Below are 230686 nucleotides of genomic sequence, written 5' to 3'. Positions count from 1 at the left end.
GTCCAGTCCGCGCCCACGACGTTTCCGTCGGCGCCGACGATGCGGTACTGGACCGTGGCGGACTCGCACGCCCCGGCGGTCGTGGCACTCGCCGCCCCAGCCCCGAGCACGGGTACGGCGACGGTGGCGAATGTGGTTGCGGCGAGCACAGCCAGAGTTCTGGAGTGTTGCGAACGCGACAAGATGAGCCTCTGTGAAATCGAAAGTGTGGGAGGTGACTTCGCGCGAGTGACCGACACGGACGGCGACACGGACGACAGAAGCGGATGAACCAACGGAGAGACCAACGCACGGATCAACGCGAGAAGCAATGGATGAACCGGCGGAAGAGATGCCGCCCAAACCACTTGTGTCGCTCCGCTCACTTCAGACGCGGCGAAGCGAGCTGGATTCTTCCAACATTTAACAACTCCCGTCAATCCTTCACCGGTTCACCACTTCCTCCACGGAACGCACTCCACGGCGCCCGACGGTTCGCAGACCGAGCGGCATGCCGTTCCAGCCGCGACGCGCGCGTCTCAGCCGCACGTCAGACGCCTCGACAAGCACGCCGCCCTCCTCGATGCCCGGTCGGGCCATCACCAGCGGCTCAGGAGGCCAGATCCCGGTGACGACGCAGCAGCTCGGCTATCGCGCAGCGCAGGCAGTCGGCATCCGCATCGGCGTCCAACTTCGAGTCAGCCGAATCCGGATCCAACTCCGGCCCCTTGGCTTCGTCGGCGACACCGGAAAACGCGAGAGGGCCCCCGGAAGGTTCCGCGGGCCCTCACTCGTGTGTCGGGTCATGTCAGTTGGGGACGGCGACCGACCGGCTCGCGGTGGCCGTCACCGGCTTGGGATTCAGCAACCGCTCGGCCAACTCGCCGAAGACCAGGCCGAATCCGCCCCACAGGACGGTCTGGATGGCCAGCGCGGAGAGACGGAACCGCCACAGCAGGGTGGCGGGGAAGTCCTTCGGCACCTCATTGATGACCGGCAGGAAGGCATACGCCAGACCGATCACGACGGCGAAGGCGGCCACCGCGGAGACGGTGGCGTACCAGGTGCCGAGCCTGGGTGCCAGCCGTTTGCCCAGGATGGTGGCGGCGATCGCGAGGAGCACGCTGAGCAGCATCATCAGGAAGTACAGCGTGGTCCGCTTGCCGATGGTGTCGGCGTTGCCGACCGACGGCGGGTTGGCCGGGTACTTCAGGAAGGGCACGACGTACACGGCCAGCAGCGCGCAGCCGGACAGCAGCAGTGCGGTCGCCCGCGGGCCGAACCGGCCGACGCGACCGAGCGCGAAACAGAACGCGAGCGCCGCGATGCCGCCGAAGGCGACGCCGTAGACCAGGACGCCGGTGGCGAGACCGGCGGTGGACTGCAGGGAGCGGGAGACGACTTCCATCTCGTGCTCGTGGGAGTGCGCTTCCTCGAAGCTGATCGCGCTGTCGACGTTCGGCTCACCGAGGAAGTAGGCGGCGAGCAGGGCGAGCAGGCCGGCACCGAGGCCGGCGAGCATGCCCCGCACGAGAAGGTTTCTTACCGTTGCGGAGTTCATGACGGTGCTGGGGCTCCCCTCGGTCAGTGGCAGGGGAAACCGAGCAGGTGGCGGGCGTCGTGCACCCACTCGTGGACGTCCTCACCGGAGACGACGGCGGTGGCGCCCTGTTCGGCGCCGACGAAGTACAGCAGGACGAGCATCAGAATGCCGAAGAAGACCGCCCACGGAGCTATCGCCTTGAGCGGCAGCTTGGCGGGAACGACGGGGGTGGTGGCTGTCGGCTGGGCGACGGTCTGCGCCATGGCAGGACCTCCTCGGGAGTTCGCGTCCCATCTCGGTGGTGCACTGGACGGCGGCTACGGGTCTGACTCACAAGAGGTCCCAGCGGGCTGGAGCTTCTCGTTCACAGTGGCGCGACCGTGCCGGTTTCCCACCGGCTTCCGTCTTGCCGTCGTCGATATCGCACCGACCGTACCGCGTGTCGGGTACGGGGCCAAGACCGCCCCACCTGGCGTGATCTTCCTCTCGCAGCAGGTGGCCGATCCCGTGTGCACAGCGGGTCGGCGGTGACGGACCTCGGCCGGCCGCCACGACCGGTCCGGCGGATCATGCCGGACGGCCCCTGGAAGGCGGGGGCGAACACCGCCTGAAAGAGGCGCCGTTCGAAGCGGACGCTCCCGGCGAGGGTCGTCCGGCGGGGGCTTCTCCTACGCGGGATGCGGTCCGCCCGCGGGGGCCGAGGACGTCACCGACCCAGCGAAGACTCGGAGCGGGTTTCAGCGGGTTTCAGTCGACGACCGGCACGGACGGAGCACCTGGTGGCATGTTGAACGGCGTGACCACCTGGATCGCCGAGGGCAGCGACGGGCCGTCGTCGGGCAGTGCCTTGTGGGCGCGCATGATGATCTGGCAGGCGCGGCGCATGTCCTGGCGCAGGTCATGGTGGAGGACCGCGGACAGACGGCCCTCGCGCAGCAGGCGGGTGTTGTCGTGGTCGAGGTCGTGGGCGATGAACACCGCGCACTCCCGCCCGAGTACGTCGAAGGCGTCGAGGGTGGCGAGGTTGCCCCCGCCCGCGGAGTAGACGGCGATGATGTCCTCGTCCCGCTTGAGCGCCTCCAGGACGAGATCGTGCTGGGTGACGTCCAGGCCGTCGCTGTCGGTGACCTCCACCAGGGATCGTCTGGGGTCGGCGAGGCGCATCGCGCTGCGGAAGCCCATCTCACGTTCCTCCTCGCCTCGAAACGAGCCCCGGCTGATGGTGGTGAGCACGTTGCCGGGCCGTTTGCCCAGCCACTGCCCGAGGAGGTAGGCGGCTGTGGCGCCGGCCGCGCGGTTGTCGATGCCGACGTAGGCCAGGCGTGCGCTGTGGGGCAGGTCGGTCACCAGGGTGACGACGGGGATGCCGGCCGCGACGAGCCGGCCGACCGCGGCTGCGATCTCCGGTTCGTCGGGGGCCTTGAGGATCACACCCTGCGTGCCACGCTTCGCGATCTTGTCGAGGGTTCCGATCAGTTCGGCGGGGGGGCAGGTCTCGCGAAAGTGGAAGCGTGAGCGCACGAGTGCGGGATGCAGGGAGGGCAGTTCGGCTTCGAGTGCGTCCCGTACGGCGGTGGAGAACCGCTCCGGGGTCTGCATCACGATGTCGATCATGAAGGTGCGGCCCCCGAGCCGGACCTGGCTCTGCTGGCGGTCCAGGCCCTTGATGGCTTCGTGCACCTCCCTGATGGTGCTCTCCGTCACGTTGCCCCGCTGGTTGAGGACGCGGTCGACCGTGGCCGAGCTCAGTCCGGCCTGCCGGGCGATTTCCCTGATCGGGTAGCGGTGTCGCATGACTGATCCCAAAAGCCGATGATGGATTTTTGATGCACCGATAAGCATTGAATGATGGGTTCGGGTTCTCAAGACTGGCAGAAATGCACGGACTGCGAAAGGACTCGGATGTCTCCCGTAACCGCAGGATCGCGCGCTTGGTTGACCGATACGGACTGCGATCTCGACGTGTTCCGCTCGCTCGTGGATCAGCGCACCGACCCCGCCGACCACCCCTCGGCCGAGCGGATCGAACAGAACGTCCCGCTCTACGACAGCGATCGGCTCCGCTCTCTGGCGAGCTCTCCGGAGGGTCGTCGAAGCGTGCAGGACGAGTTGATCCGGGCCCTGTCGGACGGGCCCGGCATCGTGGTCCTCAAGGGCGCCTTCCCGGACGCGGCCGTCGTGGACCGGGCATCGGACGCCTTCCGCGCGCTGATCGAGGAGGAGCGCGCGAGCGGCACGTCCCGCGGCGACCACTTCGCCAAGCCCGGCGCCAACGACCGCGTCTGGAACGCCTTGGACAAGGTGGCCGTACGGGCGCCCGAGGTGTTCGCCGACTACTACGCCAACGACGTTCTGGAGCTGATCGCCGAGGCGTGGCTGGGTCCCGCCTACCAGGTCACCTCACAGGTCAACGTGGTCAACCCGGGCGGCGCGGCGCAGAACGTCCACCGCGACTACCACCTCGGCTTCCTCTCCCAGGAGCGGGCGGCGGCCTATCCCGCGCACGTCCACCGGCTCTCTCCGGTGCTGACCCTGCAGGGCGCGGTGGCCCACTGCGACATGCCCGTCGAGTCCGGCCCCACCCTCTACCTTCCGCACTCGCAGAAGTTCGAGCCCGGCTATCTCGCCTGGCGGCTCCCGCGGTTCGTCGAGTACTTCGACGCCCACCACGTCCAACTCCCCCTGGAAAAGGGCGACGCGGTCTTCTTCAACCCGGCGCTCTTCCACGCCGCCGGGCACAACCGTTCGACCGACATCAGGCGCATGGCCAATCTGTTGCAGATCTCCTCCGCCTTCGGCCGCGCCATGGAGACGGTGGACCGCGAGGCGATGGCGAACGCGCTGTTCCCGGTGCTGCTGAGCCGCAAGTCCGAGGGCATCGCGGAGGACTGGCTGCGCCGCGTGATCGCGGCCACCGCCGAGGGCTACCCCTTCCCCACCAACCTCGACCTCGACCCGCCGGTGGACGGTCTCGCCCCGCCCTCCCAGGCGGACACCGTCTGGCAGGCCGTCACCGAGGACTGGGACCCCGAGCGGCTGCGCCAGGAACTGCGGGCGGCCGCCAAGCGCCGCCGGAGCTGAAAAGGACACAGCGCTCATGGGACTGCTCGAGGACAGGGTCGTCCTCGTCAACGACGGCAGCCAGGGCGTCGGGGCGGGCTTGTGCGGGCGGCCCTCTCCGATCCGGCGCGGGCGCGCGACAGCGTCGTACAGGCCGTCGACACTCACGGGCGCATCGACGGTCTCGTGGACGCGGCAGGGTTGCCCTCGCACGGCTCGCTGTTGGACACCACGCCGGAACCGTTCGACCAGCACATCGCGATCAATCCGCGCGCCGTTCTTCGCGAGGCGGGCGGGGTGTGGGCGCGCTCGGTGTGCCAGACGTCGATGATGAGGCCGCCCGCCGGGTGACCGGCGGTCTCCACCAGCCGGATACCGTCATGCACGGTCTTGAGGTTGGACCAGGGCAGGGGCTCGACCCCGAGCCGGGCACCCACACCGTCGGCCTGTGCCGCGAGCGTGGCGAACTCCTTGGCCCAGACGTCGAGGTCCCAGGGCTCGTCCGCCACATCGGGACCGATCTTGAAGGTGCGTGCGCCGAGCGCCTCGATGGCCCTCAGTATTCCGACACGGACGGCGTCCGACGCGGCCCGCCGGCCCACCAGTCGGTCAGCAGTTCCAACTCGATATGACTGATTCCGTTGTCCTCGAAGAGGGACCGAATCCCGGGAAACCCGTACTCGCGCTCGGCCTCCGCCAGGTCCGCGTACAGCACCCCGAAGCCCGTGAATCCGGCGTCGCGCGCCGCTTCCACCCGTTCCCGCAGGTTAAGTGGACTGCGTTGGTCTTCCTGGTCGGGAGCGGCGTCGCCCGCGGTGGTCCAACAAGTGGCCAGAAATTTGTCAGCGGCCATTTCTGTTTCCTGGATTCCTCATGTTCGGAAAAGATGCCGGCACGCAACGAATGGCAACGCCAAGAACAGGCGACAAGAAGAGAAAGCAAGTCGCCTCGGCATTCAGGGACGCCCCGCGCATGCCGGTCAATCCCTCAGAAGACATCAAAAACGCATCAGGCCCGCATACGGCTACGCGACCCCGCGCAGCACCGCGCGCAGATGTTCGGCGCTGGCCCACACATCCTCGACCGGCCCCTTCGCCCTGGGCTCCTCGGTCAGGATGGTGTCCTGTTCCAGGACGTACCAGCCGTCGTAGCCGCGTGCGCTGAGGTGGGTGACGATGGCCTGGACGTCCACGTCTCCCGCGCCCAGCGGGCGGTACATGCCCTTGCGCACGGCCTCGGTGTAACTGAGCTGTCCGGACTGGACCTTGGCGGCGAGGGAGGCGTCCACGTCCTTCATATGGGTGTGGGCGATGCGCTCGGGCGCCTGGCGGGTGAGCTCGGCCGGGTCGGTGCCGCCGATGAGCAGGTGCCCGGTGTCGAGGCAGAGCGAGATCGCCGAGTGCTCCAGGACGCGTCGGACCTCGTCGCCGTTCTCGATCATCGTGCCGACATGCGGGTGCAGGACGGCGCGTACGCCGCGTTCGGCGGCCAGCGAGGCCAGCCGGTCGAGGTTGGACAGCAGCAGCTTCCAGCCGTCGGCGTCGAGCTCGGGGCGGGAGTCGTAGCCGTCCTGGCCGGTGACGGCCGACAGGACGAGAACCTCGGCCTTCGAAGCGGCGTAGCTCTCCAGGAGTTGTTCGGCCTCGGGCAACGGGTCGTGTCCGGGCACGTGCAGCAGCAGCGGGGTGAAGCCGCCGACCGCGTGGAGGTCGTGGTCGGCGAGGACCTGGGCCATGGCATCCGGGTCGCCGGGCAGGAAGCCTTCGGGGCCGATCTCGGTGGCGGCCAGGCCGACTTCGCGCATCTCGTTCAGCACCCGTTCGGGCGTCAACTGGTAGCCCCAGCCGGGCACTTCGCACACGCCCCAGGAGATGGGGGCGCCGGCGATCCTGTTCAGGGGTGAGGTGGTCATGCTGTGGCCTTTCGGTGGTTCCACTCGGGGTTGGCGACCGCGGTTGGCGGGCGGCCCGCGACGACGCCCGCGAGATCGCGGCGGGCGTCGACGAAGGTCAGGGTCATGGCCCGGCGCGTCATGCCCATCAGATGAGGGGTCATGAAGACATCGGGGTGGTCGAACGGCGGATGGTGACGGGCCGGCTCGGGGTCGGACACGTCCGGTCCGACACCCGACGACCGGCCCGACTCCAGGGCGGCCAGAGTGGCCTCCGGGCCGGTCAGCGGTCGCGGCCCCTTGGTCACGCGCGGGGCCATGGCGAAGACGCCCTCGGCCACGGCCCGGCTGCCGCTGCCCGGGGTGTTGACCGCGGGGATCCCGCGGGCGGAGGCCGCCGTCAAGTCGACCACGTCGACGCCGACGCGGGCGATGGCGCCCTCGGCGACCGCCAGGTCATCGGGCGAGGGATCGGTGGCGAACGTGACCCGCTCCCCGAGGACGGGGCCCACCGTGTCGGTGTCGACGGGTCCGAGGGCCACTACGGCGCGCTCGGCCATTCGATCAACTCCACACAGCATGACCGGAGTTCACCCCCGCACCAGGGGCACCAGCTGTCAGGATCCGCTCGCCACCGACGGTCGAGCCGTCGAAGGGCGACGTGACGTGCCGGGTCCATCCCGACCCCGCCGACGCTTGCCATCGGCTTCCGATGAGCAGTTCCGCAGGCGCCATCGCCCTCTCCCTCCAGAACCGTCAAGGCTGGTCCGTGGCTCTCCAAGGACCCGCGAGGAGCTCCAAGGACTTCCGAAAGACCTCTCCCAAGGTCGAAGAAGAACTGATCAGCCAACGGCCGGGCCGTTCGCCTGGGCGCAAGGCTAGGCGGCCCGCAGGGCATTTCTGAAGGGGCAGAACCCATCATTATCCCGTCATTGGACACATCTTTTTCCATCACCTGCGCTGCCAGTGCGCTCGCCCGGGGGCCCTTGCACCGATTTACGGTGTCGGTCACATGTCGGGGGCTGCCGGTCCGATGTCGGCAGCTTGTCGGGGGCTTATCGGCGGGACCTGGCACCTTTCCAGAGATCCTGCCGGGTACCCACCCGGCAGGCGTGCGACACGCAAGGGATTCACCATGACCACTGACGTCACGATCATCGGCGCCGGACTCGGCGGCCTCACCCTCGCCCGGGTCCTCCACGTCCACGGCATCCAGGCCACGGTCTACGAGGCGGAGCCCTCCCCGACGGCACGCGCGCAGGGCGGGATGCTCGACATCCACGACTACAACGGCCAACTGGCTGTGCAGGCGGCAGGCCTGACGGACGAGTTCCGTAGCCTCATACTGGAGGGCCGCCAGGCGATGCGGATCCTCGACCGGGACGGGACCGTCCTGTTCGACCAACCCGACGACGGCACGGGAGGACGCCCCGAGGTGCAGCGCGGCGAGCTGCGACGGATCCTGCTCGACTCGCTCCCGGCCGGCACCGTCCGGTGGGGTCACAAGGTCAGCGGTACCCGTACCCTCGGCGAGGGCCGCCACGAGGTGACCTTCGCCGACGGCACCACCGTCGTCACGAGCCTGCTGGTCGGCGCGGACGGCGCGTGGTCACGGGTTCGGCCGCTGCTCTCCACCGCCACCCCCGAGTACGTCGGCCGGTCGTTCGTCGAGACCTACCTGTTCGACGGCGACACCCGGCACCCTGCCGCCGCGAAGGCGGTCGGCGGCGGGTCGCTGCTCGCGCTCGCGCCGGGCAAGGGGATCCACGCTCACCGGGAGAGGGGCGGCACCCTGCACGCCTACGTGGGGCTCACCGAGCCGCAGGACTGGTTCGCCGCCATCGATTTCACCGATGTCGCCGCGGCCACCGGGCGGATCGCGCAGGAGTTCGACGGCTGGGCACCGGAGCTCACCGCGCTGATCACCGACAGTGACACCGCACCTGTCCTGCGCCCCTTCAACGCTCTACCGATCGGACACCGGTGGGACCGGGTGCCGGGAGTGACCCTGCTCGGCGACGCCGCCCACCTCTCGGTCCCGAACGGCGAAGGCGCCAACCTCGCCATGCACGACGGCGCCGAACTCGGCAAGGCCATCGCCGCGCACCCCGACGACGTCGAAGTCGCCCTCACCGAGTACGAGCAGGCCATGTTCCCCCGCGGCACCGAAGCCGCCACCGAAGGCACCCAGCTCCACGAGTTCCTCTTCGGCGACAACGCGCCCCACAGCCTGGTCACCGCGTTCGTCGCGGACCAGCAGACCCCGTGATCCGCCGGACAGGCCCCACGTCGTATGGGCGGTGCGGTCCCGTCAGCGGAGCCTCTCGGCGCCCGGCTTCATCACGCGGTGCCACATTCACGGAGGACACCGTCCAATCAAAGGTGTGCTCGTTGTCACACGCATTTCGCTGTCACAAGGTGCCGACGAGTCCGGTCACTGCTTGTGGCTCGATCCTTGGAGGTGGTGACCAGGCATTCACCGGTCAATGATCAATGATCACCGGACACTCGCGGTGAGATCCCTGAGCGCGCGCCTCACTCCCGCGGCAACACGGCCGCTTATCGGCCGGCGTGTCTTGTGGCCCGAACCGCGGAGCTGGACTGAAAGCAAAGCACGTCGACATGACCGCGAAACCCCGACAGGTATGGCTGCCCACGCAGTTCACCAGTCTCGCCGACCTGCCCGCCGGACTGCGATACGCCCGCTGGGACGGCCTTTCGGCCTTTCCGTCGGACCCAGCCGAAGTGGAGTTCTATGTCCCGCCACTGGTTCAGGACATCGGCACCATCAGCAGGCCCCTCCCCCGTATGACTCGTCTCAAGGCGGTCCAGGCTCTCAGCTCCGGCACCGACGAGCTGCGAGCCGAACTGCGTCGGCTACCAGGCCACGTGACCCTGTGCAACGCCCAAGGGGTCCACGCCCGGAGCACGGCGGAGCTGGCTCTGACGCTGATCCTCGCTTCGCTGCGGGGACTGCCGGAATTCATCCATGCCCAGGACCTCGGGGTGTGGAAGCCCAACGTTTTCCCGTCCCTGTACGAGCGATCCGTGCTCGTCGTCGGATACGGCGCCATCGGCTCCGCCCTGGAGGATCTTCTGGTCCCCTTCGGCTGCGCAGTGACCCGCGTCGGACGCGACGACCGGGATTCTCCCCGTGGTCCAGTGCATTCCGTCTCACGCCTTCCCCGGCTCGTCGCGGAGGCGGACGTCGTGGTGTTGGCGACCCCGCTGACTCCCGCTACCCGCCAACTGTTCGACGCGGACCTGCTGGCGCGCATGAAGGACGGCGCGCTCCTCGTCAACGTCTCCAGAGGGGCGGTGGTCGACACCACCGCCCTGCTGGAGGAGGCGCACAGCGGCCGTCTGCTGGCCGCGCTCGACGTAACCGATCCGTCGCCGCTCCCGGCGGGACACCCGCTTTGGGCGACACCCGGAGTGCTGATCACTCCGCACGTCGGCGCGTTCACTCCCTCGTTGTGGCGCCGTCTCGAAGAACTGATCCGACGCCAACTGAAGCGGTTCGCCGCAGGTGAGGAGCTTGACAACATTGTTTCACCCTGATGCGGGGAGCCCGTTGGAAGCGGTTCGGCCGCTGATTCCGCTCCTCGCCGACGAAGCCGCACGCACGGACGCCGAACGCAGGCTCACCACCGCGAGTGTGACCGCACTTCGCCAGTCCGGCCTGTTCCGGCTGGGCACGCCCGCCGCTTACGGCGGTCATGGCGCGGACGTCCGTACCGCGGTGGAGGTGTGTGAGGAACTGGCGCACGGATGCGCCGCCAGTTCCTGGATCGTGGCCATCGCATACGGCGGCAACCTCTTTGCTTCCCAGCTCCCGGATGCCGAACGTGCGACCCTCTGGAAAGACGACCCGGACACGTTCGTCTGCGGTACGGCCAACCCGTCCGGAACAGCGCGCCGTACGGACGACGGCTGGACACTGAGCGGACGCTGGCCCTGGATATCCGGCATCCACCACGCACCCTGGACTCTACTCGGCTTCACCTGGACCGACGACGAACGCGGTGGCCCGGAGCGCGGTATGGCGCTGGTCCCCACGTCCGCCCTGACGGTCGACGACGTATGGCACATGGCGGGGATGCGAGGCACGGGCAGCAATATGGCGGTGACGGAAGGGGTGTATGTGCCGGACTCACGCGTCATCTCCCTCACAGACATGGCGAACGGCTCCTATCGGCGACGTCATCCCGACGAACCGCGCATCACCTTCCACCTCTCCATCAACCTGCCACTCGTGGCGACCGCCGTAGGCATCGCCGCAGCCACCCTCGATCGGGTGGTGAAGGCCGCGACCCAAGGCAAGCGGGCGGTCTCTCCGCTGTACCACCTGGTCGCCGAAGCCCCTTCCCACCAGCTGAACGTGGCGGACGCTGCCGTCCTCATCGACACCGCGCGCCTGCACCTGCTCCGCGCCGCCGACGAGGTGGACGCCGAGGCCCGCGCCGGCCACCGCCCGGCGCTCGCCGACCGGGCCCGGCTGCGTATGGACGCCGCTCACGCCATGCGGTGTGCCCGCCACGCCGTGAGCCTCCTGCTCGACACCGCCGGCGCGGGCAGCTTCGCAGACGGCTCGGACCTCCAAAGAGCGTGGCGCGACATCGAGACGGCATCGCGGCACGCCGCGCTCAGTGTCCAGACAAGTAAGGAGATCTACGGTCGCGCGCTCCTGGGGGCGGAACTGCCGCCGAGTCCGGTCATTTGATGAGGAGCCGAGACATGCGCACCACGACAGCGGATGACACGGGCACCGCGAGTGAGGAGCCGTCGTTGCCACGGGTGGCCCTGATCACTGGAGCCGGGCGAGGAATCGGGGCCGCGATCGCTACCGAGTTGCACCGACTGGGACTGCGGGTAGCCCTGCTCGACCGCGACGCGGACGCCGTGGCCGGACTGGCACGCGAGCTGGACCCCGACAACGGCACGACTTTGCCCCTCGGCGTAGACGTGGACAACATCGAGGCGGTGGAGGCGGCGGTACGCGAAGTCGCCGACACCTGGCACTCGCCCGACGTACTGGTCAACAACGCCGCGCGCACCGTGGCGGGCTCCGTATGGGACATCCGGCTGGACGAGTGGGACGCCGTCATGGCCACCAACCTGCGCAGCGTCTTCGCCCTGACCCGGCTGTGCGCACAGCAGATGCGGCGGCGGGGGTGGGGGCGCGTGGTCAACCTCGCCTCTCTGGCGGGCCAGCAGGGCGGAACCCTCGCCGGCGCCCACTACTCAGCCGCCAAGGCCGGCGTTCTGGCGCTCACCAAGGTGTTCGCCAGGGAGCTGGCAGCTCAAGGCGTAACGGTCAACGCCGTCGCACCGGCCGCCGTCCTTACGCCGGCTGTGGACGAACTGGGCGCGGCGGCGGTGTCCGAGGCGGCCCGAAACATCCCCGTGGGACGCCTGGGCAGACCGGCGGAGGTCGCCGCCCTCGTGGCCTACCTGGTGAGCGAGGAGGGCGGCTACGTCACCGGCGCCACCTTCGACATCAACGGCGGTACCCACATGCGCTGATGAACGGGGTGGATCCAACGCCCTACAGCCGCCCACCGGATGGTGACGCCCACTCGGTTACCGGTGTTGACGGTGACGCACGCGCGCCTGGAAGGCAGAGGGCACGGGACTCGGAGATGGCATCCGCCTCGTCCGCTGAGTAGTCTCCGGGACATGCGGATCTCCGTTTCCTCGGACATGGACGAACCCGTGGCCCGCTCCCTCGTCGCGGAGTTGCGCAGCCGCGGCCACGAGGTGCTGACGCACGGGGCGCTGCACCCCGGGGACGACACACAGTGGGCGGCCTGCTCGGAGGCGGCGGCCCGCGAGGTCGCCACCGGGACATCGGACCAGGCGGTCGTATGCTGCTGGACCGGTACGGGCGCGTCGATCGCCGCGAACAAGGTGCCGGGCGTACGAGCGGCCCTGTGTACGGACGCGTACACAGCGGACGGCGCACGCCGCTGGAACGACGCCAACGTACTGGCACTCAGCCTGCGGCTGACGTCCGAGCCGCTCCTCAGGGAGATCCTCGACGCGTGGTTCGCCGCCGAGGCCAGCGAGGACGCCGACGATCGGGAGAACGTGGCCCGCATCGGACAACTCGACCTGGACAGAACCGCTCCGTAACCGGGTCCAGAGCCCGTCGCCGCCCGGATCGACGGAGCGGCGTCGGATCACAGAAACGACGGTGGCCGGCGATGTCCGTGGGGCCAGTGTCAGAGGCAGGTCCTAGCCTCGTGCTCAAAGGATCAACGCCTGTACCCGGAGGGCAGCACCATGGCCTCGATGCCACAGAAGATCACCACTTTCCTCATGTTCGAGGGCAGGGCGGAGGAGGCGCTGACCTTCTACATGTCGTTGTTCGAGGACGCCGAGGTCGTCGACATCTCCCGCTACGGCGCCGATGGCCCCGGCGAGGCGGGCACGGTCAAGCGCGCCACGTTCTCGCTCGCCGGACAGCGGTTCATGTGCATCGACAGTTACGTCAAGCACGCCTTCGGGTTCACTCCGGCGGTGTCGCTGTTCGTCGAGTGCGACACCGAGGCCGAGCTCGACCGCCTCTATGGCGCCCTCGCTGAACAGGGCACGGAGCTCATGCCGCTCGGCTCGTACGGCTTCAGCGCCAAGTTCGGCTGGGTGAACGACCGCTTCGGCGTCTCCTGGCAGCTGAACCTGCGGGAGTGACGGTGGTACGGCGCAGTGCTCGGACAGTGCTCGTGATCACGCGGAATCGCTCACCGAACTGCGGATGCTGGAACGCTGTGGGCCCGGATCAGCATTGCCCTCAAGCCTGGAAACACATCTCCCGATGGCTCGACACGGAGACCAGGCAGGCCCGCGCCCCCTTGACGCGACGCGTGGCGGCCATCGGAGTGGGCACCATTCGTTCGGTGTCGAATTCCTGGATGACGACCTTCCGTGGCGCCGAGTCTCCCGGCGGCACCGAAATGCGCAGCTGATCGCCGACCTTGGAGTGCCAGACAACGGCCCATACGGCGCCGCACGTCCGGCTGTACCGGATCTTCACCCAGGCGCCCCAAGGGGCGCTGTGGGAGGCGACGTCACGGCCCGACGGGTCGCACAACTCGGGGTCGCGGCCCTCACAGCCGCTGCCCCGGCAGCCGGGGACGGGCGATGAGGCCGGGCCGCTCCGGTCGGCCCGCGGCCGCCCTCCCGCTCCGCCCAGCGCCACGCTCACCAGCACGCCTGCGGCCACCAACACCACCGCGGTGAGAAGCGCCACCGTACGGCCGCGCCCGGACCGCCACCGAGACGGGGCACCGGCCGGGGCAGCAGTCATGGACGCGGCCTTGGGGGCAGCAGTCATGGACGCGGCCTTGGGGGCAGCAGTCTTGGGCGCCACCTTGGGGGCAGCCGGACCCCGCGTGGCCGGGCCCGGCGCCGAAGCGGCGCCGGAGGCGCGCCCGCTCCAGGCCAGTTCGGCGAGTTCCCACAGGGCCAGCAACCGTCCCGCCGGCTGCCGAGCCAGGCCGCTCAACGCCTCGACGGCCTGCCGCGGGGGCAGCGCCTTGCCGTTGAGATAACGCTCCCAGGAGGAGCGGCTGTAGTGGGTACGCTGCGCGAGCTTCGTCATGCTCAGGCCGGTCCGAGCCCGGAGCTCCCGCAGCCCCTCCGCGAGACGCACACACTCCGGTGCGTCCGCGGCTGGCGTCCGCCGTTCTCCTGCGCTGTTCCCGCCGCCGTTCCCCGAGGTCATTTCCGCAGCACCCCCCAGGTGTGCGGGCCGATGATGCCGTCGACGGCCAGGGGCGGCTGATCGGGGCGGTCCTGCCGGTGCTTCGACTGGAAGCGCTTGACGGCGCTCTCCGTGGCCGGTCCGAACACGCCGTCGACGCCACCGGGGCTGAACCCGCGCGCAGTCAACAGGCATTGCGCCTCGACGACCGGCCAGCCGTGCGCCGACTCCTGGTACTCGCCGTTGTCGCTCTGGCTGTACCCGGCCGTGAGCCGCCCGTGCACCCGGCGGACTTTGCATGAATACGTCTTCCCGGGCGCCCAGGAACCCGCGACGGCGCCGTGCGTCCGGGATGTCGCGGTAGGGGTGGAATCGTCCCACCAGGGGTTGAGGGCCACCAGCCCGGCCCCGAGAGCTACCAGGGCGATCAGCAGTGCACCGGCCAGCACGACCGGACGTCGCGGCCACCCGTGCCGCGTCGGCGCCGGACGGGGCGCGGGGACGGAGCCGGCCGGGGGCGGTGGGGCCGACTCCGGGGCGATGCCCCGCACTTCGGGCGCCTGCTGCTCTTCGGGCCCCCGCTGTTCTTCGGACTCCTGCCCTCGCGGGCCTTCCCGCCCCGGCGGAACGTTCTGCTGCCAGGCCGACTCGGCGACCTCGTGCAGCACGAGCAGCGGGGTCGGTTCGGCACCGCACACCCGGGCCAGTTCCTGGACCGCGGCCCGGGGCGGCAGCTTCCTCCCATTGAGATAGCGATCCCAGGAGGATCTGCTGTAGCCGGTCTTGTCCTGCAACGAGGCCAGACTGAGCCCGCTGCGGTCCTTGAGCCGACGTAACTGCACGATCAACTGCCGCACCCGCGGGTCGAGCGAGTCGGGCAGCTCTTTCCAACGCGGCATGCTCCACCCCATACGCGTCGAATACTCCGGGGCCGCAGACCCCCTGCGCCGATAATGGCAGCCTCGAACCCCCGTGCCGACGACCTCGCACATTCCGCACCCGTACGAGTGCCCCGCCCCGAGCGCGGCCCCGTCCCACGGTGGCGTCTGCGACGACTACGAAAACGCAGGTCAGCGCGTGAGTCGTCCCACGTACGCGCCACCTCACAGGGCTTCCTGGCCCGTGCGGGGGCCGACGGCTCAGATTGGATGACGCACCACCGACCGGGCAGCACGGTCCACCCCGCGCCGCCCCCCACCACACGGGGAAGGAACCCGGACATGAACGCACGCAAGCGCATCGCTCTCGCCGCCACCACTGCGGCCCTGGGCGCGGGCATCGCCGTCGGCCCTGCCGTCAGCAGCTTCGCGGCCTCGACGCAGGGCGCAACCGCTCACGCGGTCGGTGTCACGCAGGCGCCGAACCGTCAGGACACATGGACCTGCGGCTACTACAGCGGCCACAAGACGCTCAAGTACGGTTCCAGGGGCAACGCGGTGAAGGAAGCCCAGTGCCTGCTGAAGTACCACTGGAAGACGCCCAAGGGAAAGCGGCTCTCCGTGGACGGGAAATACGGCCCCGGCACCACGGCGGCCGTGCGCGAGTTCCAGAGCCGCGTGAATCACAACCAGCACGCGCACATCAGCGTTGACGGCATTGTCGGGCCGGCGACCTGGAAGTGGCTGCGGTACTGAGCCACGCGGGGAAGAGCGAGCCCGGAGCCCGAGCCCGGGCTCGCTCCCTCCACATCCCGTTCTCGCCCCAGGTCACGCTCGGCCAGGACCACCTCCCCCACCCGCGTCGCACCCGAGGGGGTGGGCGACGCACCGGCGCACAGCCGAACCGGCGGCGCGCCCGTGACGGCCGCGGCGGCCGCCGTGCGCGTCCGTTGACCAGCGCATGGGCGATCGCCGCGACCGCGTCACCGCGTAGGTCCCAGGGCGGGCGGCGCGGCGTCGGCGGACGTCCCCCAGCCGGACGGTTCGGCACCGACGGTGAAGGAGAGCGACCGCAGGCCTCGGAGCGACTCGGTCGTCAGATACGTACGGCCATAGGAGGAACCGTCGACCCTCGCCGACTGGATGTACCGGTCACGGTCCGAGGTGCCCGTCGCCGTCACAGTCAGGGCGCCCCGAGGGTAGTAGCGCCGGTCGAGCGTCAGATCGACCCGCTCGAAGACAGGCGTCGACAGGCCCCAGGTGTCGTAGCCGGGCTGCACCGGGAAGATCCCGATGGACGAGAGCACGTTCCAGGCGGACATCGTGCCAAGGTCGTCGTTGCCGGTCATGCCGGTCGGCGCGTCCGTGAACAAGGTCAGCGCGGCGTGCACCACATCGGTCGTCTTCCACGGCTGACCGGTCGACAGATACGTGTACGGGGCGATCAGGTCGGGCTCGTTCTGCGGGTTGTACTTGTCCGCGTTGTAGTAGTCGTACGGGCCGTTGACCCACACCTCTCGTGCGGTCTTCGCGGGGTCCTTCAGAAGCTGCTCGTACGCGAAGAACGAGTCGAGCCGGTCGTTGGCCGTCTGCTTGCCGCCGATCAGGTCGACCATGCCCCGCAGGTCCTGCGGCACGAGCCACTGGTACTGCCAGGACGTGCCCTCGTGGAAACCCTCGCTCAGGGCCGGGTCCGCCGGTCCGGTGAAGGTGCCGGAGGCATCCCGCGCGCGGAAGAAGCCGGTCGAACCGTCGTAGATCTTCCGGTAGTTCTGGGACCGTGCGGCATAGCGTGCGGCGTCCGCGTCATGGCCCAGATCCCGTGCCATCGCGCCGAGCATGGCGTCCGACAGGGCGTACTCCAGGGTCGCGGACGCTCCGTGGTCGTAGTCCGAGTCGCCGGGCTTCGCATGCGGGCGGTCCTTGACGTAAGGCGCGAAGCCGTTCGCGATGTACTCCTTGTTGGCTTCGCGGCCCACCGCGGGCGAATCGGCGGGCGGCACGCCGTCGGCGTTCTTCTTCAGGGCGCGGTAGGCCCGTTCCTCGTATCCCTTGAGCAGGCCCTGCTGGTAGGCGTTGGTCAGGAACGGGGTGACCGGGTCGCCGGTCATGATGTTCGTCTCGACCGTGCCGTAGCCCCACTTGGGCAGCCAGCCGCTGTCCTCGTCGATCTTGATGACGGAGATCGCCATGTCCCTGGCCTCACGCGGCGCGAGCAGGGAGAGGAGCTGCGACTGGGTGCGGTAGGTGTCCCACAGCGACCAGTTCTGGTAGTAGGTGAAGCCCTGTGCGCGGTGGACCCGCTGGTCCCAGCCGGTGTAGCGACCGTCGGCGTCGCTGCCGATGTTGGGCGCGAGGAAGGACCTGTAGAGCGACGAGTAGAACGTACGGCGCAGGGTGTCTCCGCCGCCCTGGGCGCGTACGTCGTCGAGCCGGTCCTCCCACGTGCGGTGCGCCTGGCTCCGGACGGCGTCGAACGAACGGCCCCCCTCCGAGCGGAGGTTGAGGGCGGCGCCGCGGGCGTCCACGTACGAGAGCGCGGTGGTCGCTTCGACTGTCCGGTCCTTGGTCGTGTCGAAACGGACGAAGGCTCCGTTGCGTCCCGCGCTCACGGATTCCTTGGAACCCTCGGTGACGGTATCGCCGTTCCAGGTGCCCGAAGTGGTGAACGGACGGTCGAAGCGGGTGACCGTGTAGACGGTGTACGGCTTGGTGTCCTGGCAGAAGCCACTGCCGGTGATGGCGGTGCGCACCGTGCGGTTGTCGAGGATCTCGACCTTGGTGGAGATCGTCCTGTGCAGCGACTGCCCCGCGTTGAGCAGGACGTTGGCCTTGTCCGTGGCCGGGAAGGTGTAGCGCTGCACCCCGGTCCGGGCGGTCGCGGTCAGCTCGGCCTCGATGCCGGTCTTCAGGTCGACCCGGTACGAGCCGGGGCTCGCCCGCTCGCTTTCGTGGCTGAACTCCGCCTCGTACTTGGCGTAGTCCGTCTCGGTGACCTCACCCGTGGTCGGCAGCACGGGCAGGTCGCCGCCCAGGCCGCAGCCGACGCCCGAGAGGTGGACGAGGGAGAAGCCGCGGATGTGATTCTGGGAGTAGTCGTAGCCGGTGTTGTGGCCGGTGTCCGGCGAGAACTGCACCATGCCGAAGGGCACGGCTGCGCCAGGGTAGGTGTTGCCTTCGTTCTCCGTTCCGATGAACGGGTTGACCAGATCGGTGAGCGGGGCGCTCGGCGGGACGGCCGCCCGAGCCGCCGGAACCGCGAGGGAGCCGCCGAGGAGGACGGCGGTCGCCACCACCATCCCCGCATCGCTTAGCCGTTGAGTCCATCTCATGGGCGGGAATGCCTCCTCGAAGCCTAGACAACGTTGTCAAGCACGGAGCGCGATCATTCTTCGTCGTGTACACGCAATCGTCAAGTACTGCGAGCGGGCCGACACCTGCTGGTGGCGTACCGAGGTGCGCGACGGCGAGCTGCGCGTGGCCAAGGACGAGGCCAACCCCGTGGTCGGCGACCTCTGGTGGCGCACCGACCGCCCGGAGGCGTCACTGATCGGGCTCAGCTTCCGCCACGGCGGCGCGAGTTGGCTGGCGGGCCGGCCACCCACGTCGTACGAGTTCCGGACGGACGGCGACGCTCTGCTCGACGGAGTCGACCTGCCGGCGTTCGCCGAACTGACCGATCTGGCGGGGTACGAGGTCGACGGCCACGCCTACGAGCCCGGTCGGCCGTGGCAGCCTACCGGCGTCGAAGACGTACCCGACGGCCTGGTGGTCCTCGCGTACGCTCCGCTGGCCGACGCGCCGCCCGCGCACTGGTACTCGGACCCGCGGGAGCCGCACCTTCAGTCGCCGCGGTGCGCCACGATCGCCTACCACCGCCACGGGGACGCGCTGATCTTCAACGGGGGCACCACCGACTGGCCCCGGCACCTGGACCACCCGGCGGTGGACCGGCTCACGCGTAACGTGCTCGACGCCGCCGGAGTACACGGCGTTGGAGCGTACGGTCGGCAGACGTGCCCACTCCCCGCTCCCCTGATGTCGCGAAACAGGTGCCACCATGCGCAGCTTCCCCGACCGCGATCCTGGATCGCCCGACATCCGCAGTGCCCGCGGGTATCTGCTGTGGCTCGCCAAGGACCACCTCCGGTCGATCGTCCTGGGCTCGGTTTTCGCCGTCGTCTGGACGGTCGCGCAAGGGCTGTCCCCCGCGATCGTCGGCAAGGCCATCGACGAGGGCGTCTCCGCGCGTGACACGACCGCGTTGGTGTGGTGGGGAACGGCTGTGCTGGCGCTGGGTGTCGTCCAGGCGCTGGGGAGCGCGCTCCAGGACCGCTTCGCGCTGGAGGTGAAGATCGGCGCCGGGTACCAGACGATGCAGTTCGTCACCCGGCATGCCTGCCGTCTGGGCGCCGGCTTGTCCAAGAGAGTGTCCACGGGCGACATGGTGAACGTCAGCGTCTCGGACATGACGCAGATCGGCACCGCCATGGAGGTCGCCACGCGGGGTGTGGGCGCCGCCGCCGCGATCGTCGCCGTCGCCTCGGTGATGCTGCTCGCGTCGTGGCAGATCGGTCTCGTCGTCCTGGTCGGCGTACCGGTCATGCTCTGGATCACCACACAGATGATCCGGCCCCTGCACCGCCGCCAGGAGACGTACCACGAGCGACAGCGGGCGCTGACCGACCAGGCCATCGACATCGTCCACGGCCTGCGGGTGCTGCGCGGCATCGGGGGCGAGCGGGTGATCGAGCGCCGGTACCTGGAGAGGTCCCAGTCCACACGACACGCCGCGGTACGGGTGGCGCAGCTCGATTCGGTGCTGGACGGAGCCAAGTCGCTGCTGCCCGGCATGCTCGTCGTCCTGGTGGTGGGACTCGGTGCCCACCAGGTCCTGGCGGACCGGCTGACCGCGGGCCAGCTGGTCGCCTTCTACGGGTACGCGACTTTCCTGGCGGTGCCGCTGCGCCGCCTGACGCTGGCCGTCAGTCATCTGATGAAGGCCCATGTGTCGGCCGAGTACGTCACGCGGCTGCTGCGCCTGGAACCCGAGCTGCCGCTCGGCCCCACCGAAACCGACACCGATGTGCCGGCCCGCCCTGGCCTCCTGGTCGATCCGGTGTCGGGCGTCAAGGCGCCTCCCGGCAGTCTCACCGCCGTCGCCTGCGCCTCCCCGGCCGACGCGGGCATGCTGGCCGAGCGGCTGGGCCGCTACACGGACTCGGAGGCCGTCTACCACGGGCGGCGGCTGGACTCCCTGCCGCTCGGGACGGTCCGCCGCCGCATACTCGTCACCAGGAACGACGCCCGGTTCTTCGCTGGACCGCTGCGCGCCGAACTCGACCCGTACGACCTGGGAGAGGGTTCGCAGGACAGCCTGCTCGCGGCGATCGACCACGCTTGCGCCTCCGATGTCGTCGAAGCGCTGCCCGGCGGTCTCGATGCCGCCGTCGAGAGCGGCGGACGGCAGTTCTCCGGCGGCCAGTTGCAGAGGCTGCGCCTGGCAAGGGCGTTGATGGCAGATCCGGAGGTGCTGATCCTGGTCGACCCCACCAGCGCCGTGGACGCCCACACCGAGGCCCGGATGGCGGCCCATCTGCGCCAGACCCGTACGGGCCGGTCCACGATCGTCTTCACCACGAGCACGATGCTGCTCCGGCAGGCGGACCGGGTGAGCTATGTCGAGGACGGCAAGGTGGTCACCGAGGGCCCACACCATCAGATGCTGGAGGACGCGCGGTACCGCTCGCTCGTCACACGGGAAATGGGGACTGCGTGAACGCGCTGCCGGTCGCGTCGGCGAAGGAAGTCCGCGCTCACGCCAGGCGGATCGCCTCGCGCCATCCATGGGGCCTGGCCGGTGTCGTCGCCGTGAACGTGCTTGCGGCGGCGACCGGACTCGCCGTGCCGTGGCTGCTGGGCGATCTGGTCGCCTCGGTGGCCCGCGGCCGGAACGACATCACCCACTATGTGCTGCTGATCTGCCTGGCCTGCGTCACGCAGGCGACGCTCATCAGGTTCGCGATGTATGCGGCGGCCGTACTGGGTGAACGCGTCCTCGGGGAACTGCGCCAGCAGTTCGTCCGCGACATGCTCGCCCTGGACCTGAACACCGTCGAGAACGCCGACCGCGGCGATCTGGTGACCCGTACCACGCGGGACGTGGGCACGTTGTCCACCACCGTCCGGCACGCGATCCCGGAAACGCTGATCGCCCTGCTGACGATCGTCATCTCCCTCGGTGCCCTGATCCTGATCAGCCCGCTGCTCGTGCTGCCCTGCCTTGTCTCCGTGCCCATCCTGGTCGCGGCCTCCAAGTGGTACCTGGCCCGGGCCCGCGCCGGTTACGTACGGCAGAGCGCGTCGTACTCGCAGCTCACCGAGGGCCTGACCGAGACGGTCGAGGGCGCTCACACGGTGGAGGCTCTCCGGCTCACACATCGCCGGCTCGAACGGGTGGAGCGGGACATCGCCGAGTCCTACGCCGCCGAGCGCTACACCCTGCGCCTGCGCAACGTGTTCCTCCCGATCTGCGACACGACCTACGTCCTGCCCGTGGCGATCACTCTGGTCGTCGGTGGCCTCTTCTACATCCACGGGATGGTCACGCTGGCCGCGGTGACCGCGGCCACCCTGTACATCCAGCAGCTTCTCGGCCCGGTCGACACCCTGCTGTTCTGGCTCAACGAGCTCCAGATGTCAGGCGTCGCACTCGCCCGGCTGCTCGGCATCGCCGAGTCGGCCCCGCCGACCGCCCTGGACACCTGCGAGCCCGTGCCGCACAGTGCTGGGAACGGGAACTGGCTGGCGATACGGGACGTGCGGTACGCGTACCGGCCGGACGTCGACGTGCTGCACGGCATCGATCTCGACGTCGTGAAAGGAGAGCGGCTGGCCCTCGTCGGGCCCTCGGGCTCGGGCAAGTCCACTCTCGGCCAACTGCTCGCGGGGATCCACCGGCCCCGCACCGGTACGATCACCTTCGGGGGCCTGCCCCTCGCGGAGATGCCACTGGAAGAACTGCGCGGCAAGGTCGCCATCGTGGCCCAGGACCACCACGTCTTCGACGGTTCGTTGCGGGACAACTTGGTGATCGCCAAATCCGCCGCGACCGACGAGGAGATCGAGGCGGCGCTGACCTCGGTCGACGCCTGGCAGTGGGCCGAGCCGTTCGGACTTGACACCCGGATCAGCCTCCATGGCAACGCCCTGACACCTGCCCAGACGCAGCAGGTCGCCCTCGCCCGGCTGGTCCTGGCGAATCCGCACACCCTGATCCTGGACGAGGCCACCGCCCTGCTCAACCCGCACGCCGCCCGGCAGGCGGAACGGTCCCTCGCCGCGGCGCTGGAGGGCCGCACGGTGATCGCCATCGCCCACCGGCTGCACACGGCCCATGATGCCGACCGCATCGCCGTGCTGGAGGAGGGGCGGATCAGCGAGTTGGGGACGCACCAGGAACTGCTCGAACACGGCGGCACCTACGCCGGCCTCTGGAACTCCTGGCAGGGCCACGCCGAATCCCTTTCCTGACCCGGCCCAGGCGCCCAGCCGTCGCGATGGAGGGTGGCGCGGGCCAGAACGATCGTGACGGCCGGGGTGTGGCTCCGCTTGCGGGCTTCGCCCGCGACCTCCGCCGCGATGCGTCGGCCGGTGGTCACGCGGCGGACAGGACCATGTGGACCTTGAGGGCGAGATGCACCTGTAGCACCTGGTCACCGTGGCGCCACTGCGGGCCGAGCAGCGAGGTGATGCGCTCGATGCGCTGGTAGAGCGTGTTGACGTGGATGTAGAGCTCGGCGGCGGTGCGGCCCAGGCCTGTGTCGCAGGCGAAGAAGGCGAGCAGGGTGCGGGTGAGCTCGCCACCGCGCTGGGTGTCGTAGTCAAGGACGGGGCCGATGGTGCGGCGCACGAAGCGGTGCAGCTCCTCGCGGCCCGCCTGATGGAACAGCAGCCCGTAGACGCCCAGTTCGCCGGGGGACGCCCCTTCTCCGACGCGGTCGAGCGCGAGCAGGACGTCCAGGCAGCGGACCGCGTCGTGGTGTGCCTCGACGATGGCGTCGAGGCCGGGCGCGGCCGTCGCGGCGCCGACGGTGACCGGGTTGTCCACGACCCGCGACAAGTGGTCGGCCAGGGTGCGGGCGGCCTCGTCCGGGTCCGGATCCTGCGGCAGGAGGACGACGGTGTCGCCCCGGTATTCGCCCGCGAGACCCCGGGCATGGGCGGCGTAGGAAGCTGCTGCATCGGCGATGCGTCGCCGATGGGCGCTGTCACGGCAGCGGGCGGCGAACACCGTGTGCGGGCGGTGGAGGTCGAGGCCCACCAGGGTGGCCCGGCGCCGCAGGCCCTCCGGATCCCGGTGCGGGGAGCCGAGCAGGTCCTCGAGGATCTCGCCGCGCAGCCGGTGCTCGGCCTCGGCGACGGTGCGTTCGCTGAGCAGCATCAGCGCGGTGACGAGCGCGGCACGCTCGAGGGAACGTACTCCTGAGGCGTCCAGGTGGTCGCGGACGAGCAGCAGAACGCCCAGGACTTCGCTGCCGGCCACGATGGGAGTGGCACAGGCGGCGGATCCGTCGGCGCCGGCCGGGATACGGCGGGTGCGGCGGGCGTCCGTGCTCAGCACCCGGGCGTCGCGGACCGCATGGGCGGCGGGGCACGGATCCGGGAGCACTCCTTCGGTGCGGGCCTGTTCGACGAGAGGGTCGTCACCGGCGGCGGCCATGGTGCGGCCGCGGGGGTCCAGGACGAGGATGCTCCCACCGAGGACTTCGGCGAGGGTCTGCGCCACGTCGGCCATCCCGCCGCCGTCGAGAACGATGGTGGTGAGCCGCTCGTGCAGGGCGGCGGCGCGTTCGATGGATTCGCTGTGGGCGCGGATGACGCCGTTGGCTTCGGTGAGTTCGTCGACCGCTCTGCGTACGTCCTGGAAGAGGGTCGCGTTCTCGATGGCGATGGCGGCGTGGTTGGCGAGCGAGACGAGCAGGGCCACTTCGTGCTCGGAGAAGGGACGGACCCGGCGGTTGGCGGCGAACAGGACGCCGATGACGTTCTCGCCGAGTTTGAGAGGCACTCCCTCGATGGAGATCAGCCCCTCGCCGCCCACGACGTCGTCGATGCAGTGCTCGAAGCGCGGGTCGGCGAAGTAGTCGGAGGTGTTGTACGGAACCGCCGTCTTGGCCACAAGTCCGCCGAGACCCGCGCCCATGGCCAGCCGTGCCTGCTTGAACGCGTCGGTGCGTATCCCGTCGGTCACCCGCATGTAGGTGTCGCCGCGTTGAGCGTCGTTGAGCATCAGGTAGGCCACGTCGGTGCCGAGCAGGCTGCGAGCCCGGCGGACGATGGCCTGGAGCACGGCCTCCAGATCACGTAGTGAGGACAGGTCCCCCGCTGTCTCGTAGAGCGCGGCGAGCTCGTCCTCCCGGCGGCGACGCTCCTCCAGGCGCGCCCGTACCTGAAGGGCGTCGTCGACGAGCCGGGCGAGCCGAGGCCGGTCCTCGGAAGGGCATCGGTCGAGGAGGGCGTCGTACTCACTCTGCGCGGCGTCTTCGCGCAGCAGGCGCAGCAGCCGCGCCGCGGGCTCCACATCGGCCCGACTGTGTGTGGTCGTCGAGTCCACGGATGCCTCCTGAGTGTTCCGGTACGCGTTCCCGCCCGCGATGCTCGCCGCCCCCGCTCCGTCTGCACAGATCTACGACGACACCGGTTGCGACGAGTCGTCGTGGTCGTGCTCCAGGTGTGGTTCCGGGTCGAGGGCCGGGGAGTGCGTACGGGAGCGCAGCAGGTGCGTGAGTGTGCCCCACACTCCTCGGCGGAAGAGCAGGACGACGACGATGAAGACGCCGCCGGTGACCAGGCCGGTCTCCTCGAAACCGGACGTGGACAGCCAGTCCTCCAGGCGGACGATGGCGCCGGCGCCCAGCAGGCCGCCCCACAGGGTGCCGATGCCGCCGAGGACCGTCATGACGACCACCTTGCCCGACGTCGTCCAGTACACCTCCTGCAGTGAGGCGAAACCGTGGTTGACCGCGTACAGTCCGCCCGCGAGGCCGGACAGGAACGCGGAGACGGTGAAGACGACGAGCTTGTAGCGGTCGGCGGCATAGCCCAGGGCACGGGCGCGGGCGGAGTTGTCGCGCACGGCGGCGATCACCCGGCCGAACGGGGAGTGCACGATCCGCCAGGCCGCGGCGAGGCCGAGCAGCACCACCGGCAGGGCCGCGTAGTAGAAGACGAACGGGTCCGACAGGTCGACGCCCGGCAGGTCGCGGGGAATTCCCTGGAGACCGTTCTCGCCGCCCGTGACATCGCCCCACTGGTTGGCGATGAAGTACACCATCTGCGCGAAGGCCAGGGTGACCATGGCGAAGTAGATGCCGCTGCGCCGGACCGCGAAGAACGCGATGGGCAGGGCGAGCAGCGCGGCGGCCGCCGCCCCGCCCAGCACGGCGACGTAGAACGGCAGTCCGCTGTGGATGGCGATCAGCCCGGTGACGTACGCCGAGCTGCCCCAGAACGCCGCGTGTCCGAAGGACAGCAGCCCGGCGTGACCGAGCAGCAGATCGAAGGCGACGGCGAACAGGCCCCAGCAGAGGATGTCCGTGGCGACCGGCGGATACAGGCCCCAGGGCAGGCCGAAGGCCACGAGCAGCCCGGCGGTGAGCAGGCCCCACCGGATCAGGGCGGGGCGGCCATGCAGCTTCTCGATGAGGCCGAGGATCATGCGTGTTCCTCCTTGCCGAACAGTCCGGCGGGCCGGACCAGCAGCACGACGGCCATCAGCAGGTAGACCGAGGTCTGGGACAGGACGGGGACGTAGAGGTTGCCGAGGGCCTGGAGCATGCCGATGGTGAACCCGGCGAGCACGGAGCCGAAGACGGAGCCGAGGCCGCCGATGACGACGACCGCGAACACCGTGATGATCAGGTCGCCGCCCATACCGGAGTTGACCGCCCGCATGGGTGCGGCGAGCACACCGGCCAGGGCCGCGAGCCCGACGCCGAAGCCGAAGACCGGCGTGACCCAGCGCCCCGTGTCGATGCCGAACGCCCCGGTGAGTTCCGGGCGTTCGGTGGCCGCGCGCACGATGGTCCCGATCCGGGTGCGGGTGAGCAGCAGCCACACGGCCAGGCAGAGAGCGACCGAGACGGCGAGTACGAACACCTGGTAGCGCGGGAAGTCGAACAGGCCCAGATCCATGGAGCCGGGGAAGGGACCTCGCTCGTAGGGCTGCGACTGCGCGCCGTACTTCATGCGCAGCAGGTCCTGGCAGACCAGCGCGATGCCGAAGGTGAGCAGGAAGTTGTAGAGCGGGTCGAGGGCCGTCAGGCGGCGGATCAGCACCCGTTCGAGGAGGGTGCCGGCGACGGCGAGTGCGAGGGGCACGAGCAGCAGGGCCCACCAGAAGCCGAGCCCCGCGCTGTCGGCGAGGGCGACCGCGCCGAACGCGCCGAGCATGTAGAGCGCGCCGTGGGCGAAGTTCACCACGCGCAGCATGCCGAAGATGACGGCGAGGCCGAGGGCGAGAAGGGCGTAGAAGCTGCCGCTGACCAGTCCGTTGAAGGCCTGTTGGAGAAACGAGGTCATGAGTGGGTCCCGTCTTCGGCCGGCGGCCTGCCCGTCGTGCGGGCCGCCGGACCCCGGTGGTCAGCTGAGATGGCAGTCAGGCGAAGGCTGGTCGAACGCCTCGGCGGCGGGAATGGTCTTGACCGGCTCGGTGTAGTCACCGGCCTCGCTCGCCTTGGCCGGGTCCTTGACCCTGGCCAGGTACGCGTCGTGGACGACCCGGTGGTCCTCGGCGCGGATGGTGGCGTTGTGGGCGAAGAAGTCGCTGAACTTGGTGCCGTCCAGCTCCTTCGAGACGTCGGCCGCCTTGTCGCTGCCCGCCTTCTGCGCGGCCTCCAGATAGTGCGTCGCCGCCGAGTAGTCGGCCGCCTGGTCGAAGGTGGGCCGCTGTCCTGTGCGCTCCTTGAACCGGTCGGCCCAGGCCTGGGCCTTGGCGTCGACATTCCAGAACCAGGCCGTGGTGAACATGGTTCCGGCAAGTTTGTCCGCGCCGATGGCCTTGATATCGGTGTCGAAGAGCAGGCCGATGGCCAGCTCGATGCCCTTGTCCTTCAGCTTGAACTGCTGGTACTGCTTGACGACGTTGGCCAGGTCACCGCCCGCCTGCAGGGCCCCGAGCACCTGCGGCTTCGGCTTCAGGCCCGGTGCCTTGAGCAGGAAGGTGGAGTAGTTGTCGCTGGGGAACGGCGTGGGGTCCTTGGCGACGACCTTGCCGCCCGCGCCCTTGATGGCCGTCTCGAACTTCTTCTGCATGTCCTGCCCGAAGGCGTAGTCCGGGTAGATCGTGTACCAGTTCCTGCCTCCCGCTTCGGTGACCGCGCCGCCGGTGCCGTGCGCCAGCATGTAGGTGTCGTAGGCCCATTCATAGGTGTACGGATTGCAGGTCTTGCCCGCGAGTTCCGTGGTGGCGGCGCCGGTGTTGAAGTACAGCTTCTTGGCCTGGCCGGCGACGGTCTGCACCGCGAGGGCCGCCGACGAGGTCGGCACGTCGAAGAGCGCGTCGGCCTTCTTGCGGTCGTACATCTCCCGAGCCTGGGTGTTGGCGATCTCCGGCTTGTTCTGGTGGTCGGCCTTGATGACCTCGATGTTCTGGGTGATCGCCTTGTCGCCGTACTTCTTCTTGAAGTCGTCGACGGCCATCTGCACGGCCTGCACCGAGTTCGGTCCCGCGATGTCCGCGTAGACGCCGGACAGGTCGGTGAGCACACCGAGCACGATCTTGTCGTCGCTGACCTTCCCACCGCCCGAGCTCGGTCCGCCGCCCCCGCAGCCCGCGAGCAGTGCCCCCACCGCGGCCGTGGCCACGACCGTCGACAGCCTGTGCTTCATTACTTCCTCCTGATGCGTACGTCCCGAATGAGCGGAGGTGACGAGATGTCACAGTCCGAGATAGGCGAGGAGTTCGCCCTCGCGCCGCCGTACGTCGGCGTTGTCGAGCGCCTCGACGATCCGGCCCTGTGCGAGGAGGTAGTGGCGGTCGGCGACGGACGCGGCGAAGCGCAGATTCTGCTCCACGAGCAGCACCGACACTCCGTGCTCCTTGGCCCCGCGCAGGATCTCGCCGATCTGCTGCACGATGACCGGGGCAAGGCCCTCGGTCGGCTCGTCGCACAGCAGTACGCGCGCGCCGGCACGTAGGACCCGGGCGAGGGCGAGCATCTGCTGTTCACCGCCGGAGAGCTTGCCGCCGGGGAAGCGGCGGCGCGCGGCGAGCACCGGGAAGGCGTCGTAGATCCGGGGCAGTGGCCACGCGGAGCCCGGCGAGGCCGGCGGCAGGGTCAGGTTCTCCTCGACGGACAGGCCCGCGTAGATGCCGCGGTCGTCGGGCACGTACCCGAGGCCGAGCCGGGCCCTGCGATGCGGCGGTGCCGCGGTAATGTCCTTGCCCGCCAGCGCGACCCGGCCGGTCATCTCACGGTGCAGCCCCATGGCGCAGCGCAGCAGGGTGGTCTTTCCCGCGCCGTTACGGCCGACGAGGGTGACGACCTCGCCCTCGCCGACCCGCAGGGACACCTCGTCCAGGGCGGTGGCCTCGCCGTACCGCGCGCTGACGCCCTTGATCTCAAGCAACGTCGGCCCCCAGGTACGCCTCGACGACCCGTGGATCGGTCCTGACCCGGTCGTAGGGGCCCTCCACGAGCACTTCGCCGCGCTGCAGGACCGTGACGGTGTCGGCGAGCGAGCCGACGACGCTCATGTTGTGCTCGACCATCACCACGGTACGTCCCTCGCGGATCCTCTCGATGAGGGCCACGGTGCGGTCGACGTCCTCCAGGCCCATGCCGGCCGTCGGCTCGTCGAGCAGCAACAGCGCCGGGTCCAGGGCGAGGGCGAGTGCCAGTTCCAGCGCGCGCTTCTGCCCGTACGGAAGATTTCCGGCGGGCCGGTCGGCGAGGTGCTCGAGTCCGACGTCGCCGAGGAGTTCGAGAGCCCGGCCGGAGAAGCGGCGCATCAGTTTGTCCGTGCGCCAGAACCTGCGGCCCAGTCCGGTGCCCGACTGGAGGGCGAGCTCGACGTGTTCCCGGGCTGTCATCTGCGGAAAGAGGCTGGTGACTTGGAAGGAGCGGGCGATACCGAGGCCGGCGATGCGCTCCGGCGGCCGCCCGGTGATGTCGTGTCCGGCGAAGGTGACGCTCCCGCCGGACGGCGTGAGAAATCCGGTCAGCAGGTTGAACAGGGTTGTCTTTCCCGCCCCGTTGGGGCCTACGAGCGCGTGGACCGTGCCCTCGGCGACCCTCAGGTCCACCGCGCTGACGGCGCGGAATCCCTGGAACTCCTTGGACAGGCCTTGCGTGACCAGGATGGCGCGCGGTGGTGTCATGACGCCTCGGATGCGCAGGGGATGCAGCGGCGGTTGCCGATGTGGGGCAGACGTTAAGTTCGGCCATGAGCGGCGGCTACGGAGAGAATCTCCACAAGGCACCCCCACACGGGTGTGGGTCTTCTCCCTCCCCGCGCCGCTCCACCCGTCGCCGGTGTGGGTACTTGCTCCACCGAGGTGGGGGACGTTCTGGAGTCTTCCTCCGTCGCCCGGGTCCCGCACCGCGGTGACGATGAGCGCCATGGCGATGATGGAGACCCCGCTCAACACGTGGCTGCTGTTCGGACACGCCCCGCGCTACTTTCCCGACACCGAGGTGGTCACGCGACTTCCCGACGGCCGTGTGCACCGTTACACCTACGCCGAATTCGCCCGCCGCGCCCAGCAGTTGATGCATGCCCTGGACGCCCTCGGCCTGGCGCCGGACGACCGGGTGGCCACCCTCGCCTGGAACGGATACCGGCACCTGGAGGCCTACTGGGCCGTGCCCTGCACCGGGCGCGTCCTGCACACCCTGAACCTGCGGCTCTCCCCCGAGGACCTGGCGTACGTCATCGGCCACGCGGACGACCGCGCCATCCTGGCCGATCCCGATCTGCTGCCACTTCTGGAGAAGGTGCACGCGCGGGGCGGCCTCGCCGGCGTGCGGCATGTCATCGTGCTCGGCGACGAGGTGCCCGACACCGCGCTGCCCGGGGTGGTGGCGTACGAACAGCTGATCGCCGGCCTGCCGGACGGGTACGCCCCCCGCGACATCGACGAACGGTCGCCGCTCGGCCTGTGTTACACCTCCGGCACCACCGGCCGCCCCAAGGGCGTGCTCTACACACACCGTTCGACCGTGCTGCACGCCATCGCCGCGTCCTCGCGGTCCGCCATGGCCATCGGCCCCGGTGACTGCGTACTGCCGGTCGTGCCCATGTTCCACGCCAATGCCTGGGGCGTCCCCTACACCGCCACTCCGTACGGTGCCAAGCAGGTGTTCCTCAGTGGCTCGCTGGATCCCGTGGCCCTGGTCGAGCTGATGGCCGCCGAGCGGGTCACGGTCGCCGCGGGCGTGCCCACCATCTGGATGGCGGTCGCCGACGAGATCACCGCCCGCGGTGGGCTGCCGTCGCTACGGCATCTGCTGTGCGGCGGGGCCCGTCCGCCGCGCGCCCTGATCGAACGCTACCGGCGCGACTTCGGCATCCCTCTCGTGCAGGTGTGGGGCATGACCGAGACCTCGCCGCTGGCCAGTGTGGCGTGGCCGAAGGAGCGGATGCGCGACTGGGACGAGGACCGGATCTCCGACGCGGTGCGCACCCGGGCCGGTCTTCCGCTGCCCGGTGTACAGATGGACATTCGAGACGAGGCGGGCAACTCCGTTGCGTGGGACGGAACGTCGATGGGCGATCTGCTCGTCCGCGGGCCATGGATCGCCGATTCCTACCTCGGCGGTGAGGGCGCCGCCCAGTTCACGCAGGACGGCTGGTTCCGTACCGGGGACATCGCCATCGGCTCACCGGACGGCTATGTCGTCATCGCCGACCGTGCGAAGGATCTCATCAAGTCCGGCGGCGAGTGGATCTCCTCGGTGGACATGGAGTCGGCCGTCATGGCGCTGCCGGAGGTCGCCGAAGCCGCGGTCATCGCCGTTCCCGACGACAAGTGGCAGGAGCGTCCGCTGATCTGCGTCGCCCCGCGCCCGGGCTCCACCGTGACCCTCGCACGCGTACGGGCGCACCTCGAGGCCGGAGGCTTCGCGCGCTGGCAGCTCCCGGACCGTATCGAGGTCGTGGAGGCCATCCCGCGCACCGGAGTCGGCAAGTTCGACAAGAAGGCGTTGCGTGCTCGCTTCGACTCCTGACTCACCGCTCCCTTTGACCGCTCCCTTTGACCGCTCCCGTTCACCGCCCGGAGGGCGAACCATGCATCTGAGACGCACCGTCACCTTGTTGTCCGCCGTGCTCCTGTCGACGGCGGGAGTGTCGGCGAGCGCCACCGCTCGATCGGCCCCCCGCTGCGTCGGCCAGAGCCGGATCGCCGTACCCGGCGCGGCGTTCCAGACCACGTCCTGTCTGCCCGACATGACCACGGCCGCGATCGCCGGTACCCCCTACACCGACTCCGCGGACTGGGCCTCACTCACCGCCAGGGGGACAGAGAACCCCACCGGCGTCCCCGGCATCCAGATCGACGGCTACTTCCCCGACTCCTCGCACCTCAACAAGACCCACGGCTGGAACCACGACTCCCAGTTCGTCATCCGGCTGCCCGAGCACTGGAACGGCGGCCTCGTGGTGACCGGTGCGCCCGGAACGCGCAAGCAGTACTCGCTGGACCCCCTGATCTCCGACTGGGTCATCGCCCAGGGCTACGCCTTCGCCTCCATCGACAAGGGCAACAGCGGCGCGGACTTCTACACCGACGGCAAGCGGCCCGGCGACGCGATCGCGGAATGGAACCGGCGCACCACCGAGCTGACCCTCGCCACGAAGACCGTCGTCCGGCAGGCGTACGCGCACGCCCCACTCCGCACCTACATGACCGGCATCTCCAACGGCGGCTACCTGACCCGCTGGCAGCTCGAGAACCACCCCGAGCTGTACGACGGCGGAGTGGACTGGGAGGGCGCGCTGTGGACCGAGGACGGGCCGAACCTGTTCACCTATCTGCCCACCGCGGTCGCGTACCAGGCGGGCCGGGCCACCCACGACGACATGCTCGCCGCCGGATTCGCTCCCGGCACCGAGTTCCTGTGGCCGTACCACGAGGCTGCCTATTGGGGCCTGACGCAGAAGGTGTACCGCGCCGATGTCGACCCCTTCTACGACCCCAAGTGCCCGGGCGCGTCCGCTGGTTCGGTGCTTGCGGAGATTCTCGCGCCCTGCGCCTCGGATGCTTCGTACGACTATGCGACGCGCCCGGCCTCCGTGCACCGGGCGGTCGAGCGGATCTCGCTCACCGGCAGGATCGGCAAACCCATGATCACACTGCACGGCTCGCTCGACGCACTGCTGCCGATCGCCACCGACTCGGACGCCTACGCGCGGATGATCTCCGACAGCCACCGCGGCCGTCTGCACCGCTACTACACGATCGCGGGCGGCACCCACGTCGACGGCCTGTACGACACCTATCCGGACCGGCTCCGGCCGATCCTGCCCTGCTATCGCTCGGCCTTCCATGCTCTGACCGACTGGGTCGAGCACCGGGCCGCGCCGCCGGCGAGCGGCACCGTGCCCAGACCCACCTCCGGAGACATGGTCAACTCCTGTGTACTGAACTGATGTTGATGCCATACGCAGTGGAGCCCGCCGACACCCGAGGTGATCGAGAAGTGTGGACCGCTTCCGCTGTCGGGCGCCCGCCACGGTTCTACGGTGCAGCGGACCGTCCGCTCCGGAGGGACACCGCCGCGGCAGTCCGTACATGTATCAGCAATAGTGACATCGTCCTCGCTCACCACCGTGGATTCGACTCCTTCTTCGGAACCGACCTCGGAGATCAGCTGACCCGACGCGGCATCGAAAAGGTCGTGCTGGCCGGGTTCACCTCCGAGACCTGCGTGGAAGGAACCGGCCGGCATGCCCTTGAAGCCGGCTACTACGGCACGTTCATCAACGACGCCGTCGGTGATTTCACTGAGCAGGCGCATCGCGCTGCCGTCGACGTGGCTTTCCCCACCTTCGGGCACGAGAGCCTGACAGTCGACGAGTTCCTGTCGTCCGTCGACGCCTGAACACCTGTCGGCTTCCGACCAGGTTCAGCCCGCGCGGCCACAGAGGCTGGTCGACCCCCGAGGCACGGGTTCCTCCTCGCCGCCACGACCGTGCGAGGCCTTCCCCTATACACCGCACATGAACAGATCAGCAACACATCGGAGATAGTGATGAACAACCTGCTCGAACACGTCATTTCAGCTCATGGCGGCCGTGGACGCTGGTCGCAGATTGGCGGCCTGCAGGTCGATGCGACGCTCCACGGCTCCTTTTGGGCCGTGCGAGGATTCTCGGACAAGCCATTCAGTGAGACCGTGACGATCGACACTCAACGCGAGCTGATCCGATTCAGCCCCTGGGCCCAGCCCGAGCATGACTTCATGTTCCGCGCGGAGGACGACGTGGTCGAACTGCGAGCCACAGCCGACGACAGCGTGCTGGAGACGCACTCCGGCATCAGGTCGACCTACAAGGGATACGACCTCACTTCGCCCTGGAAGTCGCTTCAGGTCGGCTACTTCATCGGCTACGCCATGTGGAACTACCTGACCACCCCCTTCCTCTTCGACCATCCCGGAGTCGCTACACGCGAGGGAGAGTCCTGGACGGAGAACGGAGAGGTGTGGCACACGCTTCATGTGGAGTTCCCTTCGTCCATCGCCACACACACCGCCAAGCAGACGTTCTACTTCGGCGAAGACGGCCTACTGCGCCGACTCGACTACAACGTCGACGTGAACGTCGGCGTCGCTGTCGCGCATTACGTCAGTGGCTACAGGACGTTCGAGGGAATTCAGATCCCGACACGGCGGCGAGTCCACCGCCGCAACGCCGACAACTCCGCCAGCGAGAACTGGTCCATCGGCATCGACATCAACAACGTAGTGGCCGTCTGATCCACGAAGATGAAGTAGCGTAGAAGGCTGGCACACTGCAGTACAGACGAGCGCGGTTCGGAAGCTCGTGGGGAGCTTTTTAACCGGGCCCAAGGCTACCCAGAGGTTTCGAGGGTGTGCTCTGTGAACAATAGACGCTCTGAGCTCGCACGGTTACCTCCTCAGGTGTCTGAGTTGACGGCCGCCACCATCCGCTGGACTGAACCCGTTCCTCACTCAGGGCGGTTCACCACGTCCGGGGCACGGCTGTGTCAGTCGGGGGACCTCACCGGCAGCCATGGTTCGTGCCATCGCGGGTATCCGGCGACGAGCTTGCTCGCTCCTGCCGGTCCCCAGGTCCCCTGCCGGTAGGGCTCGGGGTCGCCGGGCGCCTCCAGCAGTGGCTGGACGATTCGCCACGTCTCCTCCACAGAGTCCTCCCGGGTGAACAGGCTGGCATTGCCTTGCATTGCGTCACTGAGCAGGCGCTCGTACGGTTCGGGTGCCTCACCCAGCTCGGCCTCGAAGAGGAGGTCAAGGTCGACCAGCTGCGTTTCCTGCTTGCCCGGCTGCTTGGCCTGGATGCGGAAGTTCACGCCAGGGCTCGGATCGATCCGCAGGATCCACTGGTCGGGCTCGGGCGCGAACCGCTCCGCGAACGCAAGCCGCGGCGGACGCTTGAACACGATCCGGATCTCGGTCACTCGCTCGGGAAGCGACTTTCCGGCGCGGATGAAGAATGGCACCCCGGACCAGCGCCAGTTCTCGACCTCCAGCCGCAACCCGACGAAGGTCTCGGTGTGCGAACGCGGCCGCACACCGGGGACCTGCAGGTACCCCTCGTACTGCCCGCGGACGTAGTGTGCCGGGTCCGCGTCGGGGATCGCCCGGAACACGTCAACCCGGCGGTCCCTGAGCGCGTCCGCATCGGCGGCTGATGGCGGCTCGGACGCCATCAGGGCAAGCAGCTGCAGCAGATGATTCTGCACGACGTCACGGAGCGCGCCGACCGGGTCGTAGAAGTAGCCGCGGTCCTCGACCCCGAAGTCCTCGGCCATGGTGATCTGCACGCAGGAGACGTGGTCGCGGTTCCACACCGGCTCGAACACGGAGTTGGCGAACCGCAGAAACTGGATGTCCATCGCCGGCTCTTTGCCGAGGAAGTGATCGATCCTCAGCAGCTGGTCCTCATCGAGGAGCTGACGCAGCGTGGTGTTGAGGGCGCGCGCCGACGCGAGGTCATGCCCGAATGGTTTCTCCACGACAACCCGGGCGCCCTTGGTCAGCCCGACACCTGCCAGGCCCTCGACCACCCGGGCGAACAGCGACGGCGGGATCTCCAGATAGAAGACCGGGTGCCGCTTGCCGTTGACCGCCCGGGCGAGGCGATGGAACGTCTCCGGGTCGGCGTAATCGCCCTGCACATAACTGAGTCGGGCGGCGAACCGGGCAAAGACGCTGTCGTCCAGCGGCTCGCCCGCTGCCTTGATCGCCACGCGGGCGTGCTCACGCAGCGCGTCGTCGGACCAGCCGTCGCGCGCCACTCCGACGATGGGGCAGGTCAGCAGCTTGCGCCGCTCAAGCCGATAGAGCGAGCGGAACGTCATCTTACGCGCGAGGTCTCCACTGATCCCGAAAATGACCAGCACGTCAGCGGGAACGTTCGACGAGTTCGAAGCCACCTCATCCTCCTTACGGAGCCGGCACGGCAAGGGGGTCGGGCATCATGGTCCTGCTGGCGACTGGGCGCCGACGCGAGCAAACCCCGGCCGGCCGCCGCCGCGTCCGCGAGGACGAGCGACGCGGCCGCCTCGACCCGGCCGGCGGGAATCGACCGGTCTCCCGCAACGAGCCTCGAGAGCGGTTCACGCTTGTCCGCTCCGGTGATGAGCCAGAGCACCTGCTGAGCGCGAGCGAGCGCAGGATAGGTGAGCGTCATGCGCCGGTGGCCCATGTAGGGCGCCGTCAGGGCCACCGGCCGGTCCGAGACTTCGAGCACCGGGTCCCGTGGCACCAGCGAGGCGGTGTGCCCGTCCGGGCCGAGGCCCAGGTGAACGAGGTCGAAACGCTCGGGCAGCGACCGCCCGTAGGCGGCGGCCGCTGCGTCAAGGTCGGCGTCGTTCACGGGCATCGCGATGACCTCGGCCGGGGCCGCACCGAGGCTCTCCCGCAGGTGGGTGAGGTTACGGTCCGGGTCACCGTCGGGCGCGACCCGCTCGTCGACCTGGAGCACCGCCACGCGCTCCCAAGGGACGTCCTCATGTGCAAGACGCGCGAACATCGCCCATGGCGTGTGCCCCCCGCTGACGGCGAACGTGAATCGGCCGTGTGCTTGTACGCAGGCCCTGGCCAGCCGCGCCACGAACGCCGCCGCCGTGCCGGCGACCGCATCCGGATCGGCGACGACCTCAAGTTCGTGATGCACAGTCCTCAGCCCTTCTTTTCGGCGTGCCCGCCGAACTCCGAGCGCATCGCCGAGAGGATCTTGTCGGTGAACTCCCCGGCCTCCCTGGACTCGAAGCGCTCGAAGAGCGAGGTGGTGATGACCGGTATCGGGACGCCTTCGTCCACCGCGGCGAGGACGGTCCAACGCCCTTCCCCGGAGTCGGAGACCCGCCCGGCGAAGCCGTCGAGGGAGGGCGAGCCGGCGAAGGCGTCGGCGATCAGGTCGACCAGCCACGAGCCGACGACCGAGCCGCGCCGCCAGACCTCGGCCACCTCGCCGACGTCGATGTCGTACTGATAGGCCCAGGGATCGCGTAGCGGCGTCGTCTCCGCGTCGACCTCATGCCGGCTTTTGCCGGCGTCCGCGTGCTTGATGATGCTGAGGCCCTCGGCGATCGCGGCCATCATCCCGTACTCGACCCCGTTGTGGACCATCTTCACGAAGTGCCCGGCGCCGTTCGGCCCGCAGTGCAGATACCCGAGCGGGGCGGTGCCGTCGGTCCGGGTCCGGCTCGGCGTCGGCTCGGCGCTGCCCTCGCCGGGAGCGATCGTCTTGAAGATCGGGTCGAGATGAGCCACGACCTCATCCTCGCCGCCGATCATCAGGCAGTAGCCACGCTCCAGCCCCCAGACCCCACCACTGGTCCCGCAGTCGACATAGTGCAGCGACTTGCCGGCAAGACGCTTGGCGCGCGTGATGTCGTCGCGGTAGTAGGAATTACCGCCGTCGATCAGGATGTCGCCGGGCTCCAGCAACGGCTCGAGCTGGTCGAGGATGGAGTCGACGATCGCAGCCGGAAGCATGAGCCATACGGCCCGTGGCTTGTCCAGTTTCGCGACGAAGTCCCGGAGTGAGTCTGCGCCCGTCGCGCCGTCGCCGGCCAGTTCGGCGACGGCGGCCGCGTTGACGTCGGACACGACGCAACGGTGACCGTCTCGCATCAGCCGACGCACCAGGTTCGCCCCCATCCGGCCGAGCCCGATCATCCCGAGCTGCATGGGCTTGTCCGTCGCCATGTGGCGCCTCCTAGTTCCGGCATCCCGAGGAATCGCTTGGCCGACGTGACGCCCTCCACTCCGCACGGCGCGCCGTGCGCCTTCGGAGTGTCCTCGACCGGCGACCCGTAGCCGATGTGGCCGTGCACCACGAAGAGCGTCGGGCGCTCGTTCTCGGACTTGAAGGTGTGCAGCGCGCGGGCCACGGCGTCGAGGTCGTTGGCGTCGGCCACGGCGGTGACGTTCCAGCCGTAGCCGATGAACCAGGCCACCACATCCTCGGCGAAAGCGATGTCGGTGTGGCCCTCGATCGTCACCCGGTTGGAGTCGTAGATCCAGCAAAGGTTCGACAGCCGCTGGTGGGCCGCGAGCGAGGCGGCCTCCGAGGAGATCCCCTCCATCATGCAGCCGTCGCCGGCCATCGCGTACACGTCGAAGTCGAAGACGGTGAAGTCGTCGCGGTTGTACCGGGCGGCGAGCCACAGCCCGGCGATCGCCATCCCGACCGAGGTCGCAACGCCCTGCCCGAGCCGACCGGTCGTGGTCTCCACGCCGCTGGTCCACCGGTACTCCGGGTGCCCGGGGCAGCGCGAGCCGAGCTGGCGGAACGTCCTGAGGTCGTCGAGGGTCACGGCGGGTCGGCCGAGAACCTCGTAGTCGGGGTCGAAAGCCTGCACGCCGGTGAGGTGGAGCAGCGACCAGAGCAACGCGGAGGCGTGACCTTCCGACAGCACGAAGCGGTCGCGGTTGGGCCAGATCGGGTCGGCCGGGTCGAAGCGCGGGAAGCGTTGCCAGAGCGTGTACGCGACCGGCACGATTTCCATCGGCGTCCCCGGATGGCCGGAGTTGGCCGCCTGGATGGCGTCCATGCACAGAGTGCGGATCGTGTTGACGGAAGGTGTTTCCAGGTCGTTGCTGCTCAATGCGAGCCTCCCTGAAAGTGCTGCCCCTGCCCTTATATCGAGCGCGGCAGACTAGGGTTGAGCTTTCCCGGCCGGGGCGAAGAGCGCCGCGCCGACAATGCCCGCATCGTTCAACAGCTGCGCCGGCACGATCTCGGTCCTGAGCTCGATGTACGGCAGGAACTTGTCGGCCTTCTTGCTGACGCCGCCGCCGATGATAATCAGGTCGGGCCACAACAGCCGCTGGACGAGCTCGAGATACCTCTCCAGACGGTGCGCCCATTTCTTCCAGGACAGGTCGTCGTGCTCGCGCACCGACTCCGCGGCCCAGTCCTCGGCATCCTCGTGGTGCAGCGGCAGGTGCCCCAACTCGCTGTTGGGCACCAGGAACCCGTCGGTGAAGACGGCACTGCCGATGCCGGTGCCGAGCGTCACCATCACGACGACGCCCTTGCGTGCCTTGCCGGCGCCGAAGCGCATCTCGGCGATCCCGGCCGCGTCCGCGTCATTCACTACCCTCACGTCGCGGCCGGTAGCTCCTGCGAAGAGCTGGGCCGCGTCCGTCTCCATCCAGGCCGGGTCGATATTGGACGTCGTCTGGACTTTGCCGCCCCGGATGACAGCCGGGAGAGTCAGCCCGACCGGTCCTGGGACGCCGATCTGGGAGAGCACCGTCACGACCACGTCCGCGACTGCCCCTGGGGTCGCCGGATGCGGGGTCGGGATCCGGACCCGCTCACCGATGAGGCTGCCGAGCTCGAGGTCGACCGGCGCTCCCTTGATACCGGTCCCACCGATGTCGACCCCCAGCACGTGGGCCGTCTTGTCCAGGATTGCCTGCGTCACTGCCCGCTCCCCTCAGGGGCTGGCCCATGTGAATTTTGGACGTCAGGCCCCGCAAGAGCTTTGTCACGTAATCCTTGACACTCGCATATATCCCTGATGTTCGCCACATGACCCTTATGGGGTTATATCGAAGCTTGGGGGGTATACCCAAGCATTGCGTGCCCGCAAGGGCATAGGCCTTCCCCTCCGTTCGAGCGGAACGCGACTGCGACTCACGCCGGCCGCGACAGCACCCTCCAGCAACTTTCGGAAATCAAGCCGACCGGGAACCCGACCCACAGGTCCCCCGCATCCATGAGCCGCTGCCTCTAACCGGACCGGCCGCGACCAGAGCTTACGGAGGCGTGATGCCAACCCGACCGATCCGCCTGCTTCTAGCCGACGTCGACGGCACTTTGGTCACGAGCGACAAGGTCCTCACCGACCGCGCCGTCCAGGCGGTCCACAAGCTCTACGACGCCGGCGTCCTCTTCGCGGTGACCAGCGGGAGGCCACCCCGCGGCATGTCCATGATCATCGAGCCGCTGGCGTTGGCCACCGAACTCGCCGCCTTCAACGGCGGTCTCATCGTCAACCCGGATATGACCGTTGTCGAACAGCAGGTCATTCCCGCGGAGGTGGTGGCCCCGGTCGTCGCGCTGATGGAGTCGTTCGGCCTCAGTGTCTGGATCTACCGGGGCGCCGACTGGTACGTCCGCGACATGAAGGGGCCGCACGTGGATCGCGAGAGCTGGACGGTGCAGTTCGCGCCCGCGCTCGTTCCCGGCTTCGACGGGCTCGAGCAGGGCGCCGCCAAGGTCGTCGGGGTCTGCGATGACCACCAGGTCGTAGAGGCGGCCGCGGTCGCAGCTCGCGCGCAGTTCGGCGAGCATGTCTCGGCCGCTCGCTCGCAGCCCTACTACCTCGACGTGACCCATCCGCAGGCCAACAAGGGCGGTGTCGTCAAGTACTGGTCCACCAAGCTCCAGATTTCCCCCGAACAGATCGCCACGATCGGCGACATGCCCAACGACGTGCTGATGTTCGCCCACTCGGGACTGTCCATCGCGATGGGCAACGCCAGCCACGAGGTCCAGCGTGCGGCGAGGCGGGTCACGACGAGCAACGAGGAGGAGGGTTTCGCGCACGCGGTCGAGCAGTTCATCCTATGACCCCCGTCACCGCATGCCCGGATCTGGCTGCCCTGAGCCTGAGACCCGGCCTGGTCAAGGAGCAGGACATCCGTGAGCGTCAAGCATGAGAAGCAACTTGCCGCCGAGAGAAGATTGTCACGGCGGCCGCCGATCGCTTCGTCGTGATCGCCGACTCGAGCAAACGAGTGACAGCGCTGCACCCGCCGGACCCGCTCGAGCTGCTCGAGTTCGGGCTGGCCGCGACAATGCGCCTGCTCCACCCGGTCTCCCTGCGCAACGCGCCACGCAGCCCCGACGGCGGCGCCATCGCGGACTACCACGGTGCCATCGACGACCTCGCGGGCGTGGCGGCACTGCTCGGCGCCACCCCTGGCGTCGTCGAGCACGGCCTGTTCCCTCCGGCGCTGGTCGCCGACGTGTTCGTCACCCGCGGCGACTCAGTCGAGCACCTCAATCATGCCAAGCCCCGACCCTGAGGGGGCGGTCCGTGTAGGTAGATTGCCCTTTATCTCCTACTAGGCACCTCACCAGATCGGCGTGGCCCCGTCCGTTGTGCGCTTGGCGAGGTTGCCGATCGCGGCGATGTGGATCACGGCTTCGGAGCTGGTGGGTAGGGTCTCGTAGTCGCGGGCCAGGCGTCGGCGCAACATGACGGGGCTTGATCCGCGTTGGCGGACATCCGAGATCAGGGGTTGAGTCCCCCGAAGGATGTCCGTCATGGAGAGCATGGCGAAGAAGAAGCCTCGCCCTCGCCGCTCGTTCACGCCGGAGTCCAAGGCCGAGATCGTCGAGCTGCGCCGACGCGGGCACGAACGCACGCCCGTTCCAGGTGGTCAGCGCGTCGACCGACGAGGAGCCTGCGCAGTGGGTGGCGCTCGGTGCCGGAGCCGAGCTGCATCTCGCGGGCCGCGACGAGGTGCTTCCGGGCGAGGGTCTGCTGCGTCTGCTCGCCGGCATCGGACAGATCACTCGGATACGGACGTCGCTCGGTCATGACCTGGGCATACCGTCCCGAGCCGAGTGCGCCCAGGCGTGCGACTTCAGTCGTGGAAGCACGGCCTGGACCAGGACGTCTAGGAATGAGACAGGCACAAGCCGCATCCCACCCCAGGGGTCACACCGTCCAACTCGCGGGCCTCCACCCCACCGACAGCCTCACCGGCATCGAATCCCCACGACTCGCAAGATAGCCGATACCAGAGCAACTAAGGAGATCAGACCTGGTCACAGACGCCAACACTTGCAAGTCGCGCTCCGGCCCGAGTCGCTCACCACTGGACGTGACCCTCCCCCTGGGCCGATCCTGCCCAGGGGGACGCCAACCACGCCACACGAATACCCGACTCAGGGACATAGCTGCAGGTCAACGTACCCGACCTCGCGGTTTCAACGGGAGCGGCGGGAGTTCGGGAGCGGGCAGCGGGGCGCCATCGTAGCCGTGCACTTCGCCGAAGCGAGTGCCCTCCATCCAGTCCTTCCGGCCCTCTTCGATTTCCTGCTGCGAACGGCCGATGAAGTTCCACCACATGACCAGCTCCTCCTCGAACGGCTCGCCGCCCAGGAGCATGAGGGACGCGTCCGACTCGGCGCGCAGGGGGAGTTCGGTGCGGCCGCAGCCGAGGTAGAGCATGGAGCCCGGGAGCACCGGTACGCCGTCGACGTGTACCTCGCCGGACATGGACAGGACGGCGTACTCGAAGTCGGGCTCCAGCGGGAGTCGTACGTCGGCGCCGTGTGCCAGGGACAGGTCGGCGCCGACGATCGGGGTGTACGTCGTACCGGGCGAGGTCGTGCCGTCGACGGTGCCCAGGATGAGCCTGGCCTCGAGGCCGGGGGCCGTGACGAGGGGCAGCTCGGCGTGGTGCTCGAAGTGCGGGTCGGTGTGGCGGTGGCTGTCGGGGAGGGCGACCCACAGCTGCGCACCGTGCAGGAAGCGTGCGTGCGGCTTGGGGCTCTCCTCGGAGTGGCTGATGGCCCTCCCCGAGGTCATGAGACCCAGTTCGCGCGGACGGATCGTCTGCAGGCTGCCCGTGGAGTCGCGGTGCAGCACCTCACCCTCGTGCAGCCAGCTGACGGTCTGGAGTCCCATGTGCGGGTGCGGCGGGACCTGCATACCGGGCTCGTCGGCGATGTCGTCGGGCCCGTAGTGATCGACGAAGCACCACGCGCCGATCATGCGGCGTCCCAAGTTGGGCAGCAGGCGGCGGACTTCGGTGGACTCGCCGAGCTTGACCCGACGGGGACTGAGGAGTTCACGCACCGGCTCGGCCACCACAAAACCGCGGCCACCGCACAGCGCGGGAACTGCCTCGCGATCAAGATTGCTCATGGCGCCCAACCTAGCCCCGTCGGGGACCGTCCGTCAGGCCGTCCCCCCTCGCACGGACTCCCCCGGAGGGGGTACATGGGTCACGACCGGTGCGGGCCTAGGACCAACGACGGACGCCGGTAGGGCGTTGGTCGGGGACGCGAAGAAATAGTAGCCATGGACATAGTAGCCATGTATGGTTTTTCTCATGAGTTCGACACCCGAGCACGCGACCCCCGGTTTCCTCGTCTGGCGCCTGTCCATGAAGTGGCGCGTGGCCGTCGATCGGGCGGTCGCCCCGCTCGGTCTGACCCACGCCCAGTACTCGCTGGTCGCGTCGCTGTACGGGATGGACAGGGCCGGGCGGCGGCCCAGCCAGCGTGAGCTCGCCGATCACACCGGACTCGAACCGCTCTACGTCTCGAAGCTGGCCCGCGCCCTGGAGGCGGCGGGTGTCATCGACCGGACGCGGGACCCCGCCGACCCCCGCGCGATCCGGTTGTCACTCACACAGGACGGGCGCGAGGTCGCGCGCCGCGCGATCCGGGTCATCCAGGGGTTGCTGGATCAGCTCCTCGAACCGCTCGGCGGGCTCGGCAGCGAGCGCACCCAAGCGTTCAACCGCGAGCTGGCCACCCTGCTCGACGTATCTCTCGAAGCACCTCTCGACACATCTCTCCCTTCACATACTGACTAGGAGTAGCCATGAGCATTCCCACTCCCCCGGTCAACGGCCAGGTCATAGGGCTGGCCCACTACGCGAGCCGTGCGGCCCTGGAGACCGTGCTGGCGCGTGTCGGAAGCACCTTCAACCAGTCGGTGGCACTGCGGGCCGTCTCGGACCAGGGCGGCACCCTCGAGCGCGGCCGGCTCGTGGGCCGGCTGACCGGGGCACTGAAGATCGAGGAGTCGGTGGCCGAGGAGACCGTCGAGGAGATGACGGCCCTCAAACTGCTGGCGGAGACGGACGCCGAGCTGGTGTCGCTCACCGAGCACGGCCGTAAGGTGTTCGAGGAGATCCGCACGGGCGGGAACGAGATCGCGGCCCGGCTGTACGCGGACATCCCCGCCGAGGACCTGGCGACGGCAGGGCGCGTGCTGACTCTGCTGACGGAGCGGGCCAACGCGGTACTGGCCGGCGCATGACGCCCCCGGCAAGGGTGGTGGAATATTCAACCACCTGGTGAAGTTCTGCCAGTCGAAGGAGGCCAGCAGTGGACACGAAGTACTACGACCAGGGGACGGCCGCGGAGCGCTGGGAGCGGGCGCAGCTGTTCTTCGACGCCAAGGACTACGCCGGTGCGGCGCGGGTTCTGGGCGGCCTTGTGGATGAGGTGCCGGAGCAGACCGGACCGCGCCTGCTGCTGGCCCGCGCGTACTACCACTCGGCACAACTGCGCCGCGCGGAGACCGAGTTGCGCGCACTCGTCGAGCGTGACCCGGTGGAGCACTACGCCCGGCTGATGCTCGGTCGCACGCTCCAGCGCCAGGGTCGTCACGACGAGGCCGAGTCACACCTGCGCATCGCCTCCGCGCTCGCGGGTGACTTCGAGCAGGTGTGAACGCCCGCTCAGGACGTGAACCTCCCCCGAGAGCGTGAATCTCTCTGAGAGCAGGACGAAGAGGCCGGGTGCCTCAGCGCCGTGGCCGGTCATCGAGGTGACCGGCCACAGCGACGGCACCCGGCCTCTTCGTCGTGTCACGCCGCGCGCGGCTCCAACAGCCGTGCCAGTAGGTCGTCCAGGCTGACCAGGCGGGTCAGCCGACCCGCGTCGTCGCGTACGACGGCGAGGGAGGCGCGGTGCAGGCGGAGTTGTTCGACGGCGTGCGCGACCGTATCGTGCGGTGACAGCTCCGGGACGGGGCGGGCCAGGTCGCGGGCGAGCGCGGCCCGGCCCTGGGCGCGGGCGACCAGGGCGTCACGGGCGTGCACCGAGCCGAGGACCGTGGCTCCGTCGCGGACCAGCAGGCGGGTGCGGTCGCTGTCCCCGGCGACGCCGAGTACGACGTCGATCGCGGCGTCGGCGGGGACCGAGGTGATCCGGTCGGCGGGGATCTGAAGGTCCCCCACCGGGTGCTGCGGTTCGGTGAGCAAGCTTGCACAGGGCCATGACGGTGGCGACCGCCGTCAGCAGCCGGGTGGCCGTCCGCGGATGCAGCCGCAGTTCGGCCAGGCGCGCCACCGGGCCAGGCACTGAGTGGCAGGACGAGCGGCAGAAAGACGAAAACCCCCATGCGACGTCAGTCTTCCGTATCGCCGGGCGCCCCGTCGGTCCCATCCGCCACATCGGTCCCATCCGTCGCCTGGGCCGCCTCCAGGAGCGCGCGCAGAACCTGTTCGTCGTCCGGCGGCAGCGCGGTGACGAAGCTGGCGAGGACGGCCTCTCGATCGCTCTCGCCGTCGAGGAGCCGGCGCATCTTGAGCGCGGCCAGGCCCGCGACGTCGGCGGTGGGCCGCCATACGAAGGAGCGTCCGCGCCGTTCGCGGGCCACCGCGTTCTTGGCGAGCAGCCGGGTCAGGATGGTGACGACGGTGGTGTAGGCAAGGTCGCCGCCGAGACGTTCCTGCACCCAGGCGGCGGTCACCGGGGCCTCGGCCTCGCGCAGCGCGCCGAGCACCTGGCTCTCCAACTCGCCCTGCCCGCGGCGCCTGGAAGGCCGGTGCGGGTCCTCGCGGTCGCGCTGCGCCATGTCCGTCTCCCTCCGGCGTTCCTCTACCCGATCACGCTACCTGGCCTCCATGGGTGCGCTTGCCACGGCGGTACGCGATCTCGCCGAGGACGACGTCCACGGCGACGAACAGAGCGAGCGGGATGCCGAGCAGCGGGACGAAGTAGCCGAGCACGGCGACGGCCGCCATGAGTGGGACGAGGATCGGCGGCGGGACCTGCTGCCAGGCGCCGCGCGGGATGGGGCGGCCGAACGCGGAGGCGCGGCCGCGCTGCCACCACATGCGGTAGCCCCACACGATCAGCAGGACCAGGCAGAGCGCGAGGGCCATCAGGGCGATCTGGTTGACGAGGCCGAAGAGGACGCCGCTGTGGGCGTCGATGCCCCAGCGGGTCAGCTTGGCGAGCAGCGGGTAGTCGGCGAAGCGGAGTTCGTCGGTGACCTTGCCGGTCGTCGGGTCCACGGCCACGGAGTCCTGCTTCTCGGGCCAGCTGCGCTGGACCTGCTTGACCACGTACGCGGTGGAGGCGTCGGCGGGTACGACGATCTCGACGGGGTCGCCGAGGCCCTCGGCACGGGCGGCCGCGAGGATCTTGTCGAGGTCCTGGGGCGTGGTGGTGGCCGTGGTGCCGCCGGAGCCCGTGCCGGTGTGGCCCGCGTGCTCTCCGCCGGCCGCCACCGACGCGGACACCGAGGGGGTCGCCTGGCCGAGCGAGGTCCTGAGCTCGTCGATGTTGGCGCCGGCGTAGGTCGACCAGGTCAGACCGGTCGCCGAGAGGAAGAAGAACCCGGCCGCCGCCCACACGCCGACGGTGCCGTGCAGCCCGAGGGTGCGGCGACGCCCGGACACGCCCCGCACCTTGCGCTGGGCGCGCCGCCGGGTGAACCACAGCACCAGCCCGCCGCCCGCGATCACCCACAGCCAGCTCGCGGCGAGTTCGCTGTAGAGGCGGCCGTTCTCGCCGAGGTGCAGATCACGGTGGAGCTCGTCGATCCAGGTGCGCAGCGGGAGCGCGCCGGTGGAGCCGTATTGCTCCAGCGCTCCCCGCACCTTCGCGGTGTACGGGTCGACGAACACCGCGAAGGTGTGCCCCTCGTCGACACCCGGGACGCCGGAGAGCAGCACCCTGGTCGTCGCGTCCGCCTCCGGCGACGGTCGTACGGCGGAGACCGTGCCCTGCGGGTGGGCCTTGCGGGCGGCGGCCACCTGCTCGGACAGCGGCAGCTTGTGGTCGCCCACCGGGACGTTCAGTTCATGCGCGTACACGATCTTCTCGGCCTGGTACGAGGCGGCGTAGAGGAAGCCGGTCAAAGCCGCGACCAGCAGGAACGGGGCGACGAGTATTCCGGCGTAGAAGTGCAGGCGCAGGATCAGGGGACGCAGCGCGGCCTTTCTGGAAGGGGCCGGGGCGACGGCTTCGGGGGACTCGTCCGTCGTGGTCGTGGGAGCGGTGGACATGGGCGGGCTTCTCCGGTGGGACGGGGTGGGGATGCGGACGGGGACGCGAGGGAACGGGGACGGGACGGACTCGGGCCGTGGGCCGGGGAGTTGGGCTCTCGGCCTGTTGTTGGTCCGTGGTGGTCCAGAAGTCGGGGCGCGGGCACGTCGAGTTCCCGGGGTGCCATGTGGCCTGAGTCACACGCATGGACGCACGGGGACCTGGGAGACGCGCCTGGCGCCGCCTCGCTTGGCGCGATCCGTCTTGGCATCCTGGCGCGATGGCATCCGAACGTGACCCCAGCGCCTCCCGCTCCCTGAGCGACCTGGTAGAGGAACTCCTCGCCCATGAAGGCCCGTTGCCCATCGTCTCCGCCGGGGACCCGGTGCTGCGCCGCCCCGCCGAGCCCTTCGACGGCCAGCTCGACCCGGGACTCCTGACCCGCTTCGTCGCCGCCCTCCGCGCCACCATGCACGCGGCGCCGGGCGTCGGTCTCGCGGCACCGCAGGTCGGCGTGCCACTGCGGATCGCGGTCATCGAGGATCCGGCGCCGGTCTCCGAGGAGGTGCGGGTGGTGCGCGGGCGGGTGCCGCAGCCGTTCCGGGTGCTGGTGAATCCGTCGTACGAGGGGGTCGGTGCGGGGCGGGCCGTGTTCTTCGAGGGGTGCCTGAGCGTGCCGGGGTGGCAGGCCGTGGTGGCCCGGCACGCCGAGGTCCGGCTGACGGCGCGGGACGAGCGGGGCCGCGCGGTCGACGAGGTCTTCACGGGGTGGCCCGCGCGGATCGTCCAGCACGAGACGGATCACCTGGACGGCGTGCTCTACCTCGACCGTGCGGAGTTGCGCTCGCTGTCTTCCAACCAGGCGATGGCGGAGCGCTGGTCGCAGCCGACGCCGGCGGAGGCCGCTGCGACCCTGGGCTTCGCCCTGCCCGACTGAGGCGCGTGCCGTGGGGCCTCCGGCGAAGGGGGTCCGGCTGCGGGAGCGACGGGGGCCGCCGTGCGGGCGGCCCGCCCAGCGCCCAGCGCCCACCGCTCACCGCCAGGCGGTCCGGGCGATGCCGGCCTGACGGAGAGGCGGGACGCCCCCCGGGCCCAGCGCCGAGCGTCGACCCTGCCGACCCAGACGGTCGGGCCGGTGACGACCGGTCGGCGTCCGGTCGGCGTCCGGTCGGCGGCGACGTACGCGTACGGCCCCTGAACACCACAGCCCACCCCACCCCGGCACGGAGCCCGAACCACCGGACCCGGACGCCCGGTCCCGGACGCCCGGTCCCGGACGGCCGGACCCGAGACCGTCGGGATCCAGCCCCCGGCACCCGACCGACGGGACCCGACCCGGCAATCCCGGACGGCCCGACACCGAACCGCCGTGACCCGAGCGGCTGGCGCCGAACGGGTGAACCCTCGCAGCGTCGGCTACGCGTCCCGGTACATCTCCAGTAGCCGCAGCCATACCTCGCTCACCGTCGGGTACGACGGGACCGCGTGCCACAGGCGGCTGATCGGGACCTCGCCGGCGATGGCGATCGTCGCCGAGTGGATGAGTTCGCCGACGCCGGGGCCGACCAGGGTGAGGCCCACCAGGATCTCGCGGTCGGTGTCGACGACCATGCGGGCCTTGCCGCGGTAGCCGTCCGCGTACAGGCCCGCGCCCGCCACGGAGGACATGTCGACGTCGACGGCGCGGACGCGCAGGCCCGCGCGCTCGGCCTCGGCGAGGGAGAGACCGACGGCCGCGGCCTCGGGGTCGGTGAAGACGACCTGGGGGACGGCCCCGTGGTCGGCGGTCGCCGAGTGTGCGCCCCAGGGGTCCGTCTCCAGGAGGGGCACCCCGGCGGCACGGGCGGCGATGGCGGCGCCCGCGATCCGGGCCTGGTACTTGCCCTGGTGGGTGAGGAGTGCGCGGTGGTTCACGTCGCCGACCGCGTACAGCCAGTCGCTGCCGGTCACCCGCAGGCTGTCGTCGACGTCGAACCAGGAGCCCGGCTCAAGCCCGATCGTGTCGAGGCCGAGGTCGTCGGTGCGAGGCGCGCGCCCGGTGGCGAAGAGGATCTCGTCGGCCTCGATGCGGTCACCGGTGTTCGTGAGGGCCACCACCGTGGAGCCCTCGCGCGTCACCGCGGTAACCGAAGTGCCGGTGCGGACGTCCGCGCCGGCCTCCTTCAGCGACTCGGCGACCAGCTCACCGGCGAAGGGCTCCATACGGGGCAGCAGCCCCTTGCCTCGGACGAGGACGGTGACCTGGGAGCCGAACGCCTGCCAGGCCGTGGCCATCTCGACGGCGACGACACCGCCCCCCACCACGATGAGCCGGCCCGGCACCTCGTGCGCGCTGGTGGCCTCACGGCTGGTCCAGGGCCGGACCTGGTCGAGCCCCGGCAGGTCGGGGAGCAGGGCGCGGCTGCCGGTGCAGACGGCGACCGCGTGCCGGGCGGTGAGCACCTGCCGCTCGCCGTCGGGCCCGTCGACGCTCACCTTGCGCGGTCCGGCCAGGCGGCCGTGGCCGCGGTGGAGGACGGCGCCGATGCTGTTCAGCCAGTCGACCTGTCCGTCGTCCTTCCAGTGGGAGGTGTAGTAGTCGCGGTGGGCGAGGACCGCGGGGACGTCGAGGGGGCCCTGTACCGCGTGGCTGAGGCCGGGTACGTGGCGGGCGTCGGCGCGGGCGATGACCGGGCGCAGGAGGGCCTTGCTGGGCATGCAGGCCCAGTACGAGCACTCGCCGCCGACCAGCTCGCTCTCCACGACCGCGGTGGAGAGGCCGGCCGCGCGTGCGCGGTCGGCGACGTTCTCCCCCACGGGCCCGGCCCCGAGCACCACGACGTCGTAAGTGATGGATTCCGTTTCCGTCATGGCCCCAGTCTGGTTGTTGGTGTGCGTGGTGGCCACACGGGTACGCGCGCGGAATACGCCGCCCAGGGGCTGCGTTGTGCACACCGGCTTCGCCCGAGGCCCGACATCAGGAAGAGGTAGCCACGCCATGAGCAGCACGATGGAGCTGACCAAGGAGAACTTCGACCAGACGGTCACGGACAACGAGTTCGTCCTGATCGACTTCTGGGCCTCCTGGTGCGGGCCGTGCCGTCAGTTCGCCCCGGTCTACGAGAAGGCCGCGGAGGCCAACCCTGACCTGGTGTTCGCGAAGGTCGACACGGAGGCGCAGCCGGAGCTGGCCGCCGCCTTCGACATCCAGTCGATCCCGACGCTGATGATCGTCCGCGACCAGGTCGCGATCTTCGCCCAGCCCGGGGCACTGCCCGAGGCCGCCCTGACGGACGTCATCGGACAGGCCCGGAAGCTGGACATGGACGAGGTCCGCAAGTCCATCGCGGAGCAGCAGGCCCAGCAGGCCCCGCAGGGCGAGTGAGTCCCGCGGGGCGAGTGAGTCGCGCAGGGCGAGTGAGTCGCGCAGGGCGAGTGAGTCGCGCAGGGCGACAAGGACCGCACGCCCCTTCCGTCAGAACGGGTACGGCGCCACGTCGCCGCGCACCGTCGTCCAGCGCACGTCGGTGAAGGCCTCCAGGTTGGCCTCACCGCCGAAGCGGGCGCCGGTGCCGGAGGCGGCGATCCCGCCGAACGGGGCCACGGCCTCGTCGTTGACGGTCTGGTCGTTGATGTGGGCGATCCCGGTCGGGATGCGCTCGGCCAGGTCCAGGCCGCGCGCGGTGTCCCGGGTGACGATGCCCAGCGACAGGCCGTACGGTCCCGCGGCGGCGAGGGCCGCGGCCTCGTCGGCGTCCGCGAAGGAACGTACGGGCGCCACCGGGCCGAAGACCTCCTCCGCGTACGCGGGCGTCGCGTCGTCGACGCCCGCGAGGACGGTCGGCCGGTAGAACAGCTTCTCGTGCGTGCCGCCGGCCGCCAGCTTCGCTCCGCGCGCCGTGCTGGACTCCACCAGCCCCTGGATCTTGGCGAGTTGGGCGCTGTCGATGATGGGCCCGAGATGCACCTGCGCGCGGTGCGGGTCGCCGACGGCGAGCGAGTCGGCCTTGGCGGCGAGTCGCTCGACGTACTCCTCGTAGAGGGAGGCGTGGACGAGGTGGCGGCCCGTCGTCATGCAGATCTGGCCCTGGTGGAAGAACGAGCCCCACGCGGCCGTGGAGATCACCGCATCGATGTCGGCGTCCTCCAGGACGATCAGTGCCGAGTTCCCGCCCAACTCCAGGTGGACACGCTTGAGGAGGCGGCCCGCCGTCTCGCCCACCGCACGTCCGGCGGCGGTCGATCCGGTGAAGGAGATCACCGGTACGTTCGGGTCCGCGACCAGCGCCCGGCCCGCCTCCGGGCCGCCGGGCAGGACGTGCAGCAGACCCTCCGGGAGACCCGCCTCGGCGAAGACGGCGGCGAGCGCGAGACCGCCGCACACCGCGGTGCGCGGGTCCGGCTTCAGGACCACGGCGTTGCCGAGTGCGAGCGCCGGGGCCACCGAGCGGATCGAGAGGATCAGCGGGGCGTTGAAGGGGGAGATCACGCCCACCACGCCGACCGGGACGCGCCGCGTGTACGACAGACGTGGCGCCTCGGAGGGGAGGATCTGGCCGCTCGGGCGGGAGGCGAGGGCGGCGGCCTCGTAGCACTCCTGGGCCGCGACGTGCAGTTCGAAGTCGGCCTTGCCCGGGATGGAGCCGGACTCGCGCACGATCCATTCGCGCAGTTCGTCGGCGTGCGCGGCGAACAGGTCGCCGGCCTTGCGCAGGACGGCGGCGCGGACGAAGTGCGGCGCCTTCGCCCACTCGGCCTGGGCGGCGCGGGCGTCCCGCGCGGCCGTGGCGACGTCCTCGGCGGCGGCGAGCGTGACCGTGGCCAGCGTGTCACCGGTGGCGGGCTCGGTGACGGCGTACTCACCGCCCGCCAGGGTGCGGGACTGCCAGGTCTTGGGGTCGAGCAGCGGCATGTCGGCTCTCCGATCGTTCACTGTTCGCCACCGGGACTCACGGTCCCAGCGGCAGTCCCGTGTAGTTCGCGGCCAGTTCGGCGGCCGCGTGGCGGGATGCCGTGACCCGGCGCAGCCGGGCGAGCTGGATCCGGTGGTCGAAGGCATCCCCAGTTGGTTGAGCGTGCAACATCCTAGTCATGTCGTACGAGAAGCGCGTGGCCTGCCACACCCGCTCGAGGCACAAGTCCGAGTAGCGATTGAGGAGTTGTGTCGATCCCGTGCGATGCGACTCGATGAGTCCGCGGGCCAGCACCCGTACGTCCGAGACGGCGAGGTTGAGGCCCTTGGCCCCGGTCGGCGGCACGATGTGCGCGGCGTCCCCGGCGAGGAAGAGCCGCCCGTGGCTCATCGGCTCGTGGACGTAACTCCGCATCGGCGTCACCGACTTGGAGGTGATGGGGCCGCGTCGCAGGCGCCAGTCGCCGTCGACCGCGAAGCGCGCGCCGAGTTCGTCCCAGATGCGCTCGTCGGGCCAGTCGGCGACGTCGGTGCCGTTCGGGACCTGTAAGTACAGCCGGGACACGAGCGGTGAGCGCATGCTGTGCAGGGCGAAGCCGCCGGCACCCCGCGCGTAGATCAACTCCTCGCCGGAGGGCGGCACATCGGCGAGGATCCCGAGCCAGGAGTAGGGGTAGTCGTGCGCGTACGTGCGGCTCCCGTCGGCGGGGAAGGCGCTGCGCGAGATGCCGTGGTGGCCGTCGCAGCCCACCACATAGGCGCAGCTCAGGGTCTGTTCGCGACCCTCGTGCACAAAGCGTACGACCGGCCCGTCGCTTTTCGGCCGCTCGATCGCGCGGGCCTCGGCATCGAACAACAGCGGTGGCCCGGCGGCGAGTTGGAGGGCGATCAGGTCCCTCACGATCTCCGTCTGGGCGTAGATCGTGACGGTGCGGCCGCCGGTGAGGGCGGAGAAGTCGATGTGGTGGCGCTCGCGGTCGAAGCGCAGTTCGATGCCGCGGTGGATCAGGCCTTCGGCGTCCAGACGGTCGGCGGCTCCGCACGAGCGCAGGGCGTCGACCGTGCCCGGCTCCAGCATCCCGGCGCGCTGGCGGTGCTCGACGTGGGCGCGCGACCTGCTCTCCAGTACGGCGCAGTCGATGCCCTCGCGGTGCAGCAGCCTGGCCAGCAGCAGCCCGGCGGGGCCGCCGCCGATGATGCCGACCGTGGTCCGCATGGCGCACCTCCCGTACCTGATCCGGCCGATACGTCCGCGATCCGACCGGAACACATCCGATCCGGCCCGGGCAGGCCGGATGCGGCCCGAACGGGTGAGCTGTGGCCGGGGACCAGCTACAGCCTCTCTCAGGTCGAGTCGCGGTGCACCACCCGCGCGCCCAGTACCTCGTGGCTCTCGGGCGTCGCGCCGGGTTCACGCACCACCCGGTCGACCAGTTCCGCGAGGTCGCGCCCGGACGGCAGTTCGATGTGGACGGTGCTGAGGCGGGGCCGCAGCAGTCGCCCGAGCATGAGGTCGTCGGCGCCGATCACGGCCGTCTCGTCGGGGATGCCGACGCCCTCCTCCTGGAGGGCGCGCATCAGCAGCATGGCGTACTCGTCGTTGTAGGCGAACACGGCGTCGAGGCCGAGCGCTCGCCAACGCGCCGCCAGCCGGGCGGCGGCCCCCTCCTCGTACGCGAGCGACAGCTCCGTCGCCGTGGCGTCGGTGCCGGTCAGGGACCGGCGTACGCCGTCGAGCCGGGACCTGGAGAAGATCTCCAGGCCGGGTTCCTCGGGCACCACGACACCGATCCGGTGGCGGCCGCGGGCCAGCAGGTGGACGCCCGCGCTGTGGCCGACCTTGTCGTGGTCCATGAGCAGCGCGTGCGCGCCCTCGACGCGCTCGGGTCCGAGCGTGACGACGGCCCGGGCGCCGGAGCGCTTGAGGACGGCCACGCCCTGCGGGCCGAGGTCGCTGCCGGGCACCAGCACGGCGACCGGCCGCAGCTCCGCCCAAGCGCGGGCGGCGTCGTCGCCGTGCAGGCCGACACTGCCGTACTGGACGACGGTGTAATCCAGACGGCCCAGCGCCCACTGAAGTTCGTTGAGGAACTGACTGTAGAGCGGTCCCACGGGCACGCTCGGCGTGGGCATCAGGACCATACGGCTGTGCCCGGCGCGCAGGGAGCGGGCGGCGGCGTGCGGAACGTACCCGAGTTCCTCGGCCGCTTCGTGGACGCGGCGGCGGGTGGGCTCGCTGATCCGGACGGCGCTGGTGTTGTTCAGTACGTACGAGACGGTGGCCCGGGACACGCCCGCCAGGCGTGCCACATCGGCACTCGTCGGCACGGGTCGTTGTGCGGGCGACGGCGGGACGGGCTGCTTCGGTATCTGCACCATGACGTCCCGCATCCTCGCAGAAAGCCCGCGCGTCCCTTCGCGCCGGGGGAACCTCGTGGGCCCGTCATGCCGGAACACCCGCTTCCATGAGGGAACTTCCGCATCCCGTGCGGGATGGCCCGTGGTGCGGTTACCGTGCGGTTGACGACGTGCTCCGGAGGTGGTCCCGTATGGCTCACGACCGTGCCGCAGGTCTGGCGGAGTGTGCGCGCGCCCTCGCCCACGGGGAGGTGAGCGCACGTGAGCTGGTCGAGCGGGCGCTGTCCCGGATCGAGGCGACCCAGCACTCCCTGAACGCCTTCCGGGTGGTGCGCGCCGAAGCGGCGCTCGCCGAGGCCGACGCGGCGGACAGGGAACTCGCCGCCGGAGCGCGCAGGCCCCTGCTCGGGGTGCCGGTGGCGGTGAAGGACGACATGGACGTGGCGGGCGAGCCGACCGCGTTCGGCTGCCGGGGGGTGTTCCCGCCCGAGGCCGAGGACGGGGAGGCGGTACGCCGGCTGCGCGCGGCCGGGGCGATCGTCATCGGCAAGACCAACACTTGCGAGCTCGGCCAGTGGCCGTTCACCGAGGGGCCCGCCTTCGGCGCCACCCGCAACCCCTGGCACGCCGAGCACACCCCGGGCGGCTCGTCCGGCGGCTCGGCGGCGGCGGTCGCGGCCGGCCTTGTCCCGGCGGCGCTGGGCTCGGACGGGGCGGGCTCGGTCCGTATCCCGGCCTCCTGGACCCATCTCATCGGCATCAAGCCGCAGCGGGGCCGGATCTCGACCTGGCCGCGCGCGGAGTCCTTCCAGGGCATCACGGTCAACGGCACCCTCGCCCGTACGGTCGCGGACGCCGCCCTGCTCCTGGACGCGGCGAGCGGCAACCACGACGGCGATCTGCACCGCCCGCCCGCGCTGCGGGTCGCCGACGCGGTGGGCCGCGAGCCGGGCCGGCTGCGGATCGCGCTGTCGCTGAAACCGCCGTTCACAGCGCTGCCCGCACGCCTGGACCCCGTCGTACGGGCGCGCGTGGTCGCGCTCGCGGAGCGGCTCGCGGAGCTCGGCCACACGGTGGAGGAGGCCGAGCCGCGGTACGGGCAGATCGGGCTCACGTTCATCCCGCGCGCGACGGCCGGGATCGCCGAGCGGGTGCGCGACCTGCCGCACCCGCACCTCCTCGACCGGCGGACCCTGGGCGCGGCCCGGCTCGGCCGACTGCTCGGCGGCGCGCCCCTGCGCGTGGCCCGGCGCGCCGAGGCGACCCTGCACCGGCGGATCGGCGCGCTCTTCGACACGTACGACGTCCTGCTCGCGCCGACGACGGCCGCTCCCCCGCCGCGCATCGGCTCGATGGCGGACCTGAGCGGCCTCGGCACCGACCGGGCCATGATCGCCGCCTGCCCCTACGCCTGGCCGTGGAACATCCTGGGCTGGCCCGGTGTGAACGTCCCCGCGGGTTTCGTCGACGGCGGCCTGCCGGTCGGCGCCCAGCTCCTCGGTCCGGCGAACAGCGAACCCCTGCTCGTCTCGCTCGCCGCCCAGTTGGAGGCCGACCAGCGCTGGCACGAGCACTGGCCGCCGCACGGGGCGCCCGCGGACTCTCCCGCGGTGTAGGCGAGTTCACCGCACGTCCCGGTGAGCGGGTTCGGGCGCGTGCCGGTGAGCGAGTTCGCCGCGAAGGCACTGACCAGGGGATTCCGGCCGTACTCTGGGCCCATGGACGATGCTTCGATGGTCGGGTTGATGGGGCGGGTGACCGGCACGGTCGGACCCGGGCTCGTCGGTGAGGTGATCGTCCGGGTCCGCGGCGGCGCCGAGCACTTCCTCGCGTACCCGGCCGCCTCGAAGGAGCGGATCGAGTGCGGCACGGTGGTGATGGTGGTCGAGTACCTGCCGCCGCGCACGGTGTACGTATCGGCCGCGTACGACAGTTGACGGCTCGTCTGTGCACGCTCCACCCCAGGTGAGAGCGGTGTGCGTCAAGATTGCAACAAGGATCCGTCAGCGTCTGTACCCCGGTCTTGCACAGGAGCACACTCCCTTCGTTCGGTGCCGATAGGGCACCATCCAAAGGGGGCGTATGCCGATGGTTGTCGGCGTCGTGGCGGGGGCTGTTGTCCTCGCACTGATCTTCATCGTTGTGGTCTTCAAGCTCATGTGGCGTGTCGCGGAGCCCAACGAAGCACTGATCATCTCCGGTTCGAAGCATCGGACCGAAGGCCTTGAAGAGGGTATGGGTTTCCGCATCGTGACGGGGCGCGGCACGCTGGTGCTGCCGGGTGTTCAGGCGGTACGGAAGATCTCGCTCGACCTCAACGAGACCGAGCTGCACGTGGACTGTGTGACCACCCAGGGCATTCCGCTGAAGGTGCGGGGCGTGGTCATCTTCAAGGTGGGCGACGACTTCGTGTCGATCGCCAACGCGGGGCGTCGCTTTCTCGACCAGCAGAAGATGATGTCGGAGCGGGTGCACAACGTGTTCGCCGGTCATCTGCGGTCCATCGTCGGCGGGTTGACCGTCGAGGACATGATCCGCGACCGGGAGAAACTGACCGGCCAGACCCGGGCCGCGTGCGGTACGGAGATGGAGAAGCTCGGTCTGATCGTCGACTCGCTGCAGATCCACGAGATCGAGGACCCGACCGGGTACATCAAGAACCTCGCGATGCCGCACGCCGCCGCCGTACAGCGGGACGCGCGCATCGCGCAGGCGGAGGCGAACCGTCTCGCCACCGAGGCCGAGCAGAAGGCCGCGGCCCGGATGTCGGAGGCGACCCGGGACAGCGAGATCCTCCAGGCCGGCTACCAGGCCGAGCGCGACAAGGCGGCAGCGAAGGCCCGGCAGGCCGGACCGCTCGCGGACGCCGCGGCCCGGCAGGACGTCGTCGTGCAGGAGACCCGGATCGCCGAGCTCGACGCCCTCCGTCGGGAGCAGCAGCTCCAGGCGGACGTCCGCAAGCCGGCGGACGCCCAGGCGTACGAGACGCGGGCCCGTGCCGAGGCCGAACGTGACGCGCGTATCTCGGCGGCCGAGGCCAAGGCCAAGGAGACCGAGCTCGCGGCCGCGGCCGAGGCGAACCGGGTCAAGGCGGCCGCCAACGCGGAGGCCGAGGCGACGAAGGCCCGGGGTGCGGCCGCCGCGACGGCGACCAGGGCCACGGGTGAGGCCGAGGCAGCGGCGGCTCAGGCCAAGGGTCTCGCGGCGGCCGAGGCGACCCGGGCGCAGGGTCTCGCGGAGGCGGAGGCCATCAAGGCGCGGGCCGCGGCCCTCGCCGAGAACCAGGAGGCGGTGGTCGCCCAGCAGCTCGCCGAGAACTGGCCGGAGATCGTCCAGGCGGGCGCCAGCGCGTTCGGGAACGTCGACCACATGGTGCTGCTCAACGGCGCCGACGGCATGTCGGACCTGTTCGCCAAGGCGCTCACCATGGGCGGCACGGGCCTCGGCCTCGCCCGTCAGCTGCTCTCGTCGATGAACCCTGACGGGACGGCCGGCAACGGTACGGGGAGCAACGGCGCCGCCGGGCTCAACGGGGTCGTACCGCCGCGCACGGAGAAGGTGCCGGTGGAGGGGGACGGCAAGCAGTGACGCAGGGTGAGAACGCCGGGGACTGATCCCGGCGGGGCGACGAGGGTGTTCCAGTCCCTCGTCGCCCGCTCTTTGCGGGCGGTTCGACTCTCCGCCCCGACTACTTGGCCGCGGCGCCGACCAGGCCGTCGAGCCAGGCCTGGTGGCCGTTCAGTATCGGGTTCGGCCGCTCTTCGGCGAGTGCGGCCGCGGGTCGGCCGATCTGGGTCTCCTGGGTGAGGATGCGGACCCGGCCGCCGGGCAGGTCCTCCACCAGCCAGGCGTGCAGGACGTCGAGCCGCTCCTCGGGGGGTGCCGTCCTGCTTCGCGGTCCAGGACAGCCGCCCCGGGGTGCCCTCGGCGGGCGCCTGGAACTCCACGACGTGCGCGTCCAGCGGCGGGAAGCCGAAGGTGCCGAAGCTGAAGTGGATGCCGTCCGTCAGCTCGGGGCCGCCGCCCTGGGGGAAGCCGATGTCGGCGACGTTGTCCCCTCAACACCATCTTCCTCGTCCAACGCCCCGGAGCCGACGCCAACCCGGACGTCGTACGGGTCCGCGACCGCCTCCAACACGCGGCCCGGCTCTGGTAGTTCGCCATCTCGGCCACCCGCTCCTCGGGTTGGGCGGGGCAGGCTCTAACGTGGGCCGCGTGACTGCCTTTACCGATGACACCGCCGAAGACATTCCCGGCCGCTACGGTCCGTCCGCCACCACTGAGGCCGAACCTCGCGAGGTGGGCCGGGTGCGGACGGAGTACTCGCCCGCGCACGACGGCGACCCCGATCCCGGCGAGATCGTCTGGACGTGGGTGCCGTTCGAGGAGAACGACGGGCGGGGCAAGGACCGTCCGGTGCTCGTCGTCGCCCGCGAGGACGCCGGCACCCTGCTCGCCGTCCAGTTGTCGAGCAAGCGGCACGACGGGGACCGCGAGTGGGTGCCGATCGGGCGCGGGCCGTGGGACCAGTCGGGGCGGGACTCTTGGGTGGATGTGGACCGGGTCCTGCGGCTGCACGAGGACGGGATGCGGCGGGAGGCCTGTGCGCTGGATCGGATGCGGTTCAATTCGGTGGTGCGCCGGCTGCAGGAGCGGTACGGCTGGCGTTGAGGGCCCCTGGGTCCTCAAACGGGGCGGGTCACCGGCCTCCGGAGCTCGGATGCGAACGCCTGCTCGAAGGAGCCTCGCGTCGCCTGGTCCCTCGTACGGTCCAGGACTCCGAACGCCACATGATCGAACGCACCTTCGAAGCGGCCCTTGACCAGCAGGCCGTGGAACGCCCCCGCCACCTGCGCCGGATCGTTCTGGAAGACGCCGCAGCCCCACGCGCCCAGCACCAGCCGGCGGTAGCCGTGGGCCGCGGCGGTCTCCAGGACACGCTCGGCACGGACGGCCAGGGCGCGTCGCAGTTCCGGCGCGCGCCCCGGGGCCGTACGCCGGACGACTCCGGCGTTGGGGGCCGCGGCGGTCAGGAATCCGACCGTGTACGGCTCCTCGAGCAGACCTCCGCGGTCGTCGCGGAAGACGGGCACGGCGGGTGAGTGGATGACACGGTCCGTGTAGAACGGATCCCGGTGGGCGCGGTGGTGGTCGTAGAACTCCCGGACCCGCAGCAGACACGTGTACAGCGCGGAGGCCCGGCACAGGGCCTCCTCCTGGGCCTGGGCGCCGTTCAGGAAGCCGCCACCCGGGTTGCGCGCCGAGGAGAAGTTCAGGACGGCGACCGGATCCGCCGGGCGCCCCGCGCCCTCGCGCACGAGCCGTCGAGCGGCTTCCAGACTGCTCTCGCCCGTCACCTCGAACAGCGTGCTCTCTCGCGGTGCGCTCGCGGGACCGCCGGCCGGTGCCTCGACCGGTCCAGGACCGTACATCCGTGTTCCCGCCCGTGCGGCCTCGACCGCCGCGGCGATCGACACCGCGCGTCCGTCGGACGCGCGGTACCCGCCCGCCGCGACGATCTCCTCCGTGTGCTGCGCGAGCGCACGCAGGCGCGCGCTCATGGCGCGACCCCCGTGCGCGCCACGAGGACGCCCCTCGCGATCTCCTCCGTAGCTTCCCCCGTCATTTCCCCCGCCGTTTCCCCCGTCGTGCTCATGAACGCATCGTGAGCGATGCTGGTCCTACGGCGCAACGGAATTTCCCAGCCTCGTAAACACCGGCTCGCGGCCCGGCAAACAGCGCCTCCGGGACCCGCGGGCGACGATTTGCACCCTTGCGCGAACCGCCTAGAGGGTCTTGGGTGGGACGAGCGATGCCGGTCCGGCACCACAGACGTCGGGCCGGCGGCATGGTGGAATCTCAGGAGGATCCCGACATGTCCGATTCGGTGAGTGACTGTACGGAGCGCCGCTCCGCCGTCACCGAGGCCGAGGTGGAGGCGCTGGTCCGAGGCATCTGCTTCAAGACCGGACCGCCTCGTACCCTCGGTGTCGAAGTGGAATTGCTCGTCCACGAGCTGCGACAGCCGCAGCTCCCGGCATCACCCGAACGACTCCAAGCGGCCTACGCCGCACTGCGGACCCTGCCCCTGCGTTCGGCGCTCACCGTCGAACCCGGCGGACAGCTGGAGCTGAGCTCCCTTCCCGCCGCCTCCCTGATGGAGTGCATCGGGTCCGTCTCGGCCGACCTCGACGCGGTACGCGCGGTACTGCGCGAGGCGGATCTCGGCCTCAGCGGGTACGGCCACGACCCCTGGAACCCCCCGAGCCGCTATCTTCATGAGCCGCGCTACGACGCCATGGAGCGGTACCTCGACCGGGCGGGCCCGGAGGGGCGGGCCATGATGTGCTCCTCCGCCTCGGTCCAGGTGTGTCTGGACGCCGGCTACGAGGAGCCGGGCCCGCTCGGGCACGGGCGCCGCTGGTGGCTGGCGCACCAGTTGGGCGCGGTCCTGGTGGCCGCGTTCGCGCACTCGCCGGTGGCCCGCGGCCGCTACACGGGCTGGCGCTCCACACGGCAGTCCCTGTGGGCGGCCATGGACCCGGGACGGTCCGCCGCGCCCCCGCTCGGCGGCGATCCGCGCGCCGCCTGGGCCCGGCACGTCCTGGACGCGCCGGTGATGTGCGTCCGCGCGCCGGACGGCCCCTGGGACGTACCCGAGGGCCTGACCTTCCGGGCGTGGACCCGGTCCGAGAATCCGCCCGACCGGGCGGATCTCGACTACCACCTGACGACGCTGTTCCCGCCGGTCCGCCCACGCGGCCATCTGGAACTGCGCATGATCGACGCACAGCCCGGCGACGACGGGTGGATCGTGCCGCTGGCGGTGACGGCGGCGCTGTTCGACGACCCGGAGGCGGCGGAGATCGCCTACCGAACCGTCAAGCCCCTCGCCGAGCGCGCCGATTCGCGGCCCGCTCCGTGCAACCCGCTGTGGAACGACGCCGCGCGACACGGCCTGACCGACCCCGAGTTGCGCGAGGCCGCCGTCATCTGTTTCGCGGCTGCCGCCGAGGCGTTGCCGCGGCTGGGCGCCACCGCCGAGGTGCGGGAGGCCGTCGCGGAGTTCACGGACCGCTATGTGACCCGGGGCCGCTGCCCCGCGGACGATCTGCTGAGCCGCTTCCACAGCCAGTCCCACAGCCAGTCCCATGGCCAGGCCCATGACCAGGCCGATGGTCATCACGGCCGATCCCACGGTCAGCTCGACGGGAAGGACATCCGCACATGACCGCCCCCGCATCACCCACGGACCCGGAGTCGCTCCGGGAGCGCGCGCTCGACGCGCTGACCGCGGCCCGCGACCGCACGGCGCTCCTGACCTCCTGCGTGGAGGAGCCCGAACTGACCGCACAGCACTCGCCGTTGATGTCCCCACTGGTCTGGGACCTCGCCCACATCGGCAACCAGGAGGAGCTGTGGCTGCTGCGCGCGGTCGCCGGGCGGGACGCGATGCGCCCCGAGATAGACGGGCTGTACGACGCGTTCGAGCATCCGCGCGCCGAACGGCCCTCGCTGCCGCTGCTGCCGCCCGCCGAGGCCCGTCAGTACGCCGCAGAGGTGCGCGGACGGGCGCTGGACGTCCTGGGGAGCACTGCGTTCCGGGGCACGCCGCTGACCGAGGCGGGCTTCGCGTTCGGCATGATCGCGCAGCATGAACAGCAGCACGACGAGACGATGCTGATCACCCATCAGCTCCGCAAGGGGCCCGCCGCCCTCACGGCACCGGACCCCGCTCCCGCGCCGCCGTTCACGGGACCCGCCGAAGTCCTGGTCCCCGGCGGCCCGTTCACGATGGGCACGTCCACCGAACCGTGGGCCCTGGACAACGAGCGCCCCGCCCACCGACGCGAGGTCCCGCCCTTCTTCATCGACACCACTCCGGTGACGAACGCCGCGTACCAGGCCTTCATCGAGGACGGCGGCTACGACACCGAACGCTGGTGGACCCCGGAGGGCTGGTCCCACACCCGCTCGCACGGCATCGAGGCGCCGCTGTTCTGGCGACACGAGGGCGGACAGTGGCTGCGGCGCCGCTTCGGCGTCACCGAGGTCGTACCGCCCGACGAACCCGTGCTGCACGTCAGCTGGTACGAGGCCGACGCGTACGCCCGCTGGGCGGGGCGCCGGCTGCCCACCGAGGCCGAGTGGGAGAAGGCGGCCCGTCACGACCCGACGGCCGACCGCTCCACGCGCTACCCGTGGGGCGACGCCGACCCCACCCCCGAGCACGCCAACCTCGGCCAGCGCCATCTGCGCCCGGCTCCGGCGGGCAGCTATCCGGCGGGGGCGTCACCGCTCGGTGTAAGGCAGTTGATCGGTGACGTGTGGGAGTGGACGTCGAGCGACCTGTCCCCGTATCCCGGGTTCGCGGCGTTCCCGTACAAGGAGTACTCGGAGGTGTTCTTCGGACCGGAGTACAAGGTGCTGCGCGGTGGCTCGTTCGCCGTGGACCCGGTGGCCTGCCGGGGGACGTTCCGCAACTGGGACTACCCGATCCGGCGGCAGATCTTCTCCGGGTTCCGCACGGCCCGCGACGGGAGCCTCTGATGTGCCGTCATCTGGCCTACCTGGGACCACCGGAGCCGCTCGGCCGACTCCTCGTGGAACCGCCGCACAGTCTGTTCCGGCAGTCGTGGGCGCCACGCCGGCAGCGGCATGGGACGGTCAACGCCGATGGTTTCGGGGTGGGTTGGTACGCCGAAGGGGATCCGGTGCCCGCGCGCTACCGGCGCCCCGGACCGATCTGGGGCGACCAGTCGTTCGCGGACCTGGCCCGGGTCGTACGGAGCACGGCGCTTCTCGGCGCCGTACGGGACGCCACCGTGGCGGGAGCGGACGGGGAGGCCGCGGCGGCGCCGTTCGCCGCGGACCGCTGGCTGTTCAGCCACAACGGCGCCGTACGGGGCTGGCCTGGCTCCCTCGCCCCGCTGGTGCCGGGCCTGCCCCCGGCCGCACTGCTGTCCCTGGAGGCCCGCTGCGACTCGGCGCTCGTCTGGGCGCTGCTCCTGCACCGGCTGCGCGCCGGTGACAACGAGGGCCAGGCGCTGGCCGACACCGTCCTGGAGGTCGCCGAGGCGGCCCCCGGGTCCCGGCTGAACCTGCTGCTCACCAACGGCGACACGATCACCGCGACGGCCTGGGGCGACACCCTCTGGTACCTCGCCGAGCCCGGCCGTCGCACCGTCGTGGCGTCCGAGCCGTACGACGACGACCCGCACTGGCACGAGGTGCCGGACCGCACGCTGCTCGCGGCCAGCCGCACCGACGTCCTGCTCACCCCGCTCAAGGACCCGCACGCGCAGGAAGGCGCGCACGACCCCTTGGCATCCGCACGCACCAAGGAGCCCAGCACGTGAGCCCGTTCCTTCTCACCCGCACCCTGCCCGAGGACGCCACGGACGCCGCGCTGCGCGCCGACGTCCTGCACGGCCTCACCCACACGCCCAAGACGCTGCCGCCGAAGTGGTTCTACGACGCCCACGGCAGCGAGCTCTTCGACCGGATCACCGAACTGCCCGAGTACTACCCCACCCGCGCCGAGCGCGAGATCCTGATCGCTCGGGCCCCCGAGATCGCCGCGACGACCGGAGCGCGCACCCTCGTCGAGCTGGGGTCCGGTTCGTCCGAGAAGACCCGCCATCTGCTCGACGCGCTGCCGGGGCTGCACACGTATGTGCCGGTCGACGTCAGCGAGAGCGCCCTCACCCAGGCCGGGCAGGCGCTGATCGCCGAGCATCCGGGGCTCGGCGTGCACGCGCTGATCGCCGACTTCACGGGCGGCCTCGCGCTCCCGGGCACGCCGGGGCCCCGGCTGGTCGCGTTCCTCGGCGGCACCATCGGCAATCTGCTGCCCGCCGAGCGTGCGACGTTCCTGGCGTCCGTACGGGCGCTGCTCTCCCCCGGCGACACGCTGCTGCTCGGTACGGACCTCGTCAAGGACGAGTCGGTGCTGGTCGCCGCGTACGACGACGCGGCGGGGGTGACGGCCGAGTTCAACAAGAACGTGCTGCACGTCGTCAACCGTGAACTCGGCGCGGATTTCGACCCCGACGCGTTCGCCCATGTCGCCCTCTGGGACGCCGGGCACGAGTGGATCGAGATGCGGCTGCGGTCACTGACCGAACAGACGGTGAAGATCCCCGCGCTCGACCTCGCGGTCGACTTCGCCGACGGCGAGGAACTGCGCACCGAGATCTCCGCGAAGTTCCACGAGGAGGGGGTACGTCGCGAACTCGCCGCCGCCGGGCTCGACCTGGCCCATTGGTGGACGGACCGGGAGGGCCGTTTCGCCCTGTCCCTGAGCGTGGTCCGCTGACACCCGCCCGGGTGAACCGCCGTCGAGGCCGACCACCCGGGTGAGGTCACCCGCGGTGCCCCGACATCTCGCGCACCGCCGCGCCGTGAGGCACCGTGGAATGACGCGTGGCACACCCGCCACGGCGGAGAGGAGCACCCGCATGTCCGACCACACGTACCGGGTCACCGAGATCGTCGGCACCTCCCACGAGGGCGTCGACAAGGCCATTCGCAACGGGATCGCCCGGGCCTCGCAGACCCTGCGCAACCTGGACTGGTTCGAGATCACCCAGGTCAGGGGGCAGATCGTGGACGGGGAGGTCGAGTACTACCAGGTCGGCCTGAAGGTCGGCTTCCGCTTGGAGGACGGCGCCTGAGCCCCGTCCGGCATCGGCATCGGCATTCGCCGCACGGTCCCTCCACGCCCGGGATGCCGATGCCTCCACAGCCCACCCTGTCCAGGGCCCCTCAGCGGGGCCCTGGACAGGGCCTTTCGGCCTCCAGGAAGGAGAACCCGACACGCCCCACCCCCCTGGGGCAACTCCCGAAGTCGACTCCCCCACCGGCCCAGGCATGATCCACACGACAGGCCCTACGTCCGCCCCTCCCTCTCCTGCGCGTCCTTCAGTGCCTCGGACGCCGTCGACCAACGCGCTCGGACGACCCTGAGGCCGACCCGTTCGGCCTCGTCGCAGACGAGTTCGTCGTCGTCGACGAGGACGTGGATCTCGCGGTCGCGGGCGAGCCGGCGGAGGACCTCCAGCTTGGTGCGGCGGGCGGGCCTGCGGTCGTCGTTGCGTCGCATCCAGATGCGCCCCTCGGGCAGACCCTGCGCGGCCAGCCACTCGACGGTGTCGCGGCGACAGCGCTCGGGACGGCCGGTCAGATAGACCACCTCGCACCCCTCCGCGCTCCGCAGCGCCAGAGCGACCCCTTCCGCGAGCGGCGGATCCTGCGGCGCGGCCGCGAAGAACCCGTCCCAGTCCCGTGGCTTGCGCTCCAGGAACCGCTGCCGGTGCGCGGTGTCCGCGAGCGTGCCGTCGAGGTCGAACACGGCGAGCGGTCTGCTGTTCTTCTCCGTCACGCGGACCACCCTAAGCAGGGCCGCTGGCGCCCGGCACACCACGGCACCCGACAGACCCTGTGAACCCGCGGGCCCCTCGCACCAACTTCCTTCACCACAAGCACTATTCACATCACCCGGCAAGCCCTTACCGTGATGCCTCGCACCGCAACTTGCACAGCATGTCGCACAACATTCGGTATTTCGAACGAGGGCAGGGCGGTGAAGGGACACCACCGCCAGGTTCTTCGGCATGCGGAGGTCTTCGTGAACCCCCCACTCGACAGACGTCACTTCCTCGCCGTCACCGGCACGTCCACGGCCGCCGTCACCCTGGCCGCGGCCGGCGGCACGGCCCACGCCTCGGCCGGAACCACCACCGCGGGAGCCCCGGTCACCTCGACCGCCCCCGACGCCGCCGCGCGCGTCAAGCCGTTCTCTCTCGGCTCGGTGACCCTCCTGGACAGCGCCTTCCGGGCCAACCAGCGGCGCAACTCCGCCTATCTGCGCTTCGTGGACATCGACCGGCTGCTCCACACCTTCCGTACGAACGTCGGTCTGCCCAGCACCGCCGAGCCGTGCGGTGGTTGGGAGGGCCCGAGTGTTGAGTTACGTGGCCATTCGACCGGCCATCTGCTCTCGGGCCTCGCCCTCGCCTACGCCGACACCGGGGAGAGGGCCCTGCGCGACAAGGGTCACCGGCTCGTCGCGGCACTCGCCGAATGCCAGGCCGTCTCGCCCGCCGCGGGCTTCGGCGCAGGCTATCTGTCCGCGTTCCCGGAGAGCTTCTTCGACCGCCTCGAAGCCGGGACCGGCGTATGGGCGCCGTACTACACGATCCACAAGATCATGGCCGGGCTGGTCGAGCAGCACCGGCTGACCGGCAGCGCACAGGCCCTAGACGTCGTGCTGCGCCAGGCCGAGTGGGTCGACCGGCGCACCGAGCCGCTGTCGTACCAGCGGATGCAGCGGGTGCTGGAGACGGAGTTCGGCGGCATGAACGACGTGCTCGCCGACCTCCACGCTCTCACCGGCGACGCCAAGTGGCTCGATGTCGCCGAACGCTTCACGCACGCCCGTGTCTTCGACCCGCTGGCCAGGAACGAGGACAAGCTCGCGGGGCTGCACGCCAACACCCAGATCCCCAAGATGGTCGGCGCCCTGCGGCTGTGGGAGGAGGGCCTGCCCGACCGCTACCGCGCGATCGCCGAGAACTTCTGGCAGATCGTCACCGACCACCACACCTACGTGATCGGCGGGAACAGCAACGGCGAAGGTTTTCACGAACCGGACGTCATCGCGGGCCAGTTGTCCAACAACACCTGCGAGAACTGCAACAGCTACAACATGCTGAAGCTGACCCGGGTGCTGCACTTCCACGCACCCCGGCGCACCGATCTGCTCGACTACTACGAGCGCACCCTGTTCAACCAGATGCTCGGTGAGCAGGACCCTGACTCCGCGCACGGCTTCAACATCTACTACACGGGCCTGGGCCCCGGCGCCTTCAAGCAGCAGCCGTCCTTCATGGGCACCGACCCGGACGCGTACTCGACCGACTACGACAACTTCTCCTGCGACCACGGCACCGGCATGGAGACGCAGGCGAAGTTCGCCGACACCGTCTACTCGCACGACCGGAACCGGCTGCTGGTGAATCTCTTCATCCCCTCGCAGGTCAACTGGCGGGAACGGAACGTCACTTGGCGTCAGACCACCTTTTTCCCCGACCGGTCGTCGACCGTGCTCTCCGTCACCGCCGGACGGGCCGCGCACCAGCTCCTCGTCCGCATCCCGTCCTGGGCCACGGACGCCCGCGCGAAACTCAACGGCCGTACCCTGCCCGACCGTCCGGAGCCCGGCAGCTGGCTCACGCTCGACCGGGAGTGGCGCGCCGGGGACCGGGTCGAGGTGTCACTGCCCATGCGCACGGTCATCGAGCCCACGCCCGACGACCCCGACGTCCAGGCGGTTCTGCACGGGCCGGTGGTGCTGGCGGGGGCGTACGGGGAGCGGGCGACGCCGTGGCTGCCACGCCTGGACACGGGATCCGTACGCCAGGAATCGCGGGATCCGCTGCGGTTCACCGCCCGTGCCGATGGCGAGGACATCTCGCTGCTGCCGATCTCCCGGGTGCACCACCAGCACTACTCCGTGTACTGGCAGACCGGCGAACCACCGCCCCCACCAACGGAGTTCGCCGCCTGGCACCACTTCGACGAGGCCTCCGGGACCACGGCCGCCGACGCCACCGGGAACGGCAGGACGGCCCAGCTCGTCGGCGGTGCCACCTGGACGGCCGCCGGCGTCAGCGGTGCAGCGGTGGCGCTCGACGGCACGGACGGACACGTCCACCTGGCCGACGACCTCCTCGCGGGCGCCGCCGCCTACACGCTGGCCACCTGGGTACGGCTGGACGGCCGGCCCGGTGTGTGGAGCCGGGTGTTCGACCTCGGTACCGGTGTCACGGCCAACATGTTCCTGACCCCGCTCAGCGGTGACGGCACCCTCCGCTACGCCATCACCGCCGGGGGCGCGGGCGCCGAGCAGCGCATCGACGCCGCGCCGTTGCCCACCGACCGCTGGGTGCACGTGGCGGTGTCCTACGGCGGCGGGACCGCCGTTCTGTACGTGGACGGCCAGGAAGCCGGCCGGAACACCCAAGTCACCGTGGAACCGCGCTACTTCGGCAACCACATCCGAGCCGGGTACCTCGGCAGGTCGCAGTACGCCGACCCCTACCTGAGGGGCGCCGTCGACGACTTCCGTGTGTACGGCAAGACCCTCACGGCCGAGGAGGTCGCCGCTCTGGCCCAGGCCTGATCCCAACAACAGGCCCCAGGCGTCGGCACCTCGACGTGTGCGCAGGACGGGTGGGGACGCGGAGCCGCCGCGTCGCCCACCCGGATCAACAGAAACAAGGAGAGCCGCAGACAATGCTCACCCCCGACCGGAACGCGTCCTCGACGCCGCTCGACCCGTCCCGCCGCAGTCTGCTGCGCGCGATGGTCGCGATTCCCGCAACCGCACTCGTGCTGGGCGAACTGCCCGGCCTGCTCGGTTCGGCCGCCGCGGCGGCCCCCGCGCACGGCTCGGCCACCCGCTACACCATCGTGCCGTTCCTCAACAGCGACGACGGCACCGTCAACATCTACCAGTCCGACGACGCCACCGACTTCCGGCTGGTCAAGTCCTCTGCCTACACCCCGCCCAGCAACCGCATCCGCGACGCCAGCGTGTTCAAGCACACCGACGACTACTACTACCTCACCTACACCACGCACACCTGGCAGGACGTCAGCACCACCATCGGCTTCGCCCGCAGCTCTGACCGGGCCAACTGGACCTTCCTTTACGACTACACGGTCCCCATCACGAATCTGTCCCGCGCGTGGGCGCCCGAGTGGTTCGTCGACAGCGACGGCAGCGTGAACGTCATCGTGTCCTGCTCGACCACCGACGACGAGTGGATCTTCACACCGTATGCGATGAAGGCCTCTAACACCGCGCTCACCGCCTGGAGTTCACCCGTCGCCCTGTCCGGCATAGGCACCAACCACATCGACACGTTCATCGTGAAGATCGGCTCCACCTACCACGCGTTCCCGAAGAACGAGACGACGAAGTACATCGAGTACGCCACCGCCTCCAGCCTGACCGGTCCATACACCATCACCCGGACCGGCGACTGGGCCGGCTGGGGCGGCACCCGTGAGGGTCCCTCGGTGATCCAGCTCGACAACGGCGCCTGGCGGATCTTCTTCGACGGCTACGGTGACGGCAGTTACTACTACAGCGACAGCTACGACACCTTCGCGACCTGGACCGCCCCGAAGAAGCTGCCGGGCATCTCCGGCACGGCACGGCACTTCACCGTGATCAAGGAGACGGTGTCCGGCGGTGTCGACCTGGCCACGGGCGTGACCCGTTCCTTCCGGTCCGGCAACTACTCCACCCGCTACTGGCAGGAGCAGTCCGCGCTGCTCAACCTCCCCGTGGTCAGCAGCTCCAGCACCACCGCGGAGAAGCAGGCGTCCGCCTTCACCGTGGTGCCGGGTCTCGCCGACGCGAACGCCTACTCCTTCCGGGACGCGGCCGGGAACTACCTGCGCCACTGGGACTTCCGGGCCCGCTTCGACGCCAACGACGGGACGTCGACGTTCGCCAAGGACGCCACGTTCGTCATCCGCACCGGCACCCCCGACGGCGCCGTCCGCTTCGAGTCGTACAACTACCCGGGCTACTACCTGCGCCACTACAACTACCAGCTCCGCGTGGACGTGTCGGACGGCACCGACCTCTTCCGCCAGGACAGCTCCTTCGTACCCGTGACGGCCTGGGCCTGAGCGTCACAACCCCAGCCTCAGCCCCCAGCCTCAACCTCAGCCGAAGAAAAGAGGGAGAAGAACCCGATGACCGACAGCCCCGACCCCCTTCAACCGTCCCGCCGCACCGTACTGGGGGCGATGGCCGCCCTCACCGCCTCTTTCACGATCGGGGTCCCCTCCGCGCGCGCCGCGACCGGATCCGCGTACGTGATGGGCTACTTCACCGAGTCCCCGAACGGCCTCGGCGACGACTACGGCCTCCACCTGGCCGTCAGCACCGACTCGCTCCACTGGATGCCGCTGAACCAGAACAGCCCGGTCGTGACCCCGACCGGGGGCACCGGCGGTCTGCGCGACCCGTTCATCCTGCGCAAGCAGGACGGCACCTTCGTGGTGCTCGCCACCGACCTCAAAGGCACCGACTGGAGCCTGCAGAGCCAGTATGTCCACGTCTGGGACTCCGCCGACCTGCGCTCCTTCACCGGCTACCGGCGACTGAAGCTGCACGACATGGCCACGCACAGCTGGGCGCCGGAAGCGTACTGGGACGCGGGGCGCGGCCAGTACGGAATCATCTACTCGGCCGTCAACTCCAGCGGCCACAACGTCATCATGGTGAACTACACCAGCGACTTCGTGACCGCGTCGACGGCACAGGTCTTCTTCGACCCCGGCTACGACATCATCGACGGCGACCTGGCCGTGGGCGTCGGCGGGGTCAACTATCTCTACTTCAAGAAGGACGAGACGCTGGTCGGCGCCAAGTCGGCCTCCCTGGACCCGGGCAGCTTCACCGTGTTCAGCACGCCCGCCTCGCACGGCGGCACCGAGGCCCCGATCCTCGTCAAGTCCCAGACGTCGGGCGCCTGGTACCTCTGGGGAGACACCTACACCCCGAACGGCGTGTTCTACGCCTGGCAGTCCACCGACCTCGCCGCCGGCACCTGGACCGCGGTCGACCAGCGGCTCTACACCCAGCCGGTCAACTCCAAGCACGGCACCATCCAGCCGATCACCGGCACCGAGTACGACAACCTCGTGGCGGCGTACGGAAAGCCGAGCTGGAACCGCCTCAAGTCCTACAACTATCCGGACCGTTACGTCCGCCACGCGAACTACGTCGGCCGGATCGACGCCTACCCGTTCGACCCGTACACCGACGCGGAGTGGAAGCTCGTGCCGGGGATCGCCGACAGCTCCGGGGTGTCCTTCCAGTCCGTCAGCTATCCCACGCGGTATCTGCGGCACTACAACTACCAACTGCAGCTGGACGTCAACGACAGCACGACGTCGTTCGCGCAGGACGCCACGTTCTACCGGACCGCGGGCCTGGCCGACACCTCCTGGTCATCTTTCCGCTCCTTCAACTATCCGGACCGTCACATCCGCCACGCAAACTACGTCCTGCGCATCGATCCCATCTCCACCAGCACCGAGAAGGCCGACGCCACGTTCTCGGTCGGCTACTGACCCCCCTGCCTCTCCCCTCCCCAGTCCCCAGGAGACACCCCCATGTCACCTCTCCGAAGAATCCTCGCCACGCTGGCCGCGGCCACCGCGGCCCTCGGCGGACTCACGGCGACCGCTCCCACCGCGGCGGCCGCCGACTCGGGCACCTTCAGCGTGCTCAGCTACAACGTCGCGGGACTCCCCGAGAGCCTCTCCAGCGCCTCGACCCCGCGCGACACCAGCACCACGGCGATAGGCCAGCGGCTCGGTCCCTACGACATCGTCCACGTGGAGGAGGACTTCAACTACCACGCCTACCTCTACGCCGGCGATACCACGCACGCCTACCGCACGCCCACGAGCGGCGGTGCCGGAATCGGCAGCGGGCTCAACACCCTGTCGAAGATCTCCTACGACGCCGACGACTTCGAGCGCGTGCACTGGAACTCCTGCCAGATCGACTCGGGCGACTGCCTGACCCCCAAGGGCTTCACGTTCATGCGGGAGCGGCTGGCCGAGGGCGTCTACGTCGACTTCTACAACCTGCACACCAACGCGGGCACGAACGACGGCGACCTGGCCTCGCGGGCGGACAACCTCAACCAGCTCACGTCCTTCATCCAGAGCCACTCCAAGGGCAACGCCGTGGTGGTCATGGGTGACACCAACACCCGCTACACGCGCACCGGCGACACGATCGCCGAGTTCGGCGCGGCCAACGGGCTCACCGACGCCTGGGTCAAGCTCATCCGCGGCGGCACCCCGCCCGCCAAGGGCAGCGACGCGCTGGTCTGCGACCAGACCGGTGCCACCGTGCCCAACACCTGCGAGGTCGTGGACAAGATCCTCTACCGCGGCAGCAAGCTGGTCACGCTCGACGCCACGAGCTACAACAACGAGCACGCGAGCTTCCTGACCTCGGACGGGCTGATGCTCTCCGACCACGACCCGATCACCGCCAAGTTCACCTGGTCGCGCAACTCCGCCTTCCAGCTGAGCGACCAGTTCGGCGGCCCGCACGGGGACTACTTCACCGACATCGACAGCGTGCCGGCCGGGGCCAGGGCGACCACCCTCACCCTGCGCAGCGGCTCGCGTGTCGACCAGATGGGCCTGACGCTGAACAACGGCACGACGCTGGCCCACGGCGGCACGGGCGGCACCGCCTCGTCGCTCACGCTCGGCAGCAACGAGTACCTCACCTCGGCGCAGCTGTGCCAGGGCGTGAAGGACGGCAACACCCGGATCTTCTACGCCAAGTTCACCACCAACCTCGGCAACACCCTGGCGGGCGGTACGACGACCTCGGACTGCGTGACCCGCACGGTGCCGTCGGGTTGGCAGATCGCCGGGTTCCACGGCCGCACGGGCGACGAGGTCGACAAGATCGGCTTCCTCTACACCCAGCGCTGACCTGACATGACCGAGCCCGTGGTCCGCGGTGTGCGCACACCGCGGATCACGGGCTCACTCGCTCGACTCGCTCGACTCGCTCGACTCGCTTACGAAGACAGCCACTCGGTGGCGTTCAGCGCGAGCGCGGCGTTCGTCGCACCTGTGTCGTTCCAGCCGTCGTACAGCGTGTTGCCGGACTGGCCGGTGCCGTCGTCGATGGGCGAACTGTCGCCCCAGAAGGCGACCTTGCCGCTGCCGAAGGTGCTGGTGGCGAAGAAGGCGCCGGTGTTGCCCGAGTAACCGGAGCGGTAGACCAGGCCCTTGACCGCCGAGTTGTCGGCGGGCTTCAGCGTGGCCGTCGTACCGTTGGCGAAGAGGCTCTTGGTGACGGTGCCGAACGAGCCGTGCAGGACGGCGTTGGTGCTGTCGCTGATCGCCGCGGGGTAGCCTGAGCTGATGTTCAGCGAGTCGACGGAGAAGCCGAACGGGTCGGTGGAGTCGACGCTGTTGTTGGTCATCAAGTCGTTGAGGATCTTCACCGCGTCGTAGCCGTCGTTGTTGCGGTCGGAGCCGGTGTGGTCGGAGATCATGAACAGCCCGCCGCCGTTCTTCACGAACGTCATGATCGCGGTCTTCTCGGCCGTCGTGAAGAGCGTGTTGGGCTCGGGCAGCACCAGCGTGTCGAAGTTCGACAGGTCGGTGGCCGAGGTGCCGCCGTAGGTCAGCTTGGAGCCCGAAGGCAGCGTGTCCAGGCTGTAGTCACCGGTCTTCTGCAGGGCCACGCCCCACGAGGAGAGCGCGCCGGTCCAGTCGGTCTCGGAGGACGGCGAGGAGTCCTCGCTCAGCGGGTTCGGCTGACTGGTGGAGATGATCCAGTCGGCGTTGCCCGCCGTCTCCGCGTGGCCGTTGTCGAACAGGACACGGTGGGTGGTGGCCGCGTGCGCGGGGGCGGCGGTGGTCGTCTGCAGCGCGGCTCCCGTGAGCAGCACGCCGAGCGCGGTGAGGGCGACGGCGAGTCTCTGACGGGGCCTTGTGGGGGTGAGCATCCGGCATTCCTCCATGGGTGGGGGCGGGGGAAGATGCGGTGCGGGGCGCCGATCTGCGCGCGTAGAACGGCCGTTGAACGACTGCCGTTCGACACAACGGTGGACAGTACAGACAAGATCACGGCCGCCGCGAGACCCTGCCGCCACTTATCATCAACCTCTTACCATGCGCTACAACCGGCGCCGGATTCAGTCCAGTCGACGCTTCGCGGCCGTTGACGGCAGCGGACGGCGGACACTCCGTCAGGACGCGTCCACCAGCCAGGGCCTGACCTGCCTGCGCGCCTCGTGCAGCCGGGACTTGAGCGTGCCGAGCGGAATGCCGACACGCTCGGCGACATCGGCGTACTCCAGCTGGCAGATGTCCCGGTAGACCAAGGGCGCGACCAGGTGCGGATGTTCGCGCTCCAGGCGCTCCAGCGCCTCCAGGAGGTCGATGCGTGAACCGGCGATCACGCTGGTGGTGCGCGGGTCGACATGCTGCGAGGCGTCGATGACGTCCGGCTGCTCGGCGGCCCGCCGCTTCAGCTCGCGGTACTTCTGACGGGCGCAGTTGGCGACGACCGTGTAGAGCCAGGTGCTGAACCGGCTGCGCCCCTGAAAGGAGGTGATCTTCCGCGCCACCTGGAGGAGGACGTCCTGTGCCGCCTCCTCGGCGTCCTCGCGGCAGGGCAGGAAGCGTCCGCAGCGCCGCACGACCTCCGGCCGGATCCGCTGGAGCAGCAGGTCAAGCGCTTCCGGATCGCCCGCGGCCGCGCGCAGCGCGAGCTCCTCGGTCGCTGCCGCGTCCTGCACTGGGTGCTCCCCTCGGTGTCGATCAGAGGCCAGGCATCATAGTGTCATGCACTCCCTCGAGCGGATCGGCCGCTACCGTCTGGACCGGCGCCTCGGCGCGGGTGGCTTCGGCGTCGTCTGGCTCGCCCATGACGAGGTACTCGAGGCCGTCGTCGCCCTGAAGGTGCTGTCCGACAACTGGGTCGACCACCTCGACGTCCGGGAACGATTCCTCTCCGAGGCCCGGCTGCTGCGCAAGGCCGACTCGAACCGGGTCGTCCAGGTCTACGACATCGGTGAGCTCCCCGACGGCAGGCCCTACTTCGTCATGGAGTACGCCGACGGAGGCACCCTCGCCGACCGGATCGAGGCCGGGCCGCTGCCCATCGCCGAGGCGCTGCGCCTGACGGCTCTCGCGGCGCGGGGCGCGGCCGCCCTGCACGAGGCCGGGATCGTGCACCGGGACATCAAGCCGTCCAATGTGCTGCTGCGCACCTCGTCCGGCGGCGCCGACCGGGTCCTGATAGCCGACCTCGGGCTCGCCAAGAGCCTGGCGCAGGCCTCCGGGCTGACGATGGCGGCCGGTTCCGCGGGCTACACCCCGCCCGAGCAGGCCCAGCCCGGCTCGGGGATCGACGCGCGGGCCGATGTGTACAGCCTCGGCGCCCTCGGATACCACCTCGTCACGGGATCGGTGCCCGGGCCGCCCGGCCAGGTCGTACGACCCGAGCGGCTCCGTACGGATCTGGCCCCGGACGTCCAGCGGGCGCTGCTGCGCGCCATGGAGCCCGACCGAGAGCGGCGCTGGCCCACGGCGCTGAGCCTGGCCGTGGAGCTGGAGCGGCTGGCCGAGCAGGTGTCGATGGGGACGGTCCGTGTGCCCCGGCGCCGTCGGCGGACCGTGCTGGTGGCCGTGGCCGCAGCGGTCGTGGTCGGCGCTGCCGGTGTGACCACCGCCCTCGTGACCCGGCGGTCCGACGCCCCGACCGTGACGGTCGCGGACGCCTCCGGACAGCTCTCGGTCGAGGTTCTGGGCGGGTGGGGTCGCCAACTGAGGGACTCCGGGTGGAATCCACGGACCGTGGGCCTGTCGGACACGCACGAACCCGGTCTCGTCGTCGCGGACGACCTGGCGAAGTGGCAGGACCTGGGCTCGGGCGTGGACGGGGTGTTCGTCGGCCTGAGCGAACAGGGCGACGTCCGCGGCAAGGTCGGGACGATCGCCCACACCGACTGCCACTACGAGGGCAGCCGCACCTACACGGGCGCGCGCTGGCACGGGCTGATCCGGACCTGGAGCGCCTGTCCGGGCAGCCACGGCTCGCTCACTGAGGCGGGGCTCGTCCAGGCGGGCGGGAACCGGCAGCCACAGTTGTACGTCCAGATCCGCCAGGCCGCCGGCAGCGCCGCGACGACCGACCGGGTGCTCGGCTCCGTACGGGCGAGAGGGTGACCTGGAGGAGATACTGACAAAAGGGAGGCTTCCGAGAGAGAAGCCTCCGAGAGGCGCGCAGGCCCGGATCGCGGTCCCCGTTCCGGGTTCCGGGTTCCGCGGAGATGCGGCGTGCCGTCCGCGAACCATTTCGCGTCCCCGTGCATCGGACACGGGTGACGGAGCACAGAGCGCCGTTCGCACGCCGAGTCAGGGCGCGTGCGGTGAATTCCAAGGAGTGTTGACATGGCGACCTTCCGGCCCGGCGACGCGGTTCCCGTCCGCCGTACGTCCTCCCCCGCCCGCAGGGCAGCGCTGGTCGCGGGTGTCGCGTTGCTCGGCCTGCTCACGGCCTGCGGCACCGAAAAGGGCACGACGAGCACCCCGCAGAAGCTGCCTGGCGCGGCCCAGCCGGCCTCCGGCGACGCGACCGCGGACTCCTCCGGCACGAGCGCCGCCCCGAGCGGTTCCGCCACGACGTCGTCGTCGGCCTCGAAGTCGTCGTCCGCCACCTCGTCAGGCACCGGAAACAGCGCGTCGAGCACCCGGTGCCACACCTCCGAACTGCGCGTGTCGGTGGGCGTCAACGACCCGGGCGCGGGCCAGGAGAACTTCCCCGTCGTCCTCACCAACGGCTCCCTCCGCACCTGCACCCTGCGCGGCTACCCCGGAGCGGCGTTCCTCGACACGTCCGGCAAGCAGCTCGGGCCCGACCCGAAGCGCTCCGCCGACACGCCGACCACGGTCACGCTGGCCCCCGGGCAGAGCGCGTGGGCGGGCCTGACGTTCTCGAACCCGGAGATCAGCGGGGCGAAGACGGCGACGCCCGCCACGCTGGTCGTCACCCCGCCCGACGAGCGGGACCCGCTGAAGGTGGCGTGGAAGGGGGGCGCGGTACCCGTGTCGGGAAACTCCTCTTCCGTGTCCCTGACCGTCGTCCGCACGGGCAACGGCGTCTGACTCCACCGGACCCCGCTCTCCCCTGTGCCCGCCGTATATCACGAAGTTGGCAGGGTGGGGGACTGTCGCAGGCGTACCGAATTGTGGTGAGCGCTGGTGAGGGTTGATGAGTGCGGGCTGGGTCGGGCAGTCCGCCTGCAGGAACTGTCATGCCGTGCTGTGGGGCACAAGCCCCTCACACAAAGGGAACGGAAGTTCTTCGGTCGAATGGGTGACCTCTCCAAGTGGCGATCGTTAAATCCCGTAACGGGATGGCCAGGCCGCAAGGAGGTGGCGGGTGGGCGAGGTACGAATGTTGGCGGCGTCTTTCATGGTGCCCGGCCCAGCCGGGGTGGCCATCCGGGACCGGCTGCGGGTGTCGGAGCAGGACGAGGCCGTGCTGCGTGAGGTCGGTGGCTTTCTGGGGTCGCTGGCCTCGGCCGATCCTGCGGTTCGTTCCCGGCAGGGCCTGGCGCATGATGCCGCGTCGTGGGCGGTGCGCAAGCGGGAACTGACCGGACGCTCGTCGTCGCGCTGGGCGGGCAGTGTCACCAAGGCCACGCATGACCAGTGGGCGGTGGCCCGGCGTGGCCAGGCCGCCCACACCGGCTGGCTGCGCACGCAGATCTCACAGATCGAGGCCCGGCTGGACCGCCCTCTGGGCGCCAAAACCGACAAACGTGCAGGAGTGCGTCGCGGGTATGCCTCGCGGGGTGAGTGGCATGCTAAGTTCCGCCGCCTCCATGCCTTGAAGCACCGGTTGACGGCGGTGGAGGCGGACTCGGCTGCGGGCCGGGTGCATGTGGTGCGTGGTGGCGGGCGCCTGGTGAACACCCGTCACCACCTGGGCGAGACCGGGCTGAATGAGCGAGCGTGGCGGGAGCGTTGGGAGGCTGCCCGGATGTTCCTGGCCGCCGACGGGGAGTCCGGCAAGCGTTTCGGTAACGAGACCATCCGCATCACCGACACCGGGCACATCTCGATCAAGCTCCCGGCCCCGCTGGCGCACTTGGCCAACGCACCCCACCGCCGGTACGCGCTGGACGCGACGGTGGCATTCCCGCACCGGGGCCAGGAGTGGCTCGACCGGATCTCAGCTGACCGGGCGGTAGCCTACCGCCTCCACTACGACGTGACGCGTGGCCGCTGATACGTGACGGCGTCCTGGCAGCGCGCCGCCGCCCGCTTGCTGCCCCTGGAGGGGGTTCTCGCCCAGGGTGTCGTCGGGGTGGACATGAATGACGACCACCTGGCGGCCTGGCGCCTCGACATGCACGGCAACCCGGTGGGTGAGCCGCAGCGCTTCTTCTACGACCTGACCGGCGGCGTAGACCACCGGGACGCGCAGCTCCGGCACGCACTGACCCGACTGCTGCACTTCGCCCGTCGCAGCGGCGCGATGGCCATCGCCGTCGAGGACCTCGACTTCACCGACGGCAAGAGCCGGGAGAAGCACGGCCGCAACAAACGCTTCCGCCGCCCACTCTCCCGCTTCCCCACCGCGAAGCTCAAGGCACAGCTCATCTCGATGGCCGCCGAGCAGGACGTGGCGATCGTCGCGGTCGACCCGGCCTACACCAGCCGGTGGGGCGCCCAGTACTGGCAGAAACCTCTGACCACCCCACGACGCAAGACCACCCGGCACGATGCCGCGAGCATCGCGACCGGGCGACGCGCCCTCGGACACCCGATCCGGCTGGGGGTACCTCCCAGGCCCTTAAGGCACTGGGGGAGGACGGCACCGCCCCCTGCACACCAGAGCGACGTACAGGGGCATCGGACCGACCAGGCCCGACCGGACACCCGAAGGCGTGAGGAAACCCGCCCCCACCTACCCGGACCACGCACACGATGCGCGTCACCGGCCGTGGAGCGAAAGCGGGAGACCAGCCTGCCCCACACCGTTCGGGGCAAGGCCACCGAGAAGGAGCGCTCCTGGCAACAGGACTCACTCCCGCTCAGTGTCTAGGAACGGTTTGTCACGGAACAGCAACACGTGCCGGTTCCGGCGACCCTTCCCGAACATCCGCGCATCACACCGTGTGACGCACCCCGCAGAGCGGCGCGTCACAGGAACGGAAACTCCCGCCCTCGAGCGGGAGCCGGATCGAGGACATCGGGGGTTCATCATGACTGGTATCTCACGCAGGCGTCTGCTGGCCGCGACGGCATCGGCGGGCGCGCTGGGCAGCCTGGGCGCGCTCTCCGCGTGCTCGGCGAACGACTGGTCCGTGGGCAGCGACGCCAAGGGGGACACGAGCCACAAGTCCCCCCGGCCCAAGCTGATCGGCGACGGCTCCACCGCCGACACCGGGGCCCAGCCCAAGCAGCCGAAAGCCGAGCGGCTGAAGCCGGGTGAGCGCCCGCCGCAGTTCGTGGTCTTCTCCTGGGACGGCGCGGGCGAGCTCAGCAACCAGCTGTTCTCCCGCTTTCGCAAGGTGGCGGCCGACCACGGTGCGTCGATGACGTTCTTCCTCAGCGGCATCTACACCCTGCCCGAGTCGAAGAAGCACCTCTACAGCCCGCCGCAGCACCCCGTGGGCGCCTCGGCGATCGGTTATCTCTCCGACCGGCACATCCACTCCACGATCCAGCAGATCCGTGCCGCGTGGCTGGAGGGCCACGAGATCGGCACCCACTTCAACGGTCACTTCTGCGGCGCGGACGGGGTGCGCCGCTGGTCCCCCGCCGAGTGGCGCAGCGAGATCGCGCAGGCGAAGAAGTTCGTCACCGAGTGGAAGACGAACACCGGCTTCACGGACCTCGATCCGCTGCCCTTCGACTACGAGAAGGAGCTGATCGGCGGCCGCACCCCGTGTCTGGAGGGCCAGTCCAACCTGTTGCCGACCGCCGCCGCCCTCGGCTGGAAGTACGACGCCAGCAGCTCCGGCGGCCTGCAGATGTGGCCGGGCAAGGTCCAGGGCGGCAAGATATGGGACTTCCCCCTGCAGTCCATACCCTTCCCCGGCCACTCCTTCCAGGTCCTGTCGATGGACTACAACCTGATGGCCAACCAGTCGAACGCCAACCCGCTCGGCGACAAGTCGATGTACGACGCCTGGCGCACCCAGGCCCGTGACAGCTACCTCGCCGGCTTCCGCCGCGCCTACGAGAGCAACCGCGCCCCCTTCTTCATCGGCAACCACTTCGAGCGCTGGAACGGGGGCATATACATGGACGCGGTCGAACAGGCCATCGAGCAGATCGCCGGGCACGACGATGTGCGCCTGGTCTCCTTCCGCCAGCTCGTCCAGTGGCTGGAGGCCCAGGACCCGGCCGTTCTGCGCAAGCTGCGCACCCTCGACCCCGGGCAGTCGCCCCTCGGCGGCTGGGCGGAGTTCCTGGGCACGCCGGCCTCGCCGTCGGCCGCGGCGAGTTCCTGACGACTCGGGCCGCGAACACGACTCCGGCCAGGAACACGGCTGCGGCCAGGAACGGGTGGCCTGGCCGCAGTCGGTGTGACCGTCCCGGACGGGTCAGTGGTGGCCGCCCTGGCCGCCGTCTCCGTAACCGCCGTAGCCGCCGTAGCCGCCGTATCCCCCGTAACCGCCGTCCCCATAGCCGCCGTAGCCGTATCCGTAGTCATCACCGGATCCGCCGTACTGTCCGCTCGGTGGCGCACAGTAGTAGTACGGGGAGCAGCCGTGGGCGGGTGACGAGGCCGAGGGGGCCGGAGCGGGCGTCGACGGTTCGGCCGAGGGCCGGGGCGAGGACTTGGGGACGCTGGGCGACGGTGTCTTCGACGCCTCGGAAGAGGCGTGGCCCGACGACGTCTTCGTCTGTCCGGCGGAGTCCCAGTTGACCGCCTCCATCTGGAGCGAGGGCGACGAGGCGTCCATCGTCCAGTGCTGGTCGGACTCCTCCTTGCGGACCTTGAGGACCAGGGACGCCTCGCCCTTGGTGGAGGCCGGGGTAAGAGCCAGGTCCTGGTTCCAGCGGGGCACCACCGTGCCCTGGAGAGTGAAGTCGTAGCGCACGTACTTGGTGCCCGGCTGCGACTCGCCGATACAGGGCGCCAGTTGGACCGAATAACCGAGGTGGGAGTCGAGGCAGAGGTCGGGGGCGGCCAGATCGCGCAACAGCCCGTCGTCCTCGTACGACCATTCCTGGCTCGCCGCCGAGGAGCACGACGTGAGCGTGGTCTCCATTCCCTTCGCGGGCTTCTTGCCTACGATGCCGATGCACAACCCGGTCTCGGTGTTGCGCAGCCGGCCGCGCACGCCACCCTTGGACGTGTCGCCGGTGCCTATCCAGGACGGGTTCGATCCGGGCGCCTTGGCCGGGCCCGAACTGGGCGAGCCCGAGGATCCGGTGGCGTCGGCCACGCCCGGCGCGCCGTCCGAGTTCTGGGTGACCCACAAGACCAGTGGGACCAGGATCATTCCGCTCACGGTCAGCGCGGCCAGCGCGATGTTGTTGCGGCGCGGGGAGCGCCGGGGTGCCCTGTGTGTCGGGGGTCGGGAGTCGCCGGAAGCGCGGCTGCGCCGTGCGGGGCGCGGGGGCTCGCTCGGCGGAAGGGGGGCGTGGTCGGGGAGGAGGGGAGGGTGGCTGGGGAGGGGAGGGATTCTGTGCGCGGCCGGGACGGTGTCCGGGACCTCCGTCACTTCCACGATCGCGTCGACGCGGCCGGGACGGGAGTCGAGGTAGGCCGCGGCACCCCAACCGAGCAGGGCCTCGGCCAGCGGCAGCGCAAGGTCGCCGTCGAACCGGCTCAACTGGTCGGCGGTGTCACGGCAGTGCCGGCATCGGCCCATGTGTCTGCTGAGGTCGGCGTCGAGGCCGACGCCGCCGCGGCGCAGGGACACGTCGAGCATCCGGTGGAAGCGGCGGCACTCCTCCTCGGGGGCCAGCTCGTGGTGGATCTCCAGGCAGCCCTCGCGCAGGCGTTCCAGGGCCCGCCGCAGTTCCACGAGGGCGCCGTCCTCGCTGATGCCCAACAGCCCGGCGGGTACGGCCAGTTGCTCGGCCTCGACCTCGGTGTGCCACAGCAGACAGCGGGCGGGCTCGGGAAGCCGCTGGAATGCGCGGGACAACTGCCGTCTGTTCTCGGGCGGCAGAAGCCGTGCCATGACGCGGTCGCGGCTGTCGGAATCGGCCAGCAGTTCGGGGTGGAGCATCTCCCGCCGTTGGTCTCCGAGCCATTCGGCGGTCATACGCCGTACGGTGACCAGCAACTGCGGCCGCCAGGCGGCCGTAGGCCCGGTCTGCCGCAGCGATTCCCCGAACAGCCGGGTGAAAGCGGCCGTGGTGAGCATTCCGGCGGGACGCACACCGTTGGTGCACAGGCGCGCGTAGGCGAAGACCGCTTCCCAGTGGCGGTCCAGGAGTTCCCCGACGGGATGGTGCGCGGGCGTGTTCCCCGAGCTCTTCTTCAGGTCTGCCGCGAGCCTCTCATCCGAAACCTCGAACAAACGACCGGGCATAGGGGAATGAGACAGTACCGCGTCATTCACGTCCGCTTTCCTCCCAAAGGTAACGCAGGAATTAGTCCATACCAATGGGTATGTAGCCCACCCGTCGAAGCGGAGGGACTACCCATGGGGGGTTGTTACCGCGAACACCCTCTGCGACAGCTCTTTTGAAGCGAGGGGCGCGCGGGCACACCGTGCGCGTACAGAAGGAAGCGAATTGTCTGCACGCCAACAACGCACACCTTTGCACAGTGCGCTGAGCCGAAACAAGAGATCTCGTCACCTTCCCTTTTCCGTCGAGCGCCAGCTTATTGACCAAACGTCAACCAAGGGCCCCACAAAGGGAATTCGCAATCCCCTACGACCATCGGTCGAGCGGTCGCACACAAGCCCCCCACCAGGCCGCCGAAGGGCGGAAAAGCGCTCACCCACCCGTTGACGGTCTGGCATGCCCATGCAATGCTCGATATTGGGAGCGCTCCCATTCTCCGTCGTCCACCCTCTCGTGGCCACGGCACAGGATTCACTTCACCCGCTGGGAGCCGCTCATGTCCGCATTCCCGTTGCCCCGCAGCCGCCAAAAACGCCTGGCGGCCGCCTTGCTCGCGGGGACATTACTCGTCGGCGGTCTCGCGACCGCCCCCTCCGCGACGGGGCTTTCCGCCGCCGCCACGGCGACAACAGCCGTACAGGTCAACCAAGTCGGCTATCTGCCGGACGGCCCCAAGCGCGCGACCGTGGTCACCTCCGCCGCGCAGCCGCTCACCTGGCAGCTGCGCGCCGCCTCGGGCAAGGTGGTCGCCACGGGGTCGACCGTCGACCGGGGCACGGACGCGGCCTCTGGGCAACCCACGCAGGTCGCCGACTTCTCCTCGTACGGACGGACCGGTTCGGGTTACGTCCTGATCGCCGACGGAACGGTCAGCGATCCCTTCGACATTCGCGCGGACCTCTACGACGGGCTGCGCTCCGACACGCTGGCCTTCTTCTATCACCAGCGCAGCGGCATACCGATCGAAGCCTCCTTGGTGGGTTCCGCCCATGCGCGGCCCGCCGGGCATCTCGGAGTCGCCCCCAACCAGGGGGACACGAACGTGCCTTGTCAGTCCGGGGTGTGCGACTACAAGCAGGACGTCAGGGGCGGTTGGTACGACGCGGGAGACCAGGGCAAATACGTCGTGAACGGCGGCATCTCCACCTGGCTGCTCGTCAATTCCTTCGAGCGGGCGAAGAGAGCGGGCACCGCGTCCGCGCTCGGCGACTCGACGCTGCGCGTTCCCGAGCGCGGCAACGGAGTGCCCGACGTCCTGGACGAGGCGCGCTGGGAGCTCGACTTCCTGATGCGGATGCAGGTGCCGGACGGCAGACCGTACGCGGGAATGGCGTTCCACAAAGTCCATGACGCCGCCTGGACCGGCCTGCCGACCCGGCCCGAACAGGACGCTCAGCCGCGCGAGCTCCACCCGCCGTCCACCGCGGCCACCCTCAACCTGGCGGCCACGGCTGCCCAGTGCGCCCGTGTCTTCCGGCCCTACGACACCGCGTTCGCGAACCGGTGTCTGACCGCCGCCCGCAAGGCCTGGACTGCTGCGCGGGCCAACCCCGCGATGTACGCGCCGGATTCGGACAGCACCGGTGGTGGGGCCTATGGCGACACCCAGGTCGGCGACGAGTTCTACTGGGCCTCCGCCGAGTTGTACGCCACGACCGGTGAGCGCGCCTACCGGGACGCGGTGACCTCCTCGCCCTGGCACACCGCCGCGAACGCCTTCACGCCCGGCGGCTTCAGCTGGGCCGACACCGCCGCCCTGGGCAGGCTCACGCTGGCGACCGTACGGGGCGGGCTGCCCGCGTCCGACCTCAGGCGGGTGCGCGCCTCGGTGACCGCGGCCGCGGACGGCTATCTGTCCACCATGGCCGGCCAGGGATACGCCGTCCCGATCCCCGCCACCGGCTACGTCTGGGGCTCCAACAGCGCGGTCACCGACAACGCGATCGTCATGGCCACCGCCCAGGAACTGACCGGGGACCCGCGCTACCGCGCCGGAGTGCTGGAGTCGATGGACTACCTGTTGGGTCGCAACGCCCTGGGCCAGTCGTACGTGACCGGATACGGGGAGCGGTACTCCGACAACCAGCATCACCGCTTCTGGGCGCACCAGTACGACGCCTCCTTGCCGCACCCGCCGGCGGGTTCCCTCGCGGGCGGCCCCAACAGCGGGCTGCAGGACCCGGTCGCGCAGGAGCACCTGCCCGGCTGCGCGCCCCAGGCCTGCTACATCGACGACATCGGTTCGTACTCGACGAACGAGGTGGCCATCAACTGGAACGCGCCCCTGGCGTGGCTGGCCGCCTACGCGGCCGAGGACGACTGCGCGGGCGGCCTCTCGGGACGCCTCAGCTGAGCGCGCTCCCCGCCCGCCACCGGGTCCAACTCATGTTCCAGCCGCTCAGGCCGTTGTCGGGCTGAACGGTGTCGTCGTGGGAGTTGACCACTTCCACGACGTCACCGACGAGCGAGTTCTCGTAGAACCAGTAGGCGGGCGTGCCGGTGTCCTTGGCGCCCTGGGTGTCGTGCAGGCCGACACAGCCGTGGCTGACGTTCTGCGTGCCGAAGGTCGCGGCGGACGACCAGTAGTTGCCGTGGACGAAGGTGCCGGAGGTGGTCAGACGCATGGCGTGCGGGACGTCGGGGATGTCGTACTCGCCGCCGAAGCCGACGGTGGAGCCGTCCATGCGGGTCTGCGGATACTTCTCCGAGATCACCATCCTGCCGTTCCAGGTGGTGTGTCCGGGCGATCCGGAGGTGATCGGGATCGTGCGTACCGCGCGGCCGTCACGCCGTACGACCATGGTCTTCTTCTCGACGTCGACCAGGCTGGTCTGGTCGCGGCCTACGGTGAAGGTGACGTCCTTGTGCTGGACGCCGTAGCGGCCGCTCGCGCCCTCGACGCCGCGCAGCCGCAGGGAGAGGGTGACCTTGGTGCCCGCGGGCCAGTAGTTCTCGGGGCGGAAGTCGAGGCGGGTGTCGCCGAACCAGTGGGCGGCGATCTCCACTCCGGCCGTGGAGGTCACGGTCACCGCCCGCTCGACGGCCTTCTTGTCGGTGACGGCGTGGTCGAAGGTGAGCGAGACCGGCATGCCGACGCCGACGGTCGAGCCGTCCTCGGGGGTGAAGTGGGCGACGAGGGTGGCCTCGGGCGCGACGGTGGTGAAGATGGTGTTGGCCAGCGCCTCGCGACCGGTCCTGTCGATGGCGACGGCGCGGACCGAGTACCTGGTGGACGGGGAGAGCCTGCCGGACGGTGTCCAGCGGGTGCGGTCGGCGGAGAACGCGCCGGACAACCGGGTGCCGTCCTCGGCGGTGACCGTCACCGAGGTGAGGCTGCCACTGCGGACGGAGACGGAGAGCGTGCCCACCACCGCTGTGTTCGCCGTGCCGGTCTTGGGCGTGACCGTGACGCGGGCGGTGGATACGGCCGACACGGAAGCCTGGTCGGGCGTCTTCTTCGGCTCAGGCCTGCCGGACGTACAGGCACTGACCACACCGGCGCCGATGACGGCGAGGACGGAGCGTCTGCCCAGCCGCCGGGCGGTCGCCGTCCCGGAGGTGCGGCGGCTGCGATCGTCGTTCACGCGAAAATCCTTACGAGTCTTCCAGGGACGGGGCTGGAGGTACGGGTCCGGCGGGTACGCGGCTCGGTCGCAGGCACGAGGCCCGGGCGTAGCCGCCGGGGGCGGTGGTACGGCCGTTCGTGTCTCCGTGGACGAGGGCGATCTCGTCGTGGAGGGCGGGGCGGTGGCGGCACCGGAGGCCGTGGTGATCGGCTTCTTCGACATCCCCGCCGCCACCGCGGTCGAGCGCCCGCCCGGGGGCGGGACCAGGGCGACCGCGGTGCGGGCGGCGGGGCGACACGGGGGCCGGGCGGGGGGCCTTCGACGTCAGGCGGCTGTGGATTCAAAGACCCCCGCGCCACGCATCAGTGCCCACTGATCGCATGCGGCGTGTACGGCTCCTCCAGCTGTTCGATCTCCTTCTCCGAGAGCTCCACGTCGAGGGCGGCCACCGCGTCGTCGATGTGTTCCACCTTGGTGGCACCGACGATGGGCGCGGTCACCGTGTCGCGGAGCAGCAGCCAGGCGAGGGCGATCCGGGCGCGCGGGATGTCGCGCTCGGCGGCGATGCGGGCGACGGCGTCGACGATCTCCCGGTCGCCCGGCTGGTAGAGCCGCTTGCCGTACTCGTCGGTGCGGCTGCGCTCGGTACTGACGTCCCAGTCTCGAGTGAGCCGGCCGCGGGCGAGCGGGCTCCAGGGCAGTACGCCGACGCCCTGGTCCGCGCAGAGCGGCAGCATCTCGCGCTCCTCCTCGCGGTAGAGGAGGTTGTAGTGGTTCTGCATGGACACGAACCGCGTCCAGCCGTTCAGCCGGGCCGTGTACTGGGCCTTGGAGAACTGCCACGCGTACATCGAACTCGCGCCGATGTAACGGGCCTTGCCTGCCTTCACCACGTCGTGCAGGGCCTCCATCGTCTCCTCGACGGGAGTGGCGGGGTCGAAGCGGTGGATCTGGTAGAGGTCCACGTAGTCGGTACCCAGGCGGCGCAGGCTGTTGTCGATCTCCGTCATGACGGCCTTGCGGGACAGGCCGCGCGCGTTGGGACCGTCGTGCATCGCGCCGTTCACCTTGGTGGCGATGACGATCTCGTCGCGGCGCGCGAACTCCGCCAGCGCGCGTCCGACGATCTCCTCGCTCGTGCCGTCGGAGTAGACGTTCGCCGTGTCGAAGAAGGTGATCCCGGCGTCCAGCGCGCGGCGGATCAGGGGGCGGGCGCCCTCGTCGTCGAGCGTCCACTCGTGGGGCCCCCGGTCGGGCAGCCCGAAACTCATGCAGCCCAGGCAGATCCGGGACACGTCCAGGCCCGTCGAACCGAGCTTCACGTACTGCATGCTCACTCCTGCTTTCCGTGGGGTGGAAGGGCTCCCGCCGACACGCCCGCGGCGAGCCGCCGACAAGAGCTCCGGGAAAGCCATTCCCGATCGCCGTTCGCTTAGTCGCGGAGCGCGGCGCGGTACTTGCCGCCGAGGGGTTCGTACGACGGTCGGCGGGCCCGGGTGGAATCCGTGGCGGCATGGCTGTTAGGTGGCGTCTGAGCTGTGGTGATGCCTCGGACGTATCGCCGGATGCGGAACAGGTCTTGGACCCGGAGCGCTCCGCGCGCGCAGGGTGGAATCACCGCCCTGGTCCTGCACCGGGCCGGCCCCTGTTCGTCTTGTCGTTCGTCTTGTCGAAGGAATGCACTATGCGCGTATTCGTCACCGGCGCCACCGGATTCATCGGTTCCGCCGTCGTTCGTGAACTCCTCGATGCCGACCACGAGGTCGTCGGCCTCGCCCGCTCGGACACCGCCGCCGCGGCGCTGACGGCCGTCGGCGCCCAGGTGCACCGCGGCGCCCTCGACGATCCGGACAGTCTGCACGACGGTGCCGCCGCGGCGGACGGCGTCATCCATCTGGCCTTCAACCACGACTTCTCGGACTACGTCGCCAACGGCAAGCTGGATCTGCGTGCCGTCGAGGCTCTCGGCGCGGCGCTCGAAGGGACCGGCAGGCCGCTCGTGGTCACCTCAGGAACCTTGATGCTCACCATGATGGCGCCGGGCCGCCTCGGGACCGAGGAGGTCGCGCCCGATCCCGGGTCGCAGGCGCCCCGGATCGCATCGGAGAACGCGACGATGGCCCTGGCCGCGCGCGGGGTGCGCGCGTCGGTCGTGCGGCTTTCGCCGACTGTGCACGGCGAGGGCGACAAGGGCTTCGTCCCGACCCTGATCGACATCGCCCGCGAGACCGGTGTGTCGGCCTTCGTCGGCGACGGATCGAACCGCTGGCCCGCCGTGCACCGGCTCGATGCGGCGCACCTGTTCCGGCTGGCGCTGGAAGCCGCCCCGGCCGGCTCGATCCTGCACGGGGCCGCCGACGAGGGTGTGCCCTTCCGTGACATCGCCGAGCTCATCGGCCGCCGGCTGAAGCTACCGGTCGCGGGTGTCACCGCCGAGGACGCGAGCCGCCACTTCGGCTTTCTGGCCGCCGTCGTGCCCCTGGACAACCCGACCTCCAGCGCCCTGACCCAGAAGCTGCTGGGATGGCGCCCCGAGCACCCCGCACTCGTCCCGGACCTCGAGGCGGGCCACTACTTCAAGGACTGAGCGAGCCCCCGGTCCTGCGACCATCTCCCGCGACGCCCTGTGACGGCCGATGCGGCGCGAGGTCCGTATCATCCGAAGGACCATGCCGAGTCCACTCGATCACGCAGCTCCGCGGGGACGGGACTCCCGTCTCGGCGCGACGCGTTTCTCCGTCCTGGACCGCTCGCGCACCCGCGAGGGGCACGACGCCGCCGAGGCCCTGCGGGACACCGTGCGGCTGGCCCAGGAGCTGGAAGGGCTCGGATACCACCGGATCTGGGTCTCGGAGCATCATGGCGTGCCCGGGGTCGCGGGGTCGGCGCCCACCGTGCTGGCCGCCGCTGTCGCCGCCGCCACCCGGAAGATCAGGGTCGGTACCGGTGGGGTGATGCTGCCCAACCACCAGCCCCTGGTCGTGGCCGAGCAGTTCGGTGTGCTCGAGTCCCTGTTCCCCGGGCGGATCGACATGGGGCTCGGGCGTTCGGTCGGTTTCACGGACGGGGTGCGCAGGGCGCTGGGGCGGGACAAGGACGTCGCCGACGACTTCGCGGGGCAGCTCGACGAGCTGCTCGGCTGGTTCCGCGGCCCGTCGTCGGCGGGGGTGCACGCGCGCCCCGCGGAGGGGCTGACCGTGCCGCCCTTCGTGCTCGCCCTGAACGAGGGCGCCACGATCGCGGCGCGGGCGGGCCTGCCCTTGGTCATCGGGGACATCAGGAACCGGGAGAAGATGCGGCGCGGGATCGACCACTACCGCGCGACGTTCCGCCCCTCCGTCTGGGCCGCGGAGCCGTACGTCGTCGTCTCCGGTGCCGTCGCGGTCGCCGCGACCCCACAGGAGGCGAGGCGGCTGCTCCTCCCGGAGGCCTGGTCGATGGCGTACTCCCGCACGCACGGCACGTTCCCGCCGCTGCCGCCCGCCGAGCGGGTCGAGGACCTCGCGATGAACGGCAAGGAGCGGCATTTCTACGAGTCGGCGCTCGCGGGACAGATCTCGGGCACCGAGAAGCAGGTCGAGCACGAGCTGGAGACGTTGATCGAGGAGACCGGCGCGCAGGAGGTGCTGGTCACGACCAGTACGTACGACCGCCAGGCCCTGCTGGACTCCTTCCGCGGGCTCGCCCGGGTCGCGGGACTGACCGAGGACTAGAATCGTGGGGTTTGCCCCGAGCCCCCCAGGAGTCCCGTCGATGTCCGACCCGCACGGCCGCCATGATGCGTACGTCCGTGTGCGGGGTGCCCGCGAGCACAATCTCCAGGGTGTGGACGTCGACATTCCGCGCGATGTCCTCGCGGTCTTCACGGGGGTCTCGGGCTCGGGCAAGTCCTCGCTGGCGTTCGGCACGATCTACGCGGAGGCCCAGCGACGCTACTTCGAGTCGGTCGCGCCGTACGCGCGGCGGCTGATCCACCAGGTCGGGGCGCCGAAGGTGGGGGACATCACCGGGCTGCCGCCCGCTGTCTCGCTCCAGCAGCGCCGCTCGGCGCCCACCTCGCGCTCGTCCGTCGGCACGGTCACCAACCTCTCCAACTCCCTGCGGATGCTGTTCTCACGCGCGGGCGACTATCCGCGGGGCGTCGAACGCCTCGACTCGGACGCCTTCTCGCCGAACACCGCCGCCGGGGCCTGCCCGGCCTGTCACTGTCTCGGCCGGGTCCACCGTACGACCGAGGAGTCGCTGGTCCCGGACCCGTCGCTGTCGATCCGTGGGGGGCGCCATCGCCGCGTGGCCCGGTGCCTGGCAGGGCAAGAACCTGCGCGACGTCCTCGACGCGCTGGGCTACGACGTGGACCGGCCGTGGCGCGAGCTGCCCGCCGAGCAGCGGGAGTGGATCCTGTTCACGGACGAACAGCCGGTCGTCACCGTGCATCCGGTGCGGGACGCGGACCGGATCCAACGCCCCTACCAGGGCACGTACATGAGCGCCCGGCGCTACGTCATGAAGACGTTCTCCGATTCGAAGAGTCCGACGCTGCGGGCGAGGGCCGAGCGGTTCCTGACCAGCGCCCCGTGCCCGGTGTGCGGCGGCAGCAGGCTGCGTCCCGAGGCGCTGGCCGTGACCTTCGACGGCCGTACGATCGCCGAACTGGCCGCGCTGCCGCTGTCCGAGCTGACCGGGACCCTGGAGCCCCGGGGGGAGACGGCCCGTGTCCTCACCGACGACCTCAGGGCGCGGATCGCCCCCGTCGTCGAACTCGGCCTCGGTTACCTCAGCCTCGACCGGGCCACCCCGACGCTCTCCGCCGGCGAGTTGCAACGACTGCGGCTGGCCACGCAGTTGCGCTCCGGTCTGTTCGGTGTCGTCTACGTGCTCGACGAGCCGTCCGCGGGTCTGCACCCGGCGGACACGGAGGCCCTGCTCACGGTCCTGGACCGGCTGAAGGCGGCGGGCAACTCGGTGTTCGTGGTCGAGCACCATCTGGATGTCGTCCGCGGTGCCGACTGGCTCGTCGACGTCGGTCCGCGGGCGGGTGAGCACGGCGGGCGGGTGCTGCACAGCGGTCCGGTGGCGGAGCTCGCCGGGGTGCAGGAGTCGGCCACGGCCCACTTCCTCTTCGACCGCTCCGCGGCGCCGGAACGTGAAGTCCGTTGCCCACAAGGCCAGTTGAAGGTGGGTCCGGTGAGCCGCCACAACCTGCGCGAGGTGAGTGCCGCGTTCCCGCTCGGTGTGTTCACCGCCGTCACGGGCCTCTCCGGCTCGGGCAAGTCCACCCTCATCGGCGAGGTGACCGAGGAACTGGAGGGAGTGGGACGGCTCGTCTCCGTCGACCAGAAGCCCATCGGCCGTACCCCGCGCTCGAATCTCGCCACGTACACGGGCCTCTTCGATGTGGTGCGCAAGGTCTTCGCCAGGGCGGAGGAGGCGCGAAGGCGCGGCTACGGGGTGGGGCGCTTCTCCTTCAACGTCGCGGGCAGACGCTGCGAGACCTGCCAGGGCGAGGGGTTAGCGACTGTTCGCCGAGGAGTGCACACAGGGCCGCTTTAACTCGATCGTGTGATGGTCGGCTCGCGGGCTTGCGGTGCCCTGGGCCGTCCGGGTTAGCGTCGCCGTGCGATCTGGGACGCCGGGTGTGGTGCCAGCGTGCGGGGCCCCCGCTCCACCGGAGTGATGGTTCGGGGCCTCCCCGTCGCCTCTGGCCGTGCCCACATGGCCAGGTCGCACAGGGAACCGGCCTCCCGGGATCGGACCACGCACAGGATGCGTGTCGCCGCCCCGGGGCTGAGTACGCCGGGGACCTGGGGGTACCTCCCACGCCCTTAAGGCAGTGGGGGAGCGCCCAAGACCGTTCGGGGCGTGCGGCTGATCGGGCTCAATCCCGCTCAGTCCACAGGAACGGTTCGTGAGCGTGGAGCTGCTGTCCCTGCCGAGCACCTACGCTCCCTGTTCGGTGGTCGGGGGCGCGGACTGGGTCCGGGCGGCGGGGACGCGGGCGGGCGGATCGTGGCCGCGGGACCCCCGGCCGAGGTGGCGCGGACGCAGGGGAGCACGACGGCGCCGTATCTCGCCCGGGTGCTCGCCGGGGGCCGGTAGCCCCGTACCGCCGGCCACCGGCCCCTGTCCCTCCAGGTCGCCCTGTCCTGATACGTCAGCGATGTACGGGGACCGACGCCCGTGCGCCCTGGGGATGCAACCCGCCCTGCGCCGCGCGGGCCAGGCCCCGTCGATCCGGGTGGCTGCCCGGCGCGAGCGTGGGCCGTACCTCGACCTCCGCCACCAGTCCGCGGGCCGAGGCCACCCGCCACAGGGAGGCGAGCAGCGAGTCGTTCCCGACGAAGGCGGGCGCGGTGCTCGCCACTCCCCCGGCCAGCCGGTAGTGGATGTGCACCGGCTGGACCGGCACCCCCGCGTCGAGCGCGGCCTGGAAGACGGCCCGCCGGAAGTGTCCCTGCGCCCTGCCGCACCAGGTGCTGCCCTCCGGGAAGGCCACGACGGCCGCCCCGTCGCGCAGCAGCCCGGCGATCCGCGCCACCGTGCCCGGCAGTGTGCGCAGCCGGTCGCGCTCGATGAACAGCACTCCGCCACGCGCGGCCAGCGGTCCCGCCACCGGCCACTGCCGGATCTCGGACTTGGCGAGCATCCGGGCCGGCCGGACGGCGGCGAGGAGAGGGATGTCCAGCCAGGAGATGTGGTTGGCGACGATCAGCAGCCCGCCGGTGGGTGCGGCGGGGCCGGTGATCCGGACGCGGACGCCCGCGGCCCGTACGATCGCCCGGCACCAGCGCCGTACCACTTCGGCGGGGATCTGCCCGCCGAACGGCAACAGCACGACCCCGGTGGCGACCACGACCAGGACCGCCGCGAGCCGCAGCACGGCCCGTGGTACGGCCGTGGCGGACCCCGTCGGCTCGACGCACGCCCTGGGGGTGCAGGGCGCGCTGGGCAGCCAGACGCTCATCAGGCCGGGACGAGCGAGAGGAAGTGCCGCAGATAGCGCGGGTTGACCCGGCGCATCGACAGCAGCACGAACAGGTCCGCGACCCCGAAGTCCGGGTCGTGCGCGGGCGCGGCGCAGACCCAGGCGCCGAGCCGGAGATAGCCGCGCAGGAGCGGGGGCAGTTCGGTGCGGGGCTCGCGGGTGGCACCCTCGGCGGTCCAGGGCAGCAGCGGTCGTACCCGGTACTCCTCGGGTGCCAGGTACTTGGCCTGCACCCGGTCCCAGGTTCCGGCCACGAGCGCGCCGCCGTCGGCGAGCGGGATCGAGCAGCAGCCCGCGAGCCACTCGTGGCCGCCCTCGACCATGTAGCGGGCTATCCCGGCCCAGATGAGGCCGATGACCGCGCCGTCGCGGTGGTCGGGGTGCACGCAGGAGCGCCCGACCTCCACGAGTCCCGGACGGATCGCGTCGAGCGGAGTCAGGTCGAACTCGCCCTCCGAGTAGAGCCGGCCGGCGATCGCGGCGCGCTCCGGGGGCAGCAGGCGGTAGGTGCCGACGACCTGGTCGGTGAGCGTGTCACGGACCAGCAGGTGATCGCAGTAGGCGTCGAAGGCGTCGATGTCGAGCCCCGGCTGCGGCGTGGTCAGCAGGGCGCCCATCTCCCCGGCGAAGACGTCGTGCCGCAGCCGCTGCGCGGCCTGGACGTCGGCCTCGGAACGGGCGAGGGAGACGGTGTAGCGGGTGGGGGCCAGGGGCTGCGGGGGGCTGTCGAGGGTGGAAACGCCGGTCATGGCACTCTCCTGGTCACGGGCCGGTTCGGCACAGCGGCGGCAGACCGGTTCGGTACGGCCCGCGCGCTCCTGTTCTTCCGATGCCGGTTGGCGTGCGCGTGACCTGTGCCAGGAGCCAGGATGTGGGGATGTTGAATGCCAGGAGATTCCCCCGGATGTGAGACGGGACCGGGAACGAGCACCACTCCCGGCCCCGCTCGTCCGCACAGATCCGGCGAACGCTGTGTGAACAGGTGACCTCAGCGGCGTCCCGACTTACGAGTCGCCCGCAGCCACTCCTTGTTCATCCCGGTGATGGAGACCAACGGAATCCCCTTCGGGCAGGCGGTGGCGCATTCGCCGGTGAGGGTGCAGCCGCCGAAGCCCTCCTCGTCCATCTGCGCCACCATGTCCAGCACCCGCGTCTCCCGCTCGGGCGCCCCCTGCGGCAGCACGTTCAGGTGGTTGATCTTCGCCGAGGTGAAGAGCATCGCGGCCCCGTTGGGGCAGGCGGCGACGCAGGCACCGCAGCCGATGCATTCGGCGTGCTCGAACGCGAAGTCGGCGTCGGGCTTGGGCACGGGCGTCGCGTGGGCCTCGGGCGCGGCGCCGGTCGGGGCGGTGATGTAGCCGCCGGCCTGGATGATCCGGTCGAAGGCCGACCGGTCCACGACGAGGTCCTTGACCACGGGGAAGGCGGAGGCGCGCCATGGCTCGATGTCGATCGTGTCGCCGTCCTGGAAGGACCGCATGTGCAGCTGGCAGGTGGTGGTGCGTTCGGGCCCGTGTGCGTCGCCGTTGATGACGAGGCTGCACGCGCCGCAGATGCCCTCGCGGCAGTCGTGGTCGAAGGCGACGGGGTCCTCGCCCTTGAGGATGAGCTCCTCGTTGAGGGTGTCGAGCATCTCCAGGAAGGACATGTCGGCCGAGATGTCGTCCACCTCGTACGTGGACATCGCTCCGTCGGCGTCGGCGTTCTTCTGGCGCCAGACGCGCAGGGTGAGCTTCATGCGTAGCTCCGCTGGGTGGGGTGGACGTACTCGAAGACCAGGTCTTCCTTGTGCAGGACGGGTGCGGCGCCGGTGTCGGTGAACTCCCAGGCCGCGGCGTAGGTGAACTCCTCGTCCTTGCGGGCCGCCTCGCCGTCCGGGGTCTGGGACTCCTCACGGAAGTGACCGCCGCAGGACTCGGACCGGTGCAGCGCGTCGAGGCACATGAGCTCGGCGAGCTCGAGGTAGTCGACGACGCGGTTGGCCTTCTCCAGGGACTGGTTGAACTCCTCGCCGGTGCCCGGGACCTTGATGCGCCGCCAGAACTCCTCGCGAATCTGCGGGATGCGCTCGAGCGCCTTGCGCAGGCCCGTCTCGGTGCGGGCCATGCCGCAGAACTCCCACATGAGCTCACCGAGTTCGCGGTGGAAGGAGTCGGGGGTGCGGTCGCCGTCGACGGCCAGCAGCAGCCGCAGCCGGTCCTCGGTCTCGGCCAGCACCTCCTGGACGGCGGGGTGTTCGTCCGTCACGTCGACGTGGTGCGGGTTGCGGGCGAGGTAGTCGTTGATGGTGGACGGCAGGACGAAGTAGCCGTCGGCCAGGCCCTGCATCAGGGCCGAGGCACCGAGACGGTTGGCTCCGTGGTCGGAGAAGTTGGCCTCGCCGATCGCGAACAGGCCGGGCACGGTGGTCTGCAGGTCGTAGTCGACCCACAGCCCGCCCATCGTGTAGTGCACGGCCGGGTAGATCCGCATCGGCACGGTATAGGGGTCCTCGGCGGTGATCCGGGCGTACATGTCGAAGAGGTTGCCGTACTTCTCCTCGACCTTCGCCCTGCCCATCCGCCCGATGGCGTCGGCGAAGTCCAGGTAGACACCCTGTCCGCCCGGACCCACCCCCCTGCCCTCGTCACAGACGTTCTTCGCGGCACGGGAGGCGATGTCACGCGGAACCAGGTTGCCGAAGGACGGATAGATGCGCTCCAGGTAGTAGTCGCGCTCGTCCTCGGGGATCTCGTTCGCCGGACGCGTGTCACCCTTCGCCTTCGGGACCCAGATACGGCCGTCGTTGCGCAGCGACTCGCTCATCAGGGTGAGCTTGGACTGGTGCTCGCCGGTCCGCGGAATACAGGTCGGGTGGATCTGGGTGAAACAGGGGTTGGCGAAATAGGCACCGCGCCGGTGCGCCCGCCACACGGCGGTGGCGTTGGAGTTCATGGCGTTCGTCGAGAGATAGAAGACGTTGCCATAGCCACCGCTGGCCAGGACGACCGCGTCCGCAAAGTAGGTGTCGATCCGGCCGGTGATGAGATCCCGTGCCACGATGCCGCGCGCCCGTCCGTCGACCACGATCAGGTCGAGCATCTCGGTGCGCGGATGCATCTCGATGTTGCCGGCCGCGATCTGCCGCGACAACGCCTGATACGCACCGAGTAGAAGCTGCTGGCCCGTCTGGCCGCGGGCGTAGAAGGTGCGGGACACCTGGACACCACCGAAGGAACGGGTGTCGAGCAGACCCCCGTACTCCCGCGCGAACGGCACGCCCTGGGCCACGCACTGGTCGATGATCTCGACCGAGATCTGCGCGAGGCGGTGGACGTTGGACTCACGGGCCCGGAAGTCTCCGCCCTTGACGGTGTCGTAGAACAGCCGGTGGACGGAGTCGCCGTCGTTGCGGTAGTTCTTCGCCGCGTTGATGCCGCCCTGGGCGGCGATCGAGTGGGCGCGGCGGGGCGAGTCCTGGTAGCAGAACTGGACGACGTGGTAGCCCTGTTCGGCGAGCGTGGCGCCCGCCGAGCCGCCCGCGAGACCGGTGCCCACGACGATCACCGTGTGCTTGCGGCGGTTGGCGGGGTTGACGAGCTTGGCCTCGAAGCGGCGGGTGTCCCAGCGTTCGTTGACCGGGCCGGAAGGGGCCTTGGCGTCGACGACCGGCTCACCGGTCGTGTAGTCCGTGTATTCGGCGGAAGCAGTCATGTCAGCTCACGACTCCGGTCATGACGCCCACGGGCAGGCAGATGAACCCGACCGTGATCAGCAGCGCAACGGAATTGGCGGTGGTCTTCAGGGCGCGGTCGCGGGTGCGGCTGCCGACCCCGAGGGTCTGGAACGCGCTCCACATGCCGTGCTGGATGTGCAGGCCGAGGGCGAGCATCGCGACGATGTAGATGACGTTGCCGTACCAGGTGGAGAAGGTGTCCACGACGTTCTGGTACGGGTGGCCCTCCTGGAAGCCGCCGGAGTGCACGGTGCCGGTGGTCAGGTCGAGGATGTGCCAGACGATGAACAGGGCGAGGATGATCCCGCCCCAGCGCATGGTGCGCGTGGCGTAGCTTGCCCGCGGCTTCTTGTGCACGTACTTGTTGGGGCGCGCCTTGATGTCGCGGCGGCTCAGCTGGTACGCGGCGATGGCGTGCGCCACGACCGCGACGACCAGGACCACGCGAATGATCCACAGGGCCCACTCATAGTGCAGGGCGGGTTCACCGATGGTGCGCAACCAGTGGGCGTAGTGGTTGAAATCGCTCGCCCCGAAGAAGATCTTCAGATTGCCGTACACATGGGCGATCAGGTACAGCAGCATGATCAGGCCACTGACCGCCATCACTGTCTTCTTGCCGACGGTGCTGTCCCACGCGGTGCGTGCCATGGACGGCCGTCGGTCCGTCCGCGTTGCCAGAGCCATGTGTCAGAAGCTAGGGCCGCGGGTGCCGATCGGTCCAAGACATGGTCCGGCTCGTTTCGATAGCCGACGCCTATGATGGGTGCATGCAGTTCCAGCAGCTCCAGTACTTCGTGGCGGTCGCCGAGACCCGGCACTTCACCCGGGCCGCCGATCTGGTCCATGTCGCCCAGCCGTCCCTGTCCCAGCAGATCAAGTCGCTGGAACGGGAGTTGGGGGCGGACCTCTTTCTCCGCGCGCGGGGCAACATCACGCTGACGGACGCGGGCGAGGCGCTGCTGCCGCTGGCCCGGCGCATCCTGGCCGACGCCGACACGGCCCGGCACGAGGTGCAGGAACTGGCCCAGCTGCGCAGCGGCCGGGTCCGCCTGGGCGCGACGCCGAGCCTGCTCACCGGCCTGCTCCCGGACGTACTGCGCGCCTTCCACGACCGCTATCCCGGTATCCGGCTGCTGATCGAGGAGGGCGGCTCCCACGATCTCGTACGGGAACTGGCGCGCGGCGCGTTGGACCTCGCCCTGGTCGTCCTCCCGCTCCCCGCCCCCTCCCCCGCGCTGACGACGGTGGAGCTGCTGCGCGAGGATCTGGTCGTGGTGTCGTCACCGGAGGCGCCCGCGCCGGGCACCGGCCGCACCGTGCGCATCCCCGACCTGGAGGGTGAACGCCTGGTGATGTTCCGGCACGGCTACGACCTGCGGGAACTGACCGTCGCCGCCTGCCGGGCCGAGGGCTTCGAACCGGACTTCGCCGTCGAGGGCGGCGAGATGGACGCGGTGCTGGGTTTCGTCAGGGCGGGGCTCGGTGTGGCCGTCGTCCCGCGCATGGTCGCGACGCGCTCGGGGCGCGGCCTGCGGGTGACACCGCTCGCGCGTCCCGGACTCCACCGCACCATCGCCCTGGCCCACCGCAGTGACGTGGCTCCGCCCCGGGCGGCCCGCGAACTCCAGCGGATGCTGCTGGAACGCTGACCGAGCCGGGGCTTCGGAGGCGGGTGGGTGCGTCACCAGGTCGGGATGAAGCCGCCGTCGATGACGAAGTCGCTGCCGGTGATGTTGCGGGAGCGGTCGCCGGCGAGGAGGAGAACCAGGTCGGCGACCTCGGACGGCTGGGAGAAGCGGCCGGTGACCGTGGCGCCGGACACCTGGGCGACCACGTCGTCCGGGGTGATCCCGGCGGCTGCGGAGACCGTGGCCGCCACCCCGTCGCCGCCGAGCCACAGCTCGGTCTCCACGGGGCCCGGGCTGACGGTGTTGACCCGGATGCCCTTGGGCCCGACCTCCTTGGACAGTGCCTTGGAGAAGGCGACCAGGGCGGCCTTGCTCGCGCTGTAGTCGATCACCATCGGGTCGGGCAGGGTGGCGTTGACCGAGGCGACCGTCACGACCGAGCCCTGCCCGGCGCTCAGCATCAAGGGCAGGGCGGCGCGGGTGGCCCGTACGGCCGTGAGGAGGTTCAGATCGACCGTGCGCTGCCAGTCCTCGTCGGTCACCGACAGGAAACCGTCCATACGGGCGGGGGCCGCGCCGACGTTGTTGACCAGGATGTCCAGCCGGCCGTCCGTCGCCGCCACGAGGCGCTCGGCGGCACCGGGTTCGGCCAGGTCCACCGGTACCCAGGTGACATGGCCCTGCTTGACCAGCGCGTCGAGACCCGGCGTCGTGGTGCGCGACCCGGCGATCACCGTCGCGCCCGCCCCGGCCAGCGCCTCGACGACGGCCAGTCCGATGCCCTTGCTCGCGCCGGTGACGACGGCGGTCCTGCCCTGGAGTTCCGTGCTCATCCTTCTCAGCTCCCTCGATTGCTTCGATTGCTTCGACTGCTTTGATTACTTTGATCACTTCGACCGGTGAAATGAGGCGCGCCACGGATCCAGGCGCGCCCGGGGTCAGACGTGTGAGGCGTCCCGACCCTGGATGCCCTGCTCGGACAGCCACCGCAGGACGTACTCGGCCACCGTCCGCCAGCCGTGGTCGACGACCAGGGAGTGGCCCCGGTCGGGGAACTGCTTGAGCTCGGTGACCGCCGACGAGTCTCCGTAGAGCTTGTATGCCGAGCGGGTCACGACATCGGGAACGGTGTGGTCGGCCTGGCCGGAGATCAGCAGGAGCCGCCCGCGGTCCGCATTGCCGGTGGCCACGGCCGCCGGGGAGCGCCGCGCGAAGTTGGCGAACGCGGCTTCGAACAGCGGCCGCCCCGGCGAGGGAATGGTGAGGCGTTCGTACAGGTCGTCGGACTCGGTCTCCTCCAGCGCGTTGCCGAAGCCGTAGCGGAACTGCGCGGCGGTCAGGGAAACGGCGCGGCGCCGGTTGGCGGGGTTGCCCAGGACGGGGAAGCCCGCTCGCAACTGGGCCGGCGGCAGCGCCTTGACGCCCTTGATCTGGGCCGGGTCGATGGCCACCGCGGCCCGGCCCAGGCCCGCACCGAGCAGTTTCTGCGCGATCAGTCCGCCGAAGGAGTGTCCGATGAGCACCGGCGGACGGTCGAGGGAGCGGATGATCCCGGCGTAGTGCTCGGTGACGTCGTCGATGCCGAGCCCGGCGACGGCCTCGGGGCGGCGCCGCGCCTCGGCGACGGTGTCGGCCTCGCCGGGCCAGCCGGGTGCCAGCGGCGCGTAGCCGTGCTCCTCGGCCAGGTCGATCCACGGCTGCCACGAGCCGGCGTGCAGCCACAGGCCGTGGATGAGAACGAGCGGGGTGCGCGGGTCGGACATGGCCTTCTCCTGGACTTCTCGGGGCCGCCCCGGGGGCGGCGCGATGAGTCCAGACTCCTTCGGCAGTCATGCCCGCCGAATCGGTCGAATGACTGTGGTGACCGACGTAGGGCGGTGTCCGTGCGGGTCGGGACTCATCCACCTTCGGTGGAGTGCCCCGCCTCCGCCAGCGCGTCCCGCAGCGACGCCCGCGAGGAGATGCCCAGCTTGGGGAAGACCCGGTAGAGATGCGCGCCGACCGTGCGCGGGGAGAGGAAACCGGTCGCCGTAGAGCTGTTCCAGCCGCCGGGAGAGCGGCAGTTCACCCGGCTCCGCGCCGCGGGCGGTGCCTTCGTCGAGGGCGCGCGGCAGTTCCAGCAGGGCGAGCGGGTTGCCTTGTGCCTGGTCGAGGACCTGACGGCGGACGGCCTCCCGGAGGTGCGGGGCGTGCGCGTCGAGGAGGGCCGCGGCCGCCCCGGCCGCCAGCGCGGGGACGGCCAGCTCTGGCAGTCCGGCCGCGTCCCACGCGGAAGGGATGTCCTCCCGTACGCCGATGGCCATTCGCACGGCGTGCGCGGACAGGCGGCGGGCGATGAACCGGCCCACCTCGGCGCTCTGCGGGTCGAACCAGTGCGCGTCGTCGACGACCACCAGCAGCGGTACGTCTCCGGAGACCAGCGCCAGCAGATCGAGCACGGCGATGCCCAGGGCCATCACGGAGGGCGCCTCGCCCGTCGTACGCCCGAACACGGTGTCGAAGGCGCCCCGGGTGACCTGGTCCAGGTCGGCGGCCTCCGGGAGCAGCGGGTACAGCAGCTGGTGCAGGCCCGCGAACGGCAGCTGCGTCTCGGCCTCCACCCCGGCCGCGCGGACGACGCGGTGCCCGAGCGCGGTGGCGTGCGCGGCGGCGGCGTCCAGCAGGACGCTCTTGCCGACGCCCGCCTCGCCGCGCAGCAGCAGAGCCCGGCCGTCGGGCGACGCGGCCAGCCGGGAGAGCTCGACGAACTCCGCCTCCCGGCCCACGATCGGCTGCTCGCCCGCCATGCGCCACTCCTCCCCCGATTCCTCCGCGACGCCGCCCCCGCTACGGGGCCACGGACGGCGGCGCGCTCTCCGTTCCAGGAGACCACGCCGGCCCTGGGGGGTGTCGTTCGGATCACCCCCCAGGCCCGTCCGGTCGATCAGCCGGTGGCGTCCACCAGCGCCAACTCGTGCAACCGCTCCGGTGGGCCCGGGCGGGCGTAGTACCAGCCCTGGGCCGTGTCGCAGCCCAGTATCCGCAACTGCTCGGCCTGCGCGCCCGTTTCGACGCCTTCCACCGTGACCGCGAGGTCGAGGCTGTGGGCGAGCGAAACGATCCCCTCGACGATCTTGAGGTCGACGGGGTCCGCCGGGAACTGCTGCATGCCCTGGGTGAAGGAGCGGTCCAGCTTGAGGATGCTCACGGGCAGGCGGCGGAGGTTCGCGAGGTTGGAGTAGCCGGTGCCGAAGTCGTCGAGGGCGATGTCGACGCCCATCTCGGCGAGACGTCGCAGCGGCTTCAGGAGGTCGTCGTCGGCGCCGATCAGCGCGGACTCGGTGACCTCCAGGCAGAGCACGTCGGCGTCGAGTCCTTCACGCTCCAGGATGTCGACCGTGTCCTGGACCAGGCCCGGGTGGGTCAGCTGGCAGGGCGAGAGGTTGACGTTGATCCGCAGCGGGCCCGCGTCAGCGTGTCGTTCCTGCCATTGGCGGGCCTGGCGGACCGACTGCTCCAGGACCCAGCGGCCGAGCGGCACGATCAGCCCGGTGTGCTCGGCGAGCGGGATGAACCGGTCGGGCCCGAGGACGCCGTGCTGCGGATGCAGCCAGCGCACCAGCGCCTCCGCGCCGTGCACACTGCCGTCGCCGAGGTGCACGAGCGGCTGGTACTCGATGAAGAACTCGCCCCGGTCGAGTGCCGCCGGGAGGGCGGTGGTGAGCCCGTGCCGGGTGATGGCGCGGGCGTCGGCCTCCGGGTCGGCGAGCTCGAAGCGGTTGCCGCCCGCGGACTTGGCGCGGTACATCGTGATGTCGGCGCTGCGCAGCACCTCCGCCGGGCCGCGCTCGCCCGCCGGGCCCTCGACGATGCCGATGCTGCCGCGGACCGTCAGTTCCCGGCCGTCGATGCGCACCGGAGTGACGAGGGCGTTCATGATGCGGTCGGCGAGCGCGTCCACCTCGCGCTCGGTGTCGGGCCCGGTGGTGAGGGCCACGAACTCGTCGCCGCCGAGCCGGGCGACCATCTCGCCGGGGGCGGTCGCGCAGGACTGCAGCCGGTCGGCGACCTCGACGAGCAGCCGGTCGCCGGCCGCGTGCCCGAGGCTGTCGTTGATGGTCTTGAAGCCGTCGAGGTCGAGGTAGCACAGACCGAAACGCTGGTCCTTGCCCGCGGACAGTGCCTTCTCCAGGCGTTCGAAGAAGAGGGTCCGGTTGGGCAGGCCGGTGAGCGCGTCGTGGGTGGCCTCGTAACGCAGCCGCAGATTGAGCAGCCGCCGCTCGGTGGTGTCCTCCATGAGGGCGAGCTGGTACTGCGGCTGGCCGTCCGCGTCGCGCAGCAGCGACACCGTCAGGTTGGTCCACAGGGCGGTGCCGTCGGGCCGGTAGAAGGCTTTTTCGACGTGGTAGTGCTCGCGCTCGCCGTGTACCAACTCCTTGTACAGGCGCCGGATTTGGGGAGCGTCCTCGGGATGTGTCCACTCGGGTACCTTGCGGCCGCGCACGACCTGCTCGCAACCGCCGAACATACGCAGCAGGGCTCCATTGACCTGCAGTATGTTGCCTTCGAGGTCGGCGATGCCGATTCCTATGGCCGCGCCCTCGAAGACCGCGCGGAACCGGGCCTCGCTCGCGTGCAGTGCCTCGGCCACCGCGCTGCGCGCGTTCAACGTCGCCTGGGAGATGGCCTCCTGCTCGGCGAGCGTCCGCTCCCGCAGTGCCCCGGCGAAGCCCGCCGCCATGGCGTGCTGCAGACGCGCCGAGCGGGTCCGCAGGGCCTCCTGGGGCCCGTCCTCGCCGCAGTAGAGCACCAGATAGGCGTCGACGCAGTCGAGGGTGCGGCTGAGCGCCTCGGGGTCGGTGCAGTGCGCGGCGACGAGTGCGGCACCGACCGCCTGGCCCTCGGTCGCGTCGAAGCTCCTCGCCTTCAACGTGTCGCTCAACCGCCGTGCGAGTGGCAGGAGTTGCTGCTCCAGCTCCGGCCGGGTCAGCGACGTGGAGGTCACCGGGAAGACCGCCCGGCTCCAGATCGTCGCGAACCTGCGCAGTCTGTCCTCCGGTCCGTCCGGCTCGCCGGTCACGCCGTGCGCCCCACGCCGGCGAACCCCGAGAAGGAATAAGGATCCTCGTCCTCGGGTGCCGTGTCGGGCCGCCAGCTCGGCATCGGCACCAGACCGGGTTCCACCATGTCGTACCCCTCGAAGAACCGCGCGATCTCCTCGCGCGAGCGCATGATCAGCGGGTTGCGGATGTCCTTGTACACGTCGACCGCGCCCTCGGCCCGCTCCGCCGGAAGCGGGATTCCCTCGTACGAGGCATGCGTGAGCACGAGCAGGCTGCCCGGCGCCAGCGCGTCGCGCAGCTCGGCCACCGCACCGTACGGGTCGTCCGCGTCCTCCACGAAGTGCAGTATGGCAACGAGGAGGAGGGCCACCGGACGGTTCAGGTCGATCAACCGCTGCACCTGGGCGGTCGCCAGGATCTCCTGGGGCTTGAGCAGATCGGCCGCGACCACGTCCGCGTCCTCGTTGTCCCGCAGGACGGCCTCGCTGTGCGCGACGGCCACCGGGTCGTGGTCCACGTACACGACGTGCGCGCCGGGCCTGGCCGTCTGGGCGATCTCGTGGACGTTGCCGAAGGTCGGGATGCCGGATCCGATGTCGAGGAACTGGTCGATCCCCTCGTCGGCCGCGAAACGCACGGCACGGCGCATGAACGCCCTGTTCGCCTGCATGATCTTGGGCAGTCCCGGCATGAACTCCATCGCCTTGCGCGCGGCTTCCCGGTCGACCTCGAAGTTGTGCGAACCACCCAGGTAGTAGTCATAGATACGGGACACGCTCGGCACCGAGATGTCAATGCTGCGGGGGGCCCAGGCGGGACGCTCCATCTATCTCTCCAAGGCGTAGTCGACGACGTAGGCGATCCGGTGTTCGAGCTGAGGCTACTGATCGCCCGCCAAAGGAGCGAGTCAAAACGGAAATTGACCGTCCGTTCACCGTCACTGCCTCGGGCATGTGCCGAATTGGCACCCGGTGCAGGTCAGTCGAACACGCCGTCCGCTGTCACCGCGAAATCGATGCGAAGCATTCCAAAAAGTTCGCGGGGGTTACGAAGCGTCGCGACGGTATCGGGGGTGTCGGGTATCCCCGGTGTGGAAAACTCACGGGCCTTCCCACGGCGAGTGAACCGCGCGGTGATCCGCGCGCGGCGCGCGGTCCCAGAACGCCAAGCGGCCCGCCCCCTCCGTGCGGTGCGGAGGGGGCGGACCCAGGTCGTACGCGTTGTTCCGTTCGTCCGGCACACTCGCCAGTCCTGATCCACCTCCCTTCCGCGATCCGTTGTTCCGGGCGAGGTCGATCAACCCTGGGGAGGTGATCCTCTACTTCGGCGCGCCGACCGGCTTTCCGTCGGGGGCGACGGCGTACCACGTGCCGCCCACGCCCTGACCGTTGGTGTCCCCGGCGGCCTTGTCACCGGAGAAGGTGTAAATGGGCCAGCAGTTGACGGTCATCTGCTTGGCGCCGTCCGGGCGGGTGAAGCCCATCAGGCCCTTCTTCTGCACGCCCTTGGTGTCATTGGCGGAGACCGGGGCCACGACGGGCCACTTCTCCAGGCAGGCACCGGTGCAGGCGGACTTCGGAACGGGCCAGGCCTGGTCCTTCAGGAAGCGGTAGACCGTCCTGCCGTTCTTGTCGACGACGATCTCGCCGAGCTTGGGGTCGTTGCGGGTCGACAGGCCCGGCAGGGAGGCCAGGGTCGCCTTCTTGCCATCGGGGGCGGAGGCGTACCAAGTGCCGCCGACGCCCTGGCCGTTGGTGTCACCGGCCTTGGTGTCCTTGGCGTACCGGTACATCGGCCAGCCGCCGATCGTCAGCTGCTTGGTGCCGTCCGAGCGGGTGACCTCGCCGAGCAGGGCCTTGTCCACACCGGTGGCGGCCACGGCACCGTCGGCGGGAACGGGCGGCCAAGCGGTCGCGCAGTCGCCGTCGCAGTTCGACTTGGGCGGCTCGGCGGTGTCCTTTTCGAAGCGGTACAGGGTGAACCCGGCGCTGTCGGTCAGCACCTTGCCGAGCGTCGTGCTCTCCGCGACGGCCAGCTGACCTGCGGATTCCGCCTTGGGGGCGGCGCTCTGCTGGTCGGCGCCGTAGCCGTTGGGAGAAGTGGTGCTGCTGCTGGTGGCCTGACCGTAACCGTTGGCAGCCGCGGCGGCGCCCACGTTCTGGCTCCCCGTCGACTGGGTGCCCGATTCCTGACCGCACGCCGTCGTGAGCGCCAGCACGGCCGCAGCTGTCGCTACGAGTGAGGCGCTCCGCCAGGAGGTCTTCATTGGGTAACTCCCACTGTTCGCATTAAGGGTTGCAGCGCCCTGCTGCGCCGCGCATGGCCCTAGGTACGGGCGGGAGTGGCGGATGTGTTCAACGGGCGCACAAAAAACTTTCCGGACGCTGTGACGCGCCCACGCCACGCCGACTCCACGCCGTGTGGCGCCACTCGGACGGTGGCCTCGAGACCGCGTTTCTCGGACACCTGTGCGCACCTCGGTGACCGTGTCCCCCCGGGGACGTCAAACCACTCCGCGCCGCATGTCCTTCGTTCGGGGGCAATACCCGTCGCTCCGGCGTGCGTGGGCGCGATACGCCCCATGATCTCCGTCGTGCATGGACCACAGCGGACCCGGTCCGCCCTCGTCATACGGGTGTTGGCGCTGCTGACGCTGACCTGGATCATCGGCGGCGCGCCGGCCTCGGCGGCGGTCGCCGACTCCTGCGCGTACGCCTCGATCGGCCCGGACGGCACGGACGCGGTGGCGGTGGCCGGCGACGGCCTCTGCACCATCAGCCCGCCGCCGCCCTCGCCCACGTCCCCACCAACTCCGAAGCCACCGCCCCCACCACCCCCGGCGCCCCCGCCCAGGACCAGGCCGAAGCCCCCGCCCCCGACTCCCCCGCCACCGCCTCCGCCCGCCTCGCCGACCCCGCGGCCCCCCGTCGTGGCGCCACCGCCGAGGCCGGCGCCCCCGCCGGCACCGAAGCCAAGGCCCACGCCGACGCCCTCACCCACGCCCACGCCCAAGGCGCGGCCCAAACCGTCGGCGACCCCGGTGAGTTATCCGGCCTACCGCGCCCCGACGCGCAAGCACTCGCCCCGCAGCGGACCGTCCCTGGTCTCGCTCACCCTGCTCGTCACCGTGCCCGCGTTGCTCGCCGTCGCGGCGCTGCGTCCACGCTGACCCCTGGAGGCATCCTTGTCGGAATGGCTTGTTCTCGTCCTCGCGATGGCGGCGGCGTGCGTCGTCGTCCTCGTCGTGTCACTCGTACGTACCCGCAGGGCCCCCGATGACGAGGATCCGTCCGAGACCCCGGACGTGATCGAATACATGACCATGATGATCGGCGTGGTCTACGCCATCGTCCTGGGACTGGCCATCGCCGGTGTCTGGGAGGCCCGCAGCGCCGCCCAGGACCATGTGCAGGCGGAGGCCCAGGCCCTGCACGAGATCTCGGAGCGCGTCCGGGTCTACCCGCCGGACGTGCGCGACCGCATCCGCGGCGATGTCGACGCGTACGTCGGTTACGTCGTCAAAAGCGAGTGGAAGACCATGGCCGACCAGGGCCATGTCACCGCCAAGGGCGGACAGCTCTTCGAGGTCGTCCGCCAGGACGTCAGCGACTACCGGCCGAAGTCGGACTTCGAGGCTCAGGCCTACCAGCCGATGGTCGACCAGGTGACCGTGGCCGACGCGGCACGCAACGCCCGCGCCGACTCGACGGACGCGACCATGCCGGGCGTGGTGTGGTTCGGGCTGATCACCGGCGCCGTCGTCACCATCGGGATGGTGTTCGCGCTGCAGATCCGGCGCACCAAGCGGGAACTGATCCTCGCCGGGCTCTTCTCCGCCCTGATCGCGTTCCTGCTCTTCCTGATCTGGGACTTCGACGCACCCTACAGCCGGGGGATCACGGCCTCGGCGGAACCGTTCACGGCGCTGTTCCCGCACCTCCCGCGGTGACGGGCCCGCTTTAGCGACCGGAGGGTCGGGGGACGGACGCCACGCCGCATCCGTCCCCCGTTCGCACATACGCGTCACCCGTACGGTCCACACTGTTACCCCATTCGCGCTACAGCGATCGCGCTCACGTGTACGCCTTCCTAGCGTTTCGAACATCGAGGCGCATTTCAGACGCAGGCGGAAGGTCCGCAGCAAGGCTCCTCGGAGACCCGGAGGCTCACCATGCACGCGATACGCGTCGCTTCGGCCGCACTGCTGAGCGTGACCGCCCTGACCCTTTCCGCATCCGCCGCTCTCGCCGGAAACGGCGACGGAAACAGTGACGGCGGCCGCGACAGTGGCCGGGGCAACAACAACATCACCTCGTTCGGCTTCAACGTGCAGCCACAGAGCGTCGCGGCGGGCGGCCGGCTCCGGCTGAACGCGGAGAGCTGCGACTCCGTCACCAGGGTCTCCTCGGGAGTCTTCGACACCGTCACGATCCCCAAGGGGCAGTCGTCGGCGACGGCCCTGATCGACGGGGACGCCAGAGCGGGCGCCGTGTACGAGGTGACGTTCCAGTGCGGCAACGAGAGCGGGCACACCGAGCTCACCATCGCGTCCGGCCGTTCCGAAACCGGCGGCCACACCGGCCAGAGCCAGCTCCCGGCCCCCGTGCAGCGGGGCGCCAAGGCCGGTGTCGGCGGGAGCGTCGGTGGTGGTTTCGACCTCAAGGAGATCTGCCTGGGCACCGCGCTCATCGCCGGCTGTGTCGGCACCGCGTGGTCCATGTCGCGCCGCCGGGCCACGGACGATGAGTCCTGACCGCTCGCCCCGGATCTCGCCGGGAAGATCCGGGGCGAAGGACTGTCACCCACGCGCTCCGCGTGGAACTGCCCTGGGTGACGGCACCGATCAGGTCCGCCGCTCGGACCTGCGGCGCACCCAGAACACCCCACCGCCGATGACGCCGGCGCTCAGCAGTCCGCCGCCGATCGCGATGTCGGCGGGTGCCGCTCCACCGGTGCTGCCGCCGAGACCACCGTTGACACTGCCGATGACGGTGAAGGCGGCCGGTCGGGTCAGCCGTCGGTTGTCGCATCGGGCCGTAACGTCGTACGACCCCGAGCGCGCGAAACGGTCGACCCTGACCGTCGCGATGGACGTGTCGCCACCCGCCCGGCGCAGCCGGGTGGTGGGGAAGACCCGCGAGGAGACCGTGCTGCCGGGCCTCAGGCATGCCTCGCCGATCACGGTGATCGACAGCAGGCCGCCCCGGGCGATGACACTGGGCCGGACGAGGATGTTCCGCACCTCGTAATTGCCCGGCCTGCCGTTGTCTTCGAACCGGCCGTTGTCTTCGAACCGGCCGTTGTCTTCGAACCGGCCGTTGTCTTCGAACCGACGGTTGTCTTCGAACCGACGGTTGTCATTGAACCGGCCGTTGTCATTGAACCGGCCGAAGTCACCTGGGCGACCGCCGCCGATCACCCCACCACCGACCACTCCCCCACCGCCGATCACCCCACCACCGACCACTCCCCCACCGCCGATCACCCCACCGCCGCCGACGACCCCACCCCCGCCGACCACCCCACCGCCGCCGACCGCTGTGCCGTTGTTGTCCAGCCCAGTGCCGGCGCCCGGTCCACCGGGGTTGCCCAGTCGCTCGCTGTTGCTCGATTCACTGCTGCTCGGCTCGCTGCTGCCCGGTTCATTCGATGCCGTCGCCGCCGGGGCGGCGAGCCCCACCGCGGCGACCACGGCGGCAGATACCGCCAGGGCACGAGTAGTACGCATGTGATCCTCCGCGGAAGACGCCCCGGGAACCGTCCCCGGTTGATCGGCGAGAAAGCGCCTCCCATACAGACCCTCAGATGCCATGCACAGGGCCGCATTTCGAGAATGGTCCGTCCTGGTGAGAAGACACGCCGAAGGATTTCCATATAATCGGATATTGCCGCAGGTCACGGACCGTTAGAAAATTCCTTCCCTCGGCAACTCGGATGGCTCACCACACCGGCACCCGACACCCGTTCGCCCGCGCCCCGTCGCCCGCCGGACATGCTGCACTTAGCGTTCTCGTATGCGCGACGGACGCGGCGACGGCAGCGTCGAGAGGGGATTGCGAATGTTTGCGTCCGAGGTGGCCGAAGAGGAGGAGCGGCAGAGGAAGCGCGCCCCGTGGGGCGTGATAGCGCTTGTTCTGCTGACCGGCCTCGCACTCATCCGGAATGGTTCCGGTGAGTTCGACGTGGGCCCTCCGCAGCCCGCGACGGCGGCGGCAGCGGACAGCCGGACACCCGTCGCCCCTGTCTCCAACGCGCCTGCCGCGTTGCCGTACTCCGCGGTGGACCGGGTCCGGATCCCGGCGATCCAGGTGAATGCCCCGGTCGTGCCGGTGGGTCTCGACTCGGCTGGCTGGGTCGACGCGCCGCCGCCCGAGAATGCCAATCTCGCCGGTTGGTTCACCGGTGCGGTGTCGCCCGGTGAGAAGGGCACGGCCGTGATCGTGGGCCATGTGGACAACAAGCAGGGACCGGCCGTCTTCTACGGACTCGGCGCGCTCAAGAAGGGAAACCGGGTCGAGGTCCAGCGAAGAGACGGGAAGACCGCCACATTCGAGATCTACGGCGTCGATGTGTTCGAGAAGAAGAACTTCCCCGGCGACCGGGTGTACGGCAGCAAGGGCACCCCGGAATTGCGGGTCATCACCTGCGGCGGCGGCTTCTCCAAGCAGCACGGCTACGAAGGCAACGTCGTCGTGTTCGCCCGCCTGGTCGAGGTCCGCTGAAACTCTCCGCCGAAGGGCCCGGGAAGTGTTCCCGGGCCCTTCGGCGAAGTCGGGGGGCGGACGCGCCCGTTCAGTCCCGGCTCAGGAGTTCTGACGGCGCGGCACCGTGATGTGGTACCCGGAGTCGAGGAGTTCGGGGAGGTAGTCGCGCAGGGCGCGCACGGTCTGGGAGCGGTCACCGCCCGCGTCGTGGGAGAGGACGATGACGCCGGGCGCGGCTCCCTCCTCCACCCGGGAGATGATGGTGGCGGTACCCGGGGTGGTCCAGTCGAGGCTGTCGACCGTCCAGGCCAGCGGCTCCATGCCGAGGTCGGCGCCGATCTGGAAGGTCGCCCGGTTCCAGGCCCCGTAGGGCGCACGGAACCAGACGGGACGTTCGCCGTACGCGTCCTCGATGACATCGCTGGTGCGCGCGATCTCGGAGCGGATCTCGGAGCGTCCGAGCGCGGTCAGCAACGGGTGCGTCCAGGTGTGGTTGCCCACGATGTGCCCGTCGTCGGCCATCTCGGCGAGCAGGTCCTTGTTGTCGACGGCCATCTCCCCGCACACGAAGAACATCGCCCGTACGTCGTGCTTGCGCAGAGTGCGCAGAATGCTCGGGGTGTAGCGCGGATCAGGTCCGTCGTCGAAGGTCAGCACCATGGCACGACCGCGCCCGCTCACGCGCAGGATCGGCTCGCGCCGGACGGCGGGCTTGCCGGCCGTCGGGCGCCGCGGAGTGAACCCGGTCATCGGCTCGAGGCGGTAGGCGGAGGGCTTGAGCGCCTGGCGCGCCTGCGGGCCCCCAGCCGCGGGCGTGCCGCGCACCGGGCTCCCGGTCGGATCGGCCGTGAGGATGCGGGCACCCGCCGCCCCCAGGAAGGCGGCACCGGCGATCAACGCCCGGCGCCGCGTGAACAGCTTATCCTTTTTCATGATTAATCAGTCGCCCATTAGAGGCACACCGCGGCTGAGCAACACCGGTGCGGACGCGGGAAAGCACCCGTTGGGACCAAGCTCAGCGCCTACGCACCAGGGGGAACGGCAGCGTCTCCCGAATCGTCAGCCCCGTGAGGAACATGACCAGCCGGTCCACGCCGATGCCGAGGCCGCCGGTCGGCGGCATCGCGTACTCCAGCGCGTCCAGGAAGTCCTCGTCGAGCTCCATCGCCTCGGGATCTCCCCCGGCGGCCCGCAGCGACTGTGCGGTCAGCCGCCGCCGCTGCTCCACGGGGTCGGTCAACTCCGAGTAGGCGGTGCCCAGTTCGATGCCGAAGGCGACGAGGTCCCAGCGCTCGGCGAGGCGCGGGTCGGTGCGGTGCTGCCGGCTGAGCGGGGAGACGTCGGTCGGGAAGTCCTTGTAGAACGTGGGCAGCAGGGTCTTCTCCTCGACCAGCCGTTCGTACATCTCCAGGGCGACCTCACCGGTTCCCTCGTCCGGCCGATACGGCACTCCCGCACGGTCGCACAGCCGGTGCAGGGCCGACACGGGCGTGCCGGGGTCCACCTCCTCCCCCAGTGCCTCCGAGATCGCGCCGTACACCGTCTTGACCGGCCACGGGCCGGAGAGGTCGTACTCGGCGCCGCCCTTGTGGGCGACGGGCTCGCCGAACGCGGCGGTCGCGGCGCCCTGGATCAGTTCGCGGGTGAGGTCGAGCATCACGTCGTAGTCGGCGAACGCCTGGTAGGCCTCCAGCATGGTGAACTCGGGGTTGTGCTTGTAGGAGACGCCCTCGTTGCGGAAAGTGCGGCCCAGCTCGAAGACCTTCTCCAGGCCGCCCACGCACAGCCGCTTGAGGTAGAGCTCGGGGGCGATGCGCAGATACATGTTCAGGTCGTAGGCGTTGATGTGGGTGGTGAACGGGCGGGCGTTGGCGCCGCCGTGGATCTGCTGGAGCATCGGCGTCTCGACCTCGAGGTAGCCCCGGTCCAGCAGGCCCTGGCGCAGCGCCTGTACGGCCGTGGAGCGCGCCCGCAGGACCTCGCGGGCGTCGGGGCTGGACACCAGGTCGAGAAAGCGGCGGCGCACCCTCGCCTCGGGGTCCGCGAGGCCCCGGCGCTTGTCGGGCAGCGGGCGCAGGCACTTGCCGATGAGCTGCCAGGAGGAGCCGAAGACGGTCGGTTCGCCCAGGTCGCTGACGCCGACGAGACCGTCGGCGGTGATGTGGTCGCCGATGTCGACGTCCTGGCGGAACCGGATGAGCTCGGGTCCGGACTCCAGCCGGGTGAGGGCGAGCTGGAGGTCGCCGGACCAGTCACGCAGGACGGCGAACACGATCCCGCCGAAGTCGCGTACGAGGATGACGCGCCCGGCGACGGTCACCTGCTGCCCGGCCGGTTCGGCGCGGACCTCGGCGAGCGTGTGGGTGCGGGGCGCGGTGCCCACCGGGTAGGGGTCGGTGCCGCCGGCGCGCAGCCGGTCGAGTGTGCGGTGGCGGACGCGGACCTGTTCCGGCAGGCCCGCGGTCGGATCGGCGGCCGCCGCCTCCTTGCCCTCGTCGAGGCCGGGGGCCGACAGCGGGGGCTGGCCCGCGGTGGTCGCGGGCTGGGGCCCGGTCCTCGGGTGCCGCTTGCCCCAGAGCTTGCGCAGCGAGGGCACGGAGACGAAGCCCTCGGCGATGCCGGAGGCCAGGCCGATGCGGGCGAGGGAGCCTGCGTCGCCGTAACAGATGTAACGGGGATACCACTGGGGGTGGTACTTCGCGTTGGACCGGTAGAGGGCCTCCAACTGCCACCACCGGGAGAAGAAGAGCAGCAGTCCGCGCCAGAGCCGCAGCACCGGCCCCGCACCGATCCGGGCGCCCTCCTCGAAGACCGACCGGAACACCGCGAAGTTGAGGGAGATGCGCCGTACGCCGAACTTCCCGGCCGCCGCGCACACCTCGGCGGCCATGAACTCCATGACGCCGTTCGGGGCGCTGCGGTCGCGGCGCATGAGGTCGAGGGAGATGCCGTCCTTGCCCCAGGGCACGAAGGACAGCAGCGCGAGGAGCTTGCCGTCGGGGCTCAGTGCCTCGACGAGGAGGCAGTCGCCGTCCGCGGGGTCGCCGAGCCGGTCCAGGGCCATGGAGAAGCCGCGCTCGGTCTCGGTGTCGCGCCAGGCGTCCGCCTTGTCGATGAGCTCCTCCATCTCCTCTTCGGTGAGGCCGGCGTGGCGGCGTACCCGGCAGGTCGCGCCGGTGCGCCGTACGCGGTGCACGGCCTGGCGGGTGACGCGCATGTCGCGGCCGTCCAGGTCGAAGTCGGCGACGTACAGGATCGCCTCGTCACCGAGCTGGAGCGCGCCGAGCCCGGCGCGTGCGAAGGCCTTGGCGCCGTCCTCGGAGGCGCCCATGACGGCGGGCGCCCATGCGTAGCGGCGGGACAGGTCGAGCCACGCCTTGATGGCGTGCGGCCAGGCCTCGCGGTCGCCGACGGGGTCGCCGCTGGCCAGGCAGACGCCGACCTCGACGCGGTAGGTGACGGCGGCCTTGCCGCTGGGTGAGAAGACGACGGCCTTGTCGCGGCGGGTGGCGAAGTAGCCAAGGGAGTCGTCGGCGCCGTACGCCCGGAGCAGGGCGCGGATGCGGGCCTCGTCGTCGCCGTGCAGGGCCGCCTCCAGGCGCTGGGAGCGGAAGAGGGCGGCGGCGGCGTTGAGCAGGGCGAGGGCGCCGAGGAGGCCGAGGACGAAGAAGAGCTTGCGGGGCGGACTCCCGCTGAACGAACCGCTGGAGACCAGCCCGCCGCACACCCGGCTGGCCGCCCACAGCAGCCGTTCGCCCCGTGGCAGCGTGCCGGGGAACCACTCGACCAGGCCCCAGCCGATCAGGATCGCCACGGCGAGCCCGACGAGCAGGACGACCAGGGCGCGCCACACGGCGCCGCGCCGGGAGTCGGCGTAGAACTCGCGGCGCGCCACGATCAGGAGGACCAGCAGCAGTCCGCAGACGACGAAGGACGGCAGCGACTCGGCGTACAGGCCCATCGCCAGGCCGACGATGTCGAAGAAGACCAGCAGGCCGAGGTAGACCACGACCAGCCACCAGGCGATCTTCTTGCGGGCGGCGATCGCGGCGGCGAGCAGGAAGAGGAAGACGGCGTACGCGAGGTTGGCGCTGACCGGGACGATCAGCAGGTCGAGGAAGTTCACGACGGGGCGCAGCAGGCGGCGCAGCGGGGCGATGAAGGCGAGCAGGACGCAGAGCAGCGAGAGGGCGCCGAAGAAGGCCGCGAAGCCTTCGGGCACCCGGCTGAGGAGGCCGCCCCGGGGCGGCGGTATGGGGCCCGTGACGTCCCTCGGTCCGCGGGCCTCCATGGTGGGGCTCATGTGGTCGACTCTAGGAAGCCTCGGCCGGACCCGCCCGTCGGGCGTCGGCGCCGCTTGTAGCCGACGCGGACGGCGGTCCTGCCGGACGGCGGCACCGGACAGTTCACCCGTTCCGCCGCGTGCGGGGCGCCGCGGGCCCGCCCTGCTCCCGACCTGCGACTTCCGCTAGCCTCGGTGGTGTGGCGGAAAAGCAACCCTCGCACCAGTTCGAGCGTGGCACGGACGGTCCCAAGGTCATTGTCGTCGGCGTGGACGGCTCCGACTCGTCGCTGCGCGCGGCGGCCTACGCCTCCGGGCTGGCCAGGCGGCAGCACGCGCTGCTCGCCCTCGTGTACGTGCAGCCCGTCATGACCGCGGGAGCGGCACTCGGGGCGCCGGTCGCCGAGACGACCGACCGGATCGCCGAGGACCTCATCGCACAGATCCGCAAGGCCACCGAGCAGGTCAAGCACATATTCGCGGTGCGCTGGGAGTTCCACACCTTCCGCGGCGATCCCTACAACGGTCTGGTGACGGCGGCGGACGACCTCAAGGCGGACGCCGTGGTGGTCGGCGCCTCCGAGCAGGCGGGGCACCGGATCATCGGGTCGGTGGCGATCCGTCTGGTGAAGGCGGGCCGCTGGCCGGTCACGGTCGTCCCATAGACCCCATGCACCCCGCGGGTCCCGTGGGTCCTACTGCCCCATCGTCAGGCCGTCGTGGGCCGCGCCGCGGCTGAGCACCACGTCCCGGATGCGGTCGCGTACACCGCCGAGGTCGGCACCCTGTGCCAGGGCCGCGTTGATGTTGACGATCCGCCCGGCGTCGATGTCGTACAGCTGCGGCACGAACTCCGCCTTCGCGACCTCCCAGCGGTCCCCCTTGTGCGCGGGCGGGGCGAAGGTGAAGCGGGCAAGGGTGCTCTCGTTGCCCCGGGAGTCCTGGAGGCCTTGGCGGTTGAACATCTCACCCGCGATCTGGTCGCCCATCCCGTAGACGACCCATGTGCCGTTGACCTTCTCGTAGGCCTGCGGGACATGCGCGTGCGTGCCGAGGATCAGGTCGATGTCGGGCCGCCCCTCCGTGCGGGAGGCGGTGAGCTCCCGGCTCAGCGTCATCTGCTGCGTGTCGGGCTGCTCCTGCCATTCGGTGCCCCAGTGGAGGGATACGACGACCACGTCGGCGCCCGCCCTCCTCGCGGCCCGGGCATCCGCGAGGATCCGGTCGCGGTCGACGAGGTTGAGGGCCCAGGGCTGCCCCTGCGGCATGGGGAAGCCGTCCGTGCCGTAGGTGTAGGCGAGGTGGGCGACCGTCGCGCTGCCCGCGCGCAGAAGGGTGGGCGTGTACGCCTCCTGCGCCGTGCGCGCCGATCCCGCGTGCCGCACGCCCGCGAGGTCGAGGGCGTCCAGAGTGCGCCGTACGCCCGTGGCGCCCTCGTCCAAGGAGTGGTCGGAGGCGGTGGAACAGGCGTCGTACCCGGTCGCCGCGAGCCCGGCGGCCACCTGCGGTGGCATCTTGAGGGCCGGGTTGCCCGTGCGTTCGCCGTCGGCCCCGTACACGGTCTCCATGTGACAGATCGCCAGGTCGGCACCGGCGATGAGGGGTTTCACGCCTTCGAACATCGGCAGGAAGTCGTACCTGGTGCCGCCCGCGTCGGCGTTCGCCCGCTCGATGACCGAGGTGTGCGCCAGCACGTCGCCGGAGGCGACGAGGGTGAAGCCGTGGGGGGTGAGGGGCGCGCCGGGGTGCCCGGTGCTCCGAGCCGCCGGCTCCCGGTCGGCCCGGCAGCCGGCGCCCACGACAAGTACGGCCGCGAGAGCGATGGCGGCCAGTCGACTACGTGTGATCATGCCCAGCCTCGATACAGTCATATTTAAGTAGGAAGTGAGGCAAATCCACCCGACCGGGGAGGGTGGAGTCAAGGAGCAACGCGCACCCGTAGCCCGTCCGGCCCTTGGAGAAGGGCCGGTTGGGGCGCCACCGGGCCCCGCTGAACCGTTCACCGCGCCGTTCACCGACGGCATCGACCGCCCACCGCAGACCCGTGCCCCGGCCCTGTCCCAGCGGAGCGGCACCCGCTGGCATACAGGCCATGACGGCCGGAACCACCACCAAGACGACCGCCGAACACGAGTTGGCCGCGCTGCAGCGCGAGCACGGCCGGCCCCTCTTCGCCCTGCTCCTGCGACTCTCCGACGGCGACCGCCAGCGCGCCGAGGATCTGCTGCAGGAGACGTTCGTCCGCGCCTGGCAGCATCCCGAGGCGCTGCGCGCCGACGACTTCGACTCCGTACGCCCCTGGCTGCTCACCGTGGGACGGCGGCTCGCGATCGACGCACGGCGGGCCCGCCAGGCGCGTCCACCGGAGGTCGGGGACGCGGTGCTGGAAAGTGCCCGGGTCTGCGCGGATCACGCCGAAAGGTCGGCGGCGACGCTCGATGTGCGGGAGGCTGTGAAGACACTCACTCCCGAGCACCGTGAAGTCCTGGTGCTGGTGTACTTCCAGGGGGCGAGTGTGGCGGAGGCCGCCGCGGCGCTCGGAATTCCGCCCGGTACCGTGAAGTCTCGTGCGTACTACGCGCTGCGCGCCCTGCGCCGGGTTCTTCCGGGATACGCGGCCGACCTGCGGTGAAACCGAAGGCTGAGTCAAACCTCCGTAAAGCGCCTTGCTGAGGACCATGGTTGAGCAATCAGCTGTCCTCATCCGTGTTCCGGATTGGGGGGAAACCCCCAAGGGCTCGGGATCGGGCGACGCGCACGCAAACCGGAGGAAGGCAGGAAGGGATGCTGCACAGAGGCCAAGAGAGCACGGACGGCACCGGCGGTGGGGAACTCACCGTCCCCATGGCGTGGTTGTACGCCGAGTACATCGCCGACGAGCTGCTGCGGACCGGCGACCTGATGCCGCCCACGTCCTTCGAGTTCCGCGCCGGGCGTGACGCCCTGGCGCTGACCATCTTCCTCTCCGACACCGACGGTGAGCTCTCGGGCATCCGGGTCGTCTCACAGTTGGAGACCTGGCTCTCACTGACGGCGTACGACCAGCCGTGGCAGGACTGGGTGCGCGAGCACATGGCGCGGCGCGCGGCCGAGGCGGTCGAGTCCGGCGGCCCCGCCCCGGACCTGGAACTGGCGACGGCGGCCTGGCGCTGGCTGGAGGAGACCGAACTGCTCGCCCCCGACCTGGACGCCGTACCCGGCGGCGGTCCGATCCCGGGCGAGGACGACGGTCCGAAGGTATGGACACCGGCCTGGCGGCTGGGTCTGCCCCTGGGACATCTGGCGATCCATCTCTTCTGACCGCCACGACCGGGCGGACCGCCGGTAACCCCTGTTCAGGGCCTCGCGCTCCGCCAAACAAGTTTTTCGCACAACTTTTTTTGAGCTCGCACCAATCCGCGAGCCCACCCGCTCCGAATGTCTTGGCCGCGATTCCGAACGAGTCTTGAGTGATTCGGCGGTCTGGTGCGTACCCGTGGGCAACAGCAACACCACTCCCAGCCCGCACCATCGCCACAAGGATTCGGTATTCGGTATGAGGTCCCTGGAACGGCATCGTGACGTCGGCGCCTACGCGCTCGGCGTGCTGGACGAGGCGGAGGCGTTCCGCTTCGAGGATCACCTCATGGAGTGCCCCCAGTGCGCGGCGCACGTGAGTGAGTTCAGGCCCGCCACGCGGCAGCTGATGCTGTACCGGCATGCCACCCCGCGCTCCGTGCACCCCTTCGCCGCCCCCGGGCCGCGCCTGATGGACAAACTGCTCAGTGAGGTGGCGACCCGGCACCGGGCCGGTCGCAGGCGCTGGCTGTACGCGGTGGCCGCCGCCGTGGTGCTCGCGGCGGGCGGACCGGCGATCGCGATGGTCGCGTCGCACGGTTCCGGGTCACAGACGGCCGCGGTCGCGTCGACGGACGCGCAGACCGGCGTGTGGGCCCGCGTCACCACCGCGGACCGGATCTGGGGCAGCCAGGTCGAGGTCGAAGTCAAGGACGCCGGGGGCCCGCGCCCCTGTCAGCTCGTCGCCATCGGCAAGGACGGTTCGCAGCAGACGGTGACGAGTTGGATGGTGCCCGCGCACGACGGCGAGGCGACCACCCTGCAGGGCGGCGCCGCGCTCAAGTCCGACGAGATCAGCCGGTTCGAGGTGCGCACGACGGACGGCAAGCACCTGGTGACCGTGACGCCCCGTTGAGCCCGGGCTATTTGAGCAGCCGGGACAACCGGCGGTCCGCGAGTGGCTTGCCGCCCGTCTGGCAGGTCGGGCAGTACTGCAGCGAGGAGTCGCTGAAGGAGACCTCGCGGATGGTGTCGCCGCACACCGGGCAGGGTTCGCCCGCTCTGCCGTGCACCCGCAGCCCGCTCTTCTTCTCCGCCTTGAGGCGCCCCGCGGCCAGCCCGTGGGAGCGCTCCACCGCCTCGGTGAGCGTGGTGCGCAACGCCTCGTAGAGACGGGTCGTCTCCTCGGGGCTCAGCGAGGCGGCGATTTTGAAGGGGGACATCTTGGCGGCGTGCAGGATCTCGTCGCTGTACGCGTTTCCCACACCGGCGATCAGGCTCTGGTCCCGGAGCGCCCCCTTGAGTTGGCGGCGCTCGTTCGCGAGCAGCCGGGCGAACCGTTCCTCGTCGAAGTCGGCGGCAAGGGGGTCGGGGCCGAGGCGGGCCACGCCGGGGATCTCCGCCGGGTCCCGGACGACGTACACCGCGAGTCTCTTCTGTGTCCCGGCCTCGGTGAGGTCGAAGCCCTCGCCGGTCTCCAGGGCGACACGCAGCGCGAGCGGCCCCTTGCCGGGGCGGGGCAGGCCGTCGGGCAGCGTGTCCTTCCAGTGCAGCCAGCCCGCGCGGGCCAGATGGGTCACGAAGTGCAGCCCGTCGGCCTCGATGTCGAGGAACTTGCCGTACCGACGCACAGCGGTCACCTCGCGGCCCTCGAAGGCGGTGACGGGCGGGTCGTAGGTCTTCAGGACGCTGATGGCGACGGGCAGCACGCGCACGACCTCGCGGCCGACGAGATGGTCGGCCAGGAAGTCCTGAGCGCTTCGACCTCCGGCAGTTCCGGCATAGCTCCAGAGTGCCACCCCCCACCGACAACCCCACCAGAACCACCCGCCTCCTGGAACGGCGTCAGTCCGTCCCCGAGAGTCCCTGAGCCAGGCCCCGAACAAACCGGGCGACGCCCGGTCAGTCCCGTTCCGGGACCAGGAACTCGCACCACACGCACTTGCCGCCCCCGCGCGCCTCCACGCCCCAGACGTCGGCGAGGCGGTCGACGAGCAGGAGTCCACGGCCGGAGACGCCGGACTCGCCCGCCTCACGGCGGCGCGGCAGCGCGCTGGAGGAGTCCTCGACCTCCGCGCGCAGCCGGCGGCCCGGACCGCTGAGGACCCGCAAGGTGACGATCGCGGAGCCTTCGGTGTGCATGAGGGCGTTGGTGATCAGCTCGTCGGCGACCAGCTCGACCTCGTCGGCACGCTCACCCGCGCCCCAGGCGCTCACCGCGGCCCGGATCATGTGCCGGGCCTCGGTGAGCGCCTCGGGGTCGCCGGGCGCGACGTGCTGCTGGAGCCGTCCGCCGGACTGCCGGGGCCCGGCGCCGCGACGGCGCAGCGCCAGCAGGGCCACATCGTCGTCGCCACCGCGTTCCTCGGCCACGTCGATGAGCCGGTCGGCGAGGTCGCGTACGTCGTCCGGGCCCGAGCGGATCAGCTCGATGAGGGTGTGCATGCCCTCGTCGAGGTCGATGCCGGGCTGCTCGACGAGGCCGTCGGTGCACAGCACCAGAGTCTGTCCGGGGTCCAGCTCGACTGTCTCGACGGGGTATTCGAGGCGCCCGAACAAGGCGGACAGGCCGAGTGGCAATCCTCCTTCGACGGGCTGCCGGCGGCAGGTGCCGTCGTTGTCCCGGATCAGCGGGTCGATGTGGCCGGCCCGCACCAGCTGGACGACCCCGGTGGACAGGTCGGCCTCCGCGTACAGGCAGGTCGCGAAGCGTTCGGTGTCGAGTTCGTGCAGGAAGACCGAGGCGCGGGCCATCACGGTGGCGGGGGTGTGTCCCTCGGCGGCGTAGGCCCGCAGCACGATCCGCAACTGGCCCATGACGGCGGCGGCGTGGGTGTCGTGGCCCTGGACGTCCCCGATGACGGCGCCGACGCGGCCGCCGGGCAGCGGGATCACGTCGTACCAGTCGCCGCCGATGTCCCGGCCGAGGGAGGCGGAGCGGTAGCGGACGGCGATGTCGGCGCCGGGCACGTTCGGTATGGAGCGCGGCAGCATGGCCTGCTGGAGACCCTGGGCGAGGTCCTTCTCCTGCTCGTAGAACATGGCCCGCTGCAGGCTCTGGGCGATGCTGCTGCCGAGCGCGACGAGGACGTTGCGCTCCTCCGACGAGAACCCGCGCCGGTCGTTGTAGAGCAGGCCCATCGCGCCGATGGGGCGGGCCTGCGCGATCAGCGGCAGATAGGCGGCCGAGGTGATCTTCAGGTCGGTGATGTGCGGCCACAGCAGCGGATACGACTCGGCGAAGTCCTCGGGCGAATCGATGAAGCGCGGGGCGAGGGTGCGTACGGCCTCGCTCATCGGGTACTGCTCGTCGATGCGGGTGACCATGGTGCCGGGGACGAAGCTGCCCGCCGGGCCCTCGGCGACCAGCCGGATGCGTCCGGCCTCCACCAGGCCCATGACCAGGCTGGTCGCGCCGAGGTGGGTGAGGCCGTGGGAGTCCTTGAGCACGTCGATGACGTCCTGGACGGTGCGGGCGTGGGCGAGGGCGGCCGTGGTGATCTGCACTACGTTCGTCTGCTGGCGCCGCGCCTCGTCCTGGGCCGCCTGTTCACGGCGCGCCGCGCGCTCGCCGAGCTCCTGCGTGGCGTCGCGGACGATGCCGATGATCCGGCGCGGGCGGCCCGTCTCGTCGCGGCGGATATATCCCTGGGTGTGGGTCCAGCGCAGTGAGCCGTCGCGGCAGCGGATGCGGAAGTAGGCGCCGTAGTTCTCGCTGCCGTCCTTGAGCGCCTGGGAGACCAGGGTGTCGAGACGGATCCCCTCGGTCCCCGGCACCCGCCGGGAGAGGGTCTCGGGGCGGCCGTCGTACTCCTCGGGGCACAGGTCGAAGACTTCGTGGGCCTGGGCGTCCATCTGCATCAGACCGGTGTCCAGGTCCCAGTCGAAACTGCCCATGCGGTTGAGCGCCAGGATCGGATCCGGGTGGGCGGGCCAGTCGTCCGGGAGTGCCAGGGCGCTCGCTCCCCGATCAACCATGGGCCCACCTTGCCAGCATTCGGCCGATTATTCGACTTCTGGGGAGCCCGGATTCGGGCTCCCCGGAACACTCCGGCGCTCAGCCGTCGAAGACGTCGGTCGGGGCGTCGAAGACGGTGTCCGCGTCGGGCGACTCGTCGGGTATCAGACCACCGCCGTCGGGCAGGTCGGGGATCTCCGGAACGGTGTCGGGGCCGATCTCGTCCTCGGAGGGGTCCAGCGGGGCGAGCGGGTCGAGGGGGTCGACCGGCGCGCCCCGGTCGCTCTCCGTGGAGTCCGGCGCGGGGGTTTGCGGCGCGAGAGGCGGCAGCGAGACGCCGGGCGGTGAGGTCGGCGGGACGGTCGTGGTCGGCGGGAGGCAGTCCGACACCGCGGCCACCGGAGCCTCCGTCGGCGCACCACCGTCCGGCATGCCCGGGGTTCCTTCCGGGGTGACGGTCAGGGTGGGCGCCACACACTCGGACGACGGCTTCTCAGACGAGGGGGCCGTCTCCGGGCTCTGCCGCGGGCTCGTGCTCGAGCCTGTGCCGCTGCGACGGCCGGGGCTCGGGGTCGAGGTCTGCGGCCGTACGACGACGTCCCGGTGACCGTCGTCCCCGATCCGCCGTTCGATCCACGTGTGGTCGACGATGTCGATGATCGTGATGTTGCTGATCACGGTGGACGCCGGGGTCACGACGACAACGTTGCCAGGGCGGAAGCCGGACCAGGGCTTCCCCTGGGTGCCCGCGGGCGACTTGGAGACGGTCGGCGGGTTCAGCGGGTTGCCGCCGGCGCAGCGCACGCGCGGCACGCCCCGGTTGTCGACGAGGACCGCGGTGCCCCGCTGCAGCACGGACTGGAAGGTGGTCGCCCGGCCGTCGCGGAAACCGTGGTCGGTGACCTGTGTGTCGGCGCGCAGCACGACCGAGGTCAGACCGCGCAGGAAGTCCGGGACGACCGCCTGGGAGACGCCCGCGGCCTGCGCGAAGGAGCGCGCCCTGCCCGAGTCCGAGGCGAGGAAGCCGATCTGCTTCTCGACGTCACAGCTGCCGACGGCCCGGATGCCGCCGTAGAGGCCGGGTGTGGAGCCGGAGAAGGAGCGCACGCCCTGCGGGGTGGAGCCACGGTCCGTGGGTGCCGCCGGGTACGGCATTCGGGTGACGGACGGCGGGTCGGCGGCCGTGGATTCGGTGAACGGGTCGGGACCGCCGCCCGCGACCGGCTGCAGGAAGACTTCACCGCCGTCGGCCCCGAACGCCGCGCTCTCGCCGTCGTGGCCGCCGCACCCGGCGGCGAGGAGCGCCGCCGAGAGGGCGCAGGCCATGACGAGGGCCCGGGTGGGTATGCGCACCACGCTGTTCTCTTGTCGCACCACGTTCTCCCGTTGCACTTCGTCCTCCCGTTGCACCACGATCTCCCGGTGATTCCGGGCATTTCGTCCACTATTGTCTGCGTCGCCCAGTTGGCTCACGCAAGCGGAGACAGTCACCCAGCGTCACAATGGAAGCGAAGGGAGAGGAGTGATTCCTCGTGGAGTGGTTCGTCGCCCCCGAGTACTGGCTGAGCCGACTGGTCTTCCAGCGGACCCTGGCCGCGGTGTACCTCGTCGCGTTCCTGGGCGCGGCGCTGCAGTTCCGTGCGCTGATCGGGGAGCGGGGGATGCTGCCGGTGCCGCGGTTCGTGGCGCGGGTGGCGTTCCGCGACGCGCCGAGCGTGTTCCACCTGCGCTACTCGGACCGTTTCTTCGCGGCCTGGGCCTGGGCGGGCTGCGCGGTGTCGGCGGCCCTGGTCGCGGGCGTGGACCAGCGACTCCCGCTCTGGGGGGCCATGGTGGCGTGGCTGGTGCCCTGGGCGATGTACCTGTCGATCGTCAACGTGGGCCAGACCTGGTACTCGTTCGGCTGGGAGTCCCTGCTCCTGGAGGTCGGTTTCCTCGCCGTGTTCCTCGGCAACGACGAGGTGGCCCCGCCGATCGTCGTCCTCTTCCTGCTGCGCTGGGTGCTGTTCCGCGTCGAGTTCGGCGCCGGGCTGATCAAGATGCGCGGGGACCCCTGCTGGCGGGACCTGACCTGCCTCGACTTCCACCACGAGACCCAGCCGATGCCGGGCCCGCTGAGCTGGTTCTTCCACCATCTCCCCAAGCCCCTCCACCGGGTCGAGGTGGCCGCGAACCACTTCACCCAGCTCGTCGTGCCCGTCCTCCTCTTCACCCCGCAGCCGATCGCGACGGCAGCCGCCTCACTGATGGTCCTCACCCAGCTCTGGCTGGTCCTGTCCGGCAACTTCGCCTGGCTGAACTGGGCCACCATCGTGCTGGCCCTCTCCGCGATCGAGTTCCCCACGACTCGCCCACACGTGGCCGGCCCGCCCCTGTGGTACGAGATCGTGGTCCTCGCGGTCGCCATAGGCCTGCTGGTCCTCAGCTACCGCCCCGCCCGCAACCTGGTCTCCCGGCGCCAGGTCATGAACCGTTCTTTCGACCCCCTGCATCTGGTCAACACCTACGGCGCGTTCGGCAGCGTGAGCCGGGTGCGCCACGAGGTGGTCGTCGAGGGCACGAGCGACCCCATGCCGCGGGAGGACTCGGTGTGGAAGGAGTACGAGTTCAAGGGCAAGCCGGGCGATCCCCGGCACTGGCCGCGCCAGTACGCGCCGTACCATCTGCGGCTCGACTGGCTGATGTGGTTCGCGGCGCTCTCCCCCGCGTACGCCGCCTCCTGGTTCACCGGCCTGGTCGAACGGCTCCTGGAGAACGACCGCGACACGCTGCGCCTGCTGCGTCGCTCCCCGTTCCCGGCGAACGCCCCGCCCCGGTACGTCCGCGCCCGCCTCTACCGCTACCGCTACACGACATGGCGTGAGCTGCGGGAGACGGGCGCATGCTGGCACCGGACGTACGTGCGGGAGTTCCTGCCTCCGATGCGGCTGGCGTGGGTGGATCGGAATCCGGTGGATCAGAGCCGGTAGACGCGGGTGGCGGTACCACCGAAGACCTCGGCGCGCTCCTCCGCGCCAAGACCGCCGGTCAGCTCCTCGGCCACGTCGACCACTTGGGCATACGACGCCGCCAGCGTACATACCGGCCAGTCGGATCCGAACATCAGCCGACCGGGCCCGAAGGCGTCCAGGACCGTGTCCGCGTAGGGGCGCAGCCCGTCGACCGTCCACTTCGCGAGGTCCGCCTCGGTGACCATGCCGGAGAGCTTGCACACGGTGTTGGGGAGCGCGGCCAGCGCCCGGACGGCCGTCGCCCACGGCCGCAGCTCGCCCGTGGCGATCGGCGGTTTGCCCAAGTGGTCGAGGACGAAGGTGAGTTCGGGGTGCTCGGCGGCGGCCCGGACGCAGGCCGACAGCTGGTGCGGCAGCACGACCAGGTCGTAGACGAGGCTCGCCTCGGCGACCGCGACGAGCCCGTCCCGTACGTCCGGACGCAGCAGCCAGTTTGGGTCGGGCTCGCCCTGCACCTGGTGACGGATGCCCTTGAGGTGGCGTCCGCCCGGCAGTTCCCGCAGCCGGGCCAGCTCGTCGGCGGCGTCCGGCCGGGTCAGGTCGGTCCAGCCGACCACGCCCGCGATCAGCTCGCTCTCCGCCGCGAGGGCGAGGAACTCCGGGGTCTCCTCGGGCACGGTGATCGTCTGTACGAGGACCGTGCGGTCGACCCCGGCGGCCCGCGCCTGCGGTGCGAGGTCCGCCACGCCGAAATCGCGCCGCAGCGGCTGGAGTTCGGGCCCGGTGATCCAGTCCTGGTCGCGGACCGAGAGGTCCCACAGGTGGTGATGCGCGTCCACCCTCACGGCAGCTCCCATACGACGGGCAGACCCGCCTGCGCGCCCTGGCTCGAGTAGTCGTGCACGACGTCCAGGAGTTCGGCCATACGCGCCTGCCAGGCGATGTTGACCGGCAGCTTCTCCAGTTCGGCGAGCAGGCGCTCGTAGTCCTCGCACTCCAGGACATGGAAGAGGTCGGTGCCGCTGCGCCAGATCGTCCAGGAGGTGGCCCCGGTGGCGCGGATCGCCGTGGTGAGCTCCTCGGGGACCTCCCGGTGGGCGGCCTCGTACGCGGCGACACGCTCGGCGCGGACCTTGGTGTGCAGGGCGACTCTCATGACGGATCCTGTGGGGGTGCGGGTACGGGGGCGCCCTCGGGCAGCAGCTTCGCCTCGCGCAGTTCCCGCCAGAAGTCCTCCGCCACCGGTGTCGTGAACTGCTCGGCACAGTCGCGGACTTCATGCGCCGAGCGGGCGCCGACCAGGACGCTCGCCACGGCCGGGTGGGCGGCGGGAAAGGCCAGCGCGGCGGCGCGCAGCGTGGTGTCGTGCCGCTCGGCGATCTCCTTGAGTCTCAGGGCGCGGTCCAGCAACTGCGCCGATGCCGCCCGGTAGTTGTACGTCGCTCCGGGCCGCGGGTCTGCCAGCAGACCGGAGTTGAAGGCGCCGCCGATGACCACCGAGGTGCCGCGCTCCTGGGCGGCGGGCAGCAGCTCGGTCAGCGCGGTGTGGTCGAGCAGGGTGTAGCGGCCCGCGCACAGCACCACGTCCACGTCCGTGTCGCGGACGAAGCGGGTGAGCATCTCGGCCTGGTTCATGCCCGCGCCGATCGCGCCGACCACACCTTCCGAGCGGAGCTTCTCCAAGGCCGGGTAGCCCTCCTGGAAGGCCTGCTCGGCGTGGTCGTCCGGGTCGTGGAGGTAGACGATGTCCACGTGGTCCAGGCCGAGGCGTTCGAGGCTGGCCTCGATGCTGCGTCGCACGCCCTGCGCGCTGAAGTCCCAGACGCGTCGGTGCGTGGCGGGCACCGCGAAGCCGTTGGCCAGGTCGTCGCCGCCCGCGTCCGCCTCCGTGGGCTCCAGGAGGCGGCCCACCTTCGTGGAGAGGGTGTACTCGGCGCGGGGGCGGTCGCGCAGGGCCGCGCCGAGACGGCGTTCGGAGAGACCGATGCCGTAGTGCGGGGCGGTGTCGAAGTAGCGGATGCCACCGGACCAGGCGGCGTCCACGGCCTCGTCGGCCTGCTCGTCGCCGATCTCGGTGAACAGGTTTCCGATGCCCGCGGCGCCGAAGGACAGGGCGCTGACCTCGACGCCGCTCCTGCCGAGCGCGCTCCTCCCGAGGGTGCTCACTGGCCCACCGGCCGCAGTCGCAGTCCCTGCATACCGCCGTCCACGGCGAGGGCGGTGCCGGTGGTGGCGCCGGAGAGCGGGCTCGCCAGGTAGGCGATGGCGCCCGCGACCTCGTCCGCCGAGACGAGGCGGCCGGAGGGCTGGCGGGCCTCCAGCGCGGCCCGTTCGGCGGCCGGGTTGGCCGCGCTGTCGAGGAGGCGGCCGACCCAGGGGGTGTCGGCGGTGCCGGGGTTCACGCAGTTGACGCGGATGCCCTCACGGAGGTGGTCGGCCGCCATGGCGAGGGTGAGGGAGAGGACGGCGCCCTTGGTGGCGGAGTACAGGGCGCGCTGCGGCAGCCCGGCCGTGGCCGCGATGGAACAGGTGTTCACGATCGCCGCGTGCGCGGATTCCCGCAGATGGGGCAGGGCGGCGCGGGTCGTACGGACCATGCCGACGACATTGACGTCCAGGACCCGGTGCCACTCTTCGTCGGCGTTGTCCTCGACGGTGCCCTGCGCTCCGATCCCCGCGTTGTTGATCAGTACGTCGAGTCCGCCGAGGTCCGCGACCGCCGCGGCCACGGCCCGGCGTACGGAGGCGTCGTCTGCGACGTCGGCGCGGTGGCCGAGCAGGGGCTTCTCGACCGTCGAGGGGTCCAGGTCGAGGACTGCGACCTGGGCTCCGCGGGCGGCGAGCAGCTCGGCGGTGGCGCGGCCGATGCCGGACGCGCCACCGGTCACCAGCGCCTTGAGTCCTTCGAAGTCGCCACTCACGCGGCTTCCCCCTTCTGCTTTTCGCTCGTCTGGCTGCCGGACTTCCGCTGGGCGAGGTCGGCGGCCCAGAAGGTGCCGCCGGGGTAGGTGAACTCCGCGATGGACTCCGGCCGCATGGTCGCGGAGAAGCCCGGCACGGTGGGTGCCGTGTAGTGACCTTGCCTGATCACCACCGGGTCGAGGAAGTGGTCGTGCAGATGATCGACGTATTCGATGACCCGGTCGTCGGTGGTGCCGGAGAGCGCCACGAAGTCGAACATCGACAGGTGCTGGACGAGTTCGCACAGGCCGACCCCGCCGGCGTGCGGGCAGACGGGCACGCCGAACTTGGCCGCGAGAAGCAGGATGGCGAGGTTCTCGTTGACGCCGGCGACACGGGCGGCGTCGATCTGCAGGACGTCGATGGCGCCGGCCTGGAGGAGCTGCTTGAAGACGACACGGTTCTGGACGTGCTCGCCGGTGGCGACCTTGACGGGGGCGACCGCCTCGCGCACGGCGGCGTGGCCGAGGACGTCGTCGGGACTGGTCGGCTCCTCGATCCAGTAGGGCTCGAACTCGGCGAGGGCCTTGGTCCAGGTGATCGCCTCGTCCACGTTCCAGCGCTGGTTGGCGTCGATGGCGATGCGGATGTCGGGACCGACCACCGCGCGGGCGACCCGGCAGCGGCGTACGTCGTCCGCCAGATCTGCGCCCACCTTCAGCTTGATCTGCCGGAACCCGTCGGCGACGGCCTCGGCGGCGAGGCGGGTGAGCTTCTCGTCGCTGTAGCCGAGCCAGCCCGGCGAGGTGGTGTAGGCGGGGAAACCTCTCTCCCGTAGCGTCGCGGCGCGCCCGGCGGCGCCCTCTTTCCCCCGACGGAGCAGTTCGAGCGCCTCCTCGGGTGTGAGGGCGTCCGTGAGGTAGCGGAAGTCCACCTGGCGGACCAGCCACTCCGGTTCGGCGTCGGCGAGCAGCTGCCACAGGGGCTTCTGGGCGCGCTTGGCGGCCAGGTCCCACACGGCGTTGACGACGGCGCCGATCGCCATGTGCATCACGCCCTTCTCGGGCCCGAGCCAGCGCAGCTGACTGTCCCCGATCAGGTCCCGGGCGAGGGAGCCCGGGTCCGCGCACAGTTCGTCGACCGAGCGTCCGACCACATGCCCGCGCAGCGCCTCGATCGCGGCGACCTGGACGTCGTTGCCCCGCCCGATGGTGAAGGTGAAGCCGTGCCCCTCGGGACAGTCGGCCGCGTCGCCGCGCAGCACGACGTACGCCGCCGAGTAGTCGGGGTCCGGGTTCATCGCGTCGGAGCCGTCGAGCTCGCGCGAGGTGGGGAAACGGATGTCGTAGGTGTCGACCGCGGTGATACGGGCGGCAGTTGGGGACACGGGAGGCCTTTCGGTCCGGGACAGGGGTGTCCGGAGGGGTCCGTGGATCCGTGGGTCCTTGGATCCGTACGAGAACGAAGGGGGGTCAGTCCTGGGCGCGGCCGGTGGTCACGCGGGCGATCATCAGGGCGACCAGGATGATTCCGCCGTAGATGGCCTGGATCCAGAAGGACGGCACCTGGGCGAGCGTGAGCAGGTTCTGCACCACGCCGAGCAGGAGTACGCCGGTCAGGGCGCCGAACATGGTGCCCTTGCCGCCGTCCAGGCTGATGCCGCCGATGACCGCCGCCGCCATCACCGTGAAGATCATGTTGTTGCCCTGGTTGGCGCTGATCGCGCCGACGTACCCGGTCTGCATGATCCCGCCGACCGAGGCGAGGACGCCGGCCACGACGGAGACCCCGAGCAGCATCCGGTCGACGCGGATACCGGCGGCGCGGGCCGCCTCCGCGTTGCCGCCTATGGCGTACAGGGCGCGGCCGACCCGGTGGTACTTGAGGATCAGTCCGGCGACGCCGAAGGCGACCGCGGCCAGCCACACCGACAGCGGGACGCGCAGGAAGGTGGAGGTGGCCAGGGAGAAGAACGCGTCGGGCATACCGAACAGTGTCTTGCCCTTGGTGGCGCCGACCAGCAGGCCACGCAGGACGATCAGCATCGCGAGGGTGACGATGAAGGCGTTGAGCTTGAACTTCACCACGAGGATGCCGTTGAAGGCGCCGATGACTCCGCCCACGACGAGGATCGCGACGAGGGCGAGCGCGGACGGCCATTCCGTGCCCCAGCCGGACTGTGCGGTCGGCAGGACCAGCAGGGCGCCGATGGCGGGCGCGATGCCGACCACCGACTCCAGCGACAGATCGATCTTGCCGGTGATCAGCACCAGGGACTCGGCGAGGACCACCATCGCGAGCGCCGCCGAGGCACCCAGGATGGAGATCAGGTTCCGTTCGGTGAGGAACGAGTCGTTGACGATCGCGCCGAGCACCAGGAGCACCAACAGGGCCGGTACGAGGGCGAGTTCGCGGGCCCTGCGGAGCAGTACGGTCTTGGCGGCCCGTGCGTCGCGGACGCGCGCGGAGGTGGGCGACGAGGCCGACGGGGCCTTCGTGTCAGCCATGGTCCACTCCTTCGATGGAGGCGATCAGCTCGTGGTCGTGCCAGCCCGCCGGGTGCTCGGCGACGACACGGCCGTGGAAGAGGACGAGGACGCGGTCGCAGCGGCGCAGGTCGTCGAGTTCGTCGGAGACGACGAGCACGGCGGTGCCGTCCTCGCTGGCGCTGTCCATCCGGGACAGCAGTGACTCCTTGGACTTCACGTCGACGCCCGCGGTGGGGTTGATCAGGACGAGGAGGCGGGGGTCGGAGGCGAGGGCGCGGGCCATGACGACCTTCTGCGCGTTGCCGCCGGACAGGTCCGAGACGGGCTGCTCGGGGCCCTCGGTGTGGATGTCGAGGCGTTCGATCAGCTCGGCGGCGAAGCCGCGCTTGCGGGCGGCGGGGATGAAGCCGTAGCGGCCGAGCCGGTTCAGGACGCTCATGGTGGTGTTGTCGCCGATGGTCATGCCGGAGACGAGACCCTGGTCGTGCCGGTCACGCGGGACACAGCCGACCCCCGCCTTGAGGGCGGCCTGCACATCGCCGAACGGGAGGTCCTCGTCGCCCAGTCGGGCGGTTCCGCCGGTCGGGGTGTGCAGCCCGGCGAAGGACTCGGCGAGTTCGATCTTGCCGCTGCCGCTGGAGCCGGCGAGGCCGACGACCTCGCCGCGACGGACGGTGAGGTCGATGTCCTCGTACGCGTCGGAGGTCAGCCCCCGGGCGTCGAGCAGCGCCGGGGTGTCCGTGGCGACGGGCTGGTGCGTGGCGGTCCGCTCGGCGATCGACTCCCCCGCCATGGCCTCCACCAGGGCCGTGCGGGGTAGGTCGGCGACCGGCGCGGTGGTGATCCAGCGGGCGTCGCGCAGCACGGTGACCGTCTGGCACACCTCGTACACCTCCTGGAGGTGGTGCGAGATGAACAGGAAGGTGACACCGGACTCCTGGAGCGCGCGCATCCGGGTGAAGAGCCGCTCGATCTCCCGGTTGTCGAGCTGCGCGGTCGGTTCGTCGAGGACGATGAACCGGGCGCCGAAGCTGAGCGCCCGGGCGATCTCCACCATCTGGCGGTCCTCGACCTTGAGGTCGGCGGTGCGGGCCTCCGGGTCGACGTGCACGTCCCAGGTGTCCAGGACCTGTGCCGCCTCGGCCCGCAGTCTGCGCCAGCTGATGAAGCCGCCGCGCCCGAGGGGCTGCCGGTTGATGAAGAGGTTCTCGGCGACCGTCAGCTCCGGTACGACGGTGGGCTTCTGGTAGACGCAGGCCACCTTGCGGCGCCAGGCGTCGCGGTCGGTGAGTGCGGGAGCGGGCTCGCCGTCGAAGCGGACCGTGCCCTCGTCGGGGGCCTGGAGGCCGGTGAGGATGGTGACGAGGGTGGACTTGCCCGCGCCGTTGCGCCCGACGAGGGCGTGGGACTCACCGGGGAGAACGGTGAGCCGGCCGTCTTGGAGGGCGACGGTGGGGCCGTACCGTTTGGCTATCCCCCGCGCCTCCACCAGTGGGGTGCTCATTTGACCGTGTTGCCCCAGAGCTTGGGGTCGTCGACGTTGTCCTTGGTCACCAGCGGCGCGGGCAGCTGGTCCTCCAGGATGCCGCTGGGCAGCTTGACGATCTCGGAGTCGTGGTCGGTCGGGCCGGTCTTGAACGTCTTCCCCTGCATCGCGGCCTTGATGTAGTACATGCCGTACTTGGCGTACGCGTCGGCCGGCTGGGAGACGGTGGCGTCGATCTCGCCCTTGCGGATAGCGTCGAACTCCTGCGGGATGCCGTCGTTCGAGACGATCGTGATGTGGCCCGCCTGGCCGGTCTTCTTGAGCATGCCCTTGGACTTGAGGGTCTGGAGGGTCGGCGCGAGGTAGACGCCGCCCGCCTGCATGTAGATGCCCTTGATGTCGGGGTTGGCGTTCAGGAGGGTGTCGAGCTTGGAGGCCGCGGTGTCGGACTCCCACTTGGCGGGGATCTCCAGGACCTTCAGCTTCGGGTAGTTCTTCTGCACGCAGGTGCGGAAGGCCTCGGAGCGCTCCCGGCCGTTGACGGAGGCCAGGTCGCCCATGATCTGCACGACCTTGCCGGAGGGGATCTGCTTGCCGAGGTACTCGCAGGCCTTCTCGCCGTAGGCGACGTTGTTGGCGCGTACGACCATGGCGACCTTGCCCTTCTCGGGCGCCACGTCGACGGCGACCACGGGCACGCCCTTGCGCTCGGCCTGGTCGAGCCCCGCGGCGATCGCGGCGCTGTCCAGAGGGGCCACGACGAGGCCCTTCACGCCCTGGTTGAGCTGGTTGTTGATGTCGGTGATCTGCTGGGACGGGTCGCTGTTGGAGTTGACGGTCTTGAGGGCGTCGACCCCTTCGGACTTCGCCATTTTCGGCACGTAGTCGTTGTAGGACTGCCAGAACGGCGAGGTCAGCAGGGGCAGGATCACCCCGACCTTGCCGGTGCCGCCGCCTCCGCCGCCCGACGACGCGGAGTCCTTGGTGCTGCCGCATGCCGCGAGCACGAGGGTCGCGCAGGCGGCCGCAGCCGCCGCACGCACTGCCCGCGACGCAATTCGCGTGTTCCGCACGTTTCTGCCGGACATCTGACGGCTCCTCGTTGAGCGAGATCGAACGGGTGTGGAAGTCCGTGGCCGAGCGTCCCGCTCAACCGGGACGAATATTTATCAGACCACTTCACCTCCACAACACCCCCGTGCGCCAAAATTTCCGCGTTATCGACCGTAGTGGTCCGACCACTCTGGTGGTTAGACTGCGGCGCACCCGGCAACAGGAGGAGACGGCGTGGACGAGTCGGCCCCGCAGAAGGGCACCGTGACGCAGCGCGCCATCGAGCGGATCAAGGCGATGATCGGCGAGGGCAGGCTGGAGCCCGGTCAGCGCCTGCCGACCGAGCGTGATCTGGCTGCCCAGCTGGGCATGTCCCGCAGCTCGATGCGCGAGGCGATCCGCGCGCTCACGGTCCTCGGTGTGCTGGAGGCCCGGCACGGCTCGGGCATCTACGTCACCCAGCTGGAGGCCGGGGACCTGCTGGAGACCTTCGGCGTGGTGGCCGATCTCTCGCGCGGGCCGCGGCTGGTCGAGCTGCTGGAGGTGCGGCGGATCCTGGAGTCGACAGCGACCGCGCTGGCCGCCGCGCGGATCACGGCGGACCAGCTCGCCGAGGTCGAGAAACACCTGACGGCGATGAACGCGACGGACGACCCGGAAGAGATCCTCGCCCACGATCTGGCCTTCCACCGCGAGATCGCGGCCGCCGCGGGCAACGAGACCATGGCCGCCATCCTGGAGGGCCTGTCCTCGCGCACGTTCCGTGCCCGGGTCTGGCGGGGCTACGAGGAGGAGGGCGCCTTCGAGCGGACGCGCCGCGAGCACGCGGCGATCCACCGCGCGCTGGTGGCCCACGACCCGGAGGCGGCCAGGGCGGCCGCCGCCGCGCACGTGGGCGAGGTGGAGCAGTGGCTGCGGACCCAACTCACGCAGTAGCCGGATCCGCAGCACGGGAAGGGTGAAGACGCCTAGTGCTCAGGCGCGCGTCAGCCGCAGGGTCACCAGCTCGAAGGGGCGCAGCGACAGGGTGACCCGGTCGCCGTCGCGCCGGGGGGTGACCGCATCGGTCAGGGGCCGCTCCAGCAGGTCGGTCACGGTGACGTCCCCGATCTCGAACCCGGCCGTCAGCGCGGCCTTGGTGCGCCCGCCCCGGGACTCGTGGAAGCGCACGACCACATCCCCGCTGCCGTCGTCGGCGAGCTTCACCGCGGTCACCACGACCGCGTCCTGCGCGACCTCCACCAGCGGCGCGACCTCACGCCCGCCGCTCACCCGCCGCTCCGGCAGATTGATCCGCCACCCTTCGCGCACCGCGTCCCCGATCCCGGCCCCCGGCACCAGCGCGTGCCGGAAGCGGTGGACACCCTGGTCGGTCTCGGGGTCGGGGAAGCGCGGGGCGCGCAGCAGCGAGACGCGCACGGTGGTGGTCGTACCGGAGTCGCTGTCGCGGACGGTACGGGTCACGTCATGCCCGTACGTCGAGTCGTTGACGATCGCGACACCCCAGCCCGGCTCCTCCATGTGCACGAACCGGTGGTTGCACGCCTCGAACTTGGCGGCCTCCCAGGACGTGTTGGTGTGCGTCGGCCGGTAGAAGTGCCCGAACTGCGTCTCGGAGGCGTACCGCTCCGCGTGCACGTCGAGCGGGAAGGCGAGCTTGAGGAACTTCTCCGACTCGTGCCAGTCGACCTCGGTGTCGATGCCGAGCCGCCGCTCCCCCTGCGCGAGCGACAGCACCTGGGTGACCCGCGAGGCGCCGAAGGACCGTACGATCCGCACCGACACGCCGTCCTCACCCGGCACGAGCTCGTCGGCGTCGACCAGGTCGGTGACCGTGTTGCGGTAGAACTCGTCGACGTCCCAGGCGTCCCACATGTTCGGGAAGTCGGGGTGGATCTGGAGCAGGTTCGCGGCGCGTCCGGGGGCGATCGTCTCGCGGTCGGCGTCGATGTCGTACGCGGAGACGACGAGGCCCCGGGCGTCGATCTCGACCCTCAGGAGGCCGTTGTCGAGGACGTGGCCGCCGCCTACGCGCGGCGCGAGGGCCACCTCGCTCGCGACGGCGGCGGGCAGGGCCCCGCCCGCCGGAACCCCGTCCCTGCTGTGCGGGGCGGAGTTGAACACGAGCTCCGTGGTGCCTTCACCCGCCAGCGCCCGCTGCGCCGCGTCGATGATGCCGGTCAGCTCCTCGGCGACCCGCTCGTACGTCCTGCGCGCCTCCCGGTGCACCCAGGCGATGGACGAGCCGGGCAGGATGTCGTGGAACTGGTGGAGCAGGACCGTCTTCCAGATGCGGTCCAACTCCTCGTACGGGTAAGGGAATCCGGCCCGTACGGCCGCGGTCGCCGCCCAGAGTTCGGCCTCGCGCAGGAGGTGTTCGCTGCGCCGATTGCCCTGCTTGGTCTTCGCCTGGCTGGTGAGGGTGGCGCGGTGCAGTTCGAGGTACAACTCGCCGACCCAGACAGGGGCGTTCGGGTACTCGGCCTCGGCCTTCTCGAAGAACTCCGCCGGGGTCTCCCACGTCACGGTCGCGGAGCCTTCGAGGTCACGGACCCGCGCCGCCTTGGCGACCATCTCGCGGGTGGTGCCGCCGCCTCCGTCACCCCAGCCGGTGGGGGCCAGGGAGTGCCGGGCGACGCCCTTGTCCTTGAAGTTCCTGGCCGCGTGGGCGAGTTCGCTGCCCCGCATGGAGCAGTTGTAGGTGTCGACGGGCGGGAAGTGGGTGAAGACGCGGGTGCCGTCGATGCCCTCCCACTGGAAGGTATGGTGCGGGAACTTGTTGGTCTGCGACCACGAGATCTTCTGGGTGAGCAGCCACTTGGAGCCCGCCGCCTTGATGATCTGCGGGAGTCCGGCGGCGAAGCCGAAGGTGTCCGGCAGCCAGGCCTCGTCGTTCTCGATGCCGAACTCGTCGAGGAAGAACCGCTTGCCGTGCACGAACTGACGGGCCATCGCCTCCGAGCCCGGCAAGTTGGTGTCCGATTCGACCCACATGCCGCCCGCGGGCACGAACCGCCCGTCCGCGACCGCCTTCTTCACCCGCGCCCACACCTCGGGCCGGTGCTCCTTCACCCAGGCCCACTGCTGGGCCTGGGACATCGCGAAGATGAACTCGGGCTCGTCCTCGATGAGCGCGGTCATGTTGGAGGTGGTCCGGGCCACCTTGCGGACGGTCTCGCGCAGCGGCCACAGCCACGCCGAGTCGATGTGCGCGTGCCCGACGGCGCTGATGCGGTGAGCGGACGGCACGGCGGGCTCGGCGAGCACCCCTGCCAGCCGTGCCCGCGCCGCGGCGGCACTCGCGCCGACGTCCTGGAGGTCGACCGCGTCGAGCGCCTTCTCCACCGCGCGCAGGATGTCCCAGCGCCGTGCGGACTCCACCGGCAGCTCGGCCATCAGCTCGCCGAGAACCTCCAGGTCGAGCACCAGCTCCCACACGGTCTCGTCGAGCACGGCGAGATCCATCCGGGTGAGGGTGTACTGCGGCTCGCTGCCCGCGGTCTCCTTGTCGCCCAACTGGGTGGGCAGGAAGGGGTGGTAGTCGAGGATCACCGGGTTGGAGGCGGCCTCGATGTGCAGCCGGACCTCCTCGCCGCCCTCGACCGGGGCGCCGATCCGCACCCACTGGTTGCGCGGGTTGAGGCCCTTCACCGGAGTGCCGTCGGGCCGGTAGACGAGCCCCTCGCACTGGAAACCGGGCATGTTCTCGTCGAAGCCGAGGTCCAGCAGGGCCTCGACCGTCCGGCCGGCCCAGGCCTCCGGGACGGTCCCGGTGACCCGGAACCAGCTGGTGCCCCACGGAGCACCCCAGCGCGCGCCCACCTCGATCGGCTCGGGTGCGGCCGCGAGCCCCTCGGCGACGGGCACCGGCTCACCGGGCGCGTGCCACACCGCCACTTCCAGCGGCACGGACTCGGGGTACACGGCGGGTCGGATGCGCTCGTCGAGGACGCGCTTGAGGCGGGCTTCGACCAGGGTGCGGTCGTCATGCATGGGGTGCTCCGTGGGGTGAAGATGGTGCGGGAAAGTCGTGCTGCTACCAGGTGTGGGTGGTCGTGGCGGCGGTCGAGACGGTGAACAGCTCCCCCACCGCGCGCACTTCGAACCCCCCGGCCGACTCACCCTGCTCGGGAGTGAGACCGCCGACGTAGAACGCGATCTGGCAGGTGCCGCCGAGGAACCGGCGCGTGCCGTCGGGGAGCGTCCGGTACAGCTCGTAGTGGCGTACCGCGCCGGGGGCGCCCTGCCACGCGAAACGCAGGTTGCCGCCGTCGGCGCCGGTGACGCGCAGGTCGGTGGGCGCGGCGGGGGTGAGAACGGCATCGCGGACCGCGAGCCCGCCCAGGCGCCAGCGCACCGGCCCGCTGCTCGCCGTCAGCCGTACGCCCAGCGCGTGCACGGTCCCCGTGAGTCCGGTCAGCGGCACGGTGGCGGTCCCCCAGCCGTCGCCCGAGGACGTGACCGGGAAGTACGTGTACGGGGGCGCCCCTCCCGCCGCGCCCGGCTCGGCGGTGGCGACGGCCAGCTCCACGGCGGCGGCGCCCGCGTCCGTGCGGTACGTGAGCTCGACCACCGTGTCCGCGGTGAGCGGCAGCCTGGTCGCGTACAGGTCCAGCGTGGTCGGCGCGTCGAGGGCGCCGGCGACGAGCAGACTGCTCCCGCCCCGCCAGGCGTCCGTGAAGTCGAAGGTGACGGCGGGGCGCTGTCCGGTCGTCCGTACGACCCAGCGGCGGGAGGGCAGCCGGTCCTGGAGACCGAGGTGGTTCCAGGCCGTGTCCGAGGTGGCTTCGCCGTCCTCGTACCACTTCAGTCCGTGGCCGGTGTTGAAGGTGGTCGCGAAGGGGACGGAGGTGACCGTCGAGCGGTCGGCGACGCAGACGGCCGGGGCGCGCCAGCTCGCGCTCGTGCTGGGCTTGGAGGGGTCGAGGGAGGAGCCGGTCCAGAACAGGTCGTCGGCGGCGTGGAAGTCGCCGGGGGTGCGGCTCGCGGGCAGGTGGTTGCGGGTCCACTCGGGCCGGTAGAAGCCGAGGGAGGTGACGTGGGCCTTGCCGCTCGGCACGATGGCGTCCCAGTTGACCGACGCGCTGGTGCCGTTCGCCTCGACGTCGACGCCCGCCCACAACTCGTAGGGGCTGCGTCCTAGTTGCTGAGCCGTCGTCGCGGAGGAGGCCAGGCCGCTCTGGGACCAGCGAAAGTCGACGAACATGGAGTCGGCGGCCTGGAAGAACGTCTTGTTCTGGCTGTTCAGGGCGCCCTGCCAGCTCACCGAGCCGTTCACGGTCATCGCGTCGTACCAGGTGACGCGCTGCCCCCGGGCCGTCCCGAGCGTCTTGAGTTCGTTCATGAAGCCGAGCATGTCGGTGGCGAGCGAGGTGTTCCCGCCGCTCGTCTCGGCGTTGATGAACCAGCCGTCGAAGCCGTACGCCGCCGCCACCGCGACGAGCTGCGCGGCGAGCGGGTAGTGCCCGGTGGAGTCCTTCTGCACCAGGTCGCGGGTCCACTGGAGCTGTCCGCCATAGGCGACGGGCGGCAGGAAGACATTGCCGAGGACGGGCACGCCGTGCCGGTGGGCCGCGTCGACGATCGGGGCGTTCGGCGCGAGGATCAGGCCCTCGCCCGCCGAGCCGCCCCAGAAGACGAGTTCGTCGAGGTACGCCCAGTGGGTGAGGGCGTAGTAGTCGGCGGTGGCGGCGCCCTGCGAGGGGTTGCTCGACGTGGGGCCGAAGGAGACGAGGGACTGGACGCGGGCCTGGCCGCTGCGGGCCGTCGTGTTGGCCGGGGTCGGTGTGAAGCGGGCGGCGAGCGGCACGGTCGACGCGTTGAACGCGAGGTCGGTGTCGGTGGCGGCGCTCCAGGCCTTGAGGCTGTGCCAGGTGATGCCGGTGCCCGGGGTGCCCGAGGGCAGCGAGTCCGGGTACCAGTAGGAGGCATACGGCGACGCCGCGGTCGCGGCGGCCTTCGTCGCCGCGGCGGCGGGCAGGCCGGGCAGGGCGGGCAGCAGCGCGGCGGTCGCGCCGGCGAGCAGGACGGTGCGTCTGGTGGGGTTCACGAGCGGGCTTCTCCTTGTGGGATGGGGAGTACCTGATCGGGACTGACGACTTCGGTGATGCCGCGCGCGGCGAGGTGTTCCTTGTCGTCCGCGCGCGCGTCGAGGACGGTGGTGGGGCGGGCGCCGTCGGAGGTGAGTCGGAAGAACGCCTCGAAGACGGGGCCGCCCGGGGCGCACAGCGAGCGGACGGCGGGGTCGGCGGGGACGAGCAGCGCCGTGGTGCGGGGGGCGGGCTTGTGGTGGTGCTCGCGGGCCGCGCGGGCCAGCGTCCGCGCGCTGTCCTTGGGGCGCCGGTCGTTGGTCAACAGGCCGAGCCCGTATTCGAGTTCGGGGAAGTCGGCGAGGTCGCGGGAGACGTCGTGGGAGCACCACCAGGTGATGCCCCACAGGTCGGGGCAGTCCAGCGCGGCCGCGACGGTCGCCTCCGTGAAGGCCGCGGCGTGCTCGGGCGGGATCAGGGGGGCGGGCGCGCCGACCTCCTGGAGCCAGACGGGCCGGTGCGGGTCGTCGGCCCAGGCCTTGCTCAGCTCGATCAGGTACGCGGCGTGATGTTCGGTCGGCACGGAGGTACGGCCGTGCCGCTGGGCGGTGCCGTTGAAGACCCAGGAGTGCACGGCCGTGACGGCGCCGCGCCGGGCGGCCTGGCCCGGGGTGAACGGCATGTCGTCCTGGTACCAGGTGGCGTCGTACTCGGCGTGCAGATGCAGCCGGCCCGGGGCGCCCTCCTCGCAGGCGGCGAGCATCCGCTCCAGCCAGTCGTCGATCTGGGTGCTGCTCGCCCGGTCGGGGTCCGGATGGGGCGGTCCCACCGAGAACTGGTTGACCTCGTTGCCGAGCGTCATGCCGATGAAGTGGGGGCGGTCGGCCAGGGCCGCGGCGAGCGTGCGCAGATAGGCCGCCTGGCCGTCGAGGACCTCCGGGTCGGTGAACAGGTTGCGCCGATGCCAGGTCCGCGTCCACGCGGGCAGGAAGTCGAAGCTCGACAGGTGCCCCTGCAGACCGTCCACATTGACGTCGAGCCCCCGCTCGCCTGCCGCGTCGACGAGTTGGAGCAGCTGCTCGACCGCGCGCGGGCGGATCAGCGCGCGGTTGGGCTGGAAGTAGGGCCACAGCGGGAAGACCCGGATGTGGTCGAGGCCCAGCGCGGCGATGGAGTCGAGGTCGGTGCGTACGGAGTCGAGGTCGAAGTCGAGCCAGTGGTGGAACCACCCCACGCTCGGGGTGTAGTTGACGCCGAAGCGCACGGCAGAAGGCATGCGGGATCCTTGCGAAGCGAATCGGGAGGCGGGAGGTCAGCCCTTGACGGCGCCCTCCCCCACCCCGCGGAAGAAGTACCGCTGAAGGCAGGCGAAGAGGGCGATGAGCGGTGTCACGGCGATGATCGTGCCCGCGGCGACGAGCCGTTCGTCGTTGGCGAAGGTGCCGTGGAGATAGTTGAGGCCGATGGTGAGGGTGAACTTCGAGGGGTCGCTGAGCACGATGAGGGGCCACAGGAAGTCGTCCCAGGAGAACATGAAGGCGAAGATCGCGACGACGGCGAGCGTGCCCTTCACCGAGGGCAGCGCGATCCGCAGGAACCGCTGCCAGGTGTTCGCGCCGTCCACGAAGGCCGCCTCCTCGATCTCGTACGGCAGGTTGAGGAAGGCGCCTCGCATCAGCAGGACGTTCATCGCGCCGATGCAGCCGGGCAGGACGACCCCGATGAGCGTGTTGTTCAGGCCGAGCTCACGCATCGTGGTGAACTGGGCGATGATGATGCCCTCGACGGGGACCAGCATCGCGAGGATGAAGACGAGGGTCGCCACCCGGCGGCCGCGGTAGCGCAGGCGGGCCAGGGCGTAGCCCGCGAGGGCCGAACCCACACAGTTGGTGACGACATTGGCGCCCGCGACCTTCAGGGAGTTGAAGGCGTAGTCCCAGACGGGGATGGTGTCGGCCACCCGCTTGTAGTTGTGCAGCGTGGGATCGCCCGGCAGGAACTTCGGCGGTGAGCTGAAGATGTCCTCGGTCGGGCCCTTGAGCGAGGTGGACAGCTGCCACAGGAACGGGCCGACGGTCAGGGCGAGAACGGCGAGCAACAGCAGGTAGCGCAGGGCGAGTTCCCAGCCGCGGACACGGCGGCCGTGCTCGTCTGTGACACGGCGGCGCCGGGGCCCGCGCCCGGCCGGCGGACGCCGCTCGACGCCGCGCTCCTTCTCCAGCACGCTCACGCGTCCTTCTTCCCGCACGCTCACGCGACTTCCTTCCCGCCCGCTCACGCGTGCTCCTTCCGGCGCACTCACGCCTCCTCCTTCCGGTCGGCGCGCAGCACGAGCAGCATCAGCGCGACGGTGACGACGAAGACGACGACCGAGATGGCGGAGGCGTAGCCGACCCGGCCGGTCAGTCCGGTGCCGGTGCGCTGGACGAGCATGACGAGGGTGGTGTCCTCGCCTGCGGGGCCGCCGGCCGGGCCCGCCATCAGGTACACCTCGGAGAACACCTTGAACGCGGCGACCGAGGAGAGCGCGGCGACCAGCACCATGGTGGAGCGGACGGCGGGCACGGTGACCGTGAGGAAGCGCCGGACCGCGCCCGCGCCGTCGACCGAGGCGGCCTCGTGCAGCTCGCGTGGCACATTGGCGAGCGCCGCGAGATAGATGATCATGTAGTAGCCGAGGCCCTTCCAGACCGTGACGGCCATGGCGCTCAGCAGGAGCAGCCACTGGTCGCTGAGGAAGCCGATCCTGCCGACGCCGATCGCCTCCAGCAGCGAGTTCACCAGGCCGCGTTCGTCCAGGAGCCACACCCAGATCAGACCGACCACGACGATGGACGCGACCACCGGGGTGTAGAAGGCCGACCGGAAGAAGGTGATGCCGGGGATGTTCTTCTGGACCAGCAGCGCGAGCAGCAACGGCAGCAGGACGAGGGCGGGGACGACCCCGAGGACGTACAGCGTGCTGTTGCGCAGCCCGATCCAGAACATGTCGTCGTGCAGCAGCTCACGGAAGTTGGCGAGGCCCACGAACCTGCCCGGGATCAGGGTGCGGCGGTCGGTGAAGGCGTTGACCACGGTCGAGACGAACGGGTAGAGGATGAACACACCCACGACCAGAAGACCCGGAGCGGCGAACAGCCAGGGACTGGCCGGAAGTTGACGCCGCACACGGGCGGTGCTGGAGGAACTCGCCATGGCTTCGCTCAGCCCTGCTGCTTGAGCAGCGTGTCGCAGGCCTTGACAGCGTTGTCGAGAGCCGTCTTGGGGCTCTCCTTGCCCTGCAGGGCCTTGGCGACCTCGTTGCGCAGCGCGGTCTTCATCTGCTCGCTGAAGAGGACCGGCGTGTAGTTGACCGCGTTCTTCAGGGACTTGGCGGCGGCGATCCGCACGCGTGTCTCGTCGGTGCCGTCCTCCTTGGTGAAGTACGGGTCGTCGAGCGAGCCCGCGGTGCTCGGGAAGATGGCGACCTTCTTGGCGAAGGACATCTGGTTCTGCGCGTCGGTGACGAAGTGCGCGAAGGCGACCGAGGCGGGCGTGTGCTTGGTGCGCGAGTTGACCATCACGCCCATCACGTACATGTTCACCTTGCCGGTACTGGTGATCTGGTCCGTGATGCCGATGTTCTTGTAGAGGTTCGGTGCCTGCTTCTTGAAGTTGCCGAGGTCCAGGGCGCTGCCGGGGTTCATGGCGACGGCCTCGGTGAGGAACTTCTTGCCGGAGGACTCCGGGGTCGCGGTCAGCGCCTGCGGGTCGAGCGCCTTCGCGTCGTACAACTCCTTGTACCTGGTGAGGAGTTCGACCCCCGTGGCGTCGTTGAAGGCGAAGGCGGTGCCCTCCTTGTTCATCAGCTCGACGCCGTAGCGGCCGAAGTCCTCGACGGTGGGCACGTTGGCGAGCGTGGCGACCTTGCCGTCGCTCTTCTTGGCCAGTTGCAGGGCGTCGGCGAAGAGTTCGTCGTACGTCGTCGGCGGCTTGGAGGCGTCGAGTCCGGCCTCCTTGAAGAGGGACTTGTTGTAGAAGAGCGGGCCGGTGTTGAGGTACCAGGGGAAGGCGTACGTACCGGTCATGCCCGGTATCTGGTGGCTGGCCCAGGCGCCGTCCAGGTACTCCTTCTTGTACTGGGCGGCGGACTTGTCGAGGTCGAGGGCGAGGCCCGCCTTGGCGAGCGGCGCGACGAGGTCCGGCGAGACGTTGACGACGTCGGGCAGGGTGCCGCCGGCCGCGTCCGCGCTGATCTTGTCGGCGTAGCCCTCGGCGGGCTGGTCGATCCACTTCACATGGGTGCCGGGGTACTTCTTCTCGAAGTCTGCGATCACGCCCTCGAAGTACGACTTGAAGTTGGCCCTCAGGTTCCAGGTCTGGAAGGTGATGTCGCCCTCGACCTTGCCGGAGGCGTCCGTCGAGCCACTGCCGTCACTCCCGGAGCCGCAGGCGCTCAGCGGCAGGAGAACGGCGACGGTGGCAGCGGCGGCGAAAGCTCTGCGGGAGATGCGCACGGATGGGGCTCCTCTTGCAGCAGGGGGAACGGTGCCGGGGCAGACCTTGCTGCCAACTCGCCGGGCAAGTCAATGGATTTGGCCCAGCTAAAATCATTAGTGCCACAACATGGCTGGTCACAGCTGTTCTCTCAGCCTCTTGCAATCAATCACTAATGCGCTTTAGATTGCCTCAGCTCAAGCGCATTAGTACACCAGCTCAGCAGAACGGGGAACAGGGTTGCCAGCCAAGCGGTCACCCGCGCGCCGACCGACGATGAAGGACATCGCGCAGCGCGCCGGGGTCTCCGAGAGCGCGGTCTCCTTCGCGCTCAACGACCGGCCCGGGGTCTCCGAGATCACCCGCGACCGGGTCCGCCGCGTCGCCGAACAGCTGGGCTGGCGGCCGAGCACGGCGGCGCGCCAGCTGTCCGGCGAGGGCGCCGCCACGGTCGGTCTCGTCGTGGCCCGGCCCGCCGACACCCTGGGCGTGGACTCGTTCTTCCTGCAGCTGATCTCCGGTATCCAGGAGGTGCTGGCCGAGCGCCATCTCGGCCTGCTCTTCCAGGTGGTGGAGGACGTGGCCGACGAGTGCGCGGTCTACCGGCGCTGGTGGGCCGAGCACCGCGTGGACGGAGTCATGGTCGTCGACCCGCGGACCGACGACCCACGCCCTGACCTGCTCGAGGAGCTGGGTCTGCCCGCCGTGGTGATCGGCGGCGTGCCGGACGCGGGGCACCCGGGGATCTCCACCGTCTGGGCGGACGACGCGGGCGCGATGGCCGCGGTGGTGGACGAGCTGTACGCGCTCGGCCACCGCCGGATCGTGCACATCGCGGGCCTGCCGGGGCTCGCCCACACCGAGCGCCGGATCCGCACCCTGCGGGCGGAGGCCGAGCGGCGGGGTCTGACCGAGGTGCGCTCGGTCCCCACGGACTACTCGGACGCGGAGGGCGCCGCCGTCACCCGCCGCGTCCTGGAGAGCGGCACCCCGCCGACCGCGCTGGTCTACGACAACGACGTGATGGCCGTCGCCGGCGTCGCCGCCGCCACGGAACTCGGCTTCTGGGTGCCGGGCGACGTCTCGGTCGTCGCCTGGGAGGACTCGCCGCTGTGCCGCATGGTCAAGCCATGGCTGTCCGCCCTCTCCCGCGACACCGTGCAGTTCGGCCGCACGGCCGCCCAGGAACTCACCGCACTCCTGGACGGCGGTCCCGCACGGACGGTCCAGGTGCCGGTGCCGCGGTTGATCGAACGGGAGAGCACGGGGCCCTGCGGGGCTTGAGAGGGTGAGGGGTGGGCGCAAAGCTGAAGACGGTGAGGGGTGGACACCGTGCGGGGCGTCCACCCCCGTAGGCCTCAGATCCGCGATCGATGGAGCGCGAACTCCGCGATCCGCGCGGGCTGCCTTGACCGCGTCACTCGCAGACGCCAGTACCGCGCCCGTACGGGCGCCGGGAGCAGCAGGATCCGGCTCGCTCCGATCGTGCCCGCCCCGGCCACCCGGCTCCAGGCGCCCGCTCCGTACGCCTCGACCACGAAGCTCTCGACCTGCTGGCCGTGCCGGATGTCCTCCGCGAGCCTGATCCGGTCCACTTCGCGCTCCGCGCCGAGGTCGACGGCGAAGACGCCCGGGGACGAGCGGACCACGGCCCCGCGCCCCAGGTCCTCCGGCAGCTCCCGGTCCACGCGTTCACGGAACTCGCGCAGCCGCACCACATCGGCGGCCGGCAGCAGGCCCTGTGTGTCGGGTGGGATGTTGAGCAGCAGGACCGAGTTGCGGCCGACCGAGCGGAAGTAGATGTCGGTCAACTCGGACACGGACTTGGGCTGTTGGTCGGCATGGTAGAACCAGCCGTCACGGATGGACACATCGCACTCGGCCGGCCACCACTGCAGGTAGTCGGCCACCGGGCGGGCCGCCACCAGCGCGTCCCGGCTGCCCTCATCGGCCGCGTCGTAGGCCAGCGCGTAGTCCGTGCGGCCGTAGTCCTTCTCCGTGACCGGTACGACGCTCCACTCGTCCTCACGGGCGAGCCCGCCCTCGTTGCCGACCCAGCGCACATCGGGCCCGGACACGGCGATCGAGGCGTCGGGCGCGAGGGCCCGGACCAGCGCGTACCAGCTGTCCCAGTCGTACTTCTCCACCTTGTCCGGCGGTATACGGCCCTGGGCTCCGTCGAACCACACCTCGTCGACGGGTCCGTACTCGGTGAGCACTTCGTAGAGCTGGTTGAGCATATGGGCGCCGTAGTCGGTGGCGTCCAGCGTGAACGTCCTTGGGTCCGTACGGTCGTCGCCGTCGACGAGCGTCGGGACGGTGCGCCCGGAGCGCGCGCTGCCGTTGGCATACACGCCGTGCAGGTACTGGTTCTCGTCGGCCGGCGAAACATAGACCCCGACCTTGATCCCGTGGTGGCGCATCGAGTCGGCGAAGGAGCGCAGGACGTCGCCCCGCCCGCCGCGCCAACTGCTCGACGCCACCGAGTGGTCGGTGTAGCGCGACGGGTAGAGGACGAACCCGTCGTGGTGCTTGACGGTGAGGATGGCGAGCTCGAAACCGCCGTCGCGCAGGGCCCGGGCCCATTGGTCGGTATCGAGCCCGACGGGCTGGAAGACATCCGGGTCCTCGTCCCCGGTGCCCCATTCCAGGCCGGTGAAGGTGTTCACGCCGAAATGCAGGAAGGCGGTGCGTCCCAGGTTCTGCCAGGCGATCTGCCGGGCTGAGGGCCGGACCTGGGAGGCCTTGCGGACCAGGTCGTCCTCGGTGTCGGAGGAGCTGACGGGGATACGGGAGAGGGGTTCACCCGGGGCGGCGAGGGCTACGGACGTGCCGCTGGCAGCGACGAGGGCGGTGGATGCCAGGACGAAGAGGCGTCTGGAGATGGCCATGGGGTGGGGGCTCCTCACATCAGTGGACGGTCAACGTCCAGACGGCCGACCGCTCTTGGTCCGGCGGGTACTGGAGGAGGCGCCCGTCGTCGGTCACGTGCACCGCCATCCGCGTGATCGCGTTGACGAGCCGGTATCCGCCGCCGTGCACCGGCTCAAGCTCCCAGCGCTGCAAGGTGTCCGCGGCGGCGCACCGCGACGCGGTCACCTCGACACCGGGGTCCAGGGGCACGTTCAGCGTGAGCTTTCCGCCGCTCACCTCCAGACAGCCGCCGCTCGTCGTGGACCGCAGGGTCACATAGCCGTCCGCGGTCCGCCGGACCTCGAGATCGCTGGTCGCGGCCCCGGCCCGGAAGGTGTACGACCCCTCGGGCACCGACACACGGGTCAGGTCCCGCCATCCGGGCGCGTGCCCCACCGCCGTACCGCGCGCGGTGAACTCGGCGTACGTCGGGTCGGGGTGTGCCGAACCCCAGGTGACCTGGGCGATGTGCCGCAGGGCCGGAACCATGACCGCCGCGACCTCGTTCTCGGTCTCCCCGCGCCCGTTGTCCGGCCAGAGGCTGATCTTCGCCCCGGTGACGCCCTCGTGTGAGGCGAGCTTCTCGCCCTCGAAACTGCGCGGATCCCAGCTCTGGTCGTACAGCGCCTTCGTGTCGGTGTGGAAGCCGCCGCGGACGAGGTAGAGGGAGTAGGCGGCGTTCATCAGCGGATAGCCCTGTGCGATGAGCCGGCTGGGCTTGGTCGTCACGTTCAGCCAGTGCTCGACCGTCGTACCGGCCGCGACCGGCACGGTGTTGGCGCCGGTGAGACCGTCGTTCCAGATGCGCAGTTTCTTGCCCTTGGCCGCCGCGTAGGCCCGCACGCGGTTGACGAAGTCGATGAACGCGTCCTGCGGGGTGGCGTTCGCCCCGTATCTGGCCCGTGCGTAGGCGAGGATCTGCGGATACTTGGCGAAGTCGGAGCCGAGCATGTACTCGTCGGCGCCCATGTGCCAGGACCCGGCCTTGAACACCTGCGCGTACTCGTCGATCAGGCTCGTGTAGTACGTGAAGGCCGCGTCCTGCGTGATGTCGAGCCGGGCGGGCTGCTTGGTGCCGTCGGCATCGGTGAGCTGGAGGTCCGGGCGGTTCTGGATCCAGGGGTCCATATGACCGGGCGAGTTGATCTCCGGGACGATCTCGACGTGGTACTTCTCGCCGAGGGCCACGAGCCGGCGTATCTCGTCCTTGGTGTAGTAGCCCCAGGTGTCGGCCTCGGGATGGGCGTCGCTCTTCACCTTCAGTTCGAGCAGCAGCTGGTTGAGCTTGTGGTACGCCATGTCGCGTACGAGGTTCTCCAGCCAGGCCGTCGAGATGTGGACGTAGCAGGCGCAGACGCCGACGCCGCGTTCCTTGTACTGGGGCACGTCGACCGTGCTCCCGCCGGGCACGCGGTCGCTCTGGGCGAGGAGCTGGAGGACGGTGCGGGTGCCGTAGAAGGCACCCGTCTCGGCGGCCGCGTTCACCGACAGACGTTCACCCGCCCGCAGTTCGTATCCCTCCGCGCCGAGCCGCGACGAGGACGGGTCGACGCCGATCACGATGTCGCCCGCGTGCGCACCCTCCCGTACGACGGGAACGGTGCCATGGCCCGCCACGCGCAGATCGTCGGCGAGAGTGTCCGCGACCCGGCGGGCCGCCGCGTCACTCGCGACGATACGGGAGCCCGGACCGAGGGAGTAACTGCCTTGTTCGGTTGTCCAGTTGGAGAGAGCGGGGACCGTGACGGGAGGCACCGCCGCCGCCCGCGCCGACGCCGGGACCGACGTCGCGAGCGTCAGCAGCAGCACCGCCGCGCAGCCGACGACCCTCCGCGCCCACCCTCTGCCAACAGATCGTGCGGCGCGTTGGTCAGCCATGCCACTCCACCTTGAACACCCACACGTACTGCCCCGCCTTGCGGGCCGCCTCCGGCACGTCGATGACCAGCGAGCCGCCGCTCACCGTCCAGGTCAGCGGCCGGTCGTGACCGAGCATCGTCACCTTGTCCCCGCCACGGATCGGCACCGGCGCCTCGACCGTGAGTCTGGCGCCGGGCGCGGTCAGCGAGTGGATGTAGAACGCCTCGTTCTGCCGGACCGTGAACCGCAGGTCCTCGCCGAGCTGCGCCATCCGCGACCAGTACGTGGTGTCGTAGATCGCCTCGCCGTTGGTCTTCAGCCAGCGGCCGGTCTCGCGCAGCCGGGTCTGCATGATCTCCGGGATGGTGCCGTCCGCGCGGGGGCCGATGTCCAGCAGGAAGTTGCCGTTCTTCGACACGATGTCGACGAGGCTCTGGACGACCTCCTCGGCGGTCATGTAGGCGGCGTCGGGCGTCGCCTTGTTGTAGCCGTAGCTGAAGGGATCGAGACCCCGGCTGGACTCCCACTTCGCGACGACCGTGTTCTCGTACGTCGTGTACTCGGGGGTGGTGAAGTCGTGGAAGCCGATGCCCGAACGGTTGTTGACGGTCACCTCGTACGGCTTGGGTCTGTTCTTGCCGTGGTTGAAGTACTCGGCGAGCACATGAAGGCTGTCGTTCACGCCGCCGATGTCGCACCAGATGAGGGACGGGTCGTAGCCGTGGATCAGTTCCAGCATCTGCGGGGCCTGATAGTCCTTCACATAGTCCTTGCCCGATGTGTATCCGGTGTACGGGAGCGGCTCCAGGGTGTACGGGTTGCGCGGGGCGTGGCCCATCCACGGGTTGTCCGGGTTGAACCACTCGGGCATGGAGAAGTACAGGCCGCGGTGCAGTTCGGGCGTGAACTTCTTCGAGGCGTCGAAGAGTTCGCGGATCAGATCGCGCTTCGGGCCCATCTTCACGGCGTTACGGTCGGAGACCTTGGTGTCCCACAGGGCGAAGCCCTCGTGGTGCTTGGAGGTGAGGACGTGGTACTGGGCTCCGGCGTCACGGAAGAGTTCCACCCAGGCCCGGGGGTCGAACTTCCGCGCCGTGAACATCGGGATGAAGTCGTCGTAGGCGAAGTTCTCGCCGTATGTGTCCCGGTGGTAGGCGTACACCGCGTTGTCCGGGCTCTGCAGATGGTTCCAGTACCACTCGGCGTACTGCTTGCCGACCGGTGACCAGGCGGGCACCGAGTAGACGCCCCAGTGGATGAAGATGCCGAACTTGGCGCGGTGGAACCAGTACGGGGCCTCGTGGCCGGCGAGAGAGTTCTCGGTGGGCTGGTAGTCCGGCACACCGAGGGTCAACTCACGGCTCGCGGAGGTGACTTGCTGCCCGCGTCCGGTGACGGTCACCGTTCCGGGCCGCGCGGTGCCTGGTGCCGTGCCCACGCGGTTGCGGATGCCGACCCGGACGCGCGCCTGCTCGCCGGGGTCGAGGCGGGTGAGGTGCGCGGGCTCGACGGTGCGGGCGCCCGGCACGTCGACGCCGACCGACACGCGGTCGCCGGCGAGGACGGCGAGCGTGCCCGCGTTGACGACGGTGGCCTCCACGCTCTGTGCGCCGCTCGACTCCAACAGGGAGAAGGTCGAGTGCGCGTCGCGCAGGACCAACGCCCGCCCCTGAGCTGCCGGTTGGAGGGAGAGGGCGAAGAGGTGGAGGGAGGCCTTGCCGGCCTCGGCGGGGTTGGTGGTCGGCAGGGTGAGGGCGACCGCCTCGCGCTGGGGGTCGATCCAGACTTCCGCCGTGCCGATCCCCACGCTGTGCTCGTCCTTCGTGCCGTCCGGCCGGTAGCGGTACGGGGCCGACAGCGACCCGCCCGTCGCGTACCAGTCCGCGCCGCCGAGCCCGGCGGTGGTCGTCGAGCCGTCGGCGTAGTGCACGGTGGCCCGGCCGGAGGCGTCGCCGTAGCTGCCCGCGGTGAGGAAGTGGGCCGAGAGATAGCGTCCGCTCGGGAGGTCGATGCGCTGGCCGAGGGCGACCAGGTTGTTCCGGGCCCCCGCGGCGGACGAAGGGAAGACGAACGCGATGCCGTCCACCTCGACGGGGCCCGCCGGGAGCTCCTCGCCGGGGAACGTGTACCCCGAGCCGTCGAAGTTGCCGCCGGGGGCGGCCGCGGTGTCGATGCCGTCGTTGTCGACGTACGCGTCGAGCGGCACGGGGATCGGATCGGGGACGGGAACCCACTGGCCGTGCTGCTCGACCGCCTGTCGGGCTTCGGCCGTGGCCGCGAGGGGAAGAGTGGCCGCGACGGCCACTCCGGCTGCGGCGCCCAGAACCTGACGTCTTGGATACGTGCTCATTGCGGCTCCAATTCATCGGATGTTTGATGATTGAGGCGCCACCAGATCCTGTCAATGGGGCGGGTAGGCAGAAGATTTGAGCAAGTGATCGGATGATCTGCGTCTCCCTGGAGATACCGGACAAGCCCGAGCGCAAAAGTCCAACAAGACCGGTCCGAATGTCCAAGGGCGGCGACTCTCGACGCGGCACCCCACCGGCGGGCACAGTGCTCCTCGTACTCACCAGTAATCCCCTGCCCCCGAGGAGCACCCGTGACCAGCTGGGCCGGCCGGACCGCCACCGAGATCGCCGCAGCCGTACGCGAGAAGCGGGCCACGCCCCGCCAGGTGGTGGCCGACCACCTCGCCCGCATCGAGCGGCTCGACGCACGCGTGGGTGCCTTCCGTGTCGTGCGGGCCGAGGCGGCGCTCGCGGCGGCCGACGAACTGGCCGGCCGCGCGGACCTGGCCGAACTCCCCCTCGCGGGAGTGCCCGTGGCCATCAAGGACAACCTCGCGGTGCGCGGCGAGTCGAACCGCAACGGCTCCGCCGCGACCGAGGACACCCCCGCCGACCACGACCATGTGACGGTGGCGCGGCTGCGCGCGGCGGGCGCGGTGGTCGTGGGTCTGACCAACGTGCCCGAACTCTGCGTCTTCGGCACCTCCGAGGGTGTGCACGGCACGGCCCGCAACCCCTGGGACACCTCGCGCACGGCCGGCGGCTCCTCAGGCGGCAGCGCGGCCGCGGTCGCCGCCGGGATGGTGCCGATCGCGCTGGGCAACGACGGGATGGGCTCACTGCGCATCCCGGCCGCCAACTGCGGCATCCTCGGGCTCAAGCCGGGCCATGACACGATCCCGGCGGGCATCGGTCACGGCGACTGGTTCGGCATGTCGGAGAACGGGCCGCTCGCGACCACGGTCGAGGACGCCCGTCTGATGTTCGGGGTCCTTGCGGACACCGAGGCGATACGCCCCTCGGGCAACCTCGTCCGCAAGGTGGCCGTCTCCGTGCGCAGTCCACTGCTCGGCGTGGCCGTCGGCCGCCCGTACGCGAACGCGGCCCGGGAGGCGGCGGAGTCGCTGGCGGGGGCGGGCCACCAGGTGCGGCCCGCCGACCCGCCGTACCCCTACTGGCTGGGCACCGCCGCGCTGACGCACTGGACGGCGGGCACCGCGGTGGACGCCGAGGACCTCGACCCGCGCCGGCTCGCCCGGCGGACCCGGGTGCACGCCGCCGTGGGACGCCGCTTCGTGGCCGGGGTACGCACGGGCGAGCGCCGCGAGCAGCTGCGCGGACGTCTGGAGCCGTTCTTCGCGGAGCACGACGTACTGCTCACCCCGGCGCTGGCCCGGCGGGGGCCGGCCGCCGCGCCGTGGCACCAGCGGGGCTGGCTGCGCAATGTGCTGGTCAACACGTCCTACTCGCCGCTGACGCCGCCCTGGAACCTCACCGGATGGCCCGCGATGGCGGTGCCGTTCGGGACGCTGCCGAGCGGGGCCCCGGCGGCTGTACAGCTGGTCGGGCGGCCCGGATCCGAGCTTGAACTCCTTGAGCTGGCGGGGCAGTTGGAGGAGCTGCGGCCGTGGCGGCGGACGGCACCACTGGGCTGAGGAGCGACGGCACGCCCAGGGAGCGCGGGGGCTTCACAGCGCCTTGTACATGATGTGCAGCCCCACCCGCCCGTGCCGGGGGTGCTCGTAGGCGTCCGGCACGGTGCCGAGGATCGTGAAGCCGAGCGCGGTCCACAGCGTGACGGCGGGATTGGTCTCCACGACGGCGTTGAAGACCATGCCCCGGTAGCCGTCGGCCTTCGCCGCGGCGAGGATGTGCTCGGCGAGGGCACGGCCGATACCGCGCCCGGCGTGGTCGGGGTCGACCATGAATCCGGCGTTGGCCACGCGAGAGGCGGGCCCGCCGTAGTTGGGGGTGACATAGGCCGAGCCGACGACCGCTCCGGTGGCGTCCTCGGCGACGTACACGCGCTTGCCCGGTGCCATCCACAGGGCCCGGGCCGCCTCCTGCGAGGTGCCCGGGTCCCAGGTGTACGTCTCACCAGCGGCGACGATCCGGTGCCAGAAAGGCCAGATCCGCGGCCAGTCGTCGGCCGCGGCTTCTCTGATCAGCATGGACGCGAGTCTGGCACGCCCATGCCGTCAGCGATCGCGATGAAGTCCCGCCGGGAGCGGTCAGTCCACGCTGGGCAGGATGTGGGGCTCGGCGAGGTCGTCCTCGTACCCCGCCAGGCGGATCGGGGCGGACCTGGCCCACACGTCGAGGCTGCCGAGCTTCTTCTCGGGCCGGCCGCCTCCGCGCTCCGTGCCTTCCTTGGGGCGCTGATCGCGATTCGTCTTCTCCGGTGTCACCGCGCACTCCTTATGTGTCGGGTCACCCTCGGGATGTACAGGGCCAGTCTGCTTCCGGTCGCCGGACATCCGCTCGGGTCTGAGTCGAAGGCAGTTAAGGACGCGGTGGCGCCGGTAACTCGTGTGAGAGCAGGCCGTGGTGACCGGCTGTCCCGGGACGGACCTTGGGTGTGGGTGGAAACCCTGCGGGCTGTCCGTCCGCTACAGGGTAACCAAATGAGCGGGCGCCCGCTCGATGGGGCTGAAAACACGAGGTAACCGTCGTGAGTCGATCAGCGTTCATCGGCCGCAGATCTGCGCCTATTTGATGATGTATCCCCTCTCGCGCGCCACTCGTTCGGCGTAGCGCCAGACCCTCCGTGACCAGGGCGGGAAGGGTCAACCCGCCACCCGGACAGGGGCGATGGACGGCCCCGCGGAGCTCGGGCTTCCCCTTGGGGCGGCCCCCCGAAGTCTTTGCGCAACCTTGAACCGGCGCGATCCGTCGGTCACCCTACGGAATTCGATACCCCTAGGGGGTATAGTCATGAGTCGGAGAAGCCGGACGGGAAAGAGTGAGGCCGATGCACGCGATCTTGCACGCACTGTCCATCACCGGGTCGATGACCTGGGAGATCACCTGGGCGCTGATTCTGGGGTTCGGCCTCTCCGCCGTCGTGCAGGCCGTGGTGCGCCGTGCGACGATCGTGCGGCTGCTCGGTGACGACCGGCCGCGGACCCTCGCACTGGCCGCGGGGCTCGGCGCGGCGTCCTCGTCGTGTTCGTACGCGGCCGTCGCGCTCGCCCGCTCACTGTTCCGCAAGGGCGCGAACTTCACCGCGGCGATGGCGTTCGAGATCGCCTCCACCAATCTGGTCGTCGAACTCGGCGTGATTCTGGCCCTGTTGATGGGCTGGCAGTTCACGGTCGCCGAATTCGTCGGCGGTCCGATCATGATCGTGGTGCTGGCCGTGCTCTTCCGGATCTTCCTGCGCGAGCGACTGCTGCGCGAGGCCCGGGAGCAGGCGGAGCGCGGGCTCGCCGGGTCGATGGAAGGGCATGCCGCGATGGACATGTCGATCCGGGCGGAGGGCTCGTTCGGACGGCGGTTGTTCTCGCGCGACGGCTACACCTCGGTCGCACACGTGTTCGTCATGGAGTGGGCGGCGATCCTGCGCGACCTGGTGATCGGCCTGCTGATCGCGGGCGCGATCGCGGCCTGGGTGCCCGACGCGTTCTGGCAGTCCCTCTTCCTCGACGGCCACCCGCTCGCCGCGAAGCTGATCGGCCCCCTGGTCGGCCCGCTCGTGGCGATCGCCTCGTTCGTCTGCTCCATCGGAAACGTGCCGCTGGCCGTCGTCCTGTGGAAGGGCGGGATCAGCTTCGGCGGTGTGGTCGCCTTCATCTTCGCCGACCTGCTGATCCTGCCGATCCTGAACATCTACCGGAAGTACTACGGGCTCCGGATGACCGGCTTCCTCCTGGCCACCTTCTACGCGGCCATGGTGCTCGCCGGATACGTCGTGGAGTTCCTCTTCGGCGGCCTCGGGCTCATCCCCGACCAGGGCGACGCGAAGATCCCCATGGAGGGTGTCTCCTGGAACTACACGACCTGGCTCAACATCGCCTTCCTGCTGCTGGCGGCGGCCCTGGTGTGGCGGTTCCTGCGCACGGGCGGCCGGGAGATGCTGCGGATGATGGGCGGGGCGCCGGAGCCGGAGGCTCACCACCATGGCGCACCGGCGCCGGAGGGTCACGGGCACGAACACGGGCACGGGGCTTCGGGGGCTGCGGGCCACGGGCACCATTGAACACGGCGCGCAGTTCAGGTCCCGTTGGCCGGTTCGCAAGGCGGCCATGATCTGCTGGGGCCCGGAAACGGCTTTTCCCGCGGGAGGACTCGGGAGGACTGACGCATGGAGCTGCGCGGCGTCGAGGAGCTGATGGATCTGCTGCACGCCTGCCGGGGCGCCCGGGACACCCCGGGCCGCTGTGGCGGCCGAGTCGATCTGCACGACCACGCCCTACAGACCGCCGCGCTCCTGCGCCGAAGTCGTCCCGCGGACAAGGAACTCCAGGTGGCGGGCCTGGTTCACGCGTTGGGACAGCTGCTGCGGCCCGCCGACACGACCGGGCACACGGACCTGGCGGCGGACCTGGTCCGGCCGCTGCTCGGCGAGCGGGTCTCCCGCCTCGTCCGCCACCACTGCGGCGGATACGCCCACGACGCGGAGACCGACGACGTGCTGAGCCTGCGCCACGCGCACGAGGCGGGCAGGGTCGTCGGCATCGACGCCGGGGTCCTGGAGGACTGGCGCACGGTGCTGGAGCTGGTAGCGGCACAGCACTCGCGGCTGGGGGCTGTTGACTGACGGTCCGTCATGAGACGGTACGCGGATGACGACGCCGTACGGCCTTGAGGGCAGGACCGCCATCGTCACCGGGGCTTCGCGCGGGATCGGGCTGGCCGTCGCCGAGGGGCTCGCCCGGGCGGGGGCGCGGGTGTGTGTGACGGCCCGGGACCCGGACGCGGTGGCCCGTGTCGCCGACCGGCTCGGCGGCGTCGGGCTCGCGGGCTCGGTGGCCGATCCGGCGCATCCGCGGGAGCTGACCGAGCTGGCGCTGCGGGAGTTCGGGCGCATCGACATCGTGGTGAACAACGCGGCGACCAACCAGCCGTACGGCCCGCTCATGGACGCCGATCCGGACCGCTGGCGCGAGGCGTTCACGGTCAACGTCGAGGCACCGCTGCGGCTGGTGCAGTGTGCCTGGCGGGCCTGGATGGGCGAGCACGGCGGCGCGGTCGTGAACGTGTGCACGGAGGGCGCCGGGCATGTGGGGCCGAACGTGGGGGCGTACGGCACGAGCAAGGCGGCCCTCCTGCACCTCACCCAGCAGCTCGCGGGCGAACTCGCCCCGAGAGTGCGGGTGAACTCCGTCTCCCCGGGGCTCGTCCGCACCGAGATGGCCCGGTTCGTCTGGCAGGACGCCGAGGACGAGCTCGGCGCCGGGCTCCCGCTGGGCCGGATCGGCCAGCCCGAGGACATCGCGCGGGCGGTGGTCTGGCTGGCCTCGGACGCGGCCGAGTGGATCACGGGCGCCGATCTGCTGGTGGACGGGGGAACCCGGGTCCGGGCCGCGCGCTCCCCCGCCGACACCGTCCACGAACGCCTACGGACCCGCGCGCCCGAAGCCTAAGGGCTGTCCCGTAATCCCCGGCGGGCGCACGACGACAGCTACGGCACCTCGCCGCGTTGTCGGATCGCCCGAATACGCCCAGTATGAGGACGACCCACCGCCTTGCGATGCACCGCATCTGACGCCGCGCGCTGATCCACCGGGGATTACGGGACAGCCCTTAGGCGGGTGCTGGAGCCTGCCCGGTTCCCGTCGGCTCCGGCCGCCTCCTGCCGAACTCCGCCGGCCTGGGACCACGACGGCCTGGACACCTTCACCCGTGAATGAGGGCGAGCGCGGTCACCACTTGCCGGGCGCGTAGTCCTTCATGAAGACGCCGTACAGCTCCTCGCCCTGCTCGCCGCGCACGATCGGGTCGTACACCCGGGCCGCGCCGTCGATCAGGTCCAGCGGGGCGTGGAAGCCCGCGTCGGCGAGGCGCATCTTGTCGGGGTGCGGGCGCTCGTCGGTGATCCAGCCGGTGTCGACGGCGGTCATCAGGATGCGGTCCTTCTCGAACATCTCCTGGGCGCTGGTGCGCGTGAGCATGTTCAGGGCGGCCTTGGCCATGTTGGTGTGCGGGTGGCCCGCGCCCTTGTAGCCGCGGTTGAAGACGCCCTCCATGGCGGAGACGTTCACGATGTACGTGCGCTCGGCCCCGGAGGCCGCCATCGCCGTCCGCAACCGGCTGATCAGGATGAAGGGGGCCGTCGAGTTGCAGAGCTGGACCTCCAGGAGCTCGACCGGCGTGACCTCCTCGACCGACTGGATCCAGCTGTTGGTGTCGTGCAGGTCGGGCACGAGCCCGCCCGCGTCGATGGCCGTACCGGCCGCGATCCGCTCCAGGGAGGCCGAGCCGGACACCAGGGCGAGGTCGGTGACGTCCTGCGCGGTCAGCGCGCCGCCCCCGGCTACCGGGAGCGCGGCCACCGCGCCGGAACCGAAGGTGCCGATCACCTCGGCGGGCGGCAGCTCACCGGCGGGCAGCGGGCCCGACTCGGCGGCGAGCAGCTCGCTGTAGGCCCCCGGGGAACGGCGGACGGTCTGGGCCGCGTTGTTGATCAGGATGTCGAGCGGGCCCTCGGCGGCGACCGAGTCGGCCAGGGCCACGACCTGCGCCGGGTCGCGCAGGTCGATGCCGACGATCTTCAGTCGGCCGATCCACTCGTCGCTGTCGGGCATGGCCTTGAAGCGCCGGATCGCGTCGTTCGGGAACCGCGTGGTGATGGTGGTGTGCGCGCCGTCACGCAGCAGCCTGAGCGCGATGTACATGCCGATCTTGGCGCGGCCGCCGGTGAGCAGCGCGCGCTTGCCGGTGAGGTCGGCGCGGGCGTCGCGGCGGGCGCGGTTCTCGGCGGCGCAGTCCTGGCAGAGCTGGTGGTAGAAGTAGTCGACCTCGACGTACCGCTTCTTGCAGATGTAGCAGGAACGCGGGCGCTGGAGTATCCCCGCGATCTCGCCGGCGTCGGTGACGGACGAGGGCAGGATGCCCTCGGTCTCGTCGTCGATGCGCTGGGCGGAGCCGGTCGCGGTGGCCTCGGTGACCGCCTTGTCGTGGGCGGTCTTGGCGGCCCGGCGCTCCTGGCGGCGGCGCTGCTTGACCGTGCGGTAGACGCCCGCGGTGGCGCGGCGCACGGCGATGGCGTCCGGGTGGTCGACGTCGATCTTGTCGAGCTCGTCGAGCACGCCGAGGCAGACGGCCAGCCGCTCCGGGTCGATGCCCGGTCCGTAGGAGACCGCCTCCCCGTCCACGGCAAAAGCCGCCCGGTCGTCCTCGGCCGTGTCCACGGCGAGAGCCGCCTGGCCGTCCTCTGTCACCGTCATCGCGTGTGCCGTTCCTCGGGTCTCGCGCCGCGCTCGAACCGCGCTCGCTTTCGAAGGCGGAATTTTACGGAGCAAGGGGGCAAGGCGCCAAACCCGAGATGATCAACGGTCCCCGGCGGGCCGTTCTCAGGCGCCGCAGGCGATGATCAGCGTCTCCACCTCCTCGGACAGTGCGCGGGCCAGCCGGTTCAGGTCCGGCACGGCCTGTGCGTCGGCGACGAGCCCGTAGTGGACCCGTCCGCGGTACGTCGACACGGCCACCGCCAGCGCCTGGCCGCGGGCCAGCGGGGCGAGCGGATAGACCTCGGCGAGCGGGCAGCCGCCGAGCTTCAGGCCGAGGCTGGGCAGCGGCACGCTGGTGACCAGGATGTCGAAGAGCAGCCGGGCCGCCTGGCCGACGACGGGGCCGCCGAGGCGGTGGCCGAGCGGCGGCACATGGTCGGCGAGCAGTGCGACGGCGCCCGCCCCCCGGTTGGGCCCCGCGTCCTTGTTGGCGTCCATGGCCGTACGCACCGAGCGGAGCCGGCCGAGCGGGTCCGGGTCGTCGACGGGAAGCCGTATCAGGTAACCGGAGAGCCGGTTGCCCTGAGGGTGCGCGGTGCGCGGGCGGCGCCTGGAGACGGGGATCAGGGCGCGGGGCGCGACTCCCTCGCTGCCGTCGCCGCGTTCGTCGAGCCAGTTGCGCAGGGCGCCCGCGACGACGGCGATCAGGACGTCGTTGACGGTGCCGCCGACGCTCTTGCGGACCCGGTGGACATCGTCGAGGTCGAGGGCCACGCCCGCGATCCGGCGGGTGCCGGTGGGCTGCGAGGTGAGGGCGGGCGAGGAGCGGGCGCCGAGGGTGGCGCGGGCGACCGAGCCGCCGATGTCGAGGGCGCGACCCAGGTCGGAGAGGGTGCCGCGGACCAGGTCGGGCAGCTTGCGGACGTCCGGGAAGAGTCCCCGGGGCGGCTCCGCGGGGCGCGGGCGGGGCTCGGGCAGGTCCAGTGGGTCCATGAGGGCTGCGGCGAGCATCAGCGCCCGCAGGCCGTCGGCCAGCGCGTGGTGGAACTTGAAGAACACGGCGAACGAGGTACCGTCCTCGCCGGGCAGGACGTGCGCCTCCCACGGGGGCCGGCCGCGCTGCAGCGGGCGTTCCATGAGATGGCCCGCGGCGGCGGGGAAGTTCGCGGTCGGCGCGTGCAGCCGGACGTGGTCGAGGGGTTCGAAGTCGGGCGCGGGTTCCCGGGCCGCGCTCCCGAAGCTGGGCGGGAAGGCGAAGGGCTGCCAGACGTCGCGGATCCGCATGCGCAACCCGGGTACCCCGGCCGCGCGGACCGCGAGCAGTTCGGCCGCGTGCGCGCCCGCGGTCGGCGAGTGCGCGGAGAAGACACCGAGGGCGCCGAGGTGCATCGGGTGCTGGGCGGACTCGATGTTCCAGAACGCCAGGTCGAGTGGTGCGAGGAGATCAGGAGTCAAAGGCTTGCTCTCGCGTCGACGACAGGGTGAGCAAGCAGTCAAACCCCGACAGGCGATTACGGTCAAGTACGATCAAGCTACGCTCAGTTAACAGCAGATTAAGTCCCGCCCCCGCGAAAGGGGCGGGACACAAGGGGCACGTGAGGTCGGATCAGGATAGGCGTCCCGGCCGCAGCACGCGCGCCGACGCGCGGCCGCGCGAATGACCTGTCGACGCCCTGTCGTACGGAGGGCGGTGTCAGGTTCCCGGGCAGCCCGCGGGGGTCGCCCGGGACGCGTCGGCGATCAGCGCCTCGTGCGCCGCCCTCAACCTCCCCACATCCGGCTTCACGACCTTGCGGTCGTAGGTGAGGAGCCCGTTCAGCTCGCCCTCCACGTCCGAGATCTGGGTGTAGACGGCGCCGTTGCTCCCGCGGCACGCGAGCGCCCGCACCTCGGCGAGGCGGGCGAGGTAGTCGTCGGTGTACGTCGACGGGTCCACGTCCACGTACGACTGCTGGACCGACCAGGCGTGCCCGGGTGCGGCCAGCCCCAGGCCCCCGTACTCGCCGCTGACGAGCGCGCGTCTGCCGTCGGGGGCCGGTGGCAGCGCGGGGCTCGGATAGCTGTGTTCGTCCATGATGTCGCCGGTGCCGCCGTCGGTCCCCAGGTTCAGCCCCGACATGCCGTTGACGAGCCGGGTCGGATCCCAGGCCTTGGCCTGGTCGGCGATGCGGCCCTCGTCGTACTGGCCCCAGCCCTCGTTGAAGGTCACCCACATCACGACCGAGGGACTGCTGATGTGCTGGTCGATCACCAGTCTCATCTCGCGCTCGTACTCGGCGCGGGCCGCGGCGCTCGGGTTCACCCCTGCGGTCATGGCGGGCATGTCCTGCCAGACCAGCAGGCCGAGGCGGTCCGCCCAGTAGAACCAGCGGTCGGGTTCCACCTTGATGTGCTTGCGTACCGCGTTGAAGCCCATCTCCTTGTGCATGCGCAGGTCGTACGCGAGGGCCTCGTCCGTCGGCGCGGTGTACAGACCGTCGGGCCAGAACCCCTGGTCGAGCGTGGCCATCATGAAGACGGGCTTGCCGTTGAGAACGGTGCGCGGGGTGCCGTCGACCTGCTCGACGGAGATCGAGCGCATCCCGAAGTAGCTGCCGACGCGGTCATGACCGACGCTCACCCTGAGGTCGTAGAGGAAGGGGTCGTCTGGTGACCACAGGCGCGGGTGGGCGATCTCCAGGGTCAGCGGCTGCCCGGTGCGCCCGGTGACGGTGGCGACCTTCCGCCCTCCCTCGTACGCCGTCGCCGTGACCGGCAGCCCGTCGCGCACGCCCTTCGGTTCCACGGTGAGCCGGCCGCCGTCGACGTCCGGGGTGAGCTTGAGCGCGTCGACGTGGTCCGGGGCGACCGGCTCCATCCACACCGTCTGCCAGATGCCGGAGGATGGTGTGTACCAGATCCCGCTGGGGTCGAGGCGCTGCTTGCCGAGCGGCGGGTTCTCGCCGGACGCGGCGTCGGTCGGGTCGTAGACGCCGACGATCAGTTCCTGGGTGCGGCCGGGCTTCAGCGCGTCGGTGACGTCGGCGCCGAACTTGTCGTAGCCGCCCCGGTGTTCGGCGACCTTGACCCCGTTGACGTACACCTCGGACTGCCAGTCGACGCCACCGAAGTTGAGCAGGAGCCGTTGGCCCGAGCCGATGCGCCAGTCGGCCGGGACGGTGAAGGTGCGGCGGTACCACATGCGGTCCTCGTGGCGTTCGACGCCGGACAGCTGGGACTCCACCGGGTACGGGACGAGGATGTGCTCGCCGAGCGTCTTCCCGACCGGGGGCCGCTCCCCCGCGGTGGCGGCGGCGAACTGCCAGCGCCCGTTGAGGTTCCGCCAGGCGTCACGCGTGAGCTGGGGGCGGGGGTATTCCGGCAGCGCGTTGTCCGGCCCGACCTCGTCGGCCCACTTGGTGCGCAGCTCGTACGTGGAGCGGTTGGGGCCGCTGCTCCAGAAGGCGCCGATCGCCTTGCCGTCGCCCGCGGCGGCGAGGCCGCCGGTGCCGTCGTAGCGCAGGTCGGCGGTGCCGCGTGCGGTGCCGGTCTTGTCGCCGACGACGGGTTCCTTGAGCGTGACGAGCAGGGACCTGGGGTCGGATGGATCCAACTCGGCATCCCCCAGGGGCCACTTGGCTCCGCCGATCACGGCTTGGAGGTGGTCGACGACGCCGGCCGGGGGCGCGGACAGCTCCCGCGCGAAGTCGAGCTTGAGGGTGCGGCCGTCCGGCCGCACGGTGGTCGCGAGGGCGCCGTCGTAGTCGTAGCCGTCGGGCAGCAGGAACGCCGACTGCGGGATCGTCACCTTGCCGCCTCCCGGTTCGGTCCAGCGCAGATGGAGGTTGGATCCTCCGTAGTGCTCGAAGTACTCGAGCTTGAAGTCATAGGCGTGACCCGCCGTCAGCTCGATGGGCTCGGAGGTCTGTTCGCGGTCCCAGTCGTCCACCCAGTGGTCGATGACGGGCCTGCCGTCGATCCAGAGGCGGAAACCGTTGTCGCCGATGATCGAGAAGGTGGTGGGTCCGCTCTTCTGCGGTACGAGTCTGCCGGTCCAGCGGACGCTGACATCGTTGTCCTGACCCGTGGTGAAACGCAGCCGGGGTTCCAGGTCGTCGAAGTCGAGTTGCGGGTCGAAGCCGGTGGCCTTGAGTTCGTGGAAGTCGAAGGCGCCTGGGGCGGACTGGGTGTAGTACTCGCCTTTCAGGCCGTGGACGGCGACGGGGTCGTCGGCCGCGGCGGGCACGGAGGCGAGTCCCGCGGCGCCGAGGGTCACGGCGAGCAATAACGCGAGTCGTTCTCTGAGTTGTCCGAAACGCACGGATCCTCCTCGTCGAGGACGGGTGTGGGACGGGTGGCGCGGCTCTTGCTCAGGTGGAACAACGTTGTCAGCAGCCGTTGGCATGACAGCACGGGTTCCACTTTCTGTCCAGGGACATGACGACGGCCCCGTGGCGCACGGGCGCACCGGGGCCGTCGTCCGTCACCGCCGGCCGCTACGACACGATCCGGCCCTTCCCCAGTGCGATCACCCCGCCCTTGGAGACCGTGTAGAGATCCGCGTCCCGCTCGGGGTTGACGCCGATCGTCGCACCCGGCGGCACCTCGACGTTCTTGTCGAGGACCGCGCCCCGCACCACCGCGCCCCGCCCTATGTGGACGTTGTCGTGCAGGATCGAGCCCTGGACGACGGCTCCCGGGTCGACCACGACACCCGGCGAGAGCACGGACCGCGTGACCTGCCCCCGGATCAGACTGCCCGCGCTGACGATCGACTCGCCGGCGATGCCCCCGGCGTTGAATCTCGCCGGGGAGAGCTGCCCGGAACTGGTGTAGATGGGCCAGCTGCGGTTGTAGAGGTTGAAGGCGGGGCGTTCGGCGATCAGGTCCATGTGGGCGTCGTAGTAGGCGTCGAGGGTGCCCACGTCACGCCAGTAGCCCTGGTCTCGGGTGGTCTCACCGGGCACGTGGTTGTCGCTGAAGTCGTAGAGCTGCGCCTCGCCCCGGTCGGTGAGCATGGGCAGAATCGATCCGCCCATGTCGTGCACCGAGTGCGCGTCCTCGGCGTCCCGCTGGAGCGCCTCCACCAGAGCCTTGGTGGTGAAGATGTAGTTGCCCATCGAGGCGAAGACGCACTCGGGGTCGTCTGGCAGGCCCGGCGGGTCGGCGGGCTTCTCCAGGAAGCCCTGCACGGTCTGTCCGTCGGAGCCGGGGCTGATGACCCCGAAGGAGGAGGACTCGGCGCGCGGCACTCGTATCCCGGCCACCGTCACACCCGCACCGCCCTCGATGTGCTGGGCCAGCATCTGCCGCGGGTCCATGCGGTAGACGTGGTCGGCGCCGAACACCGCGATGTAGTCGGGCCGTTCGTCGTGCACGAGGTTGAGGGACTGCAGGATCGCGTCCGCGCTGCCCAGGTACCAGCGCGGGCCGAGCCGCTGCTGGGCCGGGACCGGTGTGACGTAGTTGCCGAGCAGGCTCGACATCCGCCAGGTCGTGGTCACATGGCGGTCCAGGGAGTGCGACTTGTACTGCGTCAGGACGCAGATGCGCAGGATGTCGGCGTTGACGAGATTGGAGAGCACGAAGTCCACCAGGCGGTACGTCCCGCCGAAGGTGACCGCGGGTTTCGCGCGGTCCGCGGTGAGGGGCATGAGCCGTTTGCCCTCTCCACCCGCAAGTACGATTCCCAGCACCGAAGGTCCACCGCGCCGCATGCCGCCGCCCCTCTAAGCCCGGTCGAGCCGCGCCCGCTGTGCCGGGCCGGCCCCGTCGCTGAACTACACCTGTCCGATGGTTACCCCGGTTTGAGGACTTCCTCGTAAAGCTGGACGGTCCGCCGGGCCACCGCGTCCCATCCGAACTCCCTTACCGCGCGCTCCCGTCCGGCCTCGCCCATCCGCCGGGCGGCCTGGGGGTCGGCGAGCACGGAGTCGAGGGCGAGCGCCAGACCCGCCTCGAAGTTCTCCTCGACCGGCACCAGAACACCCGTCACACCGTCCTCGACCACCTCGGGTATCCCACCGACCCGGGACGCCACCACGGCCGTTCCGCAGGCCATCGCCTCCAGGTTGACGATGCCGAGCGGCTCGTACACCGAGGGGCAGACGAAGACGGCGGCGTGCGTGAGGAGTTGGACGACGTCCGGCCGGGGCAGCATCTGCGGGATCCAGTGCAGCCCCTGGCGTACGCCACTCAGTTCCTGGAACAGGTCACGGAACTCCCGGTCGATCTCGGGGGTGTCGGGGGCGCCCGCGCACAGCACCACCTGGACGGCCGGATCGATGTCCCGTACCGCGCGCAGCAGGTGGGGCACGCCCTTCTGGCGGGTGATGCGGCCGACGAACAGCACGTAGGGGCGGGCGGTGTCGATGCCGAGGCGCTCGAGGACGTCCGTGCCGTGGTCCGGCTGGTAGAGGGCGGTGTCGATGCCGTTGTGCACGACGCGCACCTTGGCCGGATCCAGGGCGGGATAGCAGGTGAGGATGTCCTCCCGCATGGCGCCGGAGACGGCGATGACGGTGTCGGCGGCCTCGATGGCGGTGCGCTCGGCCCAGCTGGACAGGGCGTAGCCGCCGCCGAGCTGCTCGGCCTTCCAGGGGCGCAGCGGCTCCAGGGAGTGGGCGGTCATGATGTGCGGGATGCCGTACAGAAGCTTGCCGAAGTGGCCGGCCAGGTTGGCGTACCAGGTGTGCGAGTGGACGAGTTCGCGGCCTTCGACGGCGGCGGCCATGGCGAGGTCCACGGAGAACGTGCGCAGCGCGTCGTTGGCGCCGTCGAGCGAGGACCAGGACCGGTGGCGTACGACGCCGCCCGCGGCGCCCTCGCCCCAGCAGTGCACGTCCAGGTCCGTGAGGGTCCGCAACTCCCGTGCGAGGAACTCTACATGGACGCCCGCGCCGCCGTACACGTCCGGCGGGTACTCCCGGGTCAGCAGTCCCACTCGCACGCAGAGCCCCCCGTCGTACCGGATACCGGCTGGTGCCCTTCATGGTCACCCAGAAGGGACGCCTGGGGAAGACCGCCGTTCTCAGCGGCGGCCCGGGGCTCTGCCCCGCGTCCGCTCCGGCGGGCGGTCGAAGCAGCAGTCGCCGCAGAGGCCGCCGCCGGGGAGGCGGTAGTAGAGGCAGCAGCTGCGGCGGCGCAGGGTCCGGGGGTCGACGGTCGCGGACAGGTCGGGATGCGTGAACAGGTCGGCGGCAAGGGCCCGGGCCCGATCGGCCACGTCCGTACGGCCGTTGACCTCGGCCCAGCGGTGCAGCTGACGCCAGGCACCCGCGAGCGCCGAGCCCGCGTTCCCCCACAACAGGGCCTCCGACATGCGGTATCGGGAGCGCAGAGCCGTCGCCAGCGGGGCGAGGTGGCCGTCTCGTACGACCTCTCCTATCGCCGCCACGGGCAGGGCGCGTACCTCGGACAGCCACAGGTCGTCCGGAGCGCTGCCGTCCGGATCCCACCGCAGCAGTCCTGGATCGAGGTCGGGCAGCCGCCCGTACAGCGCGGCGGCACCGAGCGAGACCGACCACAGACGGGCCGCGAGGCCCTGCTGCGCCACCGAGACCGCGATCCGGGCCTCGGGCGCCCGCAGGCTCGCCGAGACCTTCCGGACGCGAAAATTCAGAGGATCCGACGAAACATCTCTGGGATCATCGTCCCGGGGGGACGCGTACGCCTGTGCGAGCGTCGGCAGCGGGGCGCGCGGCGGTACGCCGGTGCGTAGTACGAAGAAGCCGCCGAGCGAGCCGAGCGCCGCGAGTTCCGGATCGAGGTCCACGAAAACCAGTAGTACCAAGCCCCCTAGGGGTTCTCACCGGAGGGTCTCCTCCTCATGTCGCCCACCCAGGGGAGGACATGGGGCGAGTCGTACTCCATCGGCAGTACGACTCATTGCCTGCTCAGGTACGACGACGTGAAGGGATGCGCGAGGCATCGTAGTGAGTATGAAGGCCGACCGTTCGCCGCGCCGGGCACAGCGCCCCCGCCGCACGCAGAGGAGGGACTCATGAGCGCGCTCGCGCTGTCCGTCCTGCTCTCGTTCGTCTCCGCCGTTGCGTACGCGGGCGGCGCGATCGTCCAGGAGCAGGTCGCGCTGACCTCTCCCGACCAGACGTACGCGCCGCTGCGCCGGCCGAGTTGGTGGGCGGCCGTCGCTCTGAACGGTCTGGGTGGGGTGCTGCACGTGGTGGCGCTCGCTTACGGCCCGCTGAGCCTGGTGCAGCCGCTGGGCGCGCTGACCATCGTGTTCGCGCTCCCCATGGCGGCCGTCTTCGTCGGCCGCAGGGCCGGGGCGACCGCCTGGCGCGGCGCGATCATGGCGACGGTGGGGCTCGCGGTCCTGCTCGCGCTGGTCGGCTCGGCCGATTCGCAGTCCCTGAGCACCGCTCAGCGCACGGTCCTGGCCGTGGTGTCCGGTGGCGCGGTGGTGGCGTTCATGGTGGCGGGACGCGCCGCGCACCGGCACCCGGCCGTGCGCAGCGTGATGCTCGCGGTGGGCGCGGGCATAGCCTTCAGCATGTCCTCGGTGTTCACCAAGACCGTCGCGGTGGACTGGTCGCACCAGGTGTCGCTCTCCGACCTGCCCAGCCTCGCCCTCATAGGCGTCTTCGCGACGGCCGGGATGATGCTGTCGCAGGCCTCCTACCGGGGCGGCGGACTCGCGGCGCCGCTGGCCACGCTGACGGTCGTCAACCCCGTCGTGGCCGCCGCCGTCGGCATCACGATGTTCGGCGAGACCTTCCGCTACGGCGAGACGGGCACCGTGCTCGCGCTGGCCTGCGGAGTCGTCGCGGCGGGCGGTCTGATCCTGCTCACGACCGAGCAGATCGGCAGCGCCCGGCACACCGCCGAGGTCGCGGCACCCGCCGCCGCGGTGGCCGAGCCCGAGCCGGAACCGGCCACGCCGGACTCCGCGTTCGAGGCACTGCTGCTCACCGCGCTGCCGGAGCAGTCCACGGGACCGGTCCACGAGGCCGCGACGGTCGCGGACCGCGGGGAAGCGTTGGTGGGTCTCGGGGAGGCGTTCGGCTCGGATCTCGGGGAGGCGTTCGGCGCGGGTCTCGAAGATGGGTTCGGCGCGGCTGTCGGAGACGGATTCGGCGCGGGTCTCGAAGATGGGTTCGGCGCGAGTCTCGGAGACGGATTCGGCGCCGACCGCGGCGAGGACGTCTTCGTACCGGCTCCGGTGACGGTGGGGGCCGCGGAGAGCGCGTCCGGCTCTTCCGACTCGCTCGAGTCGTCCGAGGAGGACGCGCCGCCCCCGCTGGCCTATTTCGGACCCCTGTGCGGGCCCTACGTGGTGGCGACACCCCTCCTGGACCACCACCGCACACGCGTCAAATCCTGAGGCCGCCCGCCCTCAGATAGGCGACCGGGTCGATGTCCGTACCGAAACCGGGTCCCGTCCGCACCTCGAAGTGCAGATGCGGGCCCGTGCTGTTGCCTGTGGAGCCGGAGCGGCCGATGCGCTGTCCGCCGACCACGCTCTGCCCGTCCTTCACCGAGATCGCCGACAGATGGGCGTACTGGGTGTACCGGCCGTCGGCGTGCCGGATCACCACCTGGTAACCGAACGAGCCGCCCCAACCCGCGCTGACGATCTGGCCCGCGGCGACCGCCTTCACGGAGGTGCCGGTGGGCACGGGGAAGTCGACGCCCGTGTGGTAGCCCTTCGACCAGGACGCCCCGGCGGCGCGGTAGGGCGTGCCGGTCGCGGCGTGCACGGGGGCGACGAGCGTGTCGGTCTTCTTGGCGGTGTCCGAGGACGTCTTGTGCGAGGACGTCTTGTGCGAAGAGGTCTTGCCGGAGGTCTTCGCCTTCTTCGACGTGGACGAGGGAGTGCTCTCGGTGTGTACCGGCGTCTGGCCCTTGCCCCGCAGGTTCAGCCGCTGGCCGGGGAGGATCAGGTCCGGGTCGGAGCCGACGGTCGCGCGGTTCGCGTCGTACAACCCCTGCCAGCCGCCCTGTACGTGGCGGGATCCCGCTATGCCGGAGAGTGTGTCGCCGTGGACCACGGTGTACATCTCGGCGGTCCCGGCCCGCGACTGGGGCGTGGTCTGCGGCTGGACGTCGCGAACGGAGCGCTTACCGGTCCGGGGCGAGGTGCCGGACTCGGTGCCGGTCCGCTCGGCTGCCGGGGCGATGTCGGGAGTGCCTGCGCCCCTGGTGAGACCGGCGCGCACCGAACAGACCGGCCAGGCACCGGGCCCCTGGCCCTTGAGTACCTTCTCGGCGATGGCGATCTGCTGGTCCTTGGTGGCCTGATCCGCGCGCTGGGCGTAGACCTGACCCCCGTACGCCTCCCAGGTGGACTGGGTGAACTGCAGTCCGCCGTAGTAGCCGTTGCCGGTGTTGATGCTCCAGTTGTCGGTGGACTCGCAGGCGGCGACCTTGTTCCAGGTGTCCACGTCGGCCGCGTGCGCGACGCTGGTGCCGATCAGCGGGAGTGCCATTCCGGCGCCGCCCGCCGTGACGGTGAGTGAGGCGCGGTTGATCCTGTTCGGCTGATACCGGCGGTGCCGACCGCGTACGGCCATGTGGGAGCCCCCTCGACATGCGTCAGGAGCGGCAAAAGTAAACGCCGCGAACAGGCCATGACAAGAGCGCAATCGGCCGTGCTGTGCGCCCCGGGCGCCGCCCCGCCGCCCGGGGCGCACGGCGGGTCGTTCCTCTGCGTACCCCTCACCGACGCGTCAGGATGGCCGGAGGAATACTGACGAACAGGAACGGCAGAACCACCGACAGCAGCGACACCGACCGATACCCACCAATACCGGGACCTCTTACCGGATCTCTTAGGAGCCAACCGTATGAGCAAGTCAGCCCAGATCGGCGTCACGGGTCTCGCGGTCATGGGGCGCAATCTCGCCCGCAACTTCGCACGCAACGGCTACACGGTCGCCGTGCACAACAGGACCTCGGCCCGGACGCACGCGCTGGTGGAGGAATTCGGCCACGAGGGCGACTTCGTGTCGACGGAGACCGCGAAGGAGTTCGTCGAGGCGCTCGAGCGGCCGCGACGTCTGATGATCATGGTGAAGGCCGGTGAGCCGACCGACGCGGTGATCCAGGAGTTCGCCCCGCTCCTGGAGCCCGGCGACATGATCATCGACGGTGGCAACGCGCACTTCGAGGACACCCGGCGCCGGGAGCGCGACCTGCGGGGTCAGGGCATCCACTTCGTCGGTACGGGCGTCTCCGGCGGCGAGGAGGGCGCGCTGAACGGTCCGAGCATCATGCCGGGCGGCTCGAAGGAGTCGTACGCCTCGCTCGGTCCGATGCTGGAGAAGATCTCCGCCAAGGCGCCGGACAGCTCTCCCTGTGTGACCCACTGCGGTCCCGACGGGGCCGGGCACTTCGTGAAGATGGTGCACAACGGCATCGAGTACGCCGACATGCAGCTGATCGGCGAGGCCTACCAGCTGCTGCGCGATGTCGCCGGATACTCCCCCGCCCAGATCGCCGACATCTTCCGCACCTGGAACACCGGCCGGCTCGACTCCTACCTGATCGAGATCACGGCGGAGGTCCTGTCGCACGTGGACGCGGCGACGGGCAAGCCGTTCGTGGACGTGGTCCAGGACCGCGCGGAGCAGAAGGGCACGGGCCGCTGGACCGTGCAGATCGCGCTGGACCTGGGCGTCCCGGTGTCCGGCATCGCGGAGGCGGTCTTCGCCCGCTCGCTGTCCGGACACGCCGACCTGCGCGCCGCCTCCCGGGGGCTCGCGGGCCCCAAGGCGAAGCCGCTCGGTGAGTCGGAGGCGGGGGCCTTCGCGGACCGGGTGGAGCAGGCGCTGTACGCCTCGAAGATCGTGTCGTACACGCAGGGCTTCCACGAGATCAGCGCGGGCAGCGACCAGTACGACTGGGACATCGACCTCGGTGCCATCGCCTCGATCTGGCGCGGCGGCTGCATCATCCGGGCGGCCTTCCTGGACCGGATCCGCGCCGCGTACGACGCCCGGCCCGATCTGCCGAGCCTGCTGTCCGACGAGACGTTCGCACGGGAGATCGCGGCGGCGCAGGACGACTGGCGCGAGGTCCTGGTGGCCGCCACCCGCCAGGGCGTGCCCGCACCCGGTTTCTCCGCGGCCCTCGCCTACTACGACGCGCTGCGCGCAGAGCGGCTGCCCGCCGCCCTGACGCAGGGGCAGCGGGACTTCTTCGGGGCGCACACGTATCGGCGCGTCGACCGGGAGGGCTCGTTCCACACCCTGTGGGGCGGCGACCGGTCGGAGGTCGAGGCGTAGGCAGGCGCACGGGCATTCCGCGCCGCCGAGGCCGTCACATCCCGAGAACCCGGGGCGTGACGGCCTCTTGCGTGCCCTCGTCTCACCCGTTTGCCCGGCTGTTCACGTGAGCGGAGGTCCCGGTTCGGGGTTCGGAACCGGCTCGGGGCCCGGCGGCACCGGGCCGGGGCTCGGTGGGGTCGGCTCGGGGTCGGGTGGGGTCGGGATCGGGGACGGCGGAGGGGTGGGCTTCGGTTCGGGGTGGGGACCCGGGTCCGGCGTCGGGTCCGGGAAGGGGTGGGGTTCCGGGAAAGGCTGCGGGCGGTCGGGGCCCGGCCCGGGCGTGGGGCCCGGTTTCACCGGATCAGGATTCGGATGCGTCATGGTGTCCTCCAGCCAGTCGATACGTCGGCCCTGGACTTGTCCCACGCGTACCCGGCCACCGCTCCCCCAGTCACCCCGGCGCGCACGGGGTGCGGACCGGTTGGACCAGACGGACCCGGCTTCCCGTCTACCCGTGGCGCACCGCGTCCGCGCCGGCCGCGAGCCCCGGGCGGGGGCTGGACAGCACCGGAACCGCGGTCGTGGTCAGCCGCTCGGCCGGGGCCATGGACGCCTGGGCGAGGACGATCGCGTCGGCGTCGGTGACCGAGTCGGCGGCCGCCGCCACCTCACGGACGTAGCCGTCGATGTCGCCCGCCTCGAAACGGGCCCACGCCCCGTCGACCAGCAGGGTACGGACCTGTACGGAGCGCCCGGCGCCGCGGGCCTCCTCCTCGACGAGGGCGACCGTCGGCCCGAAGGTGCTCTCCGACGTCGCCATGACCACCACACGGGAGCCCGCTGCCACCGCGGCGGCGGCCATCGGACGGTCCACCCGGAGCACGGGTACCCCGGCGCCCGCCTGTTCGGCGACGGCGCCGATGGTCGAGCAGGTGCACAGCACGGCATGCGCCCCGTCCGCGACGGCCCGGTCGAGCGCCGCCCGTACCTCACCGGCCACCGCGGCCGGGCTCTCGCGCCGGGCCCGGGCCAACAGCTCCTCGTCCACCAGGTGCCGCAGTTCCAGCCCCTGGTGGTCCTCGTCGCGCAGCGCGTCGAAGACGGGGATGTGCAGGGGCGAGGTGTGCAGCAGGGCGAGCGGACCCGGCCGGTTCATCAGAAGCGCCCGGGGTGCGCCTCGAGCCACGCCATCGCCGCTCCCAGCAGCTCCGGGTCGGCCGCCGGAGCCTCCTCGGGGTGACGCGCCGCCCACTTCACGACGTACGGGCACAGGGGCGCGACCACGATGCCCTCGCGCGCGGCGATGCCGTACAGCTCACGGGCGAGGGAGCCGGCGATGCCCTTCCCCTCGTGTGCGGGTTCCACGATGGTGTGCACGGGGACGAGGGCGCGCGCGGGGGCCTCGAGGACGAAGTACTCGATGTGGCCGACGACTTCGTCCCCGGCGAACGCGTCAAGGCGGCCGCCCGCACGGTCGTCGCGGATCTCTATGTCGCTCATGGCACTCCTCGCGTCCTCAGGTCGTCTGCTTGCTCGGCCCACACCCCGGGCCCGGGGATTCAGACAGTGACCGCCTGCGGGCTGCGCTCCTGGTCCGAGCCCGGCACCGGCTCGGACGGATCGGCGCCGAGGGCCACGATCCGGTTGTCGTGGTCCACGTGCACGACCCGCGGCCGCAGTGCCCGCGCCTCGGCGTCGGAGACCTGAGCGTAACTGATGATGATCACCAGATCTCCGGGATGCACGAGATGGGCCGCCGCCCCGTTGATCCCGACGACCCCGGAACCGCGCTCGCCCTCGATGACGTACGTCTCCAGGCGGGCGCCGTTGGTGATGTCGACGATGTGCACGAGCTCACCCGGCAGCAGATCCGCCGCGTCCAGCAGATCGGCGTCGATGGTGACGGACCCGACGTAGTGCAGGTCGGCCTGGGTGACGGTGGCACGGTGGATCTTCGATTTGAACATGGTGCGCAGCATGGAGACACTCCCGAATTATCTGCTCCCTGCCCACTTTGTGCAGGTCAAGGGCGGTCTCCGCAGACTACATCGATTCGAATATTCGGTCAGCCTTCCCAGGTCTTTGATAAGTCACGCTGCCACATGGCTGACTTTCCCGATGACCTAGCAGGTCAGGCGTTCCCTCACCCCAAGCGCCCGTTTCCCACCCGGCTTCCTGGCTGCTGTTCTGGTACGCGTCAGAGACTCTTACATCGGGCCCACTTCGGCGAAACGGCACTGGGCCCAGCCTGCATGCGACAGTGGCCGGCGGTCAGGTCCGCGCCGATCGCGACGGCAGCAACCGGGCCGTGATCCAACGCGAGTAGCCGGCGCCCATTACCAGCACGATGAATGTCCCATCTGCTCGAACCCAACGGGCCGTAACCCGCAGTTCGCCCCGCTTCGGACGGCAAGGCAGAAGCACCAGCACCGACGTGTCGGCCCGTACCCCGTAATTACTCGAGAGAAGTCCCTCTTCAGCGGCTTCGCCACGGCAGGAACCGAAAGGGGGTGCAGCGTCGTCCCAGCCGGCACGTTTTGCTGGGAACCGCTTAGTAGTGATTCGTTACCACGGGCGGCAGCTCGGGCTGTGGCGGAACCGACGGCGCGCCTCCACAGCCTTTGTCATCCACGCAGCAGGTCACCGGGCCCCACCTGCGCGCACAGAGGTGGCTCCGTTTCTCCCTCGTATGCCAGATGGAGTTCACGTCGTGCTCGGGTTGCCAGAACGTAATACGTCATGCGCAGGGCGGCCGAGGTGGGATCGACCGCCGCGTCTGTATGCGTGTCGGGGATGACGACGGTGTCGAAGCCCAGCCCTTTGGCACTCGCCCGGTGGACGAGCACGATCCCCGGGCGGCCGAGGTCCAACGTGCGGTAACGGCCTTGTGCCGCTCGGGCCCGGGAGGTGTACAGCTGTGGTTTGAGCCGGGGTGCTCTGCGCTCCAGACTGCCGAGCAGTGAGAACTGGGTGTGGGTGGAGTTCACGATCACGCCGATGCTCTGCTGCGGGTGCCTCTGCGCCAGAAGGATCAGCAGGTCGGCTGCGCCGTCGTGCGGCAGACGGTGCAATCGCGGGGGTGGCCCTTCGTGTTGTGGGAGGGCAGGCAGACCGGTCCCCGTGTTGAAGTGGGCGGCGAAGGACGCGATCTGGCGTGTGTTGCGATGGTTGCCGTCAAGCGCGAGACGTGTACAGCGGCCCAACCGCTCAGCGATCTCGGAGAGCGTGGAGTTGGCGTCGGTCAGCCGCTGGCACTCGTCCGCGAACACCGTCGTTCGGGCTCCGAGCAGACGGCAGAGGCGATAGAACTCCGGGGGCAGGTCCTGGCCTTCGTCGACGACCAGGGTGAGTCCGGGCACCGGGCCGGTCCCCACGGCACGGTCGTAGAAGGCGGGCCAGTCGAACCAGCCGTCCGTGCCGCGTGGGGGCTGTCCGCCGTACCACTCGGTGAGCCACGCGTGTGCGGTCGCCACGCGCACGCTGCGGTCCGCCGGGCCGAGCGCGTGTACGGTCGCGGTCAGTGACTGGCGGAGCAGATTGGACCGGGTCAACAGGACTACCGAGGTTCCGGTGAGGGCGAGCATGATGGCCCGTTGGACCGCCAGGAGGCTCTTGCCGCTGCCGGGCGGACCACTGATCAGGTGATTGCCGTCGAAGGGGAGGCCGTCGAGGCAGGAGCGCTGTTCCGGTACAAGGTCGAGGTAGGTGAGGGTCACATCTCCTCCAGGGCATCCACCGCGGCGCTCCGGGCGGCCGTGACGATCGACTCCAGGTAGCCGGGTACCTGTTCGCCGCCGACTACGAGAGCACGGTCGAGGAGGGTGTTGCCGGTCTCGCAGCTCGTCTCGGGCAGCAGGGCGCAGGCGTGGCAAGCCGCACGGTTGAGGTTGCCGAAGCCCTGGCCGGTGTGTTCGGCGCAGAGGGGGTCGGCGGAGCACCAGGCGGCGGCTTCGGTCATCCGCAGCAGGGTCTCGGCGAGGCGCGGCGGCTCGCCCTGTTGCACGAGCCCGCCGAGGGTGCCTTCGGCGTCTCCCGCGGCGGTGTAGACGAGGATGCCGTACTGGTCGTGTTCGGGGCGTGCGTAGACGCGTTCGCGCAGGCTGGCCGTCGTGTAGCCGGATTCGAAGGAGAGCTGGCGGATCAGCAGGTGGGCGAGGGTGTGCAGCAGGACGAAGCGCGGGGAGAGTTCTTCCCCGGTCAGGGCTCGGAGCCGTTCCTTCTGGAAGGAGCGGTCGAAGTCGGCGCGCATGCCCGCGACGCGCCGGCCCACCCCTGGGTGGCCTTCCCATGCGGCGAGTTCGTCCTTGTCGAGGGTGAGGAGGATGCCCTCTCCGAAGACTTCGACGGCCGGGAGCCAATTGAGGCGCCGGGCGGTGTCGGCGGGGACGAGGGCCGCGTCCGGGGAGACCCGGCTGAAGCCGGACAGTGCGCGTACCTCGCGCAATCGGTCGGCAAGCACGATCCGGCCGATGCGGCGGTCTAGGCCGGCCCAGGGTTCGGCGGTCTCTTGTCCGAGTCCGAGGGTGGTCTCGCGCAGTGCGAAGTCCCGGGTGGCGGGCGGGGTCGGCGCGGTGAAGGCGGCCCATTCCTCGCGGCTGAGGTCGGGGTGCGCGGGCGCCGTGGCCAGGTCGGATGATGCGATGGGCAGGGGCTGCCCGGTCTCCTCTACAAGCAGGGCGTCGAGGAGCTGGTCGTCGGCTCCGGTGTCCTCCTGGATCATCGTGCGGAGGACGTCGGCGCGCGGGGTGCCGGCGACCCGGCAGAGCGACACCCACAGGTCGTGCTCGCGTACGCGTCCGGCGAGTTCTTCGTCTCCCTGCGACGCGGGCGCGTCCGACTCGGGAATGTCAAGCGCCGAGTGCACTACCGGGTAGTACAGGTTGCCCGCTGTGCGCTGCACAATCTGTACGGGCATGACGCACTCTGTGGCCTCGCTGACCCGCTGCCAGGGGTTGCGTCCCGAGCAGCGCATGCCGTGCGTGCCGAGGATGTCGAGCAGGTCGCGGGAGGCCCCGCACCCCTTGGCCGTGCAAGTGACGGAAAGCGCTTCGAGGCCGGAGGCGCGCTCGGACACGAGGAAGCGGAGTTTCTCGCGTTCGCCGCACTGCCGCCGTTCGCCTGCTTCTCGCCGCGAGTGAGCCCAGAACCACCAGTCGACGTCGCTGAGGTGACCGGCCGCGCAGATCTGAACGAACCGCATGGGGGCGAGGGTCCGGCCGGGTGAGCAGGACGGGCAGCGGGGCGGCTGTCCCGGCTTTTCGTCGGCGATGCGCCACCGCTTCATACGGCGGCAGGCCCCGCAGAACAGCCAGGACGGGAAACGGATGTAGGGAGCTCCGGGAGCGTCGGGGGTGTCGAAGCGGTCGTTGGCCGTTGGGGGCGCCGCGTAGAAGCCGGTGACGCCGAGCCGGCCAGCGAGCCGGGGCGACTCGACGCGCTGTTTGGCCTTTTGCGGCCAGTCGCCGATACCCGTGGCGACGAACGACTCGCCCTGGATGTCGAAGACGGCCCCGACGCCGAACGGCAGAACGGTCTGCGACTGGCGTACGCGGAGTGTGCGGCTCACAGGTCGGCCCCCTTCACCATCACCTGGCATTCCCGGTCGACGTTGCGCATGGAGTTCGGTGTCTCCCAAAGGCCGTAGCGCTGCTCGAAGCTCTTGATCAGGTTGGACTGTCCCTTGCCCTGGCTCCGGTAGTACAGCTCGCGGCCGTCCTTGCGGGCCTCGCGCGCGGCGTCCTCCCAGTCGGCGAGGAGTTCCGCGATTTCCTTGCGCACGGCGTCGGCGGCATACGGTTCACCGGCGGCGGCCCGCACCGCCAGCTCCCCGACGAGGGCTTCCACTTCGGGCAGCCGGTCGAGGATGTGCCCGGCCTGGTTCTCGGCGGCGAGGCCGAGGCGGTGGCGTACGAGGATGACAAGCGCGGCGTGCAGGGCGCGCCGACGTGAGGGGACGGACCAGGGGGTGACGCTGGTCGGTTCGACGTGCCGGTAGAGGGAGCGGTGGTACACGTCGAAGGTCTCGTAGTGCGAACGATCCCTGGGACGGGTGGCGTTGAAGAAGGTGACGACGAGACCGGGCACGGTATGCCGGCCGACCCGGCTCGTGGCCTGGATGTATTCGGCCGTCGTCTTGGGCTGCCCCTGCATGAGCATCAGCGCGAGCCGCTTCACGTCGATGCCGACGGACAGCATGTTGGTGCAGGGCAGGAACGACACCGACTGCGGGTCGGCCCAGGGCTTTTCGAGCCGGTCGAGGAGGACGGGCTGTTCGGCGCGCGGCAGGTTGCTGGTGAGTTCCTGTACCTGATGGTCCGCCAGTCCCCTGATTCCCGACCCCGAATCCAGCCCCGTGAGCTGTGCGGGGATGTCATCGGCCGCGGCCGTGACCGTACGGCCGAGTTCGCGGAGGCTGTGGTGGTAGGCGACCAGCGTCCAGTAGGCGTCTCGGTGTTCCTCTGGGAGTTCGTAGGCACCCTGGAGCATCGCGGCGGCGGTGGCGACGGCGGCGCGGCCCGCGGTGTGTCCCTGGGCCATGACGCCGAGGTAGCGGCGGCCGGGCCGGGACGTGTCGGGTTCGGCGAAGTAGGAGTGCCGGGCGTCGAGTCCGGCGGGCGGGAAGAGCTGGGCGCCGCTGCCGTAGAGGGCGCGGATCTGCTCGCCGGAGCGGCGGATCGTCGCCGTGGACGCTACGACCTTGGGCCCGATGCCGTCGCGGTTGGTGCACAGCCCGAGCACTGCCGCCTCGTACAGGCCGACGGTGGTGCCGAGCGGGCCGGTGAGCAGGTGCAGCTCGTCCTGGATGACGAGGGACGGCGGCAGGTTCCCGCTGCCCGCGCCGAACAGCCGTCCCGAGCGCGGTTCCCATGCGAGCCGGGCGAACTTGTCCACGGTGCCCAGAATGAAGGTGGGCGGCCGGTCGTACAGCTGCTCGTCGACGACGGCGACGGGCAGCTCGTCGTGGAAGGCGCACTCCTCGCGCGGGCAGTAGAAGGTGAATGAGTCGGCGGTGGCGCGTACTCCGTAGTCCCCGATGTCGGGCGACTTGTGGGCAGGCATGATGCGTGTGCCACACCACGGGCAGCGGTCGAGGATAAAGACGTCGTCGGGCCGGGCGGCACCGCGCACGTCGTCGAAGACCGCGCGTGCCTTCTCGTACGAGTTCGGGGAGGTGGCCTCGCCCACCCACAGGCCGATGGAGAAGGGCTCGTCCCCGTAGGGAGCCGGGTCGGCGCGGCGCAGCGTCTCCAGAGCGCAGATGGTGGTGGCCGCGCGTTGGAACTGCTGGGTGGTGAGCAGACTCAGGGTGTAGCGGCTCAGCACCGCGGTGCCCCCACCGTCCTCCTCACCCCGGCGGAGCACCATGGCGAACGCGGCCAGCAGGAGATAGGCCTCCGTCTTGCCGCCGCCGGTCGGGAACCAGATCAGGTCGGCTGTCGCCCGGTCGCGGTGCCGGGGGTCGGCCACGCCGTCCAGGGCGAGCAGGAAGAACGCGAGCTGGAAGGGCCGCCATTCGGCATCCGGGCTCGGCTCCGGGTCGAGGAGCACCGCGTCGCGGCGGGCGCGGCGTTCACCTGCCTGATCGCCGGCGGAGTGCCGCATCTGGAGCGCCATCGCACGGTTCGCGGTGCGGAAGGCGTGCAGCAGCTCGGGCCGCGCCGGATCGCAGAGGGTGCGGACGCCGGACTCGATCCGGGTGACGGCGGCGTTGATGCGGGCCAGGATTCGGTCGGCGGCCTCTCGGCCCCACGCGGGGACCTCGGTGTTCAGCTGTCCCACGTACCAGGCTCGGTAGTCGGCGGCGAACTCCGCCAGTTCCTCGTGAAGTTGGGCGAGGGGCACGGCGGGATCGGCGAGGTGGAGCACGTTCAGTACGGGGGATCCGGTGAAGCCGGCAGCCCGGACACCGCTGACTTCGGCCTCCGGCATGACGGCGGCCTTCAGAGCCACTACCGCCCGCTCGCCGCGCTCGTCGTGCAAGGCATACCGTTCTTCGACCGCGCATCCATGGCCGACGGCGTGTGTGCGGACGTGCCGGTACTGGAGACGCAGTTCCTGTTCCTCCAGGTCACGGCTGGCCAGCCGCACGCTCGGGTAGGGCAGGACATCGCCGTCCGCGGGCCGCGCTTCCAGTTCGACCTGGAAGAGCATCCGGTCCCATTGCGCGGCCTTGCCGAGCGCCTGTTCGTGGTGGGCGGTGTTGACCAGGGCGACGGTGACGAGCTGTCCGGAACCGAAGGCGCGCCTGCGGACGCGGATCTCGGCACGTCCGTCGAGCACGGGGACGTGGTCCCGGTCGGGTCCGAGCGCGTGGGTCTCCTCGGGCAGGGGGACGCGTTCCCAGCGGCGTCCCCGCTCACCGGTGGCGGCGAGAGTCTTGTAGCGGGCTCCGGCGCAGCGGACGTCGATGGTCGTGGCGTCGGTGTAGAAGCTGAGGCCGAGCGAGGACGGCAGCCAGGAGTTGGACTCGGGCACGGGGTCCGCCGCGGGCGCCGTGTCCTCGGCGCCGCCCTCCGTGCCGGCGCCATCGAGCTCCTCCGCTGCGAGGTCCAACTGCCGTTGCAGGTCGGCCTCCTGCGGATACAGCGTGCCCATGAGGTACTCGCGGTCGGGCGGCGCTTCGAGCAGCTCGTGTTCCCCGGAGGCGGGACCGACGAGCCGGCGGTGCAGGTAGGAGACGAGTTCCTGTCTGGGGTCCATGGTGGTGCTCCTGAAGCGGTACGAGTGGTGCGGGGTGTGGGGCGCGCGGGGCTTGGAGCCTGGGGTCAGGACCGGCGCCAGCGATCCCGAAGCGTGGAACGCTCTGCGGCGGCTTCACGTTCGGCGGCGAGTTGTTGCTGCAGCTCGGTGATGCGGGCCCAGGCGTCGTGCTCGCTCTGGGCGATCCGCGCCGCGGCCCGCTGTTCGGCCGCCACCACCTGGGCCGATGCCTGCTGCTGGGCGGCGCGGAGAGTCCCGTCGCGTTCGGCGAGCAGGGCCTCTGCCTGCCGCAGCCGCTGCTCCAGGCCCGCGATGCGGGCCTCCCCTTCCTCACGGTAGCGCCGCAGCCGCTGGCCGGTTTCCTCCGCCCGCCGCTGGGCTTCGTTCGCCCGCAGGTGCAGTACTGCTGCCCGCTCTTCGGCCGTACTCGCCCTTTGTTCCGCATCGTTCGCGCACTGTTCGGCCGTACGGGCGAGCTGCTCGGCGTCATTGGCGCGCTGCTCCGCCCGGGCACCGCGCTCGCCTGCTGCGGCCAGGGCTGTCCGTGCCGCGCGTTCCCTCAGCTCGGCGTGTTCGGCCCGCTCGACCAGGGTCTGCTGCGCCTCGCGATGCCCGTCCTTGAGGCGCGCGATCCGCTCCTCGGCCTGGGCGCGCAGGTGCTGCTCTTTGCGGAGCAGAGCCCTGTCCGCTCGGCGCAGCAGCGTCTCCTCCAGGGCGTCGAGCTGCTGCTCGGTGTCCGCAGGGGCAGCGATGCGCCGGGCGTCGGCGGCCTGCCGCTCCTCGGCGAGGTGCCGCCTGGCTTCGTCCCGTTCGCGCGTCAGCTCGGCTTCGTACGCACGGCGTACGTCGGTGAGACGCCGCTCAGCATCGGGCTCCGCCTCTCCCCACCCGATGCCGCGGTTTGCGGTCCCGGCCCGGAGCGTCTCCTCCGGGGTCCTGGCGGACGCGGATCGACGCCCGGCCTTGAGCAGAGACACGGGCTGCTCCTGGGCCGTTGGTGCGTCAGCACTGCCGTGGTCGGCCGACGGGTTACCCGCTCTGAGTGGCGGGGCCTGCGGCCCGGCCAAGTCGTCCTGGGGTCGTTCGCTGCCTGGCACGGTGTTGGCCTCTGTGTCCACCTGGTTGCGGCCGACTTCAAGCGGCCCATCCCCGCGAGCCACCCCGGGCCGGTCCTCGTCCGGCGATTTCGGCGAGGGGCTGTACACGTCCGCCCGGCGGCCGTCGGGTGAGGCCGCTATGCCCTCGTCCGGCACTCCGGCCACACGCACCTGCGCGCTGTCCTCGGGCCCTGGACCCGGCTCCGAATGGGGCCCCGCCACGAAGCTGCCTGGCGAACTGTCGGCGGGCGCCGCTCCCTGGCCGGCACGCAGCGGGACCTCGGCGACGAACTCCCGCAAGGAGTCACGCAGTGCGAGGCGCGACTCGCTCAGCACCAGGGGCTTGGCCGCCAAATACGCGCGCGGAGTCATGCCGACCAGTGCCTCGGCCGGTCTTTCGAAGAAATCCTCCGGCCGCAGCCCAGCCTCCTTCACGGCGTCGAACACGCGCCGCAATACCTCCAGGGCCGTTGTCACCGGCCGGTCGAGCACCCCCCTGTCCCGCACGGCACGCGCCACGGCGTCGGCTGAGGACGGACCGAGCAGCACAATGAGCTGCGCATGCCCCACCGCCAGCAGCGCATACTCGGCGAGCCACGCCACTCCCCCGCCGAACCCAGTCGGCATCCGCAGCGCCTTCTGCCAGTCCGCTGTGTACTGCGTGGGTTCGGGAACCACCGGCTCAGGGACTGACGGCCCGCTCGCCTCAGTGACGGCCTGCGCCGAACGTGAACGCTCCTGGGCGGACTCCAGCACCGGCTCCGTGCGCGGCTTCGGGACCAACCCGATACTCGACTCGGCATCTTGCGCGTTGACCACTGGTCCAAGCCCCCGCTCCGTCACCGGTGGGGGATCATCCGAGCGCTCCTCGGACCTACGGTCCGCCGGCTCCTCGGGCTCAACCGTAAGTGCGGTGAGAGCCTCCGACGGCGTGTCCGTCGCAGAGTCCGTCAATGCCTCACCAGGTGCGGTGTGATCGCCGGGCTTGGCCGCCGTTTGCTCTCTGAGGCTTTCGCCATCCAGCGTCTCCCCCGCTTCGACGGACTGTGCCATTACTTCCAGCGGAGCCTGCTTCGGTGCGGTGTTGGGCAGCGTGTCGGGCACCCGCTTTACCCCGGAACTCTCCTTCCGGGCCCCCGCTCCGGCCCCTGCTCCGCTGCCGGCTCGCTGCCTACCGGCCGGCTCCCCGGCCCTGCCGGATTCCTTCTCAAGGCCCCCGTCGTACCGGTACGCAGCGGTAAGCCCGGCCTCTACCAACCGATACCGGAACTTCGTCTTGGCCTTTGACTCGATCTGCCTGACGCGCTCGCGGGTCCGTCCGATCTGTTTGCCCAACTCGTCCAGGGTCGACGGCTCATCCCCGTCCAGGCCCAGGCGCCGGACGAGGATATGGGCCTCGCGTTCGGAGAGCGTGTCGACCACACTCATGACCTGCCCCAGCAACATCGCGTCGAGCACGCCCTTCTCCACCGGCGGCAGTGGATTAGTCCACCCGATGAAGTCGCCCAGGGTGACCCCGTCCCCGATGACCCGGTCGAGGGAGTCGGTGCGCCGGCTCAGCTTCCGGGCTTCCTCGACTTTCTGCATGGTCATGTCGCAGTACACAGCCACGTCGGCGACTCCGGCGGGCCGCCCCTGTATCGCGAGGGTGCGCTCCGCCAGCGCCACCTTGCGAACTTGTTCGTGCATATGGACCGGGATGCGAATGACGGCGCCCTCGTCCGCGATACCCCGGCTGATCGACTGACGGACCCACCAGGTCGCATACGTCGAGAATTTGAAGCCCTTGGCCGGGTCGAACTTCCGCGCCGCCCGCATCAGCCCCAGCGCGCCGTGCTGGAACAGGTCGTCGTAGTCCAACCCCTGGTCCAGATACCGGGGCACCATCTTGTGCACGAGCCGCTGGTTGTGCAGGACGAGACAGTCCCGGGCGCGGATCCGGAGGTCGTCGGGGGGCAGGCCGCTCAGAGTATCGTCGTCGGGTTCCTCCGCCATGCGGTCCGGTCCGCCCCGTACCAGCACGGCGAGTCCGACTTCCGCCTCGGCACTCAGCAGATGCATGTCCGGTCGCCGCCGGAAGCGGTCGTTCTCCAGGACGGTCAGCGCGGCGGCCACAGCGGCCGTGAGGTCCCCGATGCCCCCTCCGGTCGTCGTCTCGGGCCACGGGTAGGGCTCGTCCTCCGAAACGCCCTCCGGTTCGTGTTCCTCGACGTCGGTGAGCCTCACCGCGGTCTCCGCACTCGTAACCGCCGCCTCCGCCGTTGCGACGGCCTCGCCCCGTACACGCGCCCCGGCCCGCAGGGCCGCCGCGTCTCGCGCACCGAGTCCGGCCAGACGGGCGACGCCGTCCAGTGCGCGCGGGGTCACATACCCCTCGGGGTCGGCGTACCGGCTCAGCAGCGCCCGAACCACGTCGCCAGAGGGGAAAACAGGACTGGACACATTTTCTTCACGGATCCGTGCAACCTTTTCCACATTCGGACCGTCACCGTCTGCATGCACCACCGCCCCCAGGACGGGCAGCCCCAGCCCTGCCAGTTCCTCGCGAAGCCGTTCCCGCTCGACGTCACCGAGTCCCAGCGCGCCGGCTTGCTCCAGGAACACGGATTCCGACACGGCGCCGTCGACCGCCGCATGACGCAGGCGGGTGAGCAGTCCCGTCAGGGCGGCCTTCATTCCGGGTCCACGACCCGACTGGGCCCCCTGCCCCTCCCCAGCGGCGCGGCCAGGTTCCCGCCCAGGCACACCACCTGGCGCCCCACGCCCTCCGACGGATTGGTGCCTCACACCGCCCACCCCCTACCCGATGACACCGCAGAGCGTATGGCGACGCGTTTACAATGTCAACAGACTGAAAGCCTACCGGCATTACCCAACTTCGTGTACGGTTGCGGACACCGCAGGTCCGCTCTGTCACGATGAGCAGTGCGGCAACGCATGCAGGGGGCACGTTCCGTTTCCTTACCCTCCCGCGCGGGGGCAGGAACGAGACAGCAGAGGACGAGGGGAGCGGCAGTGAGCCAGGAGCTGCTGGACGGCAGATTCCGCATCGGGCATGTCATCGGCAAGGGCAACATGGGTGAGGTCCACCGGGCCGAGGATCTCCAGGCAGCCGAGGGCACCCCTGACCGCACGGTCGCCGTCAAGACCATCCTGCGCCGCCGCACGGGCACCCGGATCGACACCGGCGCCGACCCCAAAGCCGCCGACCGCTTCGCTCGCGAAGTGCGCATTATGCGTCTCCTCGACGACCCCAACCTCACGCGGATCGTCGCCGGCGGGGTAGCCGAGGACCAGGACGGTCTGCCTTACCTCGCGATGGAGTTCCTGGACGGCGAGACGCTGCGCGACCTCATCGAGGAGGAACGGCAGCTCCCCGTCAACTGGGCCGCCGCCATCGGCGCCCAGATCGCGTCCGGCCTCGCCGCCGCACACGCCGTCGAGGTCGTCCACCGCGACCTCAAGCCCGCCAACGTCATGCTCACCCGGGGCGGCACCGTCAAGGTCCTCGACTTCGGCATGGGACGCATCGTCGACGACCCCGATGAGGCCCGGCTGACCAGCACCGGCGTCAGTGTGGGCACTGCCCGCTACATGGCTCCGGAGCAGTTCGAGGCCAAGCGGGTCACCCAGGCCGCCGATCTGTACGCCCTGGGGTGTGTGCTGTACGAGATGCTCGTGGGCGTACCGCCGTTCACCAGCGAGTCTCCGTTCGAGCTGGCCGCCAAGCACACGCGCGAGGTGCCTACGCCCATCGCCGTGATCCGCAGCGAGGTGCCCACCGAGCTCGCCCGTCTCGTCGACCGATTGCTCGCCAAGGATCCGGCGGCCCGTCCCGCGGACGCCGTCGCCGTACGCGACGCGCTGCTTCCGCTGGCCAACCAGGACGGGGACATGCCGCGGCTGGCGCACTGGGGCGCCCTGGACCCGACCCGCCCCCTGCGCGATCCCGCTGCCCACGCCCCCGCAGGGCAGGCCACCGCCCGGAAGCCGGCGCCGGTCACCGCCTCGGGGGCGGGCATGGACGTCTTCGGCGTCCACCGCACCCTCATCAAGGACTACCGCTCCTTCACCGAGGGCGGCACCGTCATCCGTGACGACCGCATCGCGGCGTTCGTCGAGGACGACCTCAACAGCAAGTCGCAGTGGCCCGACCCGTGGCTGTCGCTGAACCCGTTCTTCCAGAGCGGCGGCACGGTGGTCGAACTCGCCGGGCAGAAGGTCCTGCACGACGAGTGCGCCCGTATCTTCCAGGCGAAGAAGACCGAGGGCGGCACGGTCCCCGACGGCCGCCCGCTGACACTCCACCAGCACCAGCGCGAGGCCATCGACGCCGCCGCGTCCGGTGCGTCGTACGTCCTCACGACGGGCACCGGGTCCGGCAAGTCGCTCGCGTACATCGTCCCGATCGTGAACAAGGTGCTCCACCAGCGGGACGCCGAGGGGCCGAAGGCTCCCAAGCGGGTACGGGCGATCATCGTCTACCCGATGAACGCGCTCGCCAACAGCCAGCTCAAGGAGCTGGAGAAGTATCTGCGCGACGGCTACGGCACGGGCCGCGAGCCGGTCACCTTCGCCCGGTACACGGGCCAGGAGGACGACGAGAAGCGCAAGGAGATCCGCGACTACCCACCGGACATCCTGCTCACCAACTACGTGATGCTGGAACTGATGCTGACCCGCCCGGCCGACCGGGCGAGCCTCATCAAGATGGCGCGGGGCCTGGAGTTCCTGGTCTTCGACGAGTTGCACACCTACCGTGGCCGGCAGGGCGCCGACGTCGCGCTGCTGATCCGCCGCGTCCGCGAGGCTTGCCAGGCGCAGGACCTGCAGTGCATCGGCACGTCGGCCACCATGTCGACGGAGGGCACGCTCGACGACCAGAAGAAGGTCGTCGCCGGAGTGGCGAGCACCCTGTTCGGTGCGCCGGTGCACCCGGAGCGGGTCATCGGCGAGACCCTGATCCGCGCGACCCACGAAACACCCGACGCCGTTCCCGCGGAGCGTCTGAACTCGCCCGCCGCGCCGCGCGCGTACGACGATCTCGTACGCGACCCGCTGGCCCGCTGGATCGAGACCCGCTTCGGCCTGGCTACCAACGAGGCCACCGGGCAGCTGATCCGCCAGCAGCCCACGAAGATCGAGGTCGCGGCGAAGGAGCTGCACGAGGAGTCCGGGGTCGCCGAGGACCAGTGTGTCGCCGCGATCCGCGCCACTCTGGAGGCCGGTTCGCAGGCACTGCACCCGGTGACCGAGCGGCCGCTGTTCGCGTTCCGGCTGCACCAGTTCCTCTCCAAGGGCGACACCGTGTACGTCACCCTGGAAGACAAGCTCTCGCGCCACCTCACCCGCTCGTACCAGCTCGAACAGCCGGGCAATGACGGCAAGTTGCTGATGCCGCTGGCTTTCTGCCGGGAGTGCGGCCAGGAGTATCTGACGGTATGGCGGACCGAGAAGGATGGCGAGGTCCGGTACGAAGCGCGCCGGGACACCTCCGCGACGGGCGGCCGACAGGGCGACGGCTATCTGTACGTCGACCACGAGCGGGCCTGGCCGTCCAACGTCCAGTACGCCGTGGACGACCGCCGACTGCCCGAGTCCTGGCTGGAGTTGGACGACAAGGGCCAGGAGGTCGTGAAGAAGTCGTACCGCGACCGGGTGCCGCGTGCCGTCACCGTCGATCCGCGCGGCCGCGAAGGGAGCGGCGAACTCCAGGCCGCGTTCGTTCCCTCCCCCTTCCTTTTCTGTCTGCACTGCGGGGTCGCCTACGAGCAGACGCGCGGCCGGGATTTCGCGAAGCTGGCGACGCTCGACCAGGAGGGCCGGTCCTCCGCGACCTCGCTGATCTCCGCGTCGGTGGTGCGCTCGCTGAAGTCGGTGCCGGAGGAAAGCCTGGACAAGGAGGCGCGCAAGCTCCTCACGTTCGTCGACAACCGACAGGACGCGTCCCTCCAGGCGGGTCACTTCAACGACTTCGTGCAGATCACGCAGTTGCGCGGCGCCCTGTACCGGGCGGCTCTGGACGCGGGCGAGGACGGCGTCCACCACGAGGAACTGGCCTCGTCGGTGACGAACGCGCTCGCCATCGAGCCGGCCGACTACACCGGCGAGAGCGATCTGCCGCCCTCCCTCGCCCGCAACGCCGCCAAGACCCTCCGTGACGTGATCGCGTTCCGGCTCTATCTGGATCTGGAGCGCGGCTGGCGTATCACCATGCCGAACCTGGAGCAGACCGGCCTGCTGGAAATCGGCTATGAGGACCTGGACTGGGTGGCGGCCAAGCAGGACCGGTGGGCGGGCACGCACGAGGCGCTGCGCGACGCCGACCCGGCGCTGCGGGCCGAGGTCATGAAGGCGCTGCTCAATGAGATGCGCCGCTCCCTCGCCATCGACGTCTCGTACTTCCGTGACGACTTCGACTCGCTCCAGCGGGCGAGCGAGGAGCGGCTGATCGACCCTTGGATACTGTCCGCCGCCGACAAGCCGAAGGTCGGCACGGCCTATCCGCACCCGTCCCGCCCGGGCATGGACCGCTCGGCTCTGTTCCTGTCGGCGCGCGGCAAGTTCGGCAAGTACCTGCGCCGCGCGGACACGTCGTTCAAGACGCTCGATCCGGCCGATCTCCAGCTGGTCATCGAGGAGTTGCTGAAGGTTCTGGCCAAGGCGGGCCTGGTGAAGGAGGTGACGGAGGCCCCGCAGCGCGCGGGCCGCTACCGCCGGTCCTCCGCCCCGGCCGCGACGGGCTACCGGGTGGCCGCCCAGTCCCTCGTCTGGCGTGCGGGCAGGGGCGAGAGGGGCACGCACGACCCGCTGACCCGCACCTACCAGAGCGGCGACGGCCCGCGCGTCAACACCTTCTTCCGTGACCTGTACAAGGACGCGGCGGGCACCCTGTCCGGCCTGTTCGCGCGCGAGCACACCGCGCAGGTCTCGCCGGAGGAGCGGGAGCAGCGTGAAGAGGCCTTCCGCAAGGTGGAGTTGAAGCTGTTGTACTGCTCCCCGACGATGGAGCTGGGCGTCGACATCTCCCAGCTCAACGCGGTGATGATGCGCAACGTGCCGCCCACACCCGCGAACTACGCGCAGCGCTCGGGCCGCGCCGGCCGCAGCGGCCAGCCCGCCCTCGTGACCACGTACTGCGCGACGGGAAACAGCCACGACCAGTACTACTTCCGCCGCTCGGAGCGCATGGTCGCGGGCGCCGTCGCCCCGCCGCGCCTGGACCTCGCCAACGAGGACCTGGTGCTCTCCCACCTCCAGGGCATCTGGATCGCGGAGGCCGGCCTGAAGCTGGGCCGTGCCGTCCCCGAGGTGCTCGACGTGTCGTACCCGGACACGGGTGACCGCCCGAACCCCGCGCTGGAGCTGCTGCCGGACATGCTCGCGGCTTCCCTCGACGAGAGCGCCCGGCGCCGCACCGTCGACGCGGCCCTGCGCGTCCTCGGCCCGCTCCTGCCCGACTTCGCCGAGACCACGTGGTGGCACGACGACTGGATCCAGGACCGTGTGCGGACGGTGGCGACCCGCTTCGACCGGGCCTTCGACCGCTGGCGGCAGCTGTTCCGCTCCGCGCTGGACGACCAGTACATTCAGAACAAGCGCCGCCTCGACTACAGCCTCACCGAGGGCGACCGCATCCGCGCCAACGCCCGCCGCCGTGAGGCCGAGACACAGCTGAATCTGCTGATGAACGAGAGCGCCGACAGCAAGTCGGTCCTCTCCGACTTCAACCCGTACCGCTATCTGGCGTCCGAGGGCTTCCTGCCCGGTTACAGCTTCCCGCGGCTCCCGCTCGCCGCGTACATCCCGACCGTCGGCCGCCGCCGCGGGGACGGCGACTACCTCCAGCGGCCGCGCTTCCTCGCGATCCGCGAGTTCGGCCCGGGTGCGCTGATCTACCACGAGGGCGCCCGCTACCAGGTGACCCGTATCCAGCTGCCGCCGGACTCCTCGGGCGAGCTGGCGACCAGCGAGGCCCGCCGCTGCGCGCAGTGCGGCTACCACCATGATCCGGAGCAGCTGGAGGACCGCTGCGCCATGTGCCACGAGCCGCTGGGCGCGGCGACGTACGGCCTGCTGCACCTGCACACCGTGTACACCACGCGCCGTGAGCGGATCTCCTCCGACGAGGAGGAAAGGCGCCGCGCCGGCTTCAAGCTGGAGACGTCCTACCGCTTCCAGGACCACGGCACCCGCAAGGGCCGCCTGAACGCGGCGATCGCCGACGCCTCGGGCGTGCCGCTCGCCGACGTGGCGTACGGCGACTCGGCAACCGTGCGCATCACCAACATCGGCCGGGTGCGCGCCAAGAACGACGAGCCGGCCGGGTACTGGCTGGACCTCGCGGACGGCCGCTGGATGAACGACAAGGACGCGTCCGAGGCGTCCGGCGACTCCAGCGAGCTGCCCGTGATCGACGCGGACGGCAATGAGCGGCGCCGCAAGAAGCGGGTCATCCCGTACGTGGAGGACCGCCGCAACATCCTCGTCGTCACCCTCGACGAGCCGCTGCCGGAGCCGGTCGCGCTCTCCTTGATGTACGCCCTGGAGCGGGGCATCGAGGCCGCCTTCGAGCTGGAGGACGCCGAGCTGTCCAGCGAGCTGCTGCCGCCGGACGACGGCCCCCGCAACCGCATCCTTTTCACGGAGGCCGCCGAGGGCGGAGCAGGTGTGCTGCGCCGCCTCCAGGCGGAGGACGACGCCCTGGGGAAGGCCGCCGTACGCGCCCTGGACATCTGCCACTTCGAAGCGGACGGCACCGACCAGGGCGGCCCGCACCCGGACCGGCCGTGCGCGCTCGGCTGCTACGAGTGCCTGCTGACGTACGGCAACCAGCTCAACCACGCCCTCATCAACCGCCACTCGGTGCGGGACCTGCTCGTGCGGCTGGCGTCGGCGAAGGCCCGACGGGAGTCGCGCGGCGAGTCGCGTTCGGAGCAGTACCTGCGGCTGCTCGACCAGTCCTCCCCCTCCTCCCCCGCCGAGCCGACACCGGTCGAGGCATCGGTGGCCGAACTGGCCGCTCAGGGCGACTTCGTGGGCTGGGCGAAGGCGCGCGGCCTGCGGCTGCCGGACGAACCGGGCTCGTTCCTCACCGAGGCGATGGCGACCCCCGACTTCGTCTACCGCCTGCCCGGTGTGAACGTGGCCGTCTTCGTGGACTCCCCGGACAAGGAGCAGGACAGCTCCCGGGACGAGGACGCCGAGGACCGCCTGTTCAACGCCCGCTGGGACGTCATCCGCTTCGCGCACGGCGCCGACTGGGACGCCGTCGCCGCCGCCAACTCCCGCTACTTCGGCTCTCCGGCCGCCAACTGACCGCCCGCCCCATCCGGTCGGACCCAACACGAGGACTTGAAGACTCACATGGCACTCACGTACTCCGCCGGTTCCCTGGTGAAGGCCCGCGGCCGCGAATGGGTGGTGCTCCCCGAGAGCAAGCCCGATCTGCTCGTCCTGCGTCCGCTGGGCGGCTCGGACGACGACATCGCCGCCGTGTTCCCGGCGTTCGAGACGGTGGACGAGGCGAAGTTCGCGCCGCCGGAGCCGAGCGACCTCGGTGACCAGCGTGCGGCTGGCCTGCTACGTACGGCGCTGCGCGTCGGTTTCCGCTCGGGCGCGGGGCCGTTCCGCTCACTCGCCGGCATCTCGGTGGAGCCGCGCGCGTACCAGCTCGTGCCCCTCCTCATGGCCCTGCGCCAGAAGACGGTCCGGATGCTGATCTCCGACGACGTCGGCATCGGCAAGACGATCGAGGCGGGCCTGGTCGCGAGCGAACTCCTCGCACAGGGCGAGGCGACGGGCCTGGCCGTACTCTGCTCCCCCGCGCTCGCCGAGCAGTGGCAGCAGGAGCTGCGCACGAAGTTCGGCATCGACGCGGAGCTGGTCCTCTCCTCGACGGTCTCGCGCCTCGAACGGGGCCTGGACCTGGGCCAGTCCCTCTTCGACAAGTACCCGCACGTGATCGTCTCGACGGACTTCATCAAGTCCCCGCGCCACCGCGACGACTTCGTACGCCACTGCCCCGACCTGGTGATCGTCGACGAGGCACACACCTGCGTGGTCGCCGACGACACCTCGACGGCTTCGCAGAACCAGCTCCGGTACGAGCTGCTGCGCCGCGTCTCGGCGGACGAGAACCGGCACCTGCTGCTCGTGACGGCGACCCCGCACAGCGGCAAGGAGTCCGCGTTCCGCAACCTCCTCGGCCTGGTCAAGCCGGAGCTGGCCCAGGTGAGCCTGGATTCGGAGTCCGGCCGGAAGCTCCTCGCGCAGCACTTCGTGGCGCGCAAGCGGGCGGACGTACGCCAGTACCTCACCAAGGAGGACGGTCTCACCGACGACTCCCTCGCGGAGCGGACGGCGTTCCCCTCGGACCGCTACTTCAAGGACGAGACGTACAAACTGTCGCCGGAGTACCGGGCCCTGCTCGACGACGCGATCGCGTACGCGAGTGAGCGCGTCGAGCAGGCGGGCAGCCAGGGCAAGCGGGAGGCGCGCATCGCCTGGTGGTCGGCGATCGCGCTGCTCCGCTCCCTGGTGTCGTCGCCACGCGCCGCCGCGCAGACGCTGCGGACCCGCTCGGCGGCGGCGATCGCCGCGTCGGCGGAGGAGGCCGACAAGCTGGGCGCCCCGCTCAACAGCGACGCGGCCGACAGCGACGCGATGGAAGGCATGGACGTCGCACCGGGTGCGGAGACGACCGAAGACCCACGCTCCTACCTCGCCGAACTCGCTGGCATCGCCGAGGAGTTGGAAGGACCGGCCAAGGACCTGAAGCTCAAGGCGCTGATCAAGCACCTCAAGGCGCTCCTCGCGGACGGCCACAACCCGATCGTGTTCTGCCGCTACATCCCGACGGCCGAGTATCTCGCCGCGCAGCTGGAGAACGACAAGGAGTCCGGCAAGCGCGGCCCGCTCGGCGCCAAGACCGTCGTCAAGGCGGTCACCGGCACGCTCTCCCCGCAGCAGCGCCTGGAGCGCATCGAGAAGCTCGCCGAGGAGGCCGGCCCGGACGCCGCTGCCCGTCGTGTCCTCATCGCCACCGACTGCCTCTCCGAGGGCGTCAACCTCCAGCACCACTTCGACGCCGTCGTCCACTACGACCTGGCCTGGAACCCGACCCGCCACGACCAGCGCGAGGGCCGCGTCGACCGCTACGGCCAGCGCAAGGACCAGGTCCGCGTCATCACCCTGTACGGCGACGACAACGGCATCGACGGCAAGGTCCTCGAAGTCCTCATCAAGAAACACCGCCAGATCAAGAAGGACCTCGGCATCTCCGTCTCCGTACCCGACGAACTGTCGACGGGCGTTACGGACGCGATCGTTGAGTGGCTGCTGATGCGCGGCCGCGAGGACCAGGACGCACTCTTCAGCGCGGACGCGTTCAAGGTGAGCACGGCGAAGCTGGACAGCGACTGGAACTCGGCAGCGGAACGCGAGAAGGCGTCGCGTTCGCGGTTCGCGCAGCGCTCCGTGCATCCGCAGGAGGTGGCCCGCGAGGTCGCGGCGGTCCGGGAGGCACTGGGCGGCGCGGGCGAGATCGACACGTTCGTACGGGAGTCACTCGGCGCCCTCGGTGCCGTACTCCGCGGCGACGGCGAGGACTTCACGGCCCAGGTGGGCGGCACGCCCATCGGCCTGCGGGACGCGCTCGCGCCGACGGTCGGCGCGGAGGTGATCGAGAAGGACCGCCCGATCCCGTTCCGCGCGGACCCGGCGGTGGCACGCGGCGAGGCGGCCCTGGTACGGACGGACCCGGTCGTCGGCGCCCTCGCGTCCCACGTCCTCAACGCCGCCCTGGACACCCAGGCGGATGGTGCCCGCCCTGCGCGGCGCTGCGGCGTGGTCACCACGGACGCGGTCGGCACCCTCACCACCCTGCTCCTCGTCCGTTACCGCTTCCACCTCACGCTGCCCTCTCGTAGCGGCGAGAAGCAGCTGGTCGCGGAGGACGCGCGGCTGATCGCCTTCGAGGGCTCGGCTAGGAAGGCGGAGTGGCTGCCGCCGGAGCGGGCACGGGCACTGCTCGACGCGACAGCGTCCGAGAGCACGGACCGCCACTTCGGCGAGCGCACGATGACTCGCTTGCTCACCCAGCTCCCCGACGTGTACGACCACTTGGAGACGTACGGCGAGGAGCTGGCCGCCGAGCTCGACGCCTCGCACCGCCGGGTGCGCCAGGCATCCGGCGAGATCGTCCGTGGCCTGTCGGTCACCGTGCAGAAGCCTGCCGACATCCTCGGCGCGTACGTGTACCTGCCTCTCATTCCTGCGACTGCTTCCGAGGTGTCCGCCTGATGTCCGCCGTCACCCGCAACCAGGTGTTCACCGCCGTCCACACGGTCGGAGGGCTGCTGCCCGCCGACATGCTGGTACGGATCTCCGAGGGCAAGGACGTCCCCGGCTCGAAGCCGGCCGACTACGGCCTGCCGTCCTCCCGCTCGGTGCGCGACGAGGCCGAGCGCAGCTGGGAGTACTTGAAGCCGCTCTGGCGCGAGCTGCGCAAGCACCTCCCCGAGGACCGCGAGACGGGCCTCCCGACGGCCGACCCGACCGGCCGCGCCGGCAGTGACTGGCTGGCCCCGCTCTGGCGGGAGTTGGGCTTCGGACCGCTGACGCATGTCGGCCCGGCGGTCATCACCGCCGACTCGGACGCGGAGAAGAAGTTCCCGGTCTCCCACCGCTGGCGGCACGCCCTCATCCACCAGACGGCCTGGAATGCCGACCTCGACAAGCGCCCCGGTGGCGCCGGTTCGGTCCCGCCGCAGTCGATGCTCCAGGAGTGCCTGAACCGCACGGAGGCCCACCTGTGGGGCGTCCTCACGAACGGCCGTCAGGTCCGCCTGCTGCGCGACTCCAGCGCGCTGGCCACGGCCTCGTACGTCGAGTTCGACCTCGAAGCGATCTTCGACGGCGAGCTGTTCAGCGAGTTCGTGCTGCTGTATCGGGTGCTGCATGTGTCGCGGTTCGAGGTGGCGGAGGACGCTCCGCCGTCCGCGTCCCGGCTGGAGAAGTGGCGTACAGAGGCCATCGCCTCCGGCACCCGCGCCCTGGACCAGCTCCGCAAGGGCGTCCAGGACGCGATCACCGCGCTGGGTACGGGCTTCCTGCGGCACCCGGAGAACACGGCCCTGCGCGAGGACGTCCACCCGAAGGCCCTCCAGGCGGCGCTGCTGCGGCTGGTCTACCGGCTGCTGTTCGTCTTCGTGGCCGAGGACCGCGACGCGCTGCTGTCGCCGAAGGCGGACCCGCAGGCACGCGAGCGGTACGAGGCATACTTCTCGTCGGCTCGACTACGTGCGCACGCGAGGAAGCGGCGGGGTACGGCACACGGTGACCTGTACGAGGCCCTGCGTATCGTCCTCGACGCCCTCGGTGACGAGAAGGGCCGCCCCGAGCTGGGCCTGCCCGGCCTCGGCGGTCTGTTCAACGACACGGACGCGGACGCCCCGCTGCGTGGGCTGAAGCTGTCCAACGAGGCTCTGCTGACGGCCGTGCGGCACTTGTCGCAGGTGCGGGACGGCAGCTCGGGGCGGTGGCGGGCGGTGGACTACCGGCACCTGGACGCGGAGGAGCTGGGCTCCGTGTACGAGTCCCTGCTGGAGCTGGAGCCGAAGCACAGCATCGCCGACCGTACGTTCACGCTGGTCGAGGTTGCAGGTAACACCCGTAAGACGACGGGTAGTTACTACACCCCGGCATCGCTCATCGACTGCTTGTTGGACTCGACTCTGGACCCGGTGATACGGGACGCGGTGAAGCGGGGCGAGGAAGCGGCGTCGACGTCGGGGGCCAGCGATCCGGCGGACGCGATCGTGGACGAACTGCTGTCACTGACCGTCTGCGACCCGGCCTGCGGCTCCGGCCACTTCTTGGTGGCTGCGGCCCGCCGCATCGCCAAGCAGGTCGCAGCGGTCCGGGAGCGCAACCCGGAGCCCACACTCGACGCGGTCCGCCACGCGCTGCACGAGGTGGTCGCCTGGTGCATCTACGGTGTTGACCTTAACCCGATGGCCGTGGAGCTGGCCAAGGTATCGCTATGGCTCGAGGCCTTGGAACCGGGCAAGCCGCTCGGCTTCCTCGACGCCCACGTGAAGCATGGCAACGGGCTCATCGGGGCGACGCCGAAGCTACTGCGGGACGGGACCCCAGACGAGGCGTTCATCGCCACGGAGGGCGACGACAAGAAGCACGCGAAGGCCCTGGAGAAGATCAACGCACAGGAGCGGGTCGGCCAGGGCAGTCTCTTCGACATCGGCGACGACACCGTCCAGGTCGCCAACACGGTCTTCGCGCGAGGTCTCCGTTCCATCACGCTCGCCACGGCTGAAGAGCTGACGGATGTACGCCGCCAGGAGGAGGCGTACGAGAAGTGGGCGGGCTCTTCGGAGTACCAGCGTGCCCTGAGGGTCGCGGATGCCTGGTGCGCCGCGTTCGTCTGGCTCAAGACGCCGGAAGCGCCGCGCGCGGTGACGCATGCCGTGTTCAAGGCGCTGGAGGATCCGAGCGGAGAAGGCGTCGCGCGGGAGACCTGCGCCGAGATCAAGCGGCTGCGCGACCAGTTCGCCTTCTTCCACTGGCACTTGGAGTTCCCCGAGGTCTTCTCGGTCCCGGACAGCGGCCAGGGTGTGTCCCCGGTAACAGGCTGGGCGGGAGGCTTCGACTGCGTGGTGGGGAACCCGCCGTGGGACAGCGTGGACTTCCGCGAGCAGGAGTTCTTCGCCCAGCGGGCGCCGGAGATCGCCGAGGCGTCCCGGACGTCCGTCCGCAAGAAGATGATCGAGGCACTCAAGGACTCTCCTGACACTCTGTCGCTGTACCAGGAGTTCGAGGCGGGCAAGCGGAAGGTGTACGCCGAGAGCCACTTCCTGCGGAGGTCGGGGCGGGTTCCGTTGACCGGTCAGGGGAACCTCAACACGTACTCGGTCTTCACCGAGACAGACCGCATCCTGCTTGGGCCGAGGGGGCGGGCGGGGGTGATCGTGCCGACGGGGATCGCTACGGATGCACGGACGCAGTTCTTTCTCAAGGACCTGGTGCGGGAAGGGTCGATCGCGGCACTGTACGACTTCGAGAACGAAGAACGCCTATTTCCTAACGTGCACCATGCTTTCAAGTTCAGCATCCTGTCCCTGGCGGGCAGCGGGCAGCGAGAATCGGCTGCTCAGTTTGCGTTCTTTCTCCGCGACCCGGCGGAACTGGACGATACAAACAAGGCGTTTACGCTGACGCCAGGGGAGATCCAGCTACTTAACCCAAACACGGGGACTCTGCCAGTGTTCCGGTCCCGGCGAGATGCGGAGATCACCCTAGGGATTTACCGCCGAATGCCCGTCCTGATCAACAAGGGTGACAAGAACGGCAATCCATGGGGCCTCTCTCTCATGGCGATGTTCCACATGTCCCACGACTCACACTTCTTCCACACCTATGAGGATCTAAAGACCGAGGGCTGGAATTCGGAGGGCAACACCTTCACCAGAGCTGGAGCGACGATGCTGCCACTGTACGAGGCAAAGATGCTCCACCAATTCGACCATCGGTTTGGAACGTATGAGGGTCAGACCGTTGCCCAGGCCAACATGGGCACACTGCCCCGGTTGGCTCCGCAGCAGCAGGACGACCCAACGGCAACCACTACTCCTCGCTACTGGGTGTCGGAATCCGAAGTCGGTGCCAAGCTGATCGCCAAGTCTTGGGACCGTGGCTGGCTTCTGGGCTGGCGTGACATCTGCCGAGTGACGGATGCGCGTACTGTAATCAGCACCGTGATTCCGGCTACCGCAGTAGGCGACAAGTTTCTGCTCGCCCTTCCGAAGGATTACGGCGAACTCCTCCAGGCGAACTTTTCGAGTCTTGTCTTCGACTACACTGCTAGGCAAAAGATTGGGGGCACGAGTCTCAAGTACTTCACAATGAGTCAACTTCCAGCCCCAGCTCCGGATACGCTACTCCCCTATCGCTCGTTTATTAGTTGCCGAGTAATCGAACTCACCTATACGAGCCATGACATGTCGCCCTTCGCTCGGGACCTGGGCGACAACGGTGCACCCTTCCGCTGGGACGAGAATCGCCGTGAAATCATGCGAGTGGAGCTGGACGCGCTATTTCTCCACACTTACGGAATCTCGCGTGAGGACGCCGACTACATCCTCGACACCTTCCCCATCGTCCGCCGCAAGGACGAGGCCAGGTACGGCTCCTACCGCACCAAGGAACTGATCCTCGCCGAGTACGACCGCATGGCCGCCGCCGGGCTCACCCTCGACAACCCCTTGGTGGACGGCGAGAACTACACCTCCACCCTCACACCACCCCCAGGCTACGGTCCCCGCCACCCCGCCTGACAGCTCTCGACGACCTGACCTGACGAGTCACTCACTCGTGCATCACATCCACGTCCCAGGGGGGACCATGAGCAAACCGCAGTACCCGCAGCAGCCAGATCAGCTGCCCTCGGACTACGAGCTCGACGCATGGCGTGCCGTCCAACAGTTCAAGGGCCGCCCGCTGTCCCGAGCGATGAGAAGCGCCGGCGAGCAAGTGGCCAACGGTGTCTCGGAACTCGGCAAGCGTGCCGCGAAGCAACTGGAGAACCACCCACGGGCGAAGTCTGCGCTTTCGCGGGGACAGGAAGTCGTCGCCAAGGGCGCTCAAAAGGTCGGCGCGGGGGCGCGCGGAGCCGCCGACGCCCTCCCGGACTGGAGTGGCACTGCCGCTCAGTCCCTACGGAAGACGGTGGGGCGGGCCTCGCGAGCGGGCCTCTCCTCCAAACGCGTGGTCGCGCTCCACAAGAAACGCGGCCACGATGTCGCGTCGCTGCTCGACCTGCGCCGCTTGGACCTCCAGCAGATCGACGCGGTCCGTGAACGGGCAGCGAGCCTGTACTACCCGGCGGCCGCGGCGCTCTCGGGAGCGGGTGCAGGGCTGGTGATCTCCGGAGGGCAGCTCGCCATCGCTGCTTCCGCCGGTGCCGCCGCAGCGCCTTCGGGAGGTGCGATCGCGGGCGCTTTCGTCGCCGATACCGCGGTCGTCCTCGGACTCGCGTCCCGAGCCGTCGGCCAGGTCTCGCTGTTCTACGGCTACGACCCCGAAGAGCCCGCCGAGAAGCTCTTCGTGATGTCCGTCGTCAACGTCGGGACGGCAAGCTCGGCCACCGCCAAGAACGCCGCGATGGCCGACATCTCGCGGCTCACCCAAGCACTCTTCCGCGGCAAGACGTGGGAGGTCCTGAACGACGCGGTTGTCACCAAGGTTTCCCAGCAATTCGCAAAGGCGTTCGGCTTCCGCCTCACGAAGAAGGGGCTCGGCAAGGCCGTACCCGCATTCGGGATCGTCGTCGGAAGCACCCTCAACTGGACCACTCTGGAAGGGATCGTCGACGCCGCCGAGGTGGCATACCGGCGGCGGTTCCTCCTGGAGAAGTACCCGCACCTCGCTGACGAGGAGGCAGCCGGATCGTTTCCCGACACCAGCCCTGACGGCCCGGACGTCCCGGACGACGCCGACGAGGAGATCAGTCTGCTCGACGAGATAGCCGAGGCGGGCGGACCCGACCTCCATTGACCCGGTGTCCCGGCGGTGAACGTGACAACGCGACTGCCGGGACGACTCAGCTCAGGAACGCGCCGCGAACCCCACGAACCGCGACCACTCCTCACTCCCGACGGCGAAGTGAGGTCGCGTCACATCCTTGGAGTCACGCACGCAGATGGCCTGTTCGGTGACGGCGACCTCCACACAGCTGTCGCCCTGGGTGCCGCTGTAGCTGGACTTGAACCAGGCGAGTTCCGTCGTGCTCATAGCTCTCCTCGCATTCGCTCCAGCAGACCCCGCGAGTCTTGGGGGTTCAGGGCCTGCGAGCGCAGTGTGTCATAGCACTGGTAGAGGAGGCTCACCTCTTTCGCGTCGGAGATCAGACGACCATTCTGCTGCCCTTCAGAGTACGCAAGGCGCCGTCGCTCCGGTGCTTCCAGGAGCTGCACGGGACCGTCCAGGCAGGCATGGAACTCGGCGCCAAGCGGCATGACTTGAAGCGTGACATTGCGCGGTGCGGTCAGTCCTAGCACGTGGTCGAGCAGCCCCCGAGTCACTTCACGCCCACCGAGCCTCCGCCGGAACAGGTGCTCCTCGACGATGAAGCTGAACGGCACGTTCGGCCGCTCGTAGAGCATCTTCTGTCGCTCCATCCTCGCGACAACCTGAGCCTCCAACTGCTCGTCCGACAGCGGCGGAATGCTGTTGTCGAACACCGCCCGCGCGTACCCCTCCGACTGCAACAGCCCTGGCACCAGCCTGCACTCATACGTACACAGGCTCACCGCCACCTTCTCCAGCCGAGCCCACCGCCGGAACCAAGCCGCCAGCCCCGCCTCACCCCGCGTCAGATGCCCGGCCGCCTTCCGCAACGCCCCCGTGTTCCCCAGCGCCTCCTCCGCCCGCTCCACGAACGACTCGTCGGGCATCCGCCGCCCCAACTCCACCGATTCCACGGTGTGTTTGGAGAACCTGACCCGCGCCCCGAAGTCCACCCGGCTGAGCCCGGCATGCTCACGAAGGGCCTGGACGACGGCCCCGAAGGTCCGCAGACTGTCGGAAGGATCGGGCTCGCGCTCCCAGTCGCAAGCCGTCGCGTCACTGCTGTCCGTCATACGCGGCCACCTCCAGGTGCGTACGTCCTCTGCGGCATCCCCGCGATCGACGCACCCACAGTGACGGCAAGATCTCCGTACTGTCCACAGAACGTGCCCGTACGATGACGCAGCGTACGGGCCGCGCTACTGGAACACACCCCCGCGCGCCCGCCACGGTTTCCCCATGAACGCCTCCACGCCCCAACTCTGCGCTAGCGTACGCACGTTCGCGCAGCGACTCTCCTCCACCCGCCGAGGCGCCCGCCTCGCCCGGCTCCTGGCCGTGGAACGGCTGACAGCATGGGAGGTGTCACCCCGAGTCATCGAGCGAGCGGAACACGTCGTCGCGGAGCTGGCCGCCAACGCGGCGCTGCTCGGTCGCGTCCAGGGCCGCGACTTCCTGCTGGCACTGACGCTGGACGAGGCGGCCGCCACCCTGCGCATCGCGGTGAGCGACACCCGGGGCGAGTGTCGCCCCGCGATGCCCCAGGAGCAGGGCCCGGACGACGAGTCGGGCCGCGGCCTGCTCCTGGTCGACGCGCTGGCCGACCGCTGGGGCACGGAGCCCCGCCCGCCCTCCGGCAAGACCGTCTGGGCGGAGATCGGCCAGCATGGCGAGGGGCCGAAGGCGGTTTCCGGTCAATCCGGCAGCCAATGCCGTTGAGGACGGCCAAACGCTTTGAGTGACGGCATCCGGTCGACCTACGCTCCGTCAACGGATCACGGCGTCCCCGGCCACGCCACGCCGCGCCACTACTCAACAGGAGTGTGTCCCTTGCCTTTCCCGCCCGGTGGCATGGTCGCCGCCTTCGGCAGACACCTGCACTTCAAGAGCCTGGAACAGGCCCTGTGCGAACGTCATCCCGAGCTGGCCGACCGGGTGCACTTCGACGACGTGAACCGCCTGATGCATCTGAAGGTCACGTTGTCCGGCGGACGCTCGGTCGCTCTGGCGCAGGTACGCATGGGGTACTCGATCGTCTGGGCGGTGATAGATCCTGTACTGGACAGTGAGCCGTCCGTCTGGCCGCTGGACACGCCCGACGAGGTACTCGTCGACGCCCTGCACGCCGTGGCGTCTGCGCATCTCACGGACGTACCGGTTGCCTCACCGTGGCGCTGGAACGAGAGCGAGCCGTCCGACATGACCGAGCTGGCCGACCTCCTGGACGCACGGCGTGTGCGAGTGCGGCGCGTGGCGGCGGGGAACGGCTACTTCCCGTACGGCCCCCGCCACTCGCCGAAACTCGACATCGTGGGCGGACGCGACGGCAGCTTCATCGAGGCCGAGTTCCCCGACGCGTTCGTGCGTGTCTCGCTCAAGCCCGCCCTCGGCTGGCTGGTGGATGTGTACCTCGCGGAATGCGGAGCTTGGGGCCGGGTCGATCTGGCCTGGAACCTGTGGCGCAGCACGCGGCCCGCGCCAGGGGTACCCCGTGCGGACGCGTCGGTGGCGGACATCGCCGACGTGCTCGGCAAGGGTCTGAAGGCTTGGGACGTGGAGGTGCCATACGAGCCAGCCGGCCGTGCAGAATCGGTTTCCGCCGAGCGCCGGTCCGGGTGGCAGGAGTCCCTTTTCGCGGACGAAGCCGCCCTGCCTGAGTGGCTGGAGGACGTCGTCGTCGATCTCGGTCAGCCCATCGAGGATTCCGCGCCGAGGACGTCGCGACGCTCGACCAGCCCCCGGCACATCACCGACACGGTTCTCGAGCAGCTGAGGGAATTCGGCTTCGGGGACCTCGAAGAGGGGGACGCCGAACAGCCCATCCGGTCCGACGCGTTCCACATCGAATGGCACAACCGGGCCAAGAGCCTGTCCACTTCCGAGGTTCAGCGGCTGAATGGCCTGGCCGCGGCGGCCGGTGAGGACGCTCCCAAGCGGCTCATCGTGATCACGACAGCCGGTATCAGTCGCCCGGCAGCGGCCTTCGCCGACACGGCCAAGGCGTTCGTCTTCTTCGTCGATCGCACAGCGGACAAGCTGATGGCCCTGAACTCACGTGCTCAGGAAGCACTCTTGCCGCACACGAACCCGACCGAGCAAGGGCTGGAACCCTGGTAGGCCGCCTTGCCATTGGCGGTTGACGGTCGCATCACAGACCGGCCCGCGCCAACAGGATCTTCAACGCCCCTGGCTTGACCTTCTGCACCGACCGCACCTGGGCGAGCCCCAGGTCGTCCCGGCCCACCGGATTGCTGTACAAGGCATCCGTGGGCCCGGGCAGCAGGGTCGCATCGACCCGGTAGGGGAATCTGGTGTCCGCCGGGACCGCCTCGTACGGCTCACCAATGACGTCGGCCACCGCGGCGACCTCCGACTCCGGCGAGGTGAAGAAGAACCACAGGCGGTCACCCGGGTTCATACGGTTGCGTCGGCTGAGCCACAGCTCAAGCTCGGGGTCCTTGTGAGCGAGACGGCGCACGGTGTCCTTGTCCGAAGGCTCCCCGTCAAAGGTGTCCTTGTTCGGATTCAGGATGTAGATCCAGTCCTGCACGGCCTCTCCCGTCGCAGTGGCGCCCGCTGCCCAGGCAACCGACCTCGCCGTGCTGAGCATCGTGCCAGCCATCTGAGTCACATGCAGGAAGTTGCCCAACCTCGCCGGGAGATGGGAACGCCACCTCACGCTCCGGCATCATGGCCTCCATGACGAACGGGGTAGATCTGCGCACGGCAGCGGCCGAGTTCGACCGGACCGCCGTGGCGGACGTCGAGTCGGCCGCCGAGGACGAGCGCAAGCAGGTGCTGTCCCAGTTCCCGTTGGAGGAGTGGGCGGAGCTGCCGCTGGAGCGCTACGCCCTCGGGCAGGGCGCGCCGCCCGAGTCGGGGCCGACGTACTGCCGACTCATGGAGTTCGGCACTCCCCACCTGGGCAGCATCAAGGGCGGCAGTGCCGCGAAGCACATCATGTACCACCACAACTCCGGCGAATGGCGGCTGGCCGCTCCCCTACGCGGTATGGACCCGCAGGAGGCCTGGGCGAAACTGCGCGGACAGTTCGTCCGGGCCTTCGACGCCGTCGGGGCGGGAGACTTCGAGGCCCTGGACGACCTCGAAGTGCTGTGGTGCGGGCAGACATTGGTGACGAAGTCTTTGGCGACCTACTTCCCGCAGCACTTCCTGCCGATCTACGCGGCCGAGCATCTGCGGACGTTCGTCACACTGCTCGGTGGCGAGGCGCAGGCCGGCGTCCCCGCCTCGCGCACGAACCGTCAACTGCGAGAACTCGTGCGGACCCGTGAGGAGTTCGAGGGCTGGACGGGACAGGAGGTGATGCGCTTCCTGTACAAGCACTTCAATCCCCGGCAACGCACCATCTGGAAGATCGCCCCCGGCGAGCGCGGCCGCCTGTGGGAGGAATGCCGGGACGGCGGGTTCATCTGCGTCGGGTGGGAAGAGCTCGGCGATCTCGGCCAGTACCAGAGCGACACGGAACTGAAGCAGGCCCTGGACGCGCACTGGCCGCGCAGCAGTGGCGGCAGCCTGACCCTCGCCCGCCGACTGCTGGCCTTCCGGGACCTGGAGGCGGGAGACCGGGTCGTCGCCAACCGCGGGATGGACGAGGTCCTGGCCACCGGCAGGGTCGACGACCCCCGGGTACGAGCCAGACACAGGCGGGCCCACCGGTCGCTCTGCCCGAGGACGTACAGGCCGTGCTGGACGCCCTGGAGCGCAAGGGGCAGGTGATCCTGCACGGGCCGCCCGGTACGGGCAAGACCCGGCTCGCGCTCGGCGCCGCCCTCGCCCTGGACGGCCGCGCGGACGTGCTCGGTGGCGACGCCCGCCAACGTGCCGAGGCGCAAGCGGAGATGCTGCACGGTGACCGTGTCCGCATGGTCACCTTCCATCCCTCCTACGGCTACGAGGACTTCGTCGAGGGCTTCAAGCCGGACCTGAGCGCCACCGGCCCGGGGCTCACCCTCGCCCTCACGGACGGCCTGTTCCACGACCTGTGCAGCCGGGCTGCCGCCCATCCCGACCAGACGTTCCTGTTGGTCGTCGACGAGATCAACCGCGGTGACCTGCCGCGGATCTTCGGCGAGTTGATCACGCTTCTCGAACTCGACAAACGGAACCTGCCGGTCGCCCTGCCCGTCAGCAAGCGACGCTTCTCCGTACCGCCGAACGTCCGGGTCATCGGCACGATGAACACCGCCGACCGAAGCATCAGCCACCTGGACGCCGCGGTCCGCCGCCGCTTCGCCTTCCTGCCCGTGGGCCCGGACCCGGATGCGGTCTCCGGGACAGTCGGCCCCCTGGACCTGGCCGCATTCTTCGAGTCCCTCAACACCCGCATCACCCGCCACCTCGACGCCGACCACCAGATCGGGCACGCCTACCTGCTGCGGGACGGTGAGCCGATCGCGACCGAGGAGGATCTGGCGGCGGCCTTCCACCACGAGGTGATCCCGCTCCTGGAGGATTACTGCCTCGGCCGGGCGGAACTGCTGCACCGCATCCTCGGCCGCCTGGTGGACGCCGAGACCGGGCGTCCGCTCCTCATGCCCCCGCAGGACCTGGCGGACGCGCTGGCGACCGAGTTCACCAGCGGCGTTCCCGGCCCGGATGCCTGACCGCACCCCGGTCCAGCTCGGCGAGTACGAGTCCGCCCCGCTGGAGCCCGATCAGCTCACGACCCGAGACGTCGACCGCTTGCACGCCCTCCAGGCACGGGGCTGCCTCACCCTGACCAGGGAGCGCACCGGGTGGCGGCTCAAGGCCGACGCGACCGTCGGAGTCCTGGTCCTGGACCGTGTCCGCGTGGTCATCGCTCCCAAGTTCGCCATTCCGGGAGAGCAGCTCATGAGCCGGCTCGCCTACGCCCTCGGCACGCCCGTCCCGGCGACGGCCCGGCGGTGGGCCACCGGCCCTGACGGGTACGCCGACCTGGTCGCCGCTGCCCTGCTCGAAGAGTGCGAGCGGCTGCTGCGGGAGGGACTGCGCCGGGACTACGTACGCCGCCGGAGTGTCGAACCGGTGCTCCGGGGACGCCTGGACGTCGCCGCCCAGGCCACCCGCCGCTACGGGCAACTGGACCAGCTGCACGTCCACACCTTCAACCGGGAGGCGGACATCTGGGACAACCGCGTTCTGGGAAGCGCACTGAAGGCGGCGCTCACCCTGACCGCCAGCCCTGGCCTGGCGCGCGCTCTGCACGGCGCCGCCGGCGCCTTTCCGCAGGCCCCGACCCCGGCCGCGGCGCTCCGCGCTCTGGACCGTACCCACTACACCCGCCTGAACGCCCGCTACCGGCCCGCCCACACCTGGGCCCGCCTGCTACTGCGCGGTGGAGGCGTGACCGACCTGCTCACCAACCACGGCACCACGGCGGACGGTCTCCTGCTCGCCATGCCCGCGCTCTGGGAAGCCGTCGTCCGCCGTCTCGGCACCGAGGCAGCCGGCCTGCACGGCGGCCACGCCGTGCCCGGCGGAAGCGGCGCCGGTATCACAGTCCGCGGAGATCTGGGCAACGCCTCGACCTTCCGGCCCGATCTCCTGCTCAGCCTTCCAGGACACGACACGGCACATCGCACGCTGCTGCCCGTGGACGCCAAGTACAAGCGCTACGACCGCCACGGCGTGAGCGCGGCCGACGTCCACCAGCTCCTCACCTACAGCAGCGGCTACGCGCCCGCCGACGCCCCGATGGCCGTCATCGTCCATCCCCAGCCGGGCAGTCACGCCCAGCGGACCCTCCAAGTGCGCGGCCCCAAGGGCCCGTTGGGAACCCTCCACGTCCTCGGTGTCGACACCCGCACCACGCCCGAGCAGGCGACGGCCTGGATCGGCTCAGTACTGCGCTGACCACCACACGCTGCCCGGTCGGCGACAGCTGCCCGGGACGGTGAGGCGCCTGCGGGACGGTCGGCTCGGTGAATCGGGCGGCCCAGCGCATCTCCGTTCCGAGCTGGACAACCGAACGCATGTACACACAACCGTTCGTAGCGAATTCACAGAAGTCTGTTGACGTCGCTAACACGCTTCCGCCATGCTCAGATTGCCAACGGCTCACCGTCCCCTCGCGTCGCCTTGGGCACGCCCGCCGCAGCCATCCAGAGCACCCAAGGAATCCGAGCCATGAACGACACCAGCCTCCGTGACCTGCTTCTCGCCCGTTTGCCCGAATCAGGGCTCTCCGCCGAGGAACAGGCTCTGCTGCGCGATCTGCTGCCTGCCGCTCAACCCCGGAGCGGTGGCCGTTCCGGGACCGTGTACATGCGGTCCATCACGGCCTCCGGCTGGCGCGGTATCGGGCCCGCCGCCACTGTCCGGCTGAATCCCGGACCCGGTCTGACGCTGGTGGTGGGCCGCAACGGGTCCGGCAAGTCGAGCTTCGCCGAGGCCGCGGAGATGGCCTTGACGGGCGACAACTTCCGCTGGCAGGGCCGCACTCAGGTATGGAAGAAGGGCTGGCGCAACCTCCACGAGCACTCCGCCCCCGAGGTCGCGGTGGAGCTCGGCTTCGACGCCGGCAGTGACGGTGAGGGCGCCAAGGAGCCCGTGACTGTACGCCGGATCTGGCACGGCGAAGGGCTCGAGGAGTCCCGCACCGTCGTGGAGGAAGCCGGACAGGCCACCGGCGAAGTCGTGCACGACGTGATCGACTCCGAGCAACTGTCGCTGTACCGGCCGTTTCTCCCATACACCCAGCTCGGTGCGGTGATCAACGGGCCGCTGACCACCTTGCACGACGAGATCTCCCGGATCCTCGGCCTCGAACTGCTCAGTGACACCGACGCGGCGGCACGGGCTCGGGCCAAGACCCTGACCGACACCGAGAACACCGCGAAGGCCCTCACCGCCACCGTGATCCAGGAGCTGGCGGAGGTGGACGACCCGCGCGCCAAGGAAGCGATCACGGCTCTCTCCGGCAGGAGCCCCGACCTGGACGCCGTCCGAGCCCTGTTGCAGGGCCACGGCGCCGCCGACGAAGCGCACCTCGCCCGACTGCGTCGGCTGGCCGATCTCGAGCGCCCGGACCGGCCGTTGATCGCGAAGGCCGTGACCCGGCTGCGCTCGGCGGCCGCCGCGGCAGACGACGCACGCCAAGGATCCGCCGAGGATGCCCGGCAGTTGATCAAACTGCTCGACGCCGCGCTGGAACACCGCCGCCGCCGTCCCGATGTCTCCGACTGCCCCGTATGCGGCAGCACGGACCTCTTGGACCGCTCCTGGGCGGAACGGACGCGCGCGCACGTCGAAAGGCTCCAGACGGAGGCCGCCGAGGCCGAGGCGGCACACCGCGAACTCGTGAACGCGGTGCGGGAGGTGCACGATCTGATGCGTCCGGCCGCCGCCTGGCTCCATGCCGACGAGCCCTCCCTCGCCGCGCTCTGGCGGGATCTGGTCGCCTGCCGCACGGTTCGTGACCCGCGCGAGCTGGCCGACCGTGCGGAACGCGCCGAGGCGGTCCTCGGTGACGCCTGTGACCAGGTCCGTGAGGACGCCCGCCGACGCATCACAGCGCAGGACGGCCGCTGGCAGCCCGTGGCCGCACGCCTGTCCGCATGGTTGAAAGAGGCGGAGGCCGCGCAGGCGGCGAACCCCGCCCGTAAGCAGGTCAAGACCGTACGCGACTGGCTGCGGGCGCTCACCGACGAGTTGCGGGACGCCCGGTTCAAGCCGTTCGCCGACCAGTCCGGCCAGATCTGGCGACTGTTGTGCGAGCGCAGCAGCGTCTCGCTGGGTGCGATCGGGCTCACGGGTGTCGGTCCGCAGCGGCAAGTCAGTCTTCCCGTCTCCGTGGACGATGCCGACGCGCCCGCCTTCGGCGTCATGAGCCAGGGCGAACTGCACTCACTCGCCCTCTCGTTGTTCATCCCGCGGGCCACCCACCAGGACAGCCCCTTCGGTTTCCTGGTCATCGACGACCCGGTGCAGTCCATGGACCCGGAGAAGGTCGACGGCCTCGCCAAGGTTCTCGACCTGTACGCGCAGCACCGGCAGGTCGTCGTCTTCACCCACGACACCCGGCTCGAAGAGGCCATCCAGCGCCTCGGTCTGAGGGCGACGGTCATGCGGGTGTCCCGGCAGACCGACTCGGTCGTTCACGTCTCCTCCGTCAGCGACCCGGTGAGCCAGGCCCTGGCGGAGGCACGGGCCATCGCGCTCGATCCGCACCTGCCGCCGGAAGTCGCCGACCGGGTCCTCCCCTCGATGTGCCGTCTGGCGCTGGAGGCCGCCTACCAGGACACCGCGCGGCGTGCCCTGCGCGAGGCCGGCATCGGGCAGCGCGCCATCCAGGAGCGGGTCACCCGGCCGGGGCCCCTCACCGGCCTCGCGGCCCTCGCGATGGGCATGCAGGGCAAGGAGCGGGGCGAGGTGCTGGACGCCGTCGCCCGCGGCCACGGCCCGTGGGCCAGGGATTTGATCCAGGAGCTGAACCAGGCATCGCACCAGGCGCCGGCCACGCCCGTCGGTGACCGCCTGGCCCTGGTCGACCGTACGAAGCAGCTCGCCAAGGAGGTGCTGGCCCGGTGACGACTCTCGCGCGCTCCACCCGCGTTCTCCCCACGAACGGTCTCTTGGCGGCCGCAGACCAGTTGTTCAATCCCTCGGACGAGACCGCGCTCTCCCCCGGTGTCCGGGCGCGTGCCGCGGCCACCCTGCTCCGGCTGGCCCTCGACGAAACCCTCGACGCCTTCTGGCGGTCGGTCAGCCCTCGCATGACCCGCAATGGCCGCACCCGCATGCTCTGCCTGCGGTGGTACGTCAGTCCCTCCGTCGCGCGCCAGTGGTACACCGTCTGGTCCGGCCTCAGCGCCGCGTGTCACTACCACACGTACGACCTGCCTCCTACCCCCGCCGAGGTACGGGCCTGGCACCAGGACGTGAGCGAACTGCTCCGCGTCCTGGCCGCCGCCACCGCCTGAACCACGCCGCCCCTTCCCGTACACGTGAGGAGCAGCACGATGGACGCCCGCCGCTACCGCATGGTGGTCACCAGCCGGACCGATTACGTGCGGACCGGTGCACTCGTCGACGAGCAACTGCGCCACTGGCTCGCTCAACCACCCAAGCGCTACAACGTCGACGCCTTCGCCGAGGGGCGCAACGAGATAGCTCGCGGTGTCACACTCGACCACGACTCCGTCACGGGTGCCACCGGCACCTACGGACGATGGCGGCTCCGGGAGACCGCGCCCGGCGGCACCTGGCAGACCACCGTCGTGACGCGGCAGATCGCCGACGGGCCGACCTGGGTGCAGCTCGACGTCGAGCACCTCCCCGACGACGCCGAGGCGGCCCCCGTTCCCGCCAAGACACCCCGTCTCGCGAAACACCTGCTGGAGGCACTGGACGCACACGACGGCCTGGCGGACGTGACGGCCATGCCCCAAGTCGTCGAGGCGGAGGATGTCGAAGCGGTCATCGACGAACTGTGCGACGCCCACCGACGCCTTCCCGTCGTCATGGCGAGCACACCGTCCGACGTCGACTTCGACGCCTGGCTGGAGGGGACGGTCGATCCTCTCGTCCGTCCCCTGGTCGGGTTGGCGATCCTCTACGTGCTCACCCCGGAAGCCGAGTCGGTCTTCAACCGGGCGTTGGAACACCACCGCGTGTACAACGGCGGGATCCGCACCTACCTGCCCGGCGTCGACCCGGCCTGGCCCGCCGACGGCCAGCGGCACCGTGTGATGTCGAAACGGCTGATCGCCGAGAACCCTCGACTGGCCGCCCGCATCCTGAACCAGCTCCCGCAGGGAATCGCCACCCGGCTCCCACTGCCCGACGCCCTGGATTCCGTGCCGCTCATGCGCACACGGGCCAGGGACGGGGTCGGCGGCTCCGAACAGGAACGGCTGCGCGACGAGAACGACGCCCTGCACGAGATCCTCGAAGAGGCGGCACGCGAACAACGCGTCAGAGCCGACGAGATCCGGGACCTCAAGCGGGAGCTGCGTCAGGCGGAGGGCAACGAGGCGCAGGTCGTCGTCGACTACGACGAGCAGTACAAGGAACTCCACCGGGCCAAGGCGCAGATACGGGAACTGCAGAGAGAGCTCCTGAGGCTTGGTGCCGCCGAGCAGGCCTACGCGACGGTGGACCCCTCGTTGAACGCGCCCACGTCCTTCGCCGAGATTCTGGACCGGATCGGCGATATGCGACGCGTCCAGTTCAGTGGCCGGCGCAAGTACACCCTGGAACTCGACGACCAGGCCTACGGCTCGTCCTGGGTCCGGATGGCGTGGGACGCCCTGTTGGCCCTCCAGGACTTCGCGGAGGCCGTCGCGAGCGGCAGGGCGAACAGCGATTTCAAGCAGTGGTGTGCGGACTCGCCCGAGGGAGCGCACGTCATATCGCCCCGCAAGGTAGTCAGGGACGAATCGAAGTCCGTGAAGGCGAATGGCGACTGGAGCCGGGCACGCACGTTCCCCGTCCCCCGCCACGTGCATCCCGACGGCAAGCTGTTCATGGGTGCCCACCTGCGGATCGGCGGAGGCAACACCATCGCGCCGCGCCTGCACTATTACGACGGAGCTTGTACCGATCACGGAATCTACGTCGGCTATATGGGCCCGCATCTGACCAACACCATGACCTGAGGCATCGACCCGCGGCGATCGCCGGTCGTGGTACGCCGCGGGTAGGGTCGCGCGGAGTGGATCGGGAGGGCCGTGCGCCGCCGGGCGCCGGGGCGAGGAGTGGAAGTGACCGAGCGAGACGAGGCCCGCCCCAAGGCGGTGCAGGCCGGGGCCGCCACGGTGTACCCGGAGTTCCTGCTGCGCCTGCCCAACGGAGGACCGCAGGCCCGGGGCCGAGTCCTGCCCGAGAAAGGGATGAACGGAAGCCTGAAGTTCCTCGTCCTCGCCGGCTCACCCGTGCGTACGGAGACAACGCCCGGCATCGGGCCTCATCCGTCGGCACAGCGGGAACGGCTGCTGGCGGACGGCAGTATCGGGACGGCGTCGGACCGATGGCCTGGCTATTGGGAGACGACCCGGGACATCGAATGCAACTCCCCGTCCGCAGCCGCCTCGGTGGTGACCGGGCGTAGCTCCGACGGTCTCTCGGAATGGCGCACGGAAGAGGGCTTCCCCCTCGTCGACTACCTCGGCGCCTCGTGGCGCACCCCGCACAAGGCCTGGCTGGTGCGGGGCTCGAACGTCTCCGGGCGTGATTTGGTGAAGCGACTGTGGGTGACCGAGGGCTGGGTGACTCTCGCGGCCACGCACCTGCCTCAGGTGGACGAGGACGCGCCGACCAAGAGCGTCCTGCGGCGGTACGTGCAGGAGGGATACGACGCCACCACCTCGTACAGCCAGAAGCAGGTGATGGCCGACGAACTGCACTACTTCCTGACCCAGATGCGGCAGGGCGACACCGTCTGCGCCATCTCGGACGGGCAGCTGTACATCGGAACGCTCACGGGAGACGCGGAGCAGGTCGAGTCCGAGGGCGGGCTGTCGAACCTGCGGCGCAAGGCCGAGTGGCGGTCCGCCGGCATCCCCTACGACGAGTTGCCGGAGGCGCTCCAGCAGAAGCTGTCCGTGCAACACGACGTCGTCGACCTGACCTCCGTGCTGGCACTCGTCGAGGGGCTCGGACGGAGCGACGAGGAACTCGCGCAGGAGGCCCATGCCATAGAACGGGACCCGAGCGTGGAGATCCCGGCGATCATCGCCCGCCGTGAGCCCGAGCTGCCCGGCCCCACGGATGAACTGGCGGCCGAACTCCTCGTGCACGACACGGCGTGGCTGCGCGAAGTACGCGATCTGCTGGCCGACGACCGCCAGCTGGTGCTTTACGGGCCGCCAGGCACCGGCAAGACGTATCTGGCGCTGAAGCTCGCCGAGTTCCTCGGCGGCGGGCCCGAGCAGGTGAAGCTCGTGCAGTTCCACCCGTCGTACGCCTACGAGGACTTCTTCGAGGGCTTCCGGCCTCAGGAGGACCCGCAGACCAGAGAGGTCGCCTTCCGGCTCACCGCTGGCCCGCTGCGCGAACTCGCCGACCTGGCCTCCCGTGAGGGCAACCGGCACATCCCGCACTTCCTGATCATCGACGAGATCAACCGGGCCAATCTGGCGAAGGTCTTCGGCGAGCTGTACTTCCTGCTGGAGTACCGCAACAAGTCGGTTCGGCTGACCTACTCCGGCGACGACTTCGCGCTGCCGCCGAATCTGTTCGTCATCGGCACGATGAACACCGCCGACCGGTCCATCGCCCTCGTGGACGCGGCGATGCGCCGCCGCTTCGCCTTCGTCGAACTGTCGCCGCGTACCGAGCCGACACGCGGTCTGCTGCGCCGCTGGCTGGCCAAGGAGGGCAAGGGCGCGGAGCCCGCCGACCTGCTCGACGCGCTCAACTCCCGTATCGACGAGGCCGACTTCCGTATCGGGCCCTCGTACCTGATGAAGAAGGGCGTGTACCGGGAGGGCGGCCTGGAGCGGACCTGGCGGACGAAGATCCTGCCCCTGATGGAGGAGCATCACTACGGGGAAGGCGTGGACATCGAGAAGCGGTACGGGCTGGCCGCACTGCGGGAGTCGCTGGGGTGACGTCCGCAGCAGACGCGTCCGCGGTAGACGCCCCGCGCTCCGTCGAGCTGGTCGAGCACGCGCCGGCGACCCGTCTTGCCCTGCCGGATGCCGTCGGCCGTGCCCTCGCCGCTTCCGACATCGTGGACGCGACCCCCGACCCGTACACGCCCGGACACTGGTTGCTGAGGGCCGGCAGCAAGGTTGGGGCCGTGGCCGTCACAGCACCGGGTGGCGGTGAAACGGTCACCGTACGCATCACACCCAAGGTGCCCATCGTCCGGCTCTTCTTCCTGCTCGGCTACAGCCTTGACCCGAGAAGGGGTTGGCTAGACGGCGAGGTCGAGGTCGCCGAGCACCGCGATCTGCTGCCCGCGCTCGCCCACGCCGTGGAACGGCAGGTGGACCGGGCCCTGCGACAGGGCCTGTTGCAGGGCTACCGGGCGACCGAGGAATCCGCGCTCGTCGTCCGCGGCCGCATCCGGGAGGCCGAACAGATCCGGCGGCGCTTCGGGGCGATACTGCCGGTCGAAGTCGCGTACGACGAGTTCACCACCGACATTGCGGAGAACCGCATCCTCCGTGCGGCCGTCGAACGTCTCCTACGCCTGCCCGGCATACCGCGCGACGTACGCCGAAGGCTGCTGCACCAGCACGCCCGCCTGACCGACGTCACGGCGATCGTGCGCGGACAGCCGATCCCCGACTGGCGTCCCACACGCCTCAACTCCCGCTACCACCAGGCCCTGCGTCTCTCGCGCGTCGTTCTGGACGGTGCCTCCGCCGAGCACGGCCCCGGCGATCTGCGCATCGACGGCTTCCTCTTCGACATGAACAAGCTCTTCGAGGACTTCGTGACAACCGCCCTACGGGAGACCTTCCAGGGCCGGGGCCGGGGTTCAGGCGGCCACACCGCCCGCCTCCAGGACTCCCACTACCTCGACGAGGCCGCCGCGATCCGTATGAAGCCGGACTTCGTGCTGTACGGGCCGGACGGCACCCCGTGCGCGGTGGCGGACGCCAAGTACAAGGCCGAGCGACCGGGCGGTTATCCCGACGCCGACCTGTACCAGATGCTGGCGTACTGCACGGCCCTCGGCCTGCGCGAAGGTCACCTGGTGTACGCGAAGGGCAACGCTCCGCACGCCGCCCACCAGGTGCGCCACGCGGGCATCGTCATCCATCAGCACGCCCTCGACCTGGACCAGGAACCCCCCGGACTGCTCACGGACATCGAGGAGGTGGCGCAGCGGCTGGCGAGCACCCCGCGCGTATGATCGACTGCGGAGTGTCCGTCCAGGGTGGGGAGTTCACCTCGTGCCGCAGCTCGCGTTCGCCAACAGCTTCTGGGAGAGCTACGACGTCCTGGAGAAGCCCGTCAAGGCAGGCGTACGCAAGGCGATGCAGAAGTTCCAGCTGCTCTCCGTGCCCGAACTGCACGCGGACAAAGGGCTCCACCTCGAGTCCGTGCAGAACGCGCAGGACGCACGCATGCGGACCATCCGCATCAACGACTTCTGGCGCGGTGTCGTCCTCGCCCCGGATGACGGCAGTGATGTGTTCCTGCTCGTCAACGTTGTACGGCACGACGACGCATACACCTGGGCCGCCAAGCGGCTGTACACGACGAACTCCGCGACGCGCGCGCTCGAAGTCCGTAACGTGGTCGCCATCGAGCAGCTGACCCCGGCCCTGGAAAAGGCGGCTGCCGCCGCCGACTCCCTGCTCTTCGCGAAGTACTCGGACTCCGTGCTGCGCGAACTGGGCATCGACGACCAGGTGTTGCGTGCAGTGCGGACGATCGTCGACAAGGCGCAGCTCAAGGCATTCGAGACACTGTTGCCGGAGGATCAGTGCGAGGTGCTCCAGTACCTCGCCGAAGAGTTCAGCCCCGCCGAGGTGTACCGGGACGTGGTCGCCGTCCGCCGTCCGGTCGACGCGGGCCCGGACCCCGACGAGAGCCTCGCCGTCGCCATCGCCAACACCACGAGCCGCATCACCCTGGTCACCGGCCCCGAAGAGCTGGCTGACATCCTGGAGAAGCCGTTCTCGGCCTGGCGCGTGTTCCTGCACCCTTCGCAGCGCCGGGTCGCCTACCGGGTGTCGTACGGCGGCCCGGTCCAGATCACCGGCGGTCCCGGCACGGGCAAGACGGTCGCGGCCCTGCACCGCGTCAAGCATCTCCTCACGCGCTCGCCCGACACCCGCGTCCTGCTGACCACGTACACGAACGCCCTGGCCGGCTCACTGCGCGAGAACCTGTCCCTGCTCCTGGACGGTGACGACGCGCTGCTCGGCCGCGTCGATGTGACGACGGTCAACGCCTACGCGCACGGCGTCGTGAGCCGCCTCGACGGCAAGGCCCCCTCCCCCATCAACGATCGGGAGGAACGGCAGCTGTGGCAGCGCGTCGTCAAGCAACTGGGGCTGCCGTGGACGGAGCAGTTCCTGGCTCAGGAGTACCGACACGTCATACTCGCCCAGGACCTGCGCGCACTCGACGCCTACCGCGTCGCCCTGCGGCGCGGGCGCGGCAGCGCGCTGCCGTCGGCGCGACGCGACCAACTGTGGTCGGCCGTCGAGCTGTTCGAGTCGATGCTGCGCGCTCAGAAGGCCACCACGCATCTGAAGGTCTGTGCGCGTGCGGCCGACCTCCTGGCCGGGTCGGCGCCCACGCACGACCACGTCGTGGTCGACGAGGCGCAGGATCTGCACCCCGCGCAGTGGCGTGTCCTGCGCGGCGCGGTGGCACCCGGCAACGACGACCTGTTCATCACAGGCGACCCGCACCAGCGCATATACGACTCGAAGGTGTCGCTCGGCTCCCTGGGCATATCGGTGGCCGGCCGCACCCACCGTCTGCGCATCAACTACCGCTCCACGGAGGAGATCCTCGGTTGGTCGACCGGCATCCTCAGCCCGGTGTCGGTCGACGATCTGGGCGGCGAGGGAAGCGACAGCCTGGCCGGTTACCGCTCCCTGCTGCACGGCCGGAGGCCCCACGTGGACGGGTACGGCTCCGAGCAGGCGGAGGTCGCGGCGCTCGTCGAGCGCGTCGAAGGCTGGATCGACCAAGGCATCCGACCGTCGGAGATAGGGGTATGCGCCCGCTTCAACGTGCTGCTCGACAAGGCGTACGACAAGCTGACAGCCGCCAAGATCCCGGTGGTCCGGGTCAGGGACAACCCGGAGCCCGGCGCGGACCGGGTGCGGCTTGCCACCATGCATGCCATGAAGGGGCTGGAGTTCCGCTGCGTCACCGTCCTGGGAGTGACGGCAAGCGCGCTGCCGTTCGCCCGCGAGGTGACACCGGCCTCCGTGGACGCGCTGCAGCGCGACTCGGATCTGCTGCGGGAGCGGTGCCTGCTGTTCGTGGCGTGCACACGTGCGCGGGAGGCGTTGGCGGTTACGTGGAGCGGGTCGCCCAGTTCGTTCGTGCCGTAGCCGAATCGGCGTACAGGCAGCGACGTGACGCTTCCCGTCAGCTTTCCGGGGCGAGCGCGCCGTTGCCGAGCCCGTCCCTTGCCAGTGTCGCCGCGTCCCGGCTCAGCTCGACCACTCTCCGCGCTCGCTCCTCGAACTCCTGAAGCGCGCGGAAGGCTGCCCCGTACCGCCGTTGCTCGGTGATGTCCATCTGCGGGATGCGGGCACCCTTGCCGTCGAGGCGGAAGGTGCCGCTGGTGCTCGTCGAGCGCCGTGTGTTGGCCGCGCTGCGCAGGAAGCCCTGAAGGTAGTCGGTGTCGAGCTGGTCGCTGGTCGAGACCGGTTCCGGATCGCCATACTCGACGAGCCCTGCGCGCGCAAGGTCAGCGACGCTGACGGTAGGTCCATCCAGAGAGCTGAGGCCATCGCCCGCGACCAACGCCGGCAGCAACTCCGCCAACAGCCTCACCTGCTCGGTCAGCTCCCGTCGCAAGGTCTGATATTCAACCGCGTAGTCGCGATGGGAATCCTCGACATGACGGGCGGGCGTGAGGTCCACGGCATCGTCGAGCAGATCGATCAGGGGAACTTCCGCCATCTGCTCGGGGTCCGGTTCCAGTGAACCGTCCGGATCGCCCGCCGTCAGATCGACCATGCGGACACTGGTGACGGCATCCCCTAGGGTCCGCGGGCGACGCAGCTGCCAGAGGTGGACCGGAAGGGCATGTGAGGCCGCCGTGCCGGACGGAAGGGCGGTGACCTGGGTGAGCACGCCCCGTCGTACGAGCTCGGCGCGGATACGGCGGCCCGCCTTGCGGTACGCGACCGAGGCGGGCAGGACCATGAGGACACGACCGCCGGGCGCGGTGTGCGCATAGGCGTGCTGCAGCCAGGCGAGTTCGCCTTCGGCACGAGACGGGGTGCCGAACTCCCAGCGCGAGTCGAGCAACAGATCCTCACGCCCCCAGTCGGGTTCACCGACTGGGGGATCGCAGACAACCAGGTCGGCCTTGAGGTCCGTCCACTGGTCGCCACGCAGGGAGTCCCCCGTGACGATGCCGACACCGATACGCCCGGTGAGGTCGGCCCTCAGTTGCGCGAACGTGGCCCTGTGGGCGTCGGACTCCTGCCCGCAGCGCCTGGGGCCCTGCTCGGGACCGACGGCGAGCAGGAGGGAGCCGATACCGCAGGCCGGGTCGAAGAGGGTCGCGTCAGGTGCCACCTCACCGGCGAAGTGGCGTACGGCACGGACGACCCGCGATGAGGTGACCTGGTCCGATCCGGCCCGGCGTACGGAATCAGTGAAGCGCTCCGCGAGAGCGCTCACCGCCTCTGCCACGCCACCGCTCTCGGCCAGATCCCGCGCGAGCCGGACGACGTCCGCCGGAAGCTCCTCACCTGCCTCTCCCTCGGTGAGGAGACGGGCGACATCCACGAGCCCGCCGAGCATGTCGTCGCCGTACACTCCGCGCAGCGCCTGCCACAGCTGCACCTCCACGGAGACTTCCTGCCCCTTGCGCTGCCTGTCCAGCCAGGCCTGCACCTCAGCCAGGTCGAACAGCGGACTGTTGGCACCCCCGCCGGTCGGCTTGGGGAAGTCGTCGTAACGTCGCCGCCAGTTCGAGACGGCGGCGCGGGTGACGCCCGCCAGCCTGGCGATCTCGGAGCCGGTGACCAGCGGGCTGGCCTCTGGGGCGGGAGTGTCCGTCATACGGGCAACCGTACACAGGGCCCATCCCGCTTTCAATCCATGCATTCGTTGACGGCGTTAACAATGGATGCGATTACCTACCCCGTGTACCGAATGTTATGGCTATTTTCTAGGGTGCCCGAGGCGTCCCTGCTCACTGGCCGGTGTCCTCCAGGACACCGGCCAGTGCGTCGCGTGCTCACGCCTCTGCGACCAATGCGGCCATCTGGTCCGCTCGCGCCCGGTTCCGCCCAGGCAGCCACCGCGGATGTCGAGAACTCGACAACTCCGCCCCACTCCGTGCACAACAATGCCGAGACCGTCCTCGGCCCCTCGCCGTCGTAGGCGCGCAAGAGCGGCAGACCGTACGGCGTCACCCCGCCGAGCTGACGCGGCCGGGCCCCCTGTCTTTCGGCTACGCGTACGGCGATCTGCAGGACCGCAACCGGTGTCCGGCACCGGGCCCGGCGGACTGGCACTGGTTGATCTAGCAGGCGCGGCCGCACGCCGCGGTCTTCGAGGACCATTGCCGCGCCCTGCGCTGTGTGTCCGCCCTCGGTGGCACGAGCGCCATCCGCGGCGGCGTTCCCGGCCGTGACCCTCACATCGTCGAACGGGGCCGGGCGACGCCGGGCCGGGTGAGGGAGCGGGATGCCGCGTGAGCACGCCTCAAAAGAGCGTGGCGAGCGTCGTCGTACTGCTCCTGCGTGACGATGGACTACCGCGGTCCCGACGACGACTGGGGCATCGGCACGGCGGCCGTACCGGAATCCGCACCCGCACCCCCTACCGGGCCGGACGACGCCAAAAGTGCGAGGGCTTTGGCCACCTCATCGACGGCCGACTGACAGCACCTCGCTGCCGCCCCGCCGGGTCCGATGATCCGGCGGGACGGAGCGTCGGCCGACGGTCCTATGCGATCGCCTCACCCGCGACGGCGATCTCCGCCACGCCGTCCCGGTCCTCACCGACTTCGTGGTCCTTACTGACTTCCCGGTCCTGGCCGACTTCCCGACCCTTGCCGACTTCCCGGTCCTTCTTGAACTGGGTCCGGTACAGCTCCGCGTACCGTCCCTCCGCCGTGAGCAACTCCTCGTGCGTGCCCCGCTCCACGATCCGCCCCGCCTCCACGACGAGGATCGCGTCGGCGGACCGCACGGTCGACAGCCGGTGGGCGATCACCACGGCCGTCCGCCCTTCCAGCGCCTCGGTGAGCGCCTCCTGCACGGCCGCCTCCGAGGTGTTGTCCAGATGGGCGGTGGCCTCGTCGAGGATGACGACGCGCTGGCGGGCGAGCAGCAGCCGGGCGATGGTCATGCGCTGGCGCTCGCCGCCGGAGAGGCGGTAGCCGCGCTCACCGACCACGGTGTCGAGGCCGTCCGGCAGGGAGCGTACGAGGTCTTCGAGTCGGGACCTGCGCAGTACGTCCCACAGGTCGTCCTCGGTCGCGGAGGGGCGGGCCAGGAGCAGGTTGGCGCGTACCGAGTCGTGGAAGAGGTGTCCGTCCTGGGTGACCATGCCGAGGGTCTCGCGCATCGACTCGGCGCTCAGGTCGCGGACGTCGACACCGCCGATGCGGACCGTGCCCTCGTCGGTGTCGTACAGGCGCGGCAGCAGTTGGGCGATGGTCGACTTGCCCGCTCCGGAGGAGCCGACGAGGGCGACGGTCTGGCCGGGTTCGGCGCGGAAGGAGACGCCGTGCAGGACCTCGGCTCCGCCCCGGGTGTCGAGGGCGGCCACCTCCTCCAGGGAGGCGAGGGAGACCTTGTCGGCGGAGGGGTAGGCGAAGCGGACGTCCTCGAACTCCACGGCCGCCGGGCCCTCCGGGAGCGTACGGGCGTCCGGTTTCTCCTCGATGAGCGGCTTGAGGTCGAGCACCTCGAAGACGCGCTCGAAGCTCACCAGCGCGCTCATGACCTCGACGCGCGCCCCGGCGAGCGACGTGAGCGGCGCGTACAGGCGGGTCAGCAGCAGCGCCAGTGAGACGACGGCGCCCGGTTCCAGGGTGCCGCGCAGCGCGAACCAGCCGCCGAGCCCGTACACGAGCGCGAGGGCCAGGGCGGAGACCAGCGTGAGGGCCGTGATGAACGCCGACTGCGCCATCGCCGTACGCACCCCGATGTCCCGCACCCGCCGGGCCCGCGCCGCGAACTCCGCGGACTCGTCCTCGGGCCGCCCGAAGAGCTTGATGAGCGTGGCGCCGGGCGCGGAGAACCGCTCGGTCATCCGGGTACCCATCGACGCGTTCAGGTTCGCCGCCTCCCGCTGCAGGCGTGCCATCCGGCTGCCCGTCCGCCGCGCTGGCACCACGAACACCGGCAGCAGCACCAGCGCGAGCAGCGTGATCTGCCAGGACAGGGTCAGCATGACGGCGAGGGTGAGCAGCAGGGTGACGAGATTGCTGACGACTCCCGACAGTGTGTTGCTGAAGGCGCGTTGGGCGCCGATCACGTCGTTGTTGAGTCGACTGACGAGCGCGCCCGTACGGGTACGTGTGAAGAACGCGACCGGCATGCGCTGCACATGATCGAACACAGCGGTCCGCAGATCGAGGATGAGCCCCTCGCCGAGCGTCGCCGACAGCCAGCGGCCGAGGAGCCCGAGCGCCGCCTCGGCGAGCGCGATGAGTGCGATGAGCACGGCAAGGCGGACGACGGTGCTTTCGTCGCCGCCGGACACGATGGCGTCCACGACGCGCCCCGCGAGCACCGGCGTCGCGACGGCCAGCAGCGCGGTCAGCACGCTGAGGACCACGAACCGGCCGATACGGCGGCGGTGCGGACGGGCGAAGGCGGCGATGCGGCGCAGGGTCGCGCGGGCGAAGGGGCGGCGTTCCTGCTGCGCGTTCATGACGCTGTACAGCTGGGTCCAGGCTGTGCTCTCCATGCTCATGGAAGTGACCGTAGGACCTCAAGCATCGTTGAGGTCAACGGCTCCCGGACGAAATTCCCGCGCACGGAGCAAAACGCCCGGGAACACGCCGGGGAACGCGGCGAAGTACACAGTAAGGAACCTATGACGGCACCCATGACGGCGACGCCCCCTCCCGCACCTTGCCCGGCACGTCAGCCGCCGGACGCGCGCCCGCAACCCCCTGTTGGCGCGGCGTGGAGAACCTCTCCCGATGTGACAGCGGTTCGACTTCCCCAGAAGCCTCCCCAGGGGTTCCCTCAAGGATCCCGACGCTTCCCGCTCAGGTCGGTCCTGTGCCTGATCCCGCTCGCCCTCGTCCTGGTGGTCGCGGTGCGGCATCGGTCGGTCCTCGTCGAGGGCTTCGGCCATCTGCGCTCGGCCGAATGGCCGTGGCTGCTGGCGGCGGCCGTCGCGACCTGCCTGACCTGGGTCGCCGCGGCCTCCGCCCGGCAGGGAGCGGTCGTGCAGCGGCTGCCCGCGCGCCGGCTGCTCGCCACCCAGTTCGCGGCGGGCGCGGCCAACCATCTGCTGCCGACGGGTCTCGGCGCCAGCGCGGTCAATCTGCGTTTCATGACGGTGTGCGGCGTCCCGCTCGCCCGCTCCTCCGCCGCGCTCGCCCTCTACATGCTCGCGGAGTCGATCGCCCGGCTGAGCCTGCTGGTGGGCCTGCTCATCGCCTTTCCGGGGGCCCTCCACCTCGGATCCCTGCTGCCCTCCGGTGCGATCGGCCCCTTGCTGCTCGCCGTGGGCGTGGTCCTCCTCGCCGTGGTGGCCACGCTTCTTCTCGTACGACGGCTGCGCGGGGCCGTGTTCTCGTTCCTGCGCACCGCGCTCGGCGAGGCCCGCTCCGTGCACTGCCGTCCGGCACGCGCGCTCGCCCTGTGGGGCGGCTCGCTCGCCTTCCCACTGCTGCAGGCCGCCGGGCTGACCGCGGTCGGTCAGGCGATGGACCTGGCGGTGCCGCCCCTGCACATGGCTCTCGCGTATCTGGCGGCGACGGCGGCCGTCGCGATGGTGCCCACGCCGGGCGGCATCGGTTCGGTGGAGGCGGCGCTGATCGTCGCGCTGGTGGCGGCGGGCGGCCCGGTGGCCGTGGCGACGGCGGTCGTGCTGGCGTACCGGATCATCACGGTCTGGGTGCCCCTGCTGCCCGGGGCGCTGACGCTGGGGGCGCTGGTCCGTCTCAAGGTGATCTGATGTCATGCCCGGGGCCTGGTGCCGTCGATGGCCACGCGTCGGCCGCGGCGGGTGTGCGGATAGTAGTCCCAGACGGCGTGGTGCTGGACGCAGCGGTTGTCCCAGAACGTCATCGTGTTCGGCTGCCAGCGGACCCGACAGTGCAGCAGCGGCGTACGGGCGGTGTGCTCGTACAGCATGCCGAGGACGGCGGCGCTCTCGGAGCTCGACAGCTGGGGGATGTGCGAGGTGTGGGGCGTTGACGAACAGCAGCCTGCCAATGGTTTCCATTCAGGGGCCAGCAAATTCCCCAAACGGCCGCGTATGCAACCGAGTTGCGGATTGGCCGGGCCTGCACCAAATAAGAATGACCGGGTTGCGAACGCGACGCGAAATTCAGCGGAGATCGCCACACCTCGGACCGGATCGGCGGATACGGGCGGCCGACACCGCACAAAGACCGAGGGTTTGGCACCCTTGAATCAAGGGGAAACATATTGTTTTCTTCAATTCTCCGAGAGCCGGACTCAAACACACCGCCGATCAATGCCTCAAAAAGCGTATAAGACATCAAACCGGCCATAGAGCCACAAGAGGGGATGTCCGTGATCCGTGCGGGCCTCGCCTCCCGGCCCGCCACCCGCGCTGACCATACTGGGAGGGCACGCCGCCTCCCACAGCAAAGTGACTCATGCCCAAGCCCTCCACCGCCCGCGCCACCGCTCCGGAAACCGTCTGGCTGGCAGGCGGACGCCATGTCGGGCCCGCCCCGCAGGAGATCCTCAGGGAGAACCTGCGGAGGCTGAAGGCCGACGAGACGATCCACGACTTCCTGGAGGCCGAGAACTCCTCGGACCCCGGGGGGTATGTCTTCGAGGCGCGCTGGCTGGTCGGCGACGCCGTCACGGTTCGCGCGCGTCTCACGACACAGGGGCGCGGCAGCGACGGACGTGAACACGCCGACGGGGGAAGCCGCTGGACGCTGGTGGCCGAGGCCGAACGGCCCTGGGACCCCGCGTGGCCCTCACCCGCGACCATGTTCTGGCCCGAGAGGAGCGAGGTCCCCTGGGACCACGACATCGTGGCCGGGCTGCGCCTGCGGGACATCAACCCGCTGCCGCAGGAGGACAAGGCACTGCGCCGCCTGCTCAAGGAGGCCGGGCAGCACAGCTGGAGCATCAACGTCGTCATCCACGAGGCGATGACCACCGGCGACAGCGGGCGCCTCCCGCTGGCCCGGCTGCTCCCGCCCGGTCTGCGTCACCGCGTCGTGGAACACCGCGCCGCGCCCGAGCAGTTCCAGGCGGTCAACTGGGCGCTGTACGACCTGGGCGTACGGGTGCCACGCGGTGGCGCCGTGATCCTGCCCGGCTCCCCCGCCCGGCTCGGGTACGACGAGCAGGACCACACCGTACGCAGCGTGTTCCTCGACGGCTCGGAGCCGACGGAGCTCCTGGACAAGGTCATACGGTACGCGGCACTGCCCTGGCCGCTGCCGGAAGCGGCGGAGGACGCCCTCACCGGCCTCCGGCAGGACTGGAAGCTGCTGACGCTGGAGGAGGCGCGGGCGCTGGTGGCCGTCTACGCCGAGGCTCTCGACGCCATGACGAAGTCACGCGACCAGTACCGTGAGGCGACCGAACTCGCGCATACGGCGCTGGCCGAGCTCCGAGAGCTCCGGGCCACGGCGTCCGGCGCGCACGACACGCCCGCCGGCCAGGACGGGAACCCGCTGCACCAGCTGACGCGGACCTTCCAGCGGGTCGCGGGCACCGTACGGGGGCGGCGCGCGGCCCGCGACGACGCCCGGGACCGGGAAACCGGCGCCGACACCAACACCGGCGCAGGCACTGGCGCAGGCACTGGCGCAGGCACTGGCACTGGCACTGGCACTGGCACTGGCACTGGCACTGGCACTGGCACTGGCACTGGCACTGGCACTGGCACTGGCACGCCGGAGAACGAGCCCGGCAAGGGCGAGTGATCGCCGTCCGATGGCCACTGTCGTCCAGGTGATCGCCATCGGAACCGGCGCCGTCCCGAGCCCACCCGGCGAAACCGGCGTGTCGTGGCGTCCCCGCTCGCGTCACGCGCCTCGCCAGAGGTTGGCGAACGCCGCGTTCTCGATGGTCCGGCGCTGGCGTACCGCTTCCAGTTCCATGACCGCGTCATTGACGGCGGCCAGCACGGTCGTCACCGCGTCGTCGGTCACGACCGGTACGTCCGCGCCCTGCTCGGCCGGAATCCCGACGGCCGCCGCGAGGGAGACGAGAACGGGCTCGTCGGCCGCCCAGCGGTGCAGGGCCCGGCGCCGGGCGGGCGAATCGACCACGACCACCCTGTCGGCTCCGAAAGACAGCCGGCGCCGACGTTGCCGGGTCAGCTGGCCGTCCGCCTCGAGGGCGGCCAGATGGACCGCGGCCAGGCCGCGCCCCCTGCGCCACAGCCAGTCCTCGACCGGCTCGTAGGGCACCTGTCGTACGAGCGAGGACGCCGCCTCGGCCAGGAGCCGGTCGTCCGTCGTCCGCTCCGGGGTCGGCACGAGGCGGTCGCCGTCCAGAAGGACGGCGTCAGCGGCGAGGAGGTCGATCACCTCGGCCCCGGCGAGCGCGAGGGACAGGTCTCCCTGCCCCACGGGGCGTTCCGGGTCCACGTCCATGGCGGTGATCAAGAGGTCCCTGGCCGTGGTCATAGATGGCTCCCCCACACAGTCTCCGGAGGGGAAAGCCTACGATCTTCGGCGGGGAAAGCCTACGACCCCCCACCGTTCGGCTCAGGTGCCCGAAGAGCCGCGCAGGGGGCCCGTCGCTCCATGCGACGGGCCCCCTGCTCTGTGTACACCGTCCGCCCACGAGCGGCCGGACGTCAGCCTCGGAAGATGTCCTTGGTCTTCTCCTTCGCCTGGCGCGCGTCGCCCTTGGCCTTCTCCGCTCGCCCCTCGACCTTCATCCGCTCGTTGCCCACGGCACGGCCCGTGGTTTCCTTGATCTTGCCCTTGGCCTGCTCGGCCTTCGCCTTGGCTTTCTGGTCGCGAGCCATGGAACTCACCTCTCGGCGCTCGACGTCAGGTGCTCACTGACCCGTGTGACCCTGGACAGACCTTGCAAACATGTCCGGTCCGTCGAGTGCGTGTGCGTGGAGATCGCGCACCCCGGGAGCTACAGCCGCCGGAGCACCGCCTCGGCCATGGCCGCCTCGCCCTTGGCGTTGGGGTGCGCGGGGGCGGCGGGTGAGGCGGGCTGCAGCGGCTCGATCCACCGGTCGGCGGGCGCCTTGCACATGTCATGTCCGACGGTGGGTTTGTACGTGTCGACGTATTCGGCACGGCTGAACCGGGCCACCGTGCGCATCATCAGGTTGAGCCGCTTCCCGACGTCACGCAGGTATGCGAAGTCCTTCGCGGCGAACGGGACCGACGGATAGCACCCACTGCCGTCGTCCGGCAGGAGGTCCGGGTAGCCGACCACGAGCACCCGGGCGTGCGGGGCCCTGTCGTGCACGGCGCGCAGCACCCGCGCGATCTTGGGAGCCGTCTCGATGATGTTCAGCGTCAGCCGGTCGAAGCCCGAGGAGTTGTAGTACTGCTGGCATGGGTTGCCCGCCGGATCCTTGGAACTCAGCGCGGCACAGGTGCCGATGATGGAGCCGAAGCCGATGTCGTTGCCGCCTATCTGCACGGTCACGAGATCCGTGGAGCGCTCGACGGCGTCCAGTTGGGGTCCGTTGGTTCCCTGCGCCTTCCACATGTTGTCGGTCGTCGCGCCGGAACAGCTCACGTCGGTGAGGGTTCTGGCCGGCCGCCGCTTCGCGACGAGCGAGGGGTAGTTCTGGTCGGAGCGGGCGCAGTTGGCGTCCACCTGACGGGGGATCACGGGGCCGGAGGTGTACGAGTCTCCGAGCGCCACGTACTTCGCTTCCCGGTGAAAGTGCTGTCCGCTCGCGACGGCGGGAGACGCGGAGGCGACGCCGAGGAGAAGGACACCGCAACCCAGTGCGGCTCCCAGCGCGGAGGCGTGTCGCCGTCTTCCGGCGGCATCGCCCCGGACCACGTGATGGTTCATCATCTCTCCTCCGTCGACACTGACGCGGCGTTCATTGCGGGCTCAACATCGCCTGTATACCGGCCGGTAGGTCGCTGGAGAAGAGATCTGTCACATATGCGGGAAACCCCGCCTCCGGAGTACCGGAGACGGGGCGGCCTCCGACGCACCCCGTCGCGGTGCGTCGGTCAGGCGGTTCGCGGTCGGGCGTACTGGAGAAGGTGGTCGGCGAGCAGGTGCAGGACCGCCTGGCTGTGGTCGCTGTTGCGGTCGACGAGCCAGGTCATGTTGAGGCCGTCGATCACCGAGTGCACGTACCGCGCGAGGATCGGCACGGGTTGCGTCCACTCGATCCCGGCGTTGTCGGCGGCCAGTTCGAGCAGGGAGGCGAAGGCGGCGAGGAAGATCTCGTACTGCCTCCTGGCGATGTTCTCGAAGCCGGGATTGCGCAGCGCGTACTGGGTGAGCTCGTAACTGATCTGATGCTCGCCGGGGTTGGCCTCGAACCCCTTCCAGAACGCGTGCAGGCTGTCGAGCACGCTCTCGCGGATGTCCTTGTGCGGCGCGAACAGTCCCCGGACCTCGGCCACGTACCGCTCGGTGAGGGTCTCGGTGACACGTTCGAGGAGCTGCGCCCTGGAGTCGAAGCAGTAGTGGAAGGCCCCGAGGGTCATGCCGGCCTCGTTGACGATCGCACGGGTGGTGGCCTTGGCCACGCCGTCACGCGCCATGACCCGGATCGCGGCCTCGAGGAGCTCGGCCCTCCGGTCGCTCGCCGCCATACGGGACACACGATCTCCCCTCTTCACCTGCGGGTTCGCCCGCCAGGATAGCCAAACCCACGGGCCGGGCATCGACTCGGAGCGCGGATCGGCCGAGAAGTAAGTCAAGCGTCCAAGACTCTTGACTTACTTCTGTGCGGTGGGCCACCGTAGCGGAATCCGACGACGGGCCCCAGCCCCCTCAGGAGGCGGACTTGCGACCGAGAGCCACTGTCGTTCTGGACGGATTCGGCACGCTGGAGTCCCTGCGCTGGCACGACGACGCGCTGTGGTTCTGCGACTTCGCCCACGGGACGGTGCACCGCTGGGACACCATCGGCAAGCCCGAGACCGTACTGGAGGTCCCCGGCCGGGCCGGCGGTCTGGGCTGGCTGCCCGACGGGCGGATGCTGGTCGTCTCGATGGACGGACGCCGCGTCCACCGTCAGGAGCCGGACGGCTCCCTGGTCGTGCACACAGACCTCGGGGACATCGCCGGCGGCCCGGTCAACGACATGCTCGTCGACGGGCAGGGCCGGGCCTATGTGGGCAATTTCGGCTTCGACTACCACGGCTTCGTCCGACAGCGGCCCAACGCCATGCTCTACGCGCCGCCGGGACCACCCAGGGCCCCGCTCGCCTGCCTGTCACCGGAGGGTGAACTGCTCGGCCTGAGCGAGCCGTTGGTGTTCCCGAACGGCTGCTTCCTCATCGACGAGGGACGGACCCTGCTGGTCGCCGAGACTCTGGCGATGCGGCTCACCGCACTGCCCGTGCTGCCGGACGGACGGCTGGGTCCGCCGCGCCCCTGGGCTCCGCTGATCCCGGCCTGGCTGTGGAAGTCACTCAACCGCCCCGGGCCGCTCGGCCGGATCACCCGACGGGTCTCGTCCCTGCTGGACCACCAGGCGATCGCCGACCGCTCCGACACCCCCATCGCCCCGGACGGCATCGCGCCGGGCAAGGACGGCACGGCCTGGGTCGCCAACGCGCTGCGCGGCGAGTGCGTCCGGGTCGGCCCCGGCGGGACGATCCTGGACCGCGTCGCCACCAGTCAACGCACGCTCAGCTGCCTGGTCGCGGGCCCACGCGGCGACACCCTGTACGCCGCCACCGTCCCCACCGACGACCCGGAGCGTGCGGCACAGCTGGGCGGGGCGCGGCTGGAGGCGTACGTCCTGCCGTCGTGACGCCGGACGCGCGAACCCTCCTCCCCGACAGACCTCTCGCCCCGCTGCTCGCGGACGCGCGCACTCCATCCACGGGGTCATCCCCGGCCCGCCTCCTGGGAGTTCACATGCACGGACATCGAACGGGCGACGGCGTCCACGACACCTCGTACGACAACGGCAGCGGCCGCGCGTGCGACGGGAGGCCGCGATGAGCGTGGTCCTGGTGACCGGCGCGGCCAGTGGCATCGGCGCCGCCACCGCGCGTGAGGCGGTGCGACGCGGCCACCGGGTCGCCCTCGCCGACATCGACCTGGCCGGGGCCACCCGCCTCGCCGACGGACTCGGCCACGCCGCCTGCGCGATCCCCCTCGACATCCGGGACGGGGACGCCTGGGAGGAGGCCTTCGACGCCGTCGCGGCCCGGCTCGGCCCTGTCGAGGTTCTCGTCAACAACGCCGGGATCATCCACACGGGATACGCACGCCAGTTGTCCCTGGAACAGCACCGCCACATGGTCGAGGTCAACCTGCTCGGCCCGATGACCGGGACGCTGGCCGCGCTCCCCCGGATGCGCGCCCAGGGGCACGGGCACATCATCACCGTCTGCAGCATGAGCTCGTTCCTGCCGCTGTCCGGCTACACCACCTACGGCGCGACCAAACACGGGCTGCGCGCCTTCCACCACAGCGTGGCGATCGAGGAGCGGGGCGGACCGGTGACGTTCAGCATCATCCACCCGCCCGGCACCCGCACGCCGATGCTGGAGCAGGAGATGGCCGACCCCAGCGCGGTGATCACCTTCGCCGAGAAACCGCTCACCCCCGAGAAGGTCGCCTCGGTGATCGTCGACGCGATCGTGAAGAAGCCGGTCGAAGTCGTCCACCCCGCCATCGGCGGGCGCGTACAGCGGGTCGCCGGGGTGTTCCCCCGGCTGATGCGCTTCGCGATCCCCAAGGTGGCGGCCATGGCGAAACGCCGCAGTACGAGCATCGCCCCGGCCACGGCCGTGGTGCGCGAGCGAGGAGACAGCCGATGACCGCCGACACCGCCACCACCCCGGCCCGGTCCGCCCCCGCGGATCAGGAGCGGTTCGACCGGTTGCGCGCGGCGACCGCCGGCCTGGAGCCGCCCTTCGGCGTCATCGATCTGGACGCCTTCGACGCCAACGCCCTCGACCTCGAACGCCGCGCGGGCGGCAAACCGATCCGGCTCGCGAGCAAGTCGCTGCGGTCGCGCGCCCTGATCCGCCGGGCTCTCGCCCGCCCGGGGTTCCAGGGCATCCTCGGTTTCACGCTGCCCGAAGCACTGTGGCTGGCCGAGGAGTTCGAGGACGTCGTCGTCGGCTACCCCACCACCGACGCCACCGCGCTGCGCCGGCTGGCCGCCGACGAACGGCTCGCCTCCCGGATCACCCTGATGGTGGACTCCGTCGAGCACCTCGACCTCGTGGACGCCGCGACCGGCCCCCGGCACACCCGCGTCCGCGTCTGCCTGGAGCTGGACGCCGCCCTGCGACTGGCGGGCGGCCGGCTCCATCTCGGGCCGCGCAGGTCCCCCGTGCACACCCCGCGGGAGGCGGCCGCGTTCGCCCGTGAGGTCGCGGCCCGGCCGGGCTTCGAACTGACCGGGATCATGGGGTACGAGGGCCAGGTCGCCGGGCTCGGCGACAACCAGCCCGGTTCCCTGCTCAAGCGGGCCGTCCTGCGCGCGATGCAGCGTTCGTCCGTCGAGGAACTGAGCCACCGACGGGAGGCCGCGGTCGCCGCCGTACGTGCCGTCACCCCGCTGCGGTTCGTCAACGGCGGCGGCACCGGCAGCCTGGAGAGCACCACGCGGGAGGACGCGGTCACCGAACTCGCGGCGGGCTCCGGCCTGTACGGTCCCGGTCTCTTCGACTTCTACCGGTCCTTCCGGCCCGCCCCCGCGGCGTACTTCGTGCTGCCCGTCGTACGCCGGCCCTCCTCGAAGATCGCGACGCTCCTGGGCGGCGGATGGGTCGCGTCCGGCCCGCCCGGCAAGGACCGGCTGCCCACCCTGGCCTGGCCTCCCGGCCTGCGCGTCACCGCCACCGAGGCGGCCGGGGAGGTCCAGACCCCGCTGCTGGGCAAGCCCGCGCACGTCCTGCGCATCGGTGACCGGGTGTGGCTGCGGCACGCCAAGGCCGGTGAGCTGTGCGAGCGGGTCGGCGAACTCCACCTGGTCGGCGGCGGCGAGGTGGTCGACACCGTACCGACGTACCGGGGGGAGGGCCGGCACTTCCTGTGACGGCCCCTCCTGCGAGCAAGGTGACACCATGACGCGCATCACCGGCCGAACCGTCCTGATCGTCGGTGCCTCTTCGGGCATCGGTGCGGAGGTGGCTCGCCAACTCGCCCGGGACGGCAACCGGTTGGTGATCACGGCACGGCGCGCCCCTGAACTCGCCTCCGTGGCCGAGGAGATCCGAGCCGCCGGCAGCGCCTGCCTGGACATCGCCGCGGACGCACTGGACCCGCGGGCGGCCGCCGAAGTGGTGGGCGCCTGCGTCGCGGAGTACGGATCCGTCGACATCGCACTCCTCAACGCCGGCCAGGGACCCGACATGTCCATGGACCAGGTCACCGTGGCCGACATCGCACGGATCACGGCCCTCAACTACGACGTCGTCGTTCACTACCTCGTCCCGCTGATCGCACAGATGGACAGCCAGCGCGACGGAGGCCTGATCGCCCACACCAACTCGCTGGCCGGACTGATGGGCATCCCCCGCCAGGGCCCGTACTCGGCCGCCAAGGCCGCCGCACGCACCCTCATCGACACCGCACGCGTCGAACTGGCCCCCCGCGGCATCCGGTTCACCAGCATCCACCCGGGCTTCGTGGCAACCGACCGCGTCGGCACCGACGGCCTCCCCAAGCCCTTCGAGGTCAGCCAGGAGCGTGCGGCACGACACGTCGTACGCGCCCTGGAGAGAGAACCGTCACAGGCCTGCTTCCCCTGGACCACGACAACCCTGGTCCGCGCCCTGCGCACCCTGCCCACACCACTCTCCGCCTTGATACTCCGAAGACTGGCCTCGTTCTAGGCCCATGCCCCTCACCACCTCGCGGCGGCCCGGCTCGAGAGCCTCGTCAAGGAAGCTCGCGTCCGAGGCGGGCAAGTGGGGACAGGGCCATCAGCACGGGGGACAGCATCATGCCGGCGGCCGTCACCAGGAGGCTGGTGCGCAGCCCCCACTCCCCTGCGAGAAAGCCGCCGAGAAGCGAGCCCAGCGGGCTCGCTCCCATGCCGACGAACGTGATCGTCGCGGACACGCGGCCGTGCATCCCGTCCGGGGTGACGGCCTGCCGTACGGCCGTGACCGTGACGTTCACCAGCTGGCTGAAGGTCCCGAACACGAAGTTGACCGCGACTAGCGAGGGGATGGTCACCACGGAGGGGCCGCGCAGCGCCGGCACGCACAGCATCACGCCGTCGCCGAGCGCCGCCGCCGACACGAGCACCGCGCCGTGACCGAACCGGCTCGGGAGACGGGCGGCCAGCAGAGACCCCAGGAGCGCGCCCGGCCCCGTAGCGGCGAGTGTCAGCCCTACGGCGCCGCCCGACAGGTCCAACTCCCGTGGCAGGAAGAGCAGATAGCCGGTCATCGTCGCCGCGAAGGAGAACTGGAAAGCGGCCGAGGCCAGGCCCACGGTCCGCAGCGAGGGGTCCCCGACGACGAAGCGGAGGCCCTCGTGGATCCGGCGCCAGACCCGAGGGGCACGTTCCGAGCGCTTCGGGATCGATTCGATCCGCCGGATCCGCCGGATCGAAAGGAACGACCCCGCGAAGGACAGGGCGCAGGACGCGGCGGCGATCGGCGCCGACAGCAGGGACACCAGCGCGCCGCCCAGGGCGGGGCCGACGATCTGCGCCGCCGAGCGGCTGCCTTCGATCGCGCTGGTGGCTCGCGTCAACCGGTCGCGTTCCACCAGTCGTACGAGAGAGGCCTGGTACGCCACGTCGAAGAACACCGACAGGGCCCCGACCGTGAAGGCGACCACGAGGAGTGCCGGCAGGCCGAGCCCGCCGAGGAGTCCGGCCAGGGCGGCGGCGCCCAGCGCCAGAGCACGGCCGAGATCCGCCAGCACCATCACCGTGCGGGTCCGCCATCGGTCCACCCACGCGCCGACGAGAAGCGAGAGCAGCAGGATCGGTGCCTGCCCCACCGCACGCAGGACGCCCAGCCTGCCGGCACCAGCGTCGAGTGTCAGAACCGCGATCAGCGGAAGGATCACCAAGCTCGAGTGTTCGCCGAGTTGGGAGGCCGTCTGCCCCACCCACAGTCGGCGGAAGTCGGCGTCTCGCCAGAGGGCCGACGGGACGGGAGGCCCGGCGTCCGACGCGGAGGATGACGAGGACGAGGAGGCCGAGGAGGACGACGAGGGCGGACAGGAGGAAGCGTCCGGCATGGGAAACCCCTTGGGTCGCGCAAAACAGAGCCCGCCACCCGGCGCACGACGCGTACGCCGACGGTTCAGGTGCGGGAAGGCTCGCTGTGCCGCGCATCAAGGGCAGCACGCGATGACGGGCCGCTCAGGGCCTACGACGTCAACGCGCGCTCGTACGACCGGGCATGTCTCGACTCCTCGGAATCACACTCGTTTCCCGCACCCTAACCTCCGACTGATCGGCGCGAAAGGGGAATACCTATGCGGCAGTTGAGGTGTTCAGGTCCCGGTTGACGGCACGGGCGGCGCCCTCGACGGTCGCGACACCGTCGTCCATCGTGCGGTTGTCCTGCGAGAGCACGACCATTCCGTAGTCGTGACCGCCGCCGGTGAACACGCCGACGCTGTGCACCCGCCAGCCGTGGGTGTCGCGCGGCAGCCAGCCGTTCTTGACCTGAACGGTGGCCGTCGCGGGGGCCCCGGCCGGCGTTCCCCAGCGCTGTTCGGGGACGACCCGGTTCATGAGCCGCAGGGCGTAGGTACGCGCATGCCCGTCGAGGACGGAGTTGTCCGAGGTGAGCAGGCGGAGCAGCTTCAGCTGGTCCGCGGCCGTGACCTGGGTGTGCCCCCAGTACCCCTTGGGCCCGGGAACGGTGTCCCGCATTCCGGCCAGGGTCAGGAAGTGCTGGATGCCGGTGTGGCCGATCTGGTGCCACAGGGTGTTCGTCGCGTCGTTGTCCGACTTGGTGATCATGGCGGTGGTCAGTTCCACCTCGCGAGCGGTCAGAGC

The 230686-nt window shown here is 70.2% G+C and carries 179 protein-coding genes, 9 pseudogenes and 1 riboswitch (2 of these 189 only partly in view); of the genes and pseudogenes, 85 read left to right on the top strand and 103 right to left on the bottom strand.

Annotated features, from left to right (window positions below; all coding sequences use genetic code 11):
• The 4 genes from OG819_RS30915 to OG819_RS30900 form a co-directional block, all read right to left on the bottom strand.
• On the bottom strand, positions 1-149 hold the 5' portion of the coding sequence (locus tag OG819_RS30915) for a hypothetical protein (RefSeq protein ID WP_266651866.1). It extends 754 nt beyond the left edge of the window; only the first 149 of its 903 coding nucleotides appear in the window; its start codon is at positions 147-149; its stop codon lies off the left edge, out of view.
• A 638-nt stretch (positions 150-787) separates the two neighbouring features.
• Positions 788-1540, bottom strand: coding sequence for a CbtA family protein (locus OG819_RS30910; protein WP_266580055.1), 753 nt, complete (start codon positions 1538-1540; stop codon positions 788-790).
• 23 nt (positions 1541-1563) lie between these two features.
• Positions 1564-1785, bottom strand: coding sequence for a CbtB-domain containing protein (locus OG819_RS30905; RefSeq protein ID WP_266417854.1), 222 nt, complete (start codon positions 1783-1785; stop codon positions 1564-1566).
• A gap of 34 nt (positions 1786-1819) precedes the next feature.
• Positions 1820-1968: riboswitch (cobalamin riboswitch) on the bottom strand.
• 301 nt (positions 1969-2269) lie between these two features.
• On the bottom strand, positions 2270-3316 hold the full coding sequence (locus tag OG819_RS30900) for a LacI family DNA-binding transcriptional regulator (protein WP_266651864.1): 1047 nt from the start codon (positions 3314-3316) through the stop codon (positions 2270-2272).
• A 108-nt stretch (positions 3317-3424) separates the two neighbouring features.
• On the opposite strand from OG819_RS30900, the gene OG819_RS30895 reads away from it, so the two are divergent.
• A complete protein-coding gene (locus tag OG819_RS30895; RefSeq protein WP_266651862.1) occupies positions 3425-4603 on the top strand; it encodes a phytanoyl-CoA dioxygenase family protein in 1179 nt (392 codons plus the stop codon).
• Between the two features lie 16 nt (positions 4604-4619).
• Positions 4620-4858 (top strand): annotated as a pseudogene (locus OG819_RS30890) (SDR family oxidoreductase); the annotation flags it as partial.
• Here the strand turns inward: OG819_RS30890 and OG819_RS30885 are convergent.
• From OG819_RS30885 to OG819_RS30870, 4 genes are all read right to left on the bottom strand, one after another.
• On the bottom strand, positions 4747-5091 hold the full coding sequence (locus OG819_RS30885; protein ID WP_266634091.1) for a TIM barrel protein: 345 nt from the start codon (positions 5089-5091) through the stop codon (positions 4747-4749). The pseudogene OG819_RS30890 and the gene OG819_RS30885 sit on opposite strands and share 112 nt — an antisense overlap.
• Before the next feature lie 47 nt (positions 5092-5138).
• Positions 5139-5435 (bottom strand): hypothetical protein, encoded by a 297-nt coding sequence (locus OG819_RS30880; protein ID WP_266651860.1) that lies wholly within the window; start codon positions 5433-5435, stop codon positions 5139-5141.
• Positions 5436-5606: 171 nt separating this feature from the next.
• Positions 5607-6494 (bottom strand): sugar phosphate isomerase/epimerase, encoded by an 888-nt coding sequence (locus tag OG819_RS30875; protein ID WP_266622187.1) that lies wholly within the window; start codon positions 6492-6494, stop codon positions 5607-5609.
• Positions 6491-7033 (bottom strand): NAD(P)-dependent oxidoreductase, encoded by a 543-nt coding sequence (locus OG819_RS30870; protein ID WP_266651858.1) that lies wholly within the window; start codon positions 7031-7033, stop codon positions 6491-6493. The genes OG819_RS30875 and OG819_RS30870 overlap by 4 nt, the downstream gene beginning before the upstream one ends.
• Before the next feature lie 575 nt (positions 7034-7608).
• On the opposite strand from OG819_RS30870, the gene OG819_RS30865 reads away from it, so the two are divergent.
• The 6 genes from OG819_RS30865 to OG819_RS30840 all read left to right on the top strand — a co-directional run bounded on the left by OG819_RS30865 (position 7609) and on the right by OG819_RS30840 (position 13166).
• The gene (locus tag OG819_RS30865; protein WP_266622189.1) at positions 7609-8742 is read left to right on the top strand and encodes an NAD(P)/FAD-dependent oxidoreductase; all 1134 of its coding nucleotides are present in this window, start codon (positions 7609-7611) and stop codon (positions 8740-8742) included.
• A 353-nt stretch (positions 8743-9095) separates the two neighbouring features.
• Positions 9096-10034, top strand: coding sequence for a 2-hydroxyacid dehydrogenase (locus OG819_RS30860; RefSeq protein ID WP_266651856.1), 939 nt, complete (start codon positions 9096-9098; stop codon positions 10032-10034).
• A gap of 13 nt (positions 10035-10047) precedes the next feature.
• Positions 10048-11196, top strand: coding sequence for an acyl-CoA dehydrogenase family protein (locus tag OG819_RS30855; protein ID WP_266651854.1), 1149 nt, complete (start codon positions 10048-10050; stop codon positions 11194-11196).
• A gap of 14 nt (positions 11197-11210) precedes the next feature.
• Positions 11211-11999: an SDR family NAD(P)-dependent oxidoreductase gene (locus OG819_RS30850; RefSeq protein WP_266622192.1), complete on the top strand. Its 789-nt coding sequence runs from the start codon at positions 11211-11213 to the stop codon at positions 11997-11999.
• Between the two features lie 153 nt (positions 12000-12152).
• The gene (locus OG819_RS30845) at positions 12153-12608 is read left to right on the top strand and encodes an RpiB/LacA/LacB family sugar-phosphate isomerase (RefSeq protein ID WP_266622193.1); all 456 of its coding nucleotides are present in this window, start codon (positions 12153-12155) and stop codon (positions 12606-12608) included.
• A 159-nt stretch (positions 12609-12767) separates the two neighbouring features.
• Positions 12768-13166, top strand: a complete 399-nt coding sequence (locus OG819_RS30840; protein WP_266622194.1) for a VOC family protein — start codon at positions 12768-12770, stop codon at positions 13164-13166.
• A 100-nt stretch (positions 13167-13266) separates the two neighbouring features.
• Here the strand turns inward: OG819_RS30840 and OG819_RS30835 are convergent, their stop codons facing one another.
• Together OG819_RS30835 and OG819_RS30830 are read right to left on the bottom strand one after the other, a co-directional pair.
• The gene (locus tag OG819_RS30835; protein WP_266651852.1) at positions 13267-14199 is read right to left on the bottom strand and encodes a DUF2690 domain-containing protein; all 933 of its coding nucleotides are present in this window, start codon (positions 14197-14199) and stop codon (positions 13267-13269) included.
• Positions 14196-15077: a helix-turn-helix domain-containing protein gene (locus OG819_RS30830; protein WP_266651850.1), complete on the bottom strand. Its 882-nt coding sequence runs from the start codon at positions 15075-15077 to the stop codon at positions 14196-14198. The genes OG819_RS30835 and OG819_RS30830 overlap by 4 nt, the downstream gene beginning before the upstream one ends.
• Before the next feature lie 321 nt (positions 15078-15398).
• Here OG819_RS30830 and OG819_RS30825 point away from each other — a divergent pair, with 321 nt between their 5' ends.
• Positions 15399-15812 carry a peptidoglycan-binding protein gene (locus tag OG819_RS30825; RefSeq protein WP_266622197.1) on the top strand — a complete coding sequence of 138 codons (414 nt, stop codon included), beginning with the start codon at positions 15399-15401 and terminating at the stop codon, positions 15810-15812.
• Positions 15813-16039: 227 nt separating this feature from the next.
• Here OG819_RS30825 and OG819_RS30820 read toward each other — a convergent pair whose 3' ends face one another.
• Positions 16040-18388 carry a GH92 family glycosyl hydrolase gene (locus OG819_RS30820; RefSeq protein WP_266651848.1) on the bottom strand — a complete coding sequence of 783 codons (2349 nt, stop codon included), beginning with the start codon at positions 18386-18388 and terminating at the stop codon, positions 16040-16042.
• On the opposite strand from OG819_RS30820, the pseudogene OG819_RS59140 reads away from it, so the two are divergent.
• The 3 genes and pseudogenes from OG819_RS59140 to OG819_RS30805 form a co-directional block, all read left to right on the top strand.
• Positions 18387-18941 (top strand): annotated as a pseudogene (locus OG819_RS59140) (N,N-dimethylformamidase beta subunit family domain-containing protein); the annotation flags it as partial. The gene OG819_RS30820 and the pseudogene OG819_RS59140 overlap by 2 nt on opposite strands.
• A gap of 175 nt (positions 18942-19116) precedes the next feature.
• Positions 19117-20835, top strand: coding sequence for an ABC transporter ATP-binding protein (locus tag OG819_RS30810; protein WP_266651846.1), 1719 nt, complete (start codon positions 19117-19119; stop codon positions 20833-20835).
• On the top strand, positions 20832-22589 hold the full coding sequence (locus OG819_RS30805) for an ABC transporter ATP-binding protein (protein ID WP_266651844.1): 1758 nt from the start codon (positions 20832-20834) through the stop codon (positions 22587-22589). Before OG819_RS30810 ends, OG819_RS30805 begins: the two co-directional genes overlap by 4 nt.
• A 124-nt stretch (positions 22590-22713) precedes the next feature.
• Here OG819_RS30805 and OG819_RS30800 read toward each other — a convergent pair whose 3' ends face one another.
• The 6 genes from OG819_RS30800 to OG819_RS30775 form a co-directional block, all read right to left on the bottom strand.
• The gene (locus OG819_RS30800; RefSeq protein WP_266651842.1) at positions 22714-24672 is read right to left on the bottom strand and encodes a GAF domain-containing protein; all 1959 of its coding nucleotides are present in this window, start codon (positions 24670-24672) and stop codon (positions 22714-22716) included.
• A 72-nt stretch (positions 24673-24744) separates the two neighbouring features.
• A complete protein-coding gene (locus tag OG819_RS30795) occupies positions 24745-25776 on the bottom strand; it encodes a branched-chain amino acid ABC transporter permease (RefSeq protein ID WP_266651840.1) in 1032 nt (343 codons plus the stop codon).
• On the bottom strand, positions 25773-26639 hold the full coding sequence (locus tag OG819_RS30790; protein ID WP_266622207.1) for a branched-chain amino acid ABC transporter permease: 867 nt from the start codon (positions 26637-26639) through the stop codon (positions 25773-25775). Before OG819_RS30790 ends, OG819_RS30795 begins: the two co-directional genes overlap by 4 nt.
• Before the next feature lie 60 nt (positions 26640-26699).
• Entirely contained in the window at positions 26700-27947 is a 1248-nt protein-coding gene (locus tag OG819_RS30785; protein WP_266622209.1) for an ABC transporter substrate-binding protein, read from the bottom strand.
• 48 nt (positions 27948-27995) lie between these two features.
• A complete protein-coding gene (locus tag OG819_RS30780; protein ID WP_266622211.1) occupies positions 27996-28688 on the bottom strand; it encodes an ABC transporter ATP-binding protein in 693 nt (230 codons plus the stop codon).
• Positions 28681-29439: an ABC transporter ATP-binding protein gene (locus OG819_RS30775; RefSeq protein WP_266651838.1), complete on the bottom strand. Its 759-nt coding sequence runs from the start codon at positions 29437-29439 to the stop codon at positions 28681-28683. The genes OG819_RS30780 and OG819_RS30775 overlap by 8 nt, the downstream gene beginning before the upstream one ends.
• Before the next feature lie 241 nt (positions 29440-29680).
• Between OG819_RS30775 and OG819_RS30770 the strand changes: the two genes are divergently transcribed.
• The 4 genes from OG819_RS30770 to OG819_RS30755 all read left to right on the top strand — a co-directional run bounded on the left by OG819_RS30770 (position 29681) and on the right by OG819_RS30755 (position 34039).
• Positions 29681-31288, top strand: coding sequence for a long-chain fatty acid--CoA ligase (locus OG819_RS30770; protein WP_266622216.1), 1608 nt, complete (start codon positions 29681-29683; stop codon positions 31286-31288).
• A 61-nt stretch (positions 31289-31349) separates the two neighbouring features.
• Positions 31350-32711 carry a tannase/feruloyl esterase family alpha/beta hydrolase gene (locus tag OG819_RS30765; RefSeq protein ID WP_266651836.1) on the top strand — a complete coding sequence of 454 codons (1362 nt, stop codon included), beginning with the start codon at positions 31350-31352 and terminating at the stop codon, positions 32709-32711.
• The gene (locus OG819_RS30760) at positions 32711-33163 is read left to right on the top strand and encodes an isochorismatase family protein (protein ID WP_323139372.1); all 453 of its coding nucleotides are present in this window, start codon (positions 32711-32713) and stop codon (positions 33161-33163) included. The genes OG819_RS30765 and OG819_RS30760 overlap by 1 nt, the downstream gene beginning before the upstream one ends.
• Positions 33164-33457: 294 nt before the next feature.
• Entirely contained in the window at positions 33458-34039 is a 582-nt protein-coding gene (locus tag OG819_RS30755; protein WP_266651832.1) for a hypothetical protein, read from the top strand.
• A 251-nt stretch (positions 34040-34290) separates the two neighbouring features.
• On the opposite strand, the gene zwf is transcribed toward OG819_RS30755, so the two are convergent.
• From zwf to ppgK, 5 genes are read right to left on the bottom strand one after another with little or no spacing between them, the layout of a single operon-like run.
• Positions 34291-35700, bottom strand: a complete 1410-nt coding sequence (gene zwf / locus OG819_RS30750; RefSeq protein ID WP_266651830.1) for a glucose-6-phosphate dehydrogenase — start codon at positions 35698-35700, stop codon at positions 34291-34293.
• Positions 35622-36443: a 6-phosphogluconolactonase gene (pgl, locus tag OG819_RS30745; RefSeq protein WP_266622223.1), complete on the bottom strand. Its 822-nt coding sequence runs from the start codon at positions 36441-36443 to the stop codon at positions 35622-35624. The genes zwf and pgl overlap by 79 nt, the downstream gene beginning before the upstream one ends.
• A gap of 5 nt (positions 36444-36448) precedes the next feature.
• Positions 36449-37462 (bottom strand): phosphogluconate dehydrogenase (NAD(+)-dependent, decarboxylating), encoded by a 1014-nt coding sequence (gene gnd, locus OG819_RS30740; protein WP_266634093.1) that lies wholly within the window; start codon positions 37460-37462, stop codon positions 36449-36451.
• Positions 37447-38382, bottom strand: coding sequence for a hypothetical protein (locus tag OG819_RS30735; protein WP_266651828.1), 936 nt, complete (start codon positions 38380-38382; stop codon positions 37447-37449). Before OG819_RS30735 ends, gnd begins: the two co-directional genes overlap by 16 nt.
• A gap of 51 nt (positions 38383-38433) precedes the next feature.
• Positions 38434-39207, bottom strand: a complete 774-nt coding sequence (gene ppgK, locus OG819_RS30730; RefSeq protein WP_266622227.1) for a polyphosphate--glucose phosphotransferase — start codon at positions 39205-39207, stop codon at positions 38434-38436.
• 347 nt (positions 39208-39554) lie between these two features.
• On the opposite strand from ppgK, the gene OG819_RS30725 reads away from it, so the two are divergent.
• Positions 39555-40358 (top strand): Cof-type HAD-IIB family hydrolase, encoded by an 804-nt coding sequence (locus tag OG819_RS30725; RefSeq protein ID WP_266651826.1) that lies wholly within the window; start codon positions 39555-39557, stop codon positions 40356-40358.
• Positions 40359-40471: 113 nt separating this feature from the next.
• Positions 40472-40816, top strand: a complete 345-nt coding sequence (locus OG819_RS30720) for a ribose-5-phosphate isomerase A (RefSeq protein WP_266634095.1) — start codon at positions 40472-40474, stop codon at positions 40814-40816.
• A 48-nt stretch (positions 40817-40864) separates the two neighbouring features.
• Here the strand turns inward: OG819_RS30720 and OG819_RS30715 are convergent.
• The 3 genes and pseudogenes from OG819_RS30715 to OG819_RS30705 all read right to left on the bottom strand — a co-directional run.
• Positions 40865-40993 (bottom strand): annotated as a pseudogene (locus OG819_RS30715) (IS5/IS1182 family transposase); the annotation flags it as partial.
• A 107-nt stretch (positions 40994-41100) separates the two neighbouring features.
• Positions 41101-41334 (bottom strand): hypothetical protein, encoded by a 234-nt coding sequence (locus OG819_RS30710; RefSeq protein WP_266622229.1) that lies wholly within the window; start codon positions 41332-41334, stop codon positions 41101-41103.
• A 369-nt stretch (positions 41335-41703) separates the two neighbouring features.
• Positions 41704-42669, bottom strand: a complete 966-nt coding sequence (locus tag OG819_RS30705; RefSeq protein WP_266622231.1) for a pirin family protein — start codon at positions 42667-42669, stop codon at positions 41704-41706.
• A 187-nt stretch (positions 42670-42856) separates the two neighbouring features.
• On the opposite strand from OG819_RS30705, the gene OG819_RS30700 reads away from it, so the two are divergent.
• The 3 genes from OG819_RS30700 to OG819_RS30690 all read left to right on the top strand — a co-directional run bounded on the left by OG819_RS30700 (position 42857) and on the right by OG819_RS30690 (position 44210).
• On the top strand, positions 42857-43345 hold the full coding sequence (locus OG819_RS30700) for a MarR family winged helix-turn-helix transcriptional regulator (protein ID WP_266622233.1): 489 nt from the start codon (positions 42857-42859) through the stop codon (positions 43343-43345).
• Between the two features lie 8 nt (positions 43346-43353).
• Complete coding sequence (locus OG819_RS30695) at positions 43354-43794, top strand: MarR family transcriptional regulator (RefSeq protein WP_266651824.1); 441 nt, start codon at positions 43354-43356, stop codon at positions 43792-43794.
• 68 nt (positions 43795-43862) lie between these two features.
• Positions 43863-44210, top strand: a complete 348-nt coding sequence (locus tag OG819_RS30690) for a tetratricopeptide repeat protein (protein WP_060895622.1) — start codon at positions 43863-43865, stop codon at positions 44208-44210.
• Between the two features lie 137 nt (positions 44211-44347).
• Here the strand turns inward: OG819_RS30690 and OG819_RS30685 are convergent.
• From OG819_RS30685 to OG819_RS30675, 3 genes and pseudogenes are all read right to left on the bottom strand, one after another.
• Positions 44348-44740 (bottom strand): annotated as a pseudogene (locus OG819_RS30685) (CBS domain-containing protein); the annotation flags it as partial.
• A 149-nt stretch (positions 44741-44889) separates the two neighbouring features.
• A complete protein-coding gene (locus OG819_RS30680; RefSeq protein WP_266622237.1) occupies positions 44890-45339 on the bottom strand; it encodes a BlaI/MecI/CopY family transcriptional regulator in 450 nt (149 codons plus the stop codon).
• A 31-nt stretch (positions 45340-45370) separates the two neighbouring features.
• Positions 45371-46777 (bottom strand): PepSY domain-containing protein, encoded by a 1407-nt coding sequence (locus OG819_RS30675; RefSeq protein ID WP_266622238.1) that lies wholly within the window; start codon positions 46775-46777, stop codon positions 45371-45373.
• Positions 46778-47037: 260 nt separating this feature from the next.
• Here OG819_RS30675 and OG819_RS30670 point away from each other — a divergent pair, with 260 nt between their 5' ends.
• Positions 47038-47694 (top strand): peptide deformylase, encoded by a 657-nt coding sequence (locus tag OG819_RS30670; protein ID WP_266651822.1) that lies wholly within the window; start codon positions 47038-47040, stop codon positions 47692-47694.
• Positions 47695-48173: 479 nt separating this feature from the next.
• Here OG819_RS30670 and OG819_RS30665 read toward each other — a convergent pair whose 3' ends face one another.
• Positions 48174-49607: an NAD(P)/FAD-dependent oxidoreductase gene (locus OG819_RS30665; protein ID WP_266622242.1), complete on the bottom strand. Its 1434-nt coding sequence runs from the start codon at positions 49605-49607 to the stop codon at positions 48174-48176.
• 127 nt (positions 49608-49734) lie between these two features.
• On the opposite strand from OG819_RS30665, the gene trxA reads away from it, so the two are divergent.
• The gene (trxA, locus tag OG819_RS30660) at positions 49735-50121 is read left to right on the top strand and encodes a thioredoxin (protein WP_266417625.1); all 387 of its coding nucleotides are present in this window, start codon (positions 49735-49737) and stop codon (positions 50119-50121) included.
• A 90-nt stretch (positions 50122-50211) separates the two neighbouring features.
• Here the strand turns inward: trxA and OG819_RS30655 are convergent, their stop codons facing one another.
• The 3 genes from OG819_RS30655 to OG819_RS30645 form a co-directional block, all read right to left on the bottom strand.
• Complete coding sequence (locus OG819_RS30655) at positions 50212-51648, bottom strand: aldehyde dehydrogenase family protein (protein WP_266652885.1); 1437 nt, start codon at positions 51646-51648, stop codon at positions 50212-50214.
• Positions 51649-51685: 37 nt separating this feature from the next.
• Entirely contained in the window at positions 51686-52864 is a 1179-nt protein-coding gene (locus tag OG819_RS30650; RefSeq protein ID WP_266622244.1) for a 4-hydroxybenzoate 3-monooxygenase, read from the bottom strand.
• Between the two features lie 128 nt (positions 52865-52992).
• Positions 52993-54027 carry a LacI family DNA-binding transcriptional regulator gene (locus OG819_RS30645; RefSeq protein ID WP_266622246.1) on the bottom strand — a complete coding sequence of 345 codons (1035 nt, stop codon included), beginning with the start codon at positions 54025-54027 and terminating at the stop codon, positions 52993-52995.
• A 170-nt stretch (positions 54028-54197) separates the two neighbouring features.
• Between OG819_RS30645 and OG819_RS30640 the strand changes: the two genes are divergently transcribed.
• From OG819_RS30640 to OG819_RS30630, 3 genes are all read left to right on the top strand, one after another.
• Positions 54198-55622: an amidase gene (locus OG819_RS30640; protein ID WP_266622248.1), complete on the top strand. Its 1425-nt coding sequence runs from the start codon at positions 54198-54200 to the stop codon at positions 55620-55622.
• 102 nt (positions 55623-55724) lie between these two features.
• On the top strand, positions 55725-55943 hold the full coding sequence (locus OG819_RS30635; RefSeq protein WP_101403966.1) for a hypothetical protein: 219 nt from the start codon (positions 55725-55727) through the stop codon (positions 55941-55943).
• A 145-nt stretch (positions 55944-56088) separates the two neighbouring features.
• The gene (locus tag OG819_RS30630) at positions 56089-57594 is read left to right on the top strand and encodes a flotillin family protein (protein WP_266622249.1); all 1506 of its coding nucleotides are present in this window, start codon (positions 56089-56091) and stop codon (positions 57592-57594) included.
• Positions 57595-57694: 100 nt separating this feature from the next.
• Here OG819_RS30630 and OG819_RS30625 read toward each other — a convergent pair whose 3' ends face one another.
• On the bottom strand, positions 57695-57847 hold the full coding sequence (locus OG819_RS30625) for a hypothetical protein (RefSeq protein ID WP_266651820.1): 153 nt from the start codon (positions 57845-57847) through the stop codon (positions 57695-57697).
• 213 nt (positions 57848-58060) lie between these two features.
• On the opposite strand from OG819_RS30625, the pseudogene OG819_RS30620 reads away from it, so the two are divergent.
• A pseudogene (locus OG819_RS30620) lies at positions 58061-58162 on the top strand (LysR family transcriptional regulator); the annotation flags it as partial.
• 59 nt (positions 58163-58221) lie between these two features.
• Positions 58222-58677, top strand: coding sequence for a type II toxin-antitoxin system PemK/MazF family toxin (locus tag OG819_RS30615; protein ID WP_266651818.1), 456 nt, complete (start codon positions 58222-58224; stop codon positions 58675-58677).
• A 14-nt stretch (positions 58678-58691) separates the two neighbouring features.
• Here the strand turns inward: OG819_RS30615 and OG819_RS30610 are convergent, their stop codons facing one another.
• Positions 58692-59567, bottom strand: coding sequence for a TIGR02452 family protein (locus OG819_RS30610; RefSeq protein WP_266651816.1), 876 nt, complete (start codon positions 59565-59567; stop codon positions 58692-58694).
• A gap of 314 nt (positions 59568-59881) precedes the next feature.
• On the opposite strand from OG819_RS30610, the gene egtA reads away from it, so the two are divergent.
• From egtA to OG819_RS30585, 5 genes are all read left to right on the top strand, one after another.
• Positions 59882-61237 carry an ergothioneine biosynthesis glutamate--cysteine ligase EgtA gene (egtA, locus tag OG819_RS30605; RefSeq protein WP_266651814.1) on the top strand — a complete coding sequence of 452 codons (1356 nt, stop codon included), beginning with the start codon at positions 59882-59884 and terminating at the stop codon, positions 61235-61237.
• The gene (gene egtB / locus OG819_RS30600) at positions 61234-62556 is read left to right on the top strand and encodes an ergothioneine biosynthesis protein EgtB (RefSeq protein WP_266651812.1); all 1323 of its coding nucleotides are present in this window, start codon (positions 61234-61236) and stop codon (positions 62554-62556) included. Before egtA ends, egtB begins: the two co-directional genes overlap by 4 nt.
• Positions 62556-63365 carry an ergothioneine biosynthesis protein EgtC gene (gene egtC / locus OG819_RS30595; protein WP_266622259.1) on the top strand — a complete coding sequence of 270 codons (810 nt, stop codon included), beginning with the start codon at positions 62556-62558 and terminating at the stop codon, positions 63363-63365. Before egtB ends, egtC begins: the two co-directional genes overlap by 1 nt.
• Positions 63362-64324: an L-histidine N(alpha)-methyltransferase gene (egtD, locus tag OG819_RS30590; protein WP_266622260.1), complete on the top strand. Its 963-nt coding sequence runs from the start codon at positions 63362-63364 to the stop codon at positions 64322-64324. The genes egtC and egtD overlap by 4 nt, the downstream gene beginning before the upstream one ends.
• Before the next feature lie 142 nt (positions 64325-64466).
• Positions 64467-64682 (top strand): dodecin, encoded by a 216-nt coding sequence (locus OG819_RS30585; RefSeq protein WP_266417584.1) that lies wholly within the window; start codon positions 64467-64469, stop codon positions 64680-64682.
• Between the two features lie 215 nt (positions 64683-64897).
• Here OG819_RS30585 and OG819_RS30580 read toward each other — a convergent pair whose 3' ends face one another.
• On the bottom strand, positions 64898-65389 hold the full coding sequence (locus OG819_RS30580; RefSeq protein ID WP_266651810.1) for an HAD family acid phosphatase: 492 nt from the start codon (positions 65387-65389) through the stop codon (positions 64898-64900).
• 246 nt (positions 65390-65635) lie between these two features.
• Between OG819_RS30580 and OG819_RS30575 the strand changes: the two genes are divergently transcribed.
• The 4 genes from OG819_RS30575 (at position 65636) to OG819_RS30560 (ending at position 72558) form a co-directional block, all read left to right on the top strand.
• Positions 65636-68191, top strand: coding sequence for a beta-L-arabinofuranosidase domain-containing protein (locus tag OG819_RS30575; protein ID WP_266651808.1), 2556 nt, complete (start codon positions 65636-65638; stop codon positions 68189-68191).
• Between the two features lie 113 nt (positions 68192-68304).
• A complete protein-coding gene (locus OG819_RS30570) occupies positions 68305-69714 on the top strand; it encodes a glycoside hydrolase family 43 protein (RefSeq protein ID WP_266651806.1) in 1410 nt (469 codons plus the stop codon).
• A 66-nt stretch (positions 69715-69780) separates the two neighbouring features.
• Entirely contained in the window at positions 69781-71166 is a 1386-nt protein-coding gene (locus tag OG819_RS30565) for a glycoside hydrolase family 43 protein (protein WP_266651804.1), read from the top strand.
• A gap of 42 nt (positions 71167-71208) precedes the next feature.
• Positions 71209-72558: a jacalin-like lectin gene (locus tag OG819_RS30560; protein ID WP_266651802.1), complete on the top strand. Its 1350-nt coding sequence runs from the start codon at positions 71209-71211 to the stop codon at positions 72556-72558.
• An 89-nt stretch (positions 72559-72647) separates the two neighbouring features.
• Here OG819_RS30560 and OG819_RS30555 read toward each other — a convergent pair whose 3' ends face one another.
• Positions 72648-73586: a hydrolase gene (locus tag OG819_RS30555; protein ID WP_266651800.1), complete on the bottom strand. Its 939-nt coding sequence runs from the start codon at positions 73584-73586 to the stop codon at positions 72648-72650.
• 243 nt (positions 73587-73829) lie between these two features.
• Complete coding sequence (locus OG819_RS30550) at positions 73830-74381, bottom strand: RNA polymerase sigma factor (RefSeq protein ID WP_266622273.1); 552 nt, start codon at positions 74379-74381, stop codon at positions 73830-73832.
• Positions 74382-74427: 46 nt separating this feature from the next.
• Between OG819_RS30550 and OG819_RS30545 the strand changes: the two genes are divergently transcribed.
• The 4 genes and pseudogenes from OG819_RS30545 (at position 74428) to OG819_RS30530 (ending at position 80114) form a co-directional block, all read left to right on the top strand.
• Positions 74428-75813: a serine/threonine-protein kinase gene (locus OG819_RS30545; protein WP_266651798.1), complete on the top strand. Its 1386-nt coding sequence runs from the start codon at positions 74428-74430 to the stop codon at positions 75811-75813.
• Between the two features lie 225 nt (positions 75814-76038).
• Positions 76039-76752 (top strand): DUF4232 domain-containing protein, encoded by a 714-nt coding sequence (locus OG819_RS30540; RefSeq protein ID WP_266622277.1) that lies wholly within the window; start codon positions 76039-76041, stop codon positions 76750-76752.
• A gap of 277 nt (positions 76753-77029) precedes the next feature.
• A pseudogene (locus OG819_RS30535) lies at positions 77030-78700 on the top strand (IS200/IS605 family accessory protein TnpB-related protein).
• A 160-nt stretch (positions 78701-78860) separates the two neighbouring features.
• Positions 78861-80114 (top strand): hypothetical protein, encoded by a 1254-nt coding sequence (locus tag OG819_RS30530; RefSeq protein WP_266651796.1) that lies wholly within the window; start codon positions 78861-78863, stop codon positions 80112-80114.
• Between the two features lie 93 nt (positions 80115-80207).
• Here OG819_RS30530 and OG819_RS30525 read toward each other — a convergent pair whose 3' ends face one another.
• On the bottom strand, positions 80208-82142 hold the full coding sequence (locus OG819_RS30525; RefSeq protein ID WP_323139371.1) for a ricin-type beta-trefoil lectin domain protein: 1935 nt from the start codon (positions 82140-82142) through the stop codon (positions 80208-80210).
• Positions 82143-82690: 548 nt separating this feature from the next.
• Between OG819_RS30525 and OG819_RS30520 the strand changes: the two genes are divergently transcribed.
• On the top strand, positions 82691-84547 hold the full coding sequence (locus tag OG819_RS30520; protein WP_266651792.1) for a glycoside hydrolase family 9 protein: 1857 nt from the start codon (positions 82691-82693) through the stop codon (positions 84545-84547).
• On the opposite strand, the gene OG819_RS30515 is transcribed toward OG819_RS30520, so the two are convergent.
• Positions 84540-85778 carry an Ig-like domain-containing protein gene (locus OG819_RS30515; protein ID WP_266622283.1) on the bottom strand — a complete coding sequence of 413 codons (1239 nt, stop codon included), beginning with the start codon at positions 85776-85778 and terminating at the stop codon, positions 84540-84542. The genes OG819_RS30520 and OG819_RS30515 overlap by 8 nt on opposite strands.
• A gap of 127 nt (positions 85779-85905) precedes the next feature.
• Between OG819_RS30515 and OG819_RS30510 the strand changes: the two genes are divergently transcribed.
• Positions 85906-86136 (top strand): hypothetical protein, encoded by a 231-nt coding sequence (locus OG819_RS30510; RefSeq protein ID WP_266651790.1) that lies wholly within the window; start codon positions 85906-85908, stop codon positions 86134-86136.
• Here the strand turns inward: OG819_RS30510 and OG819_RS30505 are convergent.
• Positions 86123-87091, bottom strand: a complete 969-nt coding sequence (locus tag OG819_RS30505) for an aldo/keto reductase (protein ID WP_266651788.1) — start codon at positions 87089-87091, stop codon at positions 86123-86125. The genes OG819_RS30510 and OG819_RS30505 overlap by 14 nt on opposite strands.
• Positions 87092-87444: 353 nt before the next feature.
• Between OG819_RS30505 and OG819_RS30500 the strand changes: the two genes are divergently transcribed.
• The 3 genes and pseudogenes from OG819_RS30500 to OG819_RS30490 form a co-directional block, all read left to right on the top strand.
• Entirely contained in the window at positions 87445-88347 is a 903-nt protein-coding gene (locus OG819_RS30500) for an SDR family oxidoreductase (protein WP_266622291.1), read from the top strand.
• An 82-nt stretch (positions 88348-88429) separates the two neighbouring features.
• Complete coding sequence (locus tag OG819_RS30495; protein ID WP_266622293.1) at positions 88430-89473, top strand: LLM class flavin-dependent oxidoreductase; 1044 nt, start codon at positions 88430-88432, stop codon at positions 89471-89473.
• Between the two features lie 40 nt (positions 89474-89513).
• Positions 89514-91269 (top strand): annotated as a pseudogene (locus tag OG819_RS30490) (ABC transporter); the annotation flags it as partial.
• Between the two features lie 643 nt (positions 91270-91912).
• Here OG819_RS30490 and OG819_RS30485 read toward each other — a convergent pair.
• From OG819_RS30485 to OG819_RS30465, 5 genes are all read right to left on the bottom strand, one after another.
• The gene (locus OG819_RS30485) at positions 91913-92722 is read right to left on the bottom strand and encodes a lysophospholipid acyltransferase family protein (RefSeq protein ID WP_266651786.1); all 810 of its coding nucleotides are present in this window, start codon (positions 92720-92722) and stop codon (positions 91913-91915) included.
• Positions 92722-93492, bottom strand: coding sequence for a GNAT family N-acyltransferase (locus OG819_RS30480; protein WP_266651784.1), 771 nt, complete (start codon positions 93490-93492; stop codon positions 92722-92724). The genes OG819_RS30485 and OG819_RS30480 overlap by 1 nt, the downstream gene beginning before the upstream one ends.
• 239 nt (positions 93493-93731) lie before the next feature.
• Positions 93732-94481, bottom strand: coding sequence for a succinate dehydrogenase/fumarate reductase iron-sulfur subunit (locus OG819_RS30475; RefSeq protein ID WP_266622297.1), 750 nt, complete (start codon positions 94479-94481; stop codon positions 93732-93734).
• Complete coding sequence (locus tag OG819_RS30470) at positions 94478-96436, bottom strand: fumarate reductase/succinate dehydrogenase flavoprotein subunit (protein ID WP_266622299.1); 1959 nt, start codon at positions 96434-96436, stop codon at positions 94478-94480. Before OG819_RS30470 ends, OG819_RS30475 begins: the two co-directional genes overlap by 4 nt.
• Position 96437: 1 nt before the next feature.
• Entirely contained in the window at positions 96438-97109 is a 672-nt protein-coding gene (locus OG819_RS30465) for a succinate dehydrogenase (RefSeq protein ID WP_266634104.1), read from the bottom strand.
• Positions 97110-97228: 119 nt separating this feature from the next.
• Between OG819_RS30465 and OG819_RS30460 the strand changes: the two genes are divergently transcribed.
• Positions 97229-98110 (top strand): LysR family transcriptional regulator, encoded by an 882-nt coding sequence (locus OG819_RS30460; protein ID WP_266417521.1) that lies wholly within the window; start codon positions 97229-97231, stop codon positions 98108-98110.
• A gap of 32 nt (positions 98111-98142) precedes the next feature.
• Here the strand turns inward: OG819_RS30460 and OG819_RS30455 are convergent, their stop codons facing one another.
• The 6 genes from OG819_RS30455 to OG819_RS30430 all read right to left on the bottom strand — a co-directional run bounded on the left by OG819_RS30455 (position 98143) and on the right by OG819_RS30430 (position 105397).
• On the bottom strand, positions 98143-98922 hold the full coding sequence (locus OG819_RS30455) for an oxidoreductase (RefSeq protein WP_266622300.1): 780 nt from the start codon (positions 98920-98922) through the stop codon (positions 98143-98145).
• A gap of 105 nt (positions 98923-99027) precedes the next feature.
• Positions 99028-99852, bottom strand: a complete 825-nt coding sequence (locus tag OG819_RS30450; RefSeq protein ID WP_266651782.1) for an alpha/beta fold hydrolase — start codon at positions 99850-99852, stop codon at positions 99028-99030.
• A gap of 66 nt (positions 99853-99918) precedes the next feature.
• Complete coding sequence (locus OG819_RS30445) at positions 99919-100875, bottom strand: ATP-binding protein (protein WP_266651780.1); 957 nt, start codon at positions 100873-100875, stop codon at positions 99919-99921.
• Positions 100876-101012: 137 nt separating this feature from the next.
• The gene (locus OG819_RS30440; RefSeq protein WP_266651778.1) at positions 101013-103148 is read right to left on the bottom strand and encodes an EAL domain-containing protein; all 2136 of its coding nucleotides are present in this window, start codon (positions 103146-103148) and stop codon (positions 101013-101015) included.
• Positions 103145-103957: an SAM-dependent methyltransferase gene (locus OG819_RS30435; protein ID WP_266580352.1), complete on the bottom strand. Its 813-nt coding sequence runs from the start codon at positions 103955-103957 to the stop codon at positions 103145-103147. The genes OG819_RS30440 and OG819_RS30435 overlap by 4 nt, the downstream gene beginning before the upstream one ends.
• 492 nt (positions 103958-104449) lie before the next feature.
• Complete coding sequence (locus OG819_RS30430; protein ID WP_266417504.1) at positions 104450-105397, bottom strand: SCO0930 family lipoprotein; 948 nt, start codon at positions 105395-105397, stop codon at positions 104450-104452.
• A gap of 327 nt (positions 105398-105724) precedes the next feature.
• Here OG819_RS30430 and OG819_RS30425 point away from each other — a divergent pair, with 327 nt between their 5' ends.
• The 3 genes from OG819_RS30425 (at position 105725) to OG819_RS30415 (ending at position 107884) form a co-directional block, all read left to right on the top strand.
• Positions 105725-106300: a hypothetical protein gene (locus OG819_RS30425; RefSeq protein WP_266622306.1), complete on the top strand. Its 576-nt coding sequence runs from the start codon at positions 105725-105727 to the stop codon at positions 106298-106300.
• 15 nt (positions 106301-106315) lie between these two features.
• Positions 106316-107080: a DUF4239 domain-containing protein gene (locus OG819_RS30420; RefSeq protein WP_266622308.1), complete on the top strand. Its 765-nt coding sequence runs from the start codon at positions 106316-106318 to the stop codon at positions 107078-107080.
• 222 nt (positions 107081-107302) lie between these two features.
• The gene (locus OG819_RS30415) at positions 107303-107884 is read left to right on the top strand and encodes a hypothetical protein (protein WP_266651776.1); all 582 of its coding nucleotides are present in this window, start codon (positions 107303-107305) and stop codon (positions 107882-107884) included.
• A 90-nt stretch (positions 107885-107974) separates the two neighbouring features.
• Here OG819_RS30415 and OG819_RS30410 read toward each other — a convergent pair whose 3' ends face one another.
• Positions 107975-108859 (bottom strand): hypothetical protein, encoded by an 885-nt coding sequence (locus OG819_RS30410; protein ID WP_266651774.1) that lies wholly within the window; start codon positions 108857-108859, stop codon positions 107975-107977.
• A 331-nt stretch (positions 108860-109190) separates the two neighbouring features.
• On the opposite strand from OG819_RS30410, the gene OG819_RS30405 reads away from it, so the two are divergent.
• Positions 109191-109853: a class F sortase gene (locus OG819_RS30405; protein ID WP_266422069.1), complete on the top strand. Its 663-nt coding sequence runs from the start codon at positions 109191-109193 to the stop codon at positions 109851-109853.
• Positions 109854-109934: 81 nt separating this feature from the next.
• Here OG819_RS30405 and OG819_RS30400 read toward each other — a convergent pair whose 3' ends face one another.
• Together OG819_RS30400 and lysX are read right to left on the bottom strand one after the other, a co-directional pair.
• A complete protein-coding gene (locus tag OG819_RS30400; protein ID WP_266622314.1) occupies positions 109935-110768 on the bottom strand; it encodes a polysaccharide deacetylase family protein in 834 nt (277 codons plus the stop codon).
• Between the two features lie 82 nt (positions 110769-110850).
• Complete coding sequence (gene lysX / locus OG819_RS30395; RefSeq protein WP_266651772.1) at positions 110851-114138, bottom strand: bifunctional lysylphosphatidylglycerol synthetase/lysine--tRNA ligase LysX; 3288 nt, start codon at positions 114136-114138, stop codon at positions 110851-110853.
• A gap of 179 nt (positions 114139-114317) precedes the next feature.
• Between lysX and OG819_RS30390 the strand changes: the two genes are divergently transcribed.
• Positions 114318-114782, top strand: coding sequence for a universal stress protein (locus tag OG819_RS30390; protein WP_266622317.1), 465 nt, complete (start codon positions 114318-114320; stop codon positions 114780-114782).
• A 30-nt stretch (positions 114783-114812) separates the two neighbouring features.
• Here the strand turns inward: OG819_RS30390 and OG819_RS30385 are convergent, their stop codons facing one another.
• Positions 114813-115967: a CapA family protein gene (locus tag OG819_RS30385; RefSeq protein ID WP_266622318.1), complete on the bottom strand. Its 1155-nt coding sequence runs from the start codon at positions 115965-115967 to the stop codon at positions 114813-114815.
• A gap of 242 nt (positions 115968-116209) precedes the next feature.
• Here OG819_RS30385 and OG819_RS30380 point away from each other — a divergent pair, with 242 nt between their 5' ends.
• The 3 genes from OG819_RS30380 (at position 116210) to OG819_RS30370 (ending at position 118309) form a co-directional block, all read left to right on the top strand.
• Positions 116210-116749 (top strand): sigma-70 family RNA polymerase sigma factor, encoded by a 540-nt coding sequence (locus OG819_RS30380; protein WP_266580368.1) that lies wholly within the window; start codon positions 116210-116212, stop codon positions 116747-116749.
• A gap of 152 nt (positions 116750-116901) precedes the next feature.
• Positions 116902-117417, top strand: a complete 516-nt coding sequence (locus OG819_RS30375) for a hypothetical protein (protein ID WP_054234932.1) — start codon at positions 116902-116904, stop codon at positions 117415-117417.
• 235 nt (positions 117418-117652) lie between these two features.
• On the top strand, positions 117653-118309 hold the full coding sequence (locus OG819_RS30370) for an anti-sigma factor (RefSeq protein ID WP_266622320.1): 657 nt from the start codon (positions 117653-117655) through the stop codon (positions 118307-118309).
• Between the two features lie 7 nt (positions 118310-118316).
• On the opposite strand, the pseudogene OG819_RS30365 reads toward OG819_RS30370, so the two are convergent.
• The 3 genes and pseudogenes from OG819_RS30365 to OG819_RS30355 all read right to left on the bottom strand — a co-directional run bounded on the left by OG819_RS30365 (position 118317) and on the right by OG819_RS30355 (position 122725).
• Positions 118317-119176: pseudogene (locus tag OG819_RS30365) on the bottom strand (Fpg/Nei family DNA glycosylase).
• A gap of 119 nt (positions 119177-119295) precedes the next feature.
• On the bottom strand, positions 119296-121371 hold the full coding sequence (locus OG819_RS30360; protein WP_266651770.1) for a SpoIIE family protein phosphatase: 2076 nt from the start codon (positions 121369-121371) through the stop codon (positions 119296-119298).
• Positions 121372-121450: 79 nt separating this feature from the next.
• Complete coding sequence (locus OG819_RS30355) at positions 121451-122725, bottom strand: DUF6777 domain-containing protein (RefSeq protein ID WP_323138094.1); 1275 nt, start codon at positions 122723-122725, stop codon at positions 121451-121453.
• Positions 122726-122883: 158 nt separating this feature from the next.
• Here OG819_RS30355 and OG819_RS30350 point away from each other — a divergent pair, with 158 nt between their 5' ends.
• Positions 122884-124320, top strand: coding sequence for a lipase maturation factor family protein (locus OG819_RS30350; protein WP_266651768.1), 1437 nt, complete (start codon positions 122884-122886; stop codon positions 124318-124320).
• On the opposite strand, the gene OG819_RS30345 is transcribed toward OG819_RS30350, so the two are convergent.
• The 8 genes from OG819_RS30345 to OG819_RS30310 all read right to left on the bottom strand — a co-directional run bounded on the left by OG819_RS30345 (position 124308) and on the right by OG819_RS30310 (position 132266).
• Positions 124308-125159, bottom strand: a complete 852-nt coding sequence (locus OG819_RS30345) for an amidohydrolase (protein WP_266622328.1) — start codon at positions 125157-125159, stop codon at positions 124308-124310. The two genes, OG819_RS30350 and OG819_RS30345, sit on opposite strands and share 13 nt — an antisense overlap.
• On the bottom strand, positions 125144-125458 hold the full coding sequence (locus OG819_RS30340; RefSeq protein WP_266622330.1) for an L-rhamnose mutarotase: 315 nt from the start codon (positions 125456-125458) through the stop codon (positions 125144-125146). Before OG819_RS30340 ends, OG819_RS30345 begins: the two co-directional genes overlap by 16 nt.
• Positions 125455-126468, bottom strand: a complete 1014-nt coding sequence (locus OG819_RS30335) for an aldo/keto reductase (protein ID WP_266651766.1) — start codon at positions 126466-126468, stop codon at positions 125455-125457. Before OG819_RS30335 ends, OG819_RS30340 begins: the two co-directional genes overlap by 4 nt.
• Positions 126465-127223, bottom strand: a complete 759-nt coding sequence (locus OG819_RS30330) for an SDR family oxidoreductase (RefSeq protein ID WP_266651765.1) — start codon at positions 127221-127223, stop codon at positions 126465-126467. Before OG819_RS30330 ends, OG819_RS30335 begins: the two co-directional genes overlap by 4 nt.
• Positions 127220-128590 carry an L-fuconate dehydratase gene (locus OG819_RS30325; protein ID WP_266622335.1) on the bottom strand — a complete coding sequence of 457 codons (1371 nt, stop codon included), beginning with the start codon at positions 128588-128590 and terminating at the stop codon, positions 127220-127222. The genes OG819_RS30330 and OG819_RS30325 overlap by 4 nt, the downstream gene beginning before the upstream one ends.
• A gap of 85 nt (positions 128591-128675) precedes the next feature.
• Positions 128676-129710: an ABC transporter permease gene (locus tag OG819_RS30320; RefSeq protein WP_266651763.1), complete on the bottom strand. Its 1035-nt coding sequence runs from the start codon at positions 129708-129710 to the stop codon at positions 128676-128678.
• Positions 129703-131196, bottom strand: coding sequence for a sugar ABC transporter ATP-binding protein (locus OG819_RS30315; protein WP_266651761.1), 1494 nt, complete (start codon positions 131194-131196; stop codon positions 129703-129705). The genes OG819_RS30320 and OG819_RS30315 overlap by 8 nt, the downstream gene beginning before the upstream one ends.
• Entirely contained in the window at positions 131193-132266 is a 1074-nt protein-coding gene (locus OG819_RS30310; protein WP_266622341.1) for a sugar ABC transporter substrate-binding protein, read from the bottom strand. The genes OG819_RS30315 and OG819_RS30310 overlap by 4 nt, the downstream gene beginning before the upstream one ends.
• 199 nt (positions 132267-132465) lie before the next feature.
• Between OG819_RS30310 and OG819_RS30305 the strand changes: the two genes are divergently transcribed.
• A complete protein-coding gene (locus OG819_RS30305; RefSeq protein WP_266417453.1) occupies positions 132466-133167 on the top strand; it encodes a FadR/GntR family transcriptional regulator in 702 nt (233 codons plus the stop codon).
• Between the two features lie 39 nt (positions 133168-133206).
• Here OG819_RS30305 and OG819_RS30300 read toward each other — a convergent pair whose 3' ends face one another.
• The 6 genes from OG819_RS30300 to OG819_RS30275 form a co-directional block, all read right to left on the bottom strand.
• Positions 133207-136224: a glycoside hydrolase family 38 C-terminal domain-containing protein gene (locus tag OG819_RS30300; protein WP_266651759.1), complete on the bottom strand. Its 3018-nt coding sequence runs from the start codon at positions 136222-136224 to the stop codon at positions 133207-133209.
• A 43-nt stretch (positions 136225-136267) separates the two neighbouring features.
• Entirely contained in the window at positions 136268-138280 is a 2013-nt protein-coding gene (locus OG819_RS30295) for an endo-beta-N-acetylglucosaminidase (RefSeq protein ID WP_266651757.1), read from the bottom strand.
• The gene (locus OG819_RS30290) at positions 138277-139536 is read right to left on the bottom strand and encodes a glycosyl hydrolase (RefSeq protein WP_266651755.1); all 1260 of its coding nucleotides are present in this window, start codon (positions 139534-139536) and stop codon (positions 138277-138279) included. Before OG819_RS30290 ends, OG819_RS30295 begins: the two co-directional genes overlap by 4 nt.
• A 36-nt stretch (positions 139537-139572) precedes the next feature.
• Positions 139573-140481 (bottom strand): carbohydrate ABC transporter permease, encoded by a 909-nt coding sequence (locus tag OG819_RS30285; RefSeq protein WP_266652883.1) that lies wholly within the window; start codon positions 140479-140481, stop codon positions 139573-139575.
• Between the two features lie 77 nt (positions 140482-140558).
• A complete protein-coding gene (locus OG819_RS30280) occupies positions 140559-141455 on the bottom strand; it encodes a carbohydrate ABC transporter permease (protein ID WP_266651753.1) in 897 nt (298 codons plus the stop codon).
• Between the two features lie 8 nt (positions 141456-141463).
• The gene (locus tag OG819_RS30275; RefSeq protein WP_266651751.1) at positions 141464-142756 is read right to left on the bottom strand and encodes a sugar ABC transporter substrate-binding protein; all 1293 of its coding nucleotides are present in this window, start codon (positions 142754-142756) and stop codon (positions 141464-141466) included.
• Positions 142757-142976: 220 nt separating this feature from the next.
• Here OG819_RS30275 and OG819_RS30270 point away from each other — a divergent pair, with 220 nt between their 5' ends.
• Entirely contained in the window at positions 142977-144020 is a 1044-nt protein-coding gene (locus OG819_RS30270; protein WP_266622350.1) for a LacI family DNA-binding transcriptional regulator, read from the top strand.
• 74 nt (positions 144021-144094) lie between these two features.
• On the opposite strand, the gene OG819_RS30265 is transcribed toward OG819_RS30270, so the two are convergent.
• The 3 genes from OG819_RS30265 to OG819_RS30255 are packed head-to-tail and all read right to left on the bottom strand — an operon-like array spanning position 144095 to position 149859.
• A complete protein-coding gene (locus tag OG819_RS30265) occupies positions 144095-145627 on the bottom strand; it encodes an alpha-L-fucosidase (RefSeq protein ID WP_266651749.1) in 1533 nt (510 codons plus the stop codon).
• Between the two features lie 19 nt (positions 145628-145646).
• On the bottom strand, positions 145647-147527 hold the full coding sequence (locus OG819_RS30260) for a family 20 glycosylhydrolase (protein WP_266622354.1): 1881 nt from the start codon (positions 147525-147527) through the stop codon (positions 145647-145649).
• The gene (locus tag OG819_RS30255) at positions 147520-149859 is read right to left on the bottom strand and encodes an alpha-L-fucosidase (protein WP_266651747.1); all 2340 of its coding nucleotides are present in this window, start codon (positions 149857-149859) and stop codon (positions 147520-147522) included. Before OG819_RS30255 ends, OG819_RS30260 begins: the two co-directional genes overlap by 8 nt.
• 252 nt (positions 149860-150111) lie before the next feature.
• Between OG819_RS30255 and OG819_RS30250 the strand changes: the two genes are divergently transcribed.
• Positions 150112-151455: an amidase family protein gene (locus OG819_RS30250; protein WP_266651745.1), complete on the top strand. Its 1344-nt coding sequence runs from the start codon at positions 150112-150114 to the stop codon at positions 151453-151455.
• A 33-nt stretch (positions 151456-151488) separates the two neighbouring features.
• Here OG819_RS30250 and OG819_RS30245 read toward each other — a convergent pair whose 3' ends face one another.
• Together OG819_RS30245 and OG819_RS30240 are read right to left on the bottom strand one after the other, a co-directional pair.
• Positions 151489-151971, bottom strand: a complete 483-nt coding sequence (locus tag OG819_RS30245; protein ID WP_266417433.1) for a GNAT family N-acetyltransferase — start codon at positions 151969-151971, stop codon at positions 151489-151491.
• Between the two features lie 60 nt (positions 151972-152031).
• Complete coding sequence (locus OG819_RS30240; RefSeq protein WP_266417431.1) at positions 152032-152208, bottom strand: hypothetical protein; 177 nt, start codon at positions 152206-152208, stop codon at positions 152032-152034.
• A gap of 563 nt (positions 152209-152771) precedes the next feature.
• On the opposite strand from OG819_RS30240, the gene OG819_RS30235 reads away from it, so the two are divergent.
• The 3 genes from OG819_RS30235 to OG819_RS30225 all read left to right on the top strand — a co-directional run bounded on the left by OG819_RS30235 (position 152772) and on the right by OG819_RS30225 (position 155385).
• Entirely contained in the window at positions 152772-153998 is a 1227-nt protein-coding gene (locus OG819_RS30235; RefSeq protein WP_266622362.1) for a permease, read from the top strand.
• A gap of 105 nt (positions 153999-154103) precedes the next feature.
• Complete coding sequence (locus OG819_RS30230; RefSeq protein ID WP_266622364.1) at positions 154104-154559, top strand: hypothetical protein; 456 nt, start codon at positions 154104-154106, stop codon at positions 154557-154559.
• A gap of 25 nt (positions 154560-154584) precedes the next feature.
• Entirely contained in the window at positions 154585-155385 is an 801-nt protein-coding gene (locus OG819_RS30225; protein ID WP_266651743.1) for an SDR family oxidoreductase, read from the top strand.
• 279 nt (positions 155386-155664) lie between these two features.
• Here the strand turns inward: OG819_RS30225 and OG819_RS30220 are convergent, their stop codons facing one another.
• From OG819_RS30220 to OG819_RS30195, 6 genes are all read right to left on the bottom strand, one after another.
• Positions 155665-157188, bottom strand: coding sequence for an SDR family NAD(P)-dependent oxidoreductase (locus OG819_RS30220; protein WP_266651741.1), 1524 nt, complete (start codon positions 157186-157188; stop codon positions 155665-155667).
• 126 nt (positions 157189-157314) lie between these two features.
• The gene (locus OG819_RS30215; RefSeq protein WP_266651739.1) at positions 157315-158646 is read right to left on the bottom strand and encodes a wax ester/triacylglycerol synthase family O-acyltransferase; all 1332 of its coding nucleotides are present in this window, start codon (positions 158644-158646) and stop codon (positions 157315-157317) included.
• A gap of 238 nt (positions 158647-158884) precedes the next feature.
• Positions 158885-161491 carry a PA14 domain-containing protein gene (locus OG819_RS30210; RefSeq protein WP_266651737.1) on the bottom strand — a complete coding sequence of 869 codons (2607 nt, stop codon included), beginning with the start codon at positions 161489-161491 and terminating at the stop codon, positions 158885-158887.
• A 175-nt stretch (positions 161492-161666) separates the two neighbouring features.
• Positions 161667-162887, bottom strand: coding sequence for a glucose-1-phosphate adenylyltransferase (gene glgC / locus OG819_RS30205; protein WP_266580408.1), 1221 nt, complete (start codon positions 162885-162887; stop codon positions 161667-161669).
• An 80-nt stretch (positions 162888-162967) separates the two neighbouring features.
• Complete coding sequence (glgA, locus tag OG819_RS30200; RefSeq protein WP_266622373.1) at positions 162968-164119, bottom strand: glycogen synthase; 1152 nt, start codon at positions 164117-164119, stop codon at positions 162968-162970.
• Positions 164120-164200: 81 nt separating this feature from the next.
• Positions 164201-164944, bottom strand: coding sequence for a (2Fe-2S)-binding protein (locus OG819_RS30195; RefSeq protein WP_266651735.1), 744 nt, complete (start codon positions 164942-164944; stop codon positions 164201-164203).
• Positions 164945-165172: 228 nt separating this feature from the next.
• Here OG819_RS30195 and OG819_RS30190 point away from each other — a divergent pair, with 228 nt between their 5' ends.
• Entirely contained in the window at positions 165173-166513 is a 1341-nt protein-coding gene (locus tag OG819_RS30190) for a DMT family transporter (RefSeq protein ID WP_266651733.1), read from the top strand.
• Here OG819_RS30190 and OG819_RS30185 read toward each other — a convergent pair.
• Positions 166503-167702 (bottom strand): transglycosylase family protein, encoded by a 1200-nt coding sequence (locus tag OG819_RS30185; protein ID WP_266651731.1) that lies wholly within the window; start codon positions 167700-167702, stop codon positions 166503-166505. The two genes, OG819_RS30190 and OG819_RS30185, sit on opposite strands and share 11 nt — an antisense overlap.
• A gap of 273 nt (positions 167703-167975) precedes the next feature.
• On the opposite strand from OG819_RS30185, the gene gndA reads away from it, so the two are divergent.
• Complete coding sequence (gene gndA, locus OG819_RS30180) at positions 167976-169415, top strand: NADP-dependent phosphogluconate dehydrogenase (protein ID WP_266651729.1); 1440 nt, start codon at positions 167976-167978, stop codon at positions 169413-169415.
• A gap of 490 nt (positions 169416-169905) precedes the next feature.
• Here gndA and OG819_RS30175 read toward each other — a convergent pair whose 3' ends face one another.
• The 7 genes from OG819_RS30175 to OG819_RS30145 form a co-directional block, all read right to left on the bottom strand.
• Entirely contained in the window at positions 169906-170553 is a 648-nt protein-coding gene (locus OG819_RS30175) for an aspartate/glutamate racemase family protein (protein WP_266651727.1), read from the bottom strand.
• Positions 170553-170897: a GNAT family N-acetyltransferase gene (locus tag OG819_RS30170; protein ID WP_266651725.1), complete on the bottom strand. Its 345-nt coding sequence runs from the start codon at positions 170895-170897 to the stop codon at positions 170553-170555. Before OG819_RS30170 ends, OG819_RS30175 begins: the two co-directional genes overlap by 1 nt.
• Before the next feature lie 59 nt (positions 170898-170956).
• Positions 170957-171376 carry an aspartate 1-decarboxylase gene (gene panD, locus OG819_RS30165; RefSeq protein WP_097223864.1) on the bottom strand — a complete coding sequence of 140 codons (420 nt, stop codon included), beginning with the start codon at positions 171374-171376 and terminating at the stop codon, positions 170957-170959.
• Between the two features lie 645 nt (positions 171377-172021).
• Complete coding sequence (locus OG819_RS30160) at positions 172022-173113, bottom strand: DNA helicase (RefSeq protein WP_266651723.1); 1092 nt, start codon at positions 173111-173113, stop codon at positions 172022-172024.
• Positions 173110-174963, bottom strand: coding sequence for a DUF1998 domain-containing protein (gene drmB / locus OG819_RS30155; RefSeq protein WP_266651721.1), 1854 nt, complete (start codon positions 174961-174963; stop codon positions 173110-173112). Before drmB ends, OG819_RS30160 begins: the two co-directional genes overlap by 4 nt.
• A complete protein-coding gene (locus OG819_RS30150) occupies positions 174960-178097 on the bottom strand; it encodes a helicase-related protein (RefSeq protein WP_266651719.1) in 3138 nt (1045 codons plus the stop codon). The genes drmB and OG819_RS30150 overlap by 4 nt, the downstream gene beginning before the upstream one ends.
• 65 nt (positions 178098-178162) lie before the next feature.
• Complete coding sequence (locus tag OG819_RS30145) at positions 178163-181870, bottom strand: sigma-70 family RNA polymerase sigma factor (RefSeq protein ID WP_266651717.1); 3708 nt, start codon at positions 181868-181870, stop codon at positions 178163-178165.
• Between the two features lie 339 nt (positions 181871-182209).
• Between OG819_RS30145 and OG819_RS30140 the strand changes: the two genes are divergently transcribed.
• The 4 genes from OG819_RS30140 (at position 182210) to OG819_RS30125 (ending at position 196765) form a co-directional block, all read left to right on the top strand.
• A complete protein-coding gene (locus OG819_RS30140) occupies positions 182210-188512 on the top strand; it encodes a protein kinase (RefSeq protein WP_266651715.1) in 6303 nt (2100 codons plus the stop codon).
• A 48-nt stretch (positions 188513-188560) separates the two neighbouring features.
• Positions 188561-191497, top strand: a complete 2937-nt coding sequence (locus OG819_RS30135) for a DEAD/DEAH box helicase (RefSeq protein WP_266651713.1) — start codon at positions 188561-188563, stop codon at positions 191495-191497.
• Complete coding sequence (locus OG819_RS30130; protein WP_266651711.1) at positions 191497-195546, top strand: DNA methyltransferase; 4050 nt, start codon at positions 191497-191499, stop codon at positions 195544-195546. The genes OG819_RS30135 and OG819_RS30130 overlap by 1 nt, the downstream gene beginning before the upstream one ends.
• Before the next feature lie 67 nt (positions 195547-195613).
• Entirely contained in the window at positions 195614-196765 is a 1152-nt protein-coding gene (locus tag OG819_RS30125; RefSeq protein WP_266651709.1) for an EcsC family protein, read from the top strand.
• 51 nt (positions 196766-196816) lie between these two features.
• Here the strand turns inward: OG819_RS30125 and OG819_RS30120 are convergent, their stop codons facing one another.
• Together OG819_RS30120 and OG819_RS30115 are read right to left on the bottom strand one after the other, a co-directional pair.
• A complete protein-coding gene (locus tag OG819_RS30120; RefSeq protein WP_266651707.1) occupies positions 196817-197002 on the bottom strand; it encodes a DUF397 domain-containing protein in 186 nt (61 codons plus the stop codon).
• On the bottom strand, positions 196999-197850 hold the full coding sequence (locus tag OG819_RS30115; protein ID WP_266651705.1) for a helix-turn-helix transcriptional regulator: 852 nt from the start codon (positions 197848-197850) through the stop codon (positions 196999-197001). The genes OG819_RS30120 and OG819_RS30115 overlap by 4 nt, the downstream gene beginning before the upstream one ends.
• A gap of 166 nt (positions 197851-198016) precedes the next feature.
• On the opposite strand from OG819_RS30115, the gene OG819_RS30110 reads away from it, so the two are divergent.
• Together OG819_RS30110 and OG819_RS30105 are read left to right on the top strand one after the other, a co-directional pair.
• Complete coding sequence (locus tag OG819_RS30110) at positions 198017-198496, top strand: ATP-binding protein (RefSeq protein ID WP_266651703.1); 480 nt, start codon at positions 198017-198019, stop codon at positions 198494-198496.
• A 111-nt stretch (positions 198497-198607) separates the two neighbouring features.
• Positions 198608-199894, top strand: coding sequence for a hypothetical protein (locus OG819_RS30105; protein ID WP_266651701.1), 1287 nt, complete (start codon positions 198608-198610; stop codon positions 199892-199894).
• Between the two features lie 31 nt (positions 199895-199925).
• On the opposite strand, the gene OG819_RS30100 is transcribed toward OG819_RS30105, so the two are convergent.
• Complete coding sequence (locus OG819_RS30100; RefSeq protein ID WP_266652881.1) at positions 199926-200399, bottom strand: hypothetical protein; 474 nt, start codon at positions 200397-200399, stop codon at positions 199926-199928.
• A 77-nt stretch (positions 200400-200476) separates the two neighbouring features.
• On the opposite strand from OG819_RS30100, the gene OG819_RS30095 reads away from it, so the two are divergent.
• The 9 genes from OG819_RS30095 (at position 200477) to OG819_RS30055 (ending at position 213756) form a co-directional block, all read left to right on the top strand.
• Positions 200477-201517 (top strand): hypothetical protein, encoded by a 1041-nt coding sequence (locus tag OG819_RS30095; protein WP_266651699.1) that lies wholly within the window; start codon positions 200477-200479, stop codon positions 201515-201517.
• Entirely contained in the window at positions 201484-202404 is a 921-nt protein-coding gene (locus OG819_RS30090; RefSeq protein WP_266651697.1) for an AAA family ATPase, read from the top strand. The genes OG819_RS30095 and OG819_RS30090 overlap by 34 nt, the downstream gene beginning before the upstream one ends.
• Positions 202397-203635, top strand: a complete 1239-nt coding sequence (locus OG819_RS30085) for a PE-PGRS family protein (RefSeq protein ID WP_266651695.1) — start codon at positions 202397-202399, stop codon at positions 203633-203635. The genes OG819_RS30090 and OG819_RS30085 overlap by 8 nt, the downstream gene beginning before the upstream one ends.
• A 273-nt stretch (positions 203636-203908) precedes the next feature.
• On the top strand, positions 203909-206311 hold the full coding sequence (locus OG819_RS30080; protein ID WP_266651693.1) for an AAA family ATPase: 2403 nt from the start codon (positions 203909-203911) through the stop codon (positions 206309-206311).
• Positions 206308-206703 carry a hypothetical protein gene (locus tag OG819_RS30075; RefSeq protein WP_266651691.1) on the top strand — a complete coding sequence of 132 codons (396 nt, stop codon included), beginning with the start codon at positions 206308-206310 and terminating at the stop codon, positions 206701-206703. Before OG819_RS30080 ends, OG819_RS30075 begins: the two co-directional genes overlap by 4 nt.
• Positions 206704-206742: 39 nt before the next feature.
• Positions 206743-208380 carry a hypothetical protein gene (locus tag OG819_RS30070; protein ID WP_266651689.1) on the top strand — a complete coding sequence of 546 codons (1638 nt, stop codon included), beginning with the start codon at positions 206743-206745 and terminating at the stop codon, positions 208378-208380.
• A gap of 105 nt (positions 208381-208485) precedes the next feature.
• On the top strand, positions 208486-210333 hold the full coding sequence (locus OG819_RS30065) for a DUF4357 domain-containing protein (RefSeq protein WP_266651687.1): 1848 nt from the start codon (positions 208486-208488) through the stop codon (positions 210331-210333).
• Positions 210330-211589, top strand: a complete 1260-nt coding sequence (locus OG819_RS30060; protein ID WP_266651685.1) for a restriction endonuclease — start codon at positions 210330-210332, stop codon at positions 211587-211589. The genes OG819_RS30065 and OG819_RS30060 overlap by 4 nt, the downstream gene beginning before the upstream one ends.
• A 40-nt stretch (positions 211590-211629) precedes the next feature.
• On the top strand, positions 211630-213756 hold the full coding sequence (locus tag OG819_RS30055; protein WP_266651683.1) for a UvrD-helicase domain-containing protein: 2127 nt from the start codon (positions 211630-211632) through the stop codon (positions 213754-213756).
• Positions 213757-213793: 37 nt separating this feature from the next.
• On the opposite strand, the gene OG819_RS30050 is transcribed toward OG819_RS30055, so the two are convergent.
• Both OG819_RS30050 and OG819_RS30045 read right to left on the bottom strand, forming a co-directional pair.
• Positions 213794-215446: an N-6 DNA methylase gene (locus OG819_RS30050; RefSeq protein WP_266651677.1), complete on the bottom strand. Its 1653-nt coding sequence runs from the start codon at positions 215444-215446 to the stop codon at positions 213794-213796.
• An 891-nt stretch (positions 215447-216337) separates the two neighbouring features.
• Positions 216338-218311, bottom strand: coding sequence for an ABC transporter ATP-binding protein (locus OG819_RS30045; RefSeq protein ID WP_266634109.1), 1974 nt, complete (start codon positions 218309-218311; stop codon positions 216338-216340).
• A 240-nt stretch (positions 218312-218551) separates the two neighbouring features.
• On the opposite strand from OG819_RS30045, the gene OG819_RS30040 reads away from it, so the two are divergent.
• Positions 218552-219535: a lysylphosphatidylglycerol synthase transmembrane domain-containing protein gene (locus tag OG819_RS30040; protein ID WP_266622434.1), complete on the top strand. Its 984-nt coding sequence runs from the start codon at positions 218552-218554 to the stop codon at positions 219533-219535.
• 2 nt (positions 219536-219537) lie between these two features.
• On the opposite strand, the pseudogene OG819_RS30035 reads toward OG819_RS30040, so the two are convergent.
• A pseudogene (locus OG819_RS30035) lies at positions 219538-219802 on the bottom strand (TauD/TfdA dioxygenase family protein); the annotation flags it as partial.
• 403 nt (positions 219803-220205) lie between these two features.
• Between OG819_RS30035 and OG819_RS30030 the strand changes: the two are divergent.
• On the top strand, positions 220206-221498 hold the full coding sequence (locus OG819_RS30030; protein WP_266651675.1) for a hypothetical protein: 1293 nt from the start codon (positions 220206-220208) through the stop codon (positions 221496-221498).
• A 102-nt stretch (positions 221499-221600) separates the two neighbouring features.
• On the opposite strand, the gene OG819_RS30025 is transcribed toward OG819_RS30030, so the two are convergent.
• From OG819_RS30025 to OG819_RS30010, 4 genes are all read right to left on the bottom strand, one after another.
• Complete coding sequence (locus tag OG819_RS30025; protein ID WP_266651673.1) at positions 221601-222206, bottom strand: GPP34 family phosphoprotein; 606 nt, start codon at positions 222204-222206, stop codon at positions 221601-221603.
• Positions 222207-222379: 173 nt separating this feature from the next.
• Entirely contained in the window at positions 222380-222553 is a 174-nt protein-coding gene (locus OG819_RS30020; protein WP_266580434.1) for a CsbD family protein, read from the bottom strand.
• A gap of 119 nt (positions 222554-222672) precedes the next feature.
• On the bottom strand, positions 222673-223575 hold the full coding sequence (locus tag OG819_RS30015; RefSeq protein ID WP_266651671.1) for an SGNH/GDSL hydrolase family protein: 903 nt from the start codon (positions 223573-223575) through the stop codon (positions 222673-222675).
• A 167-nt stretch (positions 223576-223742) separates the two neighbouring features.
• Complete coding sequence (locus tag OG819_RS30010; RefSeq protein ID WP_266634113.1) at positions 223743-224336, bottom strand: TetR/AcrR family transcriptional regulator; 594 nt, start codon at positions 224334-224336, stop codon at positions 223743-223745.
• Between the two features lie 194 nt (positions 224337-224530).
• Between OG819_RS30010 and OG819_RS30005 the strand changes: the two genes are divergently transcribed.
• The 4 genes from OG819_RS30005 (at position 224531) to OG819_RS29990 (ending at position 228551) form a co-directional block, all read left to right on the top strand.
• Positions 224531-225505, top strand: a complete 975-nt coding sequence (locus tag OG819_RS30005) for an SMP-30/gluconolactonase/LRE family protein (protein WP_266651669.1) — start codon at positions 224531-224533, stop codon at positions 225503-225505.
• Positions 225506-225695: 190 nt separating this feature from the next.
• The gene (locus tag OG819_RS30000; RefSeq protein WP_266580440.1) at positions 225696-226523 is read left to right on the top strand and encodes an SDR family oxidoreductase; all 828 of its coding nucleotides are present in this window, start codon (positions 225696-225698) and stop codon (positions 226521-226523) included.
• A complete protein-coding gene (locus OG819_RS29995; protein WP_266651667.1) occupies positions 226520-227752 on the top strand; it encodes an amino acid deaminase/aldolase in 1233 nt (410 codons plus the stop codon). Before OG819_RS30000 ends, OG819_RS29995 begins: the two co-directional genes overlap by 4 nt.
• 28 nt (positions 227753-227780) lie before the next feature.
• Entirely contained in the window at positions 227781-228551 is a 771-nt protein-coding gene (locus OG819_RS29990; protein ID WP_266651665.1) for an SDR family NAD(P)-dependent oxidoreductase, read from the top strand.
• A 46-nt stretch (positions 228552-228597) separates the two neighbouring features.
• On the opposite strand, the gene OG819_RS29985 is transcribed toward OG819_RS29990, so the two are convergent.
• Both OG819_RS29985 and OG819_RS29980 read right to left on the bottom strand, forming a co-directional pair.
• Positions 228598-229917 (bottom strand): MFS transporter, encoded by a 1320-nt coding sequence (locus tag OG819_RS29985; RefSeq protein ID WP_266651663.1) that lies wholly within the window; start codon positions 229915-229917, stop codon positions 228598-228600.
• Between the two features lie 238 nt (positions 229918-230155).
• On the bottom strand, positions 230156-230686 hold the 3' portion of the coding sequence (locus tag OG819_RS29980) for a serine hydrolase (protein ID WP_266634115.1). 366 nt of this gene lie beyond the right edge of the window; the window shows 531 of its 897 coding nt (coding positions 367-897); the start codon falls outside the window, past its right edge — the gene reads right to left on this strand; its stop codon occupies positions 230156-230158.

The organism is Streptomyces sp. NBC_01549, from assembly GCF_026339955.1.
GTDB lineage: Bacteria > Actinomycetota > Actinomycetes > Streptomycetales > Streptomycetaceae > Streptomyces.
The sequence above is the reverse complement of the archived record's forward strand: the minus strand, read 5'-3'. Positions and strand labels throughout refer to the sequence as shown.

Excerpts from the sequence above, each read along its gene's own strand:
- OG819_RS30260 (WP_266622354.1), bottom strand. The coding sequence starts at position 147,527 with ATGGCTGACCAACGCGCCGCACGATCTGTTGGCAGAGGGTGGGCGCGG.
- OG819_RS30170 (WP_266651725.1), bottom strand. The coding sequence starts at position 170,897 with ATGAGCGACATAGAGATCCGCGACGACCGTGCGGGCGGCCGCCTTGAC.
- OG819_RS30235 (WP_266622362.1), top strand. The coding sequence starts at position 152,772 with ATGCACGCGATCTTGCACGCACTGTCCATCACCGGGTCGATGACCTGG.
- egtB (WP_266651812.1), top strand. The coding sequence starts at position 61,234 with ATGACCGCCCCCGCATCACCCACGGACCCGGAGTCGCTCCGGGAGCGC.
- OG819_RS30455 (WP_266622300.1), bottom strand. The coding sequence starts at position 98,922 with ATGAGCACGGAACTCCAGGGCAGGACCGCCGTCGTCACCGGCGCGAGC.
- OG819_RS30415 (WP_266651776.1), top strand. The coding sequence starts at position 107,303 with ATGCACGCGATACGCGTCGCTTCGGCCGCACTGCTGAGCGTGACCGCC.
- OG819_RS30560 (WP_266651802.1), top strand. The coding sequence starts at position 71,209 with ATGTCACCTCTCCGAAGAATCCTCGCCACGCTGGCCGCGGCCACCGCG.
- OG819_RS30530 (WP_266651796.1), top strand. The coding sequence starts at position 78,861 with ATGACTGGTATCTCACGCAGGCGTCTGCTGGCCGCGACGGCATCGGCG.
- OG819_RS30770 (WP_266622216.1), top strand. The coding sequence starts at position 29,681 with ATGGCGATGATGGAGACCCCGCTCAACACGTGGCTGCTGTTCGGACAC.
- OG819_RS30010 (WP_266634113.1), bottom strand. The coding sequence starts at position 224,336 with ATGGCGGCGAGCGACCGGAGGGCCGAGCTCCTCGAGGCCGCGATCCGG.
- OG819_RS30880 (WP_266651860.1), bottom strand. The coding sequence starts at position 5,435 with ATGGCCGCTGACAAATTTCTGGCCACTTGTTGGACCACCGCGGGCGAC.
- OG819_RS30570 (WP_266651806.1), top strand. The coding sequence starts at position 68,305 with ATGCTCACCCCCGACCGGAACGCGTCCTCGACGCCGCTCGACCCGTCC.
- OG819_RS30480 (WP_266651784.1), bottom strand. The coding sequence starts at position 93,492 with ATGACCGGCGTTTCCACCCTCGACAGCCCCCCGCAGCCCCTGGCCCCC.
- OG819_RS30045 (WP_266634109.1), bottom strand. The coding sequence starts at position 218,311 with ATGGAGAGCACAGCCTGGACCCAGCTGTACAGCGTCATGAACGCGCAG.
- OG819_RS30705 (WP_266622231.1), bottom strand. The coding sequence starts at position 42,669 with ATGAGCAATCTTGATCGCGAGGCAGTTCCCGCGCTGTGCGGTGGCCGC.
- OG819_RS30375 (WP_054234932.1), top strand. The coding sequence starts at position 116,902 with ATGCTGCACAGAGGCCAAGAGAGCACGGACGGCACCGGCGGTGGGGAA.
- OG819_RS30145 (WP_266651717.1), bottom strand. The coding sequence starts at position 181,870 with ATGAAGGCCGCCCTGACGGGACTGCTCACCCGCCTGCGTCATGCGGCG.
- egtC (WP_266622259.1), top strand. The coding sequence starts at position 62,556 with ATGTGCCGTCATCTGGCCTACCTGGGACCACCGGAGCCGCTCGGCCGA.
- trxA (WP_266417625.1), top strand. The coding sequence starts at position 49,735 with ATGAGCAGCACGATGGAGCTGACCAAGGAGAACTTCGACCAGACGGTC.
- OG819_RS30895 (WP_266651862.1), top strand. The coding sequence starts at position 3,425 with ATGTCTCCCGTAACCGCAGGATCGCGCGCTTGGTTGACCGATACGGAC.
- OG819_RS30115 (WP_266651705.1), bottom strand. The coding sequence starts at position 197,850 with ATGACGGACAGCAGTGACGCGACGGCTTGCGACTGGGAGCGCGAGCCC.
- OG819_RS30175 (WP_266651727.1), bottom strand. The coding sequence starts at position 170,553 with ATGAACCGGCCGGGTCCGCTCGCCCTGCTGCACACCTCGCCCCTGCAC.
- OG819_RS30360 (WP_266651770.1), bottom strand. The coding sequence starts at position 121,371 with ATGGTTGATCGGGGAGCGAGCGCCCTGGCACTCCCGGACGACTGGCCC.
- OG819_RS30400 (WP_266622314.1), bottom strand. The coding sequence starts at position 110,768 with ATGAAAAAGGATAAGCTGTTCACGCGGCGCCGGGCGTTGATCGCCGGT.
- OG819_RS30670 (WP_266651822.1), top strand. The coding sequence starts at position 47,038 with ATGGCATCCGAACGTGACCCCAGCGCCTCCCGCTCCCTGAGCGACCTG.
- OG819_RS30850 (WP_266622192.1), top strand. The coding sequence starts at position 11,211 with ATGCGCACCACGACAGCGGATGACACGGGCACCGCGAGTGAGGAGCCG.
- OG819_RS30775 (WP_266651838.1), bottom strand. The coding sequence starts at position 29,439 with ATGACACCACCGCGCGCCATCCTGGTCACGCAAGGCCTGTCCAAGGAG.
- OG819_RS30650 (WP_266622244.1), bottom strand. The coding sequence starts at position 52,864 with ATGCGGACCACGGTCGGCATCATCGGCGGCGGCCCCGCCGGGCTGCTG.
- OG819_RS30370 (WP_266622320.1), top strand. The coding sequence starts at position 117,653 with ATGAGGTCCCTGGAACGGCATCGTGACGTCGGCGCCTACGCGCTCGGC.
- OG819_RS30820 (WP_266651848.1), bottom strand. The coding sequence starts at position 18,388 with ATGAGATGGACTCAACGGCTAAGCGATGCGGGGATGGTGGTGGCGACC.
- OG819_RS30495 (WP_266622293.1), top strand. The coding sequence starts at position 88,430 with ATGCCGAGTCCACTCGATCACGCAGCTCCGCGGGGACGGGACTCCCGT.
- OG819_RS30410 (WP_266651774.1), bottom strand. The coding sequence starts at position 108,859 with ATGCGTACTACTCGTGCCCTGGCGGTATCTGCCGCCGTGGTCGCCGCG.
- OG819_RS30315 (WP_266651761.1), bottom strand. The coding sequence starts at position 131,196 with ATGAGCACCCCACTGGTGGAGGCGCGGGGGATAGCCAAACGGTACGGC.
- OG819_RS30870 (WP_266651858.1), bottom strand. The coding sequence starts at position 7,033 with ATGGCCGAGCGCGCCGTAGTGGCCCTCGGACCCGTCGACACCGACACG.
- OG819_RS30860 (WP_266651856.1), top strand. The coding sequence starts at position 9,096 with ATGACCGCGAAACCCCGACAGGTATGGCTGCCCACGCAGTTCACCAGT.
- OG819_RS30835 (WP_266651852.1), bottom strand. The coding sequence starts at position 14,199 with ATGACCTCGGGGAACGGCGGCGGGAACAGCGCAGGAGAACGGCGGACG.
- OG819_RS30655 (WP_266652885.1), bottom strand. The coding sequence starts at position 51,648 with ATGCCGCTGCTCGACCCCAAGACCTGGCAGTCCCGCACCCTGGCGGGC.
- OG819_RS30905 (WP_266417854.1), bottom strand. The coding sequence starts at position 1,785 with ATGGCGCAGACCGTCGCCCAGCCGACAGCCACCACCCCCGTCGTTCCC.
- OG819_RS30290 (WP_266651755.1), bottom strand. The coding sequence starts at position 139,536 with ATGCCTTCTGCCGTGCGCTTCGGCGTCAACTACACCCCGAGCGTGGGG.
- OG819_RS29995 (WP_266651667.1), top strand. The coding sequence starts at position 226,520 with ATGACCGCCGACACCGCCACCACCCCGGCCCGGTCCGCCCCCGCGGAT.
- OG819_RS30785 (WP_266622209.1), bottom strand. The coding sequence starts at position 27,947 with ATGAAGCACAGGCTGTCGACGGTCGTGGCCACGGCCGCGGTGGGGGCA.
- OG819_RS30220 (WP_266651741.1), bottom strand. The coding sequence starts at position 157,188 with ATGACGGTGACAGAGGACGGCCAGGCGGCTCTCGCCGTGGACACGGCC.
- OG819_RS30380 (WP_266580368.1), top strand. The coding sequence starts at position 116,210 with ATGACGGCCGGAACCACCACCAAGACGACCGCCGAACACGAGTTGGCC.
- OG819_RS30520 (WP_266651792.1), top strand. The coding sequence starts at position 82,691 with ATGTCCGCATTCCCGTTGCCCCGCAGCCGCCAAAAACGCCTGGCGGCC.
- OG819_RS30070 (WP_266651689.1), top strand. The coding sequence starts at position 206,743 with ATGGACGCCCGCCGCTACCGCATGGTGGTCACCAGCCGGACCGATTAC.
- OG819_RS30795 (WP_266651840.1), bottom strand. The coding sequence starts at position 25,776 with ATGATCCTCGGCCTCATCGAGAAGCTGCATGGCCGCCCCGCCCTGATC.
- OG819_RS30340 (WP_266622330.1), bottom strand. The coding sequence starts at position 125,458 with ATGAGAGTCGCCCTGCACACCAAGGTCCGCGCCGAGCGTGTCGCCGCG.
- OG819_RS30825 (WP_266622197.1), top strand. The coding sequence starts at position 15,399 with ATGAACGCACGCAAGCGCATCGCTCTCGCCGCCACCACTGCGGCCCTG.
- OG819_RS30630 (WP_266622249.1), top strand. The coding sequence starts at position 56,089 with ATGCCGATGGTTGTCGGCGTCGTGGCGGGGGCTGTTGTCCTCGCACTG.
- OG819_RS30710 (WP_266622229.1), bottom strand. The coding sequence starts at position 41,334 with ATGACCGAGCGACGTCCGTATCCGAGTGATCTGTCCGATGCCGGCGAG.
- OG819_RS30760 (WP_323139372.1), top strand. The coding sequence starts at position 32,711 with ATGTTGATGCCATACGCAGTGGAGCCCGCCGACACCCGAGGTGATCGA.
- OG819_RS30320 (WP_266651763.1), bottom strand. The coding sequence starts at position 129,710 with ATGGCTGACACGAAGGCCCCGTCGGCCTCGTCGCCCACCTCCGCGCGC.
- OG819_RS30675 (WP_266622238.1), bottom strand. The coding sequence starts at position 46,777 with ATGTCCACCGCTCCCACGACCACGACGGACGAGTCCCCCGAAGCCGTC.
- OG819_RS30050 (WP_266651677.1), bottom strand. The coding sequence starts at position 215,446 with ATGACGGACACTCCCGCCCCAGAGGCCAGCCCGCTGGTCACCGGCTCC.
- OG819_RS30680 (WP_266622237.1), bottom strand. The coding sequence starts at position 45,339 with ATGGCGCAGCGCGACCGCGAGGACCCGCACCGGCCTTCCAGGCGCCGC.
- OG819_RS29990 (WP_266651665.1), top strand. The coding sequence starts at position 227,781 with ATGACGCGCATCACCGGCCGAACCGTCCTGATCGTCGGTGCCTCTTCG.
- OG819_RS30700 (WP_266622233.1), top strand. The coding sequence starts at position 42,857 with ATGAGTTCGACACCCGAGCACGCGACCCCCGGTTTCCTCGTCTGGCGC.
- OG819_RS30450 (WP_266651782.1), bottom strand. The coding sequence starts at position 99,852 with ATGTCCGACCCGCGCACCCCGCTCGTTCTCATCCACGGCCTGTGGCTG.
- OG819_RS30695 (WP_266651824.1), top strand. The coding sequence starts at position 43,354 with ATGAGCATTCCCACTCCCCCGGTCAACGGCCAGGTCATAGGGCTGGCC.
- egtA (WP_266651814.1), top strand. The coding sequence starts at position 59,882 with ATGTCCGATTCGGTGAGTGACTGTACGGAGCGCCGCTCCGCCGTCACC.
- OG819_RS30565 (WP_266651804.1), top strand. The coding sequence starts at position 69,781 with ATGACCGACAGCCCCGACCCCCTTCAACCGTCCCGCCGCACCGTACTG.
- OG819_RS30845 (WP_266622193.1), top strand. The coding sequence starts at position 12,153 with ATGCGGATCTCCGTTTCCTCGGACATGGACGAACCCGTGGCCCGCTCC.
- OG819_RS30875 (WP_266622187.1), bottom strand. The coding sequence starts at position 6,494 with ATGACCACCTCACCCCTGAACAGGATCGCCGGCGCCCCCATCTCCTGG.
- OG819_RS30225 (WP_266651743.1), top strand. The coding sequence starts at position 154,585 with ATGACGACGCCGTACGGCCTTGAGGGCAGGACCGCCATCGTCACCGGG.
- OG819_RS30640 (WP_266622248.1), top strand. The coding sequence starts at position 54,198 with ATGGCTCACGACCGTGCCGCAGGTCTGGCGGAGTGTGCGCGCGCCCTC.
- OG819_RS30405 (WP_266422069.1), top strand. The coding sequence starts at position 109,191 with ATGTTTGCGTCCGAGGTGGCCGAAGAGGAGGAGCGGCAGAGGAAGCGC.
- OG819_RS30255 (WP_266651747.1), bottom strand. The coding sequence starts at position 149,859 with ATGAGCACGTATCCAAGACGTCAGGTTCTGGGCGCCGCAGCCGGAGTG.
- OG819_RS30020 (WP_266580434.1), bottom strand. The coding sequence starts at position 222,553 with ATGGCTCGCGACCAGAAAGCCAAGGCGAAGGCCGAGCAGGCCAAGGGC.
- OG819_RS30840 (WP_266622194.1), top strand. The coding sequence starts at position 12,768 with ATGCCACAGAAGATCACCACTTTCCTCATGTTCGAGGGCAGGGCGGAG.
- OG819_RS30545 (WP_266651798.1), top strand. The coding sequence starts at position 74,428 with ATGCACTCCCTCGAGCGGATCGGCCGCTACCGTCTGGACCGGCGCCTC.
- OG819_RS30645 (WP_266622246.1), bottom strand. The coding sequence starts at position 54,027 with ATGGTGCAGATACCGAAGCAGCCCGTCCCGCCGTCGCCCGCACAACGA.
- OG819_RS30030 (WP_266651675.1), top strand. The coding sequence starts at position 220,206 with ATGCCCAAGCCCTCCACCGCCCGCGCCACCGCTCCGGAAACCGTCTGG.
- OG819_RS30310 (WP_266622341.1), bottom strand. The coding sequence starts at position 132,266 with ATGTCCGGCAGAAACGTGCGGAACACGCGAATTGCGTCGCGGGCAGTG.
- OG819_RS30015 (WP_266651671.1), bottom strand. The coding sequence starts at position 223,575 with ATGAACCATCACGTGGTCCGGGGCGATGCCGCCGGAAGACGGCGACAC.
- OG819_RS30465 (WP_266634104.1), bottom strand. The coding sequence starts at position 97,109 with ATGGCACGCACCGCGTGGGACAGCACCGTCGGCAAGAAGACAGTGATG.
- OG819_RS30430 (WP_266417504.1), bottom strand. The coding sequence starts at position 105,397 with ATGAAGACCTCCTGGCGGAGCGCCTCACTCGTAGCGACAGCTGCGGCC.
- OG819_RS30485 (WP_266651786.1), bottom strand. The coding sequence starts at position 92,722 with ATGAGCGTCTGGCTGCCCAGCGCGCCCTGCACCCCCAGGGCGTGCGTC.
- OG819_RS30385 (WP_266622318.1), bottom strand. The coding sequence starts at position 115,967 with ATGATCACACGTAGTCGACTGGCCGCCATCGCTCTCGCGGCCGTACTT.
- OG819_RS30110 (WP_266651703.1), top strand. The coding sequence starts at position 198,017 with ATGAACGCCTCCACGCCCCAACTCTGCGCTAGCGTACGCACGTTCGCG.
- OG819_RS30435 (WP_266580352.1), bottom strand. The coding sequence starts at position 103,957 with ATGGAGCGTCCCGCCTGGGCCCCCCGCAGCATTGACATCTCGGTGCCG.
- OG819_RS30475 (WP_266622297.1), bottom strand. The coding sequence starts at position 94,481 with ATGAAGCTCACCCTGCGCGTCTGGCGCCAGAAGAACGCCGACGCCGAC.
- OG819_RS30230 (WP_266622364.1), top strand. The coding sequence starts at position 154,104 with ATGGAGCTGCGCGGCGTCGAGGAGCTGATGGATCTGCTGCACGCCTGC.
- OG819_RS30505 (WP_266651788.1), bottom strand. The coding sequence starts at position 87,091 with ATGCAGTACGTGAAGCTCGGTTCGACGGGCCTGGACGTGTCCCGGATC.
- OG819_RS30470 (WP_266622299.1), bottom strand. The coding sequence starts at position 96,436 with ATGACTGCTTCCGCCGAATACACGGACTACACGACCGGTGAGCCGGTC.
- OG819_RS30610 (WP_266651816.1), bottom strand. The coding sequence starts at position 59,567 with ATGAGCGCGCGCCTGCGTGCGCTCGCGCAGCACACGGAGGAGATCGTC.
- OG819_RS29985 (WP_266651663.1), bottom strand. The coding sequence starts at position 229,917 with ATGCCGGACGCTTCCTCCTGTCCGCCCTCGTCGTCCTCCTCGGCCTCC.
- OG819_RS30190 (WP_266651733.1), top strand. The coding sequence starts at position 165,173 with ATGAGCGCGCTCGCGCTGTCCGTCCTGCTCTCGTTCGTCTCCGCCGTT.
- OG819_RS30790 (WP_266622207.1), bottom strand. The coding sequence starts at position 26,639 with ATGACCTCGTTTCTCCAACAGGCCTTCAACGGACTGGTCAGCGGCAGC.
- OG819_RS30100 (WP_266652881.1), bottom strand. The coding sequence starts at position 200,399 with ATGGCTGGCACGATGCTCAGCACGGCGAGGTCGGTTGCCTGGGCAGCG.
- panD (WP_097223864.1), bottom strand. The coding sequence starts at position 171,376 with ATGCTGCGCACCATGTTCAAATCGAAGATCCACCGTGCCACCGTCACC.
- OG819_RS30245 (WP_266417433.1), bottom strand. The coding sequence starts at position 151,971 with ATGCTGATCAGAGAAGCCGCGGCCGACGACTGGCCGCGGATCTGGCCT.
- OG819_RS30500 (WP_266622291.1), top strand. The coding sequence starts at position 87,445 with ATGCGCGTATTCGTCACCGGCGCCACCGGATTCATCGGTTCCGCCGTC.
- gndA (WP_266651729.1), top strand. The coding sequence starts at position 167,976 with ATGAGCAAGTCAGCCCAGATCGGCGTCACGGGTCTCGCGGTCATGGGG.
- OG819_RS30585 (WP_266417584.1), top strand. The coding sequence starts at position 64,467 with ATGTCCGACCACACGTACCGGGTCACCGAGATCGTCGGCACCTCCCAC.
- glgC (WP_266580408.1), bottom strand. The coding sequence starts at position 162,887 with ATGCGGCGCGGTGGACCTTCGGTGCTGGGAATCGTACTTGCGGGTGGA.
- OG819_RS30540 (WP_266622277.1), top strand. The coding sequence starts at position 76,039 with ATGGCGACCTTCCGGCCCGGCGACGCGGTTCCCGTCCGCCGTACGTCC.
- OG819_RS30665 (WP_266622242.1), bottom strand. The coding sequence starts at position 49,607 with ATGACGGAAACGGAATCCATCACTTACGACGTCGTGGTGCTCGGGGCC.
- OG819_RS30080 (WP_266651693.1), top strand. The coding sequence starts at position 203,909 with ATGAACGACACCAGCCTCCGTGACCTGCTTCTCGCCCGTTTGCCCGAA.
- OG819_RS30460 (WP_266417521.1), top strand. The coding sequence starts at position 97,229 with ATGCAGTTCCAGCAGCTCCAGTACTTCGTGGCGGTCGCCGAGACCCGG.
- OG819_RS30635 (WP_101403966.1), top strand. The coding sequence starts at position 55,725 with ATGGACGATGCTTCGATGGTCGGGTTGATGGGGCGGGTGACCGGCACG.
- gnd (WP_266634093.1), bottom strand. The coding sequence starts at position 37,462 with ATGCAGCTCGGGATGATCGGGCTCGGCCGGATGGGGGCGAACCTGGTG.
- OG819_RS30725 (WP_266651826.1), top strand. The coding sequence starts at position 39,555 with ATGCCAACCCGACCGATCCGCCTGCTTCTAGCCGACGTCGACGGCACT.
- OG819_RS30300 (WP_266651759.1), bottom strand. The coding sequence starts at position 136,224 with ATGCATGACGACCGCACCCTGGTCGAAGCCCGCCTCAAGCGCGTCCTC.
- OG819_RS30095 (WP_266651699.1), top strand. The coding sequence starts at position 200,477 with ATGACGAACGGGGTAGATCTGCGCACGGCAGCGGCCGAGTTCGACCGG.
- OG819_RS30185 (WP_266651731.1), bottom strand. The coding sequence starts at position 167,702 with ATGGCCGTACGCGGTCGGCACCGCCGGTATCAGCCGAACAGGATCAAC.
- OG819_RS30265 (WP_266651749.1), bottom strand. The coding sequence starts at position 145,627 with ATGGCCATCTCCAGACGCCTCTTCGTCCTGGCATCCACCGCCCTCGTC.
- lysX (WP_266651772.1), bottom strand. The coding sequence starts at position 114,138 with ATGAGCCCCACCATGGAGGCCCGCGGACCGAGGGACGTCACGGGCCCC.
- OG819_RS30765 (WP_266651836.1), top strand. The coding sequence starts at position 31,350 with ATGCATCTGAGACGCACCGTCACCTTGTTGTCCGCCGTGCTCCTGTCG.
- OG819_RS30150 (WP_266651719.1), bottom strand. The coding sequence starts at position 178,097 with ATGGACCCCAGACAGGAACTCGTCTCCTACCTGCACCGCCGGCTCGTC.
- OG819_RS30120 (WP_266651707.1), bottom strand. The coding sequence starts at position 197,002 with ATGAGCACGACGGAACTCGCCTGGTTCAAGTCCAGCTACAGCGGCACC.
- OG819_RS30830 (WP_266651850.1), bottom strand. The coding sequence starts at position 15,077 with ATGCCGCGTTGGAAAGAGCTGCCCGACTCGCTCGACCCGCGGGTGCGG.
- OG819_RS30910 (WP_266580055.1), bottom strand. The coding sequence starts at position 1,540 with ATGAACTCCGCAACGGTAAGAAACCTTCTCGTGCGGGGCATGCTCGCC.
- OG819_RS30865 (WP_266622189.1), top strand. The coding sequence starts at position 7,609 with ATGACCACTGACGTCACGATCATCGGCGCCGGACTCGGCGGCCTCACC.
- OG819_RS30810 (WP_266651846.1), top strand. The coding sequence starts at position 19,117 with ATGCGCAGCTTCCCCGACCGCGATCCTGGATCGCCCGACATCCGCAGT.
- OG819_RS30900 (WP_266651864.1), bottom strand. The coding sequence starts at position 3,316 with ATGCGACACCGCTACCCGATCAGGGAAATCGCCCGGCAGGCCGGACTG.
- OG819_RS30085 (WP_266651695.1), top strand. The coding sequence starts at position 202,397 with ATGCCTGACCGCACCCCGGTCCAGCTCGGCGAGTACGAGTCCGCCCCG.
- OG819_RS30000 (WP_266580440.1), top strand. The coding sequence starts at position 225,696 with ATGAGCGTGGTCCTGGTGACCGGCGCGGCCAGTGGCATCGGCGCCGCC.
- OG819_RS30135 (WP_266651713.1), top strand. The coding sequence starts at position 188,561 with ATGGCACTCACGTACTCCGCCGGTTCCCTGGTGAAGGCCCGCGGCCGC.
- OG819_RS30025 (WP_266651673.1), bottom strand. The coding sequence starts at position 222,206 with ATGACCACGGCCAGGGACCTCTTGATCACCGCCATGGACGTGGACCCG.
- OG819_RS30445 (WP_266651780.1), bottom strand. The coding sequence starts at position 100,875 with ATGGCGGGCGAGCAGCCGATCGTGGGCCGGGAGGCGGAGTTCGTCGAG.
- OG819_RS30345 (WP_266622328.1), bottom strand. The coding sequence starts at position 125,159 with ATGGGAGCTGCCGTGAGGGTGGACGCGCATCACCACCTGTGGGACCTC.
- OG819_RS30555 (WP_266651800.1), bottom strand. The coding sequence starts at position 73,586 with ATGCTCACCCCCACAAGGCCCCGTCAGAGACTCGCCGTCGCCCTCACC.
- OG819_RS30130 (WP_266651711.1), top strand. The coding sequence starts at position 191,497 with ATGTCCGCCGTCACCCGCAACCAGGTGTTCACCGCCGTCCACACGGTC.
- OG819_RS30125 (WP_266651709.1), top strand. The coding sequence starts at position 195,614 with ATGAGCAAACCGCAGTACCCGCAGCAGCCAGATCAGCTGCCCTCGGAC.
- OG819_RS30280 (WP_266651753.1), bottom strand. The coding sequence starts at position 141,455 with ATGGCGAGTTCCTCCAGCACCGCCCGTGTGCGGCGTCAACTTCCGGCC.